Raw genomic sequence first — 224866 nt, forward strand, 5'->3', positions numbered from 1 at the left:
TCATGCCAATATTCCTGGAAACGAACGAGCCGATCAGCTAGCAGTTATGGCATCGCAAGCACCAAACCTACCTGATGACGTAGGCTACAAACCAGAATAATTTTTTATTATTCCCCTTCTTTCACTCCAAAAAATTTCTCTAAACTAATTTTTGCTTCACCGCTGGATATTAGAATTAAATAATCGCCAGTTTCGATCCTTGTTCCTTTTGTAGGATTCTTTATCAATTGTCCTGCCTTCACCATTCCAATTAAGATTGCATTATAATCCATCTTTAGCTTCATAAAAGCAGTGATGTACTCCTCTCCAGAAAAATCGCAATCCTCTTCAATCACATATTGCTGAATATCCGTATCTTCATCAGCAAAACTAGTTGCAATTAAATCTTCGGTATACATAGCAACATATGGCTCGAACAAATAGGAAGCAACCAATTTTGAAGCCACTTCGCTCTCGGCAATCACATGAACGATACCTGCATTAACAAAAGTATCCTTTAAACTAGGATTTAAACAAGTTACTACTACGTTGGCCTTAGGAAATCTTTTCTTTAAATTGATCACAAAAACCAAAGTTTCCGAATCGTCATCAAAATTCACAAATATCCGTTTTGCACGATCGATATTTACTTTGTTTAAAGCTTCGATATTTGAATAGTCGGCAAAAAGACTAAAGGTATTTTTAGAAGAATACAAATCGGCAATTAAATCCAAATCGCTTTTAGTATTGGTTACAAAAGCCACTTTTTGTCCGGCATGAACCATTTGACTAGCCACTTTTTGTCCAAATTCATTATAACCAATAATGATGTAATGATTCTCAAAATCACTTCCCCAAAAACCACTTTTTTTCTTTTCCATATACTGATTAAATCTAACGGTGACTTCACCAATTAAAAAACCTAAAACACCTAAACTTCCAATAATTACGATTAAACCTATAATTTTTCCAGCAAAAGTTACCGGATAAAAATCGCCATAACCAACCGTTGTAAGGGTTACAATTGCATACCAAAATGCATCGCCAATTGTTTTAATATTTGCATCGGCCGATTGCCCCTCAAAATATTTTATTCCAAATATTGCAATTACATAGACCAAAAAAGCAACAAAAAAGATGAGTCTTTTTTTCATATGTGTTTCATTTTAACTTTTTTACATCCCAAACTCAGCATGTAATTGGCGTCAATTCCCAAAAAGCATTATACAGGAGCATTTACAACATTTCTACTTATTCTGGGCTGCAAATTTCGACTCCCTTTCCATTCCACTTTACCTTTAACTTACTTGCTTTTACCAGATTTAGAAAATCATCTGATTTCTGTTTATTGCAGCTACTTAACTCGATATAAGACCATCCTTTATCTGGAAAACTATGAATTGCCAAATGAGATTCGGCCAACAACCAAAAGGCGGTATAGCCTTGCACTGGAAAATGATAATCGGAAAAATTCAAAATTACGAACTTAACCTGCTCCAAATACTCCTGAAAGATAATTTGCAATACCTCAGGATTACATTCCGAAACCCAAAACCGAAGGTTATGAATCTTTGCTGCTAATATTTTTGTTTTCGTCTCCATTAAACACTGATTTTAGACGCTGATTATTTCCACTACGGTTTTTTTATCAGTATAATTTCTCTTTTGAGGATTTTGTCTCAATAATAATTCAAATCAGATTTATTATTAATTGATCATTACTCATTGTTAATCATCAATAAAGATCCCAATTGCCTTTTAAATAGTATTTCTGTAATACTGGTTCGTGAATACGATTAATAGCAACGCTATCCTTTTCCCAAGGATAAAAATCCTTACCAAAAGAAGTAATCAAAGTCATGGCTTCTTTGTTGATCCAACGTGTTGGAACCTCAATATCCGTATTTTGCAATTTCTTTTTCACGTTTTCACCCAAAAACTCTTTCACTCCTAAACTCCATCCCCATTCGCCCAAGGTAATTACCTGGTTATGCATTGGAACTGTCTCGAAACCTGCACTTTTCATGGTTTCTAAAATACAGCAAAATGCCTGCGTTGCAAAATAAGGACTACCCGCCTGTGTAACAATCACACCACCTGGACGCATATGCTTGTAACATAGTTTATAAAATTCATGCGAATACAAACGTCCGAGTTCTATGCTCCGCGGATCAGGTAAATCGATAATGATTACATCGTAATAATCATCCACAGACAAAAGGAATTTATAACCGTCATCATTCAAAACCTCCACCTTTTCGTCACTTAACGAATGCTGATTCATTTCTGTAAGAATAGGATGTGTTTTTCCCAAATTAGTCATGGCTGGATCTAAATCAACCAAAGTAATTTTTTCTACTTTTGGATATTTCAAAATTTCCCGAACCGCACAACCATCGCCACCACCTAAAACTAATACGTTAACCGGATTTGGATGCAAACTCATTGCCGGATGTACTAATGGTTCGTGATACATTAATTCGTCACGAGTACACAATTGTTCATTTCCATTTAAATACAACCAGTAATCATTTTTCCATTTTGTAATAACAATCCGCTGATATTTTGTTTGTTCGGTATAAACTACTTTGTCGGAATATTTTTGTTGCTCGCCATAAGTAATAATCGGATCGGTTACAAAAATTCCACTTGTAAGCGAAAGCATAATAAATACACCAATACCAACCAGTAACTTCTTATCCGCAGTATCTAAAAGGTCCCAAAGAAAAATCAATACCACTATCGACACGGAAAAATTAACAAAACCAAGAATAAATGGCGTGTAAATCAGTCCAAATATTGGTAAACCTACAAAAGCAAAAAATATTCCACCCAATAAGCTACCATAGTAGTCGTTCTCTAAAATATTAGAAATATTGAATCTAAGCTTCTCATAATCATCATTAATACGAATTACCAACGGAATTTCCATTCCAATGAGCAAACCAATACAAATTGCTAAACTATAAATTAATATTCCTATAGATTGCGTGTAAGCCGAAGCCGTATAAACTAGCAAGGCTGCGAACGAAACAATAAAAGAAAGCGCAAATTCCAGAATTAAGAAACGTTTTAGTAATCTGGATTCGAAATTTTTTGTGATACGACTACCCAAGCCCATCGAAAATAGCATTAGGGAAATAATCATCACCCAATGCAAAACGGAATTACCGAGAAAATACTGAGCCAAGGTGGACAAAATATATTCTGCTACCACTCCAGAAAAACCAGTAGCAAATATTGCCGCTTTTAATAATGTTGATTTATTCTTGAACACTTTCAGAGAATTATGAATTACGAATTATTAATTATGAATTGAAACAAACCTTTAGCTAGTCTCAACTCACAATATCTAATTCATAATTCAGCATTTATAATTCGTAATTTCACAAGTACCAGTCTCTTTCCAGATAACACCTATAAGAGAGACGTTCAAAAACCTGTTGAATCTTGCTATTTCTACCTAATCCTTTTTAAAAAGATAAATTCTAAATCATGAGTACAAAGGATATTTTTTGAATTTCCCCTGAAATTAAAAACTCATAATTCTTAATTCATAACTCTTATAAGCACCATGTGATTAATACCGATCCACCAATATAAGCGAATGCTTCAATTAAGGCTGCACCCACATTTGGTTTTTCCTGATTGATAATTTCATCGGTTAATCGTTCGCCGGGAAGTAATATTTTATCGGTAATTAATCGCATCACTGGTAATAAAATAATTCCTACTACAAGCTCGAAACCTGCTTCGGCAAAAGATGGTAACCATCCTTCAAAATCACCTGTTAGTCCGAAACGAATTAAATTTCCAATCGCAATAATTGCTCCGGCAAAACCAATACCTACTGCCACATTATCTTTTTCGATATGTTCGTGCAGGTTATAAGGAGTAATCCAATTATAAATACGTGTGGTTATAATTAAAGCTACCTGACCAAAAGCCCAAAAAACCACTGCGGTAAGCACACCAAACAAAAGGCCATCACTTTCGCCCGAAACAGCTCCAAAAATAATTAAACCCGAAGCAACCGAAATAGCTCCTTCAACAACACCGGTCCCTACATTCTGATCCTCAATAATTTCCTTGCGAACCGAAAATTTTCGAAGAATTAAATAATCCGACAAGAATATTGAGATATTTAAAAGCACAATGGCCAACAAACCGTAAACTGCAATATCAATTGCATCACTTACCAATCCATTCGAAGGACCAACAATAGCACTTCCAATTGAAAATAATAATCCGATATAATAGCCAACGTGAGCAACGGCAAAAGCAAAATTATCTTTTTTCACCAACTCCTCTTTCACCTTTAAAGATGGATGAAGTAACTGATAAACAAATTTACCAATAAGGAAAATAGCAAATGCAAGCGCGATATAAACCACGGCATCATACACGATATACGAAATTTCTGATAATGATATCATAAGTTATAAATCTATGAGTTATACAATGGTTTATTTACCAAATCCACCGCTACGAGAACGAGTGGAGCTTGTGCGGTATCTTGATGAACTTCTTGTTGTTTTGGCAGAAGATCTTGTACTGCTCGAAGTTGATGAACGACTCACCTTACTTCTAACTCTATCCTTAAATGTGGAGGATTTACTTCCCCATTTGCTAGTGCTACCAGAGTTTGAAGAGGTATATGATTTAGTACCATAAACCGGACTACTTCCGCTTGGTCCGTAGTATCCTCTTGCTCCTCCGTAATATCCACCACCACGATAATCGTCCCAGTAGGAACGACGATACGATCCCATATTAAACATAGAAGACATGAATGCATATTGTCCGTAAAAAGCCCAAAAAGAAGATCCTCCACGATTCTCCCAATGTCCGTACTTTTCGTTTCCAACATAGTGATTGTAACCAGCAGGCACAGCTTGCTTGGTAACAGTACCATCTTTTTTAGAGGCAATCTCCATTCCCATATTGTTTAAATTCTGAGAAAAGAAAGCCTCACTTACATTTTTCCAAGTCGATTTTTGTTCTACAACGGTATCTGGTCGTTGAATAATAACCTGATACTGGTGACGATAATCATTCGAATCCTCATTTGCATCCATATCGAATAAAATGATAGAAAAATTCTGCTCGGCACTCAAATCTTTAATTAGCTGATCGACGGGAGATTTTTGCCATGTTTTTGCAACAGAAGAAGAGGATGAAGATCCAGATCGCCCACAGGTTTTTGCAATAAAAAACACCACAATAATCCCAATGATTACTTTAGTTACTGTGTTCATACATAATAATTTACAATTATGAGTTAAGAGCTATTAATAAAAGCACCCGCTTCCTGTTAATACCTCTTCCCCGCTAATTTATTTTGGTAATATATTAGATATTTCGAACTCCTTAATGGCTTTTCCAGCCGAAGCTTCAAATTCTTTTTCGTCCCATTGCTCAATGGTAACAATAAAATCTCCGGATTCATCTACAAAATCCCAGGAAATAAATTCTACCCAATCCTCGCCACGATTTTTATCGTTGAAATATCCTGGTGATTCCTGCTCAAGAAAATACTTTTTATCCTTATAAATTAAACTTGCCGGCGGTTTCTGCTCCGTCATTAAATCGGCCAGTACATTTTCGCCCAATTCACGAACTTTAATTTTATCACAAACCGAAAGACTTATTTCATCGTCCTCTTCAACCGAAAGAAAGAGCGTTTTGCTTCCATTATTTATCTTGTATTCTTTCGAGAAATAATTATCGCCCCAATCGTACTCATAACCAGCCTGTACTTCCCAGCTCGATAAATCGTATTCAAAAACAAAACCAACATCCAGATCGGTAACCCGGATGTTGGTAGTGTCGTATTTCGGCTGTTTCCGTTTAAAAAAATCGGTAAATCCCATTTTCAATCTCGTTCAAATTTGTAATACCGATTAGTAGTTAAATAAGTATTCATTTCACTACGTTCATGATTCCTTTTTAACTATCTATCGGCATTATTCGTTTTAATTTTGCAACTATAGTCGAATAAAAAAGCTATTCTTTATTTTTCATTTTTGCTTTCAGCTCTTCTAATGCATTGGATGCTTTCACGTTAGTTTCATTTAAAGTAGCATCAATCTCTTCATCCAAACTACGGTTTTCAAAAGCAATATCGCCATAAGCTTCGGCCATAGCCTCTTGCTGAGCCACTTTATCTTTCATTTTCTCTAACATTCCCACTGTTCCCGAACTATCAATTCCAGACAATTGTTTGTTAATTTTTTGCGTTGCCTGACTTACACGGGCACGAGCTTTTAAAGTTTTCAACTCATTTTCGTAACGAGTAATTGTCGATTTCAACTTTTTCACATTAGTATCTAATTGACTAATGCTACTGTCAAATTTAACAACTTCTTCCTGCGATCGTGCTACCGATACTATCGCATCTTCTTTTTTAGCCAAAGCTTCGGTCGCCAAACGTTCCGCTTCCGAAACTTCCAACTCTCCTTTTTCGGCTTTTTGTAATAATAACATCGCTTTTTGCTCGTAGTTTTTCGCTACTGATTTTTGTTCATTCAGTTCTCTTTTACTACGAATTGCCATTGCTTTCACCTCAGCTAAAGCTTGTAAACTCTTATCTAAATCATTTTTCAAATCCCTGATTCCCTGTTCGGTCATCTTAATCGGATCCTCTAATTTATCTATGGCTGCATGAGCTTCTGCTTTGCCCACGTTGAATAATCTACTAAAAATCCCCATTTGTATAGTTTATTTATATCTGTTACAATTTTGAATAGGTAATAATCTCCTCGGAATACTCACTCAATAACATTTCTAATGAGTTAAGTGTTGCTTCTAATTCGTTCTGATCTAAATTTTCTAACTGAAGAGTATCTCTAAAAAGAACTTTTTTCCCAGATTCATCCAACACAAATGCACCATGAATTATTTCTCTGTTCTTTTTAAGCAAAGCCTTATAAATTTCAGGATTCTCGGACTTTAACTCAAACAATACTCCTTCTACAATCAAAACAGGATCCTCACAATCCACAATCAGATTTGCAATGCCACCATCGGGATTTTCAACCACGAATAGCTCTTCGGCTTTATCCTCTTTAATAATATTGTATTCCAAATTCAACAGGTAGTCTTTTACCTTGTTATAATATGTGCTCATTTTTATCTGCTTTTAAATTTCTGATTAAAATTAAAACAAATTATTAACCTAATAAAACATTTAAGCTCCTTTCCACTATTCGGCAAACATTCTACTACTAAATTTTTTTGCTTCGAGTTTGAAATTACAAAATAGGATAGTTTTTCCCCTCATTTTATCGGGAGAATATGCATTTTATTCGATAAATGGAAGTTTTTACATGTTTTTCGGTTCTCCATTTATTTCCTCTAATTATTTTTCCCCTTAAAGACCGTTAAAATTCAAAAAATAAAAAGATTCAAAACTCTTTTAAATTTCCACCCAATGTGCTTTTTATTTCATGCAGATATTTATATATTTAGGTTCATCAAAAAATTAAGCATTTAAAATTAATTAGTCACGACTTGCTTACTGATTCAAAATCAGTGAAAACAATAAACAAATATTACTAGCAGGTCTTTCCAAGCCTAACAAAAAAAAATAATAAGAATGAAGATTCACGAATATCAAGCAAAGGAAATTTTACGATCGTTTGGTGTACCTGTTCCCGAAAGTAAAATTGCTTTTTCGGTTCAGGAAGCTGAAAAGGCTGCCGCCGAAATTGGTCTGCCCGTAGTTGTAAAAGCCCAAATCCACGCAGGTGGAAGAGGAAAAGGCGGAGGTGTTAAATTTGCACCCACAGCTCAAGATGTAACTCGTTACGCAAACGATATCTTGGGAATGACCTTAATCACCCACCAAACGGGTCCAGAAGGAAATTTGGTAAAAAAAGTATTAATTGAAGCCGCTTCGAATATCGACCGCGAGTTGTATGCCGGAATTGTAATGGACCGTGCTACTTCGAAAGTTACCTTTATGGTATCGACCGAAGGAGGAATGGAAATTGAGAAGGTTGCAGAAGAAACTCCTGAAAAAATACTAAAAGTTGCTGTTGACACAGCAGTTGGTTTGCAAGCATTTCAAGCCAGACAAATGGCTTTTGCCCTTGGTCTTACGGGAGATGCACATAAAAATGGCGTAAAATTCTTAATGGCACTTTACAAAGCTTACATGGGAACCGACGCTTCCATTTTTGAAATCAACCCATTGGTAGTCACCAAAGAAGGCTATGTTATTGCACTCGATGCAAAAGCTAATTTTGATGATAATGCGCTTTATCGTCATAAAGACATTACCGCTTTACGCGACTTGGACGAAGAAGAACCATTGGAAATCGAAGCAGGCCGATCGGGCTTGAACTACATTAAATTAGATGGAAATATTGGTTGCATGGTGAACGGTGCTGGTTTGGCAATGGGAACCATGGATATTATTAAGCTAACCGGAGGCGAACCTGCCAACTTTTTGGATGTTGGAGGAGGAGCTTCGGCAGAAACAGTGGAAAAAGGCTTTCGAATTATTCTTTCGGATGGCAGTGTAAAAGCTGTTCTGATTAATATTTTTGGGGGGATTGTTCGTTGCGATCGAGTTGCCAAAGGAGTGATCGAAGCCATTAAAAATATCGAAACCAAAGTGCCAATTGTGGTTCGTTTACAGGGAACCAATGCTGAAGAAGGCAAAAAACTGCTGGAAGAATCAGGAATGAATATTATTGCAGCCACAGAATTACGAGATGCTGCCGAAAAAGTAGTAGCCACCCTTAAAACAATTAAATCATAATGAGTGTATTAGTCGATAAAAATACAAAACTTGTGGTTCAGGGAATCACAGGTTCCGAAGGGGCTTTTCATACCCAACAAATGATAGAATATGGAACCAATGTAGTTGCTGGTGTTACTCCGGGTAAAGGAGGACAGCTGTTTATGGATAAAATTCCGATTCACAACACCATGCGAGGTGCGGTTGAAAAAACAGGAGCCAATGCTTCGGTAATTTTCGTTCCACCACCATTCGCTGCCGATGCTATTATGGAAGCTGCTGATGCGGGCGTTGCTATAGTGGTTTGTATTACAGAGGGAATTCCTACTTTAGATATGCTAAAAGTTCATGAATTTCTTAAAAAACATCCTAAAACAAGACTAATTGGACCAAACTGTCCGGGAGTTATTACTCCGGGAGAGGCGAAAATAGGTATTATGCCAGGTTTTATTCACAAACCAGGTACTATTGGTATTATTTCTCGTTCGGGAACTTTAACCTACGAAGCTGTTCATCAGCTAGGCGAAGCAGGATTGGGTCAATCGACTGCTATTGGAATTGGTGGCGATCCAATTATTGGTACCAAACATATTGATGCCGTGAAACTTTTAAATGAGGATCCTAAAACCGAAGCCATTGTTTTAATTGGCGAAATTGGTGGAACAGATGAAGAAGATGCTGCTGCTTATATTGCAAAGCATGTTGACAAACCTGTTGTGGCATTTATTGCGGGTCAGACAGCACCTCCGGGCAAACGAATGGGCCATGCCGGTGCTATTATTGCTGGTGGAAAAGGAACTGCCGAAGAAAAAATGAAAGCTTTGGCTGCTGCCGGAATTCATGTGGTGAAATCGCCTGCAGATATCGGTAAAAAAATGAGAGAAGTATTAGGTAAATAAAACCTTTGCAAATATAAAAGAGCTTGATTCCAATGTGGAATCAAGCTCTTTTTTTATAGCTCTCTTTTTATTAGAGCTCTAAAATTTTCACCTCGGTTCGTCGATTTGCCTGATGTTCCGCTTTACTGCAATTCACTCCGTTCGAACAGTGATTTATCAACCGACTTTCTCCGTAGCCTTTTGCCTGCAAACGATCTGGCGATATTCCTTTCGATACAATATATTCCACAGCTTCTTTGGCCCTGCGATCGGAAAGTGATTTATTATAAACATCACTGCCTCTTGAATCGGTATGAGAACTCAATTCAATTTTAAGACTTGGATTTTCTATCATCAATACTACCAATTTATCCAGCTCCATAGCTGCATCTGCCCGAATATTCGACTTATTTACATCGTAGAAAATATTATCTAAAACAAACACTTTACCTACCTGAACTTTTTCTACCACTTCCTCTACGTAAACCTTATTTCCTTTTCGATTTGAAGTATTCAGTTTACTTGACTTTGATAGAATGCCCTCTTTGTGGTATCTGAGATTATACTGCTGATCACGCAATAAGGATCCAAAAAATTTTCCTTCGGAATTACTTGTATAGTCGATTGTTTCATTGGTCTTCTCATTTGTAATGCTTACCAATACTCCTTCAACAGGAGCTCTATCGTCTTTGTAAACAACCAATCCTTCCAAGCTCAACTTATTATCAGGAACCTGATAAACAGATTGATGAAACTCCATTGAATTACTCAAATCGGTAGTTGAAATTGATTCCACTCCATCGGTAAAGTTCTCTTTTACAGATTTAATTTGATAATCCTCAATCTCTGAAATCAGAAATTGAAATTTACCATCAGCTGTCGTATGAATAGTTTTTACAATCTCGCCATTAGAATTTAATAAGGAAACTTTTGTATTGCCAAGAATTTCCTTTGTTTCCGAATTAAGAACCTCTCCTTTTATCAGTCTGGATAAGATGGCGAACTGGTAAATGTCATCGTAAGTCTCCCCTTTTATTCGATTAGAAGCAAAATAACCGTTCCCATTTTTAAGGATCAAACCAAAATCATCTTTCGAGGTATTTATTGGATAACCCATATTTACTGGTTCTGCTTTTTCTTTTTTCAAATCAATTGAATACAAATCCAATCCGCCTAATCCAGCATGTCCTTTCGAGGCGAAATATAAAATTTGATTTTCATCAGCAAAAGGAAACATTTCATTTTCCGAAGTGTTGATTTTATCTCCCAAATTTTTAGGCGTGCTCCAATCCGTTTCTGTTTTTGTGGATACGTAAAGGTCTGTGCCTCCATATCCATTCGGACGATCGGATATAAAATACAAGCTTTTACCATCGGCCGACAATGCCGGATGCCCTGTAGAATAACCTTCCATATTGAAAGAAAGTAATTCTGGCGTTGACCATTTATCCCCTTCCATTGTACAATGATACAATTTAATGCTTACCACTCCCTCCTCGTTTCTTTTTGCGCGTTTCGAACTTGAGACATGATTTCTGGTTAAAAACATTTCCTTGCCATCGGCAGTAAAACAAACGGGTCCGTCGTGATAATTAGTTCCCAGTTTACCCGAAAATAAGACTGCATTTTTTAAATCACCATCCTTTGACACCTCTGATTTGTATAAGCGAAGGTAATTTTGATTGTTCCATTTGTAATTTCGCTTAATCATACTCGTTTTCTCTTTTGCAGATGAAAACACAACATCCTCCTTATAAAAGGCAACACCAAATTCTGATTGCTCTGAATTAGCCGTAATTGGCTTTATACTATAGCGAGATGAATCTTTTCTCAGCTCTAAAATCAGATCCAAGTCAATTTGTTTTTGCTCCGATCCGGATGTACTTTTTAAATATTTATCCATCCAAATTTGTGCCTCTTCATACTTCTTATTGCTTTGCAAAGCTCTCGAATATTCCAAATAATCAGTAGCGGTTGTAAGACTAGATTTAACCACCTTACTGTACCACAATTCCGATTTCTCTGAATTATTTGTCAGTCGGTATGAAATTGCCAACTGTTTGGCTACGTTTTCATTTAAACTATCTTTTTGCCAAAGAATTTCATACAACTCAATGGCCTCTTCGTAGGAAAAAAACTCAAAATACTTATTTGCTCTTTCCATGATTTGTGCTTTCACCGAAAAGCTCGTCATTAAAACTCCGATGAATAGTATTGTGCATGCTATTTTTCTCATAATGTTCGTTCAATAGGATTAGAAATACCTTGGAGTCATTACTTTCTTCTTGTTAAACTGAAAATCGAAGGCAACCATAATTTCATGTGTTCCATTATTATATTTTCGCAGTTCCGATTCTGTTAAATCAAAAGCATATCCCACACGCAATTGATCTGTTAGCTGATAGTGAATCAAGAAACTCATGGAATCTTCGATACGATAAGCCGCTCCTAACCAAAGTACATCATTCAGTATAAAATTGGCTGACAAGTCAACGGAGATTGGTGCATTCCAAACCACCTTTGCTAAAGCAGACGGTTTGAATTTCAGATAATCATTGATATCGAACAAAGCACCCGTGGTAACAAAATAGTGACGTTCCTTGTATCCATAACTTGTAGTATTGAAACCATCGTTATCGTAATTATTTTTTAACAAACGAGGCACCGATAAACCCAAATAAAAACGTTCGGTGTAATAGTACAATCCCAAACCAAAATTCAAAATAAAATCTTCCGAAAAATCGGATGAAAAAGTATCATCATTTTGCTGATTAAGCGTCAGATTCATCAGATTGATTTGAATCATATCGAATCCTCCTTTGATTCCAAAAGCTAGTTTTCCTCTATCACTCACCTTTAAATGATAGGCAAAATCGGCATAAAGACTGTTTTGTTTCACGGGTCCCAATTCGTCGTTGATAAAAGCCAAGCCAGCACCAATATTATACTTGGTAATGGGAGCACTTACCGTTAAGGTTCGTGATTTTGGTGCTCCATCGAAACCAACCCACTGTTCGCGGGCTAGAAACATTGCACTTAGCATATCGGTGCTTCCGGCATAAGCCGGATTCACCGTTAAAGGGTTGTGCATGTATTGCGTGTACATTGGGTCCTGTTGGGCTTTTAAAGTAGTTCCAAAAGGAATTAGCAGTAGCAATAAAGCCACACATTTTAGCAGTTGTATCGTTGTTCTGTTCATGTTCTTTTAATTAGTAGTTGATGTAAATGAATCCTTTCAGGGCTTTTGATCCATCTCCAAGATCAATCACATAGTAATAGGTTCCTTCCGGAATAATTTCAGATCCAACAGTTAAACTATTATCAGCTCTACCGTCCCAATTATTCTGATACCCTTTGGTACTATAAATTTTCGCACCCCAACGGTTAAAAATCATCAAAACACTATTTGGAAAATCTTTAATTCCTTTAATTACGAAGAAATCATTAATACCATCGCCATTTGGCGAGAACCCTTCTGGAATAAATACATACTCGGCACAATCATCGTAAGCATCGATGTAATCTGCGATTCCATCATTATCACAATCATCATCACCCTCTTCTTTATCTGTGAATCCGTCGTTATCGCTATCGGTATCTCTGTAATCAGGTATTCCGTCGGCATCTGTATCTATCGGAAGATTAGTACATGAATCAGAAATTTGAGCCTCATCTTCATCCGAGATTCCATCATTGTCGCTATCCAAATCCAAATAATCGGGAGTAGAATCGGAATCTGTATCTGCCGTTAAGGTTTCAATGGCATCAGGAATACTATCTTCATCCTGATCTGATATTCCAATTTCGATGGTAACCGTTGCCTGATCGCATAATCCTTCCGGATCACAAATTTGATAAGTGATTTGATCTGTCTCGCAATAAGCACCTAAATTTGCGATGTAAGAAATACTTCCGTCCTCATTCACAATCACATCTCCATAAATAGGATCGGTTACAATGCTTACGATTAAATCATCTCCATCAGCATCAAAATCACCATCTAAAACATCGATACGAACCTCTTCATTATCTAGTGCATCAATTTGATCATCATCTGCTATTGGAGCGTCATTTACACCTACAATGGTAATTACTACGCTTACTTCGTTGCCATTTTCTGTACCATCATTCAAAACGTAAGTAAAGCTTTCGTAGGCTTCCTCATCCGTATTCAAATATTCATACATCCCATTTGGATCGAACTCGTAAGTACCATCAGCATTCAATCTTAGAATTCCGCCTCCAGACAACTGAATATTGGTTCCAACTAAAGCTGTTTCTCCATTGATTTCAACTACCGTCAACAGATCTCCATCAACATCCGAATCGTTTGTTAATACATTACCTGTTACAACAGTATTCTCATCGGTTGAATTCACATCATCAACGCCAAGTGGAACATCATTCACAGAATTTACTGTAATGGTAATTGTTGCGGTAGATTGCTCGCCATCAGCATCTTCGAGAGTATACTCAAAAGTATCCGTTCCAAAAAAGCCTTCATCTGGAGTGTAAGTATAAGTTCCATCGGCATTTACAACTACGGTTCCGTTGGCCGGATCGGTATTCGAAACTACTGTAACTGGTCCATCACCCAAATTTGTGTCATTATCTAATACATTAGCACTTACTGGAGTATCCTCATCAACCGTATTGGTATCATTCACTGCAATTGGAGTATCGTTTACCGGATTAACAGTGATACTTACTGTAGCAGTATCCTGATCGCCATCAGCATCTTCAATGGTATAGGTAAATGTATCTATTCCATTAAAATCTGGATTCGGAGTATAAATGTAAGTTCCATCAGCATTTACAACTACGGTTCCGTTTGCCGGATTGGTATTGGAGATGACAACAACTGGTGGATTAATTAAATCCTCATCATTTGAAAGTAAATCTCCACTGCTCGTTTCATCTTCGTTGATGGTATCGAAATCGTCATTGGCAATTGGTTCGTAATCTAAAGGATCAACAACGACACTTACTGTTGCAGTCGATTCCTCACCATCTGCATCGCGCAAAGTATAGGTGAAAGAATCATCGCCAAAGTAACCTGAATTTGGTGTGTATGTAAATGTTCCGTCGGCATTCAGCACCAAAGTTCCATTTGCTGGATCGGTATTGGAAACAATTACCACTGGTGTATCTACCAATTTCTCATCATTATCGAATACATTTCCACTAATCGAAGCATCTTCTTTCAACCATAAATCATCATCAACAGCCAAAGGAGTATCATTTATCGGATCAACGGTAATAGTTACTGTTGCCGTAACGCATTCCTGAACTAAAGGTGTACTTGCATCGTCGCAAACTTGATAAGTGAACGACACAACACCAAAAAAGTCAGGATTTGGTTCGTAAGTAAATGTTCCATCCGCATTTACTAAAATTGTTCCATTCGTAGATGCGGTTCCTCCATCTGTAATTGTATAAATAAAGTCATCCGGATCACTATCAACATCAGTATCCAAACCATTTCCGTTGTTTGCTTTCAAATTACCACTCAACTGAACATCTTCATCTGTATTGAATGAATCGTCTTGCGCTACTGGAGGATCGTTTACAGCATTAACAAATAGAGAAACTGTAGATGTACTGCTTGAATAATCAGTTCCATCATTTCCTTTCCACGTAAAACTATCTGTTCCATCAAAATTTGGATTTGGAATGTAAACCAATTTTCCTAAATCAGCCACAGAAATAATTTGCTCATCGGTAACGGCAACACCATCCAATTCTAAAGTTCCATTAAAAGGAAGTGATTTTATTTGAATTTCATCCAGATCATCGTAAATATCCACATCGCTAAAAACTGTTGGCTCTGTAGAAAAATCTGTTGCTGTAAAAATCACGTTACTATCTTCATCAACAGCCGGTTTTGAAAAATCTGCTACTGTCGGAATTGAATTAATATAGGTGAAACTAAAAGTAGCATTATCTGCACCATACTCCGTTCCATCTTCGCCATTCCACTCCAAATTAACAGTTCCATTTGCTCCCGGCTTAGGAGTAAACTTCAAACCAGCCAATAAGTTGGAATAGGAATAAATTCCTAGAGTAAGAACTTCATCGGTTCCAGAGATATCAATTGTAAATACACCAAGTTCTGATAAAGGCAAACTGATAATTTTCACATGTTGAAATTGTGTATCTGTTGCATCGGCATCGGAATAATAAGTCTCGAAATCGTTACGCGTAAGGGTAAAAACGACATCTTCCAGTTTCGTTCCAAAATCGTGACTAACAACTACTGGAGGTGTGTTTGTGTGCTTAATGTTAACAGTAGCATCGGTAAGCGCATAATCTATTCCGTCGGATGCGTTCCAATTGAAAGATGCTTCTTCTTCATGACCTGGATTAGGAATAAAAACTAAACCTAAACCGGCATCAATATCATCAACAAGTATCTCTTGATTAAGAGTTACAGGAACACCATTCAAATACAAGAAACCAATTATTGGATCAGGAAGAGATGTAATTTTTATTTTCACCAAAGTACTGTTCGCATTTCCATAAAGAGCATCAACATCTGAAAATTGATCTTTAAAATCTTGTGCTGAAATAGTGACAGAATTATCTTCCGGAGCATATTTACTAATATTGCCAAGTGTTGGTTTGTCCTGAACAGGATCAACAGTAATACTTACAGTTGCAGTAACACATTCCTGAACCAAAGGAGCACTTGCATCGTCGCAAACCTGATAGGTAAAAGACACAGTACCCACAAAGTCAGGATTTGGATCGTAAGTAAATGTTCCATCAGCATTTAATAAAATAGTTCCATTCGCAGCTGCAGTGCCTCCATTAAAAACTGTATAAATAAAGTCTGCTGGATTACTATCAATGTCAGCATCCAAACCATTTCCGTTGTCGGCTTTCAAATCACCACTTAACTGAGCATCTTCATCTGTATTGAATGAATCATTTTGAGCTACTGGCGGATCATTTACAGCATTAACAAATAGAGAAACCGTAGCTGTACTGCTTGAATAATCCGTTCCATCATTTCCTTTCCACGTAAAACTGTCTGTTCCATTAAAATCTGGATTTGGAATGTAAACCAATTTGCCTAAATCTGCCGCATCAATAATCTGATCATTTGTAACGGCAACACCATCCAATTCCAAACTTCCATTATTTGGAAGCGATTTAATTTGGATTTTATCCAGATCATCATGAACATCAACATCGCTAAAGACTGTTGGTTCTGTAGAAAAATCTGTAGTAGCAAAAATCACGTTGCTATCTTCATCAACAGCCGTTTTTGCAAAATCTGCTACTGTTGGAATTGAATTAATATAGGTGAAACTAAAAGTAGCATCATCTGCACCATACTCGGTTCCATCTTCGCCATTCCATACCAAATTAACCGTTCCATTTGCTCCTGATTTAGGCGTAAACTTTAAACCAGCTAATAAATTGGAATAGGAATAAATTCCTGGAGTTAGAACTTCATCTGTCCCGGATATATCAATTGTAAATACACCAAGGTCTGATGAAGGTAAACTCACAATTTTCACATGTTTAAATTGTGAATCTGTTGCATCGGCATCGGAATAATAAGTCTCGAAATTATTACGCGTAAGGGTGAAAACAACATCTTCCAGTTTCGTTCCAAAATCGTGACTGGTAACTACTGGAGGTGTGTTGGTGTGCTTAATAGTAACAGTAGCATCGGTAGTCGCATATTCTAATCCATCGGATGCATTCCAATCGAATGAAGAGTCTCCTTCGTAACCATCATTGGGAACAAAAACTAAACCTGAACCAGTATCAATATCAGCAAGCAGAATTACCTGATTAAGAATTACGGCAACTCCATTTAATTCTAATGTTCCGTTAGCAGGAAGGGATGTGATTTTTATTTCTACCAAAGTACTGTTCGGATTTCCATAAAGAGCATCAACATCTGAAAATTCATCGATAAAATCTTGTGCTGAAATAGTCACAGGATTATCTTCTGGAGCATATTTACTAATATTGCCAAGTGTTGGTTTGTCCTGAACAGGATCAACAGTAATACTTACAGTTGCAGTAACACATTCCTGAACCAAAGGAGCACTTGCATCGTCGCAAACCTGATAGGTAAAAGACACAGTACCCACAAAGTCAGGATTTGGATCGTAAGTAAATGTTCCATCAGCATTTAATAAAATAGTTCCATTCGCAGCTGCAGTGCCTCCATTAAAAACTGTATAAATAAAGTCTGCTGGATTACTATCAATGTCAGCATCCAAACCATTTCCGTTGTCGGCTTTCAAATCACCACTTAACTGAACATCTTCATCTGTATTGAATGAATCATTTTGAGCTGCTGGCGGATCATTTACAGCATTAACAGTTAGGGAAACGGTAGCTATACTGGTTGAATAATCAGTTCCATCATTTCCTATCCACGTAAAACTGTCTGTCCCATTAAAATCTGGATTTGGAATGTAAACCAATTTGCCTAAATCTGCCACATCAATAATCTGATCATTTGTAACGGCAACACCATCCAATTCCAAACTTCCGTTAGTAGGAAGCGATTTGATTTGGATTTTATCCAGATCATCATGAACATCAACATCAGTAAAGACTGTTGGTTCTGTAGAAAAATCTGTAGTGGCAAAAATCACGTTATTATCTTCATCAACAGCCGTTTTTGCAAAATCTGCTACTGTTGGAATTGAATTAATATAGGTGAAACTAAAAGTAGCATCATCTGCACCATACTCTGTTCCATCTTCGGCATTCCATACCAACTCAACAATTCCATTTGCTCCTGAATTAGGAGTAAACTTTAAACCAGCTAATAAGTTAGAATAAGAATAAATCCCTGTTGTAAGAACTTCATCGGTTCCTGATATATCAATTGTAAAAGAACCAATTGTAGATGAAGGTAAACTGATAATTTTCACATGTTTAAATTGTGCATCTGTTGCATCCTCATCCGAATAGTAAGTCATGAAATCATTCCGAGTAAGGGTGAAAACAACATCTTCCAGTTTTGTTCCAAAATCGTGACTGGCAACTACTGGAGGTGTGTTTGTGTGCTTAATAGTAACAGTAGCATCGGTAGTCGCATATTCTAATCCGTCGGATGCGTTCCAATCGAATGAAGAATCTCCTTCGTATCCTAGATTTGGAACAAAAACCAAACCTGAACCAGTATCAATATCAGCAAGCAGAATCACATCGTTTTCGGCAACTGCAACTCCATTTAATTCTAACGTTCCATTAGCAGGAAGAGATGTAATTATTATTTCCACCAAAGTACTATTCGGATTTCCGTAAAGAGCATCAACATCTGAGAATTCATCGATAAAATCTTGCGCCGTAATGCTCACCGGATCATCTTCAATAGCCAATTTACTAATGTTACCAACGGTTGGTTTGTCCTGAACAGGCTTAATTGTTAGGTTAACGCTTGCCGTATTGGAAGAATTAATGGTTCCATCGTTTCCTTTCCATGTAAAACTATCTGTTCCATTAAAATCTGGATTTGGAAAATATTTTAAATCATCCAAATCAGCAAGAGAAATGTTCTGTTCGTCGGTAACAACAACACCATTTAATTTTAAAGTTCCATTTGCTGGAAGTGATTTAATTTTAATTCTAGTTAGTACATCATGTACATCTACATCTGTAAAGTTATCTGTGAAATTGGAAGCGGTAAAATCAACCTGCGTATCCTCATCAACTGCCATTTTAGCAAAATCAGAAACTGTTGGAGGAGTATTCACATAAGTGAAGCTAATTGTTGCTGGTGCTTCGGAATACTCTGTTCCATCAAAAGTATCCCATCCCAACTCTATGGTTCCATTAAAACCAGCAGCAGGTGTAAACTCAAGCTCTAAAAGCGCTTCATAAGGAATTTCCATACCAACTACCAAATTGGCAGGTGCAGTTCCATTCAACTTAAATACACCAGCAGCACTAGAAGGCAATGAAGTAATTTTCAAACTCGTAAACGGATCATCATTCACATCAATATCTGAATGGTAATCGAGAAAAAAGGACATCGGAAAAGTCACTAATTCATCCTCCTTTTGATCTCCAAGATCGACACTTGTAAGTTGTGGTTTTGTATTAAAATATTCAATATTTATCAAAGCAACATTACTTGCATAATCAGCATCATCAGATCCATTCCAACTAAAACTGCTCGTTCCAACAAATCCTAAGAATGGTTCAAAAACCAAGTTAGCTAAGTTTTCCTTTTCAATCTCTTGATTTAAAAGAACAGGTAAGTCATTCAATTTTAAAACCCCTGTTAAAGGATCAGGAATCTCTGTAATCTTTATTTTTTGAAAATCTGGATTTGTATTCCCTACCAAGTCAACATCCGAAAATTTATCCTCGAAGGTCGCAACATCAAAAGTTGTATTCACATCTTTATTGGTACTAAGAACAATGTCACTCACTACAGGCACATCCTGAATCTGATTAACTGTTATTGTAATACTCTCATTTACATTCGCGTAAGCATAACCATCAGAAGCATTGTAGATAAAACTTGTGTTGCCATTCCAATTCTCATCGGGAACAAACTTTAAGTTTGCCAATTGTGCATAAGTCAGTTCCGTTCCTATTGTCGAGATTTTTGTAGTTCCTATATAAAGATCTCCATTTGCTGGAAGGCTAATAATTTTAACTTTAACAATTGTTTGGCTAGGATCTAATGAAGTATCAAAATTGGAATCAAAATCTATTTGAGTAATGGCAATATCCGTATCCTCATTCCCTGAAACACCGAAATCACTCACAATAGGAGGATTATTGAGTACACTTACCGTTTTACTAGCATTGTCGGTACAGCCTTCATAATTGGTAACCGTTAAGCCAACATTGTAATTGCTTCCAATTGTATTGTATATAATACTTGGATTTTGAGCGGCTGAAGATGTGGGTGTTCCTTCTTCAAAAGTCCATGCCCAATCATCAATTATTCCATCGGAAGCTACATTTATTTTACTTGTTGATAAATCTGCGAAAGCAATATTATTTCCTCTTAACACTGGTGAACTTGTAATCGAAAAATCAGCATCAACTTTATAAATACTCACTTCTTTTGTAATGGATTGAACACATTGACTATTATCAGTAACCGTAAGTGTTACTGTTCTAGTTAAGCCCTCATCAACAGCACTGTACGAGTGAGGTGCATTTTGAACAGAAGCATCATTTCCATCTCCAAAATCCCATACCCAACCCGAAATAGAATTATCTCCATTCGAAGTGGTAGCTGAACCATTAAAAGTAACATTGTCAAAAGAACAAAATTTGCTATTCACAGTCCCAGGTTCTGTTATGGTAATGGCTAAATCGGTTAAATTATCGGGAGAAACAACTGTTATGAAAGCAGGTTTTGTAAGACTTGCTGTACATCCAAAATTAGTTGTAACCGTTAAACTAACATCGTATGTTCCTGCGGCTGTATAAGTAAAGCTAGGATTTTTTGCATTTGAATCCTCCACGCCATCCTCATCAAAATCCCATGACCAGCTTACTATTTGATACCGATCATCGGTCAATACAGAAAGATCTGAAAATTGAAATTCCACATTTTCGCAAATATTATCACCAGATGACTTACTAAAATCAACCGTTGGTGGAGTGCTGGTATTTATTCTTCCTAAATCTTCACGTATGTATGAATAAGCACCACAGGTTCCATCATCAGTCAGAATTAAAATTGGAAGTTTTGTGCCTTTTTCCATGTAATTGTAAATGGTTGATTTTTCGTCAACTCCAGTTGATAGCGTTTCACTTCTCGTAATTCCATTTCCAAAATCCCAAACCAAAGAAGTTACATCTTGCATATTCGAAGCAGTAAACGTTACTTCATGATTAGGATTAGCACAACCTGTTATGTTGTTGTATGAAAAATCGCCAACCGGACCCGCAACAAAAACAGTTTGAGTGCTTGTTTTTGTACATCCACCAGTTAATACAACTGTTAAAGTAACATTGTAAGATCCCGGATTCACATAAAAATGCATTGGGTCCCGTTTTTCTGATATTCCACCATCTCCAAAATCCCATGCATAAGATTCTACAACATCAACACCATCGTTAGCTCTAAATGTTGTGCTTGCAGGCGCACAACCTAAATTGATTGCATCTGGAGTAAAGCTTCCATCGCCATCAACAATAGTTATTTCTTTGCTAAACTCATCGGTACAACCAAGAGAACTGGTAATTTTCTGTTTCACGGTAAATGTTCCGGCAACGGAAAAAAGCAATGATTGATTAGCATCTGAAACAGTACTTATTTCATAAGAACCATTTCCATCTAAATCCCACTCGTAATTGGTTATGCTTGCAGTACCATTGGTAGTATTTGCTGTATTGGTAAATTCTACCGTCGCACCCAAACAGTAAATCTCTTTGCTTGTAGTAAAACCAGCAACTAAATTGGGCACAATAACTGAATTACTTTCCGTAAAAGTATTTGAACAACCAAGATCATCGCTTACCAAAAGACTAACCTCAAAAACATCTTTACTTACATATGTATGTGTTGGATTTTTAAGATTTGATGAAGCCCCATCCCCAAAATTCCATGAATAAGAATAATTGTCTGGATTGGCAGGATCGGCGCTAAATTTTGTAGTAGTATTTGTAAATGCTATTTCATCGTTTAAACATGCCTCAAGAGGCAATTTAGTGAAGGATGCAACAGGGCCATTAATGCTTACCAAGCCATCCTTCAAAACGGGATACACACAACCATTTTCTTCTGTTACAGTCATTCGAATGCCATAAGAATCAGGAGATGCATACGTATAATCAGGATTCTCCTCATCCGAATCGATACTTCCATTATTATCGAAATCCCATTCTACTTTATCGATACTAAAATTAGCAGATGAGTTAGCTATAATTTGATTCGTAAAGCTGATATTTGCTGGGTGACAAGCAAGCGTTTTATCTGTAACAAAATTGGGCGATGATGTAGTTACAAATATCTTTTGACTTCTTTCGTCAGTACATCCCGTATCTGGATTATAGACAGTAAGTGTAACCGTATAATCACCTGCTACTGTATATGTAAAAGACGGATTTTCATCGGTAGAATCAACAATATTATCCCCGTTAAAATCCCATTCATAGCTTGTTCCCACAGCATCCGAACTACTCAAATTGGTAAAGGTAAGAGTCTCGGGAACAGCACAAACTACTGTTTTAGATGCAGTAAACCTGGCAACTGGTTGTTTAATTTCAATATTAGAAACCGTTATTGCATCGGAAGCACAACCATTATCGAAAGCGGTTACTATTAATGAATGAGAATCACTATCCTCTGTAAAAGTATGCGATATTGTTTGAGGCGAATTTCCATCGGTAAATGCCGATGTTTTGTTTCCACCATTCGAAAAATCCCAAAACAAACTATCCGCCAAACCTGTAAAAGTAGCTGTAAAAGAAACTGCATCATTCGCACAATCACTTGGAGGATCAGTAACATTGGTAATAATTGGTTTTTTCCCCACCTGAACCGCATCCGGTTTACTTTCAGTTAAAATACATCCATTACTTGTTTCGATCCTAAGCTTTACATCATATTCTCCCCTTGACGCAAAAGTGTGTGAGGGATTAGAAATTGATGATTCCTCAAGCCCTTCAAATGTCCAATTCCACGATAGTACAGCATCATTTGCAGCATCAGAATAGACAGCTTCAAAATCAACACTTAAACCTTCACAACCCATTGCTGGTGAAATAATCGAAAAATCTACAGATTTTTCATTGATGATAACCTCTTTGGTAAAAGTTGACTCGCAAGCTTCGCTAGAAACCACGGTAAGTTTTACGGGATGCGTACCCGATGCGTTGAATTCAAAATTAGGATTTGCAAGATTACTATCTTCCACATTATCGCCATCAAAATCCCAAGAATAACTAGTAATTGTTCCTGTGCTTGCCGAAGAAGTATTTGTAAATAGAACCTTATAGGAAGGAGCACAAGCAGCACTTAAATCGTAAGTAAAAGCAGCACTTGCACTTGATATTGCAACTATTTTACTTAGCACCATTACACAAGCATCATTATGAGTTGCTGTAAGTGTTACTGTTTTATCTCCTGCACTAGAGAAAGTTGTAGTCGGATTTTGAGCATTAGAATCCTCTATATTATCGCCATTAAAATCCCAAGACCAAGCAATAGCAGTCGCTGAAGATTCATCGGTAAAAGTGACCATCTGACCGGCACAATTCCCCGAAAAAGAAAAATCGGTGGTATTTCCATCGTTAAATTGAACCTGTTTAATCACTTTATTTGATAAACAGCCCTGATCCGATTTTAAGCTTAATGCTACGTCGAAAATTCCGGCTGTTGCGAAACTATGCGTATAACTCTCCGAAATTGCTTCAATACTTCCATCGTTATCAACATCCCATTGATATTCGCTAATCTGACCCGAAGCAATTGTTGCCAAGCCATCGAAGGTAACGTCTCCAAGTCCGCATGAATTATCTTTTGTAAAATTAAAATCAGCCGTAGGTATTGGGTGAACCTGAAAAACAGAAGGCTGAAATTTTGTTCCCTTACAACCAAATTCGTCGGTTACAATTAACAGTGCCCCATAGTCATTGGCACCAATACCAGACAAGCTTAATACTGGTTCTGTATCATCAATACCAGGTAATTTTCCTTGAAAATCCCATTGATAATCTACAATATTTCCCCCATTCACTCCTCCAACAATTTTTCCATCAATGGTATAAGATTCTACATCCACATTATTTGCCGTTGCGCTTAATACAATATCTAAGGGTTCGCAACCAGCAGTTGTTGAAGGTGAAAAATCAGGTTCAGGATTAGGATGAATTATTATTTCTTTACTAACAGCCAGCCCACCATTCACCGATAAACTCACGGTATACGCTCCTGGGGTAGGAAAAATTGCTGAAGGATTCTGCCCTAAAGCAGGATCGGTTGTTACCAAAGAATTAGAATTACCAAAATCCCAAGACCATTGCGTGACTGGTTCCGGACCTGAAGTATCCGTAAATGTTGCTGTTCCATTACCACATTGACTGGACAATGCAATTGAAAAATCGGCCGTTTGGCTAAATCCCCCCAAAGGGATTAATAAAAAGAAAATCAAAGAAAAAGCAGACACTTTTCTCTTTAGCAATTTCAAATTTTTTAGTAGAAAATTCCTCATATGTTAATAGGTATTTTTAGTTTATCGTTTCTTAAAATCTACTCAAAACATTAATTTAACCTTTTTTAAGATAATAATCTAACAAATATAACTTTTTTTGAGGAAAAAATCTTGTTTTTGACTTTCAGAATATTAACAAGAAATTTGAGGGGTTTGGTAAAAGAAAAATACCTATTGGTATTAATTTAGCAGAAATAAAAAGTGTGGAAATAAAAACTTCTATTTATCAACTAGTATTACAAGCCTTTATTTACAAGACTATTATTATGAATGTTAGAATTTGACAATAAGTACTGTCTGAAAACCGAAACAAGGGAAAAATAAGACCTTGCACAAAAATGAAAGTTCGTTTTAATACAAACCTTATTAAAACAAGTAGAGAATGATTTTTTTTAATGCAAGGTGTTTTTACAGCTCAAATAAGCTCAAGTACTCCGACAAATAGAAAATTCTATTTCGGCGGGCACCGGCATATTCTTTCACCAAGTTGTGCTTCTCGAACTCTTTTACCAATAAATTGGCCGACTGAAAACTAAGTTGTAGTTTTTCCTTTACATCGCTTACCGACATAAACGGATTGAAATAGAACTCCGAAAGCAATTGTTTGGCAGTTAAAACCCTCTTTTTACCCATCTTCTCTTCTATAACCGACTCATAATGGACTGTTAATCGTTCCACATTTCCCAAAAGATTTTTACTGTGCAAAGCTGTTTCCCTAACTCCAGTTAGAAAAAATTTAATCCATTGTTCGATATCATTTTTAGAACGGATTAAATTTAAACGATGGTAATATTCTAAACGATTCCTTTCAAAGAAAACCGACAAACAAAAAATAGGACGAGCAACAAACTTTAAACTAATAATTTCAAACAAAATTAAAGTTCGAGCAGTTCGTCCATTCCCATCCAAAAAAGGAAGTATATTTTCAAATTGATACAAGGAAATAGCCATTTTAATCAACTGCGGTAATTCCAAATCATCGTTTCTCCAGAATTTTTTGCCATCATTAATTAAAATTTTTAGCTCATGCTTGTTTGGCGGGCTGTAATTCGATTCCTCCCTAAAAGGACTCTCGTGAGTTTGGAAGAAGGATCTCAATTTCCCACCAAATTCTTCTTTGGCAGGCAAATTAGAACATAGTATTTTATGCGCCTCCTTTACTAAGCGAACCGACAAAGGGAATTTTTGAAGCTCGCTTACTCCCCAATGAATAGCTCGAATATGATTCGCTATTTCTTTTTGAGCATATTGATTTTTAAAAGATTGCGAACCATCAGGAACCAATGCTTGATACAAATCACATTTATTCCCTTCAATTAAATTGGATGCAATAACTTCCTGTATTACAAATAAAGGAATATGATGACTTATATTGGGAAAAAATTTAGAATACGCATTTAGTTCTCCCAATTCTAGCATGGCAGATTCTAGTAGGATATTTATTTGTTTATCCTTCCACTCAAAAGACCGATTAATTAAAGATGGCGTAACGCTTTTGTAGCCTTCCTTAAAACTTTGGTAAACAAAGTCACCCCTGTTTTTTTTATTCAACTTATCGTCCATATGCCTGAATAAACAGTAATTATTCAGGTTAAAAGTATTAATAATTTAATAAAAACTAAGGCTAACACCAGAGATCACTATCTTATTTACAATTTTAGATACATGCATACATATTGTATTTACTAGCCTAAGCAGATTTTTAATTCTTTTGATTTTAAAATTTATCTTGCAATACCTATAAATTAAATTATATTTCGCCCAAATTAATTAATCATTAACTTATGATAAGAAAAATATGTTTAGCCATTGCTCTAATTGTACTGGCTATCAATGTGAAAGCGGAAGGCTATGCCGTTAACGTTCAAGGTAATAAACAAACAGGTATGGGCCACGTGGGTACTGCATTAAATTTTGATGCAAGTAGTATGCAATGGAATCCTGGAGCTTTAGCTACACTAGATCAAAAATATAGCTTCTCGGTAGGAGGATTTGCGACTCTAATTAAAACAGAATTTACTGGAGCTTCTGGCATGACCGAAGAAACTGATAACCCAACAGGAACCCCATTCTACTTATACGGATCGATGAAAGTATCGGACAAGCTTGCTTTTGGCCTTGGTGTTTATAGTCCATTTGGAAATAAAGTTGACTTTGGAAAAGAATGGAGTGGAAAATATTTGATTCAGGATATTAGCTTAAAAGCCATTTATATTCAACCAACCGTTTCCTATCAGCTGGCAGACTGGATTAGTGTTGGTGCTGGTTTAAACATTGTATATGGTAGTGTAGAATTAAATAGAGCTATACCATTAGCTTCGCTTGGAGCACCAGATGGAGAAGTTGAAATAAGTGGTAGTAAAATTCAGTATGGTTACAATTTAGGTATATTCCTTCAACCAACAGAGAAATTAAATATCGGACTATCGTATCGTTCTCAAGTAGATGTAGAACTTGAATACTCCGATGGCGACGTTGATTTTACTGTCGCTGATCCTATTTCTCCATTATTCCCAGATGGTGGAGTTGCTGCAACACTACCTTTACCAGCGAGTTTTAATATTGGACTTGCTTACCAAATTGATGAGAAATGGCTGATTTCAGCTGATGTGAATTTTGTACAGTGGGATGTTTATAAAGCATTAAATTTTGATTTTGAAACAAACACTACAACCATGGTTTCTACTCCTGGAAGCCCAGTGGAAGTTCCTGTACTTCAAGATTCTAACAGTAAAAGAGATTGGGATAACTCGACAACATACCGAATTGGAGCACAATATGCAGCAAATGAAAAGTTAGACCTTCGTGCTGGTTTTTACTATGATGAAACTCCAACCAATGAAAAATTCTACACCCCCGAAACACCAGGAGCAAATAAAATTGGTATCTCAGCAGGTTTCTCATACCTATTAACCGATAAATTAAGCGTAGATGCTTCTTTATTGTATATCAAAGGTGAAAAAATTAATGCCGTTGATGGTAATACAGGATTTGCAGGCGAATATGAAAACACCGGATTCCTACCAGGAATTGGAGTGTCGTACAATTTCTAGAAACAAAAACATAAAATAGAGTTAAGGGCCTGTTCGAACAAACAGGCCCTTTTTCTATGTACTTTAATTAGCATGCCTGGTATCACCGTTGATCTAAACATTTCCTATCTTCATCAATATTGACAAAACATTGCCAAAGACTATCGAAAGTATTTCCTTATTTTGCACTCCTATCAAACCAGTATATCTAATTGATTTCCATAATAAACACTTGAAAAGCATGAAGTTATTTCGGATAATTATTTTTTTTATATTGATCGGCTTTTATTCTACTGCGCATTCCGAAAAACTTAGTGCTACCGAAACCCAAGAAAATAATTCCCTAAGTAAGCAAATGCAACATTACTTAGATTCTTCTGCTTATTTGCGCAATATATCCTCGGAACAAAGCATATTTGTTTGCCAAAAAGCCATTTTATTAGCTGAAGAAAGCGAAGATCCTGATCTACTCTCACAATCTTATAAAACACAAGGAATTAACTATTATTATTCCGGAACCTACGATTCTGCTTTCGTTTATTACGAAAAAGCCATTCATCAATTCGAAGCTACCAATGCTCAAGTTGACATTGGTAAAGTTCTTGGAAACATCGGATTGCTGTACCGAAAACAAGGAAAATACGCCAAAGCACTAGAGTATTACTTAAAAAATCTAAAAATTTACAAAGACCTAAATTACGAAGAAGGTTTAGGTAGTGTTTTCAACAATATTGGAAACCTATATTTTAATACCGAAGAATTTGATGAAGCCGAAACCTATTACCAATACGCCTTAAGAAACTTTATACAATTTGAGAAAACTTTAGATATCGCGAATGCCTATATCAATTTAGGTGCTATTTGTGAAAAAAGGAAAGAATTTTCGGAAAGTATGGATTACTACAATAAATCCTTGTTCGAAAATTCGAAGGTTGGTAATGTTCAATTTGAATCGAAACTACTTTTTAATATTGGCTATTTATTTCACTCACAAGGCCAATTAGATTCTGCTATTAAATATGTGCAAAAAGCCGAAGAGATAAGAATTAAAATAGGAGATAAGGATGGCATTGTTAGTACCAAATTAGAACTGGCAAGAATTGCAATCGATCAGGGCAAATATGACTTAGCCGAAAAACTACTTTTAAAGGCTGATGAAATTGCAAGAATTAATAACATGCTAAAATGGAGAGAAGAAATTCTTACAAGTCTTACAAAGGTTTATCAAACCACAAAAAATTACGAAAAAGCCTTTATCCATCAAAATGAGATGATTCGAGTAAGAGATTCTTTGAATATCATTCAAATAAACATGCGCTTTGAAGAACTCTCTACGGAATACGAAACAGAAAAACGCAAAAAAGAATTAGAACTGTTACAGCAAAAAAGTCAGATTCAGCATCTTGAATTAGGAAAGAAAAATGCCTGGATTATTATCCTTATGATCGTAATGTTACTAGGAGTCGTTGTTATTCTCGTTTCCCTAAGAATTAACCGCTTACGCGTAGATCATAAAATTATGGATTTGCGACAAAAGGTGTTATTAACGCAAATGAATCCACATTTTTTATTTAATTCATTAACAGCAATTCAGAGTTTTATATTGGATAAAAAAACGATCGAAGCCAATAACTACCTTTCCAGATTAGCCAATTTGGTACGTGGAATTCTAGAAAACTCAAGAGAAGAATTTGTATCGCTACGAACAGAACTTGAAACTTTACAAGACTACATTGGACTTCAAAAGTTACGCTTTGAAAATGAGATAGATTATGAGTTTATTGTAGATAAAAATATTGATCAGGAGCAGGTGCTGGTGCCTCCAATGCTAGCACAACCTTTTGTCGAAAATGCCTTAATTCATGGCATGCTTCGTAATAATCCCAATGCCAGAATACAGGTAATTATATCGCTTAATAAAGCAATGGATGTGCTCCGATTTAAAATTAAAGACAATGGCATTGGAATTAACGAAGCCAAAAAACAAAACGAGAATAAAAATCACAAATCAATCGCTACATCAATTGCTCTCGATCGCGTTAAAATCTATAATTTTAAATCTTCGAAAAAGATGCACTTCGAAATTGTAGATCTAAAACAGCTCGATTCAAGCTTACAGGGAACACAAGTATGCTTTTCAATTCCATTAAACATTCAGAATTAATAAATTTTCTCAACATCAAAAGAATAATTTTACTTGTTTAAATAAACTAAATATTTACATTGTAGAATAAATTAATTGACTCTATTGGTATCGCAACAAAAACGAACCATACAGACTATTGTTTACCTAGTTTATTTTTCCATATGAGAACAATTCTACTGCTAATTTCCTTCTATTGTTTATTCTCCAACCAGCTACTATCAAAAAATTTAAGTTCTAACAAACCAGAAGCACAATCTTCACTAGAAAAACAAATAACCGAAACACTGTATAAATCGGTGCAACTTCGAGACTCCTCGTACGATGTCAGTATAAAAGTTGGAAAAGAGGCACTCAAATTAGCCTTAAAATTAAATAGTGCTCCTATATTGGCAGACACCTATAAATCGATTGGAGGAACTTATCTTTTACAAGGTGTTTTTGATTCGTCGGAATACTATTACAGAAAAGCCATTCCGCAATATGCGCTAATTGGCGACAGCTTAGGTGTTGGAAAAGTAACCGCTAACATAGGTATTGTTTACCGAAGATCAAGAAAATACAATGAAGCTTTACAGCAATACATAAGAGCCTTAGAAACCTATAAGTCTGTAAATTACGTAGAAGGAATAGGTAGTTCTTATCTCAATATTGGTGGTTTACACCAAACCTTAGGTGAATTTGATAAAGCCTTAGCTTTTTACCTAAATGCCCAGAAAATTTATGAGAAATTGGGTAATCGCAAAAGTTTAGTCAATATCTTTATTAATCTTGGAGTGCTTCAGAGTGAACTCAATAATCACGACCAAGCGCTTTCCTATCGATTACGAGCTTTAAAATTAAATGAGGAGGTTGGAAATACACAACTAAATTCAACTATTCTGATGAATATTGGTGAATCCTATCAGGCAATTGGCCAAGTAGAAAAAGCATTGGAATATTACAATCTTTGCGAAGAACAACGAATTCAACTCAACGACCAATGGGGACTTAGTAAAGTTTATTTACTAAAAGCAACTACTTACGATACGCTTAATGAGAATAGAAAAGCCGAAGAATACTTTCAAAAATCCATTCAATTAAGCAAAGCGAATGACATTTCAGACGACTTACTGGAAAGTTATCTTTACTACTCCGAATTTTTAGAAAAAACCAATCACCCCAGAAAAGCAATTGATAACTTAAAAAAATATCATTCTATTAATGATTCCTTAATTTCAATTTTTCAAAACGAAAAAGTAAAAGAATTAACCGCAAAATATGAATCGGAGCAACAAGAAAAAGAATTGGAAGTTCTAACTCAAAAAAGTCAAATTCAGAATCTTGAACTTGGGAAAAAAAATTCGTGGATTATTCTTCTAACAGTAGTCCTAATTTTGGGTATTGTAGTCATTTTTGTCTCATTGCGTATTAACCGATTACGAGCAGACCACAAAATTATGGATTTGCGACAGAAGGTACTATTAACACAAATGAATCCACACTTTTTATTCAATTCTTTAACTTCAATTCAAAGTTTTATATTGGATAATAAGAATAAAGAAGCCAACAATTATCTTTCTCGCTTAGCTAGTTTGGTTCGAGGAATTCTAGAAAACTCAAGAGAAGAATTTGTAAGCATACGTACCGAGATTGCTACTTTAGAAGACTATATCGGACTACAGAAATTACGTTTCGAAAACGAAATACAATATGAATTTGAAATTGATAAAAACATCGATCAAGACCAAGTTCTAGTGCCACCAATGTTAGCGCAACCTTTTGTAGAAAATGCTTTGGTGCACGGCATGTTGCGAAACAATCCGGAAGCAAAAATAGTGGTTCAAATTTCTCTTAATAAAAATAGAGATATGTTGGTATTCCAAATTAAAGACAATGGTATTGGAATTAAAGAATCGAAAAAAAATAGAGAAAACAAAGAACACAAGTCTTTGGCTACCTCCATTGCATTGGATCGTGTTAAAATTTACAATTTTAAAGCATCTAAAAAAATGCACTTCGAAATTACTGATTTAAAAAATTCTGATAATAATCAATCTGGGACTAAAGTAACTTATACTATTCCTTTAACTATTTGCTCCAACTAACTTTAAATTATAACTATTTTTCATTCTCATAAACGGTCACAATATCGTATCCCTTTTGCAAAAGAAGATCTTTTGTGGAGCAATATTTTTTGGTAAATCCCAATAAATATCCACCACCACCCGAACCGCATAGTTTTAACCAAAACTGTTCGGTTTGAAGACCTTCTTGCCACAAATCCAGAAAGTTAGCGGGAATCATCGATTTAAAATGAGTCCATTGAAACTTTGATAATTCGCTTAGTTTGGTGAAAAAAGAATCGGCATTTCCAGTTACGAGCTCCTGAATGCACTGATCATTCATAGGAATTAACTCTTGCTCCATTAAAGACAAAAACTCTTTACTCTCACAATTTGCTAAAAATGAACGCACTAAGGGTTCTGTATTGCCCGATTTTTGGGAGTTAATTAAAAAGATTGCACTGTCTTCGCCAAACTTTTTTCCCGGCAAACTAACCTGTTCAATTTCATTCTGATTGTGAATTAATAAAGGAACTTTCAGGTATGAATTTAGTGGATCTAAACCAGAACTCTTCCCATGAAAACCAGATTCTAGTAGTGCCAAAGTATTCTTTAAGTGAATAATTTCACCGTTTTTTAACTTCTTACTATTCCCAATTGGATGGATTCCATATTTTTTATAAACAGAAGCACATAATGCTCCCGAGCTTCCCAAACCATAGCTTTCCGGAATACTCGACTCAAAATACAGTCCTTTAGATATATCCTTTTCAAAGCTTTTTAAATCAAGTAACACTTCGTATTGTTCCGAATTATCTATCAGGTAATTTAAAAACTTTAACAATTCCCGATTGGATCGTTTGGCAAAATTTCTATCGGTATATTTATCGTCACCAATAAAACTTAGTTCCCCTTTAAAATGAGTATAAGGAATGCTTAAACCCATCGAATTTAATAAAACACTATACTCCCCAAAGAGTAAAATTTTCGCATAAAATAAGTCAGGATGTATTCTCACGGCTATTTCAATTTTATTTTTCGTGGTCCGTCCCCTTTTTCATCCACGATATACTTTCCGTTTTCAAGAAACGGAGACAATTCCGAATTAATAAAAGACATCACCTTTTGGCTTTCCGATTTAGGATACAAAAGATGAATATTTGGCCCTGCGTCGAGAGTAAATCCGACAGGAATATTACTACTTAAACGATAGGATCTTATTCTCTCCATTAATTCGAATGTATTTGGTTTTAACAAGGTGTACGAAGGACTGGAATTCATCATCAACCCATGCAAGCTTAAGGCTTCATTTTCCATGATTTCGATAAATGTTTTTAAATCGCCTGAGCGCAATGCACCCAACATGCTTTCGAAATGAGTATTTGCCTGAGCAAAACGAGCACTTGCATACGGATGATTTTCCATTAATTGATGTCCCACAGAACTAGAAACCTCTTTCTTTTTTGAGCTCACCATAAGAATAGCGTCCTGAAAATCCTGAAAAATAGGATGAACGTATTTCGAAAAAGGAACTGCATGCTCATCGGATGATTTGGAAAAAGAATCGCTTGCACCCCAAGTTACAAAACCACCATAAACCGAACGCGAAGCACTACCAGAACCCAATCGGGCAACAAGACTAGCTTTTTGAAAAAATTCCTTTTCGGTCATTTTTATTCCTGCAATTTCCTCTTCCATACTACACAAACATAGAGCAATAGAACTCATTGCCGAAGCCGAACTTGCAATTCCTGCCGAATGAGGAAATGTATTTTCGGAAGAAATAGAAATTTGATAATCATTCAAAAAAGTAAAATGATCGGATAAGTTTCCAAAGAATTTTGTAATTCGTTCCTCGAACAAAACCTGTTTTTTTCCTTCGAATAAAAAGTGTAATTGATTACCAGTTTCCTTAGGTTTATAAGTAAGCCAGCTACGGGTAACCGAGTTTTTTAAACTCATGCTAACAGAAGGATTGCAAGGCAATTGATTACCTTTTTTACCCCAATATTTAATGAATGCAATATTCGAAGGACTTTCCCAGCCAATCGATCCTGAATTTTTATAATCTGTCATCGTTTAGCTACCATTAATTTGTTCCTAATATCATCTCTTTCCAAGTAAAAACACTTGTAAATCCAGCTCTATAAAAATAGGATTGTATTTCTTTCAGACTCAAATCGCTTCTCACCATCACAAAATCGCCTCCCCAAGCTCCTAATGATTTAATGCTTCCCTTAAAATCGGGAAATAATTTTTCTTTCACACATTTTTGGCCCAACATTTCAGCCAATAAAAGCTCATGTGTTTTCATAACACGATCGAATTCCTGTGTATCTTCGGCCGAAAGCATATCCTTACTCAATTGCGTGATTTGATCTAACTTTTCCGACTCGCACTTATTTCCATTTAAGAAAGCATGCACCGAATCGGCACTTTTTTGTTTTCTTCCCAGATAGACAAAGAACAACTGCCGAGAAAATTTCTCTGGAAAATCGACTGGATATATTAAAGGATGTGCACCATCGCGACGAAACAGAATTGGTTTGCAATAATTTGCGCAAGCAATATCAAAACCAGAACCGTTTGAAACCAATGCATGCAATTCGTATGGATTTACATTGGCCCACTTAGCAACATTATTTATTAATGTTGAACTACTACCTAAACCCCAATTACGATCAAAATCAAATTCAGTTCGCACTTTTAAGTTCGTTTGATTTAAAAAATCAGGATTCAATAATTTTGCCATTTTCAAAAGAAAACAAACGAAATCCTTCTCCGTTTCGCCTTCCTCTGTTTGTGCTTCAATTTCTTGATTTGAAATGGTAAATTGGAGCCATAATTTTCCTTTTTCGTAGGCCAACCATTCTAAATCTGTTTCTTCAGATTCAAAAACTTCCAAAACCTGTCCATATTTTAAAGGAATAGCAAGTGCCAAAGCTCCATGCAATACAAGGTATTCACCTGTAAGCAAAAATTTAGCGTTCGAATAATATTTATATAAAGGCTTCAAATTCTACTGTAGCTTAGTTCGTAATGATTTTATAAATGCTTCCACTTCGCTGTGCGAAACCGTTTTATGAGCAAAATATTCCAAGGCCTGTTTCTTTTCCTCGTAATCCGCTTTTAAAGTATTTAACAAGTTCGATAAATGCATTTTCATGTGTCCTTGTTGAATACCAGTTGTTACCAAAGATCGCAAAGCACCAAAATTATTTGCCAATCCGGCGGCAGCCGTAATCATCATTAACTCCTTTGCCGAAGGCTTCCCGAGCAATTCCAAACCGAACTTTGCTAATGGATGCAGACTTGTTAATCCGCCAACGGTTCCTAAAGAAAGTGGCAGGGTTAATTGATATCGGAATTGGTTATGCGAAACGTGAGTCTGCGTTAAGCTCTTATATTTTCCGGTTTTTGACGCATAAACATGTCCGTTTGCCTCAATGGCACGAAAATCGTTTCCGGTTGCCAAAGCCACTGCATCAATTCCATTAAATATCCCTTTATTATGCGTTGCCGCGCGATAAACATCCAATTCGGCTATTTTGGCTGCTTTTTGAAATTTAGCCGCAAATTCTTTCCCGCTAATACCAGGATGAATTTCATCCAAATCATCCAAACTGCATTCCACCGAACACTCAACAAGGCAATCGGGCGTATAATTGGAGAGAATCGACATGATGACCTCACATTCCCGTTCTACATCCGATAAAGTATCGTAATGCTTAAAGAATCGTTTCATTTGTTGCGCCATTTTCTCCAAACAAGAATTAATAAAGTTGGCTCCCATCGAATCTGCAGTATCAAAAGTTACATGCAACTGATAGTAATTCTCCATTTGATTGGTATGGTTAACCAATTGAATACTTTGAATACCGCCACCTCGTTGGCGCATATTTGTAGTCAATTCTTTGGTTGTCTGATACAATTCAAATTTTAATTCGGGCAATAAATCATTCAGTTTATTCGAATCACCTTTCCAAATAAAATGAACCTGTCCCGATTTTATCACCGAAACCACACGAGCAGTAAATCCGCCATGACTTGCCCAAAATTTAGCTGATCGAGAGGCTGCTGCAATTACAGAGCTTTCCTCAATAACCATCGGAATGTGATACAAATGGTTGTTGATCAGGAAGTTTGGCGCAACACCAAAAGGAAGATAAAAATTAGAAAGGGTATTCTCACTAATCTCATCCAGTAAATCTTGTTGCTCTTTATTTTGCAGGCGAAAACTATCCAACTGCGATTTTATTCGCTCGGCACTTCCCGTTAATTCACCCATTTTTTCCATCTTCTCCTCACGGCTCAATTTGGAAAATCCTGAAATGATTGCTTTCCGCTTCATATCTTTTTCATCTTCATCCTTAGTCTGAATTTCCATTCAGAAAGGAAATAATAAAATACTTCGAGGTCCTAAATTACATTTTTTCTGTTGCTGTCCCAAAAAACAGAAGGTTTTTTAGGTAAAACTCTTATTTTCGGACCCGTAGGAAACTTTTTGAAAGTTGTAATCCTTTCCTTTGTATTTCTAAATAGCTTCTTAATTCTTCATACGATTCTTTTGCATACTTCAAAAGAGTAGATGCTTGACCATAAATTGCAGGTAGTGCCGCTTTCTCCATTAAATAGTAGCCATCTAGAAAGTTTTGAATTCCTCCCGAAATAATTATCTCCTTGCATTTTACCTGCTCCTCATTGGCAACAATCTCATTTACCCAATCAACCATTTGATTGGCTGAATGTCCTATCTGAGCCAAAGGCTCGAATAATTGAGTGGGAGAGTCAGGATTTCGCATTAACTCTATTTTTGCAAAATTAGTTCCTCCAAAAGCAGCAAATTCTATTGCCTGAAGCGGCAATTGCAATAAAGCCCGTAAACTTTCTGGTCCCATTCCCTGACCGACTTCTTTCACGATAATCGGAAAATCGACCTCATCGAGCAAATATTCCAAACTCTCTATTGGCGATTCATTTATTCGGTCGCCCTCAGGTTGCAGCCACTCCTGCATAGGATTGATATGAATAATTAAGCCATCGGCGCGCAAACGGCCAACTAATCGGATAATTTTACTTACTTTTTTCTTTCGAATTAATTCTTCGAGCTGGCAAATGCCCAAGTTTGCATACAAAGGCAAATCGTCGCCAATAATAGAGCGAACGTCAAAATCGGCAAAATGTTCATCACTATTTAAAAGAGATCGGCACGAACCCAATCCCATTCCCATTCCAAATTCGGCACAAGCACGAGCCAAATTTCGATTAATCTTTCCTGCCAATTCTGTTCCCCCGGTCATACTGGAAATCCATATGGGTGTTTGCAGATTTTTCCCTAAAAAAGTAAACGAAGTGTCATCAACATTCGGATGAGCATTAAGCATTGGTTCGTAGTAGAACCTTTCATCCATCCATGCGTTCTTCATTTGAGAACGAAAAGCCAATTCAATATGATCTTTTTTTCTATCTGCCATAATTACAAATTAACAACCAATATTTCTTGAAATCACCAGTCTAAGAATTTCTGATGTTCCTTCTCCTATTTGCAGTATTCGCTGATCGCGGTAAAAACGTTCCACTTCCGATTCCTTAACTAATCCATGTGCACCATGAATTTGAACCGCTTCATTTGCTACTTCCTGAGCCACTTCGGAGCAAAACAATTTTGCCATAGCAGCTTCTTTTCCAAACGAATGCCCGTTATCTTTCAACCAGCAAGCATGATACAATAAATGCCGAGCCGCCTCAATTTTCGTAGCCATATCTGCTAATTTAAATGCAATAGCCTGAAATTTTGAAATAGACTTGCCAAATTGCTCCCTTTTTTTTGCATAAGCTAAAGCCAACTCGTAGGCTCCCTGAGCCAAACCCAATCCCATTGCAGCAATGGTTAATCGCCCCGAATCGAGAGTTTGAAGCATTATTTTTGCTCCGTCGCCTAAATTTCCTAACAAATTTTCTTGCGAAACTTTACAATTCTCGAAAGTTAACTGAGCTGTATCCGAGGCTCGCCACATCATTTTACCTTTTACTGGCTCGGCCTGAAAACCTTTTGTATTTCGCTCTACTAATATAGCAGATAATTCCTTTTTTCCATTATTCGTAGCTGTTACTACCTGTAAAGTTACTCCTAAAGATAGATCGGAAGATGCGTTTGAAATGAACTTTTTACTCCCATTAATGATCCATTCCTGCTCCTTTAAAAAACCTGTCGACTCAGTCCCGCGAGAATCAGAACCCGCATTATCTTCTGTTAGTCCAAAAGCCCAAACATGTTCACCGCTTGTTAATTTAGGAAGATAGTTCTGCTTTTGTTGTTCGGTTCCAAAATAATAAACAGGTCCTATTCCCAATGAGTTATGAGCCGCCAAAGTAGATGCCTGCGAAGCATCTACCTTCGCAATTTCCTCCACTGCAATTAGTAAAGAAAGGTAATCTTTTGCTTGTCCTCCATATTTTTTAGGTAGATATATCCCGAACAAGCCCAACTCCCCCATTCTTTTGGTAAGATGAGCACTAAATTTTTCTTCTTTATCCAATTCAAAAGCTAAGGGCCGCACCTCTTTTTGGGCAAATTGCTTCACTTTCTCGCGAATTAGTTCATGTTCTGCTGTTAAGTATGGATTCATGACTATATGTTTGATAGTATATTTTAAGATCTTCAATTCTTTAATGAGCGCAAACCTAATTAAAAAGTTTATTTTATTAAAATTATTTAGAATCATTTTCAATAATGAAAAAACTAATAATCTTCTGCTCCGCTAAAAAAAAGCTTAAAACACCAATTAAATCAGCACTTTTTGATTTAACAAAATTTAATCTCACATCTACTTAAGCAACTTGGCACACTTGACACTTGTTATTAACATATAACCATTGTAAATTTACTTTAACTTAAATTTATAATAATAAAATGGAATTAGAACTTTGGCATATTTGGTTGTTACTAGCAGTTGGTCTTTTTGTAATTGAGATCTTCATCTCCAATTTTGTTTCCGTATGTTTTGGAATCGCTTCGGTTCTTACGGGTATCGTTTCCTATTTGAGATTTGAGATTCCCGCACAATTACTTGTCTTTATTGCGAGTTCACTTATCTGCTTGTTTCTTTTGAAACCATATATAACAAAACACTCCATTAGCCAATCGTACCAACCAAATAAGGATTACAAAAATTTGATTGGCAAAGAAGCTATTGTGATGGAAGAAATTAATGATCGAAAAAACAAAGGCAGAGTTGTACTTTCCGGATCGACTTGGAAAGCCAAATCTCAATTTGGAGAAATAATACCTAAAGATACATTTGTAAAAGTATTGAATATAGACTACTCGGTGATGACCGTAAAACGAATATAAGAATCTAAAATACCCTAAAACCACTTAGGTTGGATGTTCGCATCCAACCTTTCTTTTATTTTGCACATTTCCGAATAATGAGTACTTTATCCCGCTTAAAATAATTCATAATCAGTCTCTATTTAATGGAAAAAGGATTTCTCTTTAAAGATGTATATAACAATCAATTAGTTGGAAACATGGCTTCGAATATTGTAAAGTCATGGGGCGAATTCAACACTTCTTCATTCGTTAATTCTATCGTTTCGAAGCTGAAACCACTTAGTTTATCGGAACGATCTCAACTTATTTGCACCGAATTATACCATCATCTTCCTAAATCGTACCCAAAAGCGCTTACTATTCTTTTAAATTCTATCGCCCAAGAAAACAAAACAAGTGATAAAAAAGAATTTGAAGGCTTCTACTATATGCCTTTTGCTGCTTATGTATCGCAATATGGATTGGAAAAGGAAAATTTTCATCTTTCGATGAAAGCATTAGAGGAAATCACAAAAATATTTACTTCAGAATTTGCCATACGACCATTCATTAGAAAATATCCAAGCGAAACTTTGGAATACCTTCACCAATGGGCAAGCAGTGAAAATGCACATGTTCGTAGGTTGGTTTCGGAAGGAAGCAGACCAAAATTACCTTGGGCATCTCCCCTTAAAGAGTTCCAAAATAATCCATTACCTGTATTGGAACTATTGGAAAAATTAAAAGAAGATGATGAACTCTACGTTCGCAGATCGGTTGCTAATAATTTGAATGACATTGCAAAAGATCATCCTGATTTAGTAATTGAAACTCTAACTCGTTGGAATAAAATTAAGAATAAAGATACTCAATGGATTATTAATCATGCCTCTAGAACTTTACTTAAGCAAGGCCATCCTAAAGCATTAGAACTTATCGGATTTCGACAAAAGTTACAAATAACTGTCAATAAACTTAAAACTAACACTCCAACCTGTAAACTAGGCGGTGAAATTGAATTCTCTTTCGAGATACAATCCACATCTATACAGGAACAAAATTTAATGATTGATTTTATCGTTCATTATAGGAAAGCTAATGGCAAAACATCTCCAAAGGTGTTTAAACTTTCAAAAAAAGTTCTTTCTGCTAAGGAATGCATTTCTTTCAAGAAAAAGATTTCTTTTAAACCTATCACAACAAGAAAGCACTATTTAGGAACACACGAAATCGAAATTCAGATTAATGGAATAAAATATGGAAAAATTGGGTTTGAGGTGGAATGATACTTTTTGCTATTAATACCGCTGCACTTTGGGATCTACCTCTACCGACCAACGATCAATGCCTCCCGCTAAATTATAAACACGCGAGAATCCATTCTTTTGTAAATAATTTATTACATGTTTGCTTCGTACGCCCATGTGACAAAACACAATCAAATCTTTATTTTTAGGTAAATCGGCCAATTTATAAGGAATTTGTCCCATTGGAACGTGCATCGCATCCTTCAAATGGCAAATTTGAATCTCGGAATGTTCCCGCACATCAAGCATTATCAGATCCTTCCTCTTCTCCATTTCCTGCACCAATTCTAATGGTGTATAATCTTGCTTGTCCGATAAATTATTTTTAAAAAAACCATTCATTTTTTTCCTATTCTTTTCTAATCTTAATAAAGATAAGGAATTGAATTGACAAAATAGATAAGCAACGCTTCGCATTTCTTGTCTAATTATTTGTATAGAACAGGTAAACTATCCTGTTTATCGAAAAACAAATTTATAAGCCGACAATACTAAGCATAAATTGTAAATTTGGTAAGCGAATGATTAACAGAGATCTTCTTTTTACAATCGCTTATTATTCAGACTGATTTACTTTTAAACTAACCAGCAGATGCAAATCAACATTCGGGAACTAAGCAAAATATATCCAAACGGGAAAAAAGCTCTTGACGATGTAAATCTCGAAATTGGTGCCGGAATGTTTGGATTACTTGGTCCGAATGGTGCAGGAAAGTCAAGTTTGATGCGAATTTTGGTGACTCTAATGAAACCTAGTATCGGTTCCGTTTCGATTGATTCATTCGATTTGGAAAAAAATCGAAAAGAAATTAGAAGCATATTGGGTTACTTGCCACAGGACTTCCGCTTTTTCTCGAAGCTTAAAACATGGGAATTTTTAGACTATGCAGCTTCACTTTCTGGAATGAGAAATAAAAGTATCCGAAGAGATAAGGTGGATGAATGGCTGGACAAAGTAGGTTTATTTGATGTTCGGGAACGGGACGCAAATAAACTCTCCGGAGGAATGAAACGAAGATTGGGTATTGCCCAAACCTTAATTGGGAATCCAAAAATAATTGTAGTTGATGAACCAACAACTGGACTTGATCCAGAAGAAAGAATTCGCTTCAGGAATATATTATCGGAATTAAGCCAGCAAGATGTAATCATTATTTTATCCACTCATATTGTTGGAGATATATCCAGTGTTTGCAACAATTTGGCCTTGCTAAATAATGGACAAGTTGCTTTTAAGGGAACACCCGAAGCTCTAATTGAGAAAGCTCGGGGACATGTTTGGCAGGTAAATACATCGGGCTACGAATACGATATGATTAAAGATAAATATCCTGTAATTTCAACAATACCAACTCAGGAAGGATGGGAGGTTCAATTAATTGGAGACGGCAGTCAATTTACCAATGCAATAGAATTGGAACCAAACTTAGAACATGCCTACGTTTATTTTATGGAAATGTCCTCAGCACTCATTTAGTACTTAAAAAATGATCTCAACCCACATTATACGTACAGTAGCCAAATACGAAACCAGAACACTTCTTCGATCGTGGTTTTTTAGAATTTTTGCCGGACTATCCGTTCTGTTTATTGGCATTTTTAATATTGCAACCTTTATCGAAGATAGTGGTTCTCCATGGATCTACCGAGCACTTCCTGCTGCAATTCCTTATGCCAATCTCATCATTTTAAATTTAGGACAGGCTATTGTTGCTGTATTTTTAGCCTCCGAATTTCTGAAACAAGACAGTAAAAACGATACCGTTGAAGTTATTTATGCCCGATCGATGACCAACAGCGAATATATTTTGGGGAAAACTCTCGGAATTATAAGCGTTTTCGTCCTCCTTAATTTTATCATTTTATTCATGGGAATTGGCTTCTCATTTTTAAGTAAGGATTCATCGCAAAGTGCCTGGGTGGTAATTTACTATCCTCTCTTAATATCCATCCCTACACTCGTTTACATTCTAGGTTTGGCTTTCTTTTTAATGATTGTTTTAAAAAACCAAGCTATTACATTCATTATTCTATTAGGTTACATTGCACTCAGCATCTTCTACTTAAATACAAAATTTTATCATCTATTCGATTATATTGCCTATCAGGTGCCAATGATGAACTCGACCATTGGAGGATTTGGAAATTTACAAGAAATAGCCATTCACCGTGGTATTTATTTCTTCTTGGGAATCGGCTTTATTCTCTTCACTATATCCAAATTAAATCGCTTGCCACAATCGAAAAAATTGGTTTCTCTTCCTATATATTTGGCTGTTACTAGTTTTCTTATTGGAGGGTTACTAACAATGAAATACATCAATATTAATATTGACAATCAGGAGTTTAAAAATGACATGATTGCTTTAAACAACAAATATATTGCATTCCCAAAACCAGAAGTTACCTCTTGCAATATAGATCTTACTCATGAAGGTGAAGAAATAGCTGTAAAAATAAAGCTTGATATTTATAATCATTCCGCTTCTGATTTAGACACGCTTCTCTTCAGTTTAAATCCTAATTTAAAAATAAGTTCTGTGCTTCAAAAAGGTAAAAACATACCATTTTTAAGACAAACACATTTACTAAAAATTATTCCCGATCAGGCCTTAGTAAAAAACACAAGCACTCAATTAGAGCTTACTTACAGTGGTACGATAGATGAAAGAACTCATTTTTTAGATTTAAATTCGGAATTAACAGAAGATAACTTTACGGCACAAATGTTTCGCATTCGAAAACGATTTGCTTATCTGAACGATAATTTTGTATGTCTCACAAGCGATGCTTTATGGTATCCTATTGCAGGAGTTGGATATTCCTCCAGTAATCCGGCTTTATATTCACCAGATTTTACAAACTACCATCTAAAAGTTCAAAGTTCAAACAAATTGGTTCCTGTTTCTCAAGGCAAGGTAAGCCAAATTAAAGACGGAGTTTTTGAGTTTCATCCAGAATCGGCCTTGCCAAAAATAAGTCTTCTAATTGGTGATTATCTAAAGCATAGCATTCAAGTTGATTCTGTTGAATATTCAATTTATAGTATTCGTGGAAACGAATTTTTCTTGAATCATTTTGATGTGATTCAGGATAGTTTGCCTTCCTTAATCCGAGAATTAAAAAACGAATACGAAACCGAAATAAATTTAGATTATCCGTTCAAACGATTTTCCCTCGCCGAAGTGCCTATTCAATTTGCTTTGGACAAACACATTTGGTCGATAAGCAGTGATGCGGTGCAACCTGAAATCATTTTTTATCCTGAAAAAGGAGTTCTAATGGAGGAAACTGATTTTAAAAAACGAAAGAACCGTTTCGAAAAAAGAATGAAGCGCGATAATGAAGAAGTCTCGGACGAAGAACTGCAAGCTCGTATTTTCAAAAGATTCGTACGCGCAAATTTTATGCCCTCAGGAACAGAATGGTATCAATATGATAATGTTGATGGAAATACTTACTCCCCTTTCCCCAACTACTATGGCTACTCCACTCAAATGTATTCACAGGAGTATCCTGCTCTGAATATTGCATTGGGTGTTTATTTGAAAGAAAAAAATACCAGTTCAACATCTCAAAACCGTTGGCAATTCGATGGAATTAGTAAGGAAGAGCTAATTAACCTTGAATTAAAAAAAGCCTCCTTAACCGACATCACAAAGTCGGGTGTTTCTGTCGCCAAAAACGAGAATGAACAAATCTACTTAAATGATATTTTTAGCGTAAAAGGAATTCATCTGTTTTCTATTTTTAAAGCTAGGTATGGCGAAGAAAAATTTAATTCTCTTCTAAAAAAATACATCCAAGAAAACCAACATCGCAAATTTAGTTTTACCAGTTTTGATAGTTTGCTGCTTGCAAACAACGGTGAATCTATTTTATCGGATGTGAATAATTGGTACACTACCAACAAGTTGCCAGGTTTTTTAATTAAAGATCTTGAAACCTACAAAGTAAAAGATGGAGATCATATTAAATACCAAATTCGTTACAAAATTTCAAATCCCGAATCGGTAGATGGAATTGTTTCGGTAAGCATCGAACTAAATGATCGGAATGGAAGGCGAAACCGAAGGAGTTTTGAGGAAGAAAAACCTGCCTTTTCCAAAACCATTTTTGTACCTGCAAATACTGCCCTCGAAGTTGGATTTGTATTTCCCTCGCAACCAGGCAGAATGAATGTATCGACACATATTTCCGAAAATCTACCCAATAGTTTGGTTTATGATTTTAGTTCATTCGATGAAACCAAGAAAGACATTTTCTTTAATGATATTAAAGAATGTGAGGCCTTCGACGGGATTTTAGCAACAAATGAATTGGTTGTTGATAACGAAGATAAAGGATTTGAATATGTACAGGTATCCAACAAAAGTTATTTAAAACAGTGGATGGATGACAAACGAATTACAGAGCATGAATATTCGAATTTACGTACTTGGAATCCTCCAAACGAATGGAAAAATGTTTTGCGTTCTGGCTTTTTCGGAAAATATGTAAAATCAGCAGCTTTCACAAAATCCGGACAAGGAGAACGTTCTGCCAGTTGGACTGCAAGCCTAGAACATAGTGCTCAATACGATGTTTATTGTCATATCGAAAAGGTGGAGCCATGGGGACGACGAAGAGGACAGCAAAAAAAAGCAGATTATAATTTTAAAGTATATCATGAATCAGGCATCGAGGAAATAAATAAAAGTGATCAGGAACTGGAAAGCGGATGGAATTATCTGGGTACCTTCTTTATTACACCTGAAAATGCAAAAGTGGAGCTTAGCAATAAATCGACAGGCTCATTTCTCTTTGCTGATGCAATTAAATGGGTAGAAAATAAATAAAATTTACAAATTATATAAGGCATGATCACAACGATACCACAGCAAAAATTATTACGAATATTAATTTGTGCCGGAGCAATTCTTTTCAGTTCTTTTTACTCACAGGCTCAAAAAGATATTACTTTGGAAGAGGCTCTTCTTATAGCCTTTGAAAATAGTCCAGACATTAAAAAATCGAGAATAAACATGCAGCAAAACAAAGAACACCTGAATGCGCAACTAGCATCTTTACGTTCTCGTTTTTCCTTCGATATTACCCCTTTGTCGTACGACAAAACAGAATCCTATAACGATTATTTTTCCACTTGGAATACTTCTGAAAATAAAAAGACAAGTGGAACATTTACGGTTTCACAACCAATTAAATTTACTGATGGCAGATTATCATTACAGAATGAGTTTGGTTATCAGGACAATTACTCCGAAGCCAGCAGTTCTAACTATGCTGGATACAACAACTCATTATACTTACAGTACGATCAGCCACTGTTTACATTCAATAAAACAAAAATGGATTTAACTCGCAATGAGTTAAATCTTGAAAATGCAACCCTAGCCTACTCCATTCAAATGCTAAACATGGAAAGACAGGTAAATCAAGCATTTTATTCCATTTATCAGAAGCAAATGGCCTTAAAAATTTCGGAAGAAGAGTTCGAAAATCAGAAAGTAAGCAAGGAAATTATTGCAAGTAAAGTAGAAGGAGGTTTATCTGCGAAAGAAGAACTTTATCAGGCCGAATTAAACTATGCTACCAGCAAATCGAGTCTCGATAATAATCGTGTAGAATTGGAAAATGCAAAAGATGAATTCAAATTTTTATTAGGTATTTCTTTATACGATGACATAGCAGTTAGCACCGATATTCAATACATTCCGGTAGTTGTGGATCTTGAAAAAGCCATTGAAAACGGATTGAGTCAAAGATTGGAATTGTCGCAACGTGAAATAGATTTAAACAATGCAAAGTTCGATTTAATACAAACCTCAGCGGTAAACGAATTTAAAGGAAATGTGAGTCTTTCGATTGGAATTATGGGTAACAATGAAAAACTAGCTGATGTGTACGACAAACCAACCAAGAGTCCACGAGTTGGCATTACTTTTTCCGTTCCGATATTTGATTGGGGCGAGAGAAAAGCACGAATAAGAGCTGCCGAATTAGAAATTGAAAGTCGCGAAATAGATAAAAACAGCCTGCGAGATGATATCACAATTAATATTCGAAAGATATATCGGAACCTTCAAAATCTAATTCAGCAAATAGAAATTGCGAAGCAAAATCAGAAAAATGCAGCCCTAACTTATGATATTAATTTAGAGAGATACCGAAACGGTGATTTAACCAGTATCGATTTGGAACGATTTCAAAATCAGTTATCCGAAAAGAAAATGAACCTAGCCAACTCTCTAATTAACTACAAATTAGAACTGTTAAATTTAAAAATACAATCGCTTTGGGATTTCGAGAATGACCGCTCATTTGTTCCACAAGAATTGCAGGAAAATTTGATTATTGAATAAATACAATCTCAATCATGATATACCATACTAAGTCCATAGCCATGAAACGAATCGCATTCTACCTTTTATGCCTTGCACTATTTTCTGCTTGCAACGATAAGGCAACTGATCTGAACAAAGACATCGCAGTTCAAGTATCGGTTCAGGAAATTACCTCCAAAAGCATCGAAAAATTTATTAGCACCACAGGAACTGTAAATCCGATTAAAAGAGTGGAAATAAAAAGCGAAGTGGCCGGAAAATACCGCTTGCAAAATAATCCGGCAACTGGTCGTTCTTTTGCTTTGGGCGATTACGTAAAAGAGGGAACCAATGTAATCGTTTTGGAAGACAAAGAATACGAGAACAACATCAAAATAAAATCGTTAGAGTTACGACTGGAGATTTCTCAACAAGTATCCGAAAAGCAACAATCTTTGTATGAAAAAGGTGGCGTTACCCTTTCGGAAGTGAGAAATGCCGAAATCGACCTGATTAATGCCAAATATTCCTACGAAGATGCCCTTTTTCGCTTGGCAAAATTAAAAGTGAAAGCTCCATTTTCGGGAATTATTACTACCCTAAACTACTATACCGAAAATACTAGAATCGAAGCCTCGTCGGACTTGTTAAGCATTATGGATTACAGCAAACTTCATATGGAGATTAATCTGGCCGAAAAAAATATGACTGCCATTAAAAAAGGACAGCAGGTAAATATCATTAACTATACCATTCCTGGTGATACTTTAAGTGGTATTCTTGCACAATTATCTCCTGCTATCGATTCTGAAACCAGATCTTTTAAAGCTGTAATTAATATCGACAACTCAAAACTTTTATTGCGCCCAGGAATGTTTGCAAAAGGTGAGATTGTGGTTGCAAAAGCGGATTCGACCATTGTAATTCCGAAAGATGTGATTTTAAACAAACAAAAAGGAAATACTGTTTTTGTTGTAAACAAGGGCTTGGCCGAAGAGCGTGTGGTAGAATTTGGGTTAGAAAATCCTACCGAAGTACAAATAATTTCGGGTTTAGAGAAAAAAGATCGATTGGTAGTAAAAGGCTTTGAAACACTTCGAAACCGATCAAAAATAAAGGTGGTAAAATAATCTTAGCAGATCGATAAATGCTAAACTCAAGATATTAGACATGAGATATTAGGTTGATTTACAGTATGTTTATTTCAGAATCGAAATATTCTTAAAGTAAATGTAACAGAACATTCTATGTCATTCAATAATAAATTGCTTTCAAAATGAAGAAAATAACACAATTTTCGGTCAATTATCCGGTAACCGTTTCCATGATTGTAATGGCAATATTGCTTTTAGGATACGTTTCGCTCGGCAAATTGAATGTTGACCTGTTCCCGGAGATGAATGCTCCTCGCATATTTGTGGAAATAAACGCAGGAGAACGTCCTCCTGAAGAGATCGAAAAACAATTTATTGAAAGCATAGAAGCGCAATCTATTCGGCAAAAAGGGGTGAGTCAGGTTTCATCGGTTTGTATGGTTGGATCGGCAAGAGTAACAATTGAGTATGCATGGGGAAGCGATATGGATGAAGCTTTTCTTGATTTACAAAAAGATCTAACCGCCTACAGTCAGAATGCCGAAATTGATGAATTCACCATTACGCAACACGATCCCAATGCATCTCCCATTTTAATTATGGGAATGCTTCATCCGGAAATTAAAGACATGGATGAATTACGAAAAGTTGGTGAAAATTACATTCGTAATGAGCTGATTCGTTTGGAAGGAATTGCTGAAGTAGAATTAACCGGCACACAGGAAAAAGAAGTTCGCATCGAAACCAACCAATATCTCTTAGACGCTCATCAAATAACAATCGACCAAATTGTTCAAAAAATACAAAGTCTGAATCAAAATGTTTCGGGTGGAAGCATTGTAGAAATGGGAACTAAGTACATTATAAAAAGTGCTGGTTTGATTCGAAACGTTCAGGAAATTGAAAATATCATCGTCGGAACAAAACAATCTACCTCATCGTCTGCTCAACAAAGTGCAGGAAATCAGGCTCTGGTGAAAAATAAAGTTCCCATTCTTTTAAAAGATGTTGCTAAGCTTAGTTTTGTAGCCAAAAAGGCACAAAATATTGTTCGTATTAACGGGGAAAGATGCATTGGTTTATCCATTTTTAAAGAAACAGGATCGAATACAGTTCAAGCAGTTGAAGATTTTGAAAAAACCATGGTTTCCATTCGTAAAGCCTTGCCAGGATATCAATTTATCGTGGTACAAAATCAAGGTCAATTCATTCAAAAAGCAATTGATGAAGTAGAAGAAACCGCTTTAATAGGAGTTCTTATTGCCGTTCTGGTTCTTTTTGTCTTTTTACGAAGAATAAAAGTTACTGCTATTGTAAGTTTTGCGATTCCTGTTTCCATTATCGCCACTTTTAACCTGATGTATTTTAACGGACTAAGCTTGAACGTTATGACATTGGGAGGTTTGGCTTTAGGAGCCGGAATGTTGGTTGATAATGCCATTGTCGTAATAGAGAACATCTTCCGAAAAATGGAACTCGGGCTCTCGGTGAAAGATGCTGCCATTGAAGGAACTTCGGAAGTTGGAGGTGCAATAGTAGCTTCTACACTCACCACAATTGTAGTATTTCTTCCTATTGTTTATATGCATGGAGCATCTGGTGCTCTGTTTAAAGATCAGGCATGGACAGTTGCCTTTTCGTTGATTGCCTCGCTTTTTGTTGCAATTTTAATGATTCCGATGCTGTTTCATTATGCCTACAAGGGAAAAGGAAAAAATATAAAATTCAAATCGGTTAAAATTGGCTGGTATGGAAAACTATTAGCGAATTTACTAAATAAACGAGCTTTGGTGATTGGAGCTGCAGGTATATTAATTGTACTTACAGGACTTATTTTACGCTATGTTGGAAATGAATACTTACCCAAAAGCGGGGTTGGCGAATTTAGTTTAGATATTGAATTGAAAGAAGGAACTCAACTAGATAGAACCTCTCAAACCGTGGAAGCCATTGAATCGATGTTGAAACAATCCATGGGAGATTATTTCGAAACCGTGTACACCCAAATTGGACCAGGAAGCAGTTCTGTTACCGACAAAGCAGTATTTCAGAACGAAAACACTGCCAGCATCAAAATTCGTTTAAAAAGTGAATTTACAGCCCAATCGGAAGTAATTCTCGAAAACGTAAGTCAATTGATTGCCGACATTCCCGATGCCGAAATATCCATTGTTCGCGATGAAACCGCTCTACAATCGACCATAGGAACGGAAAGTGCTCCCATCGAAGTAGAGGTAAAAGGAAAAGACATGGAAGTTTTAGAACAACTTTCTACAACAATTAAAGAACTCCTGACCCAAATTCCCGAATTAACAAATATAAAAACCAATATTGAGGAAGGAGCTCCAGAGGTAAATGTAGTAATTGATCGCTATAAAGCAGGACTTTATAACCTAAGTACGGAAGGAATTGCTAGTCAACTGCAAGATATTTTAATGGGAAAAGATGCTGGCAAATTCGAACAAGGCGGAGAAATGAATGACATTAGCATTCAAATGCCTGAAACGAGCCTTTCAGAATTAAATACACTTCTGCTAAAAAGCGGAGATCAAAACATTCCACTTTACGAAGTAGCACACATCGAAAAATCCTCTTCTCCGAAACAAATGCTGAGAAGAAATCAAACAAGAATTGGAAAAATAAGTGCCGATATACGAGGTGATGTTGCTTTCGATCAAGTAATTGATAAAATAAACAACAAATTAGCCACGATTAATTTGCCACAAACTTATCAGGTAAATTTAATTGGCGAGGAACAAAAACGCCAGGAAGCACTTTCTAATTTAAGCTTTGCCTTACTACTCTCTATCCTATTGGTTTATATGGTATTAGCCTCTCAGTTTGAATCGCTAATTCATCCGTTCACCATCTTGCTCACCATTCCATTGGCTGGAGTTGGTGCCATTTGGGCATTCTTCCTTTTAGGAATGTCTATGAATATTATGGCCTATATCGGCATTATCATGTTGGGAGGTATAGCAGTGAACGACTCCATTATTCTAGTCGATGCCATCAATCAATTCAAAGAACAGGGAAATTCCTTGCGCGATTCGATAATTATGGCTGGAGAAAATAGAATTCGTCCTATTGTAATGACAAGTATCACAACCATTTTAGCATTGTTGCCACTAACCATTGGATTTGGTGAAAGCGCTGCTTTACGGGCACCAATGGCAATAGCGGTAATTGCAGGTTTAGTAAGTTCAACCTTACTAACACTAGTAGTTATTCCTTGTGTTTACTATATTTTCGATAGCATACATAACTATTTTTCCAAATCAGAAAATAAAACGGAATAGCCAAAAATTCTCCTTATAAGGAGATCCCGATAATGATCGGAATACTGGGATGTTTTGAAAATAAAACATTCCCCGACATCGCTTCCAAAGAGGAGATTTAAATAGTACAGATTAAAAAGTAGAAAATGAATTTCATTATAAAACGGAAAGTTTTAATAGCAATGCTCTTTGCCGGACTAAGCATGTTGGGGTTTTTCTCCTACAAGCAATTGCCGGTTGAACTAATTCCAAATGCGCAACTCCCCATGCTATTCGTTCAGGTGGGAACTACTATGGAGGTAGATCCTCGTTATATGGAAAGTGAAGCAATTATTCCTTTAGAAGGAATTGCAGGAGGAATGGAGGGCGTGGAAAAAATTGTTTCTACTGCTGCACAACAAACAGGAAGCATCGAAATATCTTTTGAACAAGGAACCAATTTAAAATATGCTTATTTAAAACTAGCCGAAAAAATAGACGAAAAGAAAAAAGACCTGCCAAAGGAGTTTAGAGTGCAGGTAATTAAATTTGACATGGAACAACTCAACAACACGTTCATGAATATTCAGGTTCGTGGAAGTGGAGGTGTTGACCGAGTGCGACAAGTTACCGAGAATGAAATTGTAGATAAACTTAAAAATATTAATGGCATAGCCAATGTTGCTCTTTTTGGTGGTCGCCAAAAATCCATTGATATTCTTCTTCGAGACGATGTTTGTAAAAGTTATGGAATTAGTCCATCGGATGTTCGTTCCGCTCTTAGTAAAAACAATAATACACGAAGTTTTGCTGGAAAAGTAATTGAAAATGACAAAATGCACTTTGTGAATGTTGTTTCGGAATTTACCGATATTTCGGAGTTGCATGAACTTGTTGTTAAAGAAACAGGTACCATTAAACTAAAAGATATTGCAACTATTCGTTTTGGAGTTAAGGAGGAAACCTCGTATAGTCGTGTAAATGGAAAAGAAGCAATTACGCTTCAGTTAACCCGCGATTCTCAATCGAATATTATCGAATTGGCCGACAATGTAATTGCAAAAATAGAAACAATTAATCAGGAGTTAGCAGGCAAAGACATTGCAATGGTGGTTCAAACCAACACTGCCGAAACCATGAAAACCAATATCGATTTAATTATTGAGCTGGCACTAATTGGTGGATTACTGGCAATTTTTGTTCTTTGGATATTCCTTAAAAATATTCGATTGGTGACCGCAATTGCACTTGCAATACCCATTTCGATTTATACAGCATTCAATTTTTTCTATGCTTACGATATTAGTATCAATACACTTACTCTTTTAGGAATGGCATTGGCCATTGGAATGCTACTTGATAACAGTATTGTAGTTCTCGAAAATATTTACCGTCTAGCTGCGCAAAAGAAAGATCCCGACACGGCAGTAATTCAGGGAACCAAAGAGGTTTGGCGATCTATTTTTGCAGCCACACTAACTACCATCACCGTATTCTTACCATTTTTATTTACCTCCAATTTCTTGATCGGATTATTAGGAAAGCACATTGGTGTTTCCATCATCTCCACCTTATTAGTATCGCTAGTGGTTGCCCTACTTTTAATTCCCATGATTACCCACAGCTTCCTAAAAAGAAAAAACGCCACCCGCGCAGTTAATTTTCAAAACATTTCTCTCCATAACCGATTGGTACAGATTTATTTAGTGACACTTAAATCGTGTATGCGATATCCAGGAAGAACAATTCTTGGCGCGTTAGGTCTCTTTTTCATCACACTACTAATTAGTTTAGGTTTAAGCATGATTTCGCCCCAGGAAACCGAAACAAAAGATTTGAATCTTTACGTAACCCTTCCTGGTGGAACAACTCTCGAGAATACCGATATATTTATTCGAGAAGTAGAACAAAAACTAGATTCTATTCCAGAGAAAAAAGATATTACTAGTCAAATTTACGAAGAAGAAGCTGTTTTAATAATCACACTCCACGATGATTATCGCGATAAGCAAAAGCTTTCCATTCCCGGAATTAAAAAAAACATTCTAGAACAACTTGATGACCTGCCAAGGGCATCGTTCAGTTGGGATCCTCCAGCTACAGGTCGCCGATTTGGTGGCGGAGGAGGTTTTGGCGCCGACAATCCATTTATGGAAATGTTAGGAATGGGCAGCCAAAAAGAAAAACTGATTATTAAAGGTCAGGATTTTAATAAGATGCTCGACGTATCCGAAGATTTAGAATACTTTCTAAATCAATTGACTTCCATTAAAAATGTTTCGGTTCGAATTCCTACCAAACGCCCCGAAATAATAATGGAACTCGACAAGCAAATTATGGCGATATACGATATTCCTGTTACTTCGGTATTGTCGGAATTAAACTCCTTTCAAAAAGAATTTTCGAGTGGTGTAATCTTCAAGCAAGGCACCGAAGAGTACGATATAATTATTAAAACCATTGGCAACAATGTTGAGCAGGTAACAAGAAATTCTAAAGATCTGAGAGAACTAAGTGTAAGAGGTACGCAAGGTGCCGAATTCGAATTGCAAAACATTAGCAATCTCAATTTTACCGAAGGACTATCGACAATCAAAAGAACTAATCAGGAAAAACAACTTGAAGTAGAATACCAGTTTATTGATGAAGTAAACGACGAAAAAGACCTATTAACTGCATCGAGAGTAGAAATAGATGAACTAGTGGAACGAATGAATATTCCATCGGGAATTGCGCTCGAAGTTGTTCATGAAGAAGACAATTTGGCTGAATTTGGCTTTCTGTTCCTAATGGCTATCGTTCTTATATTTATGATTTTAGCTTCGGTATTCGAGTCGTTTACCATGCCAATTGTAATGATGTTTTCCATCCCAATGGCAGCAATTGGATCCTTACTTGCTTTGATCCTAACCGGAACTTCCCTGATGAATGCCAATGTATTTACCGGATTAATAATTCTGTTGGGTATTGTAGTGAACAATGGAATAATCATGATCGATTATTCAAACGTACTGCAAAAACGTGGCTATCGCGAATCTAGAGCTCTTATTATGGCTGGCTTGGCACGAATTCGTCCTATCCTAATTACAGCAATCACCACCATAATTGCCCTAATGCCACTTGCGCTTGGTCGTGCCGAATATGTAACAAGCATAGGAGTTCCTTTCGCCATCACTGTAATTGGCGGATTAAGTTTAAGCACAATTCTCACCTTGGTTTTTATTCCAACACTATACGCGGGTTTACGAACTAGCTTAAACTGGCTACAAAACCAGCCAATTTGGATAAAAACAATTCAAATTGCCATTTGGATAATTGGAACCTATTTTATTTATGTAGAAGTTGATAGTAAAATTTGGCAGATCATTACCTTCCTAATTCTACTGCTATCGGTTCCGGCATGCATCTATTTTATACAAGCTAGCTTAAGAAAAGCCAACGAAAAGTTGATTGGTCCAAACGAGAGTTTACATATCGAGATTCGAAATTTGGTAAAAATATACGAATGGGATGGCCGATTTATCCGAGAATGGAAATCGGGACTTAAAATAAGAGAGCGATTGGGTTTAAAAGAATCCTATTCCTCTCTGCGCGATTTTGTTAGCTTAATTTGGCAACTGCCTTTAATTGCTTTCCTATTCTTTTTTATTTACTACCATCTCGAAAACAAATACTGGTTACTTGCTTTGTCGATACTTTTCCAAATACTGCTTTTAAATTTTATGGCTCCTATTCGAGAATACCGTAACCATTTAAAAAAAGAAAGCAGTAAAAAATCGATGCCTCGATTTATTTATGCCCTTCACAAAATTATATATTGGTTCTTCCCAATACTTGTGTTTGTATATTTTTATCAGCAATACGAATTAATAGGACTTATTATTCCATTCGCATTTTTCTGGTATTTGGCTTTACTGATAAAAGTATCATCGGATAAAATTTATCAGGAAAAAATAAATATTAACCGGGTGAAAGGCCGATTTAGTGGCATTCGTAAATTCTTCTACCGTTTTGTTTTACTTATCCCAATAATTGGGAAAAAGAGAATCCCTTTTAAAGCCGTTAAAGGCGTCTCCTTCGATATTAAAAACGGAATGTTTGGATTATTAGGACCAAATGGAGCCGGAAAATCGACTTTGATGCGAATTATTTGCGGTATTTTGGAACAGAGTTACGGACAAATCACGATTAACGGAATTGATGTTCGCGAAAAGCGAGAAGAGCTTCAAGGTTTAATTGGTTACCTGCCACAGGAATTTGGCATGTACGAAAATATGAGCGCATGGGATTTTCTAAATTACATGGGCATTTTGAAAAAACTAAATAACAATTCCGAACGCATGGAACGTGTAGAATACGTGCTTAAGGCCGTTCACATGTTCGATCAGAAAGACAATAAGATTGGTTCCTTTTCGGGAGGTATGAAACAACGAATTGGAATTGCTCAAATTTTGTTGCACTTACCAAGAATTTTAGTGGTTGATGAACCAACAGCAGGACTTGATCCGCGCGAGCGAATTCGATTCAGAAACTTGCTGGTAGAACTAAGCAAGGATAGAATTGTGATTTTCTCCACTCACATTATCGAAGACGTAGCCAGTTCGTGCAACCGAGTTGCGGTAATGAAAAAAGGAGAACTGAAATATTTGGGCGAGCCAATTCACATGGCTGCCATTGCCGACAAAAAAGTTTGGATGCTAACAATATCCACCGAAGCGTTTGAGGATTTAAAAAACAAACATGTAATTATTCATCACATGCGCGACAAAGATCAGATTCGAGTTCGCTGTTTAGCAGATGAAAATCCGGGCTACGGAGCTGTAAATACGAAAGCAAATTTAGAAGATGCTTACTTGTGTTTATTGAACCAAAAGGAAGAAAGAGTTTAACCACAAAGGCAAACGAAGGAATTCACCAAGAAATAAGTACACTTTGCGGTAAAAAACAACATTTTTATGAAAGAAAAACTAACACTCATAGTCGATTTTATACGCTACAATATCAAGATTATATTTGCCAATAAATTCATTTATTTTCTGATTGCAGCCTTTGCTTTTTTCTTGATGGTAACCGGTATCATGTTGTTTACCGATTCGAGTCCCGATGAAGCGGATATTTATGGAAGTTTAATATTTCCAGGAATCCTGATTTTATTTTACCCAATTATTTACAACATACAAAGCGACAAGGATACCCGAATGCTCGAAATCCTATTTGGAATCCCCAATTACCGATACAAAGTGTATTTAGTGCGCTTTGCACTCAGCGTTTTGCTATTGGTTTTAACCATGAGTTTGTTGTCGTGGATCATCGTGTTTGCAATTATCCGCATCTCCGTTTTTTATATGGTTTACCAGCTGATGTACTGCCTGTTATTTTTAGCAAGTCTGGCATTTTTGTTGGCCACACTAATAAAAAATGCAAGTGGCGCCGCGGTAGTTATGGTAATTATCGGTCTGGTATTTTTAATTCTTGCAGAACCTCTTGAAGCTAGCAAATGGAATCTATTCCTAAACCCCTTCAATGTTCCGGGCGATATGAGTTACAGTATATGGCAAAACGTACTTTCTCAAAACCGAATGATGTTAGTGGTTGGTTCGCTAATATCCATTTTATGGAGTTTAATAAACATGCAAAAACGGGAACGATTTGTTTAACAGGCAATAAGTAAACCAAAAAAATACAACAATAAATAAAATGTTTATCCATTTCTTCAGTAAAATAAAAGTATCCTATAAAAAAGTTAAAATGTAAAACAGACACTTAAATACACTAAATAAATAAGGATGCAACTAAGGAATAGGAAATAAAATAATATCCTTGAGAAAAGGTGTGATCTCTAAATATTTTTTTAGGTTTGTGTAGCAAAACTTCCACAATAATCCTCTTGATTAATGGTTGAATTCTCTGATCGTGATATAGTTAAAGGTCTGAAAAAAGGAGATATGTCTTCCTTTCAGCAACTTTTCGATACAAAATATTCTTTGTTTTATGCTTTTATAAAAGGCATGATTAAGAATGCTTGGTTGGCTGAAGATATTACACAGAATATTTTTATGAAAGTATGGATTCACCGAGAGAAACTAAACCCAAATAAATCCTTACACAACTATTTGTATGTACTCGCCAAAAATGAAGTTCGTGATCATTTTAAACTAAAATCAAACCTAAATCATCAGGAAATAGAAGACGACGACAAATCATTTGTTGAAGATTTTGAAGGTTCGATTGATGCCGAAGTAATGACTAAACAGGTAGCTGCAATTGTATTGCAAATGCCTGAACAACGTCAAAGAATTTACCTAATGAGTCGGGAAGAAATGATGTCAAACAATGAGATTGCTGAAGAATTAAACCTTTCGGTACGCACCATAGAAAGACATATATTCCTGGCTTTGCAAGATATCAGAAAATCTCTTCCTGCTTTTTATCTTTTTCTATTCGCAATATTTAATTCTTAGCAAGCATGCTAACGATTCAGACACAACTTCGCCTATTCCGTTTCATTCTAATCGTAATAAAAGATGAATAATATCTCTTTTTTAAAAAATCGGTAAAATACATAAAGCATTACTATTCAATATCTTTTACTCCAAAAACCAGAGAACCTTTCCGTTTAATCAGGAAATTTTAAATAATATTACGAAATCCATTGCGTAGTTTCGATCCCTGTATCGTTCTATTAGTAGTGACTCTTTAATGTGGCTATTTTTTAAGAACAATATGACGAAGGATCAATTACAAAAATATTTCAATAACCTGTGCTCTAAGCAAGAAATAAGCGAAGTAGAACAGTGGCTTGCCAATATTCAGGACGGTAGCACCGAAGACTCTTTACTAAAAGAGTTTCTTGATGAGATAAAAGTGAATAAAGATGAACGCCTCGTAAAAAGAGCCTTTGAAAAATTCAAAACAAATATCCAATCTCACAAAAATCATAAATTACAAAAAAATACAATTATACGACGATTAGCGTCCTTCTACAAACTTGCAGCTGCAGTACTTCTGCTCCCATTGCTATGCTCTGCTATCTATTTTTACCTTGAGAAAAATAATCCTAAAGAGTGGGTAGAAGAGTACGTACCATATGGCGAAAGCAAGATGGTATACTTACCTGATAGTTCAAGATTATGGCTAAATGCGGGAACCAAATTAATTTACCCCAAAAAATTCAATAATTCTCTTCGCCAAATATATGTCGCAGGAGAAGCTTATGCTGAAGTAAAAAAAGATAAATCGCGTCCATTTATTTTAACCGCCGGTGAGGTGACCGTTGAAGTTTTGGGAACTAAATTCAATGTTAAATCTTATAGTGAAGATTCGCACATTGCAGTTTCCCTGATGGAAGGTTCGGTGAAAATGAATGCTTTTTACAAAGGAGAAAACAAGACGAAATTACTAAAACCAGGTGAAATTGTAAGGTATTCGAAAAGCACCGGAGAATTACAAAAAAGTGAATTCATCGTTTCAACACGCAAGCAATGGTACAACAGTAAAGGTTTCTATTTTATCGATGAATCCTTAAATGAAATTACAAAAGCTCTTGAAAGATATTTTGATGTAAGAATCAATATCGAAAATGAATCTCTTAAAAAAGAACGTTTTTACTCCGTATTTATTAACAATGAAAGTTTAAATGAAATATTGTCTGCTTTAAATGCAAATGGACAAATGAACATTGAACGAAAAGCAAATATGATATACATTAAATAAAACACAAATCATTAACCTAAATTTTAAAACTGCCAATGAAAAAATCTTAATCAAAAAGAAAAAAGGCAGAGAATCTAGTACATTCTCCACCCACATTTTTCAGTTAAATTCTAGTTAACAAACTAAAAAACATTACAAGAATATGAATTTAATTTCAGGAAACCTCAATCTGGCGCAGTTAAGATTGAAAAAATCAATAATCATGTTGATTATAGCGCTGTTTGGAGGGATTACACCCATATTTTCACAGAAAATATCGGTTAATTTCAAGAACTTAACATTAAAACAAGCTGTTGAAGTTCTACAATCGAAGCACAACTATTCTTTTTCTATGAATACCAGTGATATAGATATGAATAAACGTGTTGATTTCAAAGCAAAAGATGTAGAATTAACAGACGTTTTAAATAGAATATTTGAAGGACAAGGCTTTGAATGCTTTGTGAAAGATAATATTATTACTGTTGCTAAGAAAGATCCTAATAAGAAAGCTGCCACAGTAAAAAAGAGAGTTAAACTTCAAGGTAAGGTTGTAGATGATTCCGGTGAAACCATTATAGGTGCATCGGTAAGTATCAAAGGAACCACCAATGGTACAATTACAAATATTGATGGAGAATTCGAATTGCAAGGAAACACTTCAGAAGTATTGACCATTACTTTTATTGGATACGAAGCTCAGGAATTTGTTGTTGCAAAAGAGCAGTACTTTAATGTTGTGTTGCTTCCGTCGGTAGTTGGATTGAACGAGGTTGTTGTTACTGCCCTTGGAATCAAGCGCGCAACAAAGGCTTTAAGTTATAATGTACAACAAGTATCTAGTGAAGATATCGTGTCGAACAAAGATGCCAACTTTGTGAATACATTGTCTGGAAAAGTTGCGGGTGTTAATATCAATAGCAGTTCCTCAGGTGTTGGAGGAGCAAGTAAAGTTATTATGCGTGGAACGAAAACGATTGCTCAGTCGAGTAACGCATTGTATGTGATCGATGGTGTACCCATGTTTAATTTTGGAGGTAATGGAGATACTGAATTTGGATCTAATGGATCTACAGAAGCCATCGCAGATATCAACCCCGAAGATATTGAAAGTGTATCGGTTCTAACCGGAGCTGCTGCCGCTGCTCTTTATGGTAGTCATGCATCGAATGGTGCAATTGTGATTACAACCAAAAAAGGGAAAGCTGGATCAACTTCTCTAACCATAACTAGCAATGTTGAAATAATGCAAACCTTTGCATTACCAAATTTCCAAAACTCTTATGGTACGGGAGATTTAAGTTCTGATGTGCAAGTTTTAGATAAAAGTTGGGGACACAAATTGAACGATGCAAATAAAATGGGTTATTCTCCAAAGAATGATTTCTTTGAAACAGGAATGGTGTTTACTAATTCTATGTCTTTCTCTACCGGGACAGATAAAAACCAAACCTATTTATCGGCAAGTACTATTAATTCAGAAGGTATTGTACCAAATAATAGTTACGATCGTAACAATTTTACTTTTAGAAATACTACCAGCTGTTTAGAGGATAAACTAACAATCGATTTTGGCGGTTCTTACATTAAGCAAGAAGATGTTAACATGGTCAACCAAGGAGTTTATGCAAATCCATTGGTGACTGCTTATCTATTTCCTCGCGGTGATGATTGGAGTGATATAGAAATGTACGAACGTTACGACTCTTCTCGTAAAATAAATACTCAGTATTGGCCGCAAGGACTTGATGAGTTTGCCGGACAAAATCCATATTGGATTGCTCACCGAAACTTGCGTAAAAACAAAAAAGATCGTTACATGTTGAATGCTGGTTTTAGCTACGATGCATTAAACTGGTTAAATTTTGCCGGTCGTGTACGAATTGACAATTCAACAAATGATTTTACTGAAAAATTATACGCAACTTCTAACAGAACTCTTACCGAAGGATCAAATAATGGTCTTTACGGAATTGCGAGAAGTGAAGCAAAACAGACTTATGCCGATTTCCTTGTAAACATCAACAAGAACTTTACTGAAGACTTCTCATTTCAGGCAAATATCGGCCTTTCATACTCCGATATGAAAGAAGATGCAATGACAAACCGAGGACCAATTCGTGCCGATGGAATTCCAAATTTATTTAATGTATTTCAATTGGACGATGTAACCACAAAACGAGAGCAATCAGGATGGCACGATCAAACCAAATCTGTTTTTGCAAGTGCTGAATTGGGTTATAAAGGAGCTTACTACCTCACTCTTACAGGTCGTAACGACTGGGCTTCTCAATTGGCAGGACCACACTCAAACGAAAGTTCCTTCATGTATCCATCTATTGGTACTTCATTTGTACTTTCAGAGATATTTGAATTACCTAAACAAATTCAGTATGCTAAGCTTAGAGCTTCATATGCATCTGTAGGTCTTCCTTTTGCACGATTTTTGGCCAGTCCAACCTATGCATGGGACAATGCCAATAAAGTATGGCAAACAAAAACACATTATCCACTTTTCAATCTTAAACCAGAAAGAACTCAATCCTGGGAAGTTGGTTTAACTACCAAATTGTTGAAACATTTCGATTTGGATATGAGTTTATACAGTACCAAAACCTTTAATCAAACTTTTGATCCTCAAATATCTGTTTCTTCGGGTTATTCAACTTTGTATGTTCAAACCGGTAGTGTTAAAAACCAAGGTATTGAACTTGCGTTAGGCTATCAAAATACATGGAATAACTTTACATGGAGTTCTAACTTCACTATGAGTTCAAACGAAAATGAGATTTCAGAATTGGTAGACAACTATGTTCATCCCGAAACAGATGCTGTTATCACAAAAGACCGTTTGGATATTGGTGGTTTGTCAAATGCTAGATTCATTTTGAAAAAAGGTGGTGGCCTTGGAGACTTGTATTCAATTGCAGATTTAAAACGTGATAGTGAAGGAAAAGTTTTCGTGGATCCGAATGGTAATGTTGCTGCTGAATACAATGTTGATGATATTAAACTGGGATCGGTATTTCCTGATGCTAATTTAGCATGGAGAAATGATTTTAAATACAAGGGTTTTAGACTTGGGTTTATGATTTCAGCTCGTTTAGGTGGTATTGTTTACTCTGCAACTCAGGCTACCTTAGATCGTTACGGTGTTTCAGAAGCTTCGGCTAACGCTCGCGATAATGGAGGAGTTCTTATTAATGATGGCGATATCGTGGATGCTCAAAAATGGTATACTACCATTGGAGCTAAATCGGGCATTCCACAATTCTACACTTACAGTGCTACAAACGTGCGTTTACAAGAAGCCAGTATTGGTTATACATTAACCAAAGACAAGTTGAATAATTTCGCTGACGTAACATTCACATTAGTTGGAAGAAACTTATTCATGTTTTACAATAAGGCTCCTTTCGATCCTGAATCAGTTGCTTCAACTGGTAATTACTACCAGGGAATAGACTATTTTATGATGCCAAGCCAACGCAGTTATGGTTTCAATGTAAGAGTTAAATTCTAAGCAATTCAAACGTAATAATTATGAAAAAATCAATTATAAATTTGTTGTTTTCTGCTTCGATTTTATTGACTACTTCTTGTACTTCAAATTTCGAAGAATACAACACCAATCCATACGATGCCAACGATGACCAAATGCAATACGATGCATATAGTTTAAGGGCAGCAATGGTGGCCATGCAGGGTTATGTAATTCCTGCTGATGTAAATTTAAATCAATTTACCGAATGTTTACTTGGGGGATCTTTTGGAGGATACCTTGCAGATTCAAATACAGGATTTGTCGGAAAAAATTATGCAACCTATAATCCAGAACAACACTGGATTCAAGTGCCTTTTAACGATATTATTCCTAAAATTTATGCCAACCAAACTCAATTAAAGAATGTGACCACCGATCCAATTCCTCTGGCAGTAGCAGATATCATTAAAGTAGCTGCAATTCACCGGATCACGGATATTTACGGACACATTCCTTATTCAAAAATTGGAGTTGATGGCAAATTGGAAGCTGCCTACGATTTACAAGAAGATGTATACAGTAAAATGTTGGAAGAATTAGATCATGCAATTGAGGTTTTAACACCAAATCAAACCTCTGACTTTAGCCCTTACGCAGATAAAGTGTATGGTGGAAAAGTCTTAAACTGGATCAAATTTGCCAACTCATTAAAGTTGCGCTTGTCCATGCGAATTGTTTATGCGAATCCAGCTCTAGCTCAAACGAAAGCCGAGGAAGCCGTAAATCACGAAGTGGGAACTATGTTATCTAACGATGACAATGCTTACAATACCGTTTCTAAATCTCCATTTAGAGTAGTTATGTTCGAATACAACGGTGGTGATTCACGTGTTTCGGCAGATGTTACTTCTTATATGAATGGATATGCAGATCCACGAAGAGAAAAGTATTTCACCATGAGTACTTTTGAAGATACCGATAATGCCGCATTCGATAATGGATACTATGGTTTACGATCAGGAATTAATATTGCTTCATCGGCAACTGCTCACAAGTACAGTAATATGAACATTCCAGAATCATACAATAAGTTACTTTGGATGAATGCTGCTGAAAGTGCATTCTTAAAAGCCGAAGGTGCTTTGCGCGGATGGAATATGGGTGGTTCTGCCAATGATTTTTATACGCAGGGCATCGAACTTTCATTTAATCAATGGGGCGTTTCAGGTGCTGGTGCTTATGCAGAAAATGCAACCAGTATTCCTGAAAATTATAAAGATCCTCTTGGAGCTAACGACAATTCAGGCGTTCCTGCATCAATTACTATTAAATGGAACGATGCTGATGATTTCGAACTTAATTTAGAACGTATCATTACTCAGAAATGGATTGCCAATTTCCCATTAGGACATGAGGCCTGGTCAGAATTTCGCCGTACTGGATATCCACGCTTGATGGAAGCACCATACAACCAAAGCAATGGTATTGTTGATGGTACTGAAATGGCTCGTCGTTTACCTTATCCTTTGCGCGAGTACAAAGAAAACAGTGACAATTTGCAGGATGCCATTGACAATTTGGGTGGCCCCGATAATATGGCTACTAAAGTATGGTGGGATTGTAAGAATAAAAACTAGCAGAACATGAAGAATATATCAAAATATAAGTTTGCACTATGCGGAATGGGTCTGATTGCTTCATTTCTGTTGACCTCTTGTGACGACTGGACAGATAATGAGTCATTGGATATCAACCAACCAGGTATCGAAGATGAAAATCCTGCACTTTATGCAGATTATTTGGAAAGCCTGAGAACCTATAAGGAATCTAATCATAAAACCATTTTTGTGAGCTTCGATAATAAGGAAAAACAACCTTTTAACCGTGCTCAGCACATCAATGTGATTCCCGACAGTACTGATATTGTTTCGATACTTTACCCGAACAATCTGGTGGACAGAGAAATAGAAGAAATCAGTGAAACTAGAGAGAATAAAGGAACCAAATTTGTGTTCACCCTTAGTTTCGATGCCATTAAACAAAGCTATACTTTGCTAAAAGATGCAGAGAACAAGGCGAAAGAAGACGGCATAGAGATAACATCTCCACTACCAACTTTCATCAACTATATGGTAGACAGTTTGCACAACTCTTTTTCTTTAGTGAACAAATACAATTACGATGGTGTTTGTTTTGCCTACGAAGGGAAAAGCATTCTTCACATGACAGAGATCGAAAAAACAGAGTACAAAAGTTATCACAATGCCTTTATTGGAATTTTGAAAGATTGGAGTTCCAGAAATGAGGATAAAATGGTCCTGTTTCAGGGAAAACCGCAAAATCTTTTAGACAAGAGTTTTCTGCCTGATTGCAAATACATTATTATTCCATGTGCAACTGCTGGTAACGCTTCCAAATTAAGCTACAATATTTATTCTGCAGCTGTAGCCGGAGTACCTACCGACAGATTTATTGTTGCAGTAGGAACAATTTCTCTTGATCCTGCGGATATGAAGACCGGATTTTGGGCCGATGGCGAAACTCATTCGATTACAGGAACCTCGGTTTGGGTTGCTGCTGAGCATGAAGGATTCTCTGTTGTTGGTATGGGGATATATAATGTGAGTAATGATTTCTTTAGTCCGGAACGTATATATCATTATACCCGAATGGCGATAGATAACATTAATCCATCACTTAAAAATTAAACTGAAATGAAACACTATATTTTATATACAGCTTTATTCTTGATGCTCTTTTCATTTGGCTGCGATGGCTCGGATGATGATTTCGACAATAAAGTATATGTTAGTAGTTCTTCTAAAACTAGCGAGTTATTAGTAAAAGCAGGAGTGAATGATATTGAAAAAAACATTCAGGCCGCTATTGCGAAACCAAGCATAGAGGATATTGTTGTGAATTACAGCATTGATCCTGCTTTGGTGGCTACTTATAATCAGGCCTATTACGACAATGCTGTAATGTTGCCTGCAGAAAACTATTCACTACCTGAAAACACAGTTACCATTACAGCAGGAAATGTTTTATCTAAAGAATTAAAAATTCTTTTTATGGATTTGAGTCTGCTAGATCGCGAAATTGTATATGTTTTGCCAGTGACCATGGATAGCAATGATATTGATGTGTTGAAAAGTGCTAAAACATTGTACTATGTAATTAAAGGTGCTGCCTTAATTAATGTTGTAGCCGATATTGAGGAGAATTATTTAACCATCAACTGGACAAATCCTGATGTGTGCAACAACTTATCGCAATTAACAATGGAAGCATTGGTTCGAATTAGCAATTTCGACAGAATGATCAGTACACTAATGGGTATTGAAGGGCAATTCTTAATTCGTTTAGGAGATGCCGGATTCCCAAGCAATCAAATTCAGGTAGCAACAAGCAATGGTAATTTTCCTGATGGAGATACTAATAAAGGATTGCCAACCAACGAGTGGGTACACATTGCACTAACCTACGATTCTGCAACAGGAGAAATGATTGTTTATGTGAACGGAAGTAAGCAGTCTGAAACTACCAAATCTTTAGGAGATGTGAACCTTGGAAAAGGTGGAACAAGCGGATTCTGCATTGGTCGTTCATGGGCTGATGAAAGATACTTGGCAGGTGAAATCTCGGAGTGTAGAATTTGGAATGTAGTTCGCAGTAAAGAGGAAATCGCTGCAAATCCGTACTATGTTAATCCAGCTTCGGAAGGTTTGGTTGCCTATTGGAAATTTGATGATGAATCTGCTCTATCGATAGAAGATCATACTGGAAATGGAAATAATGCAGTCGCAAATTCTACTTTACGATGGACTCCGGTTACATTACCTGAACCAGGCGAGTAATTGAGTTGTAATTAAAAACTGAAAAATGATGAAATATAATATATCATTCAAAAGAAATTTAATACTTACTGTCGCAATTGCAGTAATGGGCTTTTTTACCGCCTGCGACGATAGTATTGATGTTACAAGTGTAGATGAAAATCAGTACACTACAAGCTCCGATGCAATTGCTTACCTAGTGAACAATGCAGGAAAACGAGAAAGCTCATTGGTAGAATTTCGCAATCAAGGGCAGGCAGAAATGTATTTGTCCACTTCAAAAAATGCCGAAACCGATGTTGTAGCCAATTTAAAATTCGAAGAAAAATTACTTCAAGTTTACAATGATGAAAACAACACAGATTATGCTTTATTTCCTAAGGATTTGGTAAGCTTCGGAAGTGATTTTCAACTAGTAAAAGGAAGCAATAAATCTGAAAAAACATTGGTTAACTTCATTACCTCCGATGCTTTACAAGCTCAGAAAACTTATGTAATTCCTGTTCGTGTAGAAGTAAAATCGGGAAACATGAAATTATCTGAAAAAGAATCAACTTATCTAATTTTTGTAAAGGATTTTAGTACAGTTCCTACTGTTGATAAAGCTAGTGGAATAAAGATTATCAGCTGTATGGAAGTGAACGATACCAATCCACTAAACAACTTGTGTTTCACTCTAAAAGAAAGCGGTAAACCTCTAATCGATATTGTAATTTTATTTTCTGCGAACATCAATTACAATAATGAAACGGGTAAGGTATACATATACAATAACCCAAATGTTCAGCACATTTTAGATAACCGAGAAAAGTATTTGAAGCCTTTGCAAGACAGAGGAATGAAAATCGTACTGGGTATTTTGGGAAATCACGATCGTGCCGGAGTTTCCAATTTGGCTGATGAAACAGCAAAAGTGTTTGCTCAGGAATTAAAAGTAGTTTGCGATTCATATCACTTAGATGGAATTTTTATTGATGATGAGTATTCAGCCTATCAAAACCCAGTGCCTGTAGGATTTGTATCTCCATCGTCAGCAGCAGCTTCTCGTCTTTGTTTCGAAGCAAAACTAGCGATGCCCGATCGTTTGGTTTGTTCGTATGCTTACGGATCTACTTCCTCTTTACCAGATATTGATGGTCAGCAATCGGGTACCTTTGTTGATTATGGTATTCATGATTATGGCGGGAGTTCAGATTTAAGTACTAACTACCCGGGAATGCCAAAAGCAGGAATGGCTCTATATTCACAGGAATTCAGTAGAGGTTATTGGACACTAGATTCGAATTTAGAAAACATGCGAAACGATGGTTATGGCGCTCACATGATTTTTGCTATGGACCCTTTCCGAAGCAATTTTGATCGCCAGAAACAAGCAATGGAAAGTATTGCCGACAAGCTGTTCGATGACGAATTGGTTTACAACGAAAACCCATATAAAAAAGACTGGTAGACAAAATAAAGGAGTATTTAAGCACTCTTTTTACAGAATAATATTGTTTAAGTTTCCCTCAGGTGATCGCGCCTGAGGAAACTATTAAAATTTAATGATGAAGATGTAAAATATGTCGAAAGACAATTCAATCAACTTGAATGGTTTTACAGTTTGAATTTGAAAATCTTAAATTAAAACAGATGAAATTACTTAATAAACTGTTGTTCTTGCTAATCATGGTTTTGCCTTTGGGCTTTACCTCTTGCGACGACAATGATGATGATAATGATATTCTACCAACAGAAGAAGTTCCTGAATTGGTTCTTGAAAAATCAACAGTAGATATTGAGGTTGCTAATATCAGTAATGTAAATATTACACAAGGAGGTGGAGAATACCATGCTTTTTCTTCCAATCCAGATGTTGTTTCAGTAATACTGGAAGATAATATTTTAAAATTAAGCGCCTTAAAAAGAGGACGTACTTCCATAGTAATCTCCGATAAAAATAGCCAATACAAAGAACTAAGTGTAGTGGCTTTTTACAACACATTAAGCATCGAAAATAGTGAAATTAATGTGGAAATACCTTTAGGGCATTCTAAAACCATGAGAATTCCAATTACACAAGGCAATGGCGATTATAAGGTAAACACCGAAAGTGAAATTGTATCGGCAAGCATCGAAAATGATAGTGAGATTGTTATTGTTGCCAACAAAGAGGGAAAAGCAACGATTACTTTGACAGATTCTTATGGTTTATCATTGAGTATTCCTGTAACAATTAGTACCACTACAATTCCTTATAATACCGCCGAACTAGAAGAAATAATGGCCAATGAAGAAAGTCGTTATATCTATAACACGAAAGACATGCACGAGTATTATTTAAGTGAAGTTAGCACAAATGTGGATGGAACAACAATGATTGGCTTGGATAGTAGTTACGGTTATTACTACAAAGTTTATTTCTCTGGAGACAAATCGCCTGGGGTTAAAGCAAATGGAAGATTAGATATCTGGCTTTATTTTGCACAGATTAAATTAAACGAGTCTGTTAGCGTAGAAATCATCAAAAATGATGGCACTAAAGTTTGGGGGGTATACTCCTACATAAGGGATGAGAAATTAAATTTTGGTCATTTCTGTCAAAGTATAAATCTTTGATTTAAGCACTAAATACAAATTAAAACAAGGGCAATCAGCTTTTAAACCATTGCCCTTGCTATTCTCTTTTAAAAGTATTGGCTCAGCCTAACTTTTATCCAAGCTCATTAAAATATATCCTCAATTAAGTTGTGATTTTGGAGGATAGTAAGAATTAAAATTTGAGTTTTAGCATTTCACTTATTTTAGTTCGGGTTAACAATGAACGAGGACAGAGTCTGAACGAATATATTACAAAATGGTAAGAGTTCATTCTCTGTTCTCTTTTTTTATCAATGAAAACTGCAAGCATGAATTATTGTTAGGTTATTAAATAACAGCACGATAATTAATACCGTTTATTTTAAAGCAATAAACAGTAGCATATAGAAAAGGCTCAATAAATCAAATTATTGAGCCTTTTCTATTTTTTATTAAATGCCTATTCAGCCGTGCTAAGTTCGCTAGCTTTTCGTTTTAGTTCTTTATTCCAACTGTTTAATCCACCTTTTAAATGTGCTGTTCTGTAAAATCCAGCTTTACGCAGGTAATTTCTTACTTGTTTGCTTCGAAATCCTACATGACAGAAAATCACCATATCCTTATCTTTAGGCAGAAGAGGAAGCTTATCGGGAATTTGGTTTGCAGAAATGTGCATGGCACCTTTAATCCCCTCTTTCGCCAATTCATTATCATCTCGAACATCAATCAGCAAAATATCTTTTCGCTTCTCCATTTCGTTCATTAACTCAAGAGCAGTGTAACTTGTTTTGGGGCCGTTATCATTATTTTTAAAAAAGAACATATGCTTATATTTTAAATTAACTAATTGTAGTATCCATAATCCCTTCTCATTAGCAATATCGATAAAGGGTTTAACAAATATAGAAAAATATGCCACTCTCCATCATCCAATAACCAAAATATGATCGCGTAGAAACTTAAAGTTTGTTAAAACAAGCTACTGCTCCATAAAAATAAAAAACCTACCAGTGTACTTCACCAATAGGTTCCTTTATCCCATATAATTATATTTTATTTGGATGCCTTTTGCATTTTAATCACCAAAATTCGCAATAGCTCATCACTTTCATTCCTCCAGCCATGTCCACAGTTCGCAGGACTCTCGATTAAGGTATCTGCTTCCACATCCCTGCTCTCCTCGCCTATTTCCACAATTCCTTTCCCCTCCAAAACAAAAAAACAAACATCAAGAGGAGCAGCATGCTTAGTAATAATATCACCAGGTTTTAAACTTAGGTGTACCATCATCATGTGTTCACTTTGGTAAAACTTTCTGGCCTCAACACCATGACCATTTACAAATGCTTCGGTTTCAAATATTCTCCTTACTTCCATAACTTACTGTATTTGCCTAATTAATAACTAACTGTGGTAAAGATCCACTTCCTTCCATAAAGAAACAGTACCATATGTTACACTAAGCAACTAAAAACACCAAATTGTCATGGAAGTTGACCTTCAGCTTGAAAGCTTAGTTCAATTAAAAAACACCAGCCAGCCAATGCAATTTTTCTTGCTCAAAAAATAAATACGTAAATTTAATCGGCTTGCTTACTTGGCGCATTGATAAGGAATAATATTTAATCGCCCACGAAAACTTAGCAAGACCGCTATTCACAAGCAGTCAACCGCGATGAATACCATATTTTCCTTTTTTAATACAATAATTCAAATGAAAATTTTTTCTTTCTTGTACCGCAATACCAAGTAATTAGGAATTGAAATTATGGTACAAGGATTTTAACCATTCTTTCGGCTTATGATCCTAAAAACAACAATAAAAATTGTAGTAATATTAAATTTAAAAAAATAAATCATGAAAAAAATAATTTTAATTTTGGCAGTTGTCGCAGGAGTTCTAGGAGCCTGTGCACCAAAAGAAAAAGGAGAAACATCCAAAGTTTCTGTTGGTAATCAAATCATCGAAGATTTAAACAGTCGCTATACATCAAAAGCTTACGATAATACAAAACGCGTTTCACCTGAAGATTTGGCAACCATAGAAGAAGTATTGCGCTTATCGCCTTCCTCTATCAACTCACAGCCGTGGAAATTTATCGTTATTAAAAGCGATGAAGCAAAACAACGTTTAGCAGGCACTTTTGAAAAGTATAAATTCAATCAACCACACGCTACAAACGCTTCAGAAATTATTCTTTTTGCCAATAAAGTGCATTATAGCAAAGAGGATTACAAAAAACGATTAGATGCTGATATGGCTGCCGGACGCTTGAATCAAAAAGGATATGATAAACAACTTGAAGGAGCATTCGTATTTGCTGAAATGGTGGCTGATGAAAATGGAAACAATGGACATTGGACAAAAGCACAATCTTACATTGCTTTGGGTAATGTGCTGCACACATTAGCACGCCTGAATATCGATTCTACTCCAATGGAAGGTGTTGACAATGAAGAAATTCAAAAAGAATTTGCCAAAGAGTTAGGCGATGATTATGAATGTACTTTTGCTTTAGCAATTGGTTATCACGAAGATGGAAAAGATTATAACTCTAAATTGCCTAAATCACGTATGGCAAAAGAAGATGTGATTATTGAACTTTAATTGAATTAAAAACATTTTTAAATTGTATGTAGAGGCAGTTCCTGAATTGTCTCTACATTTTTTTTCTTAAAATTTTGTCGTCTAAAGTAAATTCCCAAAAATGAAAATAATCTTAATGGCAAGAAGTTCTAATCGAATTGGAAAGCTTGTATGAATAAAATAAAACTAGCACTCGCTGTGTCAATTACTGTTATCACAATAATTTGGTTGTTGACAAATACATTATTGTATATTCCGTTTGATTCCAACTTGTTTACTAAGAGTTTGGATCAATATACCGGAATTATAGCTTTTTCTGCTATGACTTTTTCAATGCTATTGGCAACTCGTCCCCTATGGATTGAAAAACGCCTGGGCGGACTTGATAAAACTTACCGTCTGCATAAATGGCTCGGTATTCTTGCATTCTCGTTTTCTATTATGCACTGGTTAGTGTCAAAATTGCCACAATGGTGGTCGCATTTAGATCGATTAATAATTTTGGATGCTATCTCTGGAGCCACCGAGGATTTAACCGTTGAACCTGGCGTATTTGAAAAGTTTTTGGAATCTCTTGAATCTACAGCTCTTCATGTAGGTGAGTACGCTTTTTATTTAACCGTTTTGTTTCTAATTATGGCCTTGCTAAAGAAGATACCCTATCGTTTTTTTGCAAAAACTCACATTGCAATGGCAGTAATTTATTTGGCCTTGGTTTTTCATTCTTTTGCACTAATGTATATCGATTATTGGACGGAACCCATTGGTATAAGTATGGCAATTATGATGATAGCAGGAACAGTTTCTTCGTTTATTGTTCTTTTGGGACAAGTGGGCAAGAAACGAAAATCTGAAGGTTCTATTCAGTCTATCAACACATATCCCGACATGAATATGTTAGAATTAATAGTAAAAAGCGATAAATGGAAAGGACACAATGAAGGGCAATTTGCATTTCTGAAATTTGAAAAGAAAGAGCCACACCATCCTTTTACAATCAGTTCGGCTTGGGATAAAAAGACCAAAAATATCAGCTTTACCATTAAGGCTCTTGGAGGTTATACTAATAATTTGGCTAATAAATTAAAAATCGGCGACTCGATAATACTCGAAGGTGCTTATGGCAATTTTACTTTTAACGACAAAAAAGAAAGTCAAATATGGATAGCTGGAGGTGTTGGTATCACTCCGTTTTTAGCACGAATGGAACGTTTAGCACAAGTGAATAATAAGCAACAAATTGATTTTTTCTACTCAGCAATGAAATTAGATTCTAATTTCAAGAAAAAGTTAGAGCAAGTCTCAGCAGAAGCCAACATCAATTTACACTTATTTGAAACCTCTAAATCAGCTCTAATTTCAGGAGAACACATCCGAAATTCTGTTTTGAATTGGAAATCTGCAAGTGTTTGGTTTTGCGGTCCCTCAAAAATGGGGAAATCAATAAAGAAAGACTTTAAAAGAAATGGACTTCATTCAAAGTTTCATCAGGAATTATTTGAGATGCGCTAATTTATTTGAGAAGATGGCGAATGAAACTTTGTTGAATCATTAACAAAGGGAAATTAGCTAAAGTCTAACACACATTTTTCTGCTATTAATTCAGAGTAAGAAATGGACAAAATTTAGAACATCGTGACATAATCGAAACTATTTTAGCAAAAAGTTAACGATAAAACGACAAAGGAAAATTTAGTTTTAAATAAGAATAAGGTATTTAACAAATAAAGCGGATAGTGGGATAGTGGGTTATTGAGCTGGAACACCGCCGTAGCTTTTTAAGAATAAAACAAAAACGGCAACGCCTAAAAATAACAAAGCCCCAACTCGTAGAATTGGGGCTTTATAAATTTACTTAGAGATCTCTTCTCAGTTCAACCCTTTCTAATTATTTTATAACGCTTCCAGTTTTATTAAAAAAAAACATATAAAGGCGATATGTTCCGGAAAGTTAAATCTCTCTAAGTTTAAAACTTAAATATACTGTCCTGTTGAATAATTTCAGATACATTAATAGTAGGCAATACGAATTGATTGAAAGGAGTATTTTCAGTTTTAGCATGTAATACACCTCGTGTGGTTCCAATGGTCAAAACAGTCATGTGTTGCATAAATCCATGAGGTGCAGTTAGAGAATTGTTCTCAGTATCTAGCATTTTCTCCCATGCATCTTCTCTTACATTAAAATGACAACCCGCTTCAATTATCAGAAATGCTTTTTCATTGCATTGAAATGTAAATAATGCAAAAACAGCAATCATTTTATTATCAGCATCGCAACCAAACCTTATATTAGTACCTAAACTAATATTTCCGTCGTTGGTATATGCGTCCTCAATTATTGCAAATTGTTCAGTGCTTACTTTCGCCAAAGCAAAACCAATTTCATTAGGTGTATTATCCATGAGTTCCGTCAGATATATAATTTGTATAATTTGGAGTTTTACCTACCAATTGGAAATCTAATTGTTTTATGGCAATAGGTTGCGCATTGTTTCGCTCCACCTTCTTATAAATAACAACTGGTGAAGGGTATTCTTGGAATACGTAAAAAGAGGGAACCTCCATTAATGAAACTCCTAGTACTCTTTCAATTTTACAAATAGTTTCGATGGTTAGGTTTTCTTTCCCTTTAACCACTTTATTAATGTATTGAGGCGTAACTCTCATTTCCTCAGCTAATCTTTTCTGACTCATTCCATTAACAGGCTTTTGCTTACGTATTTCTGATAAAATACGAATAGCAATGCTCGCAGATTTATCTAACCACGCTTTATTTTCGCGACGATATTTCGCCTTCTCCAACCAGCCAGATTTTTCTTTATTAACTAGTTTTTTGAAGTTTTGTAAATTTTCTTTTGGTTCCATGCTGTAAGGTTTGATTGGTCTAATCACTAGCATTAATCAAGATTAATATGAATGCTTAAAATAAGATATTTTTCTTATATCATTAATTATTCGTTAAGCATTTCTTTAAAGGAATCATCATCAAATACATTGTTTTCTTGCAAATATGATTTACATATTTCTAGCTTTGATAACTCGTTATCGGTGTGCTCTCTTTCATCCATTTTATGAGTGAGTTTAATAGCTCCTCCTGTAATGAGATAAACATCTTTGTCTATTCTAATAGCATATAAGCGTAACCATCTTCGTTTGGACTTTTGTTTTGATAAAGAAATTGTCTGGATTTCTTTATTATCTAAATTTCGAAATAAAGTTTCTAATTGTACAGGGCTTTCAGAAAGAGCATTGAATAAAGCATCACTAAGTTTTTCTGCTTCTTTTCTTGTTTCCTGGACTGCTTGTTCAATTGATAATTTAAAATAGCCTAAATCAGCTTCGTGCTCTTCAAAAAACTCATTAAGATGCTCGATATCATCCCATAAGTCGAAGAGTCTTTCCAACTCATCTTTACTTTCACCACTATATTTAGTAGCATATAAATTCTCCTCAAATATAGGAATGATTTCCATAAAATCAACTTGTAGGTTTACTTTTATCAATTATTTTTGATGAACGTCTTAAAATCTAGGCAACCAATACCTCAATAATTTCATTCCTTTTGTCACCAAAAAGTTGCCAAATTCATCCTTAGCATCAAAAGGCGGAAAATCAAGATCCTCAAAACACACAATTAGCTTCCACAAGCCTACTTAGTGTTCCGTCATAAAAAATCCTATTAATATTTTGATCTTAAAGATTATATCATATCTAACAGTACGCTTAATGCAAGAACATACTAAAGTAGCAAAAAAAATATACTTTACAATAAGTATATGATTTGAACATGAACAAATGCAAACTCTAGTGAAGAGAGATATGGAAAAAATAAATTACCACCTCTTTGCATTCACACATATTGCAGTTCACACAAACTTGCGCAAAGCCAAAAGTAGAATAGTAATGAAAAGATGTAATTTTTGGGCAAAAAAAAACGAAACCATGCAAGCATGATTTCGTCGTTTTTGAGGTCTCTGGCGGATTCGAACCGCCGTGGACGGTTTTGCAGACCGGTGCCTAGCCACTCGGCCAAGAGACCCTATCTACCGTAAAGGCGTTGCAAAGATATAAATTTCTGTTTTACTCCCGCAAACTTTTCTCCGCTTTTGTAATAAAAATATTACGATATTTTTGCAATGCCGACCTAATCAAAGAATTAACGAGATAAAGTTAGGCTCACTTTTTCTATTTGTCCACCCATTGGCGGGTTCATTTTCGATACTTTTACAGTTGCATGCACTAATTCTGGGAAGTTTTTATACAAAATATCCAAAATTCTCTCGGCAACATGTTCCAACAAATGAGATTTTACCTGCAATTGCTCCTTAATCATTTCGTAAGCACGCTGATAATTCAAAGCATCACCAATATAATCCGATTTTACGGCCTTTTCTGCATTGTATTCCATGCGCACATAAACGATAAACTTGTTACCAACAATTTGTTCTTCCTTAAAACAACCGTGATAGGCATAAAATTCCATGCCCTCTAATTCAATAATTCCCATGTGTTTTTTGTTGTAATATTGTTTGGCGAAATTAAACTACAAATCCCAAAATCCAAAACTCAACTCCCTAAATTACAAATTCGCACCCACAAATCTCATTACAATACTCCAAGAGCAATATTATTAATTGTTCTATTGCTAATTATTAATTGTTTTATCTACTTTTGTTTTTCGTTTCATAATGTAAGCGATCTATCAAATAATTGTACATTTAACAGATCGCATTTCGAATCGAAACGCAAGGCAGGATTCGGTTCCGAATCTTAGGCTAATACATGTATCATTTAAAATTGAGTAGTATGGATAACAAAAATGTAAAAGAAGAGAATGTTAACGAAAGTAAATCTCTTAATTTTATCCAGCAGATTATTGAAGAAGATCTGAAAAACAATGTGAATGATGGTAGAGTACACACCCGATTCCCTCCGGAACCAAACGGGTACTTGCACATCGGTCACGCTAAGTCGATATGCCTAAACTTTAGCCTTGCCCAGCAATATCAGGGAAAATGTAATTTACGTTTCGATGATACAAATCCTGTAAAAGAAGATACCGAGTATGTAAATTCCATTATGGATGACATTAAATGGTTAGGATTTCATTGGGATGGAGAACCTTTATATACTTCTGACTATTTTCAGCAATTGTACGATTGGGCTGTGAAGCTGATAACTGATGGCAAAGCCTATGTTGACGATCAAACTGCGGCACAAATTGCAGAACAAAAAGGCACACCAACAGTTCCGGGAACCGAGAGTCCATTTCGCAACCGAAGTGTAGAGGAAAATCTTGACTTATTCGCAAGAATGAAGAATGGAGAATTTAAGGACGGAGAAAAAGTACTTCGTGCAAAAATTGACATGACCTCTTCGAATATGCACCTACGCGATCCGTTGATGTATCGTATTATGCATGCACATCATCACCGTACTGGCGACCAATGGTGTATTTACCCAATGTATGATTATGCACACGGTGAGTCGGATTATATCGAGGGCATTACGCACTCAATTTGCACCTTGGAATTTGAGGTTCACCGCCCTTTATACGAATGGTTTGTTAGTAACCTAACCGAAACTGCCTACCGTCCAAAACAGCGCGAATTTGCCCGTTTAAACTTAAGCTATACTGTAATGAGTAAGCGTAAGTTGCTAGAATTGGTAAAAGACAATCATGTAAATGGATGGGATGATCCGCGTATGCCAACCGTATCTGGATTGCGTAGAAGAGGATTTACACCTGCTTCCATTCGTCATTTTGCAGATACTATTGGTGTTGCTAAACGAAACAACGTTATTGATGTTTCTCTTTTAGAACATTGCGTTCGTGAGGATTTGAACAAAACAGCTCCTCGTGTAATGGCGGTTTTAAATCCTGTGAAATTGATCGTGACCAATTATCCTGAAAATCAGGAGGAGTTTTTGAGTATTGAAAATAATCCTGAAGATCCAGAAAGTGGAAATCGTGAAATTCCTTTTTCTCGTGAATTGTATATCGAGAGAGACGACTTTTTAGAAGATGCGCCTAGAAAATTCTTTAGAATGACTCCAGGACAAGAGGTTCGACTAAAAGCTGCTTACATTGTAATGTGCGAAAAGGCAGTAAAAGATGCTGCCGGAAACATTACTGAAATTCACTGTACCTACGATGCAAAATCGAAAAGTGGTAGTGGATCGGAAGAAAGCAAACGCAAAGTAAAAGGAACACTTCATTGGGTTTCGGCCAAGCATGCTGCAAAAGCTGAGGTTCGTATTTACGATCGTCTTTTCAATCACGAAGCTCCTGATGCTCAGAAAGAAACTGATTTTAAAGAATTCATTAATCCTGATTCCCTTCAGATTTTAAATGAGTGTTACGTAGAGCCAAGCTTAAAAGATGCAAAAGCGGAAGATCATTTTCAATTTACCCGTTTGGGCTATTTCTCGGTAGATAAAGATTCTACCGCTGCAAAAATGGTTTTCAATCGTACCGTTTCCTTAAAGGATTCTTGGTCCAAGACACAAAAAAAATAATTGAATCAATTCCATTTATTTATATACAAACCTGTCAGAATGCATAATTCTGACAGGTTTTTTTATGTCCTACCAATTAATTTTTTAGCAATCTCTTTACTTTATAGTGTCTCCCTTTTTAGGTGAGATGTCCGACAGGACAGAGAACTGTTATGAACCAACACACCCTTTCGCCTCACGGCACTTTCCCTGCAAGGGAAAGACTCATTCCTTTAATTGGTACGGTATTATTGTGAAAAAACCACCTCCAAAACTGGAAGTGGTTCATATTGCTGAGAAGAAATCTCAATTATATTTTAATGGTTTCCAATGCATAATTTAAACGGGCAATGGTTTCCTTTTTTCCAAGTATTTCGATAATATCGAACATGTGCGGGCCTTTACCAGCTCCTACCATAGCCAAACGAAAAGGATTCATCACTTTTCCAAAACCAATTTCTTTGGCAGTGATCCATTCTTTTACCTGCTCTTCGGTATTCGCCGACGAAAAATCTTCAATTCCTTCCAGAATACCTTTCAATTCAATTACCAAAGCTGAAGTATCCTCTTTCCACCCTTTTTTCACGGTTTTTGCATCAAATTCTACAGGTGCTTCAAAAAAGTAGTTCACCTGCTCCCAAAGTTCCGAAACAAAAACAACACGATCCTTTACCATACCGCAAACACGGTTTACAATGCTTTGATCGGCCTGTATGCCTTTTAATTTTAATACCTGATCAGCAAACAAAGCTCCCACTTCCTCTTCCGACTTTTTAATTAGATATTGATGATTGAACCATTTCGTTTTTTCAGGATCGAATTTAGAACCTGATTTTCCAACGCGCTCCAACGAGAAAGCTTGAGAAAGCTCTTCCATTGAGAAGATTTCCTGTTCTGTACCAGGATTCCATCCCAGAAAAGCCAGCATATTTACAAAAGCTTCCGGAAAATATCCACCTTCGCGGTATCCCGATGAAATTTCATCTGTTTTAGGATCCTTCCATTCCAATGGAAAAACAGGGAAACCTAATTTATCGCCGTCTCGTTTGCTTAATTTCCCTTTTCCTACTGGTTTTAAAATCAATGGAAGATGAGCAAATTTAGGCATCTCATTATCCCAGCCAAAAGATCTGTATAGTAACACATGCAATGGCATAGATGGCAACCATTCTTCTCCGCGAATAACATGTGAAATTTTCATTAAATAATCATCCACCACATTTGCCAGATGATAAGTTGGCATACCGTCTGATTTAAACAATACTTTATCATCCAAAGCCGAGGTATTAAATACTACACGTCCACGAATTTCATCGCTTAACTGCAGTTCTTCGCCAACAGGCATTTTAAATCGTACTACATAAGCTTCGCCAGCTTCAATTTTCGCTTTAACTTCATCGGCTGGTAAAGCCAAAGAGTTATTTAAATTTTCGCGGGTTGCATAATTGTAGGTAAAAGTCTTCTTCTCTTCCTCGTGTTTAGCACGAATAGCATCCAATTCTTCGGGAGTATCGAAAGCAAAATATGCATTTCCCGAAGCAATCAACTGATCGGCATACTCACGATACATTAGCTTCCGCTCCGATTGGCGATAAGGACCATATTCACCACCTACGGTTGCTCCTTCATCAATTTGAATTCCACACCATTTTAACGACTCCGCAATATATGCTTCCGCACCCGGAACATATCTTGTTTGATCGGTATCTTCGATACGAAGCAAAAAATCACCATTGTGTTTTCTAGCAAATAAATAGTTGAAAAGGGCTGTTCTAACACCACCCATATGAAGAGGTCCTGTAGGACTAGGAGCAAATCGAACCCGTACTTTCTTATCGTTCATTATAATATCCTTTAATTTGACAACAAAGATAAGAAATAAGAAGAAAAGTAAAGGGGAGAAAAAAGCAGAAAATTAACTTAAAATAGAAAACGATTAATCATATCCTTTAAACCGCCAATATCAATAGGTTTGGATACAAAGTCATCACAACCGGCAGCCATTATTTCCTCGTAAGCTTCGCCATAATGATATGCAGTTTGTGCAATTATTGGCATTTCTTTATTTATTTTTTTGATATTTCTAGTTGCATCATACCCATTCATAATAGGCATTTGCATATCCATTAATACCAAATCTATCTCTGAATTGGATTGGATAAGGTCTACCGCTTCCTGTCCATCTCGGGCACGAATTATTTTGGCATTGGTATCCATGAGTATTTCTTCCAAAAATATGAAATTAAAATCCTCATCTTCCGCAACCAACAAAACTTTGCCTTCCCAGTTATAGTTTGTTGAAAAATTCATATTTAATTACTTCGTCTTATTGCTATTTATACTCTAAGTTAATTCAATTAATTATAACACAAAAAAGAATTTCCAAAGATATATAACTTTAGTTAAACAGTTGAGTAACTATGTAGGTTTTAGGCGTAACTATGTATCCTTTAAAATCAAACTAAAATGAAAAATGGGAAACTTCTATAGAAGTTTCCCATTTTTAAGTGCTGATTATGATAGGTGTATTATCCACATTTTGAGGTCCCGCAAGACTGACAAATCAAACATCCTTCTTGGTAAATAATATGTTCAGACCCACAACTATTACAAATTCCACCTTTTACTTTGGTACCATTTGGAATGTATTTTTTAAGCGCACGCTCCACTCCATTCTTCCAGGTATTAATATTCTCACTATCCAACTGCAAACCAGCAACTAAGTTCACAACTCCCTCAATTGGCATTCCGTGACGTAGCACACCAGAAATTAGCTTGGCATAGTTCCAGAATTCTTTATCGAATTTATAGGATAATCCTTCAAAAGTTGTTTTAAAACCGCGTTTATTGCAAAATTGGAAGTCATAACGAGAACTTCCGTCCTCTTCTTTTCTTTTAATAATAACTCCCTTATTTACGGATTTAGGCAATAAGATACCTTCATCATCGTCAACAATACCAGTAAATACCTCGTATGGTTGTCCATTATACAAGCCAATAAATGCAATCCACTTTTCCTTGTTGTTTTGGAAACGAACTACTTCTGCCTCCAATTCTTCAGGACGTTTTTCTGGCATTCCTGTTTTTTCCTCTTTGGTATCGTTCGAAAGTAAAACCCCTGAACGAGAACCATCTCGATAAACAGTACAACCTTTACATCCACTCTTCCACGCTTCAATGTACAATTCGCCTACAAGAGATTCAGGCACATCATTTGGTAGATTAACGGTTACACTAATTGAATGATCCACCCATTTTTGCACTTTTCCTTGCATACGAACTTTCTGTAACCAGTCCACATCATTGGAAGTAGCTTTATAGTAAGGCGATTTTTTTACTAATGCTTCAATCTCTTCATTCGTAAAATGTTGAGCTGCATTAATTCCATTGGCTTCCATCCAGGTTACAAATTTATGATGGAATACCACAAACTCTTCCCAGCTATCGCCAATTTCATCCACGAAATCAACACGCACATTTTTATCGTTAGGATTTACTTTTCTTCTTCTTTTATAAACTGGCATAAATACCGGCTCGATACCAGAAGTAGTTTGAGTCATTAAACTAGTAGTTCCTGTTGGTGCAATGGTTAAACAAGCAATGTTGCGTCGACCATATTTCACCATTTCTTTGTAAAGACTTTCATCTGCGTTTTTCAAACGTAAAATAAATGGATTCTTCAGTTCACGTTCCTTATCGTAAATTTCAAAAGCACCGCGGTCTTTTGCCATATACACCGACGAACGATAAGCTTCGACCGCAATTGTTTTATGAACTTCTACTGAAAAGTCGATTGCCTCGTCGGTTCCATAACGTAAGTTTAAACCTGCAAGCATATCTCCTTCAGCAGTAATTCCAACACCAGTTCTTCTTCCTTCTTCTGCTTTTTTACGAATATTTGTCCAAAGATTACGCTCCACTCTTTTAATTTCGCCACCTTCAGGATCTTCATCAATTTTTTCAAGAATTGCATCAATTTTCTCCAATTCCAGATCGATGATATCATCCATCATTCGTTGTGCCATGGCTACATGTTTGCCAAATAGCTCGAAATTAAATGTTGCTTTTTCGGTAAACGGATTTTCCACATAACTATACAAGTTGATCGCCAATAAACGACAGCTATCGTAGGGACACAATGGAATTTCGCCACAAGGATTCGTTGAAACAGTTCTATAACCTAAATCGGCATAACAATCGGGAACCGATTCTCTTTCAATAGTATCCCAAAATAAAATTCCTGGTTCTGCTGATTTCCATGCATTGTGTACAATCTTACCCCAAAGTTTACCAGCATCAATACTTTTACTATAGCTAGGATTTTTTGAATTTATAGGATATTGCTGTGTAAATTCAGTACCATCTACCACCGCTTGCATAAACTCATCGTGCATTTTTACCGAAACATTAGCTCCTGTAACTTTGCCTTGTTCCATTTTAGCATCAATAAAATCTTCCGAATCAGGATGGCGAACAGAAACACTTAACATTAAAGCACCTCTACGACCATCTTGAGCAACCTCGCGAGTTGAATTGGAGTAACGCTCCATAAAAGGTACAATACCGGTCGAAGTTAATGCAGAATTCTTAACTGGCGATCCTTTTGGACGAATATGAGAAAGATCGTGACCTACACCACCTCTTCGTTTCATTAGTTGTACCTGCTCCTGATCGATCTTCATAATCCCACCATAGGAATCGGAATCACCATCATTGCCAATAACAAAACAGTTCGATAAGGATGCAACCTGAAATCTGTTTCCAATTCCAGACATAGGACTTCCTTGCGGCACGATGTATTTAAAATCTTTTAGTACTGCGAAAATTTCCTCTTCGCTAAGTGGGTTTGGGTAGTTTTTCTCGACTCTTGCAATTTCTGATGCAATTCGTCGATGCATATCATCTGGAGTCTTTTCATAAATATTTCCGTAAGAGTCTTTCAATGCGTATTTGTTTAACCAAACACGCGCGGCAAGTTCATCTCCATTAAAATATTTGAAAGTTGCCTGAAATGCCTCTTCGGGATTGAAAGTTTCATTCATTTCCTTTACTTGTTGCTTCTGCTCCTGTACTTCCATTACGATCGTAAAAAAGGGTGGTTAATATATAAGTTTCATTGCTTCATTACCAACAATTTGACCTTTTCCAACAGGCCGAATTTTGTAGTATGCAAGGTACGGAACTTGACAACACCGAACAATAATAAAATTACACTTTGAAATAAAGTTATCCACAAATTTATGTTAGTATTCTACTATTGAGCGAGTTAACTTTTCGAAAAAAGTGAAAAGTTTTCCAAAAAGAAAATAATGAGTAGGGCTACATAGAAAACCAATTGATATCTACAAGCGCATTAGTCACCAAAAAACCACCATTAATAAAAAGAATAATATCAAAACGTGGCACCCTCAATAAACATTGAGTTTTTAAAATTCAAACTAAATATACCCTTAGAAAATAACTAAATTATGGAAAGTATTTGAGCACTAGCTCCTCGTTTTGAATCGACGTAATTTTTTGATTTTTCACCAGAAAACTGTCTCTTTTTTTCATTTTCGAAGTAATTATCCAATAATAGCCTCAAATCCTCATACTTTTCATAAGAATACGAAGCGCCCAATTCAATTAGATCTTTTGCTTCCTGAAATTTATGGTAATTAGGACCAAAAATAATGGGTAATCCGAAGGTTGCAGCCTCTAAAGTATTGTGAATTCCACGACCAAAACCACCACCAATATAGGATACATCACCATAACGGTACAAGGAAGAAAGTACTCCAATACAATCAATCACCAATACTTCGGCGGCTTCAATTTCAGCTTTTGCAGCTCCTGTAAATCGCACCCAAGGCTTTTGAATTTGTGCCACGATATTTTTTATATGACTTTCATCTACCTCGTGAGCTGCAATAATGTATTTATAGTTATTTTTAGAGGTATTGATGTAATTAATTAAAAATTCCTCATCTTTTGGCCAAGTGCTTCCGGCAATCAACACCAATCGTCCTTGACTAAACCCCTCCACTTCTGCTAAAGTTTTTGAACCTGTCGCAATAGAATATACTCTATCGAAACGGGTATCCCCGGCAATCGAAACATTTTTTAATCCGATACTATTTAGCAAATCTGCGGATTCTTGGTTTTGCACAAAAAGATGTGTGAAAGCAGTAAGCATTCCTCTGTAAAATCCCCCCCAAGGCTTAAAAAATAGTTGGTTCGATCGAAAAATAGTAGAAAATATATAAGTAGGAACCTTTCTATTTTTCAATTCCTTTAAATAATGATGCCAGAATTCATATTTAATAAAGAAGGCCATTTTTGGATTTACAATATCGACAAAGCGTTTTGCGTGCGAAGGAAAATCGGGTGGTAGGTAGAAAATAAAATCCGCGCCAGCGTAATTCTTACGAACTTCGTAACCCGATGGAGAAAAGAATGTGAGTACGATTTTATATTCGGGATGCTCCTCTTTAAATTTTTCGATTACCGGACGACCTTGCTCAAACTCGCCCAAAGATGCAGAGTGAAACCAAACTAAATTTTCTTCCCCTTTTACTGCGGCAGCTATATTGGAAAGTAAATTCTTTCTGCCATCGACCCATTGTTTTGCTTTTGGGTTAAAAAAAGCAGCAATTCGCACTACAAAAACATAAAATCGTATCGAAAGATTATAAAAGAGAACCATATTTGAAATTTATTACTGTTAACCGGAATAGCTTCCTTATATTTATTCTCTGCAAAACTAATAATTTTAGGGGTAGGAATTCGTTTTAAGATCAAGCGATTTCATTTTTACAAACTTGAACCGATAACTAAAATAGATACATTAATCACTTGAGATTTCAACTCCTCTTCATATTGCTGATTTTATCTGGTTTTAAAGTGCTTGGTCAGACTCAAAGCAATTTAAGAAGCAAAATTCTGTATTTAAATCGGGATACAATTCCTTTGGATTCGCTATTAATTTTACCAGGAACCGTAAAAGTTTATCAGCAAAATGAACTAGTAAACAAAGATTGGTATCAGATTAATGTAGGAAAGGGAAGCTTTATTCCTTCGCAGGAACTAAAAGAAAAGGGAGAATCAATTAAAATTGAATACCGAGTATTCGATTACAATATAAAACAGCCCAAATACAATCGAGATTTATCGCAACTAAAACTATCGGGCAGCAATCGTCCCAATACCTTTGCCATTAGTCCTTCGCACAAAAGCAGAGATGTATTTTCGGGCGACCAACTGGAAAAACAAGGCAATTATACTCGAGGCATTTCCTATGGCAACAATCAGGATGTAGTGGTGAATTCGAACCTGAACTTGCAATTATCCGGAAAGTTGACCAACGAAGTGAGTATTTTGGCGGCCATTTCGGATAATAACATTCCCATTCAACCCGACGGAAACACGCAAACCATAAATGATTTTGATCGCATCTACATTCAATTATACGACGACACCAAGGAACTCACTTTGGGCGACTATGAGCTACAAAGTCCCACCGGAAAATTCATGCGCTTTTACAAAAAAGTACAGGGAGGTAAATTCTCTGGCTTATTAGCAAAGGGAAAAAAGAGCAAAACCGAACTGAAATCGACCATTAGTGCTTCCATTGCCAAAGGAAAATTTAATAGAATGGAACTGCAAGGTTCGGAGGGAATTCAAGGACCTTACCGATTAATTGGCGCCAACAACGAAAGCTATATTATTGTTTTGGCTGGTACCGAAAAAGTGTTTGTAGATGGAAAGCTCTTGAGCAGAGGAGAACAAAACGATTACGTAATTAATTACAATACTGCCGAACTTAGCTTCACTACAAAACAACCAATTACACGAAACTCTAGAATTATAATTGAATTTGAGTACTCCGAAGAAAACTATTCGAGATACCTCCTTTTTAACAGCAACGAACTAAAAACCAGAACTGGAAAATTCTGGTTCAATTTCTATCACGAACAGGATAGTAAAAATCAGTCCATCGATCAATCTTTAAGCGACGAAAACAAGCTGTTGCTTAGTACTATTGGAGATAAACTAGAACTAGCAAAGGTTGCAAACATTGAGGAAGTTGAATATTCGAACGACTTTGTTTTGTATAAAAAAATCAAGCGAAGCATAGAGAACGTTGAGTACGAGATTTACCAATACTCTACCAATGTTGATAGTGCCATTTACCGAGCCACTTTTTCGTATGCAGGAATAAATAAGGGAAATTATCAGCTGGCGAATGGTGTTGCCAATGGTCGTGTTTACCAATGGATGGATCCGGTAAACGGAGTTCCGCAAGGGGAATTTGAGCCAATTGTACAATTAGTCGCGCCACAAAAGCAACAATTATATTCCTTTGGCGGAGATGTAAACTTAAGTGAAAACCTGAATTCAAAATTCGAATTGGCTTTGAGTAATCGTGATCTGAACACATTTTCGTCGATTGATGATAGCAATAATCAGGGGATTGCCTTTGATTTTTCGATGCGAAAAAATATGCCTTTCGCAGATACACTAAAGCACTTGGAAACCACACTGGATTTTCATCATATCCAGAAAAACTTTTCGGAGATAGAACCATTCCGATCGGCAGAATTTATACGGGACTGGAATTTGCAGGATGACTTTACGGATGCTAACGAAAACTTTTATTCGCTAAGCAATATTTTCTCGAACCAAAATTGGGGACAAGCTGGATACGAATTTTCAATTCTGAAGAAAGACAGCGATTATCAGGGAAACAATCATGCTTTAAATTTACAGTTCGCCAAAAAGCGTGTTTCTATTAATTTTACGGGAAATTCTTTATCTACCGATCAGGAAAATGTGGAAACAAAATTCTACCGACACCTACTCAATACATCGTATGCACTTGGCTTTGCGAAAATTGGTTTGCAAACCGAAAATGAAAACAACCAATGGAAAAACAAAAACAGTCGGGATCTTTTGCAAAATAGCGCTTCCTTTTATTCCTACAAGGCATATATTAGCAACAGAGACTCCTCGAACAACCAATTTCAGGCCTATTATCAGAAAAGAAAAGATTTACTGCCCTTTGAAAGGGATCTGAAAGCGCAAAGTGAATCGCAAGATTTTGGAGCGCAAATCTGGTTAAAAAAGAACCGAAACAATCAGCTAAAATTAGAAACTGTTTACCGAAAACTATCCATATTGGATGATAGCTATACCGACGAAAAACCCGAAAATACTTTTTTGGGAAAATTGGAACATCAGGCGCGTATTAAAAAAGGCTTGTTGCAAACTTCGACCTACTACGAACTGGGATCGGGCTTAGAGAGCGAAAAAGAATTTTCTTTTGTAGAGGTAAACGAGGGACAAGGAATTTATCGGTGGACAGACTACAACGCAAATGAAGTAAAAGAAATTAACGAATTTGAGGTGGCAAGCTTTAAAGACGAAGCCAATTACATTCGCGTAAGCACCAACACGACGAACTATCAGAAAGTATTTACCAGCGAATTCCGACAGACTTTTTATTTGCGCTTGGCACAATTAAAAGCGAAAGGCGATTTAATTTCTTTTTTGAAACGATTTAGCAACCGATTTGCCTACCGCATTTCGAAAAAGAGTTTAAAGAATGATTTTGATCTGTACGCGAATCCTTTCTTGGCTCATGCCTCCAATGAAAATCTGATTACCATTAATTCGAGTTTTCAGAATACCTTGTCGTACCGAAAACCCAAATCGAAAACCAATTGGGACCTTATTCATTTAAGCAGCAACGGAAAGCAACTGCTTACACAAGGTTTCGAGCGCCGAAAATTTATGCAGAATGGCTTTCGCTTTCAGTGGAAAATTGGAGATTCGAACCAATTGAGCAATCGTATTGATTTGGGAGAGAAAAACCTAAATAACGAATCGTTTACGGATAAAAATTACTCTTTGCAGGAAATTAAGAACGAACTAAAACTTCAATTTCAACCTACGCTTAATTTTCAATTCGGATTAAGCTACACTTACAACAGCAAAGAAAACGATTTAGCCACAGAAAAATCGAGCACACACAATATAGGAGCCGATTGCCAGTATTCTTTGGTAAAAACCGGCAAATTAATGGCAACCGTTAACTTTTTGATGGTTGATTTTAACGCAGAATCGAACAGCTCGATAGCCTATGAAATGCTCGAAGGTTTTTTACCCGGCAACAACACAACCTGGAGCCTTGGCTACAACCAACAGCTATCGAATATTTTTCAATTGAGCGTTTCGTACAACGGCAGAAATAGCGAAGGAGGCAAAACAATTCATGTGGGCAGCATGGAAGTACGCGCTTATTTTTAACTTTAGTCTTCCAAAAGATTATTATACCAAATGAAAAAAATAAAACGAATAATGATTATAGCTTTATCCCTACTTATAACTCTTGCAATAATTGTTTTTGCATTTCTACAACAATCAAAATTTGGACAGTTGCCTAAAGGGGAACGTTTAGAAATAATCAAACAATCGCCAAATTACAAAAATGGACAATTTCAGAACATAGAACATACTCCTGATTTAACCGAAGGCTATGGTTTTTTTTCTGTTTTATACGAATTTCTTTTTGTGAAACACGAAAGAACAACTCCTACAGATAAAATACCATCTCAAAAAACGAGAATTGCTGATCTTGATCCTGAAGAAAATGTTCTTATTTGGTTTGGACACTCCTCTTACTACATGCAGTTGGATGGAAAGAAAATTTTGGTAGATCCTGTTTTTTGTGGTTCCTCCTCGCCAATACCAAATAACATTATGGCTTTTGCAGGAACCGATAGATATACTCCTGATGACTTTGGGCAGATTGATTATCTATTCATAACCCACGATCATTGGGATCATATGGATCACCAAACTTTACTAGCTCTAAATAAAAAGGTAAAAAAGGTTATTTGTGGCTTGGGTACAGGACAACATTTCGAATACTGGGGCTACGATACCAATAAAGTGATTGAAAAAGATTGGAACGAAGAACTCATTTTAGATGATGGTTTTGTTGTAAATACAGTAACCAGCAGACATTTTTCGGGCCGAGGATTAAGCAGAAACAAAGCGCTTTGGATGGCTTACGTACTTAAAACACCAAGCATGCAAGTGTATTTAGGTGGCGATAGTGGTTATGGAAAACACTTTGCCGAAATTGGAAAGAAATTTGGCACATTCGATTTGGTGATTTTAGAAAATGGACAATACGATAAAAAATGGAAGTACATTCACATGATGCCAAATGAAGTTTTAAAGGCAGCCAAAGACTTAAATGCGAAACGAGTTTTCCCTGTACATTCCTCTAAATTTAAGCTAGCCAACCATGCCTGGGATGAACCTTTAAAAGAGATCACGAAATTAAATGAGGAGGCTAAACAAAATCTACTGACTCCTATTATTGGCGAGAAAGTAAACCTAAAAGACAGTACTCAAGTATTTTCAGAATGGTGGGTTGGGGTTAACTAATTCCAATAAGACCCAACCGAAGTTTTAAAAGGCATAAGGATAAATATAGAAATAGAGCAAGTCCAAAGGGGGCTAAAAACCAAAGAAATACATTGTAAAAAAACCTTAACTTAATGACATTGAGCGCGAGCTAGCAGGAGTCAACTATCAGGAACAGAAGTAAACTTTCATTCTCAAACACGCAAGGCATTGAAGTTTTTTATTGTAAACAATTATTGACTAAATTTGCAAATAACAGTAAACTTCAATACTCTAAAGATATATATAATGACCTTAGGCGATAGGATTACCGAGCTTCGAAAGCAAAAAGACTGGTCTCAAACAGAACTGGCAAAAAATATTGATGCTTCAAGAGAAGCTATTAGTAAATATGAAAGAAATGAAGCCGTCCCTTCCGTAGAAACAGCTAAAAAAATTGCGGATACTTTTAATGTTACCCTTGATTACCTTATGGATGAGGCAGGTTCCAGCTTCGATAAACAGACTGTAAACCGCATTAAAAGCATAGAACAACTGAACCCCGAAGACAAATCTCACCTATTTGCCGTTCTGGATGCTTTCCTTAGAGATGTAAAAACCAAACAAGCTTATTTATGAGTTACGTTCAAGAACAACAAAAAAAGCTAATGATTGAACGCTTGCAAAACAATGCCGAACTATTAATCGAAGATATTAATGACATTATTCATGCTCTACAAGTAGCCTCTGGTAATGCAACGGGTGTTGGAAAAATAAAAGGCATTCTACAATATTTAGAACAAATGCCTATTCATATTATTACAGCTAATGGAGAACAAGTAATTAAGGATAAATTTGAACTTTCCAAATTTATCCAAACACTTGATAAATACATTGACTTTACTATCGATAGAGATTTTAAAGATTATTTCTGATTTATATTAAAACCACGATTTTATATTACTCCATTCACTATCATTTAAATTTTTTGGTTTGTAATTTTTAGACACTAAAAGATTTAATTCTTCAGCAAATGCTCCATCTAATTTTTCTGTTGCATCAAATATATCATCCGCTTTTTGAGGAATAGTTGCTAAATAAATATCATCTCCCCTTTCTATAGCATTATTCAACCATGGTTTATTATAAGCAGTCCACCAAGTTGAAGCATCATAATAATGGTCTGGTTTATTCAGAAGGTTTATTCCCCCGGAAGTTTCCCCCGCTAGCGCGAGCTTGTAGCTCGTGTTCTGCGTAGCAGTTTTACCTACAATAATTCAACTGGAACCTGTCCTACTTCTCCAGCATAATTTTTTGCACTACTGTATTTCCAGTGATGAGCCTCTTCTACAAAACCTGCTTCCACAGGATTATTGAAACTTATATTTTCGGCTCAAATCCTATTAAAATTTAATTGTCAGCCTAAGATAAATAAAATTCAATTAACTTAATATTATTCCTCATATTGGAACATTTAAAGCATTACTGCATTCGCAGAACACGAGCTACAAGCTCGCGCTAGCAGGGGACAATCTTATTAAAGCTGCTAAATTAAAGGCTATATAGCTTAACATCATTCCATTTACGATAAATAATTTGACGAACTGCTTAAATTAACGAGGCTATATCTTTAATGGTTAATTAAAATGCTTACAGCTTCAACTTCTTCCATTTGAATATTATTAGGCTCAAGTTCTTCTCTTGATATTAATTCAATCTTAGAAAACCCTTTATTAAATTTAGGTTCAAAAACTGTAAGGTAAATATTATCTCTTGAGGTTTGGTCAATAGTCGTTTTATATAACATCTCATTATCTAAATAATTCAAGAATCCTTCTTTATCAACCAAATTATAAAATTCAAGAATCAACCCTCTTGCATCAGACATTATAGTTAAAGATGTTGCAAAGTTACCTGTTAAGGAATTGGTAAAAAACGGCATCTTTTCAAAAGATATATCTTCCGACACAATTAAATCAAGAACAGCTTTTACTTCTTGTAAAGTAATAACTTCCTTAAACCTATCAATAAATTCTTTAAATGATTTCATTTCTATTCAATCAGTTCTAAGTTCGTCATACCTTTTGCATCAGGTATATAAAATTGCTCCCCACCACCTGTATATACATCCGTATTGCCACGCCATGTAATATCTGATGCTGTAGATTTTAGATATTCCATATCACCTTTTACCCTAAACTTTCGTTGAATACGGTTACCCGCAGGGATTCCCAAAACATCAGGCGTTAAATTTTTGTCATATGTAAAATATTGCCCTACATTATTTTGGTCAAACACATCTGCTGTGCCTCGTTTTGGATAAATCCAAGAGTAAATCACATCGTTTTCTTTTGCAACCCCCGCTAGCGCGAGCTTGTAGCTCGTGTTCTGCGTAGCAGTTAATTACCTACAATAATTCAACTGGAACCTGTCCTACTTCTCCAGCATAATTTTTTGCACTACTGTATTTGTAATAATCAGGCACAAAACTACTCGCAAGTGAGAAAGCCGAATGTAACAATAATTTATAAAATCACGATAAATATATCTTACATCTTATCCTGATAAGTAAGTTAATGTCAAGAGATATTTTATATTAAATATCATCTATCATCGAATTGTCATACTTAATCTGTAAATTTGGTACACACCTAATTTCTCTTTTATGACATCAAAAATAAAAATCGTAGTTACTGATTTAGATGGAACTTTGCTTCCTTCGCAGGGCAGTATCAGCAAAATTAATTACGATACTTTGGTGAATCTGACTGATAAAAATATTGTTAGGGTAATTGCTACAGGAAGAAGTCTTTATTCTGCCATGGCGGTGTTGGCTGAAGATTTTCCGATTGATTATTTGATTTTTTCATCGGGAGCAGGCATTGTGCAGTGGAATACAAAAGAACTAATTTACTCGCAACACATTAAAGCAGAGGAAGTATTAGAATTATCGAAGATTTTAATCGATCATAAAATTGATTTTATGATTCATGACCCTATCCCTTTAAATCATCAATTTTGGTACTACCAAAGTGGAAACAAAAATTTAGATTTTGATAGAAGATTGACTCTTTACAAGCAATTTGCAACGCCTGTTGGTAAACTCGAAGATACCCGGCGAGATGCTTGTCAGCTTTTGGCCATACTTCCCAATAAAGTAGCTTGGTTTGAGGAGTTAAAAGCAAAATTTACCGATATCAAGATTATTCGAGCTACCTCGCCTCTGGATCATGAATCTATTTGGATGGAAATTTTCCCGATTCACATTTCAAAAGGACTTGGATGCCAATGGCTTTGCAATAAATTAGGAATCTCGAACACCGAATCGTTTGCAATAGGAAATGATTACAACGACATTGATTTATTGGAATGGGCCACACACAGTTTTGTTGTTGCCAATGCTCCCAAAGAATTACAAACCAAATATCAGGTAACCGATAGCGTTTCGGAAGATGGATTTGCCAAAGCAGTTAAACAGATATTGAAAACACAAACTACATCGCAGCAAGCAACAAATCGATGTCTTTAGCCAAAATACCAAATGAGTCTCCCAATCGACGATTGGTTAGAATTCCCCGATAAATATAAGTTCCATGACGTAAGCCAATATCTCGCTTAATAAACTGATGCACACCTCCATTATTTCCAATTTGCAGTAACAAAGGCGAACATATATTGCTTAAGGCCAAAGAGGCAGTTCGAGATACGTGCGAAGGTACATTGGGAACGCAGTAATGCAAAACACCATGCTTTTTAAACACCGGATCTTTATGGGTAGTCATCATCGAAGTTTCGAAACAACCTCCCTGATCGATACTCAGGTCGATAATTATGGAACCAGGTTTCATTTTGGCAACCATATCTTCGGTAACAATAAAACCACTTACATTTTTTTCGTAACGCAATGCTCCAATTACTACATCAGCCGAAGCCAAAGCTTTTTCGAGTACATGAGGATGAAAAATAGAGGTAAAAACACGATGTCCCAGATGATCTTCTAATCGTCGTAAACGGTAAATAGAATCGTCAAAAACTTTTACCATAGCACCTAATCCCATGGCTGCTCTAGTGGCATATTCCGAAGCAGTTCCGGCACCTAGCACAATTACTTCGGTAGGAGTTATTCCTGTAATTCCACCTAGCATCACACCTTTTCCACCATGCGCTTTACTTAGGTATTCTCCGGCAATCATTACTGCCGAAATACCTGCAATTTCGGACATCGACCGAACAACTGGGAAAAAATTATTCTCATCTTTCACCAATTCCATGGCAATGGCGGTAACCTTCTTTTGCATTAATTTGCGGATATTTTCGCAACACTGACTTTTAATTTGAAGTGCCGAAAATAGGATTTGATTTCCACGAAGCATATCAATTTCTGCACTGGAAAAAGGGGATACCTGCATTACCACATCACACTGATAAATCTCACTCTTCGCATTCACGATCTGAGCTCCATTTTCGCTGTATTCTTTATCGGTGTAATTAGATGCAAGTCCGGCCCCACGCTCTATCATCACATCGTGGCCATTATTCACTAACACTTCAACAGATTGAGGTGTTAAGCAAATTCGGTTTTCACCTTTCCCATCTTCTCGTGGAATACCAATGGCTAGTTGTTTACGTCGGCGTTCAATTTCCAACATTTCCTCTTTAGGCTGATAGATCTTATGCCCAATCGGAAAATTTCTCGATCCTTGACTTAGTGGCGCCATATGCAAAAATTGTAATGTTAAAGAAGATTATAACAAGTATAACGAATCTACAATTTAAACATTTTTTTACTATTATGCATCTTCCTTACTTAGCGAATTGTAATTGTGCGACTACCATTCTTTTCTTCCTGAAAAAGAACCTCCACCGCATCTGAAGGTAAAATAGATTCAATTTTTTCGGGCCATTCAATAAAACACATTGCGTTGCCGTAAAAATAATCCTCGTAACCAAAATCATAAGCCTCTTTTACATCCTCAATCCGATAAAAATCGAAATGGTAAATAATTTCCTCTTTAGAAGTATGATATTCGTTCACTATTGAAAAGGTAGGACTATTGATGGTATCTTCGACTCCCATTGCCTCGCAAATTGCTTTTACAAAGGTAGTTTTCCCTACACCCATTGCTCCATAAAGAGCAAATACACGTTTATTTCCCACTAAGGAAAGAAATTTTTTTGCGACAGCATTAATCTCTTTCAGCGAATTAATTTTTAACACACTCATTTCTGCAAACTATTGATATATAATTGTTAGCGCGGATTTAGTGTCACTAATGGAATTAAAACTTCCTCGAGCGAAATCCCTCCATGCTGAAAAGTATTTCGATAATAGGAACTGTAATAATTAAAGTTATTAGGATAAGCCAAAAAATCCTCGCCGAATGCAAAGATATAAGAAGAACTTACATTTACCTGAGGGAGTAATGCTTTTCGCGGATCGGTTACCTCAAAAACATGTTTGGGGTTATAATTCAGATTCTTACCCATTTTATATCGCAAATTAGCATTGGTTTGTCTATCACCAATTACTTTTACGGCATTTTGAACCCGAATAGAACCATGATCGGTGGTAATAATCAGTTTTATATTCTTTTCAGCTAACTTTTTAATTAATTCCAATAACATGGAATGCTCGAACCAGGAAAGTGTTAAAGAACGATAAGCAGCCTCATCGGGAGCTAAATCGCGAATCATATCGCTTTCGGTACGCGCATGTGAGAGCATATCCACAAAATTATACACAAAAACGCTCAACTGAGATTCCAAAATAGAGCTGATATTCTCCATTACTTTAGCGCCCATTTTTTCGTTGTTTATTTTTTCGTAATGGTAACTAAAGTCCTTGTAATCTCTTTTAAACTGAAAACCAATAAACTCTTCTTCGTGAATATTTTTACTCGATTCCTCATCCTCATGTATCCAATGGCTTGGATGTTTCTTTTGGATATCCAAAGGCATTAAACCCGAAAACATGGAGTTCCGAGCATATTGTGTTGCTGTTGGTAGAATGGAATAGTACATATCATCATCTACCACCGAGTAGTAATTATTTATTACCGGATAGAGCATTTGCCATTGATCGTAACGAAGATTATCAATCAAAATAAAGGCTACTTTTTGTCCTTTATCGAGCAATGGGTACACCTTTTCTTTAAAAACGGCAGGAGTTAGAAGTGGTTTATCGGTATTGCCCGGTTCTAACCATTCTAAATAATTCTTTTTAATAAATCGGGCAAACAAATTGTTGGCTTCGTTCTTTTGCATTCGCAAAATCTCGTCCATTCCCGACTCCTCGATATTGGCAAGTTCTAGTTCCCAAAACACCAACTTCCGATACATTTTCATCCAATCGGTAAAATCGCGACAATCGTTAATCTCCATTCCCAATTGTCCGAATCGTGATTGATAAGCTATGGTAGTTTTTTCGGAAACCAATCTTTTTTTATCGATTTGCTTTTTAATGGTAAGCAATATTTGCTTCGGATTTACAGGTTTTATTAAGTAATCGGAGATTTGCTTTCCGATTGCCTCATCCATAATATCTTCTTCCTCGCTCTTGGTAATCATAACAATTGGAAGTGCCGAATCGATAGATTTAATCTCTCCTAAGGCTTCCAACCCGCTCATACCAGGCATATTCTCGTCCAGCAAAACCAAATCGAATTGATTCTCGCGAACCATATCTATTGCATCGTGCGCATTATTGCACGATTTTACATGGTAGCCTTTTCCTTCCAAAAAAATAATATGTGGTTTCAACAGCTCAATCTCATCATCCACCCAAAGTATCGTAATATCTTTCACAAACGTTCATTTTTAGTTCAACCAAACACTCAGGCCCAGTAATAAAGATAACGCAAAGTGAAACCTTTTATTTCCCTTTACTTACTGAAGATACCACTTTTTAAAGAATTCGAGATAAACAGCTGGATCACCATCGTTCATAAATACGTCCAGATTTTCATCAGAAATAACAAAGTTTCGGTAGTTCACTTTCTCGATAGGTTCGAAAAGAGCGCGGTTCGTAACAATTGCTCTGAAATACATCATCGCTTGTTTTTTATTACGCATGTTGGTTACTAAAAGAATTTCCCGATTCTCATCCAAAGTGCGAACTTCTACCTTTAAACTTTTTGTATTGTACCTCTTAATTCCATTTAGCAATTGTTTTGTATCCACATTATCGGTAGCATAAACCAATGCAAAATAATGAGGCACATCCTCATCGTAAGTATAAATCCCTTCCTGAACCAATTCCTCCTTTGGTGTTTCAAGCACAGCCTGTTCATCGTTCAAATAATTTTCTTTGAAGAAATCAAGGTAAGGGAACAAGGTTTTATTGATATAAAACTTATTAAAATTCTCATCTGTAATCACAAAATTACGATATTCAACCGTCGCTAATTGTGCAAAAACAGACTCATCTTTTATCAGATTTCTGAAATAATTCATTGCATCGGTTTTCGACCCAACATTATTTACAATAATCATATTTAAGTCAGTATCGTACTGATCTCTTATCACTGTAAAATCTTTATCGTGATTATAAATATCTGTTCTTAGTTTGCCAACATTTACTGTTCGTACCGGCACTAAAAGAATAAATTTATGATTTTCACTAGCGGTTACTTCGAATTTTGTAGAATCTAAATTTGAATTTACCGAGACTAATTTATCATTCCTTTTAACAGTAGTTCTACTATCATTTCGGTTAATATTAAAATAGCTTTTGGTATAAAAATCCAGGTAACCTTCAACGTCTTGATTTTCTTTGAAAACATCAAAATTAGCAGTTGAAATTACAAAATTTCGATAATCTGCATTCTCCAACCCTGCAAAAGCATTATCATTCGTAATTACTCCATTAAAATAGTTCAAAGCATCCCCTTTATCTTTTAAGCCTTTCACCATAATCATGATTTGCTCCTTATTTAAAGAGAGTCTATCCACTTTAAAAACCCGATTATTATAGCTCTCCGAATTGTACTTCGAAATATTAAACAATGTTCGGTTAGGATCGGCATCTTTCTTTGCAAACAGTAACACAAAATAATGTTCTTCGTTTTCTTCAAACTTATAAATAGGCTTCTCTTTTACCTCTTTTTCTTTTTTTGCAAGTTTAACAGTTGCCTGTTCTCCTTCCATTCGCCAATTTCTTAACAAACGATTTTGCCGGGCTTGCTCCATATCTAATTCGGTATACAACATCGGAATTGCACCTTCATCGAGACCTTTTAATATTGCTTTTGCAGTGGCTTCAATTTCTGCTGTTGGTTTCGAATCGACTAACTGATCCAAGGATTGTCGGAATTGGGATACATTTTTAGTCCGTCCAATACATAAAGCTCGTAAAAATAAGAATCGAGGGCGCAAGTCGCTTTCCGGATATCTTAGCAGACCTTCGTTACAACTTTTTATCACTCTTAAGTAGTAAAAATTCTGAAAATCTTCGTAAGCCGAAGCGTACAATTGATTGGCCTTTTGGCCTTCTGCTTCAATTTTAGCGAAAAAATTAGGATCGCTAAGTGCTTTCGCATAGTCACTCCCCTTAAAGTCGTTCAATATTTTATTCTTATAAACATTTGCCTGCGACAAATTTCCAATCTCTTTATTTAAGGAATATAAGTGATAGTAAGTGGACAGTAGATAAGGATTTTCAGGAAACCGTTGAATAAGTATCTCCATGGTTTCTATTGCCTTTTCGGAATTATTCAATTTCTCGGCGTATACCAAAGCTGCCTGATACAATCCCAGCATAATACGTTCATTGGATTTCTCCATTCCCCCTTTTGTAACCGGTAAATCGGTCAGGTAATAATCTTTGGATTTAGGATCCTTTTTAATAGATGGATCTGTGGCTGCAGCTCCCGTATTGTCTTCTAGTGCCAATTCAACATCTTCGATACTAAAGGCTGATTTATTTTTTCGTCTCCAGTTATCTTCCAATTTTCGCCTTCCCCATTTACGTTGGAAATCTGATTTTCCAAGGCCAATATTTGTAGGATTATAAAAATACCAGTTTCCTGTACTGGAACTAGAACTGGAACTATTTGAGTTTCCTAACATGTTATTCTGGCTATAGAACGCTCTGTCGGATACTGCCTCAGCTTCTTTTAGTTTCTGTTCTCTTTCCTTATCGTTAATTTTCTGAATAATGCCTTGAATCAATTTATCTCTATCCGCAGGACTCAAGTTAGCTACACGTTGCAGACTATCCTCTCGTTCTACTAAATTCAAATTATTCACCAATTCGGTCAAATTGCTAATACGAACCGAAATAATAGCATAGTTGGGATAATCTTTCCCCAAATAAGTCATCGAGCTATCGTAACACATCTGCGATTTTGGATAATTTAAATCTTCGAAGTAGTAATCTCCTAACTTTAGGAAGGATATGGCTTTTTGATTTTCATTGTAAACAGTTCGTCTGGTAGACTCCCAATAGTTTGGAATTGCAGCATCCATGTTACCATCTTTCACGTCCATTTCCGCAAGAGCGTAATAAATTTGATCTTGGTATTCCTTATTCTTTTCATCGCGAAGCATTTTTCGTAAACTTTTACGAATTTCGGCTCCATTTTCACTTCCGGTGTACGACAATGCTCTGCTAATTTTTGCATTAAATGTCATTTCATACGACGCATTTAAATCTACCAATTTTTGCAAAGTTCGCGATGAAGCATCCGCATTTCCGAGCTTTTGTTGGAGTTGTGCTGTTAGGTAATAGTATCTTCCTTTTTTCACTTTAGAATCTACTAGAATAATTGCTCGTTCCAGTTCATCAATTGCTCGTTCGTATTTTTTTTGCTGAATTGCAGTACTTGCGCGCAAGGTAGAAATATGCAGAATAAAATCTTTTGACAATTTAGGCTCGTCCGACAATCGATCTAAAATCTCGTTTCCTGCAATTAACTCACCTCTATCTATTAAACTTCGCGCTAAACCTAATTTTGCTTCCGGAATTAATTCCGATTCGGGATATTCTTTTAACAGAAAATCAAATGCTTTTTCCGCTACTCGATACTCTCCCTTATAAAATTTTGCTTTCCCAATTAAAAGATAACAATCATCAATCCAATCGTTGTATTCTTTCTTTTTTCGAAATTCTCGGTATTTTTCGGATTGATTATCTTTTTTACGTTTCGGTTTACGTGTTATGGAATGTATTTTTATTGCCTTAGCAGCTTTCTCTATGGTTCTATCCATTTCGGAAAAAGACAATGCCCGAGCAGTGGGATCCTGATATTCAAAAACCGGAAGAAGTAAAGAGTAATTCTCTGTAATACCGTCTTCAATTTTCTGTTCACCCTTTTTCAGGCTTTCTTTCCCATTAAAATATACATTGTAATGTGTGGTTAATGCATGATATTGTCTACTTACAAATGTGTTTTTTTGATTGGAACAAGCAAACACAAAAAGTAAACAACAAACACCTAAACATCCTTTTTGAAAAAATTTATTGGCCAAGACTTATCGTTTTGTTAGATAACTGTTAAATTAATAAATTAGTATACAAAGAAATAAATAAAAGCTAATTTTACTTGCCTCAACTTTCAATAACACTTACTAATCAAACAGTTAATCTAAATCTGATTATAAATAGTAATACACTCGAAAATTATTAAAACTTTCTGAATATAAGCTTATTTAAGCAAAAATAAAAAAGGAGCATCAAATGCTCCTTTTCAAATCATAATATATACTGCTTTAACGAGTAATTTCTACCCGTTTTGTAGGATCTTTATCTGCATTTCTTTTATCAACAACAGTCATTAATTTTGTTGCCAAATCGGCGAAAGCCATTCCTGTAACTGTATCGGTATTAACAGCTGCGGGTGTTCCGTTATCGCCACCTTCTCTAATGCTCTGAACAATAGGAATTTGTCCTAACAGATCAATTCCTTTCTCTTCGGCCAATTTTTTACATCCATCCTTACCAAAAATATAATATTTATTTTCCGGCAATTCGGCTGGTGTAAACCAAGCCATATTTTCTACCATACCCAAAACAGGAACATTTACGCCGGCTCCTTCGAACATGCTAATTGCTTTAATGGCATCTGCCAAAGCAACTTCCTGAGGAGTACTTACAATAATAGCACCTGTAACCGGCACTGTTTGTACCAAAGTAAGGTGAATATCGCTTGTTCCTGGTGGTAAATCAATCAATACAAAATCGAGTTCGCCCCAGTTTCCTTCTTCAATTAATTGTTTTAATGCATTGGAAGCCATTGGTCCACGCCAAACAGTTGCCTGAGCAGGATCAACAAAGAATCCGATAGACAGCATTTTAACACCAAATTTTTCGTGAGGTTCTATTCTATCTTTATCATCGATCTTAATTAAGCTCGGACGTGCAGATTCAGAACCAAACATTTTAGGAATAGATGGACCAAAAATATCGGCATCGATTAAACCTACCTTAGCACCAGCATTGGCTAATGCTACCGCTAAATTGGTTGCAACTGTTGATTTTCCTACACCACCTTTACCCGAAGCAATTGCAATAATATTCTTCACGTTGGGAAGAACGCCAGGCTCATCAACCATATGAACGGCTTTCACTTTAATATTTCCTTTTATTTCGGCGTCTTTATCAATAAATTTTAGGATAGCAGAAACGCAAAGTTTTTTTAAAGTAATAATATTTGGATCGTCTGATTTTTGAAAAACCAGATCAAAACCTATTTTTTTCCCTTCAATTTTAATGTTACGAACCATATCCAGGGCCATGATATCCTTATCGGAACCTGGAAACTTTACCAAACGTAAAGCATCCGTAACCTGTTTTTGAGTATAACTCATGATCTATTAAATTTAAGTCTTTGAATATTTAAAGAATACCGCAAATGTAAGTATTTAGATTCTATTTAAATAGAAATCTCATCGAGTTCTTTGAATGGATCCCAAAAAACCTGATCGAAATTTTGAATTTGATCATTAACAACCATAATTCCTTCACTTTCTAAAAGTTCCTGCATTACATTCTCACCTGGAAAATGATGTTTTCCGGAAAGCATTCCCAGTCGGTTCACCACACGATGAGCCGGAGTATATTCCTTATGAGCGTGACACTGATTCATTGCCCAACCGACCATTCTGGAACCTCTTGGAGAACCAATATACCTAGCAATAGCGCCATAACTTGTAGCTCGTCCTGCGGGAATTAAGCGTACTACACCATATATGCGGGAATACAAATCGCTCATCTATTGAATTCTTCTTTCCCTTCCAAAACTCCGATATTCATCCAATTCAATTTCCACATCGGGTTCTACAAACTCGCTTTTTCCTTCGAGCATAAACTTTTGATACTTGATTGGAATTCCGCGTGTCAAAAATTGTTGCTCATAATAAGTCCTAATGGAGAGAATTTCATCGGCCTTTCCCGAACGGTACAAATCGTCGGTATCCACCAAAACTTTTAGCTTATTCTCGGCAATTACATACTTGGTGTACTCGTATAAAAAATTACTATCCGATTTCAAGTGAATAATTCCATCCTTAGAAAGAAGATTGCTGTACAATTTCAAAAATCGGGTACCAGTTAATCTTTTCCCTACTTTTTTCATTTGAGGGTCAGGAAAAGTGATCCAAATTTCGGCTATTTCTTCTGCTTCAAATATCGATTGAAGCAACTCGGCATAGGTTCTAATGAAAGCAACATTCGTTAATCCTGTATCGCGTGCTTCTTTTGCGCCACAAAAAATTCGTGCTCCCTTAATATCTATTCCAATAAAATTCTTGTTCGGAAATTGTTTTGCCAAACCAACTGTATATTCACCCTTTCCACAACCAACTTCAAGAACAATAGGATGGTTATTCTTAAATACCTCCTTGTTCCACTTTCCTTTTAATTGATAGTTTGTTTCCCAAACTTCGTTGTGGGTTGGTTGAAAAACATTTTCAAAAGACTTCATCTCAGCAAAACGCTGTAATTTATTTTTTCCCACTTTAAAAACCTCTTTTATTATCTAATTCCTTTCTCAATACGAATTCCTACATTCACAATACCCTTTAGTTTAGGGTCGTACATTCCCTGTTTAATTTTAAATACATATTTTCCTGATTTCGGAAAAACTACGTTTTTCTTAAAAGGAACCTGTAAATCAAAGATATCGCCAAAACCGCTTCCATACCAAGCTCCGGTTTCGTCTGCTAATGCAATTTCCACCTTTTTTTCCTCTACCTCCTTATCGGGAGAAATAGATTTCACAAACACCCACAAGTTACTATAAGCGTAGTCGCCCGAATTTCGCAAGTTCACAAAAATGTTGTGTGCATGTATTGTATCTGTAATTTCTACCTCGAAACGAAGCGTATTTTCCTGACTCCATTCAAAATCAGGAATACTCTCATATTGTTCGTACACTCTTTTAGAATCACAAGAAAGCACTATTACTACAAGAAATAATACGCATAGAAATTTCAACATTTTCATCATACCGACGGATTATTGTTTTTTCTTGGTTTACGACGGAATTTACGTTTCGCCTTTTTCGCTACAGGTTTTTCCTTGGAATCGAAACGATGCAAGCTATCCTGACCGACTACATTTTCGTACTCCAGTGTTTTCTTAGGTTCGGCAACAAATTCGGTCACCAATTTATTCACCTTAATGCCTTTTTTATTCTGTTTGATAATATCCTTAACGGTATCTACCGATAGTTGCACCATATTTATGGTGTTGTATTTATCGTATGAATACCACATTAATCGTTTAAAAATGTCGGTTTTTTGATGATAGGCAGTACCATCTTTTGTTTCCAACTGAATATTTGTATTTGGGAAATCTTTCTGAGCATCGATGTAACAATCCAATTCGAAATTCAGACAACATTTTAGTTTTCCACATTGTCCGGCTAACTTTTGCGGATTTAATGAGATTTCCTGATAACGAGCCGCATTAGTAGTTACCGACACAAAATTGGTAATCCAGGTAGAGCAACAAAGCTCTCTACCGCAAGGACCAATTCCCCCAATTCTACCAGCCTCTTGTCTTGCACCAATTTGGCGCATTTCAATCCGAATTTTAAATTGTTCGGCAAGCACTTTAATCAGCTGTCGAAAGTCAACACGATCGTCGGCTATGTAGTAAAAAATGGCTTTGGTTTTATCGCCCTGATATTCCACATCACCAATTTTCATATTGAGTTTTAGTTCTGCAGACAACTGACGAGCCTTGATCATTGTTTTGTGTTCCAAAGCAATAGACTCATGCCATTTTTCGATATCCACTGGCTTCGCCTTACGATATATCTTCTTTGCTTCGTATGTTTTAGGATTTAGTTTCTGCTTGCGCATTTGTTCTACAACTAAATCGCCGGTTAAGGTAACAATTCCTATGTCGTGCCCTGGTGATGCCTCTAAAGCAACAACATCACCTCTTTGTAGTCTTAATTGATTCGAATTTGAGAAGAATCCCTTACGGGTATTTTTAAATTTTACTTCAACTATATCTGGACACAACGCACTCTCAGGAACATCACTCAACCAATCATAAACGTCTAGTTTTCCGTCTAGAAGCCTATCATCTTTCTTATTGGAAGCACAACCTCCGCACTTCCCTTTTGGTTCCTTATTTTCCATCACATGTATATTGATTATTAGTCGATAATCGACTGCAAAAATAATGATTTTAATTTATAAACTTTTAAAGGTAGTAATTCGCCGAATTAATAGCCTCTTATGGCCTTAATAATTTAACCAACTTAAGGCTCAAATCGAGAAAAACGATTTTTGCATTGGCATTTCTTCCAATATCAGCATGAGCTTTGGATAGTTCGTCAGCAAGAATCCAAACATTTTCCTCGTTAATAAAAGGCGAAAACCGTTGAGAAAAATTCATTTCTTCTCCATTTAAAAACACCATTTCGGGCTTTTTTAAATTCAAAATAAAATTTTCGCGCACCATTCGAACACTATAATTTAAAAAACTCTTTTGGCGTTCCCTGCCAATTGCCGCAATTTTCTCCGACCAATCCATTAATCCTTCCACATTACGAGCATAGCTTAAACGCATAATAGCAACAAAATTTTCGAAATTAAATGCATTTTCGTCTGAGTTTTGAATCAGCACGCGTGCTTTTCGATAGCTTCCGTCGGCCAAACGAACCACATTACTTAACTCGGTGCCCGTTAAATTAAATTCCGAAGCAATAGCCTTCGATAAATCTTGGGAATCAATTTTAGGAACTTTTACAATTTGAGTTCTGGAAAGAATTGTTTGTAAAATTTTTTCCGGTTCTTCGGAAACCATTAAGAAAATTGTCTTTTTAGGCGGCTCCTCGATCATTTTTAGCAATTTATTGGCACAGGAACGATGCATTTTTTCCGGCAACCAAATCACCATTATCTTATAATCGGACTCGTAAGTTTTTAAATTTAGCTTTCGAATAATTTCGTTGCTCTCCGAAGAATAGATTAATCCCTGAGAATTATCAACACCTAAGCTTTGGTACCATCCACCCAAATCAAAATACCTATCACTTTCAATTTGAGATCTCCAACTACCTATAAAATTATCGCTTACCGGATTTGTAAACCCTTTCCCTGTTACAACGGGGAAAACAAAATGCAAATCGGGATGAATTAACTTCTGATATTTTTTACAAGAAGAACAAACGCCACAAGAATCATTTTCCTTTTTATCCAAACAGGATATGTATTGAGCAAATGCAATTGCCAAAGGCAGCTTTCCGACCCCATTAGGCCCCACCAGCAATTGAGCGTGACTAATTCTATTTTCCTTTACTGTTTGTATGAACTGCTTCTTTACAGATTCAAGTCCTATTATATCTTTGAATTGCATGAAATTAATTTCGATTCTATGATGAGCATCCTAATGTTACCAACTTCTTTCTGTTGATTTATGTGCGATTAGCGATATGCAAAATTAACTGCAAAAATACATTAGGGTACCCAAAGTTAAAAAAATATCCAAGTGCTTCGCTAAAAGTAATCATCTTGCAATTAAGAAGTAGTAAAATATGACGTTTTAGCTCCTTTAAAAGAAATTATTTTTTTTATGCAATCGTTTCAAAACGAAGAGTCTACTAGTCACAACCATATGTATTTAAAATAGATACCATAGTTTCCCATATCTTTTTTGCACTGATTTACAGAAAAAGCTACCTTTGAATACACGAAAAAAAACTAAATACAAATATATCATGCAAAGTATTGACACTTACAATTTTTCAGGTAAAAAAGCTATTATCCGAGTAGATTTCAATGTGCCTTTAAACGAGCAATTCGAAATTACTGACGACACACGAATTCGTGCTGCCCTACCAACTATTAAAAAAGTATTAGATGGTAATGGTTCTGCAATTTTGATGTCACATCTTGGTCGACCAAAAGGTGTAGATCCTCAATTTTCATTGAAGCACATTGTTGCTCACCTTACAAAATCGATAGGGGTTGAAGTAAAATTTGCTGATGATTGTATTGGTGAAAGTGCGAAAACAATGGCTGCTAATTTAAAGCCAGGTGAAGTTCTTTTATTGGAGAACCTACGCTACTACAAAGAAGAAGAAAAAGGCGATGAAGAATTTGCTAAAAAATTGGCTGGTTTAGCTGATCTTTGGATCAATGATGCATTTGGAACAGCTCACCGTGCACATGCTTCCACCGCAGTTATCGCAAAATTTTTCCCGGAAGCTAAACTGTTCGGATACGTTATGGAAGGCGAATTATCAAGCGTTGATAAAGTGTTGAAAGATACAAAACGTCCACTAACAGCTATTATGGGTGGAGCTAAGGTTTCTTCTAAAATTGAAATCATTCAAACTTTAATGTCGCAAGTTGATCACTTGATTATTGGTGGTGGAATGACTTACACTTTTGTGAAAGCAATGGGTGGAACTATCGGAGACTCTTTAGTAGAGGATGACAAATTAGAAACTGCAAGAGAAATTTTGAAGAAAGCAAAAGAAAACAACGTGAAACTTCACCTTGCTTCTGATGCATTAATTGCCGATGCTTTTTCTAACGAAGCAAACACAAAAACCTGCGATGTAAATGCAATTCCTGAAGGATGGATGGGATTAGACGTTGCTGAAGCAACTATCGAAAGCTTCAAAAAAGTAATTGAAGAATCTAAAACTATTCTTTGGAATGGTCCTGTAGGCGTATTCGAAATGGATACTTTTGCAAAAGGAACCAAAGCAATTGCTGATGCTATTGTTACTGCAACTGAAAAAGGTGCTTTCTCGTTAATTGGTGGTGGTGATTCTGTTGCTGCAATCAACAAATACGGTCTTGCTGATAAAGTAAGTTACGTATCAACTGGTGGTGGTGCTTTATTAGAATACATCGAAGGAAAAGAATTGCCAGGTGTAACAGCTATTAGAGGATAATATATATTACAACATACTCTTCCACAGGAAGAAATTGAACGCAGTCCGAAAATGGACTGCGTTTTTTCATTCGTAAATTTTGAGCATAATTAAACATTTTTCGATTATATTCGTAACATAAGCTCCCTATTTCATTTATATGTTCCGATTATGAATAAAATTCTACTTTCATTAATAGCTCTATTTTCCATTCTGTTTCTTACAATAGATACTACTTATGCTCAAGTGGATAGTTTGCATTACATTCCTCCGATGTGCTCCTTTTCTAACTCATCATCAGATGTAGATGATCACCAAATGGTTCTAACAACCACCGAAACAACGCCATTTACAGTTACTATAAAAAACAATAATGGAACATTTGTAAAAACTACCAGCATATCAAATTCCAGTCCGAAAAAAATCAGCTTAAATTGGCCTAACAAAGGAATCAATTCACAAGGAGTTATTGGAACAGGTGATTTAAACTCGATATTGGATACAGAAGGATTAATGGTTAGTGGTTCTAAAAAATTCTTTGTCAGTATTCAAAATAAGTCAGGTGCTCAGGGTGATTTGCTAACCTCAAAAGGAACTACGGGTTTAGGAAATGATTTTTACAGTGGACATATGTTTTCAAGTTCGGGAGGATATGATAATTATAATGGTCATTTTATATCTGCAATAGCAACCGAAAACAATACAAACATCACCTTTAACAATCCTAGAATTAAATTTTCAGGAAAATCAACAAATTCCTTTACGGTTAGTTTAAATAAAGGACAATCTATTGTAATCGGAGTAAGTGTAAATCAGCTAAAATCGCAAGGAAAAAATCTTAATCATGTAAATGGAACACACGTAACTTCAAATAAGCCCATTGCTGTTAGTTCAGGTTCGTGGTGTGCTTCGGGTTTTCCTAGCAATAGTCCGGGTAGAGATGTTGGTTTTGACCAGTTAGTACCAACTGGAGTGGTAGGGAAAGAGTATATTCTGTTGAAAGGTGAGGGAGTGAATGGCGGAGCACAATACAATGAAAAAGCATTGGTAGTTGCCACAGAGGACAATACAAAAATATACATCAAGGGAAATTCAACTGCAGAAGCAACTCTAAACAAAGGGGAATACTTTTTTACCGACTATGCTGATTTTGGAACCAATAAAAACTTATACCTTCATTCAGATAAAAAGATTTTTTGTTACCAAACACTTTCCGGAGCAAACAAAAAGCAAACTGCTGGTTTCTGTTTTATTCCTCCCTTAAAATGTACGGCAGATAAGGAAGTTACTATTGCATTTGCTAATGAACTTTCTAGTTTAGGAGTTAATCCTATTTTAAAACTAGTTACCCAAACGGGTTCCCAAATTCAACTAAACGGAGTAAACCTTCAAAGTGCATCTGATTACAAAAAAACAGTTCCTGGAAATATTTATTGGGAAACCTACAATATCCCTAAAAGTGAACTTCAAAAAAACATTTATAACCACGGAACAGATTGGATATTTAAAATATCATCAACCAATGCTTTAAATGCGATGCTTGCAGTAGAAAGCAGTAATGTTGGTGGTGGTGGTTTCTTCTCTGGTTTTGGAGATATTCCACAAGTAGATCAGAGTCCTGATATAGCGGAACAAGGTTTATGCGGAAGTAATGTGGTACTTACAGCAACAGGTTTTACTTCCTATAATTGGTATAAAGATGGAGTAATTATCTCTGGACAAAACAATTCAACCTATCAAGCAACAAATCCCGGAAGGTATAAAGTAACTGGATTATCGCCCTGTGGAAGCTCAACAACAGAATCTTTTCCTTCTAGTGAAATTAGAATATTACCTTGTCTTTCGGTTGCTCCAGCAACTATTACGGTAACCGAAGGAACAGATTTAAATGCAGTATTTCGTGTAGAGCTGTCGCACATTTGGTTAGCTTCTGATAATGTAAATGTAACTTTCGATTATCAAACCAATACAGGAACCGCCACCAGCGGACAAGATTACACTCCTAAAACAGGAAGTGCAACGATTCCATCTGGATCGGCTTATGTAGATATTTCGGTTCCTATTATTAATGATCTTCTGAATGAGGATGACGAAGAATTTACTTTTACCATTTCCAATGTGGTGGAAGCAGTAGAAAGTATCACCCTTGGAACAGCAACCATTAAAGATGACAACGACCCTGCTCCAAAAATTACAGTCTCGAACCAGACATATAATGAAGATGCAGGAACAATTAGTTTCGCGGTAAGTTTAAATACCGCAAGTGGCAAAACGATAAGTACAAACTATTCAATTACTGATAATACCGCTGTTCACCCTGCTGATTATACTGCTCCTAACTATACAGGAACCCTTAGTTTCGCTCCAAGTGAAACAAGTAAGAATATCACTTTTAACATTATTGACGATAACATTTACGAACCCGGAACCGATGAATATTTCACACTTCTTTTAAATAATCTGGTAAACACAACAGCAGGAAATACCAGTGCAAATATATCCATTACCGATAACGAAACACCTCCAGTAATCACGATTGCGAATGCAAGTAAAACGGAAGGACAAAATATTGTTTTTCAGGCAAATTTGAGTCATCCGGCCAATACCGCAATCACCTTTAATTACGAAATAGTATTAAGCAATGGTTCGGGGAAAGCCAAGCAACAAGATTTTGTGAATTATTCCACTTTTTCGACGGGAACCATTACGATTCCTGCCGGACAATTAAATGTTAATTTTCCTGCATTTGTAACTTTAGATGACAACGCAAATGAGCAAGCAGAGACCTTTCTTGTAAATTTTACTTCTGCAAGTAATGCAACATTTGCAAATACCTCAGCAACAGGAACTATCCTAGATAACGAGGGAAACCCAACTTTATCGATAGCAAATGCTTCGGTAACCGAAGGAGAAATTCTTAATTTTACCATCTCGGTAAGTCCAGTAAAAAGTACAGATATTGTTTTTGATTACAGAACCGTGAATGGAACAGCAAGCTACCCTGCCGATTTTAACGGAACAGGGTGGACATCAATTACACTGCCGGCCAACCAAACCAGCATGACCCTTTCTATCAATACTATTCAAGATACGGAAGAGGAAGGCAACGAAAACTTCACCGTTGAAATTGGAAATCCACCTTTTAAAGTAGATATTGCAAGCGGACTAAATATTGCAACCGGAACTATTATTGATGATGATGACGCACCAATCGCCAAAAACGACAGCTATACGGTTGACGAAGATGCTGTTTTAAGCGATAATGTAATGACCAATGATTTGGGACTTGGCGATCCTCCTGTTGTGGTAATTTCCAATACCAATCCGGCCAATGGCGTACTAGTTATTAATGCAAACGGGAACTTTACTTATACACCAACCAGCAATTTTAATGGGACCGATTCATTTCAGTACACCATACAGGATATTGATGGAGATCAATCTACTGCAACAGTAACAATTACCGTTAATTCCATTAATGATTTACCAATTGCCAATAACGATACTTATACTACGCCTGAAGATACACAGCTTAATGCCAACGTAATTACGAATGATCAAAACCTATTTGATTTACCGATCTCGATTAGTTTGGTTAGCAATGTTAGTCATGGTACTTTAACTTTAAATACGAATGGAACTTTTTCTTACCTACCCAACTCCGAATATTTTGGAGTAGATAATTTCACCTATAAACTTACCGATGGTAATAGTGATGCCGTTACCGCCAATGTAAAAATCACTATCACTTTTATAAATGATGGAGCACCTGTGGCGGTTAACGACAACACCTCCACCAACGAAGATACTCCAGTAACTATCAATGTACTGGCGAACGATTCGGATATCGATGGAAATCAAACTATCGACAAAGCAAGTGTTTTGATTTATTCGGCTCCCACAAACGGAACTTTAACGCAAAACTTTACAACAGGAGAGGTTACCTATACTCCCAATACAGACTATACAGGATCCGATAGTTTTACTTATACCATTAAAGATAACTCGGGTTCGGAATCCAACGAGGCAACTGTTTCGATTACTGTTACCCTGGATAACGATCCACCCATCGCTATTTGTAAAAGTGGCGTTACTGTTTATTTAAATGCCAGCGGAAATTACAACCTACTTGCTTCGGAAATCGACAATGGTTCCAACGACGATAGCGATGGTGGAACAGTAAGTCTTTCGGTTTTCCCTAACACTTTCGATTGCTCGGATAAAGGAAGTAATTCTGTTACGCTAACAGTTACCGATGAAGATAATTCGAGCAGTACCTGTACAACAACTATTACCGTGCTTGATAATAGTAATCCAACCATTAAAACAGCTCAACTCAACATACCGGTCTCCGCCGGATCGGGAGTTTGCGGAGCCTTAGTTAATTATACTGGTCCTGTTTTCACAGATAATTGTGATGGAGATCAATCGGGGACATTAATTTCAGGATTATCAAGCGGATCAACCTTTCCAATAGGTAATACAATTGTTACTTACGAATACACCGATGCTTCTGGAAATGGCCCCGTTCAGTCTAGTTTTACAGTTACAGTAGTAGATGATGTGTCACCAATTCTATCAAATACTGCAAATCGTAACTTATCGCCTAACCATTCGGGCTGTACTTATTTAGTAAGTGGTACAGGCTTCGATTTAAGTGCGACAGACAATTGTGGTATTCTTAGTATTTCGCACAACTATAATGGTGGAGGAAGTAGCTTAAACGGAAAATCGTTTCCCTTAGGCACAACCAATGTTTCTTGGACCGCTACCGATGTGAATAGCAATACAAAAACACAAGTTGTTCAGATAATTGTAAATTCAAATTTATCTGCCAACCTTTCAATAGCAGGAGGAAACTCCAACTGCGAAGATGAAAACTCCGTTTTCAACGCATCTGCATCGGGAGGTAATCCTGCTTATACTTATCAATTCTTTGTAAATGGAGCAGAAGAAACAGTAGGAGTATCAGGAAATACATTTACAACCAGCACTTTGGCCGATGGCGATAAAGTTAAAACTCTGATTACAGATTCGAATGCTTGCTCGGACGATAGTAGTGAAATTATCATGACCATTTATCCGAAGCCAAATCCTAAATTATACCATGAATAAGGAATGAGAAATCAATAATTCTCGACAAACACATTTCTAGAACACCTAATTTTATTAGTCCCGAGGCAGGTCTCACCCTCCCATCGGGACTTTTATGCATCCAATCGGCAACTTGGGGCAGTCCATCGGCAACAATTCCCCTCCAATTAGCAATTTGATGGCTTCCCGAGGCAACAATTGCCCTCCCACCGGCAACAAGTACCAACCCATTGGCAATTTTATCACTCCAAGTGACCATATGTAGCCATCCCGCCTCCATTTCGTGATTTTATTAGCAAAGATGAAAAGCAGTTCATCTTAAAGTTTTCAATTATATTTGTGACTTAATTGGCTATTTAAGATATCAAAGTAATGAATTGGGAAGAGGAAATATTTGCCATTGCGAACGAAAATGATTTTGAAAAAACAGCATTTCAAGTTTTTCAATATCAGGCAACGAACAATAAGGTTTATAAAGAATATTTGGAGCATTTAAAAATCGATATTTCAACTATTAAAACCATAAGTCAAATTCCATTTCTTCCCATTGATTTTTTTAAATCACACAAAGTGATTTCTACCGATAAAGAGGCACAGGCAATTTTCACCAGCAGTGGTACAACAGGAAATTTAACCAGTCGCCACTACGTTCCAAATTTGAAAATTTACGAAGCCAGCTTTACAAAAGGATTCGAACAATACTATGGCTCAGTAGATGATTATTGTATTTTGGCTTTACTTCCTTCATATCTCGAAAGAGAAGGCTCTTCTTTAATTTACATGATGGAGAAACTAATTAAGGACAGTAAGCATGAAAAAAGTGGTTTTTACCTGCACAATCACGAAGAATTAATTGCTACGATTGCTGATTTAAAAAAACAGAATCAAAAAATACTTTTATTGGGCGTTAGTTTTGCCTTATTGGATTTAGCAGAGCAACATCAGTTGAATTTAGATGGTGTAATTGTAATGGAAACTGGCGGAATGAAAGGGCGAAGAAAAGAAATTACACGTGAGGAACTGCACGCTTTTCTTACCGAGCGATTGGGTGTTGAAAAAATTCATTCGGAATATGGAATGACCGAACTCTTATCGCAGGCCTATTCGAAAGGCGACAGTTTGTTTTTTACGCCAAGCTGGATGAAGATATTAATTCGGGATACTTACGATCCTTTTTCCTACGAAAAACAAGGCCGAAGCGGAGGAGTTAATGTGATTGATTTGGCCAACATCAATTCCTGTTCTTTTATCGAAACACAAGATTTGGGCCGAATTCATGCCGATGGAAGTTTTGAAATTCTGGGTCGCTTCGACCATTCGGATATTAGAGGTTGCAACTTGTTGGTGAATGAATAATACCAATTAGTATCTAAAATCGCATAAAAAAAACACCAAATAGAGTTTAATGAATGTAAACCGACTCTATTTGATGTTTTGAAATTCCCCTACCAAAAGGAACCTAACATTGTATTTTAATAAACGTCTTTTTTATTTACAGAACTTATAAATACAAGTATGCTTGTATTTCTCACCTGGTTTTAAAGTTGCATTTGGGAAATTAGCATAGTTTGGAGAATTTGGGAAAATTTGAGTTTCCATTGCAATACCAGCACAAGCCTCTATCGGAGCTCCATTTTTTCCTTTTTCTGATCCATCGAAATGAGCACCTGTATAAATCTGAATACCTGGCTGATTGGTGTAAACTTCCATTTTACGTCCTGATACAGGATCTAGAAGAGTACCAACCAATTGAGTTGAACCATTGTAATTATCAATTACAAAATTGTGATCGATTCCCTGAATCATATTGATCTGTTCATGATCCGTATCGCAGGCCGATTTTACAGTTTTGGCACTTGTAAAATCAAATGGAGTCCCTTTTACAGGAACAATTTCTCCAGATGCAGTTCCTAATTTTGCACAAATTGGAGTGTATCTAGAAGCATTTAACTGCAACTTATGGTTCACAGCAGAAGCATGACCCGCACCACACAAGTTAAAATAAGCGTGACTGGTTAAATTAATAACCGTAGGTTTTGTTGTTTCTGCTTCGTACTCAATAACAAACTGATCGTCTTCGGTAAGTCCATATATTACAGATACCTCTAATTTTCCAGGATACTTTTGCTCCCCATCTGCACTTGTTAAACTTAGCTTGTAAGCTTGTACAAATTTATCCAAACTAACTGGAGTAACCGTCCAGTTTCTTGAGTTAAAGCCCTCTACACCACCATGTAGATGATTGGTATCGTTATTACAGTCTAATTGAAATTTTTCTCCATCAATTTCAAATTTACCCCCAACAATTCTGTTGGCATAACGACCACATAATGCTCCAAAATAGCCATCTCCAGCAAGAGTTTCATCCATGGTATCGTAACCAACTACCACGTCCGCAATATTCCCTTTTGCATCGGGTACTTTAATAGATATAATTTGTCCACCTCTTTCGATAAAGGTGACTTCTATGTTTTTATTTTTAAGTGTGTAAGCACGCATTTTATAATCTTTTTTGAATGGATATTCGATATTAAAACTAAGCTACTTGTTTTCTAATTTTTGCACCTTTTAATGCAAAGAAAATAATGTATGCATAAAAGAAGAAAAAGAATAGATAAGCAGCACTGTAATTACAAGAAGCTGCATCAATAGTACCATCGGCCAATAAAGAACCAGTAGAATCAACCACTTTTCCCATAATAAACATCCAAATACCAACAAATACAACACCAGTACAGATAATACCTGAACCAAGTTTAGCTGCGGCGGCAGGAATATCTTTCATCGAAAGATCGAAAAGAACCGACCACATAATAGATAAGAATAAACCCTGTGCAATTAATGGCCAAATAGAGAAGGAAGAACCTCTGGTTAGAAAGAATACACCCAATAAAGCAACACAAATAAAAGAATTAATCAACAGCACTTTTGATGCTTCATATTTCTTTAAAAGACCAGCTCCTAATAATCTACCCACAAAGAATCCTGCAGGATAAAAACCTAAAATCATTGTTGCATATGCCATTGTTTTCCCCTCAACATTGTACTCTACATAATTTAAGAAGTAGTTACCAACCCCAACTTCCAGTCCCATATACATTCCAATGGCAAGAAAACCTAAAATTAAATGTGGAAAACTCCATGCACTACGTCCGGCACCTGCATCCGAAGCATTTTCTTCTTCGCCTTCGATAGCAGGAAGATGCATAAACACGAGAATTACTGCCGTTAAAATAGAAATACCAGCCAATGCAATAAACATTACTTTCGCCATATTTTCATGAACGATAATGTTTCCATCGCTAGATTCGATAATAAATCCACCAATGATTGGAGCCAATACTGCAGCACTTGAATTGATTGCCATCGCTAAAGTTAAACGAGAAGCCGAAGTTTCAGGAGTACCCAAAGCAATAACATAAGGGTTAGCAGCAACTTGCAATACAACTACTCCAACAGCCGTAATGAAAAGGCCTGCCAATACCATATTGTAACCTATTCCTAAAGCAGGAATAAAAATAGCACAACCAATACCTGTAATCACCGAACCAATGATAACACTCATTTTGTACCCAATCTTTTTCACAACTCCACCAACTGGAATAGATATGATATATGCACTAAAGAAAGCTGCACTAACCAACTGAGCCTGACTTTCAGTGATGGAGAACTGTGCTTTCATAAATGGAACCAAAATGTTATTAATCCAGGTTACAAATCCCAAAAGGAAAAGTAGAAAGGACATAATTGCAAAAGGAACTGCATAATTCGTTTTTGAATTTCCCATTATTTTAAGTTTTTGTCTTATTTTATATTCTTAAATAATATTTTTAGCTAACTGCTTCAATCTATAATTCTACTTTCACTGATCCCTCAGCTCTAATAAATAGTTTATGACAATTACCTTTGCCAAATACTGATTCTAGTGTTGAAATATACTCTTCTAATAAATTGTTAGGAACGAAGGCTTGAATAGTTCCGGCAAAACCACCACCATGAACGCGCCATGCACCTTTGCCTTTCAATACCTGCTCACTTAAAGCCAATGCAAGCGCTACACTTTGATATTTTGGCTGACCACCAACAAAAATATTTTGATTGTACATGTACGAGCTAAATCCCGACTCGATGACAAGACCTAAGAATTTTTGAAATTCGTTAGCCTCTAAAGCTGCAACCTGATCAACTACACGAGCATTATCTCCTTGAAAGTGCATAGAACGAAGAATAGCACGATCGCCAACTTTTTCGCGAATAGTTGGAATCCCTTTTACTACATCTTCCATAGAAAGAGGGCGAAGAACTTCCTGACCCAATTCTTTAGCTACTGCTTTCATTTCTCCTGGAAGAGAATTGTATTCAGCATCCAATCCACCATGACTACCACCTGTATTGGTAATTACCAATGAATATCCTGTTTTAGCAAAATCGAAATCCAAAGCTTTTACGATAGGATTAGCTGGATTTTCAAAATCGATAGTAATGAAACCACCCACAGCACAAGCTGTTTGATCCATTAATCCACAAAATTTCTTACAAGCATGCTCCGCTTTCTGACCAATTTTTGCATTGTCAACTGGATCTAATTTTCCATCGTTAAATAAATGACTAAAAATTGCTCCAATCAACACTTCGAAAGATGCCGAAGAACTTAATCCAGAACCTTCGGGCACAGCACCATCAATAACAGCATCGAAACCAGCTACTTTCAAGCCCAAAGCTTTTATATCTGAAGCAATGGAACGCACTAAATTTGTTGGTGTTACCTGAAATTCAGTAATCTCAAGATTCGATAAATCTACTTCGAATGGAGGAAAACCAACCGAATTAATACGAACTACATTCGTTCCATTCGCTGCAGCAACAGCAATATTATCTAAATTAACCGCACCTGCCAATACTCTTCCCAACTGATGATCGGTATGATTACCACCTACTTCGGTACGACCTGGAGAACTAAATAAACTAGCCTCATCGCTTCCGAAAGCAGTTTGAAAACTTGCCAATTGCTTTGCGTAACGGTCTGCTTGAAATTTTAATACAGCTTCATCGTTTCCGTATAAGGCAGTAAAGGCTTTGTTATTGCCTCCGTTAATTTTTTCGATTATTGCACTTATTTTCATCTTAGTATATTTTATTTAAATTGAAGTTCCTATTTCTTAATTGATGCTCGGTAATTGTTCTCCCAATCCCATGCAGACTTGGTCATTTCATCGAGTGTTTTCTCCGCTTTCCAGCCCAAAACAGTATTCCCAATAGTTGTATCGGCCCAAATTTTAACGATATCACCTGCTCTTCGTGGAGCCACAACATAGTTCAATTTCTTTCCGGATGTTTTTTCGAATGATTTGATCACTTCGAATACAGAAAAACCGTTACCGGTACCAATATTAAACATCTCGTAAGAAGAAGCATTTTTCCCACCAATCATACGCTCAATAGCAATAATGTGTGCTTTCGCTAAATCAACAACATGAATGTAATCGCGAATGCAAGATCCATCAGGAGTATCGTAATCATCACCAAATACACTTAATTGATCGCGCAAACCATAAGCCGTTTGTGTTACAAATGGCATTAAGTTAGCTGGAACTCCAATAGGCAATTCACCAATAAGACCCGATTCATGAGCGCCAATAGGATTAAAATAACGCAAAGCAATTCCTTTAATTTTAGCTCCAGATGCGATCGTATCTCTCAAAATACTTTCATTCACCTGCTTGGTATATCCATAAGGAGATTCGGCTGGCTTAATCGGAGCATTTTCGGTTACAGGCAATTCATCTGGCTGACCATAAACGGTACAAGAAGAGGAGAATACGAAATTTTCAATTTCATACTTTTTCATTCCCTCCAATAAATTTAGCATGGTCACCAAATTGTTGCGGTAGTAATGCAAAGGAATAGTTACTGATTCACCTACAGCTTTTGCGGCTGCAAAATGAATAATCCCATTCAAATCACTATTCTCTGCAAAAAATGCATCTAGCTTAACTTGGTCAAGCAAATCCATTTCATAGAATTTAGGGCGAGTTCCCGTAATTTTTTCGATGCTATCAACAACTCTTACTTCAGAGTTCGATAAATTATCAATAATTACAACTTCGTATCCCTTATTTATTAACTCAACAGTTGTATGCGAACCAATATATCCAGTTCCACCAGTTACTAATATCTTTCCCTTCATGATCTATTTTTGTTTGTAGTGTTTCAAAGGCAAATCTCTTAATCTCTTGGCTGCCCCTTCTGCAGTAATATCTCTTTGTGGTGTACCCAACATTTCGTATCCAACCATAAATTTCTTAACGCTGGCCGAGCGCAATAATGGTGGAAAAAAATGCATGTGTAAATGCCATTCCGGGTGCTTTTCTCCATCGGTAGGTGCTTGATGCACTCCTGCTGAATAAGCAAAAGAAACTTCAAATAAGTTATCGTACATTATTGTTAGTTTCTTGTAAATATCTGCTAAACCAGTTCTTTCCTCATCGCTTAATTCCAACAAGTTCGAAACGGCTCTTTTACTTATAATCATTGTTTCGAATGGCCAAACTGCCCAAAAAGGAATCAAAGCAACAAATGAATCATTTTCAGCTAAAATTCTTTCTTTCTTTTCCAATTCACTATTCAAATAATCAAACAACATGGTTTTTCCATGCTTCTCGAAATATGCTTTCTGAGTTTTAGATTCTTTTGATGTTTCCAAAGGAACCAATCCTGAAGCCCAAATTTGTCCGTGTGGATGTGGATTCGAACAACCCATAATAGGACCCTTATTTTCGAATATTTGCACATAACCGATATCTTCGCGATCTCCAAGCTCTTTATATTCTTTGCACCAAAGATCAACTACTTTGCGGATATTTTCCACTTCCATTTCCGGAACGGTAAGGCTATGATCGGGACTAAAACAAATTACCTTGCAAACTCCCGACTCACTCTCTGCTTTAAATAGTTCTCCATCGGCATATTCCCCTTTGGGAGTATCTTGTAAAAGTGCACTAAAATCATTCTGAAAAGAGTAAACATCCTTATAGTCGGGATTACTCTCCCCTCCAATGCGCTCGTTACGAGGGCACAAATAACAATTCGGATCGTGAGAAGGACGAACATCTTCAACAACCTTCTCTACCTGTCCTTGCCAAGGGCGTTTCGATCTATGTGGTGAAACAAGCACCCATTCTCCTGTTAAAGGATTATATCTGCGATGCGGATTTTCTATGTAATCAAATTTTTCCATCAGAATAATTTTTTTAAATCTTCAATTCGTTTCTCAATCGATTGTATCAAAATCGAATATGCTTTCCAAGTTTTGAAAAAAATTGAATACTGCCGGGCCTAACTCACCCAATTGAACAATTCACTTTGAGGGGGTAATTGTTCCAAGCGTTGCCCGACATTCTTCAACTTATTCATTGTATTTTTCTTTCAGTACCTCCACTTTCCCATTAACGCTATTCAAATTTTAACCCATATTAATAAATAGCAAGAGTTAATTTCTAACTGGTAGGTACTGGTTGGTAAATATAGGTTTTTTTCATTAAATCCCAAAAAAACAAAATGAAATTTAAACTTAAATCAATTAAATCCAGATTATAAGGACCTTCTTCTAATTAATTCACATTTATTTTGAACGAGGGACTTTTCCCCTCCCAAAACCATTTTGGCAAGCAATTCTCCCATTTCCTGAAAGTCGGTACTGATTGTAGTAATTCCATCGGCTACAACTTCTTTTAGAGGTGTGTCGTTATAAGATATAATTCCCAAATCTTCGCCAATTTTAAACTGATTCGCACTTGCTTCTTTTACCAAACGAACCATATCATTATCATTCGGAACAATATAAACCTCTGACTTTTGAATTACATGTCCTTTTAAACTGACAATAATATCATACTCCCATTCATTAACATGCTGACTAGCAAATTTTTTAAAACCTTTCATCTGACCTTCCGGCTCTTTTCCTCCCGGATAAACCAAATACATTTTCTTGTACTTTTTTAAAAGATCTAATCCTGAGCTAAGTGCTCGAAACATATCTTTTTCGAAATTCTGATAGACAGCAGGATAATGCTTCCTTAATGTTGCATTGGTTTGATCGAGAATATAAACCTTCTCCTTCGGTAACTGTTTTAACACGGAATAGGCGTCCGTAAATTTGGCTGGCATAATAATGTAAGAAGTATACTTTCCATTATTATTCTCAATCAATTCTTTAAACACTCTTTCGTTAAAATGATGAAAATAAATATCAACCGTAGCTAAGCCATCTAAACTTTCCATAAATGAGTTGTACAATATTTCTTTAAACACATTAAACTCTTCGAATAACAGAAAAATTTTGTGCTTTAATTGAGTAATATTGCTCTCCAAATAATAACCTTTTCCCGGTACTGACGAAATAACTCCCCGCGCCTTCAATTCATTAAAAGCCACTAGCACAGTATCTCTAGACAAGTTGAATTCTTTACATATCGCGTTAATAGAAGGCAATTGATCTCCTATTTGAACATCTCCATTTTCGATGGATTCGTATAAGGAATTTATCAACTGTTTGTATTTAGGAACCCCTGAATCGGTAGCTACTGTAAAAATTTTTGAAGCCATAAATAATTGATCTTTAAATCGTATTTCAGCAACAAAGATAGTTTTTTTCATTAACTGTTACGTACCGGTTGGGTTTTATCGAATTAATAGAGTTTTGTTACAAAAAAAAAGACAGCCACAACGGACTGCCTTTTTAACTACATACTAAACTAATTAACTGAATTTTTAAAAATCAAAAAAGTTAATTCGCAAGGAAGGATCATCTGCATTTATAATAGAGAATGTACCATTAGTATATTGCTCTAATTTACCTGTAGACTCCAAATAATGCCCCTTTGTATTAAAAATCTTTTGAACTAATTAGAGTTCAACCAAACAATATTTACTTGGATCAGATTTACTTACTAAGTAGAATTCGGAATTACTCACTGAAACAACATACAATCCATTCTCGTCTAACAAGAAATTTAAAATCATTTGACCTCCAGCATTATAATATATTTTTTCCCACCAACTACCATACGTATAACCTTCCCAACCAATAGTAAGCTGATCTTCTCCTGTTTTTGTAAATGATAATTTAGAAAAACCAGACCAATTTCCCCCTTCAGTTCCTGGTGCATAACACAATAAATACCCCCATTCGGAGTACAACTGAAAAGATTTAAAATTCGGCACAGAATCTTGTATAGTAAGAATAGTAGCTTCTAGATTAGCGGAATAATCAGTAATTGTTTTAAAATTCACACTCAACAATTGATCAACAACACCATCTACAGTATATGCAGGAGCATTATCATAACTTAGCTTAATACTTGTATCAGTATTTGTAAATACATCATTGTCAAGGTCATAAACAAAATTTTGCATTGTTTTCCCCTCAATACTCACCTCTTTCATTAATTGAAACCCATTCGCATTAATTAACACTGGTGTGATTACATTAATTAACTCGCCATCATTCATATAAGAAATCACTCCAGTTCTATTCCTATCATCATATCTAAATGATGCAAAAGCCTCGCCTTCGTGCTCAAAATTTCTAAATATTGATTTATTAGCATCCCCTGCTAATCTTGCAACATTAGCAATAACAGGCTCTAAATCCCAGTTCTCTATAGTCGCTGGTTTTAAAACAAGTGTTGTAACATCATCGCCATTATAGCCATTATCCGTTTTACTAACAAGAGTAATTTCGTCAGCACTTACGCTAGCAATATTAAAAACATACTCTCCACCATTATTATTATTATTGGTTTCATATATAGCATGAAAAACAGACCAAGATTCAAAGGTTAAGGTAATGTCTTGCTTTTTTGTAATGCTGTAGGTAATAGTATCATTTGCAAATCCGGACTTATAGTCGGAGTGCATTATCACTGAACCATTAGGATTAAACTTTAATAAAATTGAATAAGCCCCAGTCTCTCCATTAGGATTATAGTATCCAAGCCAACCTTGTGCGGGGCTTTGAAGAACTGTATTGTATTCAGTATATAATTCTGAGAAACGCTCATTCACGCTTTTATCGAAAATATAATCAGCTGTACTATCCTCATCACAGGATGCGAATCCGCCAACAATAAATATCAATAGGTATAATAATTTATTTTTCATTATTCAGGAATTTCATTATTAGTAACCACATAGTTAATACGCTCTTCCATAATATCACGAAGAGCATACAAATCGATGTCAAATCTATTTTTATAGAAATCGACTACAATACTTAGCTTTTTAGCAATAAGTAATCGTCCCGCATTCAATGCATTAATGTTTGCAATTTCTGCAGGGTCTGTTATCCCTTCTGTGCTTGCTTGATTAATAAATACCTCTTCAAAAGTAGCTTTAGGTATGGTTAAAAAATGCGAAATAATTTCACAGAAGTCTTCAAACTCGTTCATTGTTGCATAGTTTCTAACCATTCCCATTTTAATAGCATCTGATAAAGTCACATTATTACTCCATCCTTCGCCATTGTATTTTTCCGAAACGGTATTAAACCCTACTGGCATCCCATAAGTTTGATGCACCAAATGACTAAATTCATGATGTACCGTTGCAAGAATTCCTCCTCCAGGAGTTGTTAACCATGCCTCATTCGTTAAATCATAACTATTAAGATTTAATAATGTAATTCTAGCACCACCTTCGGCATAACCCAATAATCTATTTCCATCCTCTTTATAAATATAGGAGCCAATATAAACAAGCTCTGGAGGAAACAATTTAGATATAAAAGCTTTACCTCCCTCGCTAACTGAGCTATATGGATCAAACCACAAATATTCAAGTAACTTCGTGACAGGAATTACTACATCTCTTTTTACGGGAGTAGCAGAATAATCGTCATCAATATATTTATCTTGCCATTTCCATCGCACTGCTGTACTGTGCTTTACCAACATATTCTCCTGCAAATAAATATCTATTTCATCATCCGAAACTACTGTTGAAGGAGGAACAAAAAGTGTATTATCCTCCTCATTATCACAAGCAGTGAAGAAAAGAGGTGATAAGAGTAATGCATACCCTATCGGTTTTATATAATTAAGTATTCTTCTCATAACTAAACATTTTTAAATAAATTAACGTGGATTCGCCTGAATCCCCTTCGCAATAGCACCTGAAGGAATCTGAATGGCTTTTCGTAAATCATCTGCCTTCAAAATACTTGTTTCACCAGTAACCGAAGTATGCGTAATACTCATTTTGAATCTTTTGATATCAAACCATCTAATTCCTTCTCTGAAAAGCTCTTTTCTTCTTTCCCCTACAATAAATGTCATCATGTTTTCGGCATTATATTCTCCATATCCATCAATCATTATTTGCGATGTAAGCGGATTAAAATTTTCATACCACATTGCGCCCATGATATTATAGTCGGCCATAGCTTTATCAAGATAATCTGTAGCTCCTTCAGCATTACTCATAACATAAGCTTCACATCGGTTTAGCGCAACTTCTTCGGCTCTTAACTCTGGATGAATGTAATAAGGATATCCTGTTGTGGCAGTAGTATATCTAAAGCGTTCGCCATATTTAGGAGGACGTTTGTCATCCCTATATCCCCAACGAGCATCGCGAAAATCATCAGTACCAAGTTTATTAGCGCCAAACACTTCATCCATAATTGTGGCATTCGAACGATAACCTCTATATGATCGAGTTACATTTAATGTTTCTTTTCGCACAAGAAGCAAATTCGATGTACTGTTAGGCTCTGTAAAATTATCAGCAAGTGCAATACTTGATGTTCCAGTATAGACCTTATCCATATCTCTTACAAAAACAGAATTTAAAAGACCTTCCCCTAATAACAAATTTGAGTACTTAATACAGTTTGTATAATCCTTCTTAAAAAGATACAAGCGTGAAGCAAAGGCATATGCAGCTCCTTTATTAAAATGGTACTTTCCAGATCCCACATAATAATCGTCCGATAAAAGAGCAATTCCATCTAATAAATCCTTTTCTATTTTGTTATAAGTTTCCTGAAGAGTACCTCTTTCATACTTTACGATTAATTCAATCTCAGGAGCCAAAATGTAAGGTATTCCCATTTCGGAAGAAGCCGTTGCCATATCGTAATGCTGACAAAAAATATTTGCTAATAAAAAGTGGTTATATGCTCTGGAAACTAAAGCTTCACCCTTAATGGCTTTTTTTAAATCATCGTCTGTATTCTCAACCGCATCAATAGCATCCAATGCCTGATTTGCGTGAGCTATAGCGGTATATGTTTGTGACCAAAAATAAGGAGGAGTATCTTGTCCTTCATTAGCAGTTACCGGTTCCCACATAAAATTCTGAGTCATCCACTCGTATTGATCATTTCTTGACAATGCAACTGCGTTATCAGTCATCCATTCTAAAAAAACATAGGAGGCTTCAGAGTATGAATTCGCAACTAATTCCGAGACATCGGTTAGTTTCTTTATTTCTTGTCGCTCATCCGGAGCTGTGTCCAAATATTCGTCACAACTCCATCCTAATAAACCAATTGTGATGGTTAATATATATATGTATGATTTCATTATTACTTAGAATTTAACGTTTAACGAAAATGTATAAGATCTCGATAATGGTAAAGAAATACCACCCGATTGATAGAATTCAGGATCAATTCCATTTAGCTTACTATCTGAATAAAGCAACCATAAATTATAACCTTGCAAACTAACATTAGCCGATTGAACAAATGTGTTTTTTAATAAACTTTTAGGAAGTTGATAGCTAACTTTAATATCCTTTAGTCTAACAAAATCACCATCTGCAATTCTAACATCCGATTTATTATATAGCTCATAAGGATTTAAACCTGCTTCATCTAGTTTTTCAGCTTCAGATATATCAAGAATGGCAGGAATATTAGTTATATTTTCGTCTCCCTTAAATTGCCAACGATTAATAAGATCTCCAGGAAGAGATGAATAATCGGAGTAAGAACTTCTATAAGCATCATCTAATCTTATTTTATTTCCATAGCGATAAACTAAAGAAAAACTGCAAGAAAGATTTTTATACGAAAAAGTATTTGTCAAACCGCCATAACCCTTTGGTGTTGTTGGCCCTTCGTATTTCAAGTACTTCTCTATATCGTCGCGTTCCTGTAAATTAACATATTGAGTAGTTTTTCCATCTGGACCATAAAAAGTTGGTACCCCATTAGAATCAAGGCCCGCAAATGGGATAGAAAACAAACTTCCTCTAGAGTAGCCTTTTAAATTAGTACCTAACATTTGTACTGCATTTCCAATGCTAGCCCGATTTTCCCATTTAGTAATCTTATCTTTTCCATAACTAAAAGTAAAAAGGGTAGACCATTTGAATTTAGGTGTTTCAATGTTTTTGGTATTTAAGGTAATTTCAACACCATTCACTTCCATTTCACCTATGTTTCCATACTTATATTTTACGCCTCCAACTCCACTAGTTTCAACAATTCCTAGTAGATCTTTCGAATTTCTTTGGTAATATTCAAATTCAGCGTAGATTCTATTTTTTAATAAAGCAACTTCAATTCCAGTACTAAACTCGTACAACTTTTCAAAAGTAAGCTCTCCATTCTCAAGATTCTCGATATCTAAAACAGTTTCTCTATCATCCGCAGTAGGTCTTAACGGCTCTCTGCCATAAAGAGTTAAAGCACCACTAGCCCCAACCGGATTATCACCAGAAAGACCATAAGTTGCTTTCACTTTTAGCATATCAATTACCCCATCGCGATTAAACCAATTTTCTTCGCTAATATTCCAAGCCCCACTAACATTCCATGTTGGTAAGTAACGAGAGTTCGTAGATTTCCCAGTTCTATTATCACCAGCATAATTAGCGGTTGCATTTATTATATATTTTCCTTGGTAGGAATACGCTCCGGTTAAGAAAAAGCTTAAATATCTTCCTTGAGTAGGAGTTCGTGAAAAATAATCATCGCCACGAGCGTCTAAGTATCTAATAAAATTAGGATCACTAACAATTAGCCCTCCTTTATCATACATATATCCCCAACCTTCGTTATAGGATTTTACCCGATCATTATATCTAATTTCCTGACCTAAAAGGAAGTTAAAATTATGAGTATCGTCAATAGATAAAGAATAATCTAAACTATTACGCATATAATAACTATTCAACGAATAATCTGTAGTGTTTAAAAATCCACCTTTAGGTAAAACGGAATAAGGATAACTAGCAGGATCATCAGCATCATCGAATAAGTAAACATTACTCTCTCTAAAAAGAGGATTGTCGGCTCTGTAAGATTCGGCCTGATTAGAATTTTCATGAATTTTATGCTCAGCCTTACTAGTATACCAACGTCCTTGTAATGCTGTATTAAACTTCAAGTTTTTCTTAATTTTATACTCTAAGTCGGTTTGAAATATCAACTCATTCACTTTAAGATCTACAAAATTGTGATCCACTTCGTGTAAGATATTAAAAGGGGCATAATCTCTTCTAAAAAATTCTTTTTTCCCATCTGCGTCAAAAGGTCGTATACTTCTACTTGTATACAACGCATAATTAAAAGGATTTATATCAAAATTACGTTCATATACACCAGAAATTGTATTGAACTCGCGATCTTTAGAACCTGCAAGGCGTTGATCTCTAACATTCCCTGATAATTTCAGACCAATTCTTAATTTTGGAGAAAGTTTAAAATCTGCTTTAAGCTGACCAGTATAGTTTTTTACATTATCAGCTACCGTTTGTCCACTATCATTTAAGTAACCAACAGACGCATAAACTTTGGTATTTTCATCTCCTCCATTTATAGAAACAGAGTGCTGTTGTTGTATTGAATTCTTAAATAGAACATCGAACCAATCTGTGTTTGAATCCGCATAAGCTTGTAAATAATCATAGTTCAAATCGCCATTTGGTCCCCAAGCAAGCTCTCTGTTTGCAATTTTATAAAACATTTTCCCCATTGCACCATGAGATCTTGCAGTAGAGCCTTTTGCAACATCAAGCCAACCTTTTTCATAAAGTTCTTGATAAACTTCCATCTCTGAACCTGAATTCATAATATCAAATTGCGAATAAGATGGCTTACTTTTAATAGTAATATTACTACTATAATTAACCGTTGTTTTTTGAATTTTACCCTTCTTTGTTGTAATTACAACAACTCCGTTCATTGCTCTTGCTCCATACAAAGCAGTAGCTGAGGCATCTTTAAGAACTTGAAAAGATTCAATATCCTCTGGATTAATACCAACTAATGCAGAACTCAAAACAGTAGATAAGTTTCCTGACGTTAAATCCTCATTGGATACTTCAACGGCATCTTCCATTACAACTCCATCAATTACCCATAAAGGCTTATTTGATCCATTAATAGAGGCATTCCCTCTAATACGAATAACAGGAGCTGCACCAAATGTACCCGAAACATTTGCGATTTCAACACCAGAAACTGCACCTTGCAATGCTCTACTTGCATCGGGAACACCTGATAGTTTTACCTGTTCGGTTTTTATAGTAGTTGCCGATCCTGTAAATAACTTTCTATCAATTTTCTGATATCCTGTTACCACAACCTCATCGATTTGTTCCGAACCGCTAACCAAAACAACATCTATTGTCTTTTGATCCTTAACTCCGATTTCCTGAGTGTCCATTCCAATAAATGAGAAAACCAATATGGCCTCCGATGCATCTGGTAATTGAATGTTGTATTTTCCATCAATATCAGTAGTAGTTCCAATACTAGTACCTTTAATAAAAACAGAAACTCCTGGTAATCCGACACCTGTATTATCAGTTACAACACCGTTAACCTTTTTTTCTTCCAACACAGATTTAGTATCCTGTTTTGAAGGACTTGGTTTTGCCTCTGGCTTAATAATAATCACCTCGTCGCGAATCTCGTAGGTTAAGCCTGTATCTTTTAAAACATCCGTTAGTATTGTTTTTACACTTTTAGGTGCAGCACTAATCGTAACGTTATTCACATCTTTAATGTCGTCAACATTGTATAAAAATGTGTAATTGGTTTTCTCTTTCACTTTTGCGAAAACCTCAATTAAAGAACCTCCTGTCATTTCTAACTCCAGAATTTCACCCTGAAGATTTGCCAATGCCTGAAAACTAAAGACATTAACTACAAGAAACAAAAGCAAGAGTCTTTTTGCAAGAAATGGTTTTCTTTTCTGCATAAAAGACTTTTCCCGATTTTTTTTCATAATTTTGAATGTGATTTGGTTAGTACTTCATTTCTCCTCAAAAAGAAATGTTTATTGACTTTGCCGGAGTTTGTGGCTGCAGACTCCGGCTTCTTTTTATTTGCAATTTTCTTCGACCATAACACTACGATCCTTTATAGTAAATTTCACCTTTTCAGTTATTTCAATCATATCCAGAATATTGTTGATATTATCATAGCGAGCAACATCCCCAGTATATTTTAATTGTTTTACCTTATTCGTCAGGAAAAACACATCCACATCATACCATCGCGACAAACTAATCATGATATCTTCAAGACTCCGATTTTCAAACACAAAACGTCCGTCTTTCCATGCAGTATATAATCTTGTATCCACCACTCTTTTCGAGACTTTACCATTGTGCTTATTAAAACACAACTGATCATTCGGCAGTAAATCCATACTTGTTCCACGAAAATCATCGTTCACTTTTACTTTACCTTCAACCAAGGTGGTCACTATTTCATTCTGATCATTATAAGCATTCACATTAAAGGAAGTTCCCAGCACTTTCACTTCAACACTAGTTACATCCACAATAAATGGGTGCTCTTTATCTTTTGCTACTTCAAAAAACGCCTCTCCTTCCAATTGTACTCTTCTATCGCCTGTTCCAAACTGCGAAGGGTATCTTAATTTAGAATTTGAATTCAACCAAATTTTGGTTCCATCGGCAAGAGTCAATTTATACTCCCCACCTTTAGGAATTATTATTGTATTATATACCAACTGATTCGCACTAGGTTTTTCAGTTGAATTCCGATAAACAAGCTCTTTCGAACTATTAGATATCTGCGTACCTTTTTCTTCTAAATTTACTTTTTCGCTTAATTGATATTTCTGTCCACCACTCAATACTAGTAAAGCTTGATTTTTACCTGGTAAAATACTTACTGGTTCAACCTTTGCAGCAGTCTCATGAATAGTATATAAAAACCCACCAACACTAATGGCTACAATTAATACTGCAGCAATCTTCAATACTTGTTGTTTTAATTGAATTCGCCTTTCTCTTTTTACTTTAGCTTGTATTTGTTTCCAAACCTCTTTTTTATTGGCACTTTCAAGTTTTGCTTCCTTATTGAAGTACAATTTCTCAGGGTTTTGTGCAAGTTGATGAAACAGCACAAGATTCTCCTCCTTTGCATATTTCCACTCTTCCAAAAACTGCTCTTCTTCTGCATTCAGCTTCCCCTCAAGCCTCTTTACAATCAAATCTGCAATTTTAAAACCAAATGGTAAATTGTTCATATTACTATTTTCTGTGTGATTAACAGTTACTATAACAGGTGAGATAAAAAAAAGGGTGACAAAAGTTTTAACTTTTATCACCCTTTTTCTCCTGCAAGTATTTATTCCGACTTTTAAACGAAATATAATATCGTAAATAAATTCTTTAAGTTCTCTTTTAAAAACTTGCCTGCTCTTTGCTTTTGTGTCTTAACTGTATTGATAGAGATATCTAAATCTTCGGCAATTTCGGCATTCTTCAGCCCCTTTAAACTTAATAAATAAATCAGTCTAGCTGATTCTGGTAATTTCTGAACCGTATCTTTAATCATTCGACTTACCTCTTCCTCTATCACATTATGAAGAAAATAATCTTCGTCGCAAATAGTTTTATTGACTTGTCCTTCGTACGATTTACGAACTTTTTGATGTTCGATTTGATTCAAACAAGAATTGCGAACCGTTTTGTATAAAAATGCACGCAATGCTGCTTCATGATAAAAAGTAGCTCTCTTTTCCCAAACTTTAATAAAACTTTCCTGAATAATATCCTCAACAATATCTTGTCCCGAAATATATTTTTGGCCAAACAAAAACAACACATCAAAATACTTGTCGTACAAGTGTTTAAACGAGTCTTGATTACCATTTCTAAATAAATTTAGAAAAGTTTGATCAAAAGTTTTCATAGGTTATAGTGGTTAATAATAGTAAAATAGGGATAACAATATTATAAATTATTTTTAAAAGAATACATATTATGAATAAACTATTTTCACTAAAGCTTTTAATCTTCAATTTTTACAGCACAAAAAAAATGGATATTCAACGAACATCCATTCACCTATTTAGTACTGTAAATTACAAAGCCAATTTCTTCTTCAGCTCTTTTGGAACTGCATCTTTATGAATCATTATGGCAACTGTTTTAAGTTTCACATAAGCTTCGCTCATGTTTAAATAACCTCCAAATTGATTACTATTAGCTGCCCAAGAATTTTTTGTTTTATAATAAACCGTTCCATTTTGATCCTTAACAATTCCTGTTAAATGCATCAAATGATCATCTGTTGTTTCAAAATTATCAAAGGTAGTCTGACGAAGTTTTTGATCTACTTCCTGCTCGCTACTGGTAGTAGAATTCTCCTTTTCATTTTTAGCAAGACTATTTTCCCACTTTGCAATTTCAGAATCGGTCATATCCACGGCTTTTTCAGCTGGTAGTGTTGCGTAACCATTTCGATGAGAAAAACCCGATTCGCTAACGTCTCCATCCCAACAAACCGAAAATCCATTCATCAAAGCATAGTTAATTACACTCATCATCTCCTCCATCGGAACATTGTAGTACAAATCATCCGACCAATTATCCGGAATCTCTAAATTTACCAACTGATAATACGGATGATCATTATAGGAAGTCAATTCGATGTAATCGTTCGGATTAAAACCTAATTTCTTTGCATACGAAACCGGTGTATACTTAGCTCCATCCATTTCAAAACTAGTTGGTACTTTTCCCATATAAGTATCTAATACTCCATTTACCGATTCCTCCCAAACTGGTGTGATTTTTCTATTTGGATTTTTAACGATTTCATCCATCATAGCTTTGGTTGATTGCACCATTTCTTTGTGAATATGAAAATCGCTTCCATATCTATTTCCTGAATAGATACTTTCCGGCACAAATCCATTCTCCTTCACCACATTTAAAACATCGTGAGCTTGTCCTCCTTCGCTATAATTTCCTTTTCCATGATAACGAAAATATCTTTTTGCTTTTTGAGAATAAGCCAAGCGAACGATATACATTTCTGACAAATCGATTTCCTTTTCTCCTAAACGAAGTAATTCTGTCTCGATAAATGAAATACCAGCAAAACACCAGCAAGTACCAGTACTTTGTTGATTTTTGACTGAGCTTGTTGGAATATCTACTACTGTAGAATATTGCTTTTCGGTTGTTGTTTCCTGCGCTGTTATCAGATTATTACTACAAAAGACAAGAATAATGAGTACTAAAAGTATTTTCTTCATAGTTTAATTCGTAATTGTTGTTAGTATTAAGATTTAAAGGAACTTATTATTTAATCTGTTTCCAATTCCTTAATTCATTCTGTTTCGTTTTAGTCATTTTATTCACCACCTGATCGTACGAATCATCAATCCACTCCTCAATTTGTTGGTTCGATACACTCCCATCTAACACTACTGTATTCCAATATTTTTTATTCATATGATATCCAGGCAATACCGATGAGTAAGCTTCTCTTAATTCAATGGCTTTTTCCGGCTCACATTTCACATTCATTCGAAGCTCTCCGGTAATATTTGTCAACAAAAACATCTTATCCAGCACCTTAAAAACTAAAGTTTCCTCATCAAAAGGAAATCCCTCGCTTACCGCAATTTTTGAAAGACAATACTCCCTCAGCTCCTCAATATTCATTTGTATATGTTAGTTGGTTATTAAATCATGAAAACAAATATAAATACTTTTCAATAAAATTCTAAAATGCTAGGTGTTAAGATGAATAATACTCCTTTTTTAAGCCAAACCACAAGGAAAGCATAATTTTATTTAACCTTACTTAGAATATTTTAACTCTCTACTATACTGCCATTTAGATAATTTTATAGAATGTATTTTTCAATATTCGTAGAAATGTTTTTTTTTTACTTAACCCAATTTTGTATATTTAGTTCACGTAAGAATGTTGAATAGATATATTTACCCATGAAAGACACTGGCTACGCCCAAAAATATAATTGGAAAAACAAGCGAATTCTCATTGTAGAAGATGAAGAAATTAACAACATGTTTTTTGATGCAGCTCTTAGTAGAACTGAATCAAAATTGCTGTGGGCAAAAAATGGCAAAGAAGCAGTAGATATAATTGAAGCATCAGATAATATTGATGTGATTTTAATGGATATTCGATTACCAATAATGGATGGTTGCGAAGCCACACGTAGAATCAAAAAAAACCATAAAACAATTCCTATTATTGCACAAACTGCGTATGCACTTGAAGGAGATAAAGAACGTATTTTGGATGCTGGATGTGATGATTATTTATCCAAACCTATTCGTTTTGAGGAACTTTTAGCTACTATCGATAAATACCTTGCCGATTAATCGATAGGTGCACTAAATGCATCTTCTATATGCTCAATTTCAAACTTTAAACCTTTTTTTATCACGCTAATAACATCAAAGCGTACTTCCTGTTCTATTTCTTTCGAATCAACATACCCTTGCGTAGCGCGCACCAAAAATTTTATTTTTGATAGTGTAATCGCATCTGCTGGATGCTCAAAATATTCGGTAGATCGTGATTTAACTTCTACCACTACCAAAAGATTATCTTTTAGAGCTACAATATCCAGCTCTTTTTTTTGGTAGATCCAATTCCTATCAAGGATTCGATACCCACATTTAAGAAGATAATTTGTAGCAAGATCTTCACCTAATTTCCCTAAATCATTGTGTTCTGCCATATTTAACTTATTTCCCTACCTTATCCCAAATAAATTTCGCTCCCTTTTCACTAACATCCATTTTTAGGAATCTTCCAAATGGCAAAGCCCAATTTTCCTGAATATGTCCTGCCGGAAAATCAAATACAACAGGGTAGGAGTAATTATCAATCGACTCCAAAATTATTTCATAAGCCGTTTTCCCAAATTCAGGAATTCCAGCTTTCATCCCGCTCATTCCACCAACAATCAATCCCTGCAGTTCTGATAACTTTCCACCCATTTTAAAATTCCGCATCATCCGATCCAAATGATAGAGCTCTTCTCCAACATCTTCTATAAAAAGAATTTTTCCATGAGTTTCAAAATCCAGTGCAGTTCCTCTTAAGCTATATAAAATAGACAAATTTCCACCTACCAATTCTCCCTCAGTCCTTCCCATACGATTTAACGAATGAGAAACAATTTCATAATTCTGAAAATTTCCCGATAAAGATTGAAAAAGTGTAGATATGGAATTATTTACATCCACATCGGAAGGAAAATTAATAGGCATAGTAGCATGTAAACTTTCTACTCCCAATATATTATTCAAATAGCTATGAAACACAGTAATATCGCTATATCCAACTATCCATTTAGGACTGCGAATGAATAAGTCAAAATCTAAATGCTCTAGTATTCGCACACTTCCATATCCACCTCGTGCACAAAGAATTGCTTTTATTTCAGGATCATCAAGCATAAGTTGAAAATCGCGTAAGCGATCCATATCACAACCTGCAAACTGATTATCCACATCAAAAACATGATTTCCTAAAACTACTTTATATCCAGCAAGCTCTAATTTACTCACTGCAACTCCCACTTTTTCTGGATTAATTTTTCCTGCTGGAGAAATGATTCCAATTTTATCTCCTTTTAGTAAAGCAGCCGGCTGATACATATCTATTTAGTTTTTTGAAGTAAGCACAAATTAAGAATAAAATACAAATGGATAACTACGTTTTTGCCAATTCTATCTTATCTTTGCAAACAATTCTGGTTGAAAAACCGAATTTCGATCAATAATAAGTAACCAAAATTAACAGAGGAATCCCTTTTCTCAAAACAATAAAGGAAATTCCTTAAGAAAAATAAAATCTCAAATGAAGAAATTTAATAGAACACTTGTTACTACGGCTTTACCTTATGCAAATGGACCAGTTCATATTGGACATTTAGCAGGTGTATATGTTCCTGCAGATATCTATACAAGATATCTTAGAATGAAAGGAGAAGATGTACTACTAATTGGAGGTTCTGACGAACATGGTGTACCTATTACAATCAAGGCTCAAAAAGAAGGTATTACTCCACAAGATGTAGTGGACAAGTATCACAATATTATCAAAGATTCATTTGAGAAATTTGGAATTACCTTCGACATATACTCTAGAACAAGTTCACCAGTTCATCACGAAACTGCATCTAATTTTTTTAAAACCTTAAATGACAAAGGGGAGTTTATTGTAAAAACAAGTGAGCAGTATTACGATTCCCAAGCAAATCAATTCCTTGCCGACAGATATATTACTGGAACTTGTCCGCATTGTAATAGTGAAGGTGCATATGGCGACCAATGTGAAAGTTGTGGTACCTCATTAAATGCTACGGATCTAATCAATCCTACTTCTTCAATTACCGGAAATAAACCTGAATTAAAAGAAACTAAACACTGGTATTTACCTTTAGACAAATATGAAAATCAGTTAAAAAGCTGGATTTTAGAAGAACACAAAGAATGGAAACCTAATGTTTACGGACAATGTAAATCGTGGTTAGATACTGGTTTACATCCAAGAGCAGTAACCCGAGATCTTAATTGGGGAGTTCCTGTTCCTGCTGAAGGTGCTGAAGGAAAAGTTCTTTACGTTTGGTTTGATGCTCCAATAGGCTATATATCAGCCACTAAAGAATTAACACCAGATTGGGAAAAATACTGGAAAGCTGATGATTCAAAAATGGTTCATTTTATTGGTAAAGATAATATTGTATTCCACTGCATTATTTTCCCTGCAATGCTAAAAGCGGAAGGATCGTATATTTTACCAGAAAATGTTCCTGCTAATGAATTCCTAAATTTAGAAGGCGATAAAATTTCGACCAGCAGAAATTGGGCGGTTTGGTTACACGAATACTTAGAAGAATTCCCTGATAAACAAGATGTTTTAAGATATGTTTTAACTGCAAATGCTCCAGAAACAAAGGATAATGACTTTACTTGGAAAGATTTTCAGGCTAGAAATAACAATGAATTGGTAGCAATTCTTGGCAACTTTGTGAATCGTGCTTTGGTGCTAACACACAAATACTATAAGGGAATAATTCCTGCACAAGGAGAATTAACCGATTTCGATAAAGAAACATTAGCTCAAATTCCTGTTTTTAAAGAACAAGTGGAGAAGAATCTTGAAACCTATCATTTTCGAGAAGCATTAAAAGAAGCTATGGGTTTAGCACGATTAGGAAATAAATATTTGGCAGATACCGAACCTTGGAAATTGATTAAGACCGATGAAGAAAGGGTGAAAACAATCATGAATATTAGTCTTCAGATTACAGCGAACCTATCTACTTTAATAGAACCATTTCTGCCGTTTACTGCAATCAAGCTTCGCCAATTTTTAAATATTGAGCCACTTGCTTGGCAAAATATTGGTGCTAATGTAATTGCAGATCATCACCAAATAAATACAGCATCTTTACTTTTCGAAAAAATTGAAGATGAAACTATTCAAGCCCAAGTAGATAAACTTTTAACTACAAAAGCCTCTAACGAAGCAGAAAAACGAGTTGTTGCTCCGGCAAAAGAAAATATTAATTTCGATGATTTTATGAAATTAGATATTCGAGTTGGTACAATTACTGCCGCTGAAAAAGTAGCAAAAACAAAAAAATTATTAAAGTTAACTGTTGATACTGGAATCGATCAAAGAACTGTAGTTTCGGGTATAGCAGAACACTACACTTCGGAAGAAATTATTGGTAAACAAGTTAGTATACTTGTAAATCTGGAACCAAAAAAATTAAAAGGAATTGAATCTCAGGGGATGATTTTAATGGCTGAAGATGCCGACGGAAAATTATCTTTTGTTTCTCCAGACACAAAAATAAAACCAGGTTCTGAAATAAGATAACTCAAAATTGAAGTAAAAAGAAAAGCGCTTTACAATGGAAAGCGCTTTTTTTTAATTCTTTATTTTTCTAGAATCCAGCAAAACGCTTTCGAATTCTTAGCAATTACTTGTTTCTTAAAATGATCTGCATCTGTTCTTTTTTCAAACTGATTAATTGCAACAGAATATAGATTTTTATTTTTTATTATTACTGCCGGATAAGACTTGGAAATTAATTCTTGTTTCAAAATCTCTGCATTTTCAATGGAAGTAAAGCTACCTGAAATTAAATAAAACTTTCCCTCTTGCAAATCATCCAGTTTCGCTTCTTTTCTAAGTTTAGGCTCAAATCTCACCATTTCTTCAGGTGGCGAAATTACAGGCTTTAACGGAACAATTTTCTCCGTAATTTCCTTTTTACCTTCCAATAATCCTAAAGAAGCCTCATTACCCATAAACGAACGTTCGGTATTCATAGGAAGCAAAGCAATAGTTAGCAGAAATGGAATTGTTGCCGCAGCATACCACAAACGCTTTGTAGTAAAAAGACTTCTTACTTTAACTTGCGATATAATTGCTGGATGCACCTTTTCTTCAGTAAATACCGAAAGTTGAGGAAGCTCTATTTGCTCCATACCAAACGCATCCACCAAAAAATTAAGCTCTTTAGATGGCTCAAACAGCATATTATGCCTTCTATCGTTATAAAAACATCCTACCTGATTCAATACAACTCTTTCGCCACGTTGAATTCGCACACGAATATCTTCAGTAAAAAACTGAACCGATTTTGTAGCCTCTGAATAACTCAAATTTTCCGATTCGGCCAATCTATTAATCAGTAAACCATCGTTTTTCGATAAATTACGGTTAAATCCAATAGTTTTGGATGGAGGAGATACAATATTTAAACTATTGTTGATATGTGCAGGTTTATAGTTGGCTACAAAGCCACCAAACCCAGGCAATATCACACAATCGTGAATAAATAAGAGGTCTTTAATATATTTTGATACTTCCAGCATAATACACAAATATAGTCAAAAATACATACCTCTCAAACCGAAAACCCCCTAAAAAAAATAATTAACTATAAACCAAGCTTTTCGCAATACAAAAAGAAATTTACAAGTCTAAATACAAATAAGTTATCAAGGAAATTATTGTATTTTTGATGAACATCGAAATAATTATCAACTGTTTCCACTATTTTTCTCCTTTAAAAATAGCTTAAGCATTTTAAAGGTGTATCACTTTAAAAATTATCTGAACGTGAAAAAAAATATATTAATTACAGGAGGTGCGGGTTTTATAGGTTCGCACGTGGTTCGTTTATTTGTAAATAAATATCCAAACTATCAAATTATTAACCTTGATGCTTTGACCTACGCTGGCAACCTGGAAAATTTAAAAGACATTGATACCAAAACTAATTACACTTTTATTAAAGGTGATATTACAGACTTGGCATTTGTATCCAAATTGTTCAAAGAATTTAAGTTTGAAGGCGTTCTGCATTTGGCTGCCGAATCTCATGTAGATCGGTCCATTTCTGATCCGTTAGCATTTATCACAACCAATATTGTAGGAACAGTAAACCTTCTTAATGCAGCAAAAGAATGCTGGACTAATAATATGGAGGGAAAGAAATTCTATCACATTTCCACCGATGAAGTTTATGGTTCTTTAGGCAAGACAGGAAAATTTACCGAGACAACTTCTTACGATCCCAGGAGCCCTTATTCAGCTTCAAAAGCTAGTTCGGATCATTTGGTACGAGCGTACTTTCACACCTATAAGCTTCCGGTTGTTTTATCGAATTGCTCGAATAATTACGGTGCAAATCAGTTTCCCGAAAAACTAATTCCTTTGGTAATAAATAATATAAAAAACTCGAAACCACTACCAATTTATGGAAAAGGTGATAATATTCGAGATTGGTTATTTGTAGAAGATCATGCTTTGGCTATCGATTCCATTTATCACAATGGAAAAATTGGAGAGACCTATAATATTGGAGGAAATAACGAATGGACCAATCTTGATTTAGTGAAGAAACTATGCGATATCATGGATAAAAAAATGAATCGCGAAACAGGAAGTTCACAAAAACTAATCACTTTTGTGAAAGACCGTGCAGGTCATGACCAGCGATATGCTATCGACGCTTCAAAAATTAAAAAAGAACTAGGCTGGAAGCCAAGTATTCAATTTGAAGAAGGATTTGAGCAAACAATTGATTGGTATCTCAAAAATTTAGATTGGCTAGAAAATATACTATCAGGTGATTACGAAAAGTTCTACGAGCAACAATATACCAACCGATAAAAAAAGAGCGATGTGAATGAAACACATCGCTCTTAATTTTTTTGAATTTTCAACTACTCTACAGTAACCGATTTAGCTAAGTTTCTTGGTTGATCCACATTGCAACCTCTATAAACAGCTATATAGTAGGATATTAGCTGAAAAGGAATAACTGTTAACAAAGGTGCTAATGGTTCCAATGTTTCAGGAATTTCCACCACATGATCGGCCATCTCACTAATCACCGTATCTCCTTCGGTAACAATAGCAATTACGTGACCTTTTCTGGCTTTTACCTCCTGAATGTTACTAACTATTTTTTCGTAAGATTTATCCTTTGTGGCAACAACAAAAACTGGCATTTGCTCGTCAATAAGTGCAATTGGTCCATGTTTCATTTCCGCAGCTGGATATCCTTCTGCATGTATGTAAGAAATCTCTTTCAATTTTAAAGCACCTTCCAAAGCTACAGGAAATAGGAATCCTCGTCCTAAATAAAGAGCATTGGTTGAATCCATATATTTCTTCGACAATTCCTTAATATCCTCTTCCTTATCTAAAATTCTCTTGATTTTCTCTGGGAGATTAGCAAACTCTGCAATTAGTTCTTGATACACCTCTTTCGAAAGAGTTCCTTTACGATATCCAACAAGCATTGCCATCATAGTAAGCACAGTAACCTGAGCTGTAAATGCTTTTGTAGATGCAACTCCAATTTCTGGACCAGCATGAGTATAAACTCCCGCATGAGTTTCGCGAGGAATGCTAGAACCAACCACATTACAAATACCCAAAACAGTAGCTCCTGCTTCTTTAGCCAATTTAATCGCTGCTAAAGTATCCGCAGTTTCACCACTCTGACTAATTGCCAAAACAATATCATCCTTAAAAATTACGGGATTTCTGTAACGAAATTCAGAAGCATACTCTACCTCTACTGGAATTCTAGCGAATTCTTCAAATAAATATTCTCCAACCATTCCAGCGTGCCACGAAGTACCACACCCAATAATTAATATTCTACGAGCATTTACTAATTGCGGAATAACATCATTTATTCCCCCTAAAAATACTTCTTTATTTGTTGTAGAAATTCTTCCTCGAATAGTATCGTGAATAGAACTGGTTTGTTCGAAAATTTCCTTTAGCATGAAATGATCGTAACCACCCTTTTCAATTTGCTCAATATCCAAATCTAGTTGTTGAATATGAGGAGTTAGCTTGTCATTTTGAATAGTTTTTAAAACCAATTCATCTCGACTTATTATTGCAACATCATTATCGTTCAAATAGATAACGCTATTTGTATATTCAATAATTGGAGTAGCATCCGAGGCAAGAAAATATTCACCGTTCCCAACACCAACAACCAATGGACTTCCTTTTCTGGCAGCAATCAATTTATCAGGCTCATCATCACAAATAACCACCAAACCATAGGCTCCAACCACTTTGGTTAAAGCTAATCGAACAGCAAGTTCCGCCGAAACTTCCCCTTTCAAATAGATATACTCAATCAAATTTGCCAAAACTTCCGTATCGGTATCACTTTGAAAAGTGTATCCTCTTTTAATTAGTTTTTCTTTTAAAGAAGAGTAGTTTTCAATAATTCCGTTATGAATAATTACAAATTTATTATTCATAGAACTATGTGGATGTGCATTTTGGTCGTTTGGCTCCCCATGAGTTGCCCAACGTGTATGCCCTATTCCGATACTTCCCGAAACATCACTTCCTTTTGCATGATTTTCCAGATCCTGAACCTTTCCCTTGCACTTAAATACCTGAGTCCGATTTGTACGCAGAGCGACTCCAGCCGAATCATACCCTCTATATTCTAATCTTTTAAGACCATTAATTAGTATAGGATAAGCCTGCTTATCCCCAATGTAACCAACTATTCCACACATAAATACAAATATTTCAGTTTCGGTACCACGCGAAACTTATTAAAAAATAATCGCCTAGTTAAACACAATTCGCTCACTAATTGGTAGTTACGATCACAATTAAGCTCGTCGATTGAATTATTATAGACGCAGCTAAAAATACGATAAGTTCGAATGCTCTCCAAACTTCTTAAAGTTTATTCCTTATTCGGATAAAAAAATAAAGGTGTATTTAAGCAATTGCTTGAATACACCTTTAAAATATATTTTAAACTCGTAACTATTCTGCTACTAATTTATCGTAAAATTCCGAATAAGCTTCCACATATTCATCCTGACTTTTGTGCTCTAAAAAAGGTTTCCCGGAAGCCAACGCATAAGCTTTCACTTCTTCGTTTATTTGAGGACTTCCCATTATAAAAGCATCAGACTGATCAATTGCTAATTTATGAAGAGCTACATAAGTTGCATCTTCTAAAATACTAACATCTTCCTGACTTACTCCTTCAATAATAGATTTATCTCTGAATTGATTACTGAATTTTGATGAAAATTCATCATCATACAAAGAAAAAACAACTTTGGTATCAGTAAACAATGGATCCTCGTTAAATGATTTTTTCAAATACAAAGGCACCAAGCCAGTAAACCAACCTTGACAATGAACAACATCTGGCGCCCATCGTAACTTCTTAACTGTTTCTAGTACTCCTCGTGCAAAGAAAATAGCTCTTTCATCATTATCCCCGAAAGCATCTCCATTTTCATCTAAAAGAATTTCTTTTCGGTGGAAATAATCCTCATTATCAATGAAATAAACTTGCATACGAGCAGCCTGAATAGAAGCAACTTTAATAATCAACGGATGATCTGTATCATCAATTATTAAATTCATTCCAGAAAGGCGAATTACTTCGTGCAACTGATTTCTTCTCTCGTTAATGCACCCATAACGAGGCATGAAAGTTCTGATTTCTTTTCCCTTTTCCTGGATTCCCTGGGGTAGATATCTACCAATTGCAGACATTTCAGTTTCAGGAAGATAAGGGGTAATTTCTTGTGAAACAAACAATACTTTTGTCTTTTCCATATAGTCGCTAATAATATAATACAGATTATCTGCGCAAAATTAATAAAAATAATCCACATACCTGCCCGAATGTGAAGCTTAAAGCTCCTACAATACAATTAAATGCAATTAATATTTCTCCGATTTACATTTATTTATTTTATTTGCAGTCTAAAATAAAAACCAATCAGATTTCACAGACACAATATTTAAGGGATGGAAATAGTAAAACTTGTTGCTGAAATAAAGACTAAAATCAGCAAGTTTAAGTCAGAAGGAAAGACAATCGGATTTGTTCCTACAATGGGTGCACTTCATGAGGGACATTTATCTCTTACCGATATATCTGTACAAAACAATGATATTACAATAGTTAGTATTTTTGTAAACCCGACACAATTCAATAATCCGGAAGATCTATCGACCTATCCACGAACCATTGAAGAGGATCTAGAAAAATTATCGGCCTTTAAACCAGACCTAATATTTATTCCAGAAGTAAAAGAAATTTATCCGGAACCAGACTCAAGAATTTTCAATTTTGGTTTACTGGATCAAGTAATGGAGGGAAAAAATCGTCCAGGGCATTTCAATGGAGTTGCTCAAGTTGTGAGTCGACTTTTTGACATTATCAGCCCCGACAATGCCTATTTTGGACAAAAAGATTTCCAACAAGTAGCTGTTATTAAGCAGATGACAAAAGATCTTAAGTTAAGTGTAAATATCGTTCCATGCCCCATTATTAGGGAGAAAGACGGCTTAGCAATGAGCTCAAGAAATGTACTGCTTTCTGAAGATCAGAGAAAAAATGCTTGCAAAATATCTGAAACTTTGTTTAAAGCTCGTAACTTAGCAGCGAAGTTAAGTGTATCTCAACTGAAAGAATGGGTTGTTGAAGAAATCAATAAAAACATATATCTTTCGGTAGAGTATTTTGAAATTGTTGATGATACAAGCCTTGAGGTGATTAAGGACTGGAATGAGCCTAATAACAAAGTAGGATGCATTACAGTTCAAGTTGGAAAAACACGCTTGATCGACAACATTACTTTTTAAATATTAGTAAAAAACGATATGTACATTGAAGTTTGTAAATCGAAAATTCACAAAGCATCAGTAACTGGTGCTGATCTTCAGTATGTTGGAAGCATTACCATTGACGAAGACTTAATGGATGCTGCTAATCTTATTGAAAATGAAAAAGTTCAAATTGTTAACGTTAACAATGGTGAACGATTAGAAACCTATGTTATTAGAGGTGAAAGAAACTCTGGAATCATCTGTTTAAATGGTCCTGCTGCCAGAAAATGTGCAGTTGGTGATATTGTTATCATCATCTCCTATGCATCAATGGAATTTGAGGAAGCTAAATCGTGGGAGCCAAGTTTGGTTTTTCCTGATACTGCTACCAATAAGTTGATTTAAATTATCTTATTTAAATAAATACTGGGCTGTTCTAACCGAACAGCCTTTTTTTATGCTTAAGACAGAAATTGCAAGAAAAATATTACTCAATTTTTAAAATGGAAAGAAAACAATTCTTTCACGAACCTTGATACTTTGTTTCCGATACTTTATACTTGTAAGTTATTAGCATCAATCAAAATCAACCCCAATGAATAAACTAGATATTGTAAAAAATAAAATTATCACAAATAAAGAGAGTGCCTTTAATCTCCTTCAAACCTGGCGTTTTAAAGAAAATAAAATTGTTTTCACGAATGGTTGTTTTGACTTGGTTCATCGTGGTCATTTAGACTATTTAGCTTCCGCTGCTTCAATGGGCAATAAGCTAGTTATTGGTTTAAACACCGATGCTTCCGTACAAAAGCTTAAAGGTACCAACCGTCCTATTATTGATGAATATTCAAGAGCTTTCCTACTAGCTTCATTGGGCTTTGTTGATATGGTTATCTATTTTGAAGAACAAACACCATACGAACTAATTAAATTTATACAGCCTGACATTTTAGTAAAAGGAAGTGATTATAATGCCGAAGATATTGTTGGCTACGATATTGTGAAAGCTAAAGGTGGAGAAATTAAGACTTTAGATTTTCTCGAAGGCTTTTCTTCCACAGGTATCATTAATAAAATAATAAAAACAACCACTAAATAATTATTCGTATTTATGGCCATTAAAGCAAAAACAAAAAGCGCCTGGTTTTGTCAATCCTGCGGAGTAGAGTCTACAAAATGGGTAGGAAAATGTCCTTCGTGCGGAGAATGGAATTCGTTTGTTGAAGAAGTTGTTGTAAAATCAACTGCTACAACAATAGTAGGAACTAATGGTCAAGGAAAAAAAAATAAGCCACAAAAAATTTCCGAAATATCCTCCACCGAAGAATCTCGATTCGACACTAAAAATGAAGAACTAAATCGTGTGTTAGGAGGAGGTTTAGTTCCTGGATCACTAATACTAATAGGCGGTGAGCCAGGAATAGGAAAGTCGACTTTAGCCCTTCAAATTGCCTTAAATCTAAAGAATTACACTACTTTATATGTATCGGGCGAAGAAAGTGCTCAACAAATAAAGTTGCGCGGAAATCGTATTAATTCCGATAACGAAAACTGCCTAATTGTAAGTGAAACATCCATGGAAAATATTTTTTCTCACGTAAAAAATACTTCTCCAAACATTATCGTTATCGATTCTATTCAAACTCTTGCTACCGAAACGATAGAAGCTGGTCCTGGTAGCGTATCACAAATAAGAGAGTGCACATCTCAGCTACTGCGATTTGCGAAAGAATCCTCCACGCCAGTAATTTTAATTGGCCACATTACAAAAGATGGAAATTTAGCTGGTCCTAAAATTTTAGAACATATGGTTGACACCGTTCTTCAGTTCGAAGGAGATCAAAACCACATGTATCGAATATTACGATCTACGAAAAATCGTTTCGGCTCCACCTCCGAAATGGGCATTTATGAAATGCAGCACAATGGTCTCCGCGAAGTATCTAACCCTTCAGAGTTGCTTCTTTCGCAGGAAGATGAAAACTTAAGCGGAGTAACTATTTCGGCTTCAATAGAAGGAATGAGGCCTTTCCTTATAGAAATACAAGCTTTGGTCAGTTCCGCGGCTTACGGAACCCCGCAACGCTCCTCAACAGGTTTCGATCTTCGTCGATTAAATATGCTATTAGCTGTTTTAGAAAAAAGAGCTGGGTTCAAACTTTCTACCAAAGATGTATTTCTAAACATTGCTGGGGGAATTAAAGTAAACGATCCAGCTATCGATTTGGCTGTAATTCTCGCTGTTTTATCATCAAGCACAGACATCTCAATTCCTAAAGAAGTGTGTTTTTCAGGCGAAATTGGCTTGTCGGGAGAAATTAGACCAGTTAGCAGAATTGATCAACGCATTAGTGAAGCGGAAAAATTAGGATTCAAACAAATATTTATTCCAAAATACAACTCTAAAGGTTTAGATACCAATAAATTCAAAATAAAAATTCATTTAGTTAGTAAAGTTGGAGAAGTCTTCCAAAAACTTTTTAGATAAAAAATAAGGCCGAAACTTACGTTTCGGCCTTAAAACAGTTACTATGAATTTTTCTTGATTCGAGTATGGCATTTCGAATCGAATAGCGTCGGAATAAGAAAGAAATAAACTGAATCTTTCCGCTTTTTCCACCGAAAGCTAAATCCATGATTTTAGGCAGGTCTTCTGGCTTATTCCATTTTAAACACCTTCCCATTCCATACAGAACAGTGGCTTACTTGTTTAAAATATTGATTCGAAAAACGAACCGGAACTTACAGCTGCGGGGACAGCTCCTGCTTAAACAGGATTCCCTATTATTCCCTTTAGAGGAACCTAAAACTCCTTACAATTTTAAAGAAAAAATATCGATCTTCCAACAATAATTTTGAATGGAATCTAAAAGAAATCTTCATTCTCCGATTCAATCAATCCATTATTGTTAGATTCATCATCACAATCGAGATTTATACTTACCCCTCTTGGTTTTTCGAAATCTCCTTGGCTAATATTCAAACTTTTATCCGCATAAACTTTTTGCATGTACAAGGCCCAAATTGGCAATGCCATATTTGCTCCCTGCCCTTGCCTAATCCCCTCAAAATGAACGGAACGATCTTCTGCGCCAACCCATACACCTGATACTAATTCGGGAGTTATTCCCATAAACCAACCATCCGAATGATTCTGTGTTGTTCCCGTTTTTCCTCCAATCGGGTTATTCATTCCGTATTTAATTCTTAATCTTATCCCAGTACCTCTTTTAACCACACCTTCCAGTAAGTTCGTCATCAAATAAGCCGTTCTTTCGTCCATTACTTCCCGTTTTCTAGAAACCGAGCGAGCAATTAAATTTCCTTTATGATCTTCTATTTTAGTAACAAAGCTTGGTTTAATGTAAACTCCTTTATTTACAAATGTAGAATAAGCCCCAACCATTTCGTATACAGATATTTCCGAAGTACCTAAATAAATAGATGGAACCGGATCGATATAACTAATCACACCCATTTTATGAGCCATATCGGCAACCGATTCAGGAGTAGTTTGTTTCAACACCCAACCCGAAATATTATTCACCGAATTAGCCAATCCCCATTTTAAAGTCACCATCTCCCCTTCGTGCTTATCATCCGAATTTTTCGAAGCCCAAGGAGTTCCGTCTGGCAAAATAAATGTTTGCGGAATATTTGGTACTTTATCGCAAGGCCCGAGCCCCTCTTGCATAGCGAGCGTGTACAAAAATGGTTTAATAGTAGAGCCAACCTGACGTTTTCCAACAGTAACCATATCGTACATGAAATTCTCATAGTTCGGTCCTCCAACGTAGGCACGCACCTCACCGGTTTGTGGTTCCATCGACATAAAACCAGCACGCAAAAATCCTTTCATATATAGCATGGAATCATTAGGACTAAGAATCGTATCTCTTTCTCCTTTCCAAGTAAAGATTTTCATATTAGTAGGATTCTTAAATACCAACCTTATCGAATCCATGCTCATGCCATTTTTCTTTAAAACACGATACCTTTCACTTCTTCGCATCGAAGTTTCAATATTATGCTCTACATCATCATTGCTTAAATCATCCGAAAAAGGTGGATTTCTATGGTTCTCCTTTTCTCTATTAAAAGCCTTTTGCAAATCCAGTCCTAAATGTTCTACCACAGCTTCTTCGGCATACTTTTGCATTCTAGAATCAATAGTAGTATAAATTTTCAATCCATCCTTATATATATTGTATGGTGTTCCATCTGCTTTTACATTTTTATTACACCATCCATAAAAAGGATTGGTTTCCCATTCTATCGAATCCTTTACAAACTGCTGATGTGCATAAGATGGATACCTATCCTTAACCGGCTCATTTGCAGTTAACGACGTGCGCAAATACTCCCGAAAATAAGGAGCCATTCCTCTTTTATGATCTACTTTCTGAAAATCAATTCCCAACGGAAGGTTCTTAAGGGAATCATATTGCGTTTCCGATAAGTAATCATACTTTACCATTTGCGATAAAACCACATTACGTCGGTTTAAAGTAAGTTCAGGGCGTCGTAGGGGATTAAAATACGATGGGTTTTTAGCCATTCCCACCAACATAGCAGCCTGCTCAATATGAAGGGAGTCGGGTGTTGTGTTAAAGTATACATTTGCCGCCGATTTCACACCCACAGCAAGGTTTAAGAAATCAAATTTATTAAAGTACATGGTCATGATCTCTTCCTTGGTGTAACTTCTCTCCAGTTTCACCGCAATTACCCACTCCCTAAATTTTCTAAAAACAATCTCCATTTTTTTCTCGAAACTCTCCCGCGGGAACAACATTTTAGCCAACTGTTGCGAAATTGTACTACCTCCTCCAGCACTTTTGTCTCCTGTTACCAATCCTTTCGCAACACGTCCCAAACCTCTAACATCAATACCAGAATGATCATTAAACCTTACATCTTCAGTAGCAATTAATGCATCCACCAAGAAAGGAGACAATTCAGGATACTCAACAAAAGATCTATTTTCAAAATAGAACTTCCCAATTAAACTGCCATCTACCGTATATACTTCCGTTGCTAAACTGTTTTTAGGATTTTCCAATTCTTCAAACGAAGGCATGAAACCAAATGTACCATTTGAAACTCCAGCAAAAAACAGAACAGCACTTACTATTCCTATCGAAAAAACCAACCAAAAAATAATCAGTGGTTTTTTAAACATTTGTATTTTCGAAATTGATTCGTTATCCGAGTTAAACTCAGTGTTTCTTTCTGACATGTTGAAGCAATTAATTTAATTTTCGCTGTAAAAATAGCAAATATTATTTGAACAATTATTGGTGGCACATCTTCTAATGATTTAGAATTATTTTATATAAATGAAATGGGTAATTTCAAAATAATCATCATAAAATTTTGAAGTTAGCCTCCTTATTGTTTTACTTTGCAGAAATTTTAACCTCAACTTTCCAAAGTAAAGATACAAGTATGGTAGAGAATTTAGTAATAGTCGAGTCCCCAGCAAAAGCAAAAACTATTGAGAAGTTTTTAGGAAAAAACTTCATTGTAAAGTCTAGCTTTGGGCACATTAGAGACTTAGAGAAGAAAGATTTTGGAATTGACATTAAGAATAATTTCACCCCCAATTATATTGTTTCCACAGACAAGAAAAAGGTTGTTGCTGAATTAAAGAAATTGGCAAAGGAAGCAAAAGTAGTCTGGATCGCATCCGATGAGGATCGCGAGGGAGAAGCTATCGCATGGCACTTATATGAGGTGCTTAAACTTAAAAAAGAAAATACAAGACGAATCGTTTTTCATGAAATTACGAAGGAAGCGATCCTTAAAGCAATCGAAAATCCACGCGATCTAGATGTAAATTTAGTAAACGCCCAACAAGCGCGAAGAATTCTTGATAGATTAGTGGGATTTGAAGTTTCACCTGTTTTATGGAAAAAAGTAAAACCTCAATTGTCTGCTGGACGAGTACAATCTGTTGCCGTTCGTTTAATTGTTGAAAGAGAACGGGAAATTATCGATTTCACCTCCGAATCTTATTTTAAAGTTGTTGCTCTTCTTACCGTAAAGGATGCGAATGGCGATGAAAAAACAGTAAAAGCAGAACTACCGAAAAGATTCTCAACAAGAGAAGAAACACTTAAATTTTTAAATAGTTGTAAAAATGCAGAGTATGGTATCAATGAGATCGAGAAAAAACCATCGACTCGCAAACCAGCAGCACCATTTACAACCTCTACCTTACAACAAGAGGCTAGTAGAAAGCTTGGATTTTCAGTAGCGCAAACAATGACCGTTGCTCAACGCCTTTATGAAGCTGGAAATATTACCTACATGAGGACTGATTCGGTAAATCTTGCGGAAACAGCACTTACCGCTGCCAAAGAGGAAATAACCAAACGTCATGGAGCTGAATACGTTCAAACTAGAAGATACAAAACAAAAAATAAAGGAGCTCAAGAAGCTCACGAGGCAATTCGTCCTACCTATTTAAATAAGGAAGAAATTTCTGGAGAATCGAATGAAGTCCGCTTATACAATTTAATTTGGAAGCGAACCATTGCATCTCAAATGGCCGATGCAAAACTTGAGAAAACCAACATCAAGATTGGCATCTCCACCAATAATAAAGAGTTAGTAGCATCCGGAGAAATGATTAAATTCGATGGATTCTTTAGAGTATATATGGAGTCATCAGATGATGACAATCAGAAAGAAGAAGAAACCCTTCTACCGAACGTTAAAGTTGGTGATATACTTCAGGAAGAAGTAATGAATGCAACTCAAAATTTCACTTATCGTCCGGCAAGATTCACCGAAGCTAGTTTGGTTAAAAAATTAGAAGAATTGGGAATTGGCCGACCATCAACTTATGCCCCAACCATAACCACAGTTCAAAATCGTGGTTATGTTGTTAAAGAATCTCGTGATGGTGTAGAAAGAAATTATGAAGTAATAACTCTTACTAACAATCAAATTTCGGAAGAAACTAAAACACAAATAACTGGAGCTGAAAACAAAAAACTTTTCCCTGCAGATATAGGAATGGTAGTTACCGACTTTTTAAATAAACACTTTACCACCATCATGAATTACAATTTCACAGCTGATGTGGAGAAGGAATTTGATGATATTGCTATTGGTAAATTAGTGTGGTACGAAATGATTGGTAAATTCTATAACCCATTTCATGCAAACGTAGAAAAGACGCTTGAAGAATCGGAGCGTGAAACTGGAGAAAGAATTCTCGGCAAAGATCCAGTTACTGGTAAAGTAATTCTTGTACGTATCGGTCGCTATGGCCCAATGGCACAATTAGGCGAGAGCTCTGATAACGAAGAAGAGGAAGCTCCTAAATTCGCGAGCTTGCGCACCGGACAACATCTGGAAACAATCACCTTAGAAGAAGCCATCGATTTATTTAAACTTCCTAGAGACTTGGGGCTTTATGAAGACAAAAAAGTAGTAGTAGCCATTGGACGCTTTGGTCCTTACGTTCGTCACGATGGAAAATTTGCCTCTTTAAAGAAAGATGTGGATGATCCAATGAAAATAGATTTAGAAAGAGCTATTGTTCTTATTGAGGAAAAAAAGGAAAAAGACCGATTAAAACACATCAAATCTTTTGAGGAAGATGCCGATTTACAGATCCTTAATGGTCGTTGGGGACCTTATATATCCTTTCAAAAAGAAAATTATCGACTTGCCAAAGATTTAGAGAATCCCAAAACGCTTAGTTATAAAGACTGTTTAAAAATTATTGAAGCTGCGCCGAAGAAAAAATCAACAAAAAAGGCTCCAGCCAAAAAGAAAGTTGCTGTTAAAAAGAAAGCGACAACAACGAAAAAAACTTCTACTGCCAAAAAGACCAAGAAATAAAAAATAATTAAAAAAAAAGTTAAGGGTTGTCTTTCTACACAGACAGCCCTTTTTTATTGCCTTACAGTTAAATTCAAACACATATTTATTATTTTTTATTGTTTATTATAAATTAAAAACCACAAAAATTCTTAACAAAACAATAAAACCCACGTAAATAAGTCTTACAATAAAATAAGGGAACTACTTCTCTGTCGAGGTAGATAAACTATCCCTTATTTAATTTAATGTAAGAATTAAAAAAATTAAGTTTTAAATGGAAACCTAAAAAATATTGATTAATGCACCTGAACCTCTGATAAAACTTGTAAGGAACATTTATTTTTATTTACTTTACTCCTAACAGTTTTAGATCTTTACTGAACCATAATGTATTACATGAAAAAATTTATTTTCTTCATCTTTTTGTCTTACTTCACCTTAACAATTAAGGCTCAGCAAGACCCACAGTTCAGTCAAAACATGTTCAATATTCTTTCTGTGAACCCAGCGTTTGCTGGAGCAGACAAGGATATTTTTGTGTCGGCTATTAATCGTCAACAATGGGTAGGTTTCGAAAATGCTCCTGTTACCACGGTGTTTAATATAAGCACACCGATCACTTTTATGGGAGCAGATCACGGAGTTGGTTTAACCATCTTAAGTGACAAATTAGGCTTTGAAAAGAATACCAGCATGCGTTTTAGTTATGCATATCAAAAAAAAATAGGTGAAAGTTCTTTAAATTTTGGTGTCAGTTTCGGTTTTCAGAACAATTCTCTTCAAGGAGAGTGGTTTGTGCCAGATGGAGATGGTTTTTCAACACCTGAAGATGATTTGGGTGCTGCTAGTGTTGATGATAGTAAGATGGTTTTTGATTTAGGTTTCGGAATATATTATAAAACAGACAACCTTTACATAGGAACTTCCGTAAGTCATCTGAACCAGCCCAACGTTGGTTATAATGAAAATATTGAAACCTATCTCGCTCGTCATTATTATGCGATGGCTGGATACCGATACGAATTAAATGAATCGTGGGAAATTTTACCTTCAGTTTTTTATAAAACAGATGCTGTTGTTTCTCAATTTGATTTAAATACAAACATCAGATACAATAAAAAGATCTGGGGAGGCGTTTCATATAGGGTTGATGACGCCATAGTTGGACTGTTAGGAGTTTTGTTTAATAATGGTATTCAAGTAGGATACGCTTACGACATTTCGACCTCAAAAATTGCAAAAGGATCGCATGAGTTTTTATTAGCTTATCGATTCAATACTAAATTGGAAAAACGAATTCAAAAATATAAGAGCATTCGATTTTTATAATCATTAAAAGAAAATCTATACAATTAGTATAATTTATAAAACCACTATGAATAAACTACTTACAACACTTTGTGTAATTGTTTTGTTGTTCTTAGCCAGTTGCGGAAAAAATACTGGTAACGGAGAACTTATTGGTGCGGGTCAGAGAGGTAATTGGTTTGAACCCAAACCTTATGGTATGGTTTTAATTCCACGCGGAAGCTTTACCGTAGGTCCAAACGATCAGGATGTAGCTTGGGCACTAAACGCCACTGCTAAAACCGTATCCGTAGAATCTTACTGGATGGATGAAACCGAAATTACAAATAATGAGTACCGTCAGTTTGTATATTGGGTTAGAGACTCCATAGCACGCGAGTTATTAGGACAACAATTCGAAGAGTTTCTAATTGCCGAAGATGATAATGGCAACCCGATAGATCCTCCTTATCTTAATTGGGAAGAACGATTGGAATGGGACAATGAGGAATATACCGAAATTTTGGAGGACATGTATTTGCCTGTCAACGAAAGATTCTTCAGAAACAAAGAAATTGATTCCCGTAAACTGAAATATCAGTACGAGTGGGTTGATCTTTTACAAGCTGCAAAAAAGTCGAACCGTTACAATTACGAAACAGGAGAGTATGAAGGAATGGTAGATGATTACAAAGGTGGTCGTAAACAAATTGAAGACCGTTCTTCTTTTATTATGAAAGAAGCCCTTAATATTTACCCTGATACCTTATGTTGGATTCAGGATTTTACCTACTCCTATAATGAGCCTTGGACAAAACAATATTTTTGGCATCCTGGTTACGATGATTATCCTGTAGTTGGAGTTTCTTGGAAACAAGCATCTGCTTTTTCCATTTGGAGAACACGCTATCATAATTCTGCTTTAAAAGCAGAAGGAGATTATCCAGTTCAAGATTATCGTTTACCAACAGAATCGGAATGGGAATATGCTGCTAGGGGTGGAATATCCTTAAATATGTACCCATGGGGCGGTCCTTACACAAGAAATGATCAAGGATGCTTTCTTGCCAATTTCAAACCTCTTCGTGGTAATTACGTTGATGATGGAGGACTTGTAACCTTACCGGTTGGGAGCTATGAGCCAAACGAATTTGGCTTATATGATATGGCTGGTAATGTTGCCGAATGGACTTCTGGAGCTTATGATGAATCAGCATATTCATTTACTCATGATATGAATCCAAACTACGAATACAATGCATTACCTGATGATCCACCAGCATTAAAAAGAAAAGTTACCCGAGGTGGTTCGTGGAAAGATATAGGATACTATTTACAGTGTGCTACCAGAACCTACGAGTATCAGGATACTGCAAAATCTTATATTGGATTCCGTTGTGTTAGAACTCATTTAGGTAAATAACAATTACCCGTTAACTATTTATTTTAGACCTTTTTCAAATTTAACTGATCATGAATATTACCGAACTTGTTCAATCTCCGAAATGGAAAAAATTTATGGGCTATGTGTATGGCTGGGGTGCATCCGTAGTTTTGATTGGTGCACTTTTTAAAATACAGCATTACCCATTTGCTGGAGAACTTCTTACTGTTGGTATGTCTGTAGAAGCGATTATTTTCTTCTTCTCGGCATTTGAACCTCCACATGAACAACCAGACTGGAGTTTAGTCTATCCAGAATTAATTGGTTTAGAACCAAGAGAAAATTTTGGTGGCGGAGGTGTACAAGTTGAAGGATTAGAACAATTACAATCCCTACTTGAAAAAATGAGTGTTCAACCTGATAAAATTTCCAATTTAAGTCAGGGACTTGCAAAACTAACCAATGCAGCAGAAAACCTTTCTAATCTTTCTGAAGCCTCGGTTGCAACAAATGGTTATATAGAAAGCATGCAGAAAGCTTCCAACTCTGTTGGAGAATTCTCTAATAAATATGCAGAATCAACTGAAGAATTATCAAATTCGGCTCAGAAGTTAAGTAACTCCTATCAGGAAACTGCAAATACAATTTCCACTTCAGGTGAAGGATTTGCTAAAAATGTTAACGAGTCAGGAACTAAATTATTAGAATCCTATCAAGGTATTGATAAATCTTTACAAACTGAATTTGATAAAATCTCTGAAAACAGTAATGCATTTAATGGTTCAATGTCAACATTAAATAACAATCTGTCTTCACTAAATGCGATTTATGAGTTGCAACTAAAACAAAGCAATGAGCAAATGACTAATTCAAAAACTGTACATCAGGATTTGGACAAAGTTCTTGAAACATTAACATCAACTCTACAAAATGCACAAGCTTACAAAAAAGAAACAGAACAGTTAAATCAAAACCTTGCGACACTTAATACCATTTATGGTAATATGTTAAGTGCTATGGATGTAAAGAAGAAAAATTAATTTAACTGTCAAGCTAAGCTGAAATGGGAGCATCGAATTGTAAAGAAACGCCACGGCAAAAAATGATTGGAATGATGTATTTATTTCTAACAGCAATGTTAGCGATAAATGTATCAAACGAAGTACTTGATGCGTTTTCGATTATTGATAACGGTTTATCAAAAACCATTCAAACTTTCGAAGAAAAAAACAAAAACAAATACTCGGATTTCCAAATTGCTCTAGAAGCAAACGAAACTAAAGTGCAAGGAGCATGGGATAAAGCAGATAAGATTCGTATTGAATCGGACAAACTATCTACTTTTATCAACGAACTTAAGCACCGAATGGTTAAGCGAGCAGATGGTGAAGAGTATGATATAAATAATATTAATAGTAAAGATAACCTGGATGTACCACCTGAAGTAATGATAGTTGGTGGACAAGGGAAAGTTTTAAAAGAAGCGATTCAAACGTATCGAGACTTGGTTCTTAGTCATGTTGATGAGAAAGATTCAACCCTTCGTAATGCAATTTTGGAAACATTACATACGAGTAAACCTGAAAAGGAAACAAAAGGGGATCCAAATTATACTTGGGAGTCACAACAATTTTCTCATACTCCTTTGATTGGAGCCATCACCTTACTATCTAAAATTCAAACTGACATTCGCAGTACCGAATCTGATATTGTAAGTTATTTGTTTAATCAAATTGAAGCTGAATCTTTTAAATTTAACAAGTTAAGAGCTGAAGTATTTTCAAAATCGAATTATATTTTAAAAGGAGATACTTACGAAGCTCAAGTTTTTCTTGCTGCAATTGATACCACGCAAAATCCTAAAATTGTTGTTGATAGAACAGGACCTATTACCACTTTTAAGGATGGAAGAGGAATGTACTCTGCGAAAGCTGATAAAGTTGGAGAGGTGAAATGGGGAGGTGTAATTACTTATACCAGTCCATCGGGAATTGATAAAAAATACGATTTTGAAACCTCTTATATCGTAGCGGAACCTAATGTGGTTGTTTCGGCTACAAAAATGAATGTATTTTATGTAGGAGTTGATAACCCAGTTAGTATATCAGCACCTGGATTTAGCTCAGATCGGGTAAGAGCAAGCATGACAAATGGTAATTTAGTGAAACAAGGTGATAGTTATGTTGCCAGACCTAAGGTTGCATTTAAGACATCGAAAGTAGAAGTAGAAGCGCAATTTGAAGACGGTTGGAGACCTTTACGAACCGTAGACTTTAGAGTAAAACCAATTCCAGATCCAATTGCAAAAGTAGCAGGTTCGGGCGGTGGAAAAATCAAAAAGAATTTACTCTTAGCACAAACAGGTGTTGATGCAGTTATGGATAATTTTGATTTCGACTTAAAATTTAAAATTACCGGCTTTACCGTTTCTACTATCGTAAAAGGTTTTACTGTTGATCAGGAATCTAGATCGGATATTTTTAGCCAAGAACAACTTGATATGTTCCGAAACTTAAAAAGAAGTCAAAAAGTTTATATTGAGGATATAAGGGCAATGGGACCAGATGGGGTGACCAGAGACTTACCTACAATTTCATTTAGAATTGAGTAATAAAATTTATATACCATGAAAAAAAGCCTATTACTAATAATTGGTCTTGTATTGATTTGTGCTTCCTATTCTGGTGCTCAAACAATTGCTACAAGTGTATATACAAAAGATCATATTAAAAACAGAAAGCCTATTCCCTACTCAAATATACGTGAGTCGGATGTTATGTGGTCGAAGTTAGTTTGGAGATTTATTGATTTACGGGAGAAGCTAAATCTTCCAATGTACTATCCAACAACTCCGGAAGATGATCGCTATAGCTTGATTGACCTTTTGATGTATGGCATAGAAAATGAAGGATTAACTGCCTACGAAACTAATGATGATGAATTTAAGGTTCCCATGACTATGGATCAAATTCGCTCAAAGTTCGATGCTCAGAATGACACAATAACACAACGAAACAGATTAACTGGCGAGTTGGAAGAAAAAGTGCTTTCTGGTGAAATGCATACCGATGATGTAAAAAGATATATGGTAAAAGAACAATGGTTCTTCGACAAACAAACATCTACTTTACAGGTTCGAATTATTGGAATTTGCCCAATTCGCGAATACATTAAGGACGGTGATTCGGAATTAGATGGTATTCAACAGAAAAAACTATTTTGGATTTATTTCCCTGAAGCTAGACCATTACTAGCTTCTCATGAAGTATTTAATCCAAATAACGATGCTGCTCGTTATTCATTTGATGATTTATTCTTAAAAAGACACTTTTCAAGCTTTATTTCACAAATTTCTAATGTTCACAACAATCGTCAGATTAGCGAATATACAGTAGGTTTAAATTCGATGCTTGAAGCGGAACGAATTAAGAATGACATATTCACATTCGAACATGACCTTTGGGAGTTTTAAGCAAAATATACGCACATAAAAAAAGGACCTTTTCAGGTCCTTTTTTTATACAAACTTTTTTCCTTTTGTAATTTTGACATCGTTTACAATTTTCCGTATCTCCTGCTCTTCTTTTCTAGGACATATTAATAGTGAGTTATCCGTTTCAACAACAATATAATCCTTCAAACCCTGTACTACAACCAACTTATCGTTAGGCACATTTACAAGACAATTTTTCGATTCGTAAAGCATTACATTTTCACCTTGAATTGCATTTGCATTATGGTCTTTCCCCGAATGTTCGTATAAGGATCCCCAAGTACCAAGATCGGACCATCCGAACTCAGAACAATAAACGAAAACATTCTCCGACTTTTCAAGAATACCATAATCTATAGAGATATTTTCACATTTTGGATATATCTGATTAATGAATTCTTGCTCTTCCACTCCATCTATTTTATCCTCGATAGATTCGAAAAGATGCTTAATCTCAGGCAAAAAGGCACTAAAAGCGTTTTGTATTGCTCCTAATTTCCAAACAAAAATTCCTGAGTTCCAGAAAAATTCACCTGACTCATGAAAAATCTTCGCCATTTCGAGATGTGGTTTTTCGGTAAAAGTTTTCACCGGATAAACATCCGCATAACTATCCTCAGACTTATTTTCCACTTGAATATAACCATAACCAGTCTCTGGTCTTGAAGGAGTAATTCCGAGCGTGAGCAATTTATCACCATCCTGTACAAATTCTATTCCCTCACTAAGTACTTTTAGAAACTTTGTTTCATTTAATATTAAATGATCGGCAGGAGTAACAATAATAGAGGCATTCGGATTCCGTTTTTCTATTTTATGATTGGCGTAAGCAATACAAGGAGCGGTATTTCGTCTTATGGGTTCCAATAAAACCTGATCTTCTTTGATATGTGGAAGCTGTTCCAATACAAGACTCTTGTAATTAGCATTAGTTACCACGAAAAAATTTTCTTTAGGACAAATCGAAGAAAACCGTTCGTAAGTTAACTGTATTAGCGTTTTACCAGCACCAAGAATATCAAGAAATTGTTTGGGGTGTTTATCTTTACTTAATGGCCAAAACCGTGAACCTACACCGCCAGCCATAATTATACAATAATTGTTTTTATCCATTGGGAAATATTTATCTCAATTCCTGCTATTTAATTAGAATTTAAGAGTCGTAAAAAATTATACTCTAAAATACTCAAAAGCCTTATTAAATCAAAAAAGAATAGAAAATTCAATAGATAGCCATATCCTAAGGAATAGTAAATAAATAATTTGTAATTTTATCGTAAAGCAAAATAACTATGAACCTGTTTGAAAACGTAGGAAAATTCTCCAGATTTCTGGTATTGGTATTTTCGAAACCAGAAAAAAGCAAGACTTTATTCTCGCAAATAATACGTGAAATTGATAAACTAGGAATCAATTCTATTGGTATTGTTGTGATTATATCTTTGTTTATGGGAGCAGTTATCACCCTGCAAACCGCATACAATATGCTAAACCCTTTGCTACCCGATTATTTAGTTGGTTATACTACAAGGGAATCGATGATTCTTGAATTTTCGTCGACCATAGTTGGTTTAATATTAGCTGGAAAAGTTGGTTCCAATATAGCCTCCGAAATTGGTTCGATGAGAGTTACTGAACAAATTGATGCCTTAGAAATAATGGGAATTAACTCGGCCAACCACTTAGTTTTACCAAAAATTATTGCGGCCATATTTATTAATCCATTTTTATATATTCTTAGTGTATTTGTAGGAATAATGGGAGGATTAATTGCTGGATCGCTTACCGGAACAGTTATTTTAACCGACTATATTGAAGGCGTTCAGTACGGCTTTATTCCCTACTACATCAGCTATTCTTTAATAAAAACCGCTGTTTTTGCCTTTATAATTACCGCAATACCATCTTTTTATGGATACTACGTAAAAGGTGGCGCACTAGAGGTAGGTAAAGCAAGTACAAAGGCAGTTGTAAACAGCAGCATTCTAATTCTTCTTGCAAATGTTATCCTCACTCAAATCCTTTTAAAATGATCACTGTAAATAACGTATATAAATCATTTGCCGATTTAAAAGTGCTGAATGATATCTCCATTACTTTTGAAGCTGGAAAAACCAATCTTATTATTGGACAAAGTGGATCAGGAAAAACTGTTTTATTAAAATCCATAATTGGTTTACATGAGGTTGACTCGGGAAGTATTTTCTATAATGATAGAAATTTTACTGCTATGAATTTAAAAGGAAGAAAAGAAATTCGAAAAGAGATGGGAATGGTATTTCAGGGAGGTGCTTTATTTGATTCTATGACAGTGGAAGAAAATGTTCTTTTTCCATTAAACATGTTCTCGAATAGCAGTGAAAAAGAGAAAAAAGAAAGAGCCAATTTCTGTTTGAACCGTGTAAATATTCAAAATTCAAATCATTTATTTCCAGCTGAAATTAGTGGTGGTATGCAAAAAAGGGTAGCAATAGCAAGAGCAATTGCTCTAAATCCAAAATATCTATTCTGTGATGAGCCTAACTCTGGCTTAGACCCTGTTACTGCAATTCTAATTGATAATTTGATTTTAGAAATTACAAAAGAATATAATATTACCACCATTATTAATACCCACGATATGAATTCAGTAATGGAAATTGGTGAAAAAATTATCTTTATCAGTAAAGGAAACAAAGTTTGGGAAGGTACAAAAGATGGTATATTTGATACTGATAATGAGGATTTAAATAATTTTGTATTTGCTTCGGAATTGTATAAAAAGATTAAAAAAATAAGCTAGTAGCTTTCCTGTATGCACATTCTTTACGATTTATTATCTTTGCTTTCAGATCAACAAGTAACAATTCATGAATAAAGTACTACTTTTCTTATTTTGCTGTACATTCACCTTTTTTGTATCCTGCAAAGAGAATAAAAACAATAAGCCAAAACTAAATAAGGATCAGTTCATTAATATGCTTATTGACATTCATATTATTGATGGGACTTTAGATGCTCAAAATATTTACCGCTCGGGAGATAATTTTCGCCCAAGTTATTACTACAACTCTATTTTCCAGAAATACGATATTACCCGCGAACAATTTGATTCTTGTGTTGCTTTCTATTCAAACGACACAAAAAATTTCACTCAAATTTACGATGTAATTATCGACTCGCTTAATCGACTTGAAACTAAATATAGGATTGAAGTTAAAAATAAAAAGCTGGAACAAGACACCGTGAACTTGTGGGCAAAAAAACAACATTGGATCATTACAGCGAAGGATAAAAATAAAGTAGATTTTGCAATCCCAATTTCACAAAAAGGAATCTATACTATAAAAACTTCCATCAAAATATTTGAGGACGACCAAACCGACAATCCTAAAATAGAAGCCTATTTCTGGAAAAAAGACACTTTAGGCGACGAACATAAAATTTCGTTTATGCCACAACCAATTACTAAGGATTCGAAACTCAACACCTACGAAATTAGTTTAACTTACCCCGATTCTAGCTACACAGAATTGCGAGGTAATCTTTTCGCTGGCGAAAACGATTTAGTTGAATTTACCCAACATTTCGAAATTAAAGATATTTTAATTTTCAATCCGGAAATAAGACCTGATTCCATACAAGTAATGAAGGAAATTAAAGAAGAAGAAGACATGAAATCATTGCGACAACGATGAGAAAAATAGCCGCAAATTATATTTTTCCGGTAACTTCTGAACCACTTAGAAATGGTATTATCATTCTCGATTCGGAAAATAAAATTGTTGATTTAATAGATACCAAGGGAGATTTTAAGGAGATTTCAAATTTGGAATTTTATAGTGGAGTACTTATTCCTGGTTTGGTAGATGTATTTACACTACTCAGCATTTCGTCCTTTTCAAAAATTGATTTTGAAGCTTGTTTGCAAGATGATTTTGCGTTTACACTAAAACAAATTTTACAAGAAAAAGAGAATACACCAACTTCGGTACAAAAAGGGATTAATCAATTGGAAGCATATGGTACTGTTCTCGCTGCCGATTATTTTCAGGAAAATAATCATGCCAATCAGAAGCAAAAATCCAAAACAACTTTTCGTGATATAAATCTTACAGAGTCAATTTGCAAGCTACACCTTCCTATTGCCAAATCACAAAGGAAGACTTGTCACTCCCTATTTATAAATCGTATTATTCTGGAAAAATTTTCGGATTTTAAAGCTTGTGAAAACGAAATGAATCAGTGCTGTATAGGAACAGGATCACTTGGAACCCATGATAAGCTTTCTGTTTTCGAGGAGATAAAAACTTTACAAGAAATGCAAACAAATCTCACTTTCTGGGATTTGATTAAATGGGGAACTATAAACGGAGCAAGACATTTACAACTTGAAAATACATTTGGAAGTCTGGAAATAGGTAAAAAACCAGGATTAAACCTCCTCAGCAATCTTGATTATCAGAATCAAAAGTTCACAAGTAAAAGTGAGCTAAGAGTTATCGCTTAGTCAGAACTGCTTCACTTCTTGATTAAAACTAGTCAATTTAGGAGATCAACTCCAAAATTTCTCTAAATTTGCACCACAAAAATACGCGCAAATGGCTACTTTTCTTTTCGACAAAATCATATTTGGCCCTGTAAAAAGCAGAAGACTTGGGGTTTCCTTAGGTATTAATTTATTACCGAACGATTGCAAACTCTGCAGTTTTAATTGCATTTATTGTGAGTGTGGATGGAATCCAGAGCAATACGAGCAAAAAATTGATTTCCATCCTAAAAATCAAGTAAAAGAGAGTCTGTTCGAAAAATTGAGCCAAATGAAGGCCAATAACGAAGATTTGGATGTGATTACCTTTGCGGGAAATGGAGAACCAACACTTCATCCGGAATTTGGCGAAATAATTAACTACACCATTGAAGTTCGTAATCAAGTGTTTCCTAAAGCTAGAATAGCAGTTCTTTCCAACTCTTCGATGATACACAAAAAGTCGGTATTCGAAGCTCTAAATAAGGTTGACGATAACATTTTAAAACTAGATGGCGGTACAGAAGAAACGATTATTAATTTAGATCAACCCGTTGGTAAATTCAACTTAAATAATCTGGTTGAACTTCTTTCAGAATTCGATGGTAACTTAATTATTCAAACCCTCTTTATTCGAGGAGAATACGCAGGTAAAATTATTGACAATACGACAACTGCGGAAATAGAAGCATGGATTTCACATCTTCAAAGAATAAAACCAAAAGAAGTAATGATTTATACTATTTTCAGAGATACACCAAGTGATAATTTGGAAAAAATATCCTTGGAAGAATTGCAGCAAATTGCAAAAAAAGTAGAAGAAGCCGGATTTAAAACACAAATAAGTGGATAATATTTCCCCTTTTTAGCTTCCGTTGTTATTAAAAATTACGCACTAATTGTTATTATTTAATAGGAGTTGAAAAAAACAAAAACAAAACTACTTTTCAAAAGAAAAAACATTTTACTCCTCTAGAATATCAGTAAACAGGACAAATATAACCTTAATAAGTGAAAATTGAATTTCGTTTTTACGGTAGTAGATATCTTTTGTTTCTCCAATTAATGAGTTTTTATACAATTAGTACATATAAACCTTTTTTGTTTGCATTTTATCCCTAAAAGTTTAACTTTAAGTTTATTACAAAAAAAACCTAAGCGAAATCAACAAATCTATGTTTAAAACATCTATTAAAATAAGCTGTTTCATTCTTCTTTTCACTTCATCAGTTCTAACTTTTGGTTGTCAAAATAAGAAAGCTTCGACAGATAAAGTGTCTGAGATAAAAGCACCTCAACAAAAGGAGTTTAAATCGGTTAAAACCCTATTTTACAATGTACCTAGTCCGATTGAAGTAACAGGAATCATTAAGGAAATGAATCTTCCCTATCATCCTGATTTAATGAATCCAGTTTCTAATGCCGACAATTATTTATCGCAAGCAGATGTAGCTATTAATATTGGTATTTATGGTGCCGATTTAAGTTACATTCGAATTTATGAACAGTTTCAGGATGCTGCTAGATATTTGGCCGTAATTAAAAAATTTACACGTGAATTAGGAATTCCTGAAGAGCAAGAAAAAATTACTGCTCAAAGAATGGAAAGAAATATTGAAAATCAAGATTCATTACTTCATATTATTACCGAAACTTTCACCAAATCGGACAGTTATCTAAAAGAAAACCAAAGAGGTGGAATTGCAGCTTTAATTGTTTTTGGTGGATGGATTGAAACCCTTTATTTGGCAACTAATATTGTAGATTTAAAAAATCCTCAGAAAGAAATGGTCAACTTAATATCGCAGCAAAAGCATTCTGTGAAAAATTTAATTGGCTTGTTAAATCAATACAGAGACAACTATAAAATAAAACAAATTCTGCCAGATTTAAAGAAACTAGATGCTAAATTTCAGGAAATATCACAAACCAAATCATCTGCATCGAGTATTAAAACAAAAGACGGAAAAACAGTCATTAAAAACCAGGTTACTCTAACTGCCTCGAACGAAACGCTACGAGATATAAAAGAAATAAACAATAAAATTAGAGAAACTATTACTGAATTATAGGATTGGAGAGCACTAAAACGATTGGAATGAGAAAGACTATAACAGCAATACTACTTATTTTTCACTTATTCGCATTGCCAAATATTGTATTGGCGCAATGTAATGAATACACAAAAAAAGAATGTATTCCGCAACTAACCCCTTACACGTTTAACGGACAATTAAATAATGCCGTATTATCAGAAGGAGAAACTGCTGAATTACAACTTACTTTTTATAAAGATCAGGAATATAGAATTTTGGTGGAGGGAGAAGATGCCCTTGGCAAAATTCAATTTCAGCTTTTTGATACCGATTACAATCTTTTATACGATAATGCGGACGAGGGGCACACAAAATTATGGGATTTTATGGTAGAGAGTACCGACGATTTTGTAATTCGTATACTGATACCAGAAGATAAACAAAAGGCACAAATTGAAAGTGGTTGCGTTTCTATTCTTATAGGCTTTAGAGCTTTTGGATCGCGAACTATTTTTAAATAGTTTTCCTATTCGAAAATTACGATACAAAAAAACCATCCTTTACGGGATGGTTTTTTTTGATTCAATATTTTATTCGACTATTTCAGTAAAAAAGCAGCGGAACCGATATGGTTTCCCTCGGTAAAAACATCCACTTTATATTCTCCTTCAATAAGACTTCCATCATTATCCCAGAATACAGCAACATCAAGCTGTTCCCCTTCGTAATCAATTTCCCGGGTTGCAGAATAGCTTAATTTAGTATTCTCGAAATTAAATAAAAGGTTTTCAGGATTTCCAAGAACTACTTCATCTGGTCGAGTAATGCGAACATATAATGCTTTAAGACCTGTACTTGCAGTTACATTCTTTTGTATTGTAAAATTGGTGACTAATTTTTCCGTTTTGGAAATCTTTTTCACGTCTTTCCCTTTTCGATTAATAGGAGTACAAGCAAGATCTATAAGCGTAAGAGTTGCTGCTTTACTAATCACCTCTTTCATTGTTTCGGTTGACTCCTCGAGTTTGGTATTACGATCCTTCACCCAATCGATTTGCTTTTTAACACGAACATTTTCGGCCGTAAGTAATTGATTTCTTGTATTTAAAGAGTCTATTTGAACAATATAATCTCTTAGAACACCTTTTAAAGTTCCTAATTCCTTTTTGTATTTATTAATTTCGAAATACGAATTGTTTCGAAAAACTTTCATTCTATCCAACAGTTCTGTGATCTTCTCCTGTTCCATTTTAAGTTGAACATTCAAAGTATCGTTACTTGTTTGCAGAGAATCGTAATCCTGCGAAAGCAATTTCAATTCATTTTCCAAACTTATTTTCTCGGTAGTAATTTCAGAAATATAGCGTTTATTATCTCTATGTTCCATGTAATACATTACCGCTAAAATCACAAGAATTACACCTAAAGATGCCAACACTCCAATGTAAATGTTGTCCTTTTTACTGTTTCCTCTATTCTCTGCCATAAAAATTCTACTTAATTAATTCGCACAAATTTACTTATCTTTTTTTAAATTGTATTCTCTGTTGCCTAGTTTGTTTGAGAACATTCTACGGATCAATAATAAACGAATAATTTCCCTTAAGAAACCAAATGTACTTATCGGGCGAAGTATAACAATAAATACACCAACAATTGAAAGGCTAACATCCCAAACAAAATAACGAGGCTAACATCCTGTTAAAGAATGCGCCCCGTAATTTACACTAAGCCAAAATGTTTTTTTATTTAGTGGCTATTTTCTACAAAATGTTTCCCAATTTCACACCCAGATAAATTGTTCTTGGATTTAATGGTCCGTATACGTATCCAGCATCACGTGCCGATCCGTAATCAAAATCATCTTGGAAAGAGTTAAAGATATTCTTCACTCCCAAATCGAATTGTAATTTAACATCTTTTCCTAAATCGAAATGATAGGACAAATTGATTCCCAAATCCATAAAATCATCTGTTTTTACGAGACTTTCCTGAATCTCATTTCCATATTTATCCAACGCTCCGAAAATTTTATTTCCTTCCTCATCGAAGCCAGCACCTAAGTGAACCAATGTCATTGTACCAGTATACGATCCCGATAGCGTTGCTGTAAACTCATGAATTGGTTTCCAGTTCATGGCAAAATATCCGTAATGATGCGGTGTTCTTAAAATTTCATCCGTAGTTGTGCTTTCCTCGTCCGCATCATTACCCTGATCTACCGGATCGTCGTACTTACTAGATTGGATGGTGAAACCCATCTGATAATCGAACTTATAGGAAGGAGCTATTTTAAATTCAAAATTCATTCCTTTTACCACTGCTCCATTGGCATTTTTACGAATCATTACCATATTTCCTTCTGCATCCACATCACTAAATTCGTTGAAAAAAGGATCAATTAACTGTGTATAGAAACCTTCGGCAAGGAAATAAGCTTGTGTTTTACCTAAGGTTTTGGTGTAATCCCAGGATACGGTATAACTATTGGATTTTTCTTCTGTTAAATCAGCTGCCAATTCGTGAATAACACGTCGGGCAGTAGATGCTTCAATATGTAAATCCTCGTCGAAAATTTGTGGTGCTCTAAATCCTCTGGCATAACTCATACGCAATTGAGCTGCTTTTGAAATACCAAATAAAGCATTTGCTCTAGGACTAAATACAGTATTAGAGTAGCTGGAACCATCTGCCGAGTTTTCGATTTTATAAGAATCCATTCGAACGCCCATTAAAAATTTAACAGCCCCCAAATCCCACTTACTTTGAGCGAAAGCTCCTACCGTATTCGAAGTTTGATCGGCAATATTTGTTGTCTCTACAAAAGTGTTATTTGTATAGTCGTAGTAACCTAACTTATCATCTTTCAAGCTATTGTAAACATTCTCCAATCCAAGTACAATATCTGCCGGAGCGAAAAATAATCGATCGAATTTGGTGAAAAACTGTGCTCCTGCAGAGACAGCCAAATCGTCGGTTTGACCATAAGCTCCATAATCTGGAACTGGTGTGACTAATTCCACTCCATTTTCGTCGAGCGTAGTTGCAGCACCATAGTAAGAGTCTCTATCGATACTTTGTCCAGAAGCATAAATGGACAATTTACTGATTCTATCCTGATTAAAATATTGATCCCAAGCAAAACCTCCCGAATTAATTCGATGACTTACTTCTTCGGCAATAGTTGCTTCGTGAGCTTTTAAATTTAGCTTATCGCCACCACGTCGGTACTCATCCACCACATGATATTCGAGCGTTAATTTTGCCAAATCGGAGAAACGATGATAAGCACGCAAACCAGCACTTATATTTTCCATAGTCACCAATTCCGAATAGCCATCCTTATTTCCATCCCAATCGTCGCGTTGCCGATTCATTCCGAATACAAAAATTCCACTTTGATGATCTTCGGATACCACAGAAGCATTAAAATCAGCAGTAATATCGGAAGCAGCACTACCGCTATCGTTAACACCTACTCCGATAATACCGTATTTTAGGCCAGCTTTAAACGAATTACTAATTGGATCTTTGGTGATAATATTAATCGTTCCAGCAATAGCATTGCCACCAAAAAGTGCTGAACCACCACCACGAACAACTTCTACACGTTGAATCATACTTGCTGGAATATGCTCCAAACCATAAACACCAGCCAATCCACTAAAAATAGGACGACTATTGATTAGTATTTGCGTATAAGGTCCCTCCATGCCATTCATACGCACTTGAGAAAAACCACAATTTCCACAATCATTCTCAACACGTAAGCCTGGCGAAAAAACTAAACCGTCGGCCAGCGTTAAAGCTGCTGTTTGTTCCAATAATTTTGTAGAAATTGAATTCACCACAACCGGTGCATCTTTTCGTTGAATTTTGTTTCGGTCGGCAGTAACCACTACCTGATCCAATCCAATAAAATCTTCGGCAATTTTAAACTCAAGAGCCTTATTTACTCCTCCTTTTAGATCAAGTTCTTTTGCTTCTAATTTGTATCCCACGCAGGTGGCAATAACATGGTAATGACCAACCGGCACATTTTCAATTATAAATTCACCTTCGAAATTAGTTACTGCTCCCATACTCGATCCTTCCAAAGCAACACTTGCATAGGGAATTGGTTCGTTACTATTACTATCGATCACTTTTCCTTTTACACTGGTAGTAATATTTTCTGCAGCTACAGAAAATGCAATGCCAATTAGCATAGCAATGCTTATAAATAGATGAGTTAATATCCTCATTTTATTAGAATTTAGGTCGTTGTTTGTGTTTATATATACACAGAATAATCCCAGACGCTATCATCTAGCATCTTGAAAAACTTATGTAATTATTGATTGAAAGGCACCTTATGAAAGGCGTTAAAAAATGGTAATGCTACAAGAAAGCAGGAGGAGCCCTATTACCAAGAATAGATCTTGAGTATTCCTTCTTCACCCGAAGGTGGTAGATATTTATAATCTCAAAAGCTTTTCCAATTAGAGCCGCTAAGAAAAAAATGGTAGTAAGCGAAAAAAGGAAACTTGTAATTTGCTGTAAAGCAAAACATTCGTGTGAAGAATGGTGATGATTTGCAGTTCCGTTGGTACTCCCCGATTTTTGGTATGGGTGAGCGTGAACCATAACATAGCCATGCGAATCTCTATGAACATGAAGATTAAAAACAGCATTACCCGCCAACACCATCATTGCTGGGAGCAGTATACTTACAATTGCTATTTTAAACTTTCTGAAACCGTTCATAAACAAATTAAATTGCTATAATTATCACGGTTCAAAAGTAACCAGTACCAATTCGTTTAACAATACCTAAATGTTGGTATTAGGCAATAAGTATCCTGTTATAAAACACATTTGCCATTCATTTCATTAAAATACTTCCTTATTACCTCTTCGGAAGCTACTAAATCTGAATCCAATACGGGGTTATCTTTTCTAATTCGAGAAATATAATCCTGTTTCGAGCAAATCATTTCGTTGTGGTACAAATACCAAAACTGAACATAAATCCAGAGGTCATTTCCTGGTCCGAATTTAGACCGTAATTCGTAAGCTTTTTCGGTAAGTTCTTCTATTTCGGAGCCAAATCGGTAAAACATATTTTTAAAAGCAAGCGGAGGCACGCCTGTTTGTTTCGCTTCATCGAAACGATAATCGCCAAATTCGATAAGTTGCTGTATTTCTGTTTTCCCTTCAAATTTTGTATCGATAACAGGAAGTATTGATAGTTGTTGCAACAATTTAGAGGAAGAGATGGAAAGCTTATTGTCAATCATTTCAGCAAGGTCGGTAAGTTGATTTTTTAGTGAATCGTTCGCACTTGTCTCTACCAAATTCGAACTGATAATATCCTCTTCACTAAATTTACTTTCCCATTTCACCAAACGATTTATTTCCTGAATAAGTTTCCTAACAAATTGTCTATTATCCGATTGAGAATCGCAGATAATCAGGAAATAATCTTGATATCGAACCATTCTTACCAAAACACCATCAAGTGTAAACTTTAAACTTCTTTTTAAATAAAGACCTTTTTTACGTAGATAAAAGCGAATCTCGGTTTTTGTAGCTACCTTATATAGCTCTGAAAAAGAAAGTAAAGAATGATAAGAAACGGAATACAAGTTTGATTTTTCTCCTATTTTATCGCGAACCAATAACTCCCTCTCACTTTTAATTTCAGTGCTTATATGATTTAAAACTACAAGCCCTTTACGAACTGCACTTTTCAATAAAGAAAGCAGCAACCTATTGGTAGATATCTTAAATTCCTTATCGATATAAACCGCATCATCGGTTTCTGTGGTAAGCATTGCCTCATACTTTGAAATGTCTTTATCGCGAATACTTCCTGGAAATATTTTTTTCCATTTCGAAACATTACGCTTTACATTCAAATATTCGTCGGGTAAAATTAAATGAGGAAAGCGATTACGAAGTGCTAGAACAAAAGAATTGGTACTTTCCGAAGTAGTTACAATAGGATGCAAAGATTCTTGAAAATCATTTTCGGTAAAAATTGCACATTTATAACCATTAGTTACAGCCAGAAAAGCAAACAAAACCTCCTTAATACCAGCACTTAAAATCACAAAATCGAAAGTCGAATTGCTTGCTGCTTCAATAAATTTATCTCTTTTTAACACGGAATATTGTAAGGAGTCCTCCATTTTACTTTTATTAACTTATTTTTGTTTTGAATCTTTGTAATTTTGTTGCCTAATAATCAAAACTAATCAATTTGAAAAAGATAGCTTTTTATATCCTTTTGGGATTTGCAATTTCAACCGTACTATATTCGTGTGCACGAAGAGGAATTCCAACCGGAGGACCTATCGACCATCAAGCTCCCAAGGTTATTTTAACCAAACCTATTAATTACGCCACCAACTTTAAAGGTGGAAAAGTAGAAATTTTCTTCGACGAATTTGTACAACTAAAAGATATAAGTGAAACTTTCACAATATCGCCACCACTTAAAAAGAAACCTTTGGTAAAATTAAAAGGTCGCTCTATTTATGTGAAATTAGAAGAGAAACTTCGCGAAAACACTACTTACACACTCGATTTTGGAACGGGAATTACCGATAACAACGAAGGAAATCCTTTGGGGGAATATCAATTCGTGTTCTCAACAGGGAAACAATTAGATTCATTAAGCATTAAAGGTAAATTAGACAATTCCTTTAATCAATTACCCGTTGAAAAAGCGATGGTAATGGCTTATTTAAATACGAACGATTCTGTTCCTTACTCGGTAATACCAAGTTACGTAGCCAAAACCGATTCGGCAGGATATTTTCAATTGAATAATTTAAGTGCTGGAGATTATAAGTTATTTGCAATTGTGGATGGCAACCGCGACTTTTTTTATAATGGTCCTGGAGAGATGATTGGTTTTAGCAATGAAATTATTACGCCAGCAATTCATACTTACGAGCAATTAGATAGCATTGGAGCCGATTCGGTGAAAATTACTAAAATGATGACCACCGAACCATCGAATATTTACATTAGAATGTTTGATGAAGAAAATCCGCTTCAATACCTTACCACCTTCAAAAGAGACCGAAGAGAACAAATTTATTTCGAATTTAATTCGAAAAGAAAAGATAGTTTAAAAATTGATTTTATTGATGTGGATGAAAAAGAGGATTGGTTTTTATTGGTGAAAAATAAAACGAACGATACGCTATCCTACTGGATTACCGATTCGACCATTTACCAAAGAGATACACTTCTGGCTAAACTGGAATACATGAAAACCGACTCGTTGGGACAACTAATAAATTTTACAGATACGGTAAAATTAAATTACAAAGATCCGAAAAAAGCAAAAGCATCGAAAAAAGAAAAAAAGAATCAGAAACTAAAAATACCTAGCTACGAATTTAAATTTAATGCAAGCAGCACGCAGGATTTAAATAAGAATTTAATTATTGATTTTAATGAACCTCTGGCTCAAATGAATACCGACAGCATTCATTTCTATCAAATTCAGGATACTTTAGAAATCCCTATTGATTATAGCATTGAGAAAGATGCTTCGAACATTCTTCGTTACCATGTTAAAATAAACTGGAAGCCTGAAACTCAATACAAAGTGGAGTTTGATTCTACCGCATTTTTAAATATTTATGGCATATACAGCGATAAGTATGAAGGTAAAATGAAAACTAGAGAAGAAGAATATTATGGAAAAATATTGCTAAATGTAACGAATGTAAAATCGCCTTTGCTGGTACAACTATTAAAGAATAACAAAAGTGAAAATATCATTCAAACTAAAAAGATTTACTCCGATCAAACTGTAATTTTCGATTACTTGGCTCCCGACACCTATATTTTTAAGGTAATTATTGATGCCAATGACAATGGCAAATGGGATACTGGGAATTACAAGGAAGGTTTGCAACCAGAAATGGTACTTTACTTTAGAAAAGAGATTAAAGTACGTTCGTATTTTGAGGTAGAGGATGGTATTTCGATTTCGGAAAGTGGACCAGAAATTAATTTTAATCAGCATTTAATTGATCTGGAACAAAAACGCAAGAAAGAATTAGAAAAAGCCCTGCTGAAAGAAGCGGAACAAAATAAAAAGAAAACAAGAAACAAACAGAACAATTAGATATGTCAGTACTATTGGAATTTGCTATTTTCCCAACCGACAAAGGAGATAGCGTAAGTAAACAGGTTAGTAAGGTAATTAAATTGATCCGCGAAAGCGGTATTAGCTACCAACTAACAGCAATGGGAACGCTGATTGAAACAGATGGATTACCGGAAGCTTTAGCGCTTGTAAATAGTTGTTATGATGTTTTAGCAGAAGATTCGGAACGAGTTTACACTACAATGACGATTGATATTCAGAAGAACAAGCACAATCGACTAAAAACAAAAGTGGAAGCCATCGAAAATAAAATTGGCAAGGTGAACAGGTAAGGTTCAAGGAACAAGTGTCAAGTGACAAGGAACAAATCTCATCTCTCGCATCTCAAATCTCAAGAAAATTCTCGAATGAAACATGTATTCCCATTTAAGTACAGTATTTTCTCCAAAAGAACCATTTTGGTTCTGCTTCTGCTTCTGCTTATGGGAACATTTGCTGTAAAAGCACAGTGCTTGGAGAATAACTTTGCTTTTCAGTCGGGCGAAAAATTAGTTTTTAGAGGATATTACAATTGGGGATTTATTTGGGTGGCAGCCGGAGAAGTTAGTCTATCGGTTCGAACCACTAAGTTTCAGAACAAAAAGACATTTAAAATTGAGGGTGAAGGCAAAAATACAAAGGCGTTTGACTGGTTTTTTAAACTTAGAGATACGCTTACCTGTTATGCCGACACAAAAACTCTTGCTCCTCTCTATTTCGACAGGCGAACGCATGAGGCCAAATACGATGCGCATCATGAGTACTGGTTCGATTATGAGAAAAACCAGATTAGATCGAAAATTCAGAAACGCGACAAAGCGGTGAAGTTCGACACGCTAAAAAATAAGCCTTGTACTTTCGATATTTTATCGGTGGCTTACTATGTGCGCAATCTCGATTTTGCGAAATACAAAAAAGGCGATAAAATTCCTCTTTCGATGCTGGTCGATAACGAAATTCACTCCCTATACATTCGCTTTCGCGGATTAGAAACGATCAAAACCAAATCGGGCGAAAGCTTTGAGTGCCTTAAATTCTCTCCTCTTTTGGTGGAAGGAACCATGTTTAAAGGCGGCGAAGACATGACGGTTTGGTTGAGTAACGACGACAATCGAATTCCTATAATGGTGGAAGCAAAAGTACTGGTTGGCAGCGTTAAAGGGCTTTTGGAAAGCTACGAAGGATTGCGAAACACCAAAAATTCACTTTTCAAAAACGAGAAAGGAAATTTAGAAATTGCGGAATAAAACGAAGACTACAACTGATTCGTATATCAGAATAAATTAGTAGTAAGTTATAGCCTGACAAGCACAGCTTGTTTAAAGTCAGAGTTTGATTTTACTGGAACTTTTGCTTTTCCTGTTCGGCAATAAGAGTATTTGCAGCAAAGCGGGTAATTACGCAACTAAAAACTCCGCTTTTAATCTTAACGAGTGGTTTGCACAAAAAAAATTACCATTTTTTACATTATTCCTGGCATTTCTTCTTCGGCAACAGCTAAAAATGAACTCATATTTCAACTCCGAAGAGAAAGTAGCCAAAATGTCGTTCAAATTGACCATTTTATATGAGGAAATGAGCTCGTTTATGTTCAAATCGCGTATTTTATATCAGAATTGGTCGCAATTACATTCAAATCGACCATTTCACATCAGAAATACCGAATTTGAACTTCAAATTGCTCATTGCCGAAGAGATTAACCTTCAATTTTATAGAAACGAGTTCAATTCTGATGAGAAATCTGCCAAATTGTCCTTCTAATTGCAATTCCGGGGAAGAATTGCCCCCATTGAACTTCAATTACTCTATTCCGTTGAGTTTGCGCTATTATTACATGTGAAAAGATAATTTCAGAGAGAAACGACACTAGCTCCACCCTACAAATAGGTCTTCGCAAAAGCTTCGGCAGCTATTTCAAGGTAAACTCCTGCATTTTTAATAGAATCCTCAATCCCGGAAGCATAACTTGAAACTTCGGCAATGTGCTCAATTTTCAATTCCTTTATTCTATCAGGTTTCAAATCAATCAATCCGCAAAAAATCGCGAGCTTTTGATCGGTAATGGAATCCAATACGCCGCGAATCACTTTTCCCGAGAAGGTCTGCTCATCCAATTTTCCCTCTCCGGTAATGATCCAGTCGGCACCTTTGATGTTTGTATCAAATTTTGCCTCTTTCTTAATTAAATCGATGCCTGAATTCAACACAGCATTTAAAAACAGAATACAACCTGCTCCCAAACCACCTGCTGCACCTGCACCACTTATTCCCTGCAAATCGACCTCAAATTGTTTCTGCACCACCTCATTAAAATTCTGTAATCCGGCATCTAATTCCAATACCATTTTAGGCGTTGCACCTTTTTGCGGAGAATAAATATAGGCAGCTCCATTCTCACCATACAAAGGATTGTCAACATCGCAGGCAAGTTCAAACTTCACCTCTTTTAGTTTGGGGTGTACTGCCGAATTATCAATGAAATTAAGGCGTATTAAATCTTCTCCAAGTCCTTTTAACTCACCATTATCTTTATCGAAAAAAGAATATCCCAAGGCACGCGCCATGCCCAAACCAGCATCGTTGGTAGCACTTCCACCTATTCCTAAAATAATATGCTTCACACCGCGGTTCAGTGCATCTATAATTAATTCGCCGGTTCCATACGTACTCGTTAGCATCGGATTTGCCTCATCGCCATTCAGCAAACAAATACCCGAAGCTGCTGCCATTTCGATATATGCAGTTTTCTTTCCGGCAGAGTATAAGTAGGAAGCTTTAATTTTTCGATGCAAAGGATCGTGCACCTTAACAGATAGTATTTCTCCTTCGAGATAAAAATTCAGCACTTCGATGGTTCCATCGCCACCATCGGCCAAAGGAAGTTGAATGATTTCGATATCGGAGGTATGTTTTCTGATTCCTCTCTCAACAGCCTCACAAAACTGCATTCCGCTTAAAGAACCTTTAAATTTATCGGGAGCAAGTATTATTTTTTTCATTGGTGATATTAGCATACAATCAAAACGACTTAAACCTGCACCTTATCGGCAACATGAAAAAAAAGAAGCTTACTTCTTAGCCATTTTAATTTCGAATAATTTAGGCCATCTTTTACCAGTAACAAATAATCTACCACCAATCGAATCCCAAGCAATTCCATTCAACACCTCATCTCCCTCTACCAATATTTTCTTATCTGCAAATTTTAAAATTTTGGCCAAATTTAAATTTCCTTCTACTCTTCCCGTTTCCGGATTTATAATTACGATACGATCGGTAAGCCAAACATTCGCATAAATTTTTCCGTTGATATATTCCAATTCGTTTAAATTGGTAACCATTCCTGCCTCGTCATACACTTCAATAACACGCTTTCTACTATAATTATCGGCATCGAGCACAGTAAGCACATTCGTTCCATCCGAAATAATTAGTTCATCATTTATCGAAGTAATACCCCAACCCTGATTGTTCGTAGTATTTGGTTCGAAAGTATCCTTCTGATCAAAAGTCACTGGATCTACAACAAAAACCTTTCGTGAATTCCAGGTCAACTGAATAATTTTTCCTTTCGAATAAGTAATTCCTTCGCCAAAATATTCCTGCTCTAAATTCTTCACCGAAAGAGCCTCTCCATTTTCCAATTTTACTTTTCTCAAAGTCGATTCTCCTTTTTGTCCGGTTCCTTCGTAAAGATATCCTTCATGATAAAACAAACCTTGCGTATAGGAGCCTCTATCATGAGGATACTCATTAATTATTTCATAGGAATATTCTACTGGAGGAACATTCGATTTCAAATTTACATAGGTAGAAACCAAACCAATAGTACCATCCTCATGGTAAGCCATCACTTTCAGATCTTGCTTTCCCATTTTTTCATCCCGAGGAGTCCATTTCATATTCCATGGCTCCTTTTTCAGACTGCCAATTAAGCTTTCATTCGCCCAAAACTGCACAGAGTCTATAGCTGCAGATTTTCTTCTTGGATTCATTTTTATGTCAATAGCTTCTCCCATGGAAAATAAATCTGCCCGATGAGGTTCTTTTAATCGTAAGGTATTTACAATCACCATTGTTGTTTCCGTCGGCTCTTCAGAACTTTTACCTGCAAGTTTATTTTTAGTTGCACCATTACCATTGCAGGCAACTATAAGTAGCGAACAAAGAAGAGATAAGAAAAAGCGAGTGTTCATAGTATTTCTTTTTAGGATAACACAATCTGTTAAAAACGACATTAGGTTTTGTATGCAATACGGTTTTACGAACTTTAAAATTAGCTAAAAAATAAAAAACTGTCCCGATCAATCAGGACAGTTTATATTATTTTAAGATTTCCCATTCATAACCATCTTTGGTATCTTTTACAACAATACCTAAATTGGTTAATTCATCTCTTATTTTATCGGCAGTAGCCCAATCTTTATTCTTTTTAGCCTCATCACGAGTCGAAAGCAGCAAACGAACCACCTTATCCAGTATTTCGTTATTTTCTCCTGCTTCGCCTTCCTCTTTCAAACCCAAAACATCGTACACCAAGTTATCATACAATTCCTTTAAGCTTGCAAAATCCAGAGCAGTAATCTTCTCTTTTCCTGTCGCTAATGAATTAATCATTTTCACACCATCAAATAGGTGAGCAATTAATATCGGAGTATTAAAGTCATCATTTAAAGCCTCGTAGCATTTTGTTTTTAATTCTGCCACAGCATTCGTAGATACTTCCGATACTTTAATTTTATCGATAGTTTCAACAGCAGTCATTAAACGTTTAAAGCCTTTTTCGGCAGCCTGAAGTGCATCGTTCGAGAAATCCAACGGACTGCGATAATGAGCCTGCAACATAAAAAAGCGAATGGTCATTGGACTGTATGCTTGTTCCAATACATCATTCTCTCCCGAAAACATAGCCGATAAATTCACAAAGTTTCCTAAGGATTTACCCATTTTTTGGCCGTTAATGGTTATCATGTTGTTATGCATCCAGTATTTTACCGCTTCGTGTCCATTCGCACCTGTCGATTGCGCAATTTCACATTCGTGATGTGGAAACTGCAAATCCAAACCACCTCCATGAATATCAAATTCGGCACCTAAATATTTCTGACTCATTGCAGAACATTCCAAATGCCATCCTGGAAATCCATCACTCCATTTCGAAGGCCAACGCATAATATGTTCGGGACTTGCTTTTTTCCAAAGTGCGAAATCGAAACTATTTTTCTTTTCACTTTGTCCATCCAAATCGCGGGTATTCGAAATTAATTCTTCAATTTTTCTTCCAGACAACTTACCATAGTCGTATTTTTCGCTGTATGCTTTTACATCAAAATATACAGAACCATTACTTTCGTAGGCAAATCCATTGGCAAACAATTTTTCAATCACCGCCATTTGCTCAATAATATGACCCGATGCTCGAGGTTCAATACTTGGCTTCAATACATTCAAAGCCTCCATATCATTGTGATAACGATCGGTGAAAAACTGTACAATTTCCATTGGTTCCAGTTCCTCTAAACGCGCTTTTCTCGCAATTTTATCCTCACCCTCATCTGCATCATTCACCAAATGTCCTACATCGGTAATGTTTCTAACGTAGCGTACTTTATATCCTAAATGTTTTAAGTAACGAAAAACCAAATCGAAGGTAATTGCTGGCCGGGCATGACCTAAATGCGCATCTCCATATACCGTAGGACCACATACATACAACCCAACATGAGGAGCATTAATGGGTTCGAACAACTCTTTTTTACGACTTAGGGTATTATAAATGAATAACTTATTTTCCATAACTGTAATATAATCGAAATTCTATTGGGACTGTAAAATTATAAAAAATTATTGCTCGCCATAAAATATCTTGCGAATAACTTTAGAATTCTGATAGATAGAATCCATTTTTAATGATTTCTGACTTCCACGAGCAGAAATTAGTCGAATTGAAATTCTTTTCAATGCCAAAATTATTACCCCAATTCAAGTTTAATATTTACAGAAGCTCTATAATTTAATCTTTATTATTGTATCTATTGATTCCTTCACTATCTTTGCAGTAGAAATATTCTATCCAATATCCATAGTTGCGATTACTGTCATCAGTAAGAAAACCAAAAAAAACATTCACATCCTCTTTGAATGTAAAGGAAAATCAACAAAGGAATAACAACAAGAATAATATAGAAATGGTCCAAACCTGGATAGTATAAATGCAGTTCATAAACTGATAAGAAAATCATAAAAATGGAATCGTACTTAAAGCACAATAAATACATTTTTTATTCTTACTTTAAACTATAAATCTGCTACGGGATCAATTCTATTGTAGAATTACAAAATTTAAAAAATGTCAAAAAAAAATAAAAAAGAACATAGAAAAGGAGGGCAACAACTTAATCGCCAGACTTTATCAAAACTAATAGATGGGATATTTGCACAAAACCCAACTAAAACACTCAATTACAAACAAATTTCAAGCGAATTAGGAATAAAAGACATGGGTACTAAACAGCTCGTAGTCGGAATTCTTTGCGATTTGGTTGATTTAGAGGTATTGAGTGAAATTTCAACCGGAAAATACAAACTAAAATCGAAAATGGGCAACATTACCGGTAAGGTGGATATGACTGCCCGAGGATCTGCCTTTATTGTTTCAGAAGAAATTGAAGAAGATGTTTTTGTATCTCAAGGCAATTTAAATCGTGCTTTGCATGGCGATATTGTGAAAGTATCCTTGTATGCACGTAAAAAAAGCAAACAACCCGAAGGAGAAGTGGTTGAAATCATCAAGAGAAAGAAAACCACATTTGTGGGAATTGTTGATGTTTCTAAGAACTACGCATTCTTGGTTTCTTCCGGAAAACAAATGCCTTACGATATCTTTATTCCACTACCAAAGCTAAATGGCGCTCAAAACGGCGATAAGGCAATTGCACAAATCACTGAATGGCCAAAAAAATCGAAGAATCCAGTTGGTCAAATTACAACTGTTTTAGGAAAACCCGGCGAAAACAATACCGAAATGCATGCCATTCTTGCGGAGTTCGACCTACCACATATTTTCCCTGAAAATGTAAATGTAGCAGCCGAGGATATTTCGGAAGAAATTACCAAAGAAGAAATTGCGCTTCGTAGAGATTTTAGAGATGCAACTACCTTTACTATCGATCCGCACGATGCGAAAGATTTCGATGATGCTTTATCCATAAAAATGCTTGAGAATGGCAATTGGGAAATTGGTGTTCACATTGCAGATGTTACCCATTACGTAAGAAAAGGAAGTATTATTGAACAGGAGGCTTTCGACAGAGCAACCTCTGTTTATTTGGTAGATAGAGTAGTTCCAATGTTACCAGAGCGTTTGTCGAACGGAATTTGCTCCTTGCGCCCTAATGAGGAAAAATTAACTTTTTCTGCCGTTTTCGAGATGGATGAAAATGCAGATATTATTAATACTTGGATTGGGAAAACCGTTATTAATTCGAACCGACGATTTACCTACGAAGAAGCACAGGATATTATTGAAACCGGAAAAGGAGATTTTAGTGAGGAAGTTCTTGAATTAGATAAACTTGCTAAGCTACTTCGTAAAAGAAGGTTCAAAAAAGGAGCTATTGATTTTGATCGTTTCGAGGTAAAATTTGAAATTGACGAAACAGGAAAACCAACCCGCGTGTATTTTAAAGAATCGAAAGACTCAAACAAATTAATTGAGGAATTTATGCTTTTGGCCAACAGACGGGTGGCTGAAGTTATTGGACGTGTTCCAAAAGGAAAAACTGCAAAAACTTTTATTTACAGAACTCACGATCAGCCAAATCCTGAAAAGCTAAATACCTTTAACCAATTTATTCAAAAATTCGGATACAGTCTTAAAACTAGCAGTGCCAGTGCAATTTCTACCTCATTAAATACATTACTGCACGATGTAAAAGGGGAAAGTATTCAAAATTTAGTAGAAACTTTAGCGATTCGCTCCATGGCAAAAGCCGAGTACTCTACCATAAATATTGGTCACTACGGTTTGCATTTCGATTATTACTCTCACTTCACCTCGCCAATTAGAAGGTATCCCGATATGATGGCTCACCGATTGTTAGAGAAATACTTCTCGGGAGCTAAGTCGGTGAACAAAGAAAAATACGAAGAATACTGCCAACATTGTAGTGAAATGGAGCAAAAAGCTGCAAATGCAGAACGAGCATCTATAAAATACAAACAGGTGGAATTCATGCAAGAACATCTCGGACAAGAATTTATTGGAACAATTTCAGGAGTTACCGAATGGGGTTTTTACGTAGAATTGGATGAAAATAAATGCGAAGGAATGGTTTCCATTCGTGAGCTGGAAGATGATTTCTACGAATTCGACGAGGACAACTACTGCATTGTAGGTCGCAATCATCGTAAAATTTATCAGTTAGGAGATAAGGTTGAAATTTTAGTTGCCAAAGCCAATTTAGTTGCCAAACAATTAGATTTTGTGTTAGCCGATTCTGAGAAAAAAAAATAATTTAGAATTCAAATATAAACTAAGGTCGGACTTCTTTTTTTTGAAATCCGACCTTTTCTATTGTTAATCACACCAACTAGGTACAATATCTTAATAAATCATAAAATAAGAGGCATCATTTCATTCGTCCACTCTTTTTATGTAATTTTGATTGAGACCAATATACATTAACAAAGGTAAGGTTCCGCATGAAGAAGATTTTAATTATTGATGATGACCCAACGATATGCCTGATGCTTCAGGGCTTACTAAAGCGTAAAAACTTTGATGCCGATACAGTGTTTTCTGCTGGAGAAGCATTAAAAAGATTGGAAAACAATCAATTTAACCTGGTATTAAGCGATTTTCGCTTACCCGATTTTGATGGCTTGGAACTTCTTCAGAGAATTAAAGCCATGCATCCGCAAGTTCCTGTAATTATTATGACTTCGTATGCAGATATTAGAACTGCGGTGAATGCAATTAAAATGGGAGCATTCGAATACGTAACCAAACCTCTTAATCCCGACGAGATTCTTTTATTAATCAACTCTGCTCTTGCAAAATCGGAAACTCCGAAGGATTCTAAAAATCCGAAAGAAAAAAAGAACAAGGAAGAAGTTGATTTTGTGCGTGGTAACAGTTCCAATTCCTTACAAATAGATCAATATATTAAATTGGTAGCACCTACCGATATGTCTGTAATTATTGAAGGAGAAAGTGGAACCGGAAAAGAAATTGCAGCCCGACGAATTCACTTTGATAGCAAAAGAAAGAAAAAAGCTTTTATAGCTGTTGACTGTGGTGCATTATCTACCGATTTAGCTGGAAGCGAACTGTTCGGACACATTAAAGGCTCTTTTACCGGAGCTATCAACGATAAAGAAGGTCAGTTTGAAGCAGCACAAGGTGGCACCTTATTTCTGGATGAAATAGGAAACCTATCCTACGAAATTCAGGTAAAGCTTTTAAGAGCCTTACAAGAACGTAAAGTGAGACGAATTGGTAGCAATAAAGATATTGATGTAGATGTTCGTATTGTTGTAGCAACCAACGAAGACTTATCTGTTTCTGTAAATAATGGTGAATTTAGAGAAGACCTTTACCATCGTTTAAACGAATTTAAAATTACGGTTCCAGCCTTGCGAAACCGCATTGAAGATATCGAACTATTCTCGAATTACTTTCTTGAACTTTCTAATAATGAACTAAATAAAGATATCGCTGAATTTAGCACCGAAGTTTTGGAAAAATTCAAATCGTATTCGTGGCCAGGTAATTTAAGAGAGCTTAGAAATGTTGTAAGAAGATCCGTTTTGCTAAGTCCTGACAATAAAGTAGAACTTATTAGTTTACCTAACGAAATATTAAATGATAGTGCCAATAGTGGTTTTATTGTAGAAGGTTCCAACCTTAAATTAATTCAGGCAGCAAACGAAAAGGAGTTGATCATGTCAACACTTCGAAAAGTAAACTATAACAAATCGAAAGCTGCACGCTTGCTTAATATCGACCGAAAAACTTTATACAATAAAATTAAACAATACAACATAGACATTTAATAGGTAGCCTACACAACAATTTCACTTTGTATGGATGCAATAACGGTATTTGTATTCGTGGTAAGTGCTTCAATCAATTCTCCTAACTCTTTGTCGTTAAGATTAATATTTTCTTTTTTATGAAGAAGGCCTTCCAATTTGGTTAAAATAGGAACTACACTTATCACTCGAAGTTGCTGAAAGGACGAGAGCATTTTATGTGCGATTTCGCCAATTGCTAAATAGTTTTTACTCCTTAATGCTGTATTCATGCGCTCTACATTCTCCTTTGCAGAGATAATAAACTGCTCCAAAATTTGGTTTACTAATTCCTGATCATCCAAAGTAAATTGCTTAATCTGCGATAAATCAAAAAGATCATCCAAATAAATCTTGTCAGAACTAATTGATGCGGGACTCTGTTGTTCGGTCTCGCAAAATAAGTCATGTAACATAGCCAATAAAACAGTTTCATCGAATGGCTTTACCAAACACTCCGTCATTCCCGACTCTATGTATTTTTTCAGATCAGCTTCTCTCACATTTGCCGTTAAAGCAATAATTGGAATTTCAGACTTTTTACTTTCCTCCATCTTTCTAATATTCTCACAAAGCTCTATCCCTCCCATTTCGGGCATATGAATATCCGTAAGAAGTAGATCGTAACTTTTTTGTTGAATTAATTCCAATGCTTTAGAACCATCCTCCACAAAATCAGCCCTTAATCCCCAACTCGCAAAAATAGTTTTTAATAGTAACAAACTGTAGGGATCGTCATCGGCGGCCAAAAACGATTTTTGCCTTAAATAATCGGGAATTGAAAGCTCTTTTAGTTCACTATTTTCGGTAGCAATCTCTTTCGATTCCAATAAGGGAATTCGCAAAGTAAAACAAGAACCTTCTCCTATCTCACTCTCCACAAACAAATCGCCACCCAACAATCGCGATAATCTTCGGCTAATTGCCAAGCCCAATCCCGTTCCACCATATTTTCTTGCCGAAAACGAATCTGCCTGACTAAAATCTTCAAAAATAGCATCTAATTTACTCTCCTCAATCCCAATTCCTGTATCAATTACATTCACTTCAAAAACAAAATAATTATCCATTTTAATAAGCGATGCTTTAATCGTAACAGCACCCTTTGAAGTAAACTTTATAGCATTACTCCCTAAATTCAATAAAATTTGTTTAATTCGAAACGGATCACTTTCTAAATGAATTAAAGAATCCCCATCGTACTCCCAGGTAAAATCAATTTCTTTATTTTCCGTATTCACTTTCAGAACATCGTAAACATCAAAAACAAGTGAATGCGGGTGAAACGCTATATTTTCAATATGCAGTTTTCCTGCTTCTATTTTCGATAAATCAAGAATTTCATTTACCAATCCTAACAAATGTTTCGACGAATTTTTAAGAACCCTTACGAATCCTTTTTGTTGTTCTTCCAATTTTGTTTTATTTAGCTGATTGGTAAAACCAATAATCGCATTCAGAGGAGTTCGAATTTCGTGACTCATTATGGCCAAAAAATCTTCCTTCACTTTCGCCAATTTTTCCGCATTTCCTTTCGCAACAATTAATTCCTTTCTATAAAAATTACTTTTAGTGATATCAGTAAGAATAAAAATTATAAACAAGATCCCTAAAATAAATCCTACAATAATTATTACAGAAATAACAAAAATGGAATTACTTGCAATATTTTTTGCGCTTTCCGATTCATGAGTTAGTTGCTGTAACCTTTCTGTTTCAAGTTGGCGCAAAAGCACCTTTATCTTATCCCACATCAACGAATTTTCCTCCACCAACCGCAACTCTTCATTCGAAACAATCTCTCTGTTCAATCTTTCTTTCGCCTGAGCAACCAATAACATATTTTCAAGACTTCTCAATAAACTATCCGTTTGTGGCAAATAACTAGTATCGACCTGAACACGGGTGCGTTGAATAACTGTTTCAATAGAATCTATTTTTGTCTCGCTCTTTTTGCCACTAAAAAGTCTAGCTACAAATCCTTTCTTCTTTGTTTCTTTTACCTCAGTAGGAGTAACCAAAGTATCTAAAGTAGTGGTAGTAGTAGTTGTCGTTTTAATTTTAGTTTTTGCAGCTCCAGAAACCTCACTAAGCTGATCCATTGCTATTTGGGAAAGGTTTTCCTTTTCTTTTGACCGTTTTAATTCAACAAATTTCTCTAATTTATCGGCACGTTCCTCCAACAAATAGTTCATTGAATCAATTAAAAAAAAAGATTTACTACTAGTAGCACTATAATATCTAAGTGAATCCAAATCGCTTTGAATCTCTATAATATTTTCGGCATAATTAGCCAAATATTGTTCCTTTTTGGTTAATGAATAAATTCTGATTTTATTTTCGGCTTCCGACAAATTCGTTAAAATCCGATTCATTCGGGCAATTTCGGCATCTGGTTTTGATAGAAATACAACTGAATCAAGAAGTTTATTATACGACTGATAAGCAATAAGTACCGAAGCAATTATAGCCAGAAATACAAATATGTACCCCGAAACTACTTTTATCTTTATATTACTTCTATTCTCAGTCACCAGCTATATTTATAAGTTCTATCTGTTCCACATTACATTTATAAATCAATAAGATAAAGTTAGTAAGAATTTTTTTAGTCATTAGCTCTGGTTGTTGAAATCTAGTTTTTATACACATGGGGATTTTATACACAAAAAATGGGGAAATATTCCCCAAGCTTAATTTGGCAACTTTTCAACAAATCTATCCTGCTAAATCACAACAATAAAATTTACTGCTGATAATCTTACACTTAGCATATCTCAGTTAAGAAAAAATGAGGAAATAAAATCTTGGCATGATATTCACATATATAGGAGAAACAAGATTGTGAAACCAAATCTCTAAAAATTAATTTATGAAACGTATTCTTATAGCATTGCTGATTGTTCCTTTATTTTTTTCTTGTAATCAGAAAGAATTAAAACAATTAAGAGAGCAAAATCAGCAACTAACTGTAATGGCTCAAGAAAAAGATTCTTCTATTAATGAATTTGTTGAATCCTTAAATTCAATTGAAGAAAACCTTGAAATAATAAAGCAAAAAGAAAATATTATTGCAGTTAACTCCGAGAATCCAAGTCAATCTCAAAAGCAAAAAATTGCAAGCGATCTATCTTCCATTAATAATTTATTGGAACAAAATAAATTGAAAATAGAAGAATTAGATAAAAAACTAAATAACAGCTGGTACCAAAACTCAAAACTACGCAAGTTAACCGATCGTTTAAAAACAGAATTAGAAGCTAAAGAAGGCGAAGTAATTGTTTTAAACGAAAAGGTAGCAAAACTGAATATTGAAGTAGAAAACCTGAATGGACAAGTTAGCGAGTTAAGTGGAACCGTAGTAGCTTTGAATACTGAAAACGAAAACAAAGCGAAAAAAATAGAAAACAAAACAAACGAACTGAATACAGCTTTCTATGCATTCGGAACTAGCAAAGAATTGCAGGATAAAAATATTATCAGCAAAGACGGTGGATTTATCGGAATAGGAAAAACTGCCGTTCTAAACAAAGATTTTGATACAAGTGAATTTGAAAAAATTGATATCACCAAAGTTACTACTATTCCTGTTATCGGGAAGAAGATTAGTATTGTAACCAATCATCCAAGTAGCTCTTATAAGGTTGAGGGAGTCGAAACAGTTGAAGGTATTACAATTCTTGATCCAGTTGAATTCTGGAAGTCTTCAAAGTATTTGGTAATCGCGGTAAGATAATCAATACATGGTTGAGTTTTAAGGTTGTCCAAGAAAGGCTGTCAGGAGTGGCGGCCTTTCTTATGCGTTCTATTTTGTAAGCAATATTTCTAAAGATACAACTGTTTTGATTGTTACTTAGTTTTTGTATTTTAGTATCTTAATTTGATTTAAATAAAGATAACAATCATGAAAGAAGCATACCAAATCAATAAGATTTATTCTATAATCCTAATATTAGCTGGATTAATCGGAATTACAGCAAGATACTTTGAAGTAGGTGATTGGCAATTTACAGCCTTAATTCCTGCTTTTTTTGGCCTTGTATTATTCTTTTGCACCACAGGAATTCAAAACGAGAATGCTGTAATTGGACATGTTGCTGCACTACTAACAAGTCTTTTAATTATTATGTCGGTGGTAATGCTTTCGAAAGGCATTTTAGGCGATGCCGGATGGAGCCGAAAGCAATGGATATTCCTAATTGTAATTGTGGGTGGAATATGGAGTTTACGCAGTCAGATAGTGTATTTTAAAACACAACGAAAAAGAAAAGCCTCAAAAAACAAGAGCTAAAAAAAAGCCCTAATGGGCTTTTTCTTTATTTGTGTTCTTTTATAAAGTATTTTCTCTGAAACAGTAAAATGAATGATACTCCGATGGTTATGTAGGAATCGGCAATATTAAACACCGGACGAAAGAAAATATAATGTTCTCCTCCCCACATCGGAATCCATTCTGGAAATCTTCCTTCTATAATTGGAAAGTAAAGCATATCTACCACTTTGCCATGTAAAAAGGAGGCATATCCACCAGCATCTGGCATAAAAGTAGCAACCTGATAGTAACTATCATTAAAAATCAAGCCGTAAAAAGCACTATCGATAATATTTCCCATTGCTCCAGCAAATATTAAAGCGATAGAAATTATTAATCCCAAAGGAGCTTTCTTAGTAGCAATATCGTATAGATACCAACCAATACCACAAACAGCAAAAATTCGAAACAAGCTTAAAAGAATTTTTCCCCACTCGCCTTCCAGTTCCATTCCGAAGGCCATTCCATTGTTTTCAATGAAATGAATCAAAAACCAGTCTCCAAATACCGAAAACTCTTCTCCCAACATCATATGGGTTTTGATCCAAATTTTTACTACCTGATCCAATATCAGAAGTACCACAATAAGTGCTATCGATTTTTTAAATAAAGACATATTGACTAATTAATCGTTAACTGCAAATCTATTTCAAATAACTAAAACCCTTGCTTGTAAACAAAAATGATTGGAAGAATATTCTTCCAATCATTAAGATATATTCAAGAAAAGATCTTACTGTTTGTTTTTAGCCTCGATACTTAAAGTGGCGTGAGGAACAGCACGAAGCCTTTCCTTGGCAATTAAATTACCAGTCTCGCGACAAATACCATAGGTTTTATTCTCAATGCGAATCAAAGCTACTTCCAAATGAGAAATAAACTTAGACTGACGTTCAGCTAAACGCCCTGCTTCTTCTTTCGATAATACAGAAGCCCCTTCTTCCAATACTTTAAAAGTAGGCGAAGTATCTTCGGTATCATTTCCAGAACTATTCGAGATCACTGCTTTTAAAGTCAAGTAATCTTTTCTCGCTTTTTCAAGTTTTGCATTAATCAATTCTTTGAATTCCTGCAACTCTTCGTCTGTATATCGCTTCTTTTCTGTCATTGTTTCTATTTTTTTTAAAGATAACAAAAAATCGATTATTCACTAACTTTTTCAATCTTAATAAAGCTCTCTACACCTTGCTCAATCTCTACTGCTTTAGCTTCATTAGCTGCTAATTTCTCTACTAATTCGATACTAACAGCTAAAGTTTGACTCCCAATATATTCTTTATGAGTAAGTACCGCTTCATTAATAGAATCATGCATCATAATTTGAAGCTTAATTTTATCGGTTACTTCAAAATCACTATCCTTTCTTAAATTCTGAATTCTATTGATAAACTCTCGTGCAATACCTTCTTTACGTAATTCATCGGTTATGTTTACGTCCATTGCAACAGTAAGTTTTCCTTCATTGGCAACTAACCAACCTGGAATATCTTCCGAAACAATTTCAACATCTTCGGGAGTCAAGCTGATATTTTGGTCGTTTACCACAATGGTATAACTACCCTCTTTCTCGAAAGTAACAATATCTTCTTGATTCATTTTACCTATTACAGCAGCAATTTGTTTCATTATCTTTCCATGCTTAGGCCCTAAGGTCTTAAAGTTAGGTTTGATATTTTTCACTAGAACGCCTGTTGTATCTGTAATAAATTCCATTTCCTTCACATTAATTTCGGAAAGAACAATGTGTTTAATTGCCTCTAACTGAGGAATCATAGAATCGTCAAGAATAGGAATAATAATCTTACTTAATGGCTGACGCACACGTATTTTCACTTTTCGACGCAATCCCAGGGACATGGACGAAATTTTTTGTGCCATATCCATTCTTTCTTCCAAGGCAATATCAATTACTTCTGCTTCGTATTTTGGAAAATTCACCAAATGAACCGATTCTTCGGTAAAACGACCAGTAACTGAATTCAAATCTTTAAACAATTGATCCATATAGAAAGGAGCAATTGGAGAAGCCAAAATAGAAATGGTTTCTAAACATCTGTATAGCGTTTGGTAAGCAGAAATCTTATCCGTAGAATATTCTCCGCCCCAATATCTTTTACGACACAAACGAACGTACCAATTCGATAGATTTTCATTTACAAAATTCTGAATAGCACGACCAGCACGAGTTGGTTCGTAAGCTTCGTAACACTCTTCTACTTCTTTAATTAATGAATTTAAAAGAGAAAGAATCCAACGATCTATTTCAGGACGGTCTTCCATTGCAACATCAGCTTCCGAATAGGTAAATTGATCGATGTTAGCATATAATTGGAAGAAACTATAGGTATTATAGAGAGTACCGAAGAATTTACGACGAACTTCTTCAACGCCACCTAAATCAAATTTTAAATTATCCCAAGGCTGTGCATTGGTAATCATATACCAACGTAAAGGATCCGAACCATATTTTTCTATGGTAGTAAATGGATCCACTGCATTACCAAGACGTTTCGACATCTTGTTTCCAGAAGCATCCAATACCAAACCGTTAGAGATAATATTTTCGAAAGCTACCCCATCGAAACACATGGTTGCAATAGCGTGCAGTGTAAAGAACCATCCGCGAGTTTGATCCACACCTTCAGCAATAAACTGAGCTGGGAACAATTTGTCGAAATTCTCTTTATTTTCGAATGGATAATGTTGTTGTGCATATGGCATTGCTCCTGAATCGAACCAAACATCGATCAAATCGAGTTCACGAACCAATTTTTGACCAGTTTCACTCACCAAAATTAAACCATCTACGTAAGGACGGTGCAAGTCGAATTTCTGGTAATTTTCTTTACTATTATCGCCTTCCACGTAATCAGCAAGAATATTTTCGGTCATGAAACCCGCTTTGATTGATTTTTCAATCTCAGCTTTTAATTCGGCTACAGAACCAATACACTTAATTTCAGCGCGATCCTCACTCACCCAAATTGGAAGTGGTGTTCCCCAATAACGAGAACGGGAAAGGTTCCAATCTTGTAAATTCTCCAACCATTTTCCGAACCTTCCCTCACCAGTTGATTTAGGTTTCCAGTTAATGGTTTTATTTAGTTCGATCATACGATCGCGAACTTTTGTTGTTTCGATGAACCAAGAATCCAAAGGATAGTAAAGAATTGGTTTATCGGTTCTCCAGCAATGAGGATAGTTGTGGACGTGTTTCTCCACTTTAAAAGCCAAGCTATCTTTCTTCAAAGCAACTGCAATATCAATATCCAAAGTTGCGTCGTTCTCGGTTAAAGTAGTATCGTAAGCGTTTTTCACAAAACGACCAGCATACTCTTTATAAGCCTCAACATTCACATATTCTTTAACAAATTCCTCGCTTAAATCTTCAATTTTAAAGAATTTACCGGTACGATCAACCATTGGTTGCATTTTACCTTCTTTATCGCGAAGAATTAGTGGAGAAATTCCTGCCACTTTAGCAACCCGATCATCATCTGCACCAAAAGTTGGAGCAATATGAACGATACCAGTACCATCTTCAGTGGTAACAAAATCGCCAAGAATAACGCGGAAAGCATCCCCTTCTGGTTTTACTAAAGGCATTATTGGTTCGTAACGTAAACCTTCCAACTCAGTTCCTACGTGTTCCGAAAGTTTCTTAAAAGTTAAGCGTTTGCCACCAACTTCATATTCTCCCAATTCAAGTCCTTCGTATTTTTTATCGAAGAAATTATAGAACAAGTTTTTAGCCAACATCACGACACAAGGAATTCCTGTATAGGGATTAAAAGTTCGAACACGAACGTATTCTATTTTTGGTCCAACCGCTAAAGCCGTATTCGAAGGCAATGTCCAAGGAGTAGTTGTCCAAGCAATAAAGTAAGCATCGCAATCGATACCTTCATAAATAAATTCGCTTTTAGCATCGCGAGCCACTTTAAACATACCAACTGCAGTAGTATCTTTCACATCTTTATAGCAACCAGGTTGGTTTAACTCGTGAGTTGATAAACCAGTACCTGCAGCAGGAGAAAACGGTTGGATGGTATATCCTTTGTAAAGCAAATCTTTCTCGAATAGTTGCTTTAACAACCACCAAAGCGTTTCGATATAACGGTTATCGTAAGTAATATATGGTTCTTCCATATTTACCCAATATCCCATTTTAGTGGTCAAATCTTCCCACTCGCGAGTATATTTCATTACATTGGTACGACAAGCCAGGTTGTATTCGTCAACCGAGATTTTTGTACCAATATCTTCTTTTGTAATTCCTAATTCTTTCTCAACACCAAGTTCTACTGGTAAACCATGAGTATCCCAACCTGCTTTTCGGTTTACTTGAAATCCTTTTAATGTTTTATATCTACAAACAATATCTTTAAGAGCACGAGCCATAACATGGTGAATACCCGGCATTCCATTTGCAGAAGGTGGTCCTTCGTAAAAAACAAAAGTTGGATTGCCCTCACGAGTCTCCAAACTCTTCTCAAATGTGTTATTCTCGTTCCAATCTTTTAGAATATCCTTGTTGACCTGTGATAGATCAAGATTCTTGTACTCTGGGAATTTAGTGCTCATTTATAGTAATATTTATCTTGAATTCGTAACCGCCAATTTGCATTTGTAGTAATCAATATATAACTAAGTCAGCTACTGATTAACAAGTTTCTATCGGCAATATTCCGACTAAAATTATCTTAACTGTTCTAAAAAGTTTACAAATATAGAAAAAATACAAGAATTGATGGTTATAGTGTTTGCAGAATCAAGGGACTAAGCTCTATTTAATCGGGCATGAATAGTTCCCAATTTTAGGATTTTGCAGATTGCTTCTAATTCGAAATAATTAAATGTATTTAGGTTTTAATTTGAAAGAAATCCATAGGCGTTTAAAACGCTATTTTATAAATGTAAGTTTCTGTTTAATCTTATCTAAAAATTTATATCTTTTATCCAAAAGAAGCAAAACGCTTACAATTACACCTACAATTATATTTTTCTCAATTTTAACCCAATCATAAATCCAAAATTCGATAGCTGTTGTAACAATCACAAAAATCATAGAAAAAATTAGTACGAATATGATATTTTCTTTTGTATTATTCACTTTCACATTATGTTAGTTTAACTAGATATATAACAGCTTGATTAAAAAAGAGGGTGACAAAGTAATCCTATAATTTCACAAATAACCTCATCGTGCTGTTTGTAATTTTAATGGTAAAGCGTAAATTCACAAAACAAAATATACATTGATACCTTCATTAAACACAAAAACAGCATGACAACCATCAAATCGAAATACCTAGGCGATTTACGAACAGAGTGTATTCATTTACAATCGGGAGCAAAAATTTTTACAGATGCCCCAACTGACAATCAGGGGAAAGGGGAAGCATTTTCGCCAACCGATTTATTAGCAACATCCTTAGGTTCGTGCATTATGACCATTATGGGAATTGTTGCTCGCGACAATAATATTGATATTACGGGAACCGAACTCGATATCACAAAAATTATGGCAAGTGATCCAAGAAGAGTAGCAGAAGTAATCGTAGAATTTAACTTTCCGGATAAAAATTATACTGCAGAAGAAAAACAAATTATTGAAAGTGTAGCAGGAACCAGCCCTGTACCATTAAGCGTTCATTCACAAATGACACAATCCATTAAACTAAACTGGAAGAGATAAAAGAAAATCAGAACGCAAAGGCGCGCATAGGTACAAAGCTATATTCCCTTAAATTGTGGCTTAGAGGACTTGCGTTACAACATTTATTAACACATTGAATAAAAGAAAAACAAGCTAAGGCACAAGGGGCAAAAATAAATTCCCTTCATTGCCTCTTAGCGGCTTTGCGTTTCAACTCACATTCACTCATTAAGATATTCACTAAAGCATGATTTTAGTTACCGGCGGAACAGGTCTTGTAGGCTCGCATTTATTATTTGATTTACTTTCGAAAGGCAATAAAGTTCGTGCGCTGAAAAGAAAAAGCAGCAATACCGAATTGGTGAGAACTACTTTCGCATTTTACAGCCAAAATGCCGATGAACTATTCGAAGCAATTGAATGGTTCGATGGAGATATGTTAGATCCTTTCTCGTTGGAAGATGCTTTAGTTGGAATGAAAGATGTGTACCATTGTGCTGCTTTGGTATCTTTTAAGAAAGAAGATGGGAAAAATTTGCAAGATATTAATGTAGAAGGAACCTACAATATAGTAAATGCTTGTTTAGATGCCAACATTCGGAAATTTTGCATGGTGAGTTCTATTGCTGCCTTGGGTTCGCCCGAGGAAGGAGCAAATACCGTTAGTGAGAAAACACCTTGGATTCCCGAAGAAAAAAGATCGAACTATTCGAGCAGTAAGTTTAAATCGGAATTGGAAGTTTGGAGAGGCATAGAGGAAGGATTGAATGCCGTAATTGTGAATCCATCTATTATTTTGGGTCCTGGACAATGGGATAAGGGAAGTTCGTTACTATTTAAAACGGTTACCAAAGGATTAAAGTACTACACCAAAGGAATTACGGGTTATGTTGATGTTCGTGATGTGAGCCGTTCGATGATAGAATTAATGAGCAGCGAAATTAGAAATGAGCGTTTTATTCTGAACAGCGAAAACTGCACTTTCGAATTCGTTTTTAAAACTATTGCTAAAAATTTAGGTCTGCCCGGCCCCACAAAATATGCAAGCAGAAAAATGACCGAAATTGCTTGGCGATTGGCTTACCTAAAAAAAGTATTTCTGTTTCGTTCGGCAGGTTTCACAAAAGAAAATGCAAGATCTGCTCATCATATAAAACACTACAACAACCAGAAAATAAAAGAAGCTTTGGGTTTTGAGTTTATTCCTGTTGAGAAAAGTTTTGAGGATACGCTGAGGCATTATCCTATTAAATAAAAAAGATAAATTAAAAACCCATATAACCAGAAGAGTTCAAATAGTTACATCGATCGAGGATTAACAATTACAAATTTAGTACAATTACCATTCCCAAAACACCTGCTTAGCTCGCATATAATGATTAATAGTACTTATCCTTAGTTTTGTCTGGTTCCTGATTTTTGTTGGAATTTCAAATGGAGCCTACCATTTGTTAGTCCATTTTTACAAATCTTCTAAAAAGCATAATCACACCAAATTATAAGAACTAAAAAAAGCCAGATCAACTGATCTGACTTTACTGTTTTTAATTGTATTCACTAAATTTATGGTAACACGGCATGTCCGAAGCTTACTTTAAAGTCGACACACCAAACAATTACATATTTTAAACTTTCTAAATCGGTTCCTGTAGGAATACTGTACTGATAATCTCCTTCGAGACCTTTCAAATCGCCTAAAGAAACGTAGGTTTTTGCTGTTAAATCGGTTGCTAAATAAAGTTCTAACAGAGGACCATCGTCCGATTTAAAATTAGTTAAAGATAGTGTTGTTCCATCTTCGCTAATACTTGCTGTACCCGATGTTGGATGCGCATCGGAAACAAAATTAGATGTAGTTCCTTCTTCCTCCATCATTTCTTCTGATTTTTTCGGAAGTTCATCCATTTCCTCTAACCTATCTCCACTACTTGAACAGGCTGTAAACAAAAGTAGTGCTATATATAAATACCAATTTTTCATTTTAAAAACTTAAAGTAAATCATCTAATTAAGCTGTCTTCTTCAGTAAAAGATCTCAAGGTCTTAATTTAATGATTATCGCCGAACTTTACAAGTATTAGTTTGGTATTGTACTATTTACTGGCTCCCAATAGTTGAATTATCTCCCTAAGCATTTTATTTTCCCGTTGCAATTCATCCAATTGAGGATCGATAGGATTATTAATATTTATTTCATCAGCTAAAACTTTAAAAAAATTCAATTGCAGTGCTTCACAAACTTCCCAAAGGCGATCGATTTGCATGCTTGGTCGTTTTAGAATATGATACATTGAGTTTAAACCAATGTTCATTTTTTGCGCCAGTTCGGGAGCGTTTAATCCTTGTCGTTTCATTTCGAAACTAATAAGTTCATTAATAGCAACTGAGTTTTTAATTTTTCGTCTCATAATGATTCTTTTATAATTAGCTTGGCAACACATTATTCTTGTTGTGAGAGTAATAAAGCTAACAATAATTAGCGGTGATTGCTATATTTTAGTATCCAATTATTATTTGTAGGTGCTAAAATGTTACTTGAGATAACAAGAATATTATTTGCAGGTGTTTGAATTTTAATTGAAGGTGTTTACTTATTATTTGAAATGTTTAGATTCTTATTATTTGGTACTATTTTATTAAGCTTTTAGGATACATTACCATTTATTTAAAAAATAATTATAAAATGGGGAGTGAAAATGTTTTGTGCCATGTTAAAACTGGGGATTGGGTTAGGGATTGTAGTGGAAAGCCCGCAAGGAGGAACGACTGAGGACTTGGAATGGAAAGCCCGCCACGCAGGGGAACCCCAGAATGAATTTTTATGGAAAAAAGAAAAGCCATTCCAGATAAATGGAATGGCCTTGTATTTGTTTTTAGTCGAATTATAGCTTGAAAGCTTCTTTCACTTTCTCGATATAATCTAGTTTTTCCCAAGTAAACAGCTCTACCTCAAGCTCAACACCATCGAAATACGGAGATTCGAATTTTTTTACTACGGTACGAGGGGTGCGCCCCATGTGGCCATAAGCTGCTGTTTCTTCGTAAATTGGATTCCGCAATTTTAAACGTTGCTCGATGGCGGCAGGACGAAGATCGAATAATTCGGTAATTTTCTCGGCAATTTGTCCATCGCTAATGCTTAAGTTCGATTTGCCATAAGTATTTACAAAAATACCTACTGGTTCGGCAACACCAATTGCATACGAAAGTTGTACCAATAGTTCCTCGGCCACGCCTGCAGCAACTAAATTTTTGGCAATATGACGAGCGGCATAAGCTGCGGAACGATCTACTTTCGATGGATCTTTTCCTGAAAATGCTCCTCCACCATGGGCGCCTTTTCCGCCGTATGTATCTACAATTATTTTACGACCAGTAAGGCCTGTATCGCCGTGAGGTCCGCCAATTACGAATTTTCCTGTTGGATTTACGTGCAAAATAAAATCCTCGTCGAACATTGCTTGAACGCGCTCTGGTAATTGTTTAATTACCCGTGGAATTAAGATATTACGAACGTCTTTCTTAATTTTTGCAAGCATTAACTCATCGTTAGGGCCAAAATCATCGTGCTGGGTAGAAACTACGATGGTATGTACTCTTTCGATAGTATCATCGTCGGCATACTGAATGGTAACCTGCGATTTTGAATCGGGACGAAGGTAGGTCATTTCTCTTCCTTCGCGGCGAATAGCTGCCAATTCAATTAGCAAACGATGCGAAAGTTCGAGTGCCAAAGGCATGTAATCGTCTGTTTCTTTGCAAGCATAACCGAACATCATTCCCTGATCGCCGGCACCCTGTGTCATTGGGTCTTCCCGATCGACACCGCGATTAATATCGGCCGATTGTTCGTGAATTGCCGATAATACACCACATGATGTACCATCGAACTGGTAGGCACTTTTGGTATAACCAATACGGTTTATTACCTCGCGAGCCACCTCTTGCGTATCGATATAGGTTAAGGTTTTTACTTCGCCGGCAAGAAATACCTGTCCGGTAGTAACTAAGGTTTCACAAGCAACTTTCGAATTAGGGTCGAAAGCTAAAAACTTATCTAATAAAGCATCTGAAATTTGATCAGCGACTTTATCTGGATGTCCTTCAGAAACTGATTCTGATGTGAATAAATATCCCATAATATTTTAATAAAATTAGTTGTGATGTCGGGCTTAGGAATTGAATTCCTAAAATCGACAAGCAATGTTGTTTAAAATCATTAACTAAATAATGATGTACACGATACGGGAAAGTAATGGTTGGTTGTCTATATGCAGAAAAGCACATAGTTCACCATTTAGCATTTTTTTCCGTGGTTGCAAGCAGCCAAATCTTTCCACTTAATTCGGTGCAAAGGAAAGTATTATTTCGGAAAGAAACAAAACTAAAGTCTTGCTTTTGCAACATTTAATCAATTACAGCACTTGAAAAACAAGGACTTCCGCGCCAATAAAGAGCTGTTAGTCTTAATTAAACAGTGAGTTCGTGAAAAATGTCTTCTAAATTTTGGGCTTTGGATTTCATCTCTAAAATCACCAGATTTTTTGCAACGGCAAATTCGAAGATACTTTTTCGGATGTCCTTTTTCGAAACAAAGGTAAATCGTTTACTACCAAGCTCAATCAATTGAACCACATCATTAAGTTGCTGTAATAGTTCGATAGAAACTTCGGATGCAAACTCTACTTCGACCATTGGAGACGATTTCACGGCGCTAAGGAAATCGATCTTTCGATCGGCTGCTAATTTCCCTTTATTTACAATAAGAACTCGCTGGCAACAAGCTTCCACTTCCTGCATAATATGAGTCGATAGCATCACCGTTTTTTCCCTGCCGATATTTATAATCAATTTTCTAATTTCTAATAATTGATTCGGGTCCAATCCTGTGGTTGGCTCATCCAATATTAATACTTTCGGGTCATGAATTAACGCCTGAGCAATTCCAACTCGTTGTCGATATCCTTTCGAAAGGGAAGCAATTTTTTTATTCTGTTCGTCCCCTAATCCTGTAAGGTCAATTATTTCGGCAATTCGTTTTGCCTTCCTATTTCCTAATTTATAAATAGATGCAACATGATTAAGGTATTCTTTCACATACATCTCCAAATACAATGGATTGTGCTCGGGCAGATAACCAATTTGTTTTCTAATTTCGAGAGAATCCTTACTAACATCTAGTGCGTTTACCTCTACTAAACCCGAAGTTTGTGGAATATAACCAGTAATAATTTTCATCATAGTTGATTTTCCTGCTCCATTTGGGCCTAAAAATCCTACAATTTCGCCTTGATTGATTTCAAAACTCAAATTATCCAAGGCTTTCTGTTTTCCGTATATCTTACTTACTTCCTGAACTTTGATCGACATTGAAATGTATTTTTAACTAGTAATCTGAGGCTGAATTTAATCATTCTTCTGCTCTTTTTAATGGAAACTGATAATTCGTAATTAATAATTCATAATTAGCTACCTTTGTATATCAATATTAAAACCTAAACAATGAGTTTCTCGAAACAACCACTTTTTTGCAAAGATCTGTTTAACTACTCTCGCCGCATATCATCAGAATCAACAATTGGAAATACAGCACTGGGTGGCAGCAACCCAATTCGAATTCAATCGATGACCAACACCGATACTAATAATATTACTGCTAGTGTTGAACAATCGATTCGAATGATAGAATCGGGAGCAGAGTATGTTCGATTAACTACTCAAGGAACAAAAGAGGCCGAAAACCTAAAATTTATAAAAGAAGAATTGGTAAAAAGAGGATATAATACTCCTTTGGTTGCTGATATTCATTTTAATCCTGCCGCAGCATTAATAGCTGCCAAATATGTAGATAAAGTTCGAATCAATCCAGGAAATTTTGTTGATAAACGAGCCGATTTCAACGGTACCGATTACGGAGACTTAAAATATCAGGAAGATCTGGAAAAAATAAAAGATAAATTTATTCCTCTGCTTCGGGTTTGTAAGGAACACAATACGGCTATTCGAATTGGGACCAATCATGGCTCTTTATCCGATAGAATTATGAGCAGATATGGCGACACACCGCGCGGAATGATTGAAGCCACTTTAGAATTCCTTCGAATTTGTAAGGAGCAAAATTTTCCGAATGTTACTATCTCGATAAAATCGAGCAATACGGTAATGATGGTGAAAACCGTTCGTTTGCTGGTTTGTGAAATGGAAAATGAGAACATGCATTATCCGCTGCACCTAGGCGTAACCGAAGCCGGCGAAGGGGAAGATGGCAGAATAAAATCGGCTGTTGGTACTGGAGCTTTACTAAATGATGGCATTGGCGATACGGTTCGAATATCCTTAACCGAAGATCCAGAAATAGAATCACCAGTAGGAAAAAAACTAGTTGATTACCTTACTGAGAAAGTTGGTCATGCTCCCATTCTTCCGGTAGAAAATGTTGCTGTCAATCTTTTTGATTTTTACAAAAGATCTACATCACTAATTGAAAATATTGGAAGCCAAAAAGTTCCTGTAGTGGTAACAGATGCCAGTCACGAAAAATACATTACCACCGATTTACCCGTAAAAGCTGGTTATATTTTAAATGAAGACAGTTTAGAATGGGAAAAAGGCAAGTTAGCCAGCGATTATTTATTTGTAAATGGTTTCGATGCTATTTTTGCTGATTATCCGAAAGAATTAGGCATAATCGTAGATCAGGAATGTTGGGAAATGGCAAATAATTTTGCCGAAAATACCTATCCACTGTTTCAGTCCAAAACATTTATGAACGCAAACCTAGCTCCTTTTCACAGCAATATCTTTTTTGTGGAGTGTAGCTATTCCGATTTATCGGATGAATTCATTCAAAAAATCACCAATAATCCGAAGGTCGTTTTAGTTTGTTCATCAACGCATCAAAATGCCTTTGCAGAACAGAGAGCCTTTGCCTATCAAATGATTCAAAGCAAATGTAAAGCACCCATAATTTTTAAAAGAGCATTTCAGGAATCAAATCTGGAGGCTATTCATTTAAAAGCCGCTGCTGATTTAGGAAGTTTATTTTTTGATGGATTTGGCAATGGAATTTGGCTTGATAATTTAGGAAGTATCTCTCATAAGGAGATCAATTCTACAGCATTTGGAATTTTACAAGCTGCAAGAGTGAGAACCAGTAAAACCGAATTTGTCTCCTGTCCTGGTTGTGGCAGAACTCTTTTTCAGCTACAAGATGTAGTTGCAGAAGTAAAAAAGAACTTTTCGCACTTAACTCATCTAAAAATAGGGGTTATGGGTTGTATTGTTAATGGTCCGGGTGAAATGGGCGACGTAGACTATGGTTACGTAGGCGCTGGTCCAGGAAAAGTATCTTTATACAAAAGACGTGAATTAATGAAAAAAAATATTCCGAGTAAAGATGCCATTCACGAACTAACCGAGATCATTAAAGCCCATGGAGACTGGATTCATAAATAATCCATTTTAAACTTTTTTTTATCTCTCTTTGTTTTATATATTGCATTTAGATCAATATTATTTTACATAGTGAAGAACAAAATTACACTACTACTTTTTTTGTTCCTTTTTAATTTTGCTTACGCAGATAAACTCGAACTAAGCGGAATTTTTTTAGGCAAAAATATTTACATCCTCAATCCTTTTTCGGATTCGGGTGTAGGGTTTTGTGTATCTGAAATAACTGTAAATGGACAAACCTCTGAGGATGAAATTAATAGTAGTGCATTTGAAATTGACTTATCAAAATTCAATTTTCCGATAGGCGAAAAGATAAACATAACAATTACTTATAAAAATGGATGTCTACCTAGAATAATTAATCCAGAGGCAATAAAACCAATTAGTTCATTTAATCTGCAAAATGCAACCATTGATAAAAAAGGAATCTTAAATTGGACTACTAAAGATGAAATGGGAGCCTTACCATTTATCATTCAGCAATATCGTTGGAACAAATGGATCACTATTGGCGAAGTAGAGGGAGTTGGAATACCACAACTAAATAAATATCAGCTTAACGTTCGCCCACACTCCGGTAAAAATATTTTCAGAATTTATCAGGTTGACTATACCAAAAAGCCAAATTACACCTCAGAAATTAACTACGTATCTGCCTTACCAGCCATAACCTTTGGTCCCGAGAAAGTAAAGGATGAATTACTATTCACCAACGAAACTCTGTGCGAGATATACGATAATTACGGCAATATCGTTTTTAAAGGTTTTGGCAATAAGATTAGACTAGAAGAACTTCAAGATGGTTTGTATTATATCAATTACGACAATACAATGGGTAGTTTTCGAAAAAAATAAACCTCTTTCTGATTAAAACAAATCCACAATTCTTTCTCCTTTTTCCAAATCTAAATGGTGTGTCCTCATCCCAACAAGCTGAGCAGCTTCGATATTGGTCAGCATATCATCAATAAATAATGTTTCCGAAGCAATTAAACCTTCCTTTTCAAGTACCGTGGTGTAAATTTTAGGATCTGGTTTTCTTAAGCCCATATCTTGAGAACAATAACATTTTTCAAAAAGATCAGAAAAACAAAGGCCATGAACCTCTTGAATCATTTTAATAAATGTTTCCCAATGAATTATACTCGTATTACTCAACAAGAATAAACGATGATTCTTTTTCAACTTCATAAGCAAGTCTAAACGCTCATAGGGCAAATCTAAAAGCATAGAACACCATGCTTTATTAATTTGTTCATCGGTAACTTCAGACTTCATATGCGCTCGAATTTCACACCTAAACTCATCGGCACTTATCATCCCTTTTTCCAAACGATCAAACAAACCATTGGTCTCGTATTCTTTTTTCACTAAATTAACATCAGTCAAGCCGATTTCCTTAAAGCTCTTAACTGCTTGATCCGTATCAATATTAAGAAGTACACCTCCTAAATCGAAAATTATATTTGGGATTGAATTGTATTTTTGCATAAAAAAATTGTTTCAAATATTGAATAATTCAATACAAATATGTAACATTGCACTCGCAAAACAAAGGTAAGTACAATACTTTTACCGTCTTGTTTTCATCGGGCCTATAGCTCAGCTGGTTAGAGCACCTGACTCATAATCAGGGGGTCCATGGTTCAAGCCCATGTGGGCCCACCCCCAACAAAAACACCCAATCGTAAGATTGGGTGTTTTTTTATGCATCAAATTGCTTAGAATTATTTCGCATTATGCCTATAAATATCTAAATCTCTTTGTTTTTCCTCCAATTTCTCCTTCAATTCTTCAATTATGCTCACATAAGATTCAATATCTGTTTTTGCATCTTCCAGATTAAGCAATTCTATTTTCGCTTCCTTTAATTCAAGATAGGTAAGAATAATATTGTTATACATTCCAACATTCGCAACACTATCTTCTGCAATAAACTTATTTCTCATTACTGCTAATTCTGTTGAAATTAACTGATCGGTAAATTCAATATTTGTGCCTTTAATTTCAATCATATCAATTAACGATTTTACTTTATCCATTTTAAGGGCAAAATCGCTGGTTTGTTTTTTTTCCAAACTCAAATAATTCAATCTATTATGCAAATATTTATTTTCCTTTTCTGGGACTTTATAATTAAAGAACACAATAACAACAACCAAGGAAGTAGTTAACAGAAATAGTAAAAAGAAGCTTATAAACGCCTTTCTGCGTTGCTTTACATTTAGTGATTTCATCTAATTTTATATTTTAAGATTTTGTTCTAGAAAACTAACTATCCAATTACTCCCTTGCATATTCAAAGATTTTAACACGGAGGTTTCCTATTTCAAAACACTATACTAGTTTACATTTAAATTTACATAGCACTATTCTTTACCAAAGAAGAAAGGTCTTTTTTTCTTTGCCGTAGTTGTTCCTTCTATTTCTTCTTCCATAAGTGTTTCTTCTTTCACAAAAAGGTCGGTCTCAATTTTCTTACCGATATAATCTAAACCAGAAAGAATTTGTAACATTTGCTCTAACAAACTAAGTAGCCTTACTGCTTTGTCTACAGAAATACTAATTTTATTGTGATCATAGTGATGCTTAATTAACTGATTTAATGCATCCTCAAATTCCCCTTCGTTAATATTACACCAATCCGATATGTAAGTCAAAAATTCATCCCTACCGCATCCTTGCCATCCGTCAATTGAATTTTTCACCATACGTGCCAAATCCATTACCAAAATTACCATTTCAACTGGGTAATCATAAGGAGTTGCAATTCTGTATCTCGAAAGAGTTACACTTAAAAAATCGAGTAGCTTACAGCAAATTTCATTTAAGGCTTTAGCAAGAGGATTATCCTGTTTTTTTAGTCGGATTTTATTAATAATTGAAGAAGAAAACTTCTCAATGGAACTAATATAGGTTTCCACTTGCTTATAAACATCAAACAAATCTGGATTCGATGCAATAAATCTTGATGCAATAATGTAATCAGAGTCGATACTCCAACTTGCATCCATCTTTGTTATCCGTCCGAATACCAGGTGATTTTGACCCAATAAAATTTCCGATAACTCGTCTTCTTCTAAAATGGAAATATTCATTTCAGGAGCTACAAAAGGTTTTCGAACTGGACTTTCCGCTACATCAGCCATTCCAACAGGTTGGCGTGAAAAAGGATCTATTGATAAAACGACATAATAGATAGCATCACTTTCCGTTTTAGGTAAATCACACTTAAATTCTTTTCCATCTGCAATAGCGTAATGAAAGCCACTAGGGAAAACAATTTCAACAGGCTTAAAAGTGACCAGAAGTTGAATATCATTATCAATATCCATCCACAAAAAGTCTCTCTCACTTCTAACAAGACCAAAATTTAAAGGCGAAACCGACAAGCCAGCCACTCCCATACTTTTTTTGATGAATGAGTTCTCCTGAGCAATAAAATGCTTCTTATTAATATTCATGCCGTCTACCCAATTTACAGGCAGAAACATATCATTTTCATTTACCATATTTAATCGTTTTTAAAACCTCGCTTTTTTTTGTATCGTATTGTAACATTTATAATCTTGGCACTATTTATTCTTTCCGTCGAAAACTCTCTTATTACAATATTCTTTCCTTCAACATCTTTAATTATTGCCTCAAAAGTCAATAAATCACCATTACATCTGGCCATTAAATTTTTATTGTTCTCCGAGAAATATTTTAAAAATTTCTCTTTATCTCCAGTTCCATCGGCAATCTGCTGAAACATAACCGTTAGTTCACCATCCGTAGGCAAGGATTGATCTTTTACCGGCTTCTTTTCAATATCTTTAAAAACCTGATACACTTCTGGGGTTTCCGGAACGTACTCCTTTTCTTTTTCAACATCCGACTTCGTTGTTGCCGCTATTTTGTGTTTTTCAGATGGTTTCACCCGTACATATATTTTCTTCTGAGCAGTAAATTCTCTATTTCCATCTACCACCAAACTAATCGTTTTATAGCCTGGCTTAGTAAATGTATACTTTACCGATTTTCTTTTTGAATTCATTTGACTAGAACCATCAACTTGCCATTCCCATGAACTTCCTCCCTGGGCACTACAAGTAAAAACGGCCGAAGCACCAACGTACACCTGTTTAGGACCGGCAATTCTTGGAATTATAACTACAGGTTCATCGTCCTTCACCTTTTCTATATGTATCGATTCCTGAAATTCGTACTTATCATTAACTTTAAGCGTAACAGTATAATCTCCATGCTCAGCATAGGTATGAATAGGCGACTTTTCATGTACCAATTCGGTACTATCTCCAAAATTCCATTCGTAAGAATGATCCCCTGCGGTATTATTTCTAAACTTTAACATAGCATTCGCCATGTGTTTATCTCCTAACACATCAAAACTAACCTCTGGAGGCGCTTGATAAGCAAAGTATTTAAAACCTAAAAGTCCTAATAACGGAATCAGTAGAAGTATAAAAAAATTAGAAATCATTGAGTCAATCCTAAATTGACGAGGTTCTTCAGTATTTTTTGCCATTATTGTTTGAATATTTGGATTCCATTAATAAATAAACAGTAAGGATAAATATTACTTCCTCTTTCTTCTAAAACATGCAATATTTCGCGTCCTTCTAGAATAATTGCATCTTCCTCCCCAATTTCCCGCTTACTATTTAATTTGATATTGATTGTTCGTACAAAACCAGTTTGAGAATCCTGACTCTCCATTAATCCTTTTTCAATCACCACCTGTTCAATCCTTTCTCCCAAAACATCAAAAACCAATGCTTTAATGTCTTTTTCTGTAACAATTCGCCCACCAGACAACATCATATACCTATTATTATAAAGTTGCTCGTCAGAATTTAAAACATTTCGGGCTCCAGTCATAGGAGTTATAAAATAGCCTCCAGCTTGCTGAATAGAAGCTCCTTTATATGGTAATATTGGAGTATTCGGCTTAATTCCTTTTAAAATTTTTCCAGCTGTAGTATAATATTTTACAAAAATGGTATCTGCAATTTCTTTATATTTTAGGAACATATACACAGGACTATGATACCTTTTCTTTTGGGTTACTGATTGCTGCAAACGAGCAATTATTTGTCCCAGCACTTTCAAGTCATCCGAAAATTTACCATTATCGAGCATTGCAAATGCAGCACTTTCATTCCTCAGTTTTCCAATTAAAAAATTAATTGCTTCGTTAGCATTTTCTGTCGACATGCCAGCTACCCCATCCCGGCGCAAAAGAAATGTACCATTCTCCCATTCGCTTCCATTTTGAACTCCATACTCCTCGTAAATTACGCCATCATCGCCTTCCACCACATCCAGAGCAAAAAATGCTTCCTCATCCTGTAAGCTAATTACTGATAAGTTCTCGCTACTTTTAAAAACTTTCTCTCTTTCGGTAAGATTAACCACTGGTAAAGCATTAGCAAAACAATTTACCGATGATAAAATTCCGGAATTAAAATCCTCATTAAAGCAGATACGCACCCAACAAATATTCTCCTCTATTTGCGAACTATTCGCTTTAAAATCTGGTTCGGAGGTATTAGCTCTTTTTATTCTTACAAATTGTCTATCGTAATGAGATAAAACCCTTTTTTTAATACCAATCAACTCGCTTTTTGAGCTTCCCCAATCAATAGTTAATTCTTCGTCTTGTTCGGAATTCAATCCAAATTCAACTTCTAATTCCTCATCATTAAAATAAAATTTTGCACTTCTTAATTGTCTATAAAAAGAATCACGAACTGCGTTATTTTCTTTGTAGTCGAAAAATAATCGAAATGTATTTAAACCATCTGTATTTACGGGTATTTCAACCCCTAACAAAACATCATTTTTATCTAGAACGATTCCTTTCAGAACATCCGATTCGATTCGCGATTTGAAACGATAATCAGTCATTTGATAGTATGCCGCATTGGATAGCATATACTTAACTCCGCCCTTAAAAAGAGAAGTTTCCTGAAGAGAAATAAATTGCAATTCTCGAAGTGCATCAAACTCGTTTCGGATCCGACTTAAAAATTTATAATTCGCAGGCAAACACGCCACCGAATCGGTAGGATTAATAATTGCTACAGAATAACCAGGTTGCACTCCACCATGAATATGAGGAATCAACTGATTCATTAGTTTTTGGGCTACGCGATCCTGCACTTGGTCCATTTCGTGATAAATAGACTCACTTTCCGCCGCTAGTGCCGAAATTAAAATTCGTACCAAAGGATCAAAAGAGGATTCATCGTACACTTCATCGATAGCCCACATCCGTGAAGCCTGTTTCAACATCCTCTCTTTTATTAACTCTTTATGCTCCATTTACTGCTTCTCCATTTAATAGTAGGACAATGGTCCCATGAAAAAGTATCCCGAAAATGCAAATGGCTCATCTGTTTGTGCCAACCTTCCGGTAACTTTTAAATCCAACTTCTTTTTCATACAGGTTACATTTTCACCAACACCAATTAATGCTTGCGAAAAACTTATTTCTATCCCCAAATCATCCAATCTATTTTCATGATTTTTAATAGACAAACATAATCCTGATTTGATTTCTTCTTTCAGTCTACTATCATTAATTTTATTATTAAAATCACTGTCCCATATGGAACAACCAAATGTTTCATCATACAAGCAATCGCCTAAAGCTGTTGTTATGATTAGGTATAGATGTTGTGAAATAGATTCTTTTAGGCTACAATGTTCATGATCTTTTTTCTCACACAACTTTCCAAACCTTAACGGTAACGAATAGTATATATCATTCAAAATATGAATATTAATAAAACTCTAGTTAAAACAAATAAAAATACTTTACTTATAGATTACCAAATAGTAATAAAACTACGAATTTATCAAAAAAAACAATCACTTCCATTTTTAATTTAACCAAAAAACGTTTTTAATAAATTACTTAATAAAATATAATAATTATATTTGTTATGCTCTACAAATAAATTATTAATAACTTTATGATTCTAAAGTGCCGGTTTCACTACTTAAACTATTTCATATTGTTTAATTATAGCACACAACATGATAAAAATTGAAAATGGCTTAATAAAACTATCCGACGAAATTAAAAATGCCATAATAGTAGCACAATCATGCGCTAAAGAAAACTGCAATCCATGCTTTTCTCCTGCTCACCTGTTAAAGGGGCTTCTGCACAAAAACAGTGGCATCCGAGAGCAACTATTTGCAATGGATGTAGATGTTTACTATTTGGACGAATGGGCTGATGTTCGTATGGAAGGCTACCCAAAAGATACTAGGTTATCGAATCCAATTCCTGCTGATGATGGAGTAGAAAATATATTTCAGGAAGCAGAAGAACTGAATTTATTGGGAGAACAGGAAGAACTAAGTTCGCTAAGTGTTTTAACCGCCCTAATAACACCTGGAGTTGGTTTTACTTTCGATCAATTAAAAACTTTCCCTCTTCAGCGCGATCAGTTACTTACAAAATTTTTTAGCGAAAGTTCTACTGATACCAGCAAAACGAAAGAGAAAAGTTCAAAATCAGATCTTGAATACCTAATCGATCTGACTAGTTTAGCAAAAAATAACCAATTATCTCCTGTAGTTGCCAGAGATCAAGAACTATTAAATATTACGGAGACAATTGGTCGATTTACAAAACCACATGTACTTCTCACTGGCGAATCAGGAGTTGGTAAATCGGTAATTATTAACGGGTTAGCAACTATCATATCGCAAGGAAAAGCTCCTGCATTACTCACTCAATCAAGAGTATTTAAACTTCAAATGGAAAGTATTCTTGCTGGAGCTACCTATAAAGGAGAAATAGAAGACCGACTCCGAAAAGTATTTAAACAACTAGAACAATTAAATCGTCCGATTCTATTTCTAGATGATCTTCAGACCCTGATTGATGATAAATCGGGAAATACAGGAATAACACACCTTCTTAAATCGGAATTAAATAAAGGATACTTTGTATTAATTACAACTATTCCAAACGATTCGTTCCGAAAATTAATTGATGGTGACAGTGCATTAAAAAGACTTTTTGAACACTTAAATATTGAAGAACCGGACACTACTCATGCCATCGAAATGACCTTGAGTGCGGTATCGCAATTACAAGATCATCATAAACTAAATATACAGCTGGAGCAGATTGCCGAAGCCGTAACTCTTGCAACTCGTCATTTTAGCGAAAGAAAGCTACCCGATTCAGCAATTGATCTTATAGATCGAACCATGGCAGGAACTCGAGCTCAAATGGATACATTACCAGGCGAAATTGACCAGCTAGAAAAACAATTAAAAGCAACAGATTGCGAACCAAATGATATCGAAATTATCGATGCAGGACTTCGGAAATTCCTCACCTATATTGGGCAACCACAAGATGAGTTGAATGAACTAATCGAACCCGCAACCAACTGCTACAAAATGATTGATATTTTACGACATGAAATATCCAATCAATCCGACGAAATAAACTTTCATAATTTAGCAACCACTGTTGCCAGAGTTAGTGGTATTCCTGTTGGTAAAATAATGACTCGTGAACGAGATCGTTTACTAGGAATGGAAGACACATTAAAATCTACAGTAATTGGTCAAGATCAAGCAGTAACTGCGGTTTGTGAATCAATACTAGAATCTCGCTCGGGACTTAACCGACCAGGACAGCCAATCGGTTCCTTTTTCTTTTTAGGACCAACAGGTACGGGAAAAACAGAGCTTGGCAAACAACTTGCCAACTTCTTATTTCAATCATCAGCATCCTTAATTCGTTTTGACATGTCTGAATTTAAAGAAGAACACTCTGCAGCTTTACTTTATGGAGCCCCTCCGGGATATGTTGGCTATGAAGAAGGAGGTATGCTTGTAAATAAAATCAGACAAGAACCTTATTCCGTAGTACTTTTTGATGAGATTGAAAAAGCGCACCCTTCGGTTTTCGACATTTTCTTACAAATACTCGACGAAGGAACCATACATGATCGTTTAGGAAAAACTGGTGATTTCTCCAATGCAGTAATTCTTTTTACATCCAATATTGGAAGCCAATCTATTGTTGACCAATTTACGGAAAAGAAAACATTACCTGCCTCGGATAAATTAATGGAAAGTATGGCCAACTATTTTCGCCCCGAATTCTTAGGAAGACTTACTGGAATAGTGCCTTTCGCTCCCATAACAAAAGAGAATATCACAAAGATTTTTAATCTTCAACTCAAAGAACTAACAGAGGCGCTAAGTCAACAAGAAATTGAATTAGAAATCAACAATAAAACCAGAGAAAAACTGGCTGAAGAAGGTTACTCTCCTCAATACGGAGCCCGCCCTCTTCGAAATATTATTCGCACCCGACTGCGCACACCATTATCACGAATGATCATTGGAAATGAACTTCAGCCGGGACAAAAAGTAATTGTAACATTTGACAAGAATAATACATTAAAGTTAAAGGTTAAATAAAACCAACTGGATTTTAAAGGAGCATTAACTAGTCAGCTCCAAATCCGACAATTATATTTTACGATAGAAACCTAATAATTAACATTTAAAAAAAATACAGAGCATGAACGGAAATTTTGAGCTTGGTGGAACAGAAGTAAAATTAGATGCCGGTGAGGCTATCCAGGAAATTCCACAAAACAAAACTTTATTAATCGAGAAACTAACTTACGACGCTCCGATTAAGCCAGATATTGTAAAAGGTCTTAAGACTGTTGAAGAAGTTTTTCAACACTACAAACCACAAATAGATGTAGATTTTGAGACCTCGGAAGGAACCACACAAAAAGAAACTCTTGGCTTTACCAACCTAGGTGATTTTGGAATAAAAGGCATTACCGCACAAAGTGAATTTCTTAAAAGTTTAACCACTGAAAAAGAACAACACAACAAAATCATTAAGCAGCTAAAAACAAATAAAATTTTGAAAGCTGCCCTTACCGATCCTGATGCAAAAGCTGCCCTTTCGGCTGCTATTAGCGGATTAATTGAAGAATTAAACGAATTGGACAGATAATAAGATGCTACAGAACAAAGAACAAATAGATAGTTCGTTAGTAGCTAACGAACTACCCTTAGAAGAAAATATAAATAAACTGGCAAAGTATGGTGGATTTGATCTGCTTGAAACGGCTATTGAAGGAGTTCAAAACATGAACCCTGAGCGAAAGGCCAGAAAAAAAATCTTCTTCACCGAAAACACAAAAAAAGAGGAACGTGCACAATTAAAAAGAACACTTGAAATATGGTCTGAAGCAATAAATAGCTCAAGCGACCTAAATGAGATGATCGACAGAAGTAAAGAGAAAGCTTCAGAAACAGCTCAAACCCTAAAGAAAAATCTTGGTACGGTAATCGAACAAACCAGAGATTTAGAACGATCCTATCGAAGCATGGCTTTGTTCTATAAAAACTCAGAACAAGATAAAGTAAAAAATATATCCATTATGAATGCAGATCCAGATCAAATTAAAGATTTGGATAACACTAGGTTCATTGATGCCGTATCGGCTGAAATAAAGAACACTTACGATCGACTTGACCTAAGTGATAACTACGGCTTATTAGTATTACCTGGCTATCTAGGTTCTAACATGCTAATTGAAAAATGGGGTAAAATCGCTTACGACAACAAAGTAATGATGGTAACCGATTTTGAGCATCTGGATGAAGCTGATGACGTAATGGAAATGTTTAGCGCTGCAAATCTAGCGGGTGGTGACATGTTCCGCTCCAACGTAATGATGACTTGTAACTGGCTAGTTGGTAGAGGTAAATTCGACGAGGTAAACGAGGAAGATGACCTTTACGTACCACCAGCAGGAGCGTTAGCCGGAAAAGTATACCAAACCCTTATGTCGCAGGTAACTGCAGGTAAAAAATTTGGTGGAATTAACGAAGTTCAAGGAGTTAAATTTGACCTACGTAAAAGCGAAATTTCCAGCCTAGAAAAAATGGGATTAATCCCAATGGTTAACGAATATGGTAAAGTAATGGCTTTTTCAGCCAAAACACTATTTAACGGCGCGAATCTAGGGCTACAAACTTATTCGGTAGTTAGAGTTTTTGATTACGTAACAAAAGTGATGATGGATTTTCTTAATCGCAGAGCTTTTGAAAATTTTAATGCAAAAACACGTAAGGAACTTTTGAAACAAATTATTCAATTTTTAGATACAATATCTGGTCCAGATAAACTAATTGAAAATTTCACCATTAAACGTTTCGAGCAGGATCCAATTCAAAAAGATCGAGTTCACCTTGATATTCATATGAAACCATATTTTCCAGCCAAGAACTTCTTAATAAAAATGGAAGGTCAAAAAGGAGATGATGGTAACGAATGGGATAGTGAATACGCACAAGACTAGATTATTAAGGTCTTACTACTATAAAAACAAACAGGCTTGCTATTCGTTTAGCAAGCCTGTTTGTTTTTGTATCTAAATAGATTAACCAATTAATCATTCAACCTTTGACACACAATTACAGCATTCTCTTTTATACTATTTCTATATATTGTTTGCTCAGTATTCACCTGTTTCCACCGTCCAATAAAGCGGGGACGACGATAAAAAATCCAACTATGCAACTTATCTTCTTGCGCCCCATAATTGATTAATTCCTCGGGATGCTTTTGATTGTAATCATTAATAAAGTGATAAAAAAACATTCCAAAGTCCATATTCTCTGGAGCACGAACCCTAAATCTTGACACAAATTCAGCATCTTTCGTCTTTAAAAACTCTAAAGTAATAATATATGGGTTCTTTAAATCCTCATATTCTGGTCGAACATATTTTTTATGAACAGGATACTCCCATTTCCTATAAATAGCCAAAGGAATATCCATAGCACTATTAAATAAATAACGAAATATCCATGGTAGTATTACACTAATGGTAGCTGTAAGAAAGAAATAATGCATCCCAATAATTCCAAATCGACCAGCAATTTGTATAAATACAATAAAGCCAATCAAAACCGTAACAATTATAAATAGGAGTTGTGCTAACCACTTTAGTTTTTCGGGCCATTCAAAATACTTCTCCAACGCCACAATCATCAAATAACCAAACAACAAACTCATCACCATAATAGCAATATAGTTGGAAGCAATTCCGTAAAACATTAGATTACTAATTGTAAACAAAGCACAAACAGCATATGCAAGAGCCGCAACAAGAAAATATAAAATCATTTTCTTTCTATCGTGGGAGAACAGCTTTTTTAAGCTTTTTGAGAATGCAAAAAACATCGCTCCAAAAAAGAGAAACAATATAGAAACCGCATTAATATCCCCGGCTAATAAATTTTTTAAAATCATAAGTCTGATCTGTTTTTTAGGAACTTAATACGGAAGAATAACCTAGAATACCAAATCCAACATGTGAAAACTCCTGCTTCGTTTTACATTTAAAATCGAACTCATATTCTACCGGCAATAAATACTCCATAATCTCCAGTATAAATTTATAAATTGATCCACCTTCCAGATAATCCTTCACATCTTTCTCCTCCACTCCTTCTATCTGAAACCGAACCATTGGAAGCTCTTCCGTTGTATCTCCTACAATAAAATTTCTTCCCAAAATAATTTCACTACCTCTTTTTTTCTCTTGGCATTTTATGCAAACCAAGCTTTTTTTATAGGTAACAGACTTACCTAAAAACACCTGCAATACCTTACAAATTTTATCCAAATTACCCTTTAACGAATAGGCCAAAGGAGCAAGTTTAAGTAAAAACTGTTTTTGACACTCCTCCAACTTAGGGTTAATATCCCAAAATCGGACTAAAAAACTTTGAAATTGATGATCCTGATTTTTAAGCAAAGAAACTTCTTGCTGTTCAATCTTCACTAATATCCTAAACAACTCATTCTCGAAAGGTTTAAAAAAAATTCTAGCCTCCCGTTCTTCTCTTTTTTGTTTCTGATGAATTTGAATTAATTGCTGAACACCTTCTCTTGTATTGCCCTCATTTCTTTCATGAATTACTCCTTCGGGCAATAAATCGTAAATTCCATTTCGCGAAAGAAGCAAATTCACTCGACCTTTTTCCTCATTCATTCCCAGCTGTGCCTTCTCAACGTCTCTTCTGAATGGTCTATTAAAAGCACTATTCATTTGAATCATCAAATTCTCGGATGGCATACCACGATCCAACAATAGATTAGTAATAATCTCAGCTTTCAAATTAAATGGTAAACCATTAATATCTTGTATGCACCCACTCAAGGTATTTTCATTCAACATCCTTAATAATCTTAGCATTTGAAATTACACGAAACCTGTTAATTGAATCCCGCAAATGATGAAAACGAAGATCGCCTCCAGCATCAGCAGCAACAAAAACATCATTATCTAAATAAAATCCAACTTCTTTTACCTCGCGAAAATTTTCTTTAAAAAAAACCAAATCACCTTCCTCTAGAAAATGACAATCTTTAAACAAATAAGTTTTTCTTGCCTCATAAAGCTCATTAAGCTCTGCAGGCAACTTAGTTCTCAAATTTAAATAATATAAATATTGGATAAAACTAACATTTAAAGATCCCAATTTTGACATATTCGAATCCTTAACCATTGTCCACTTATCAATATTTTGATACAAACCAATATTCTTTATTTGCTCCTTCTCTACGTGAAGAATTGACGCATACTTTTCTTTTAAAGCCACCAATGCAGGTTCATCATGATAAATTGTATTGTGAACAATTTTTTTAGACCCACAAGAAAACAAACTGCATAAACAAATCATCAAACCAAGTACTGGGATTAGCTTCCCAAATTCATTTTTCCCACTAAATGAAGAATTATTTCGCAGCATTTATTTAAATAATAAAAGATTAAGTAGATTTTACAATGAATGCAAAATCAGCTAACAAAATTATGAAAGATTATAGCTAAGAAAAAATATTAAACCGTAATTCTTTGTTAAAATAATAAAAAAGTCACGAAACACCAATAAACAAAGTATTCTTATGTTGTTGCTATATATAAATTTTCACATCAAAGCATAATATATTACCTATAAACGAAACGAAGCTATAATTATTTTGTGAGAAAAGTCACATTTAGCAGAATAAAAATACAAATGCAATTAAAAGACTTGCTAATGCTTTAATATACAATGTGTAATTATTTTAAAAAAAATTTATCCTGAAATAAAAAAAAATTATAAATCCAAAAAGCCCAAGAATTAAAGGTAAACAGAGCTTATTTAATATGTTTAACGTTGCCTATTAAAAGCAAATTACTAATTTTTACAATGCTACATAGTTGCATTTTAAAAATACTATTCATAATTTCACGTTTGTATTATTATTATTATTAACATTTAAATTAAGTTTTATGTCATTTAAAGCAAAATTAAACGTAGGTGGAAAGACCATGAATGTTCTTTCTTGCAATTACGATTTAACTCAAGAAGTTGATGCTACCGGTCGTCCATCATCTGTTACTCGTGGTGGTCGTATCATGTTAACAGTTGAAAGTACTGGTGATACCGATATGTTCGAATGGATGTGTAATAACTTCGAGAGAAAAGATGGCACAGTTACTTTCTTAAAGCGCGATACTGACGCTAAACAGAAAGAATTGTCATTTACTGAAGGATACCTTGTAAAATATGAGGAAAAATTCAATGCCTTTGATAATATGGCTATGGCTGAATCGTTTACCATCTCTGCCCGTGAAATTAAAATGGGTAATGGTGAGCACATTAATGAGTGGGTATAATCTTACCTAGGAAAGAGGGACGACATATATATGTCGTCCTTCCTAACTAAAATCAGGATACCATCACGTATTCCTAATAGGGTAAAAATATAAAATTACTTGAAAAAAGAATAAAATAATCCTGATAAAGAAGCTATCGTTATCCGCGATAGCTTCCTTTTTAAAATTACCAATTCCGTTTCCTTGTTTTAGCGAATATTTAAACTCATAATTAAACGGACAAGCCTGTTTTTTTAAACCCAATGTAAAACACAATCAATATGTCATTTCTGGCTGAATTTATTATAGACAACTCTGTTGCAAAAGTAATTAATTGTCATTTTGGGATGGATCAAGCCATCACTGTTAATGGACGTGCTTCACAAAAACCTGTTGGTGGAGGAATTATTGAGCTTGAACTTGAGTCAACCTCTAGTACCGAATTTTTCGATTGGATGGCCTCTCCGGATAAACGTAAAAGTGGAAGTGTGACTTTTTACCGCAGAGATGCAATGTCCCGTTTAAAAAGGCTCGATTTCACTGATGCTTTATGCGTTTCCTACCACGAATATTTTCATTCTGAAGGTTCGCACCCTATGGTAACAAAAATGAAATTATCAGCACGAGAAATTAAGCTTGAAAATGTTAGTGTGGTTAATGACTGGAATGCGGAAGCTTAATCAGATAGGAAACATTCAATCGTAATTAAAAATTAGAAAGTATTTCACGATGGAAAAAATTTGTCCCATAAAATTCCAATTCCTGAAAAAGTAAATCCATACAAAAAATATACTAGTTAAAAACTACCAGCATGGCACTGCAAACAAATACAATCATAAAAATAGATGGCGTACAATACCCAAATTTTCTTGATTTACAGATTATTCAAGGAATAAATACCCATCACTGTTTTGATATCACCATCTTGTGGGAGCAATTTACCGGAGAAGGAAATGCAATCATCGATAAAACACAAAGTTTAATTGGACAACAAATAGAAATTCTAATTTCTGATAATGTTGGCGACTCAAGTCTTCCGGATGGTACTTTTATAGGAATTATTACAGAAGCGGAATCTATAAAATCCGAGTTCTCATCGGTTGGAGATCATATTCGAATTAAAGGATACAGTCCAACCATTTTATTGGAAGATGGTCCGAACTGTATTGGATTTGAAGAAAAAGACCTATCGGAAATAGTTCGTTTAGTTACTGCCCCCTATCCAACCAACACAGAAACCACAATCAATCCAATTACCCGAGATGTTTTTCCGTACATAGTACAATACAATCAAAGCGCTTTTGGATTTTTAAGTCAGCTAGCTTCTCGTTTTGGGGAATGGTTTTATTACAATGGACAAAAAATAATTTTCGGATCGGAAACCTCTGAGCCATTACAATTAAAGTATGGCATCGATTTGATGGATTTTAATCTGAAAATGCAAACCCATCCAAAAACGTTTAACTACGTAACAAGAGATTACTATTCCAACGAAAAATTGGAAAGTTCGATAGCTGCAGGTACTGAATTACCAGGATACCACGCACAAATGGCCGAAAAATCGGAAGCCATGTTTGGACAGGAAACCATAGTAGATTTCCACCGACACACCGCTGACGGAGATTTAAACCAAGCATTAGAAAATGCTGTGGTAAAACAAGGAGAAGCCAACGTTGCCCGAATGGTAATTCTAACTGGAAGCACAATGAATCCTGGTCTTAAAGTGGGAGCTTTAATTTCTATCGCTCAAAAAACGGCTAATGGAGAAACTACTTATGGTAAGTTTATAGTTACTAAATTGATGCACACCTGCCAAATGTCGGGTGATTATAAAAATAATTTTGAGGCAATACCCGAAAATGTGGTGTATCCTCCTTATACCAATGTTGCTCTCTTTCCCCAATGCCAAACTCAAACTGCATTTGTGGTAGATAATGCTGATCCACAGGGAATTGGTAGAGTAAGAGTTCAATTTAGCTGGCAGTTAACTGCTCCTTCGCCATGGATTCGAATGACACAACCACATGGTGGTGTGGATAAAGGATTCCATTTTATTCCAGAAATTGGTGAAGAAGTAATGGTTGGTTTTGAAGCCGGAAATGCCGAAAAACCTTTTGTAATTGGAACATTATATCATGGCGCAGCCAAACCAGAAAGTTTTACAACCGACACCAACGATATAAAAGCCATTCGAACCCGAAGTGGACACACTATAGAACTGAATGATACCGACGGCGAAGAAAAAATAAACATATACGACAACGAAGGCAGTATTATTACTTTCGATACACAGGCAAAATCGCTAACCATTAGCTCTGTTGAAACGATTGATATCTCAGCGAAAAACATCAACATTTCAGCCGAAGAAAACATACAAATAGCCGCTCAACAGAATATTGGAATTGCCGCTCAGGCTGATGCCAACATACAAGCGGAAGGTAATTTAGCATTACAATCTACTGGTGACACTACCGTAAATAGTAGTGCTGCATTAACTCTTGCTGCTACTAGCGATGTTGCTTTAAGTGGTCAAAATGCAAGTGTTTCGGGACAAGCAGAAGCAGGATTATCGGGAATGCAGGTAAAAGTGGAAGGACAAATGACTGCAGTTCAAGGTGCAAGTGGTAAAATCGAAATCATGTAAAAAAATCTATTTTATCATGTAATTAGGTTTTGTTTTTAAATTATCATATTGAACTTGCCGTGCAAAATATAATCGTATACCACGATGTACAAACACAGTGGTATAGATATTTCCTATAAAAGAAAAGTGCAATTGCCAGCAGGTAATTGCACTTGTTTATATTCACCAAACTATAAAAGAATCAAGTGAACATGCTTAAAACGTATAAAATAATCCTATTTGTTGTTTTTTCTACTCTTTTATCGAACCACATCTTTGCCCAAGAAAGCTATTTTAGCTGGAGAGATATTAAAGAAATGCAATTCGGAGATGTAAGGGTATATCAAACTTACGATGGAAAAGCACTATCAGGTATTTGTAAGCTATCCTCTTCGGGAGGAACCTACGACGTAATCAATTTTGAAAATGGAAAAGTAAACGGCAAGTGGGAAAGTTACTATTCCGACGGGAAAATACTCAGCCAATCTTATTTCATGAATGGAATAGCCGATGGTACGTTTACACAGTATCATGAAAATGGCAAAACTGCAATGACATCAGAATACAAACTCGGAAAAAAAGAGGGAATTTGGAAAAGCTTCGGCCCCGATGGCACTCTAAGTTCAACAGAATCGTACAAAGAAGATGTGAAAGACGGTGCTTTTGAAAATTTTTACAGCGATGGCTCCTTACGCTCGGTAAAAACTTACCAAAATGATGTAGCACACGGAGTTTGGGAATACCACGATAAGGATGGTTCTTTAGCAAGTTCGGAAACCTATAATAAAGGTGCTAAAGATGGAAAATGGACAAAGAATGTAAAGGATCATTTTACGAAAAAAATGCTGAGTGAAGAAAATTATTACAAAGAGGATGTAAGAATAGGTCATTGGATTTGTAAAGATAGCAATGGTGCTATACAATGGGAAAAACAATTTTCTGCTGATAATGATTACGTAGAAAAACAATATCATCACAACGGAAAATTAAAAAAGTTAATTCATATTGTCGATGGTAAACTACATGGTTTACAAGAAGAATATAACGAATTAGGCAACAAGCTATACGCTAAAAAATACATCAACAACTTTATTTCCGAAAAAAAGCTTTTTTATAATGATGGTTCGAAAAAAGAGTTTGCCTACTATGAAAATGGACAACTTAAGGGAGAATTTATTAGCTATTACGAAAATGGAAACATCCGCTTAAAAGCAAATTATTCGGATGGTAAACAAAATGGCACACGCGAAGAATATTTTGAAAATGCACAGCTAAAAATGTCTTCCAACTACACTTTTAACCATAAAGATGGCACCGAAATTAGCTATTATCCTAATGGTGAAATAAAAAACTCTGCCGAATACTTACAAGGATTAAAAAATGGTACTACTACCCAATACACCTCTACTGGCTTAAAAACTTTACAAGAAATATTCGCGAAGAATTACTTAGTAGAAAGGTTTACGTATTTTAAAAATGGCAATGTAAAAGAACAAACAAAATACGCTAATAATCAGAAAGATGGGGAGTATAAAAAGTACAATGAAAAAGGAAATATAACCTACCTAGCAGTTTATGTACAAGGCTACCTTGAAGGTAAAGTTTCAAAATACAATGAAGATGGGCAGTTAACCAGCGAGACTGAACATGCAAAGGGTGCGAAAAATGGAATTTATAAAGAATATAATGAGGCGAATGGTGTAAAATTGGAAGGTTTATATACTAACAACTACAAAGAGGGTGTTTGGAAAGAATATGCCTTAAGCGGAAAATTGATCTCTGAAACGCAATACGAAAAAGGCAACTTACTATCAGAAAAAAAATTCAACTAACCCAAATTTAGCAAAGCCAAGACCTATTTGTTTTGGGCTATTCACACTTATTATCAATAAAAAAACTAGAAAGTTATGGCAGGAAAACCAATTGCAACAATAGGAAGTATGCACGTTTGTCCGATGGTTTCTGGACTTGTACCTCATGTAGGTGGCCCAATAGTAGGACCTGGAGCACCCAATGTATTAATTAACGGAAAACCTGCCGCTCTTATGGGCGACATGTGTGTTTGTGTGGGGCCACCCGACGTGGTAGCCCAAGGAAATCCAGCAGTTTTAATCAATGGTGTTCCTGTAGTTTGTCAAGGCGATTTAACTGCTCATGGTGGTGTTGTAATGTCGGGCGAAGCAAACATTCTCATTAGCACCGCTACTCCAAGCCCTCAAGCAACGCTGCCCATTTCCAAAATTCCCTTTCCCGAAATTAGATTGTTCGAACGCATTGGTGCTGCTCTCCACAGCGATACCGTTGACCTTAAGGAAGCTAAAGGGAATATAGAGGCGATAAAGAGAGGAGATGCTGAGGTGGAGCGGAAGATATTTAATGTTCGATTTTTGAATGAAGATGGACAAAAAATAACGAGTGAGAATATCAGAAATAATGTAAAAGTAGCGGCTTCGGTTTCTGGTATTAACGACGGGGAAATAGTAACCTTTAAATTAAAAAGAAAAACAAAGGATGGAGATACGGTTGTTGAGCTAAGTGGAACAGTTCAGGACAAACAAGTTATTATAGATTGGGAAGTTGACGAAAATCATTTTAAAGAAGAGACCAATGTGTAAAACAATAGTGTTGGATGAAATAATAATAACAGCTACGGCTAGCAATGCCAATACAGCAGTTTCTAATAAAATAAAAATAATTGATGGAATAAAAATATATCCACTTCGTTACGGCATATTTGACGACAAATTAATAGATACAGGTTTAGAGTGTATTATGACTGATGATGCAAATCCATCTAAGTTAAGCTCAATACCACATGGTGTAAAAATACAAGACCAATATAATAGCTACAGCTATCATCCGATGCCCCTAAATCAAGGTTATCTTTATGTGGCGAGTAAAGTAAACAATGGAGTTTATGAGTATCAAGTAGTAGATAGAGGCGAATTAGTGTTACTTAATTTTTACGGAGGTGATGAAAATGCAGTATCAGCTTTGAAAATTGGAGAAAGTAACGACTTTATCTTATCTAAAACTAACGATGAGATAGCATTATTCTCTAGTCCCATACAATTAACAAAAACTATTGCGCTAAAAGTTTTACTCACAAACCCTAACGATATAATTGCAGCCAATACCCTTGATGTTAAAGATTGGGCACAAAATGGTACACCTGGGGATGTAAGATTACAGGAAGGATTTATGGATCCTAAAGCAGCATGGATAATGTTTCCAAAAACCTCAGAACGTTTTGATCCTTCTGAAATAGAAGCCAACATCAACAGGATATCCAATGCTAATACCAAAAATAAAGATGAAAAAACAAAAAACAGAGATTTGTTTTTTGTAATACACGATATTTGGGGCATTATTGAGCAGGTACGTACTGATTTACTTAATATGCATCTTTATCATGATGCCGTAATGCGTTCCATTAGAAGTGGGGTTGACCCCAATAGTATTTTTCGACAAATGATTATTTTATCAGAACAGGAAAAAATATTTTCAGACGAATTATTACTGCAAAAATCAAGTGATGAGTTGATTCAGCCAGTTATGATTCATCATATGGCAATTAGTGTTTATCGCTTTTTATATGATTCGGAAAAACCAGCTTGGAAAGAGCATGTTAAAAAAGCAGAAAAGCAAACAAGCAAAGCTTATCTGGAGAAACTTTTGGCTGTAAAAGAAAGAGAAAGTTGCCGATATAACATTGATGTAAAACGACGAGCTTTAACCAGTATTACTGATAATAATATTTTTAAAGATATTTGTGCCTACTATGCCGAAATGCCTCTAAGTCATCATAATAACGATGAGGCAGCTAGTTATTATGGTATGATTATACATGCCAAGACCATGATTGCAGATGTATTAAAAACATTGGTGGTAGCTCCCAACGAAAGAGATAAGCATATCGATTTAACCGCCAATGTAAAATATTACCGTACCCATGGTTATCACGATGAATATGTAAAACGTGTTAAAAATTTTCTTACGTCCAAATCACATCCTGCCACACAGATATTAAATACAGAAGTTGTGCTGGAGGACTATATTGATGAAAAAGACCTTAATGAAAAAGTTGACCCTAATATCAATGTAGATGCTGATGTTTATGTAGAAGGAAAGGAATGGTCGATAATAAATGAAGATGCCAAAACAGTAAAAATTCAAGACTATATTAATATGTCCAATGCCATTATGGATGCCTTTCAGAAGGCTGCGTATGATGAGTATGAGATTAAGGGCATTGTAAATATGATTGAAACCAAAGAAACCAAGGGTTATTTTATTACCAAACGCAGTGATATAAAAAAGGTTGTTAAACACAGTTCCTACTTTAAAGAAGCACGCAAAATAAAATACCAATACAAGCGGTATGGTAATGCTAAAAAAGGCATGGTTAAGGTAATTACCAATAATCAGGATGAGTTGGACAAAGGGATCGTGCGCATTGCGGTAAAAAAGCAAAATCCTAGCAAAGTTGATCGTATTAGCCGAGCCATTTGCACCAATAAGTTGTGGCAAGGTATGGTCGATAGTATCTTTTTGTTTTCTTTACCTTCAGTATTGCAAGAATATGATAAAAAGGATCCGATTAGAGCGTCCTTGTCGGCATTAAGTTATACCACAGGGGTATTTGCATTAGTCGATAAATATAAAATTATAAAAGTGGTGCCGCGTAAAGGTTTTGCGACTAAATTGGTGGGGACTGCCGCCAAACGTTCCGTTGCTTTTGCTGCTATTGGTGGCACATTGGGTGCTATTACCGATGCCTGGGATGCTTCAGTATTGGCCTTGGACGAGGATTATGATGCGGCTGTGGCTGGTTTTGCCAGTGCGCTGGCGGGTATTGGAGCCACTACCATAGCCTTGTTTTTTGCCAACGCAGCCTGGGCCGGCCCTGCAGGCATAGCCTTAGCCATTGCTGCCATTGGAGCCAAATTATTAGTGGAGTATTTAAAAGACACACCGCTAGAAGCTTTTATTAAAGACACCGTATTTGTAAAAGCCGCCATGCAAAATGTCAGTCTCCCATACGAATTAATAAATTTAGTGTCGCAGGAGCAGGTACGTGTAAAGATGCTCGATGGAGAAGATGATATGTACTTAAAGGATTACCGTTTACAGTATCAGGCTTTTACTTATGTGCATTCGGGTTTGTACGATTTGCGATTAACACCAAAGTTTGATAATATTTGTTACGAGGCAGGAGAGTATGCTTATATTGGTACCGAAATTATTGTAGAAATTAACAAACACTTGTACAATATAGATGAAGTAGCTATTCAGGCTCACCTGGCATTCGATACCAATTTCGATTGGGTAAGAGGAAGACAATGCGATACCTTTCCTTTGGATATGTGGCCAATAGGTGTTTCTAATAACCCTAATGAGGTAGCGGTAAGCAAATATTTTAAGCAGGTTAGTTATTATCCGGCCGGATATAACAACAATAAAACAGCTAGGGATTATCACCAAGATTGGATTAATCGCCGTACAGAATTTTCGTACAAACCAGTAGCTCATAATCAGAATGCTTCGAAGGAACTAACTCTTTTTGCCTCAATGCCCGAAGTTAAAAAGAAACCAATGATGGTGCTTGAGGATAAGGATTTTATTCCTTTTGCTTTTAGAGATAGTTTTAAAGTGAAAACTAAAGGAGGAGGCTCAACAGATTTTTATTTATTCCTCACGCTCAAACTAAAGGATAAAAAAGGGCAGCAAATTCCTTTACCTATACCTGGTAGAAATGGAGAAACTTTTATTATTCATAAATATAAAGTTGAAATACCTAAAGAAGCCTACAGAAACAAACGTACAGATCGTGTTACCTATCTCCATAACACTACGAAAACCAAAGTAAAAAAAGAAAAAGTAAGTATTAACACTCTTGATAATTTTTATAAAGATGAATTTTAAAATATTTAGTACAATAATTACACTTTGCTTGTCATTAATAATTATGTCGTGTGGTGGAAATCATAAAACAAAAACAGTACAGACTTCAAAAGAGAAAGTGTCAGTTCCTAAAAAGGAAGTATATATTATAAAAAAAGATGCTGTTAAAGATATTGATGGTAATAGTTATAACTCCGTTGTTATTAATGGTCGTGAATGGATGACAAGTAATTTAAGGGTGACAAGATTTAATGATAGTACGCCAATAATACAGGTTAAAAATGAAAAAGAACTTGATAAATATTTATGGGATAAAAATTATAGCTATGTAAACTATGATAGTCTATTAGTGACCGATTATGGCTTATATTACAATTATGAAACTGTTAAAACAGAAAAACTTTGCCCCGATGGTTGGCATGTGGCCTCCAAAGAAGATTGGAGTGATGGATTAATGATTTTTGTTTTAAATAAGGGCGATAATACGGCAAAAAACTACTATCCTGAAAGAGACCTTCGTTCAAAAACTGATTGGTATTACTCCGATATGAACGGCAACGATAAGTATAAGCTTAATATCTTACCATCAGGTATTCGTGATGAAACTGGCAAAATTGTTGATTTTGGTAAGGCTGCAGGCTTTTGGACTAGTACAAGCGATGGAAATGGGAATAGAGCTTGCATGTTCAATACCGGGGGGGGTATGGGAATCAGAGTGTTAGATGGCAGGTATGGTCAAGCTGTTCGTTGTGTAAAGGACAGAAAGAAATCAGAATAGTTAATCATGTTTAAATAAAAATGAACTTAAGGTTCGCTTACCTATTAGCGATTACTCTATTTTAGTTGTACAACAACTGTTTCAATAAAAGATGAAAATTGAATTAGATAAATCAACAAGAATTACCCTAGCGATAATAACAGGAATTGCAACCTTAGTCACTTTTGTTATACTTTTTATGGGTGCTTTTTTTGTAAATGATACTTTGGAGCCTATACTTCAAAGGCCTGAAAGTTATACGATAAAAAAGAAATTGAGCGTTGAAGAAAATTATGACAAACAAGATGTTTTGTATGCGCAACTAAAAAAAATAAAAAAACAAGAATTAAATATTTTTCAAAAGGCTTCACTTGGTTTACTGCAAGCCTTTGCTTTTTTGATCGCGATTCTAGTGTTACCACTTGGTATAGCATTAGTTTTTAAGATAGCACCTTCAAAAGAATTATTTTATAGAGGAATTTATTCCAAAGGAAAATTTAGGCTTGATAGAACGAGTATAATGCAAGCTGAAAATCCGGGTATCTATAAATTTCATCGTACAGATGATGAGTCTTTTTCATTTAGTAAACCTAAAACGAGGCGTAAATTGATCAGAACTTTTATCATTTGGGTAATTATTACCACCGTGGTTTTTATAGGAGTATATAATCCTGATACCGTTGAAATATTGGGTTTACCGGTTGCGGCTTTGCTAATTACGATCCTCATATTATTAAGGGTAGTATTGCCTGCGCCTCGTCTCATATTTGATCGATTAAATGGACAGGTAATATTCAAGGGAAACATTGTAAATCCAGGTTTTAAAGCGAGTTTTGATAAAATATCCCCAGCCATGCTATACGGAGAATTAATGGCTATTTCACATCCAATATTTCAGTATAGTATTTTAGCATTTGGTGCTTTCGATGAGGATACTTGGAGCTTTTACGTGCAGTATATGGATAAAAACAGACCCTTACCAGCTGGAAATGTATTTGATGAGTATCGAGAAAAAGATTATTTGCGTCGTAAAGCAGAAGGTTATACAGCGCCTATTTACTCATCTTCTAAATATATTTGCGATGCCAATAGCGGCTATGTAAATGGCACGCCAGAATTCCAAAAGGAAATAAAAACCTTTAAACTAAAAATAGAAGATGCACATGCTACAGTACTTCAATTCTTCGAAAAAGAGGGTAAAGTTCTAATGGAACCTTATAAGCTATGTTTTTTGGGTTTGTATCAAGATCAAATGGTTTTTAAATACATGAATCAACCTAATTATGATGATTTAGAAGTTTTTAAAAGCGATAAGGAATTAGTTGGTCGTTACTTAATTCACAAAAAAACGAATAAAATAACTTTAGTATAATCAATGAATTTAAAAAAGGTAATTATAATAGTCTTAGTAAGAGTTTTTTGAAGCTTTCGAGAAAAGATTGGGACATTCTAAAAAACAGAAACAATGAACAATAAACATCCCTTATATCGCAAAGTAACCCATACTGAATATACTGGAATAAAAAAAATAGGTGATAAAGGCCCACAGAGCTGGTTGCAAAAAGTGATTGTTCCTTTGGATGAATACTTTTACAAAAGCAAAATGGGGCATCCATATGTAAGTGATGAATTTATAAAGATGAATTCAAATTCTCATATCACACCATTTGCTTGGGGGGGGAGCAATTTTATTTGTTACTATACTTATTACGTACTTCTCAATTAAAGATGGAAGTTTTGGTAAAACACCTGATAGGTATAATAATATACTATTTTACTATGCCTAAAAAGGAAATCATTCTCAATCGACTGGATGAAACTATAACTTTTCCAGGCTTTATGTGGAAAAAGAATATTACCATGCCATTTGATAAAATAAAATTTTCTTACACATCAGGTGGTCCTAATATGATAGGTGCTTATCAGTTAGTAATTGTCAGGCCCGATAAAGCAGGTTCAATTCAAGATTTTCCATTTCCAGGAATTGATTGCTACCAAGATTTAGCCTACCTAACATGGTACATGGATAAAAACCGGCCATTGCCTCCAGCTGAAGATTTGGATCCTTATCGCGAAAAAGATTTCGAACGTCGTAAAAAGGGAAAGTTTAAAAAACCACTGTACCGAAGTCAAATACCAACACCCGAAGCTAGTCCAGAGCAGCAAGCAGAAAGAGTACGAATTGGAGGGTGGTAAAATAGTTTTAGCATAGCCATTTCTTTAAATAACTATATGAGATGAAATAAGATTACTTGTAAAAAAACTAATGCAACATAAATTTCCAACCTAAATAAATTTAGATATGAAGAAGAATTATTCAGCTATAATATTATTTATAGCTCTCTATAGTACCCTCGTTTTGTTGGACCAAGATTTCTGTTTTCTAAGTTGAATTTAAGCTGCCATATTATAGATTATAAACGGCTTCTTCCTATCGATGCCTTGATGATCTCTGTTATGATATCTAT

The 224866-nt window shown here is 35.5% G+C and carries 168 protein-coding genes, 2 tRNA genes and 1 riboswitch (1 of these 171 running past the window's edge); of the genes, 80 read left to right on the forward strand and 90 right to left on the reverse strand.

Going from position 1 to position 224866, the window contains the following annotated elements:
* Positions 1 to 100 carry the 3' end of a ribonuclease HI gene (gene rnhA / locus BZG02_RS11075; RefSeq protein ID WP_101261500.1) on the forward strand. The gene continues 359 nt to the left of window position 1, outside the view, so only the last 100 of its 459 coding nucleotides appear in the window; the start codon falls outside the window, past its left edge; its stop codon occupies positions 98 to 100.
* Between the two features lie 7 nt (positions 101 to 107).
* Here the strand turns inward: rnhA and BZG02_RS11080 are convergent, their stop codons facing one another.
* The 8 genes from BZG02_RS11080 to BZG02_RS11115 all read right to left on the reverse strand — a co-directional run bounded on the left by BZG02_RS11080 (position 108) and on the right by BZG02_RS11115 (position 7108).
* Complete coding sequence (locus BZG02_RS11080) at positions 108 to 1133, reverse strand: potassium channel family protein (RefSeq protein WP_101261501.1); 1026 nt, start codon at positions 1131 to 1133, stop codon at positions 108 to 110.
* 97 nt (positions 1134 to 1230) lie between these two features.
* Positions 1231 to 1581, reverse strand: coding sequence for an S-adenosylmethionine decarboxylase (locus BZG02_RS11085; RefSeq protein ID WP_101261502.1), 351 nt, complete (start codon positions 1579 to 1581; stop codon positions 1231 to 1233).
* 133 nt (positions 1582 to 1714) lie between these two features.
* Positions 1715 to 3256, reverse strand: coding sequence for a polyamine aminopropyltransferase (locus BZG02_RS11090; protein WP_218972226.1), 1542 nt, complete (start codon positions 3254 to 3256; stop codon positions 1715 to 1717).
* Positions 3257 to 3542: 286 nt separating this feature from the next.
* Positions 3543 to 4415, reverse strand: coding sequence for a DUF350 domain-containing protein (locus tag BZG02_RS11095; protein WP_101261504.1), 873 nt, complete (start codon positions 4413 to 4415; stop codon positions 3543 to 3545).
* A gap of 30 nt (positions 4416 to 4445) precedes the next feature.
* Complete coding sequence (locus tag BZG02_RS11100) at positions 4446 to 5237, reverse strand: hypothetical protein (RefSeq protein ID WP_101261505.1); 792 nt, start codon at positions 5235 to 5237, stop codon at positions 4446 to 4448.
* 78 nt (positions 5238 to 5315) lie between these two features.
* Positions 5316 to 5852, reverse strand: coding sequence for a DUF4178 domain-containing protein (locus BZG02_RS11105; protein WP_101261506.1), 537 nt, complete (start codon positions 5850 to 5852; stop codon positions 5316 to 5318).
* A gap of 133 nt (positions 5853 to 5985) precedes the next feature.
* Complete coding sequence (locus tag BZG02_RS11110) at positions 5986 to 6690, reverse strand: PspA/IM30 family protein (protein ID WP_101261507.1); 705 nt, start codon at positions 6688 to 6690, stop codon at positions 5986 to 5988.
* 22 nt (positions 6691 to 6712) lie between these two features.
* Positions 6713 to 7108, reverse strand: coding sequence for a YbjN domain-containing protein (locus BZG02_RS11115; RefSeq protein WP_101261508.1), 396 nt, complete (start codon positions 7106 to 7108; stop codon positions 6713 to 6715).
* A gap of 468 nt (positions 7109 to 7576) precedes the next feature.
* Between BZG02_RS11115 and sucC the strand changes: the two genes are divergently transcribed.
* Together sucC and sucD are read left to right on the forward strand one after the other, a co-directional pair.
* Positions 7577 to 8746 (forward strand): ADP-forming succinate--CoA ligase subunit beta, encoded by a 1170-nt coding sequence (gene sucC / locus BZG02_RS11120; protein ID WP_101261509.1) that lies wholly within the window; start codon positions 7577 to 7579, stop codon positions 8744 to 8746.
* On the forward strand, positions 8746 to 9624 hold the full coding sequence (gene sucD, locus BZG02_RS11125; protein ID WP_101261510.1) for a succinate--CoA ligase subunit alpha: 879 nt from the start codon (positions 8746 to 8748) through the stop codon (positions 9622 to 9624). Before sucC ends, sucD begins: the two co-directional genes overlap by 1 nt.
* Positions 9625 to 9694: 70 nt before the next feature.
* Here sucD and BZG02_RS11130 read toward each other — a convergent pair whose 3' ends face one another.
* From BZG02_RS11130 to BZG02_RS11145, 4 genes are all read right to left on the reverse strand, one after another.
* Positions 9695 to 11839, reverse strand: a complete 2145-nt coding sequence (locus tag BZG02_RS11130) for an OmpA family protein (RefSeq protein WP_101261511.1) — start codon at positions 11837 to 11839, stop codon at positions 9695 to 9697.
* Positions 11840 to 11857: 18 nt separating this feature from the next.
* Positions 11858 to 12802, reverse strand: a complete 945-nt coding sequence (locus BZG02_RS11135) for a PorP/SprF family type IX secretion system membrane protein (protein ID WP_101261512.1) — start codon at positions 12800 to 12802, stop codon at positions 11858 to 11860.
* Between the two features lie 10 nt (positions 12803 to 12812).
* Positions 12813 to 24764: a tandem-95 repeat protein gene (locus BZG02_RS11140; RefSeq protein WP_101261513.1), complete on the reverse strand. Its 11952-nt coding sequence runs from the start codon at positions 24762 to 24764 to the stop codon at positions 12813 to 12815.
* Between the two features lie 408 nt (positions 24765 to 25172).
* Complete coding sequence (locus BZG02_RS11145; RefSeq protein WP_101261514.1) at positions 25173 to 26327, reverse strand: Fic family protein; 1155 nt, start codon at positions 26325 to 26327, stop codon at positions 25173 to 25175.
* 221 nt (positions 26328 to 26548) lie between these two features.
* On the opposite strand from BZG02_RS11145, the gene BZG02_RS11150 reads away from it, so the two are divergent.
* From BZG02_RS11150 to BZG02_RS11160, 3 genes are all read left to right on the forward strand, one after another.
* A complete protein-coding gene (locus BZG02_RS11150) occupies positions 26549 to 27817 on the forward strand; it encodes an OmpP1/FadL family transporter (protein ID WP_101261515.1) in 1269 nt (422 codons plus the stop codon).
* A gap of 220 nt (positions 27818 to 28037) precedes the next feature.
* Positions 28038 to 29960, forward strand: coding sequence for a tetratricopeptide repeat-containing sensor histidine kinase (locus BZG02_RS11155; protein ID WP_101261516.1), 1923 nt, complete (start codon positions 28038 to 28040; stop codon positions 29958 to 29960).
* A 143-nt stretch (positions 29961 to 30103) separates the two neighbouring features.
* Positions 30104 to 32026, forward strand: coding sequence for a tetratricopeptide repeat-containing sensor histidine kinase (locus tag BZG02_RS11160; RefSeq protein ID WP_101261517.1), 1923 nt, complete (start codon positions 30104 to 30106; stop codon positions 32024 to 32026).
* A gap of 13 nt (positions 32027 to 32039) precedes the next feature.
* Here BZG02_RS11160 and BZG02_RS11165 read toward each other — a convergent pair whose 3' ends face one another.
* From BZG02_RS11165 to BZG02_RS11190, 6 genes are all read right to left on the reverse strand, one after another.
* Positions 32040 to 33002, reverse strand: a complete 963-nt coding sequence (locus BZG02_RS11165; protein ID WP_143470456.1) for a GHMP family kinase ATP-binding protein — start codon at positions 33000 to 33002, stop codon at positions 32040 to 32042.
* 2 nt (positions 33003 to 33004) lie between these two features.
* Positions 33005 to 34060: a diphosphomevalonate decarboxylase gene (locus BZG02_RS11170; RefSeq protein WP_101261519.1), complete on the reverse strand. Its 1056-nt coding sequence runs from the start codon at positions 34058 to 34060 to the stop codon at positions 33005 to 33007.
* Between the two features lie 13 nt (positions 34061 to 34073).
* Positions 34074 to 35000, reverse strand: a complete 927-nt coding sequence (locus BZG02_RS11175) for a GYDIA family GHMP kinase (protein WP_101261520.1) — start codon at positions 34998 to 35000, stop codon at positions 34074 to 34076.
* Between the two features lie 3 nt (positions 35001 to 35003).
* Positions 35004 to 36371: a hydroxymethylglutaryl-CoA reductase, degradative gene (locus tag BZG02_RS11180; RefSeq protein ID WP_245868085.1), complete on the reverse strand. Its 1368-nt coding sequence runs from the start codon at positions 36369 to 36371 to the stop codon at positions 35004 to 35006.
* A gap of 91 nt (positions 36372 to 36462) precedes the next feature.
* Complete coding sequence (locus BZG02_RS11185) at positions 36463 to 37458, reverse strand: beta/alpha barrel domain-containing protein (RefSeq protein WP_101261521.1); 996 nt, start codon at positions 37456 to 37458, stop codon at positions 36463 to 36465.
* Between the two features lie 9 nt (positions 37459 to 37467).
* Complete coding sequence (locus BZG02_RS11190) at positions 37468 to 38613, reverse strand: acyl-CoA dehydrogenase family protein (RefSeq protein ID WP_101261522.1); 1146 nt, start codon at positions 38611 to 38613, stop codon at positions 37468 to 37470.
* Between the two features lie 284 nt (positions 38614 to 38897).
* On the opposite strand from BZG02_RS11190, the gene BZG02_RS11195 reads away from it, so the two are divergent.
* Together BZG02_RS11195 and BZG02_RS11200 are read left to right on the forward strand one after the other, a co-directional pair.
* Positions 38898 to 39338, forward strand: a complete 441-nt coding sequence (locus BZG02_RS11195) for an NfeD family protein (protein ID WP_101261523.1) — start codon at positions 38898 to 38900, stop codon at positions 39336 to 39338.
* A gap of 125 nt (positions 39339 to 39463) precedes the next feature.
* Positions 39464 to 40585, forward strand: coding sequence for a DNA alkylation repair protein (locus tag BZG02_RS11200; RefSeq protein WP_101261524.1), 1122 nt, complete (start codon positions 39464 to 39466; stop codon positions 40583 to 40585).
* Between the two features lie 12 nt (positions 40586 to 40597).
* On the opposite strand, the gene BZG02_RS11205 is transcribed toward BZG02_RS11200, so the two are convergent.
* Entirely contained in the window at positions 40598 to 40948 is a 351-nt protein-coding gene (locus BZG02_RS11205; RefSeq protein ID WP_180335697.1) for a rhodanese-like domain-containing protein, read from the reverse strand.
* Between the two features lie 250 nt (positions 40949 to 41198).
* Here BZG02_RS11205 and BZG02_RS11210 point away from each other — a divergent pair, with 250 nt between their 5' ends.
* The 15 genes from BZG02_RS11210 to BZG02_RS11280 all read left to right on the forward strand — a co-directional run bounded on the left by BZG02_RS11210 (position 41199) and on the right by BZG02_RS11280 (position 68890).
* Positions 41199 to 42083 (forward strand): ABC transporter ATP-binding protein, encoded by an 885-nt coding sequence (locus BZG02_RS11210; RefSeq protein ID WP_101261526.1) that lies wholly within the window; start codon positions 41199 to 41201, stop codon positions 42081 to 42083.
* 10 nt (positions 42084 to 42093) lie between these two features.
* The gene (locus BZG02_RS11215; protein WP_101261527.1) at positions 42094 to 45444 is read left to right on the forward strand and encodes a golvesin C-terminal-like domain-containing protein; all 3351 of its coding nucleotides are present in this window, start codon (positions 42094 to 42096) and stop codon (positions 45442 to 45444) included.
* Positions 45445 to 45465: 21 nt separating this feature from the next.
* Positions 45466 to 46968, forward strand: coding sequence for a TolC family protein (locus tag BZG02_RS11220; RefSeq protein WP_101261528.1), 1503 nt, complete (start codon positions 45466 to 45468; stop codon positions 46966 to 46968).
* A gap of 41 nt (positions 46969 to 47009) precedes the next feature.
* A complete protein-coding gene (locus BZG02_RS11225) occupies positions 47010 to 48059 on the forward strand; it encodes an efflux RND transporter periplasmic adaptor subunit (protein ID WP_180335698.1) in 1050 nt (349 codons plus the stop codon).
* Positions 48060 to 48205: 146 nt separating this feature from the next.
* Positions 48206 to 51322, forward strand: a complete 3117-nt coding sequence (locus tag BZG02_RS11230) for an efflux RND transporter permease subunit (protein ID WP_101261530.1) — start codon at positions 48206 to 48208, stop codon at positions 51320 to 51322.
* Positions 51323 to 51447: 125 nt separating this feature from the next.
* A complete protein-coding gene (locus tag BZG02_RS11235) occupies positions 51448 to 56169 on the forward strand; it encodes an efflux RND transporter permease subunit (RefSeq protein WP_101261531.1) in 4722 nt (1573 codons plus the stop codon).
* Between the two features lie 66 nt (positions 56170 to 56235).
* Positions 56236 to 56937, forward strand: coding sequence for an ABC transporter permease (locus BZG02_RS11240; protein ID WP_101261532.1), 702 nt, complete (start codon positions 56236 to 56238; stop codon positions 56935 to 56937).
* Positions 56938 to 57174: 237 nt separating this feature from the next.
* A complete protein-coding gene (locus tag BZG02_RS11245; protein WP_101261533.1) occupies positions 57175 to 57741 on the forward strand; it encodes an RNA polymerase sigma-70 factor in 567 nt (188 codons plus the stop codon).
* Between the two features lie 262 nt (positions 57742 to 58003).
* Positions 58004 to 58993, forward strand: coding sequence for a FecR family protein (locus BZG02_RS11250; RefSeq protein WP_180335699.1), 990 nt, complete (start codon positions 58004 to 58006; stop codon positions 58991 to 58993).
* 142 nt (positions 58994 to 59135) lie between these two features.
* Complete coding sequence (locus BZG02_RS11255) at positions 59136 to 62495, forward strand: SusC/RagA family TonB-linked outer membrane protein (RefSeq protein WP_218972227.1); 3360 nt, start codon at positions 59136 to 59138, stop codon at positions 62493 to 62495.
* Between the two features lie 20 nt (positions 62496 to 62515).
* Entirely contained in the window at positions 62516 to 64093 is a 1578-nt protein-coding gene (locus tag BZG02_RS11260; RefSeq protein ID WP_101261536.1) for a RagB/SusD family nutrient uptake outer membrane protein, read from the forward strand.
* 6 nt (positions 64094 to 64099) lie between these two features.
* Positions 64100 to 65164, forward strand: coding sequence for a glycoside hydrolase family 18 (locus BZG02_RS11265; protein ID WP_101261537.1), 1065 nt, complete (start codon positions 64100 to 64102; stop codon positions 65162 to 65164).
* Positions 65165 to 65170: 6 nt separating this feature from the next.
* A complete protein-coding gene (locus BZG02_RS11270) occupies positions 65171 to 66313 on the forward strand; it encodes a DUF1735 and LamG domain-containing protein (protein ID WP_101261538.1) in 1143 nt (380 codons plus the stop codon).
* 25 nt (positions 66314 to 66338) lie between these two features.
* Complete coding sequence (locus BZG02_RS11275) at positions 66339 to 67742, forward strand: BT_3987 domain-containing protein (RefSeq protein WP_218972228.1); 1404 nt, start codon at positions 66339 to 66341, stop codon at positions 67740 to 67742.
* Between the two features lie 182 nt (positions 67743 to 67924).
* Positions 67925 to 68890, forward strand: a complete 966-nt coding sequence (locus BZG02_RS11280) for a hypothetical protein (protein ID WP_143470458.1) — start codon at positions 67925 to 67927, stop codon at positions 68888 to 68890.
* Between the two features lie 421 nt (positions 68891 to 69311).
* Here BZG02_RS11280 and BZG02_RS11285 read toward each other — a convergent pair whose 3' ends face one another.
* Together BZG02_RS11285 and BZG02_RS11290 are read right to left on the reverse strand one after the other, a co-directional pair.
* Positions 69312 to 69674, reverse strand: coding sequence for a rhodanese-like domain-containing protein (locus BZG02_RS11285; RefSeq protein ID WP_101261540.1), 363 nt, complete (start codon positions 69672 to 69674; stop codon positions 69312 to 69314).
* Between the two features lie 230 nt (positions 69675 to 69904).
* On the reverse strand, positions 69905 to 70228 hold the full coding sequence (locus BZG02_RS11290) for a cupin domain-containing protein (RefSeq protein ID WP_101261541.1): 324 nt from the start codon (positions 70226 to 70228) through the stop codon (positions 69905 to 69907).
* A 481-nt stretch (positions 70229 to 70709) separates the two neighbouring features.
* On the opposite strand from BZG02_RS11290, the gene BZG02_RS11295 reads away from it, so the two are divergent.
* Together BZG02_RS11295 and BZG02_RS11300 are read left to right on the forward strand one after the other, a co-directional pair.
* Entirely contained in the window at positions 70710 to 71459 is a 750-nt protein-coding gene (locus BZG02_RS11295; RefSeq protein WP_101261542.1) for a nitroreductase family protein, read from the forward strand.
* 150 nt (positions 71460 to 71609) lie between these two features.
* Positions 71610 to 72950, forward strand: a complete 1341-nt coding sequence (locus BZG02_RS11300; protein ID WP_101261543.1) for a ferredoxin reductase family protein — start codon at positions 71610 to 71612, stop codon at positions 72948 to 72950.
* 455 nt (positions 72951 to 73405) lie between these two features.
* Here the strand turns inward: BZG02_RS11300 and BZG02_RS11305 are convergent, their stop codons facing one another.
* The 5 genes from BZG02_RS11305 to folB all read right to left on the reverse strand — a co-directional run bounded on the left by BZG02_RS11305 (position 73406) and on the right by folB (position 75948).
* A complete protein-coding gene (locus BZG02_RS11305; protein ID WP_101261544.1) occupies positions 73406 to 73843 on the reverse strand; it encodes a hypothetical protein in 438 nt (145 codons plus the stop codon).
* Entirely contained in the window at positions 73836 to 74306 is a 471-nt protein-coding gene (locus tag BZG02_RS11310; RefSeq protein WP_101261545.1) for a helix-turn-helix transcriptional regulator, read from the reverse strand. Before BZG02_RS11310 ends, BZG02_RS11305 begins: the two co-directional genes overlap by 8 nt.
* Before the next feature lie 86 nt (positions 74307 to 74392).
* Entirely contained in the window at positions 74393 to 74914 is a 522-nt protein-coding gene (locus tag BZG02_RS11315) for a hypothetical protein (RefSeq protein ID WP_101261546.1), read from the reverse strand.
* Between the two features lie 495 nt (positions 74915 to 75409).
* Positions 75410 to 75480 (reverse strand) — tRNA-Cys (locus BZG02_RS11320).
* 117 nt (positions 75481 to 75597) lie between these two features.
* Positions 75598 to 75948, reverse strand: a complete 351-nt coding sequence (gene folB, locus BZG02_RS11325) for a dihydroneopterin aldolase (RefSeq protein WP_101261547.1) — start codon at positions 75946 to 75948, stop codon at positions 75598 to 75600.
* Positions 75949 to 76247: 299 nt separating this feature from the next.
* Between folB and BZG02_RS11335 the strand changes: the two genes are divergently transcribed.
* The gene (locus tag BZG02_RS11335) at positions 76248 to 77960 is read left to right on the forward strand and encodes a glutamine--tRNA ligase/YqeY domain fusion protein (protein ID WP_101261549.1); all 1713 of its coding nucleotides are present in this window, start codon (positions 76248 to 76250) and stop codon (positions 77958 to 77960) included.
* Between the two features lie 289 nt (positions 77961 to 78249).
* Here the strand turns inward: BZG02_RS11335 and gltX are convergent, their stop codons facing one another.
* From gltX to BZG02_RS11355, 4 genes are all read right to left on the reverse strand, one after another.
* Complete coding sequence (gene gltX / locus BZG02_RS11340) at positions 78250 to 79782, reverse strand: glutamate--tRNA ligase (RefSeq protein ID WP_101261550.1); 1533 nt, start codon at positions 79780 to 79782, stop codon at positions 78250 to 78252.
* Between the two features lie 77 nt (positions 79783 to 79859).
* Positions 79860 to 80249 carry a response regulator gene (locus BZG02_RS11345; protein WP_101261551.1) on the reverse strand — a complete coding sequence of 130 codons (390 nt, stop codon included), beginning with the start codon at positions 80247 to 80249 and terminating at the stop codon, positions 79860 to 79862.
* Between the two features lie 218 nt (positions 80250 to 80467).
* The gene (locus BZG02_RS11350; protein ID WP_101261552.1) at positions 80468 to 83017 is read right to left on the reverse strand and encodes an adenosylcobalamin-dependent ribonucleoside-diphosphate reductase; all 2550 of its coding nucleotides are present in this window, start codon (positions 83015 to 83017) and stop codon (positions 80468 to 80470) included.
* A gap of 383 nt (positions 83018 to 83400) precedes the next feature.
* On the reverse strand, positions 83401 to 84624 hold the full coding sequence (locus tag BZG02_RS11355; RefSeq protein ID WP_101261553.1) for a 3-deoxy-D-manno-octulosonic acid transferase: 1224 nt from the start codon (positions 84622 to 84624) through the stop codon (positions 83401 to 83403).
* Positions 84625 to 84773: 149 nt separating this feature from the next.
* Here BZG02_RS11355 and BZG02_RS11360 point away from each other — a divergent pair, with 149 nt between their 5' ends.
* From BZG02_RS11360 to BZG02_RS11375, 4 genes are all read left to right on the forward strand, one after another.
* Entirely contained in the window at positions 84774 to 88226 is a 3453-nt protein-coding gene (locus BZG02_RS11360; protein ID WP_143470459.1) for a hypothetical protein, read from the forward strand.
* A gap of 30 nt (positions 88227 to 88256) precedes the next feature.
* Complete coding sequence (locus tag BZG02_RS11365) at positions 88257 to 89375, forward strand: MBL fold metallo-hydrolase (protein WP_218972229.1); 1119 nt, start codon at positions 88257 to 88259, stop codon at positions 89373 to 89375.
* 267 nt (positions 89376 to 89642) lie between these two features.
* Complete coding sequence (locus tag BZG02_RS11370) at positions 89643 to 89972, forward strand: helix-turn-helix domain-containing protein (protein WP_101261556.1); 330 nt, start codon at positions 89643 to 89645, stop codon at positions 89970 to 89972.
* Entirely contained in the window at positions 89969 to 90268 is a 300-nt protein-coding gene (locus BZG02_RS11375; protein WP_101261557.1) for a hypothetical protein, read from the forward strand. The genes BZG02_RS11370 and BZG02_RS11375 overlap by 4 nt, the downstream gene beginning before the upstream one ends.
* A 6-nt stretch (positions 90269 to 90274) precedes the next feature.
* Here BZG02_RS11375 and BZG02_RS11380 read toward each other — a convergent pair whose 3' ends face one another.
* The 3 genes from BZG02_RS11380 to BZG02_RS11395 form a co-directional block, all read right to left on the reverse strand.
* Positions 90275 to 90466: a hypothetical protein gene (locus BZG02_RS11380; RefSeq protein ID WP_101261558.1), complete on the reverse strand. Its 192-nt coding sequence runs from the start codon at positions 90464 to 90466 to the stop codon at positions 90275 to 90277.
* A gap of 497 nt (positions 90467 to 90963) precedes the next feature.
* Entirely contained in the window at positions 90964 to 91383 is a 420-nt protein-coding gene (locus BZG02_RS11390; RefSeq protein WP_101261559.1) for a hypothetical protein, read from the reverse strand.
* A gap of 2 nt (positions 91384 to 91385) precedes the next feature.
* Positions 91386 to 91673 carry a hypothetical protein gene (locus BZG02_RS11395; protein WP_101261560.1) on the reverse strand — a complete coding sequence of 96 codons (288 nt, stop codon included), beginning with the start codon at positions 91671 to 91673 and terminating at the stop codon, positions 91386 to 91388.
* 325 nt (positions 91674 to 91998) lie between these two features.
* On the opposite strand from BZG02_RS11395, the gene BZG02_RS11400 reads away from it, so the two are divergent.
* Positions 91999 to 92862 (forward strand): HAD family hydrolase, encoded by an 864-nt coding sequence (locus BZG02_RS11400; RefSeq protein ID WP_101261561.1) that lies wholly within the window; start codon positions 91999 to 92001, stop codon positions 92860 to 92862.
* Here the strand turns inward: BZG02_RS11400 and BZG02_RS11405 are convergent.
* From BZG02_RS11405 to BZG02_RS11450, 10 genes are all read right to left on the reverse strand, one after another.
* Complete coding sequence (locus BZG02_RS11405; protein WP_101261562.1) at positions 92828 to 94051, reverse strand: alanine dehydrogenase; 1224 nt, start codon at positions 94049 to 94051, stop codon at positions 92828 to 92830. The two genes, BZG02_RS11400 and BZG02_RS11405, sit on opposite strands and share 35 nt — an antisense overlap.
* 89 nt (positions 94052 to 94140) lie before the next feature.
* Complete coding sequence (gene tsaE, locus BZG02_RS11410; RefSeq protein WP_101261563.1) at positions 94141 to 94557, reverse strand: tRNA (adenosine(37)-N6)-threonylcarbamoyltransferase complex ATPase subunit type 1 TsaE; 417 nt, start codon at positions 94555 to 94557, stop codon at positions 94141 to 94143.
* Positions 94558 to 94583: 26 nt separating this feature from the next.
* Complete coding sequence (porX, locus tag BZG02_RS11415; protein WP_101261564.1) at positions 94584 to 96137, reverse strand: T9SS response regulator signal transducer PorX; 1554 nt, start codon at positions 96135 to 96137, stop codon at positions 94584 to 94586.
* An 81-nt stretch (positions 96138 to 96218) separates the two neighbouring features.
* Positions 96219 to 99800 carry a type IX secretion system periplasmic lipoprotein PorW/SprE gene (porW, locus tag BZG02_RS11420; protein ID WP_101261565.1) on the reverse strand — a complete coding sequence of 1194 codons (3582 nt, stop codon included), beginning with the start codon at positions 99798 to 99800 and terminating at the stop codon, positions 96219 to 96221.
* A gap of 240 nt (positions 99801 to 100040) precedes the next feature.
* A complete protein-coding gene (locus BZG02_RS11425; protein ID WP_101261566.1) occupies positions 100041 to 101138 on the reverse strand; it encodes an Mrp/NBP35 family ATP-binding protein in 1098 nt (365 codons plus the stop codon).
* A 65-nt stretch (positions 101139 to 101203) separates the two neighbouring features.
* Entirely contained in the window at positions 101204 to 101542 is a 339-nt protein-coding gene (locus tag BZG02_RS11430; protein WP_101261567.1) for an MGMT family protein, read from the reverse strand.
* The gene (trmB, locus tag BZG02_RS11435) at positions 101543 to 102286 is read right to left on the reverse strand and encodes a tRNA (guanosine(46)-N7)-methyltransferase TrmB (protein WP_101261568.1); all 744 of its coding nucleotides are present in this window, start codon (positions 102284 to 102286) and stop codon (positions 101543 to 101545) included.
* A 17-nt stretch (positions 102287 to 102303) separates the two neighbouring features.
* Positions 102304 to 102777, reverse strand: coding sequence for a gliding motility lipoprotein GldH (locus BZG02_RS11440; RefSeq protein ID WP_101261569.1), 474 nt, complete (start codon positions 102775 to 102777; stop codon positions 102304 to 102306).
* Positions 102774 to 103922 carry a PSP1 domain-containing protein gene (locus tag BZG02_RS11445; protein ID WP_101261570.1) on the reverse strand — a complete coding sequence of 383 codons (1149 nt, stop codon included), beginning with the start codon at positions 103920 to 103922 and terminating at the stop codon, positions 102774 to 102776. The genes BZG02_RS11440 and BZG02_RS11445 overlap by 4 nt, the downstream gene beginning before the upstream one ends.
* A 97-nt stretch (positions 103923 to 104019) precedes the next feature.
* Complete coding sequence (locus tag BZG02_RS11450; protein ID WP_101261571.1) at positions 104020 to 105144, reverse strand: DNA polymerase III subunit; 1125 nt, start codon at positions 105142 to 105144, stop codon at positions 104020 to 104022.
* Positions 105145 to 105505: 361 nt separating this feature from the next.
* Between BZG02_RS11450 and BZG02_RS11455 the strand changes: the two genes are divergently transcribed.
* Both BZG02_RS11455 and BZG02_RS11460 read left to right on the forward strand, forming a co-directional pair.
* Positions 105506 to 106693, forward strand: a complete 1188-nt coding sequence (locus BZG02_RS11455) for a phosphoglycerate kinase (RefSeq protein WP_101261572.1) — start codon at positions 105506 to 105508, stop codon at positions 106691 to 106693.
* A 150-nt stretch (positions 106694 to 106843) separates the two neighbouring features.
* Entirely contained in the window at positions 106844 to 111787 is a 4944-nt protein-coding gene (locus tag BZG02_RS11460; RefSeq protein WP_101261573.1) for an Ig-like domain-containing protein, read from the forward strand.
* Here BZG02_RS11460 and BZG02_RS11465 read toward each other — a convergent pair.
* Positions 111768 to 112046: a hypothetical protein gene (locus BZG02_RS11465; protein ID WP_101261574.1), complete on the reverse strand. Its 279-nt coding sequence runs from the start codon at positions 112044 to 112046 to the stop codon at positions 111768 to 111770. The two genes, BZG02_RS11460 and BZG02_RS11465, sit on opposite strands and share 20 nt — an antisense overlap.
* Before the next feature lie 92 nt (positions 112047 to 112138).
* Between BZG02_RS11465 and BZG02_RS11470 the strand changes: the two genes are divergently transcribed.
* Positions 112139 to 113122: a LuxE/PaaK family acyltransferase gene (locus BZG02_RS11470; protein ID WP_101261575.1), complete on the forward strand. Its 984-nt coding sequence runs from the start codon at positions 112139 to 112141 to the stop codon at positions 113120 to 113122.
* 132 nt (positions 113123 to 113254) lie between these two features.
* Here BZG02_RS11470 and BZG02_RS11475 read toward each other — a convergent pair whose 3' ends face one another.
* The 14 genes from BZG02_RS11475 to BZG02_RS11540 all read right to left on the reverse strand — a co-directional run bounded on the left by BZG02_RS11475 (position 113255) and on the right by BZG02_RS11540 (position 131713).
* Positions 113255 to 114265, reverse strand: a complete 1011-nt coding sequence (locus tag BZG02_RS11475) for an aldose epimerase family protein (RefSeq protein ID WP_101261576.1) — start codon at positions 114263 to 114265, stop codon at positions 113255 to 113257.
* A 37-nt stretch (positions 114266 to 114302) separates the two neighbouring features.
* The gene (locus tag BZG02_RS11480; RefSeq protein ID WP_101261577.1) at positions 114303 to 115553 is read right to left on the reverse strand and encodes an MFS transporter; all 1251 of its coding nucleotides are present in this window, start codon (positions 115551 to 115553) and stop codon (positions 114303 to 114305) included.
* 61 nt (positions 115554 to 115614) lie between these two features.
* The gene (locus BZG02_RS11485) at positions 115615 to 116889 is read right to left on the reverse strand and encodes a galactokinase (RefSeq protein WP_101261578.1); all 1275 of its coding nucleotides are present in this window, start codon (positions 116887 to 116889) and stop codon (positions 115615 to 115617) included.
* 29 nt (positions 116890 to 116918) lie between these two features.
* The gene (galE, locus tag BZG02_RS11490) at positions 116919 to 117953 is read right to left on the reverse strand and encodes a UDP-glucose 4-epimerase GalE (protein WP_101261579.1); all 1035 of its coding nucleotides are present in this window, start codon (positions 117951 to 117953) and stop codon (positions 116919 to 116921) included.
* A gap of 3 nt (positions 117954 to 117956) precedes the next feature.
* Positions 117957 to 119003 (reverse strand): UDP-glucose--hexose-1-phosphate uridylyltransferase, encoded by a 1047-nt coding sequence (locus BZG02_RS11495; protein ID WP_101261580.1) that lies wholly within the window; start codon positions 119001 to 119003, stop codon positions 117957 to 117959.
* Between the two features lie 353 nt (positions 119004 to 119356).
* Entirely contained in the window at positions 119357 to 120370 is a 1014-nt protein-coding gene (locus BZG02_RS11500) for a GntR family transcriptional regulator (RefSeq protein ID WP_101261668.1), read from the reverse strand.
* A gap of 300 nt (positions 120371 to 120670) precedes the next feature.
* Complete coding sequence (locus BZG02_RS11505; protein WP_101261581.1) at positions 120671 to 121927, reverse strand: DUF4302 domain-containing protein; 1257 nt, start codon at positions 121925 to 121927, stop codon at positions 120671 to 120673.
* Positions 121927 to 122877, reverse strand: coding sequence for a substrate import-associated zinc metallohydrolase lipoprotein (locus BZG02_RS11510; RefSeq protein WP_101261582.1), 951 nt, complete (start codon positions 122875 to 122877; stop codon positions 121927 to 121929). The genes BZG02_RS11505 and BZG02_RS11510 overlap by 1 nt, the downstream gene beginning before the upstream one ends.
* A gap of 21 nt (positions 122878 to 122898) precedes the next feature.
* Positions 122899 to 124350 carry a RagB/SusD family nutrient uptake outer membrane protein gene (locus BZG02_RS11515; RefSeq protein ID WP_101261583.1) on the reverse strand — a complete coding sequence of 484 codons (1452 nt, stop codon included), beginning with the start codon at positions 124348 to 124350 and terminating at the stop codon, positions 122899 to 122901.
* Between the two features lie 6 nt (positions 124351 to 124356).
* The gene (locus BZG02_RS11520) at positions 124357 to 128007 is read right to left on the reverse strand and encodes a SusC/RagA family TonB-linked outer membrane protein (RefSeq protein WP_101261584.1); all 3651 of its coding nucleotides are present in this window, start codon (positions 128005 to 128007) and stop codon (positions 124357 to 124359) included.
* A 96-nt stretch (positions 128008 to 128103) separates the two neighbouring features.
* Positions 128104 to 129282 carry a FecR family protein gene (locus BZG02_RS11525; protein WP_101261585.1) on the reverse strand — a complete coding sequence of 393 codons (1179 nt, stop codon included), beginning with the start codon at positions 129280 to 129282 and terminating at the stop codon, positions 128104 to 128106.
* A 113-nt stretch (positions 129283 to 129395) separates the two neighbouring features.
* Positions 129396 to 129950 carry an RNA polymerase sigma-70 factor gene (locus BZG02_RS11530; protein ID WP_101261586.1) on the reverse strand — a complete coding sequence of 185 codons (555 nt, stop codon included), beginning with the start codon at positions 129948 to 129950 and terminating at the stop codon, positions 129396 to 129398.
* Positions 129951 to 130122: 172 nt separating this feature from the next.
* Positions 130123 to 131301 carry a C1 family peptidase gene (locus BZG02_RS11535; protein WP_101261587.1) on the reverse strand — a complete coding sequence of 393 codons (1179 nt, stop codon included), beginning with the start codon at positions 131299 to 131301 and terminating at the stop codon, positions 130123 to 130125.
* 46 nt (positions 131302 to 131347) lie between these two features.
* Positions 131348 to 131713: an MmcQ/YjbR family DNA-binding protein gene (locus BZG02_RS11540; RefSeq protein WP_101261588.1), complete on the reverse strand. Its 366-nt coding sequence runs from the start codon at positions 131711 to 131713 to the stop codon at positions 131348 to 131350.
* Between the two features lie 288 nt (positions 131714 to 132001).
* Here BZG02_RS11540 and BZG02_RS11545 point away from each other — a divergent pair, with 288 nt between their 5' ends.
* A complete protein-coding gene (locus BZG02_RS11545) occupies positions 132002 to 132403 on the forward strand; it encodes a response regulator (RefSeq protein WP_101261589.1) in 402 nt (133 codons plus the stop codon).
* On the opposite strand, the gene BZG02_RS11550 is transcribed toward BZG02_RS11545, so the two are convergent.
* Complete coding sequence (locus tag BZG02_RS11550; RefSeq protein ID WP_101261590.1) at positions 132400 to 132765, reverse strand: YraN family protein; 366 nt, start codon at positions 132763 to 132765, stop codon at positions 132400 to 132402. The two genes, BZG02_RS11545 and BZG02_RS11550, sit on opposite strands and share 4 nt — an antisense overlap.
* A gap of 7 nt (positions 132766 to 132772) precedes the next feature.
* Positions 132773 to 133690 carry a S66 peptidase family protein gene (locus tag BZG02_RS11555; RefSeq protein ID WP_101261591.1) on the reverse strand — a complete coding sequence of 306 codons (918 nt, stop codon included), beginning with the start codon at positions 133688 to 133690 and terminating at the stop codon, positions 132773 to 132775.
* A 190-nt stretch (positions 133691 to 133880) separates the two neighbouring features.
* Between BZG02_RS11555 and metG the strand changes: the two genes are divergently transcribed.
* Entirely contained in the window at positions 133881 to 135923 is a 2043-nt protein-coding gene (metG, locus tag BZG02_RS11560) for a methionine--tRNA ligase (RefSeq protein WP_281253684.1), read from the forward strand.
* 59 nt (positions 135924 to 135982) lie between these two features.
* On the opposite strand, the gene BZG02_RS11565 is transcribed toward metG, so the two are convergent.
* Positions 135983 to 136927, reverse strand: coding sequence for an HU domain-containing protein (locus tag BZG02_RS11565; protein ID WP_101261593.1), 945 nt, complete (start codon positions 136925 to 136927; stop codon positions 135983 to 135985).
* A 247-nt stretch (positions 136928 to 137174) separates the two neighbouring features.
* Between BZG02_RS11565 and rfbB the strand changes: the two genes are divergently transcribed.
* The gene (rfbB, locus tag BZG02_RS11570; RefSeq protein WP_101261594.1) at positions 137175 to 138230 is read left to right on the forward strand and encodes a dTDP-glucose 4,6-dehydratase; all 1056 of its coding nucleotides are present in this window, start codon (positions 137175 to 137177) and stop codon (positions 138228 to 138230) included.
* 53 nt (positions 138231 to 138283) lie between these two features.
* Here the strand turns inward: rfbB and glmS are convergent, their stop codons facing one another.
* Both glmS and BZG02_RS11580 read right to left on the reverse strand, forming a co-directional pair.
* Positions 138284 to 140119, reverse strand: a complete 1836-nt coding sequence (glmS, locus tag BZG02_RS11575; RefSeq protein ID WP_101261595.1) for a glutamine--fructose-6-phosphate transaminase (isomerizing) — start codon at positions 140117 to 140119, stop codon at positions 138284 to 138286.
* Positions 140120 to 140378: 259 nt separating this feature from the next.
* Positions 140379 to 141188, reverse strand: a complete 810-nt coding sequence (locus BZG02_RS11580) for a glycogen/starch synthase (protein WP_101261596.1) — start codon at positions 141186 to 141188, stop codon at positions 140379 to 140381.
* Positions 141189 to 141383: 195 nt separating this feature from the next.
* On the opposite strand from BZG02_RS11580, the gene panC reads away from it, so the two are divergent.
* The 4 genes from panC to radA all read left to right on the forward strand — a co-directional run bounded on the left by panC (position 141384) and on the right by radA (position 144675).
* Positions 141384 to 142223, forward strand: coding sequence for a pantoate--beta-alanine ligase (gene panC, locus BZG02_RS11585; protein ID WP_101261597.1), 840 nt, complete (start codon positions 141384 to 141386; stop codon positions 142221 to 142223).
* A gap of 18 nt (positions 142224 to 142241) precedes the next feature.
* The gene (gene panD / locus BZG02_RS11590; RefSeq protein ID WP_101261598.1) at positions 142242 to 142592 is read left to right on the forward strand and encodes an aspartate 1-decarboxylase; all 351 of its coding nucleotides are present in this window, start codon (positions 142242 to 142244) and stop codon (positions 142590 to 142592) included.
* A gap of 190 nt (positions 142593 to 142782) precedes the next feature.
* Positions 142783 to 143286, forward strand: a complete 504-nt coding sequence (gene rfaE2, locus BZG02_RS11595) for a D-glycero-beta-D-manno-heptose 1-phosphate adenylyltransferase (protein WP_101261599.1) — start codon at positions 142783 to 142785, stop codon at positions 143284 to 143286.
* Between the two features lie 12 nt (positions 143287 to 143298).
* Positions 143299 to 144675, forward strand: coding sequence for a DNA repair protein RadA (gene radA, locus BZG02_RS11600; RefSeq protein ID WP_101261600.1), 1377 nt, complete (start codon positions 143299 to 143301; stop codon positions 144673 to 144675).
* 138 nt (positions 144676 to 144813) lie between these two features.
* A riboswitch (cobalamin riboswitch) is annotated at positions 144814 to 145009 on the reverse strand.
* 44 nt (positions 145010 to 145053) lie between these two features.
* Here the strand turns inward: radA and BZG02_RS11605 are convergent.
* Positions 145054 to 147426 carry a penicillin-binding protein 1A gene (locus tag BZG02_RS11605; protein WP_218972230.1) on the reverse strand — a complete coding sequence of 791 codons (2373 nt, stop codon included), beginning with the start codon at positions 147424 to 147426 and terminating at the stop codon, positions 145054 to 145056.
* A 209-nt stretch (positions 147427 to 147635) separates the two neighbouring features.
* Here BZG02_RS11605 and topA point away from each other — a divergent pair, with 209 nt between their 5' ends.
* From topA to porN, 6 genes are all read left to right on the forward strand, one after another.
* The gene (gene topA / locus BZG02_RS11610) at positions 147636 to 150044 is read left to right on the forward strand and encodes a type I DNA topoisomerase (protein WP_101261670.1); all 2409 of its coding nucleotides are present in this window, start codon (positions 147636 to 147638) and stop codon (positions 150042 to 150044) included.
* Between the two features lie 378 nt (positions 150045 to 150422).
* Positions 150423 to 151355, forward strand: a complete 933-nt coding sequence (locus BZG02_RS11615) for a PorP/SprF family type IX secretion system membrane protein (RefSeq protein WP_180335700.1) — start codon at positions 150423 to 150425, stop codon at positions 151353 to 151355.
* 46 nt (positions 151356 to 151401) lie between these two features.
* Entirely contained in the window at positions 151402 to 152736 is a 1335-nt protein-coding gene (gene porK, locus BZG02_RS11620) for a T9SS ring complex lipoprotein PorK/GldK (protein ID WP_101261602.1), read from the forward strand.
* A gap of 50 nt (positions 152737 to 152786) precedes the next feature.
* Positions 152787 to 153737, forward strand: coding sequence for a type IX secretion system motor protein PorL/GldL (porL, locus tag BZG02_RS11625; protein WP_101261603.1), 951 nt, complete (start codon positions 152787 to 152789; stop codon positions 153735 to 153737).
* 23 nt (positions 153738 to 153760) lie between these two features.
* Positions 153761 to 155308, forward strand: a complete 1548-nt coding sequence (gene porM / locus BZG02_RS11630; protein WP_101261604.1) for a type IX secretion system motor protein PorM/GldM — start codon at positions 153761 to 153763, stop codon at positions 155306 to 155308.
* A gap of 15 nt (positions 155309 to 155323) precedes the next feature.
* Positions 155324 to 156169 (forward strand): type IX secretion system ring subunit PorN/GldN, encoded by an 846-nt coding sequence (gene porN, locus BZG02_RS11635; protein WP_101261605.1) that lies wholly within the window; start codon positions 155324 to 155326, stop codon positions 156167 to 156169.
* A gap of 45 nt (positions 156170 to 156214) precedes the next feature.
* Here porN and BZG02_RS11640 read toward each other — a convergent pair whose 3' ends face one another.
* Positions 156215 to 157303 carry a mannose-1-phosphate guanylyltransferase gene (locus BZG02_RS11640; protein ID WP_101261606.1) on the reverse strand — a complete coding sequence of 363 codons (1089 nt, stop codon included), beginning with the start codon at positions 157301 to 157303 and terminating at the stop codon, positions 156215 to 156217.
* Positions 157304 to 157482: 179 nt separating this feature from the next.
* Here BZG02_RS11640 and BZG02_RS11645 point away from each other — a divergent pair, with 179 nt between their 5' ends.
* The 7 genes from BZG02_RS11645 to BZG02_RS11675 all read left to right on the forward strand — a co-directional run bounded on the left by BZG02_RS11645 (position 157483) and on the right by BZG02_RS11675 (position 163254).
* A complete protein-coding gene (locus BZG02_RS11645) occupies positions 157483 to 158223 on the forward strand; it encodes an MlaE family ABC transporter permease (protein WP_101261607.1) in 741 nt (246 codons plus the stop codon).
* Positions 158220 to 158972 (forward strand): ABC transporter ATP-binding protein, encoded by a 753-nt coding sequence (locus tag BZG02_RS11650; protein ID WP_101261608.1) that lies wholly within the window; start codon positions 158220 to 158222, stop codon positions 158970 to 158972. The genes BZG02_RS11645 and BZG02_RS11650 overlap by 4 nt, the downstream gene beginning before the upstream one ends.
* Before the next feature lie 67 nt (positions 158973 to 159039).
* Positions 159040 to 159867, forward strand: a complete 828-nt coding sequence (locus BZG02_RS11655; protein ID WP_101261609.1) for a DUF4296 domain-containing protein — start codon at positions 159040 to 159042, stop codon at positions 159865 to 159867.
* On the forward strand, positions 159864 to 160679 hold the full coding sequence (locus BZG02_RS11660; protein ID WP_101261610.1) for an amidohydrolase family protein: 816 nt from the start codon (positions 159864 to 159866) through the stop codon (positions 160677 to 160679). Before BZG02_RS11655 ends, BZG02_RS11660 begins: the two co-directional genes overlap by 4 nt.
* Before the next feature lie 91 nt (positions 160680 to 160770).
* Entirely contained in the window at positions 160771 to 161550 is a 780-nt protein-coding gene (locus BZG02_RS11665; protein ID WP_101261611.1) for a radical SAM protein, read from the forward strand.
* Positions 161551 to 161872: 322 nt separating this feature from the next.
* Positions 161873 to 162769, forward strand: coding sequence for a hypothetical protein (locus BZG02_RS11670; protein ID WP_101261612.1), 897 nt, complete (start codon positions 161873 to 161875; stop codon positions 162767 to 162769).
* 26 nt (positions 162770 to 162795) lie between these two features.
* Positions 162796 to 163254: a hypothetical protein gene (locus BZG02_RS11675; RefSeq protein ID WP_101261613.1), complete on the forward strand. Its 459-nt coding sequence runs from the start codon at positions 162796 to 162798 to the stop codon at positions 163252 to 163254.
* Positions 163255 to 163331: 77 nt separating this feature from the next.
* Here BZG02_RS11675 and BZG02_RS11680 read toward each other — a convergent pair whose 3' ends face one another.
* From BZG02_RS11680 to BZG02_RS11695, 4 genes are all read right to left on the reverse strand, one after another.
* Positions 163332 to 164219, reverse strand: coding sequence for a coiled-coil domain-containing protein (locus BZG02_RS11680; protein WP_101261614.1), 888 nt, complete (start codon positions 164217 to 164219; stop codon positions 163332 to 163334).
* Positions 164220 to 164496: 277 nt separating this feature from the next.
* Positions 164497 to 166977, reverse strand: coding sequence for a TonB-dependent receptor (locus tag BZG02_RS11685; protein ID WP_101261615.1), 2481 nt, complete (start codon positions 166975 to 166977; stop codon positions 164497 to 164499).
* 136 nt (positions 166978 to 167113) lie between these two features.
* A complete protein-coding gene (locus tag BZG02_RS11690) occupies positions 167114 to 167479 on the reverse strand; it encodes a hypothetical protein (RefSeq protein ID WP_101261616.1) in 366 nt (121 codons plus the stop codon).
* 98 nt (positions 167480 to 167577) lie between these two features.
* The gene (locus tag BZG02_RS11695) at positions 167578 to 168906 is read right to left on the reverse strand and encodes a hypothetical protein (protein ID WP_101261617.1); all 1329 of its coding nucleotides are present in this window, start codon (positions 168904 to 168906) and stop codon (positions 167578 to 167580) included.
* A 71-nt stretch (positions 168907 to 168977) separates the two neighbouring features.
* On the opposite strand from BZG02_RS11695, the gene BZG02_RS11700 reads away from it, so the two are divergent.
* The 4 genes from BZG02_RS11700 to BZG02_RS20710 all read left to right on the forward strand — a co-directional run bounded on the left by BZG02_RS11700 (position 168978) and on the right by BZG02_RS20710 (position 172586).
* The gene (locus tag BZG02_RS11700; RefSeq protein WP_180335702.1) at positions 168978 to 170864 is read left to right on the forward strand and encodes an Ig-like domain-containing protein; all 1887 of its coding nucleotides are present in this window, start codon (positions 168978 to 168980) and stop codon (positions 170862 to 170864) included.
* A 2-nt stretch (positions 170865 to 170866) separates the two neighbouring features.
* On the forward strand, positions 170867 to 171178 hold the full coding sequence (locus tag BZG02_RS11705; protein WP_101261619.1) for an MTH1187 family thiamine-binding protein: 312 nt from the start codon (positions 170867 to 170869) through the stop codon (positions 171176 to 171178).
* 75 nt (positions 171179 to 171253) lie between these two features.
* Positions 171254 to 172132 (forward strand): DUF3108 domain-containing protein, encoded by an 879-nt coding sequence (locus tag BZG02_RS11710; RefSeq protein ID WP_101261620.1) that lies wholly within the window; start codon positions 171254 to 171256, stop codon positions 172130 to 172132.
* Between the two features lie 256 nt (positions 172133 to 172388).
* Positions 172389 to 172586: a hypothetical protein gene (locus tag BZG02_RS20710; RefSeq protein ID WP_143470460.1), complete on the forward strand. Its 198-nt coding sequence runs from the start codon at positions 172389 to 172391 to the stop codon at positions 172584 to 172586.
* Positions 172587 to 172763: 177 nt separating this feature from the next.
* Here BZG02_RS20710 and BZG02_RS11720 read toward each other — a convergent pair whose 3' ends face one another.
* From BZG02_RS11720 to cysS, 3 genes are all read right to left on the reverse strand, one after another.
* Positions 172764 to 173885, reverse strand: coding sequence for a glycerate kinase (locus BZG02_RS11720; protein WP_101261622.1), 1122 nt, complete (start codon positions 173883 to 173885; stop codon positions 172764 to 172766).
* Between the two features lie 69 nt (positions 173886 to 173954).
* The gene (locus BZG02_RS11725) at positions 173955 to 175082 is read right to left on the reverse strand and encodes a glutaminyl-peptide cyclotransferase (protein WP_180335703.1); all 1128 of its coding nucleotides are present in this window, start codon (positions 175080 to 175082) and stop codon (positions 173955 to 173957) included.
* 127 nt (positions 175083 to 175209) lie between these two features.
* A complete protein-coding gene (gene cysS, locus BZG02_RS11730; RefSeq protein WP_101261624.1) occupies positions 175210 to 176682 on the reverse strand; it encodes a cysteine--tRNA ligase in 1473 nt (490 codons plus the stop codon).
* 553 nt (positions 176683 to 177235) lie between these two features.
* On the opposite strand from cysS, the gene rnr reads away from it, so the two are divergent.
* Positions 177236 to 179401 (forward strand): ribonuclease R, encoded by a 2166-nt coding sequence (gene rnr / locus BZG02_RS11735; RefSeq protein ID WP_101261625.1) that lies wholly within the window; start codon positions 177236 to 177238, stop codon positions 179399 to 179401.
* 188 nt (positions 179402 to 179589) lie between these two features.
* Positions 179590 to 180942 (forward strand): sigma-54-dependent transcriptional regulator, encoded by a 1353-nt coding sequence (locus BZG02_RS11740; RefSeq protein WP_101261626.1) that lies wholly within the window; start codon positions 179590 to 179592, stop codon positions 180940 to 180942.
* An 8-nt stretch (positions 180943 to 180950) separates the two neighbouring features.
* On the opposite strand, the gene BZG02_RS11745 is transcribed toward BZG02_RS11740, so the two are convergent.
* Positions 180951 to 183494 (reverse strand): response regulator, encoded by a 2544-nt coding sequence (locus BZG02_RS11745; RefSeq protein WP_101261627.1) that lies wholly within the window; start codon positions 183492 to 183494, stop codon positions 180951 to 180953.
* A gap of 338 nt (positions 183495 to 183832) precedes the next feature.
* Here BZG02_RS11745 and BZG02_RS11750 point away from each other — a divergent pair, with 338 nt between their 5' ends.
* Together BZG02_RS11750 and BZG02_RS11755 are read left to right on the forward strand one after the other, a co-directional pair.
* Positions 183833 to 184696, forward strand: a complete 864-nt coding sequence (locus BZG02_RS11750; protein ID WP_101261628.1) for a Cbp1 family collagen-binding glycoprotein adhesin — start codon at positions 183833 to 183835, stop codon at positions 184694 to 184696.
* A gap of 168 nt (positions 184697 to 184864) precedes the next feature.
* Positions 184865 to 185251: a hypothetical protein gene (locus BZG02_RS11755; RefSeq protein ID WP_101261629.1), complete on the forward strand. Its 387-nt coding sequence runs from the start codon at positions 184865 to 184867 to the stop codon at positions 185249 to 185251.
* Between the two features lie 25 nt (positions 185252 to 185276).
* On the opposite strand, the gene BZG02_RS11760 is transcribed toward BZG02_RS11755, so the two are convergent.
* The 4 genes from BZG02_RS11760 to BZG02_RS20825 form a co-directional block, all read right to left on the reverse strand.
* A complete protein-coding gene (locus BZG02_RS11760; protein WP_101261630.1) occupies positions 185277 to 185888 on the reverse strand; it encodes a lipoprotein signal peptidase in 612 nt (203 codons plus the stop codon).
* Positions 185889 to 186005: 117 nt separating this feature from the next.
* A complete protein-coding gene (locus BZG02_RS11765; protein WP_101261631.1) occupies positions 186006 to 186380 on the reverse strand; it encodes a TraR/DksA family transcriptional regulator in 375 nt (124 codons plus the stop codon).
* Between the two features lie 35 nt (positions 186381 to 186415).
* Positions 186416 to 189856 (reverse strand): isoleucine--tRNA ligase, encoded by a 3441-nt coding sequence (gene ileS, locus BZG02_RS11770; RefSeq protein WP_101261632.1) that lies wholly within the window; start codon positions 189854 to 189856, stop codon positions 186416 to 186418.
* A gap of 319 nt (positions 189857 to 190175) precedes the next feature.
* The gene (locus BZG02_RS20825; protein WP_180335704.1) at positions 190176 to 190391 is read right to left on the reverse strand and encodes a hypothetical protein; all 216 of its coding nucleotides are present in this window, start codon (positions 190389 to 190391) and stop codon (positions 190176 to 190178) included.
* Positions 190392 to 190559: 168 nt separating this feature from the next.
* Here BZG02_RS20825 and BZG02_RS11775 point away from each other — a divergent pair, with 168 nt between their 5' ends.
* Together BZG02_RS11775 and BZG02_RS11780 are read left to right on the forward strand one after the other, a co-directional pair.
* The gene (locus BZG02_RS11775; protein WP_101261633.1) at positions 190560 to 190970 is read left to right on the forward strand and encodes an OsmC family protein; all 411 of its coding nucleotides are present in this window, start codon (positions 190560 to 190562) and stop codon (positions 190968 to 190970) included.
* A gap of 208 nt (positions 190971 to 191178) precedes the next feature.
* Positions 191179 to 192186 (forward strand): NAD-dependent epimerase/dehydratase family protein, encoded by a 1008-nt coding sequence (locus BZG02_RS11780; protein WP_101261634.1) that lies wholly within the window; start codon positions 191179 to 191181, stop codon positions 192184 to 192186.
* Positions 192187 to 192494: 308 nt separating this feature from the next.
* Here the strand turns inward: BZG02_RS11780 and BZG02_RS11785 are convergent, their stop codons facing one another.
* The 4 genes from BZG02_RS11785 to gldA form a co-directional block, all read right to left on the reverse strand.
* Positions 192495 to 192911 (reverse strand): DM13 domain-containing protein, encoded by a 417-nt coding sequence (locus tag BZG02_RS11785; RefSeq protein WP_101261635.1) that lies wholly within the window; start codon positions 192909 to 192911, stop codon positions 192495 to 192497.
* A gap of 112 nt (positions 192912 to 193023) precedes the next feature.
* On the reverse strand, positions 193024 to 193338 hold the full coding sequence (locus BZG02_RS11790) for a hypothetical protein (protein WP_101261636.1): 315 nt from the start codon (positions 193336 to 193338) through the stop codon (positions 193024 to 193026).
* Between the two features lie 474 nt (positions 193339 to 193812).
* A complete protein-coding gene (metK, locus tag BZG02_RS11800) occupies positions 193813 to 195069 on the reverse strand; it encodes a methionine adenosyltransferase (RefSeq protein WP_101261638.1) in 1257 nt (418 codons plus the stop codon).
* Positions 195070 to 195400: 331 nt separating this feature from the next.
* The gene (gldA, locus tag BZG02_RS11805; protein ID WP_101261639.1) at positions 195401 to 196300 is read right to left on the reverse strand and encodes a gliding motility-associated ABC transporter ATP-binding subunit GldA; all 900 of its coding nucleotides are present in this window, start codon (positions 196298 to 196300) and stop codon (positions 195401 to 195403) included.
* A 132-nt stretch (positions 196301 to 196432) separates the two neighbouring features.
* On the opposite strand from gldA, the gene ispG reads away from it, so the two are divergent.
* Both ispG and BZG02_RS11815 read left to right on the forward strand, forming a co-directional pair.
* Entirely contained in the window at positions 196433 to 198385 is a 1953-nt protein-coding gene (gene ispG / locus BZG02_RS11810) for a (E)-4-hydroxy-3-methylbut-2-enyl-diphosphate synthase (RefSeq protein WP_101261640.1), read from the forward strand.
* A gap of 69 nt (positions 198386 to 198454) precedes the next feature.
* Positions 198455 to 199240, forward strand: coding sequence for a hypothetical protein (locus BZG02_RS11815; RefSeq protein ID WP_143470461.1), 786 nt, complete (start codon positions 198455 to 198457; stop codon positions 199238 to 199240).
* Between the two features lie 12 nt (positions 199241 to 199252).
* Here BZG02_RS11815 and BZG02_RS11820 read toward each other — a convergent pair whose 3' ends face one another.
* Entirely contained in the window at positions 199253 to 199876 is a 624-nt protein-coding gene (locus BZG02_RS11820) for an HAD family hydrolase (RefSeq protein ID WP_101261642.1), read from the reverse strand.
* Positions 199877 to 199976: 100 nt separating this feature from the next.
* Here BZG02_RS11820 and BZG02_RS11825 point away from each other — a divergent pair.
* Positions 199977 to 200050: transfer RNA gene (locus tag BZG02_RS11825), tRNA-Ile, on the forward strand.
* Between the two features lie 62 nt (positions 200051 to 200112).
* On the opposite strand, the gene tssO is transcribed toward BZG02_RS11825, so the two are convergent.
* The 5 genes from tssO to BZG02_RS11850 form a co-directional block, all read right to left on the reverse strand.
* Complete coding sequence (gene tssO / locus BZG02_RS11830; RefSeq protein WP_101261643.1) at positions 200113 to 200622, reverse strand: type VI secretion system TssO; 510 nt, start codon at positions 200620 to 200622, stop codon at positions 200113 to 200115.
* A 132-nt stretch (positions 200623 to 200754) separates the two neighbouring features.
* Positions 200755 to 201897 carry a hypothetical protein gene (locus BZG02_RS11835; protein WP_101261644.1) on the reverse strand — a complete coding sequence of 381 codons (1143 nt, stop codon included), beginning with the start codon at positions 201895 to 201897 and terminating at the stop codon, positions 200755 to 200757.
* A gap of 2 nt (positions 201898 to 201899) precedes the next feature.
* Positions 201900 to 202916, reverse strand: a complete 1017-nt coding sequence (locus BZG02_RS11840) for a PKD domain-containing protein (protein ID WP_101261645.1) — start codon at positions 202914 to 202916, stop codon at positions 201900 to 201902.
* On the reverse strand, positions 202916 to 204715 hold the full coding sequence (locus BZG02_RS11845; protein ID WP_143470462.1) for a type VI secretion system baseplate subunit TssF: 1800 nt from the start codon (positions 204713 to 204715) through the stop codon (positions 202916 to 202918). The genes BZG02_RS11840 and BZG02_RS11845 overlap by 1 nt, the downstream gene beginning before the upstream one ends.
* A gap of 15 nt (positions 204716 to 204730) precedes the next feature.
* Positions 204731 to 205165, reverse strand: coding sequence for a GPW/gp25 family protein (locus BZG02_RS11850; protein ID WP_180335705.1), 435 nt, complete (start codon positions 205163 to 205165; stop codon positions 204731 to 204733).
* Between the two features lie 267 nt (positions 205166 to 205432).
* On the opposite strand from BZG02_RS11850, the gene BZG02_RS11855 reads away from it, so the two are divergent.
* From BZG02_RS11855 to BZG02_RS11865, 3 genes are all read left to right on the forward strand, one after another.
* The gene (locus tag BZG02_RS11855; protein WP_101261648.1) at positions 205433 to 207853 is read left to right on the forward strand and encodes an AAA family ATPase; all 2421 of its coding nucleotides are present in this window, start codon (positions 205433 to 205435) and stop codon (positions 207851 to 207853) included.
* A gap of 103 nt (positions 207854 to 207956) precedes the next feature.
* Positions 207957 to 208409: a hypothetical protein gene (locus BZG02_RS11860; protein ID WP_101261649.1), complete on the forward strand. Its 453-nt coding sequence runs from the start codon at positions 207957 to 207959 to the stop codon at positions 208407 to 208409.
* Between the two features lie 4 nt (positions 208410 to 208413).
* A complete protein-coding gene (locus BZG02_RS11865) occupies positions 208414 to 209763 on the forward strand; it encodes a DUF5458 family protein (protein WP_101261650.1) in 1350 nt (449 codons plus the stop codon).
* 89 nt (positions 209764 to 209852) lie between these two features.
* On the opposite strand, the gene BZG02_RS11870 is transcribed toward BZG02_RS11865, so the two are convergent.
* From BZG02_RS11870 to BZG02_RS11880, 3 genes are read right to left on the reverse strand one after another with little or no spacing between them, the layout of a single operon-like run.
* The gene (locus BZG02_RS11870; RefSeq protein WP_101261651.1) at positions 209853 to 210719 is read right to left on the reverse strand and encodes a TssN family type VI secretion system protein; all 867 of its coding nucleotides are present in this window, start codon (positions 210717 to 210719) and stop codon (positions 209853 to 209855) included.
* Between the two features lie 16 nt (positions 210720 to 210735).
* Positions 210736 to 211650, reverse strand: coding sequence for a hypothetical protein (locus tag BZG02_RS11875; protein WP_101261652.1), 915 nt, complete (start codon positions 211648 to 211650; stop codon positions 210736 to 210738).
* Positions 211640 to 212224 carry an NlpC/P60 family protein gene (locus BZG02_RS11880; protein WP_101261653.1) on the reverse strand — a complete coding sequence of 195 codons (585 nt, stop codon included), beginning with the start codon at positions 212222 to 212224 and terminating at the stop codon, positions 211640 to 211642. The genes BZG02_RS11875 and BZG02_RS11880 overlap by 11 nt, the downstream gene beginning before the upstream one ends.
* 524 nt (positions 212225 to 212748) lie before the next feature.
* On the opposite strand from BZG02_RS11880, the gene tssD (BZG02_RS11885) reads away from it, so the two are divergent.
* The 10 genes from tssD (BZG02_RS11885) (at position 212749) to BZG02_RS11930 (ending at position 224594) form a co-directional block, all read left to right on the forward strand.
* Entirely contained in the window at positions 212749 to 213135 is a 387-nt protein-coding gene (tssD, locus tag BZG02_RS11885) for a type VI secretion system tube protein TssD (RefSeq protein WP_101261654.1), read from the forward strand.
* A 260-nt stretch (positions 213136 to 213395) separates the two neighbouring features.
* The gene (tssD, locus tag BZG02_RS11890; RefSeq protein ID WP_101261655.1) at positions 213396 to 213794 is read left to right on the forward strand and encodes a type VI secretion system tube protein TssD; all 399 of its coding nucleotides are present in this window, start codon (positions 213396 to 213398) and stop codon (positions 213792 to 213794) included.
* Positions 213795 to 213925: 131 nt separating this feature from the next.
* Complete coding sequence (locus tag BZG02_RS11895) at positions 213926 to 215758, forward strand: type VI secretion system Vgr family protein (protein WP_101261656.1); 1833 nt, start codon at positions 213926 to 213928, stop codon at positions 215756 to 215758.
* 191 nt (positions 215759 to 215949) lie between these two features.
* Positions 215950 to 217569 carry a toxin-antitoxin system YwqK family antitoxin gene (locus BZG02_RS11900; RefSeq protein WP_101261657.1) on the forward strand — a complete coding sequence of 540 codons (1620 nt, stop codon included), beginning with the start codon at positions 215950 to 215952 and terminating at the stop codon, positions 217567 to 217569.
* 75 nt (positions 217570 to 217644) lie between these two features.
* Positions 217645 to 218352 carry a PAAR domain-containing protein gene (locus tag BZG02_RS11905; protein WP_101261658.1) on the forward strand — a complete coding sequence of 236 codons (708 nt, stop codon included), beginning with the start codon at positions 217645 to 217647 and terminating at the stop codon, positions 218350 to 218352.
* Complete coding sequence (locus BZG02_RS11910) at positions 218345 to 221662, forward strand: toxin VasX (protein WP_101261659.1); 3318 nt, start codon at positions 218345 to 218347, stop codon at positions 221660 to 221662. The genes BZG02_RS11905 and BZG02_RS11910 overlap by 8 nt, the downstream gene beginning before the upstream one ends.
* A 28-nt stretch (positions 221663 to 221690) precedes the next feature.
* Positions 221691 to 222419, forward strand: coding sequence for a fibrobacter succinogenes major paralogous domain-containing protein (locus BZG02_RS11915; protein WP_180335706.1), 729 nt, complete (start codon positions 221691 to 221693; stop codon positions 222417 to 222419).
* 91 nt (positions 222420 to 222510) lie between these two features.
* Positions 222511 to 223770: a hypothetical protein gene (locus BZG02_RS11920; RefSeq protein ID WP_101261661.1), complete on the forward strand. Its 1260-nt coding sequence runs from the start codon at positions 222511 to 222513 to the stop codon at positions 223768 to 223770.
* A gap of 93 nt (positions 223771 to 223863) precedes the next feature.
* Positions 223864 to 224124 carry a hypothetical protein gene (locus BZG02_RS11925; RefSeq protein ID WP_101261662.1) on the forward strand — a complete coding sequence of 87 codons (261 nt, stop codon included), beginning with the start codon at positions 223864 to 223866 and terminating at the stop codon, positions 224122 to 224124.
* A 53-nt stretch (positions 224125 to 224177) separates the two neighbouring features.
* A complete protein-coding gene (locus BZG02_RS11930; protein WP_143470463.1) occupies positions 224178 to 224594 on the forward strand; it encodes a hypothetical protein in 417 nt (138 codons plus the stop codon).
* Positions 224595 to 224866: the final 272 nt, after the last annotated feature.

Origin of the sequence: Labilibaculum filiforme, from assembly GCF_002843315.1 — a bacterium.
In the GTDB taxonomy this organism is placed as follows: domain Bacteria; phylum Bacteroidota; class Bacteroidia; order Bacteroidales; family Marinifilaceae; genus Labilibaculum; species Labilibaculum filiforme.

Bases quoted from the DNA above. Each gene is read 5' to 3' on its own strand.
- BZG02_RS11505 (WP_101261581.1), bottom strand. From the start codon at position 121,927: ATGAAAAATAAATTATTATACCTATTGATATTTATTGTTGGCGGATTC.
- BZG02_RS11870 (WP_101261651.1), bottom strand. From the start codon at position 210,719: ATGATTTTAAAAAATTTATTAGCCGGGGATATTAATGCGGTTTCTATA.
- BZG02_RS11215 (WP_101261527.1), top strand. From the start codon at position 42,094: ATGATCTCAACCCACATTATACGTACAGTAGCCAAATACGAAACCAGA.
- BZG02_RS11180 (WP_245868085.1), bottom strand. From the start codon at position 36,371: ATGGAAATTCAGACTAAGGATGAAGATGAAAAAGATATGAAGCGGAAA.
- BZG02_RS11640 (WP_101261606.1), bottom strand. From the start codon at position 157,303: ATGGATAAAAACAATTATTGTATAATTATGGCTGGCGGTGTAGGTTCA.
- BZG02_RS11195 (WP_101261523.1), top strand. From the start codon at position 38,898: ATGGAATTAGAACTTTGGCATATTTGGTTGTTACTAGCAGTTGGTCTT.
- BZG02_RS11450 (WP_101261571.1), bottom strand. From the start codon at position 105,144: ATGCAATTCAAAGATATAATAGGACTTGAATCTGTAAAGAAGCAGTTC.
- BZG02_RS11760 (WP_101261630.1), bottom strand. From the start codon at position 185,888: ATGTCTTTATTTAAAAAATCGATAGCACTTATTGTGGTACTTCTGATA.
- BZG02_RS11780 (WP_101261634.1), top strand. From the start codon at position 191,179: ATGATTTTAGTTACCGGCGGAACAGGTCTTGTAGGCTCGCATTTATTA.
- BZG02_RS11170 (WP_101261519.1), bottom strand. From the start codon at position 34,060: ATGACAGATTATAAAAATTCAGGATCGATTGGCTGGGAAAGTCCTTCG.
- BZG02_RS11315 (WP_101261546.1), bottom strand. From the start codon at position 74,914: ATGGAAATCATTCCTATATTTGAGGAGAATTTATATGCTACTAAATAT.
- BZG02_RS11185 (WP_101261521.1), bottom strand. From the start codon at position 37,458: ATGGCAGATAGAAAAAAAGATCATATTGAATTGGCTTTTCGTTCTCAA.
- BZG02_RS11660 (WP_101261610.1), top strand. From the start codon at position 159,864: ATGAGAAAAATAGCCGCAAATTATATTTTTCCGGTAACTTCTGAACCA.
- BZG02_RS11720 (WP_101261622.1), bottom strand. From the start codon at position 173,885: ATGAAAAAAATAATACTTGCTCCCGATAAATTTAAAGGTTCTTTAAGC.
- cysS (WP_101261624.1), bottom strand. From the start codon at position 176,682: ATGGAAAATAAGTTATTCATTTATAATACCCTAAGTCGTAAAAAAGAG.
- BZG02_RS11115 (WP_101261508.1), bottom strand. From the start codon at position 7,108: ATGAGCACATATTATAACAAGGTAAAAGACTACCTGTTGAATTTGGAA.
- BZG02_RS11310 (WP_101261545.1), bottom strand. From the start codon at position 74,306: ATGGAACCAAAAGAAAATTTACAAAACTTCAAAAAACTAGTTAATAAA.
- BZG02_RS11230 (WP_101261530.1), top strand. From the start codon at position 48,206: ATGAAGAAAATAACACAATTTTCGGTCAATTATCCGGTAACCGTTTCC.
- BZG02_RS11865 (WP_101261650.1), top strand. From the start codon at position 208,414: ATGCTACAGAACAAAGAACAAATAGATAGTTCGTTAGTAGCTAACGAA.
- BZG02_RS11880 (WP_101261653.1), bottom strand. From the start codon at position 212,224: ATGCTGCGAAATAATTCTTCATTTAGTGGGAAAAATGAATTTGGGAAG.
- BZG02_RS11085 (WP_101261502.1), bottom strand. From the start codon at position 1,581: ATGGAGACGAAAACAAAAATATTAGCAGCAAAGATTCATAACCTTCGG.
- BZG02_RS11615 (WP_180335700.1), top strand. From the start codon at position 150,423: ATGAAAAAATTTATTTTCTTCATCTTTTTGTCTTACTTCACCTTAACA.
- BZG02_RS11460 (WP_101261573.1), top strand. From the start codon at position 106,844: ATGAATAAAATTCTACTTTCATTAATAGCTCTATTTTCCATTCTGTTT.
- BZG02_RS11095 (WP_101261504.1), bottom strand. From the start codon at position 4,415: ATGATATCATTATCAGAAATTTCGTATATCGTGTATGATGCCGTGGTT.
- BZG02_RS11375 (WP_101261557.1), top strand. From the start codon at position 89,969: ATGAGTTACGTTCAAGAACAACAAAAAAAGCTAATGATTGAACGCTTG.
- BZG02_RS11265 (WP_101261537.1), top strand. From the start codon at position 64,100: ATGAAGAATATATCAAAATATAAGTTTGCACTATGCGGAATGGGTCTG.
- BZG02_RS11680 (WP_101261614.1), bottom strand. From the start codon at position 164,219: ATGGCAGAGAATAGAGGAAACAGTAAAAAGGACAACATTTACATTGGA.
- BZG02_RS11755 (WP_101261629.1), top strand. From the start codon at position 184,865: ATGAAAGAAGCATACCAAATCAATAAGATTTATTCTATAATCCTAATA.
- BZG02_RS11445 (WP_101261570.1), bottom strand. From the start codon at position 103,922: ATGGAAAATAAGGAACCAAAAGGGAAGTGCGGAGGTTGTGCTTCCAAT.
- BZG02_RS11430 (WP_101261567.1), bottom strand. From the start codon at position 101,542: ATGAGCGATTTGTATTCCCGCATATATGGTGTAGTACGCTTAATTCCC.
- BZG02_RS11280 (WP_143470458.1), top strand. From the start codon at position 67,925: ATGAAATTACTTAATAAACTGTTGTTCTTGCTAATCATGGTTTTGCCT.
- topA (WP_101261670.1), top strand. From the start codon at position 147,636: ATGGTAGAGAATTTAGTAATAGTCGAGTCCCCAGCAAAAGCAAAAACT.
- BZG02_RS11895 (WP_101261656.1), top strand. From the start codon at position 213,926: ATGGCACTGCAAACAAATACAATCATAAAAATAGATGGCGTACAATAC.
- BZG02_RS11495 (WP_101261580.1), bottom strand. From the start codon at position 119,003: ATGGAAAAATTTGATTACATAGAAAATCCGCATCGCAGATATAATCCT.
- BZG02_RS11690 (WP_101261616.1), bottom strand. From the start codon at position 167,479: ATGAACGGTTTCAGAAAGTTTAAAATAGCAATTGTAAGTATACTGCTC.
- BZG02_RS11365 (WP_218972229.1), top strand. From the start codon at position 88,257: ATGAAAAAAATAAAACGAATAATGATTATAGCTTTATCCCTACTTATA.
- BZG02_RS11400 (WP_101261561.1), top strand. From the start codon at position 91,999: ATGACATCAAAAATAAAAATCGTAGTTACTGATTTAGATGGAACTTTG.
- BZG02_RS11665 (WP_101261611.1), top strand. From the start codon at position 160,771: ATGGCTACTTTTCTTTTCGACAAAATCATATTTGGCCCTGTAAAAAGC.
- BZG02_RS11675 (WP_101261613.1), top strand. From the start codon at position 162,796: ATGAGAAAGACTATAACAGCAATACTACTTATTTTTCACTTATTCGCA.
- BZG02_RS11130 (WP_101261511.1), bottom strand. From the start codon at position 11,839: ATGAGAAAAATAGCATGCACAATACTATTCATCGGAGTTTTAATGACG.
- BZG02_RS11525 (WP_101261585.1), bottom strand. From the start codon at position 129,282: ATGAACAATTTACCATTTGGTTTTAAAATTGCAGATTTGATTGTAAAG.
- porL (WP_101261603.1), top strand. From the start codon at position 152,787: ATGAATATTACCGAACTTGTTCAATCTCCGAAATGGAAAAAATTTATG.
- BZG02_RS11605 (WP_218972230.1), bottom strand. From the start codon at position 147,426: ATGTCAGAAAGAAACACTGAGTTTAACTCGGATAACGAATCAATTTCG.
- BZG02_RS11080 (WP_101261501.1), bottom strand. From the start codon at position 1,133: ATGAAAAAAAGACTCATCTTTTTTGTTGCTTTTTTGGTCTATGTAATT.
- BZG02_RS11670 (WP_101261612.1), top strand. From the start codon at position 161,873: ATGTTTAAAACATCTATTAAAATAAGCTGTTTCATTCTTCTTTTCACT.
- BZG02_RS11140 (WP_101261513.1), bottom strand. From the start codon at position 24,764: ATGAGGAATTTTCTACTAAAAAATTTGAAATTGCTAAAGAGAAAAGTG.
- BZG02_RS11290 (WP_101261541.1), bottom strand. From the start codon at position 70,228: ATGGAAGTAAGGAGAATATTTGAAACCGAAGCATTTGTAAATGGTCAT.
- BZG02_RS11530 (WP_101261586.1), bottom strand. From the start codon at position 129,950: ATGAAAACTTTTGATCAAACTTTTCTAAATTTATTTAGAAATGGTAAT.
- gldA (WP_101261639.1), bottom strand. From the start codon at position 196,300: ATGTCGATCAAAGTTCAGGAAGTAAGTAAGATATACGGAAAACAGAAA.
- BZG02_RS11545 (WP_101261589.1), top strand. From the start codon at position 132,002: ATGAAAGACACTGGCTACGCCCAAAAATATAATTGGAAAAACAAGCGA.
- BZG02_RS11845 (WP_143470462.1), bottom strand. From the start codon at position 204,715: ATGGAGCATAAAGAGTTAATAAAAGAGAGGATGTTGAAACAGGCTTCA.
- glmS (WP_101261595.1), bottom strand. From the start codon at position 140,119: ATGTGTGGAATAGTTGGTTACATTGGGGATAAGCAGGCTTATCCTATA.
- BZG02_RS11785 (WP_101261635.1), bottom strand. From the start codon at position 192,911: ATGAAAAATTGGTATTTATATATAGCACTACTTTTGTTTACAGCCTGT.
- galE (WP_101261579.1), bottom strand. From the start codon at position 117,953: ATGAAGGGAAAGATATTAGTAACTGGTGGAACTGGATATATTGGTTCG.
- BZG02_RS11475 (WP_101261576.1), bottom strand. From the start codon at position 114,265: ATGCGTGCTTACACACTTAAAAATAAAAACATAGAAGTCACCTTTATC.
- BZG02_RS11930 (WP_143470463.1), top strand. From the start codon at position 224,178: ATGCCTAAAAAGGAAATCATTCTCAATCGACTGGATGAAACTATAACT.
- BZG02_RS11905 (WP_101261658.1), top strand. From the start codon at position 217,645: ATGGCAGGAAAACCAATTGCAACAATAGGAAGTATGCACGTTTGTCCG.
- BZG02_RS11250 (WP_180335699.1), top strand. From the start codon at position 58,004: ATGACGAAGGATCAATTACAAAAATATTTCAATAACCTGTGCTCTAAG.
- BZG02_RS11305 (WP_101261544.1), bottom strand. From the start codon at position 73,843: ATGGATAATACACCTAATGAAATTGGTTTTGCTTTGGCGAAAGTAAGC.
- tssO (WP_101261643.1), bottom strand. From the start codon at position 200,622: ATGAAATCACTAAATGTAAAGCAACGCAGAAAGGCGTTTATAAGCTTC.
- rfaE2 (WP_101261599.1), top strand. From the start codon at position 142,783: ATGAATAAACTAGATATTGTAAAAAATAAAATTATCACAAATAAAGAG.
- porM (WP_101261604.1), top strand. From the start codon at position 153,761: ATGGGAGCATCGAATTGTAAAGAAACGCCACGGCAAAAAATGATTGGA.
- BZG02_RS11255 (WP_218972227.1), top strand. From the start codon at position 59,136: ATGAATTTAATTTCAGGAAACCTCAATCTGGCGCAGTTAAGATTGAAA.
- BZG02_RS11705 (WP_101261619.1), top strand. From the start codon at position 170,867: ATGTCAGTACTATTGGAATTTGCTATTTTCCCAACCGACAAAGGAGAT.
- BZG02_RS11485 (WP_101261578.1), bottom strand. From the start codon at position 116,889: ATGAAAATAAGTGCAATAATCGAAAAAATTAACGGAGGCAATAACAAA.
- BZG02_RS11440 (WP_101261569.1), bottom strand. From the start codon at position 102,777: ATGATGAAAATGTTGAAATTTCTATGCGTATTATTTCTTGTAGTAATA.
- BZG02_RS11750 (WP_101261628.1), top strand. From the start codon at position 183,833: ATGAAACGTATTCTTATAGCATTGCTGATTGTTCCTTTATTTTTTTCT.
- BZG02_RS11350 (WP_101261552.1), bottom strand. From the start codon at position 83,017: ATGGAAGTACAGGAGCAGAAGCAACAAGTAAAGGAAATGAATGAAACT.
- BZG02_RS11900 (WP_101261657.1), top strand. From the start codon at position 215,950: ATGCTTAAAACGTATAAAATAATCCTATTTGTTGTTTTTTCTACTCTT.
- BZG02_RS11480 (WP_101261577.1), bottom strand. From the start codon at position 115,553: ATGGGAAATTCAAAAACGAATTATGCAGTTCCTTTTGCAATTATGTCC.
- BZG02_RS11295 (WP_101261542.1), top strand. From the start codon at position 70,710: ATGAAAAAAATAATTTTAATTTTGGCAGTTGTCGCAGGAGTTCTAGGA.
- BZG02_RS11160 (WP_101261517.1), top strand. From the start codon at position 30,104: ATGAGAACAATTCTACTGCTAATTTCCTTCTATTGTTTATTCTCCAAC.
- BZG02_RS11135 (WP_101261512.1), bottom strand. From the start codon at position 12,802: ATGAACAGAACAACGATACAACTGCTAAAATGTGTGGCTTTATTGCTA.
- BZG02_RS11555 (WP_101261591.1), bottom strand. From the start codon at position 133,690: ATGTATCAGCCGGCTGCTTTACTAAAAGGAGATAAAATTGGAATCATT.
- panD (WP_101261598.1), top strand. From the start codon at position 142,242: ATGTACATTGAAGTTTGTAAATCGAAAATTCACAAAGCATCAGTAACT.
- BZG02_RS11235 (WP_101261531.1), top strand. From the start codon at position 51,448: ATGAATTTCATTATAAAACGGAAAGTTTTAATAGCAATGCTCTTTGCC.
- metK (WP_101261638.1), bottom strand. From the start codon at position 195,069: ATGGGATATTTATTCACATCAGAATCAGTTTCTGAAGGACATCCAGAT.
- BZG02_RS11710 (WP_101261620.1), top strand. From the start codon at position 171,254: ATGAAACATGTATTCCCATTTAAGTACAGTATTTTCTCCAAAAGAACC.
- BZG02_RS11200 (WP_101261524.1), top strand. From the start codon at position 39,464: ATGGAAAAAGGATTTCTCTTTAAAGATGTATATAACAATCAATTAGTT.
- BZG02_RS11550 (WP_101261590.1), bottom strand. From the start codon at position 132,765: ATGGCAGAACACAATGATTTAGGGAAATTAGGTGAAGATCTTGCTACA.
- BZG02_RS11405 (WP_101261562.1), bottom strand. From the start codon at position 94,051: ATGGCGCCACTAAGTCAAGGATCGAGAAATTTTCCGATTGGGCATAAG.
- BZG02_RS11220 (WP_101261528.1), top strand. From the start codon at position 45,466: ATGATCACAACGATACCACAGCAAAAATTATTACGAATATTAATTTGT.
- BZG02_RS11685 (WP_101261615.1), bottom strand. From the start codon at position 166,977: ATGAGGATATTAACTCATCTATTTATAAGCATTGCTATGCTAATTGGC.
- BZG02_RS11535 (WP_101261587.1), bottom strand. From the start codon at position 131,301: ATGAAGAAAATACTTTTAGTACTCATTATTCTTGTCTTTTGTAGTAAT.
- BZG02_RS11835 (WP_101261644.1), bottom strand. From the start codon at position 201,897: ATGGTAAATGAAAATGATATGTTTCTGCCTGTAAATTGGGTAGACGGC.
- BZG02_RS11740 (WP_101261626.1), top strand. From the start codon at position 179,590: ATGAAGAAGATTTTAATTATTGATGATGACCCAACGATATGCCTGATG.
- BZG02_RS11300 (WP_101261543.1), top strand. From the start codon at position 71,610: ATGAATAAAATAAAACTAGCACTCGCTGTGTCAATTACTGTTATCACA.
- BZG02_RS11105 (WP_101261506.1), bottom strand. From the start codon at position 5,852: ATGGGATTTACCGATTTTTTTAAACGGAAACAGCCGAAATACGACACT.
- BZG02_RS11765 (WP_101261631.1), bottom strand. From the start codon at position 186,380: ATGACAGAAAAGAAGCGATATACAGACGAAGAGTTGCAGGAATTCAAA.
- BZG02_RS11390 (WP_101261559.1), bottom strand. From the start codon at position 91,383: ATGAAATCATTTAAAGAATTTATTGATAGGTTTAAGGAAGTTATTACT.
- BZG02_RS11645 (WP_101261607.1), top strand. From the start codon at position 157,483: ATGAACCTGTTTGAAAACGTAGGAAAATTCTCCAGATTTCTGGTATTG.
- BZG02_RS20710 (WP_143470460.1), top strand. From the start codon at position 172,389: ATGAACTCATATTTCAACTCCGAAGAGAAAGTAGCCAAAATGTCGTTC.
- rnr (WP_101261625.1), top strand. From the start codon at position 177,236: ATGTCAAAAAAAAATAAAAAAGAACATAGAAAAGGAGGGCAACAACTT.
- BZG02_RS11925 (WP_101261662.1), top strand. From the start codon at position 223,864: ATGAACAATAAACATCCCTTATATCGCAAAGTAACCCATACTGAATAT.
- gltX (WP_101261550.1), bottom strand. From the start codon at position 79,782: ATGAACGATAAGAAAGTACGGGTTCGATTTGCTCCTAGTCCTACAGGA.
- BZG02_RS11270 (WP_101261538.1), top strand. From the start codon at position 65,171: ATGAAACACTATATTTTATATACAGCTTTATTCTTGATGCTCTTTTCA.
- BZG02_RS11920 (WP_101261661.1), top strand. From the start codon at position 222,511: ATGAAAATTGAATTAGATAAATCAACAAGAATTACCCTAGCGATAATA.
- BZG02_RS11470 (WP_101261575.1), top strand. From the start codon at position 112,139: ATGAATTGGGAAGAGGAAATATTTGCCATTGCGAACGAAAATGATTTT.
- BZG02_RS11275 (WP_218972228.1), top strand. From the start codon at position 66,339: ATGATGAAATATAATATATCATTCAAAAGAAATTTAATACTTACTGTC.
- BZG02_RS11370 (WP_101261556.1), top strand. From the start codon at position 89,643: ATGACCTTAGGCGATAGGATTACCGAGCTTCGAAAGCAAAAAGACTGG.
- tsaE (WP_101261563.1), bottom strand. From the start codon at position 94,557: ATGAGTGTGTTAAAAATTAATTCGCTGAAAGAGATTAATGCTGTCGCA.
- sucC (WP_101261509.1), top strand. From the start codon at position 7,577: ATGAAGATTCACGAATATCAAGCAAAGGAAATTTTACGATCGTTTGGT.
- BZG02_RS11225 (WP_180335698.1), top strand. From the start codon at position 47,010: ATGAAACGAATCGCATTCTACCTTTTATGCCTTGCACTATTTTCTGCT.
- sucD (WP_101261510.1), top strand. From the start codon at position 8,746: ATGAGTGTATTAGTCGATAAAAATACAAAACTTGTGGTTCAGGGAATC.
- BZG02_RS11855 (WP_101261648.1), top strand. From the start codon at position 205,433: ATGATAAAAATTGAAAATGGCTTAATAAAACTATCCGACGAAATTAAA.
- BZG02_RS11725 (WP_180335703.1), bottom strand. From the start codon at position 175,082: ATGAACACTCGCTTTTTCTTATCTCTTCTTTGTTCGCTACTTATAGTT.
- ileS (WP_101261632.1), bottom strand. From the start codon at position 189,856: ATGAGCACTAAATTCCCAGAGTACAAGAATCTTGATCTATCACAGGTC.
- BZG02_RS11650 (WP_101261608.1), top strand. From the start codon at position 158,220: ATGATCACTGTAAATAACGTATATAAATCATTTGCCGATTTAAAAGTG.
- BZG02_RS11335 (WP_101261549.1), top strand. From the start codon at position 76,248: ATGGATAACAAAAATGTAAAAGAAGAGAATGTTAACGAAAGTAAATCT.
- BZG02_RS11260 (WP_101261536.1), top strand. From the start codon at position 62,516: ATGAAAAAATCAATTATAAATTTGTTGTTTTCTGCTTCGATTTTATTG.
- BZG02_RS11240 (WP_101261532.1), top strand. From the start codon at position 56,236: ATGAAAGAAAAACTAACACTCATAGTCGATTTTATACGCTACAATATC.
- BZG02_RS11840 (WP_101261645.1), bottom strand. From the start codon at position 202,916: ATGGCAAAAAATACTGAAGAACCTCGTCAATTTAGGATTGACTCAATG.
- BZG02_RS11910 (WP_101261659.1), top strand. From the start codon at position 218,345: ATGTGTAAAACAATAGTGTTGGATGAAATAATAATAACAGCTACGGCT.
- BZG02_RS11775 (WP_101261633.1), top strand. From the start codon at position 190,560: ATGACAACCATCAAATCGAAATACCTAGGCGATTTACGAACAGAGTGT.
- BZG02_RS11355 (WP_101261553.1), bottom strand. From the start codon at position 84,624: ATGGTTCTCTTTTATAATCTTTCGATACGATTTTATGTTTTTGTAGTG.
- BZG02_RS11155 (WP_101261516.1), top strand. From the start codon at position 28,038: ATGAAGTTATTTCGGATAATTATTTTTTTTATATTGATCGGCTTTTAT.
- BZG02_RS11425 (WP_101261566.1), bottom strand. From the start codon at position 101,138: ATGAGTTATACTCAAAAACAGGTTACGGATGCTTTACGTTTGGTAAAG.
- BZG02_RS11190 (WP_101261522.1), bottom strand. From the start codon at position 38,613: ATGAATCCATACTTAACAGCAGAACATGAACTAATTCGCGAGAAAGTG.
- ispG (WP_101261640.1), top strand. From the start codon at position 196,433: ATGAGTTTCTCGAAACAACCACTTTTTTGCAAAGATCTGTTTAACTAC.
- BZG02_RS11510 (WP_101261582.1), bottom strand. From the start codon at position 122,877: ATGAGAAGAATACTTAATTATATAAAACCGATAGGGTATGCATTACTC.
- BZG02_RS11655 (WP_101261609.1), top strand. From the start codon at position 159,040: ATGAATAAAGTACTACTTTTCTTATTTTGCTGTACATTCACCTTTTTT.
- BZG02_RS11100 (WP_101261505.1), bottom strand. From the start codon at position 5,237: ATGAACACAGTAACTAAAGTAATCATTGGGATTATTGTGGTGTTTTTT.
- BZG02_RS11205 (WP_180335697.1), bottom strand. From the start codon at position 40,948: ATGAATGGTTTTTTTAAAAATAATTTATCGGACAAGCAAGATTATACA.
- BZG02_RS11210 (WP_101261526.1), top strand. From the start codon at position 41,199: ATGCAAATCAACATTCGGGAACTAAGCAAAATATATCCAAACGGGAAA.
- BZG02_RS11860 (WP_101261649.1), top strand. From the start codon at position 207,957: ATGAACGGAAATTTTGAGCTTGGTGGAACAGAAGTAAAATTAGATGCC.
- BZG02_RS11500 (WP_101261668.1), bottom strand. From the start codon at position 120,370: ATGGCTTCAAAAATTTTTACAGTAGCTACCGATTCAGGGGTTCCTAAA.
- BZG02_RS11580 (WP_101261596.1), bottom strand. From the start codon at position 141,188: ATGGAAAAGACAAAAGTATTGTTTGTTTCACAAGAAATTACCCCTTAT.
- porN (WP_101261605.1), top strand. From the start codon at position 155,324: ATGAAAAAAAGCCTATTACTAATAATTGGTCTTGTATTGATTTGTGCT.
- panC (WP_101261597.1), top strand. From the start codon at position 141,384: ATGGAAATAGTAAAACTTGTTGCTGAAATAAAGACTAAAATCAGCAAG.
- BZG02_RS11540 (WP_101261588.1), bottom strand. From the start codon at position 131,713: ATGAATATTGAGGAGCTGAGGGAGTATTGTCTTTCAAAAATTGCGGTA.
- BZG02_RS11465 (WP_101261574.1), bottom strand. From the start codon at position 112,046: ATGGAGGCGGGATGGCTACATATGGTCACTTGGAGTGATAAAATTGCC.
- BZG02_RS11145 (WP_101261514.1), bottom strand. From the start codon at position 26,327: ATGGACGATAAGTTGAATAAAAAAAACAGGGGTGACTTTGTTTACCAA.
- tssD (WP_101261655.1), top strand. From the start codon at position 213,396: ATGTCATTTCTGGCTGAATTTATTATAGACAACTCTGTTGCAAAAGTA.
- BZG02_RS11790 (WP_101261636.1), bottom strand. From the start codon at position 193,338: ATGAGACGAAAAATTAAAAACTCAGTTGCTATTAATGAACTTATTAGT.
- BZG02_RS11515 (WP_101261583.1), bottom strand. From the start codon at position 124,350: ATGAAATCATACATATATATATTAACCATCACAATTGGTTTATTAGGA.
- BZG02_RS11110 (WP_101261507.1), bottom strand. From the start codon at position 6,690: ATGGGGATTTTTAGTAGATTATTCAACGTGGGCAAAGCAGAAGCTCAT.
- BZG02_RS11820 (WP_101261642.1), bottom strand. From the start codon at position 199,876: ATGCAAAAATACAATTCAATCCCAAATATAATTTTCGATTTAGGAGGT.
- BZG02_RS11565 (WP_101261593.1), bottom strand. From the start codon at position 136,927: ATGCTGGAAGTATCAAAATATATTAAAGACCTCTTATTTATTCACGAT.
- BZG02_RS11345 (WP_101261551.1), bottom strand. From the start codon at position 80,249: ATGAATTTTTCAACAAACTATAACTGGGAAGGCAAAGTTTTGTTGGTT.
- BZG02_RS11150 (WP_101261515.1), top strand. From the start codon at position 26,549: ATGATAAGAAAAATATGTTTAGCCATTGCTCTAATTGTACTGGCTATC.
- radA (WP_101261600.1), top strand. From the start codon at position 143,299: ATGGCCATTAAAGCAAAAACAAAAAGCGCCTGGTTTTGTCAATCCTGC.
- folB (WP_101261547.1), bottom strand. From the start codon at position 75,948: ATGGGAATTATTGAATTAGAGGGCATGGAATTTTATGCCTATCACGGT.
- BZG02_RS11875 (WP_101261652.1), bottom strand. From the start codon at position 211,650: ATGTTGAATGAAAATACCTTGAGTGGGTGCATACAAGATATTAATGGT.
- BZG02_RS11520 (WP_101261584.1), bottom strand. From the start codon at position 128,007: ATGAAAAAAAATCGGGAAAAGTCTTTTATGCAGAAAAGAAAACCATTT.
- tssD (WP_101261654.1), top strand. From the start codon at position 212,749: ATGTCATTTAAAGCAAAATTAAACGTAGGTGGAAAGACCATGAATGTT.
- BZG02_RS11695 (WP_101261617.1), bottom strand. From the start codon at position 168,906: ATGGAGGACTCCTTACAATATTCCGTGTTAAAAAGAGATAAATTTATT.
- porK (WP_101261602.1), top strand. From the start codon at position 151,402: ATGAATAAACTACTTACAACACTTTGTGTAATTGTTTTGTTGTTCTTA.
- BZG02_RS11285 (WP_101261540.1), bottom strand. From the start codon at position 69,674: ATGTTCTTTTTTAAAAATAATGATAACGGCCCCAAAACAAGTTACACT.
- BZG02_RS11245 (WP_101261533.1), top strand. From the start codon at position 57,175: ATGGTTGAATTCTCTGATCGTGATATAGTTAAAGGTCTGAAAAAAGGA.
- BZG02_RS11455 (WP_101261572.1), top strand. From the start codon at position 105,506: ATGCAAAGTATTGACACTTACAATTTTTCAGGTAAAAAAGCTATTATC.